Source organism: Bacillus sp. VA15, assembly GCF_055721145.1.
The window spans coordinates 57,672-266,264 of record NZ_JBVQPQ010000007.1 but is presented as its reverse complement, the minus strand read 5'-3'; the positions used below and the strand labels follow the sequence as shown (position 1 = coordinate 266,264).

The 208,593-nt window shown below is 43.4% G+C and carries 226 protein-coding genes, 1 tRNA gene, 1 other RNA gene, 5 pseudogenes and 1 other annotated feature (1 of these 234 cut by a window edge); of the genes and pseudogenes, 42 read left to right on the top strand and 191 right to left on the bottom strand.

Going from position 1 to position 208,593, the window contains the following annotated elements:
* Positions 1 to 146 precede the first annotated feature (146 nt).
* The 6 genes from AC0DBE_RS18020 to csoR form a co-directional block, all read right to left on the bottom strand.
* Positions 147 to 563: a disulfide oxidoreductase gene (locus AC0DBE_RS18020; protein ID WP_003235152.1), complete on the bottom strand. Its 417-nt coding sequence runs from the start codon at positions 561 to 563 to the stop codon at positions 147 to 149.
* A gap of 4 nt (positions 564 to 567) precedes the next feature.
* Positions 568 to 1,236, bottom strand: coding sequence for a disulfide bond formation protein BdbD (gene bdbD / locus AC0DBE_RS18015; RefSeq protein ID WP_072565263.1), 669 nt, complete (start codon positions 1,234 to 1,236; stop codon positions 568 to 570).
* Between the two features lie 120 nt (positions 1,237 to 1,356).
* Positions 1,357 to 3,465, bottom strand: coding sequence for a heavy metal translocating P-type ATPase (locus AC0DBE_RS18010; RefSeq protein WP_472963149.1), 2,109 nt, complete (start codon positions 3,463 to 3,465; stop codon positions 1,357 to 1,359).
* Positions 3,466 to 3,622: 157 nt separating this feature from the next.
* Complete coding sequence (gene copA / locus AC0DBE_RS18005) at positions 3,623 to 6,034, bottom strand: copper-exporting P-type ATPase CopA (RefSeq protein WP_472963146.1); 2,412 nt, start codon at positions 6,032 to 6,034, stop codon at positions 3,623 to 3,625.
* Between the two features lie 83 nt (positions 6,035 to 6,117).
* A complete protein-coding gene (gene copZ / locus AC0DBE_RS18000; RefSeq protein WP_014115156.1) occupies positions 6,118 to 6,327 on the bottom strand; it encodes a copper chaperone CopZ in 210 nt (69 codons plus the stop codon).
* Positions 6,328 to 6,401: 74 nt separating this feature from the next.
* Positions 6,402 to 6,707: a copper-sensing transcriptional repressor CsoR gene (gene csoR, locus AC0DBE_RS17995; RefSeq protein WP_014115157.1), complete on the bottom strand. Its 306-nt coding sequence runs from the start codon at positions 6,705 to 6,707 to the stop codon at positions 6,402 to 6,404.
* A gap of 126 nt (positions 6,708 to 6,833) precedes the next feature.
* Between csoR and AC0DBE_RS17990 the strand changes: the two genes are divergently transcribed.
* Entirely contained in the window at positions 6,834 to 7,910 is a 1,077-nt protein-coding gene (locus AC0DBE_RS17990) for an oxidoreductase (RefSeq protein WP_472963144.1), read from the top strand.
* 37 nt (positions 7,911 to 7,947) lie between these two features.
* Here the strand turns inward: AC0DBE_RS17990 and azoRB are convergent, their stop codons facing one another.
* The 8 genes and pseudogenes from azoRB to AC0DBE_RS17950 all read right to left on the bottom strand — a co-directional run bounded on the left by azoRB (position 7,948) and on the right by AC0DBE_RS17950 (position 14,683).
* Complete coding sequence (azoRB, locus tag AC0DBE_RS17985; protein ID WP_472963141.1) at positions 7,948 to 8,583, bottom strand: FMN-dependent NADH-azoreductase AzoRB; 636 nt, start codon at positions 8,581 to 8,583, stop codon at positions 7,948 to 7,950.
* Positions 8,584 to 8,742: 159 nt separating this feature from the next.
* Positions 8,743 to 10,641 carry an FUSC family protein gene (locus tag AC0DBE_RS17980; RefSeq protein ID WP_472963138.1) on the bottom strand — a complete coding sequence of 633 codons (1,899 nt, stop codon included), beginning with the start codon at positions 10,639 to 10,641 and terminating at the stop codon, positions 8,743 to 8,745.
* A gap of 105 nt (positions 10,642 to 10,746) precedes the next feature.
* Positions 10,747 to 11,403, bottom strand: coding sequence for a GntR family transcriptional regulator (locus tag AC0DBE_RS17975; protein WP_014115161.1), 657 nt, complete (start codon positions 11,401 to 11,403; stop codon positions 10,747 to 10,749).
* A 7-nt stretch (positions 11,404 to 11,410) separates the two neighbouring features.
* On the bottom strand, positions 11,411 to 12,358 hold the full coding sequence (locus tag AC0DBE_RS17970) for an EamA family transporter (RefSeq protein WP_087987523.1): 948 nt from the start codon (positions 12,356 to 12,358) through the stop codon (positions 11,411 to 11,413).
* Between the two features lie 99 nt (positions 12,359 to 12,457).
* Positions 12,458 to 12,854: pseudogene (locus AC0DBE_RS17965) on the bottom strand (YvaD family protein).
* Positions 12,851 to 13,210, bottom strand: coding sequence for a DMT family transporter (locus tag AC0DBE_RS17960; protein ID WP_014115165.1), 360 nt, complete (start codon positions 13,208 to 13,210; stop codon positions 12,851 to 12,853). The pseudogene AC0DBE_RS17965 and the gene AC0DBE_RS17960 overlap by 4 nt, the downstream one beginning before the upstream one ends.
* The gene (locus AC0DBE_RS17955) at positions 13,207 to 13,779 is read right to left on the bottom strand and encodes a TetR/AcrR family transcriptional regulator (protein WP_014115166.1); all 573 of its coding nucleotides are present in this window, start codon (positions 13,777 to 13,779) and stop codon (positions 13,207 to 13,209) included. Before AC0DBE_RS17955 ends, AC0DBE_RS17960 begins: the two co-directional genes overlap by 4 nt.
* A 109-nt stretch (positions 13,780 to 13,888) precedes the next feature.
* Positions 13,889 to 14,683, bottom strand: a complete 795-nt coding sequence (locus tag AC0DBE_RS17950; protein ID WP_372402034.1) for an SDR family NAD(P)-dependent oxidoreductase — start codon at positions 14,681 to 14,683, stop codon at positions 13,889 to 13,891.
* A 376-nt stretch (positions 14,684 to 15,059) separates the two neighbouring features.
* On the opposite strand from AC0DBE_RS17950, the gene AC0DBE_RS17945 reads away from it, so the two are divergent.
* A complete protein-coding gene (locus AC0DBE_RS17945; protein ID WP_201449126.1) occupies positions 15,060 to 15,212 on the top strand; it encodes a hypothetical protein in 153 nt (50 codons plus the stop codon).
* Between the two features lie 105 nt (positions 15,213 to 15,317).
* Complete coding sequence (locus AC0DBE_RS17940; RefSeq protein ID WP_472963159.1) at positions 15,318 to 15,506, top strand: hypothetical protein; 189 nt, start codon at positions 15,318 to 15,320, stop codon at positions 15,504 to 15,506.
* 50 nt (positions 15,507 to 15,556) lie between these two features.
* Here the strand turns inward: AC0DBE_RS17940 and AC0DBE_RS17935 are convergent, their stop codons facing one another.
* Positions 15,557 to 15,880: a hypothetical protein gene (locus AC0DBE_RS17935; protein WP_472963135.1), complete on the bottom strand. Its 324-nt coding sequence runs from the start codon at positions 15,878 to 15,880 to the stop codon at positions 15,557 to 15,559.
* Between the two features lie 159 nt (positions 15,881 to 16,039).
* Between AC0DBE_RS17935 and AC0DBE_RS17930 the strand changes: the two genes are divergently transcribed.
* Positions 16,040 to 16,687, top strand: coding sequence for a hypothetical protein (locus AC0DBE_RS17930; protein WP_472963133.1), 648 nt, complete (start codon positions 16,040 to 16,042; stop codon positions 16,685 to 16,687).
* 74 nt (positions 16,688 to 16,761) lie between these two features.
* On the opposite strand, the gene AC0DBE_RS17925 is transcribed toward AC0DBE_RS17930, so the two are convergent.
* The 50 genes from AC0DBE_RS17925 to AC0DBE_RS17680 all read right to left on the bottom strand — a co-directional run bounded on the left by AC0DBE_RS17925 (position 16,762) and on the right by AC0DBE_RS17680 (position 48,081).
* Positions 16,762 to 17,739 carry an N-acetylmuramoyl-L-alanine amidase gene (locus AC0DBE_RS17925; RefSeq protein WP_472963130.1) on the bottom strand — a complete coding sequence of 326 codons (978 nt, stop codon included), beginning with the start codon at positions 17,737 to 17,739 and terminating at the stop codon, positions 16,762 to 16,764.
* 43 nt (positions 17,740 to 17,782) lie between these two features.
* A complete protein-coding gene (locus AC0DBE_RS17920; protein ID WP_041345135.1) occupies positions 17,783 to 18,205 on the bottom strand; it encodes a phage holin family protein in 423 nt (140 codons plus the stop codon).
* A 60-nt stretch (positions 18,206 to 18,265) separates the two neighbouring features.
* A complete protein-coding gene (locus AC0DBE_RS17915; RefSeq protein WP_151267867.1) occupies positions 18,266 to 18,451 on the bottom strand; it encodes an XkdX family protein in 186 nt (61 codons plus the stop codon).
* Positions 18,452 to 18,817 carry a hypothetical protein gene (locus AC0DBE_RS17910; RefSeq protein WP_213397097.1) on the bottom strand — a complete coding sequence of 122 codons (366 nt, stop codon included), beginning with the start codon at positions 18,815 to 18,817 and terminating at the stop codon, positions 18,452 to 18,454.
* Between the two features lie 11 nt (positions 18,818 to 18,828).
* Entirely contained in the window at positions 18,829 to 20,628 is a 1,800-nt protein-coding gene (locus tag AC0DBE_RS17905) for a BppU family phage baseplate upper protein (RefSeq protein ID WP_472963126.1), read from the bottom strand.
* Between the two features lie 11 nt (positions 20,629 to 20,639).
* Positions 20,640 to 22,535 carry a phage baseplate protein gene (locus AC0DBE_RS17900; RefSeq protein WP_052481579.1) on the bottom strand — a complete coding sequence of 632 codons (1,896 nt, stop codon included), beginning with the start codon at positions 22,533 to 22,535 and terminating at the stop codon, positions 20,640 to 20,642.
* Positions 22,536 to 22,540: 5 nt separating this feature from the next.
* Complete coding sequence (locus AC0DBE_RS17895) at positions 22,541 to 24,418, bottom strand: phage tail protein (protein ID WP_472963156.1); 1,878 nt, start codon at positions 24,416 to 24,418, stop codon at positions 22,541 to 22,543.
* 21 nt (positions 24,419 to 24,439) lie between these two features.
* A complete protein-coding gene (locus AC0DBE_RS17890; protein ID WP_472963123.1) occupies positions 24,440 to 25,270 on the bottom strand; it encodes a phage tail domain-containing protein in 831 nt (276 codons plus the stop codon).
* A 4-nt stretch (positions 25,271 to 25,274) separates the two neighbouring features.
* Positions 25,275 to 29,570 carry a phage tail tape measure protein gene (locus tag AC0DBE_RS17885; protein WP_472963121.1) on the bottom strand — a complete coding sequence of 1,432 codons (4,296 nt, stop codon included), beginning with the start codon at positions 29,568 to 29,570 and terminating at the stop codon, positions 25,275 to 25,277.
* A gap of 15 nt (positions 29,571 to 29,585) precedes the next feature.
* Positions 29,586 to 29,750, bottom strand: coding sequence for a hypothetical protein (locus AC0DBE_RS17880; protein WP_160215017.1), 165 nt, complete (start codon positions 29,748 to 29,750; stop codon positions 29,586 to 29,588).
* A gap of 20 nt (positions 29,751 to 29,770) precedes the next feature.
* Positions 29,771 to 30,154 (bottom strand): phage tail assembly chaperone G, encoded by a 384-nt coding sequence (gene gpG / locus AC0DBE_RS17875; RefSeq protein ID WP_017695872.1) that lies wholly within the window; start codon positions 30,152 to 30,154, stop codon positions 29,771 to 29,773.
* Positions 30,154 to 30,786, bottom strand: coding sequence for a major tail protein (locus AC0DBE_RS17870; protein WP_041345000.1), 633 nt, complete (start codon positions 30,784 to 30,786; stop codon positions 30,154 to 30,156). The genes gpG and AC0DBE_RS17870 overlap by 1 nt, the downstream gene beginning before the upstream one ends.
* Positions 30,783 to 31,166 (bottom strand): hypothetical protein, encoded by a 384-nt coding sequence (locus AC0DBE_RS17865; protein WP_472963117.1) that lies wholly within the window; start codon positions 31,164 to 31,166, stop codon positions 30,783 to 30,785. Before AC0DBE_RS17865 ends, AC0DBE_RS17870 begins: the two co-directional genes overlap by 4 nt.
* Positions 31,167 to 31,170: 4 nt before the next feature.
* Positions 31,171 to 31,581 carry an HK97-gp10 family putative phage morphogenesis protein gene (locus AC0DBE_RS17860; RefSeq protein ID WP_042975091.1) on the bottom strand — a complete coding sequence of 137 codons (411 nt, stop codon included), beginning with the start codon at positions 31,579 to 31,581 and terminating at the stop codon, positions 31,171 to 31,173.
* The gene (locus tag AC0DBE_RS17855; RefSeq protein WP_472963115.1) at positions 31,565 to 31,909 is read right to left on the bottom strand and encodes a phage head closure protein; all 345 of its coding nucleotides are present in this window, start codon (positions 31,907 to 31,909) and stop codon (positions 31,565 to 31,567) included. The genes AC0DBE_RS17860 and AC0DBE_RS17855 overlap by 17 nt, the downstream gene beginning before the upstream one ends.
* Positions 31,872 to 32,165, bottom strand: coding sequence for a head-tail connector protein (locus AC0DBE_RS17850; protein WP_017695867.1), 294 nt, complete (start codon positions 32,163 to 32,165; stop codon positions 31,872 to 31,874). The genes AC0DBE_RS17855 and AC0DBE_RS17850 overlap by 38 nt, the downstream gene beginning before the upstream one ends.
* Positions 32,146 to 33,429, bottom strand: coding sequence for a phage major capsid protein (locus AC0DBE_RS17845; protein WP_472963113.1), 1,284 nt, complete (start codon positions 33,427 to 33,429; stop codon positions 32,146 to 32,148). Before AC0DBE_RS17845 ends, AC0DBE_RS17850 begins: the two co-directional genes overlap by 20 nt.
* Positions 33,426 to 34,016 (bottom strand): HK97 family phage prohead protease, encoded by a 591-nt coding sequence (locus AC0DBE_RS17840; protein ID WP_472963111.1) that lies wholly within the window; start codon positions 34,014 to 34,016, stop codon positions 33,426 to 33,428. The genes AC0DBE_RS17845 and AC0DBE_RS17840 overlap by 4 nt, the downstream gene beginning before the upstream one ends.
* Positions 34,009 to 35,187, bottom strand: coding sequence for a phage portal protein (locus AC0DBE_RS17835; protein ID WP_472963108.1), 1,179 nt, complete (start codon positions 35,185 to 35,187; stop codon positions 34,009 to 34,011). The genes AC0DBE_RS17840 and AC0DBE_RS17835 overlap by 8 nt, the downstream gene beginning before the upstream one ends.
* Before the next feature lie 11 nt (positions 35,188 to 35,198).
* On the bottom strand, positions 35,199 to 36,968 hold the full coding sequence (locus tag AC0DBE_RS17830) for a terminase large subunit (RefSeq protein ID WP_201449124.1): 1,770 nt from the start codon (positions 36,966 to 36,968) through the stop codon (positions 35,199 to 35,201).
* Positions 36,950 to 37,363 carry a P27 family phage terminase small subunit gene (locus tag AC0DBE_RS17825; protein WP_052719999.1) on the bottom strand — a complete coding sequence of 138 codons (414 nt, stop codon included), beginning with the start codon at positions 37,361 to 37,363 and terminating at the stop codon, positions 36,950 to 36,952. Before AC0DBE_RS17825 ends, AC0DBE_RS17830 begins: the two co-directional genes overlap by 19 nt.
* Positions 37,364 to 37,432: 69 nt before the next feature.
* On the bottom strand, positions 37,433 to 37,801 hold the full coding sequence (locus AC0DBE_RS17820) for an HNH endonuclease (protein ID WP_124072740.1): 369 nt from the start codon (positions 37,799 to 37,801) through the stop codon (positions 37,433 to 37,435).
* The gene (locus AC0DBE_RS17815) at positions 37,798 to 38,016 is read right to left on the bottom strand and encodes a hypothetical protein (protein ID WP_472963104.1); all 219 of its coding nucleotides are present in this window, start codon (positions 38,014 to 38,016) and stop codon (positions 37,798 to 37,800) included. The genes AC0DBE_RS17820 and AC0DBE_RS17815 overlap by 4 nt, the downstream gene beginning before the upstream one ends.
* Positions 38,013 to 38,375 (bottom strand): hypothetical protein, encoded by a 363-nt coding sequence (locus tag AC0DBE_RS17810; protein WP_146876869.1) that lies wholly within the window; start codon positions 38,373 to 38,375, stop codon positions 38,013 to 38,015. The genes AC0DBE_RS17815 and AC0DBE_RS17810 overlap by 4 nt, the downstream gene beginning before the upstream one ends.
* Positions 38,376 to 38,577: 202 nt before the next feature.
* A complete protein-coding gene (locus AC0DBE_RS17805; protein ID WP_041850150.1) occupies positions 38,578 to 38,805 on the bottom strand; it encodes a hypothetical protein in 228 nt (75 codons plus the stop codon).
* Between the two features lie 13 nt (positions 38,806 to 38,818).
* Positions 38,819 to 39,523, bottom strand: a complete 705-nt coding sequence (locus AC0DBE_RS17800; RefSeq protein WP_472963101.1) for a hypothetical protein — start codon at positions 39,521 to 39,523, stop codon at positions 38,819 to 38,821.
* A 147-nt stretch (positions 39,524 to 39,670) separates the two neighbouring features.
* A complete protein-coding gene (locus AC0DBE_RS17795; RefSeq protein WP_146876870.1) occupies positions 39,671 to 39,904 on the bottom strand; it encodes a hypothetical protein in 234 nt (77 codons plus the stop codon).
* A 245-nt stretch (positions 39,905 to 40,149) separates the two neighbouring features.
* A complete protein-coding gene (locus AC0DBE_RS17790) occupies positions 40,150 to 40,692 on the bottom strand; it encodes a tyrosine-type recombinase/integrase (RefSeq protein ID WP_003220264.1) in 543 nt (180 codons plus the stop codon).
* On the bottom strand, positions 40,689 to 41,141 hold the full coding sequence (locus tag AC0DBE_RS17785) for an ArpU family phage packaging/lysis transcriptional regulator (RefSeq protein WP_472963098.1): 453 nt from the start codon (positions 41,139 to 41,141) through the stop codon (positions 40,689 to 40,691). Before AC0DBE_RS17785 ends, AC0DBE_RS17790 begins: the two co-directional genes overlap by 4 nt.
* Positions 41,142 to 41,157: 16 nt before the next feature.
* Positions 41,158 to 41,286, bottom strand: a complete 129-nt coding sequence (locus AC0DBE_RS17780) for a hypothetical protein (RefSeq protein WP_472963096.1) — start codon at positions 41,284 to 41,286, stop codon at positions 41,158 to 41,160.
* A 118-nt stretch (positions 41,287 to 41,404) separates the two neighbouring features.
* Positions 41,405 to 41,716: a hypothetical protein gene (locus AC0DBE_RS17775; RefSeq protein ID WP_472963093.1), complete on the bottom strand. Its 312-nt coding sequence runs from the start codon at positions 41,714 to 41,716 to the stop codon at positions 41,405 to 41,407.
* Between the two features lie 12 nt (positions 41,717 to 41,728).
* Complete coding sequence (locus tag AC0DBE_RS17770; RefSeq protein WP_472963090.1) at positions 41,729 to 41,917, bottom strand: hypothetical protein; 189 nt, start codon at positions 41,915 to 41,917, stop codon at positions 41,729 to 41,731.
* Positions 41,914 to 42,276: a hypothetical protein gene (locus tag AC0DBE_RS17765; RefSeq protein ID WP_472963088.1), complete on the bottom strand. Its 363-nt coding sequence runs from the start codon at positions 42,274 to 42,276 to the stop codon at positions 41,914 to 41,916. The genes AC0DBE_RS17770 and AC0DBE_RS17765 overlap by 4 nt, the downstream gene beginning before the upstream one ends.
* Positions 42,277 to 42,314: 38 nt before the next feature.
* Positions 42,315 to 42,794: a hypothetical protein gene (locus tag AC0DBE_RS17760; protein WP_213399977.1), complete on the bottom strand. Its 480-nt coding sequence runs from the start codon at positions 42,792 to 42,794 to the stop codon at positions 42,315 to 42,317.
* A 13-nt stretch (positions 42,795 to 42,807) separates the two neighbouring features.
* Positions 42,808 to 42,942, bottom strand: a complete 135-nt coding sequence (locus tag AC0DBE_RS17755) for a hypothetical protein (protein WP_472963085.1) — start codon at positions 42,940 to 42,942, stop codon at positions 42,808 to 42,810.
* A gap of 13 nt (positions 42,943 to 42,955) precedes the next feature.
* Positions 42,956 to 43,204, bottom strand: coding sequence for a hypothetical protein (locus tag AC0DBE_RS17750; protein WP_472963083.1), 249 nt, complete (start codon positions 43,202 to 43,204; stop codon positions 42,956 to 42,958).
* Entirely contained in the window at positions 43,201 to 43,431 is a 231-nt protein-coding gene (locus AC0DBE_RS17745) for a hypothetical protein (protein ID WP_472963081.1), read from the bottom strand. The genes AC0DBE_RS17750 and AC0DBE_RS17745 overlap by 4 nt, the downstream gene beginning before the upstream one ends.
* The gene (locus tag AC0DBE_RS17740; RefSeq protein ID WP_472963079.1) at positions 43,428 to 43,745 is read right to left on the bottom strand and encodes a hypothetical protein; all 318 of its coding nucleotides are present in this window, start codon (positions 43,743 to 43,745) and stop codon (positions 43,428 to 43,430) included. The genes AC0DBE_RS17745 and AC0DBE_RS17740 overlap by 4 nt, the downstream gene beginning before the upstream one ends.
* Positions 43,742 to 44,119 carry a hypothetical protein gene (locus AC0DBE_RS17735; protein ID WP_472963077.1) on the bottom strand — a complete coding sequence of 126 codons (378 nt, stop codon included), beginning with the start codon at positions 44,117 to 44,119 and terminating at the stop codon, positions 43,742 to 43,744. The genes AC0DBE_RS17740 and AC0DBE_RS17735 overlap by 4 nt, the downstream gene beginning before the upstream one ends.
* A gap of 42 nt (positions 44,120 to 44,161) precedes the next feature.
* Positions 44,162 to 44,359, bottom strand: coding sequence for an XtrA/YqaO family protein (locus AC0DBE_RS17730; RefSeq protein WP_046160674.1), 198 nt, complete (start codon positions 44,357 to 44,359; stop codon positions 44,162 to 44,164).
* 78 nt (positions 44,360 to 44,437) lie between these two features.
* Positions 44,438 to 44,593, bottom strand: a complete 156-nt coding sequence (locus tag AC0DBE_RS17725) for a hypothetical protein (RefSeq protein WP_014480890.1) — start codon at positions 44,591 to 44,593, stop codon at positions 44,438 to 44,440.
* A gap of 12 nt (positions 44,594 to 44,605) precedes the next feature.
* Complete coding sequence (locus AC0DBE_RS17720; protein ID WP_141243806.1) at positions 44,606 to 44,746, bottom strand: BH0509 family protein; 141 nt, start codon at positions 44,744 to 44,746, stop codon at positions 44,606 to 44,608.
* A gap of 107 nt (positions 44,747 to 44,853) precedes the next feature.
* A complete protein-coding gene (locus AC0DBE_RS17715; RefSeq protein ID WP_472963075.1) occupies positions 44,854 to 45,402 on the bottom strand; it encodes a hypothetical protein in 549 nt (182 codons plus the stop codon).
* The gene (locus tag AC0DBE_RS17710; protein WP_003220291.1) at positions 45,399 to 45,557 is read right to left on the bottom strand and encodes a DUF6906 family protein; all 159 of its coding nucleotides are present in this window, start codon (positions 45,555 to 45,557) and stop codon (positions 45,399 to 45,401) included. The genes AC0DBE_RS17715 and AC0DBE_RS17710 overlap by 4 nt, the downstream gene beginning before the upstream one ends.
* Positions 45,554 to 45,703, bottom strand: coding sequence for a hypothetical protein (locus AC0DBE_RS17705; protein WP_162920077.1), 150 nt, complete (start codon positions 45,701 to 45,703; stop codon positions 45,554 to 45,556). The genes AC0DBE_RS17710 and AC0DBE_RS17705 overlap by 4 nt, the downstream gene beginning before the upstream one ends.
* Positions 45,704 to 45,716: 13 nt before the next feature.
* A complete protein-coding gene (locus tag AC0DBE_RS17700) occupies positions 45,717 to 46,547 on the bottom strand; it encodes an ATP-binding protein (RefSeq protein WP_108029256.1) in 831 nt (276 codons plus the stop codon).
* The gene (locus AC0DBE_RS17695; RefSeq protein ID WP_472963073.1) at positions 46,531 to 47,403 is read right to left on the bottom strand and encodes a phage replisome organizer N-terminal domain-containing protein; all 873 of its coding nucleotides are present in this window, start codon (positions 47,401 to 47,403) and stop codon (positions 46,531 to 46,533) included. Before AC0DBE_RS17695 ends, AC0DBE_RS17700 begins: the two co-directional genes overlap by 17 nt.
* The gene (locus AC0DBE_RS17690) at positions 47,396 to 47,614 is read right to left on the bottom strand and encodes a hypothetical protein (RefSeq protein ID WP_472963071.1); all 219 of its coding nucleotides are present in this window, start codon (positions 47,612 to 47,614) and stop codon (positions 47,396 to 47,398) included. Before AC0DBE_RS17690 ends, AC0DBE_RS17695 begins: the two co-directional genes overlap by 8 nt.
* A 27-nt stretch (positions 47,615 to 47,641) precedes the next feature.
* The gene (locus tag AC0DBE_RS17685; protein WP_472963069.1) at positions 47,642 to 47,833 is read right to left on the bottom strand and encodes a helix-turn-helix transcriptional regulator; all 192 of its coding nucleotides are present in this window, start codon (positions 47,831 to 47,833) and stop codon (positions 47,642 to 47,644) included.
* A 41-nt stretch (positions 47,834 to 47,874) separates the two neighbouring features.
* Entirely contained in the window at positions 47,875 to 48,081 is a 207-nt protein-coding gene (locus tag AC0DBE_RS17680) for a helix-turn-helix domain-containing protein (protein WP_472963067.1), read from the bottom strand.
* A gap of 164 nt (positions 48,082 to 48,245) precedes the next feature.
* Here AC0DBE_RS17680 and AC0DBE_RS17675 point away from each other — a divergent pair, with 164 nt between their 5' ends.
* Both AC0DBE_RS17675 and AC0DBE_RS17670 read left to right on the top strand, forming a co-directional pair.
* Positions 48,246 to 48,644 carry a helix-turn-helix domain-containing protein gene (locus tag AC0DBE_RS17675; protein WP_472963065.1) on the top strand — a complete coding sequence of 133 codons (399 nt, stop codon included), beginning with the start codon at positions 48,246 to 48,248 and terminating at the stop codon, positions 48,642 to 48,644.
* 45 nt (positions 48,645 to 48,689) lie between these two features.
* Positions 48,690 to 49,031 carry a helix-turn-helix domain-containing protein gene (locus tag AC0DBE_RS17670; RefSeq protein WP_472963063.1) on the top strand — a complete coding sequence of 114 codons (342 nt, stop codon included), beginning with the start codon at positions 48,690 to 48,692 and terminating at the stop codon, positions 49,029 to 49,031.
* Between the two features lie 284 nt (positions 49,032 to 49,315).
* Here AC0DBE_RS17670 and AC0DBE_RS17665 read toward each other — a convergent pair whose 3' ends face one another.
* A complete protein-coding gene (locus AC0DBE_RS17665) occupies positions 49,316 to 49,447 on the bottom strand; it encodes a hypothetical protein (protein ID WP_472963061.1) in 132 nt (43 codons plus the stop codon).
* Between the two features lie 19 nt (positions 49,448 to 49,466).
* Positions 49,467 to 50,567, bottom strand: a complete 1,101-nt coding sequence (locus AC0DBE_RS17660; RefSeq protein ID WP_472963059.1) for an AimR family lysis-lysogeny pheromone receptor — start codon at positions 50,565 to 50,567, stop codon at positions 49,467 to 49,469.
* Between the two features lie 264 nt (positions 50,568 to 50,831).
* On the opposite strand from AC0DBE_RS17660, the gene AC0DBE_RS17655 reads away from it, so the two are divergent.
* On the top strand, positions 50,832 to 51,893 hold the full coding sequence (locus AC0DBE_RS17655) for a tyrosine-type recombinase/integrase (RefSeq protein WP_213409738.1): 1,062 nt from the start codon (positions 50,832 to 50,834) through the stop codon (positions 51,891 to 51,893).
* Positions 51,894 to 51,967: 74 nt separating this feature from the next.
* On the opposite strand, the gene ssrA is transcribed toward AC0DBE_RS17655, so the two are convergent.
* The 5 genes from ssrA to secG all read right to left on the bottom strand — a co-directional run bounded on the left by ssrA (position 51,968) and on the right by secG (position 56,580).
* Positions 51,968 to 52,329, bottom strand: a transfer-messenger RNA (tmRNA) gene (gene ssrA / locus AC0DBE_RS17650).
* A 176-nt stretch (positions 52,330 to 52,505) separates the two neighbouring features.
* Positions 52,506 to 52,976 (bottom strand): SsrA-binding protein, encoded by a 471-nt coding sequence (gene smpB, locus AC0DBE_RS17645; protein ID WP_003220025.1) that lies wholly within the window; start codon positions 52,974 to 52,976, stop codon positions 52,506 to 52,508.
* Positions 52,977 to 53,120: 144 nt separating this feature from the next.
* Positions 53,121 to 55,460, bottom strand: a complete 2,340-nt coding sequence (gene rnr / locus AC0DBE_RS17640) for a ribonuclease R (protein ID WP_472963057.1) — start codon at positions 55,458 to 55,460, stop codon at positions 53,121 to 53,123.
* Positions 55,461 to 55,478: 18 nt separating this feature from the next.
* Complete coding sequence (locus AC0DBE_RS17635; protein WP_152024355.1) at positions 55,479 to 56,219, bottom strand: alpha/beta hydrolase; 741 nt, start codon at positions 56,217 to 56,219, stop codon at positions 55,479 to 55,481.
* A 130-nt stretch (positions 56,220 to 56,349) separates the two neighbouring features.
* Positions 56,350 to 56,580, bottom strand: coding sequence for a preprotein translocase subunit SecG (gene secG, locus AC0DBE_RS17630; protein ID WP_003220028.1), 231 nt, complete (start codon positions 56,578 to 56,580; stop codon positions 56,350 to 56,352).
* A 150-nt stretch (positions 56,581 to 56,730) separates the two neighbouring features.
* Here secG and AC0DBE_RS17625 point away from each other — a divergent pair, with 150 nt between their 5' ends.
* The gene (locus AC0DBE_RS17625; RefSeq protein WP_061187923.1) at positions 56,731 to 57,501 is read left to right on the top strand and encodes an alpha/beta fold hydrolase; all 771 of its coding nucleotides are present in this window, start codon (positions 56,731 to 56,733) and stop codon (positions 57,499 to 57,501) included.
* Positions 57,502 to 57,539: 38 nt separating this feature from the next.
* Here AC0DBE_RS17625 and AC0DBE_RS17620 read toward each other — a convergent pair whose 3' ends face one another.
* Positions 57,540 to 57,773, bottom strand: a complete 234-nt coding sequence (locus tag AC0DBE_RS17620) for a helix-turn-helix domain-containing protein (RefSeq protein ID WP_003220031.1) — start codon at positions 57,771 to 57,773, stop codon at positions 57,540 to 57,542.
* 151 nt (positions 57,774 to 57,924) lie between these two features.
* Between AC0DBE_RS17620 and rghR the strand changes: the two genes are divergently transcribed.
* From rghR to AC0DBE_RS17600, 4 genes are all read left to right on the top strand, one after another.
* Positions 57,925 to 58,332 (top strand): transcriptional repressor RghR, encoded by a 408-nt coding sequence (rghR, locus tag AC0DBE_RS17615; protein WP_003220034.1) that lies wholly within the window; start codon positions 57,925 to 57,927, stop codon positions 58,330 to 58,332.
* A 28-nt stretch (positions 58,333 to 58,360) separates the two neighbouring features.
* A complete protein-coding gene (locus AC0DBE_RS17610; RefSeq protein ID WP_061187922.1) occupies positions 58,361 to 58,780 on the top strand; it encodes a helix-turn-helix domain-containing protein in 420 nt (139 codons plus the stop codon).
* Between the two features lie 91 nt (positions 58,781 to 58,871).
* Positions 58,872 to 59,198 (top strand): catDE operon transcriptional regulator CatR, encoded by a 327-nt coding sequence (catR, locus tag AC0DBE_RS17605; RefSeq protein WP_003220037.1) that lies wholly within the window; start codon positions 58,872 to 58,874, stop codon positions 59,196 to 59,198.
* Positions 59,199 to 59,332: 134 nt separating this feature from the next.
* Positions 59,333 to 61,033, top strand: a complete 1,701-nt coding sequence (locus AC0DBE_RS17600; RefSeq protein WP_087987526.1) for a methyl-accepting chemotaxis protein — start codon at positions 59,333 to 59,335, stop codon at positions 61,031 to 61,033.
* A 40-nt stretch (positions 61,034 to 61,073) separates the two neighbouring features.
* Here AC0DBE_RS17600 and AC0DBE_RS17595 read toward each other — a convergent pair whose 3' ends face one another.
* The 10 genes from AC0DBE_RS17595 to opuBA form a co-directional block, all read right to left on the bottom strand.
* Complete coding sequence (locus tag AC0DBE_RS17595; protein WP_087987527.1) at positions 61,074 to 62,444, bottom strand: HAMP domain-containing histidine kinase; 1,371 nt, start codon at positions 62,442 to 62,444, stop codon at positions 61,074 to 61,076.
* A complete protein-coding gene (locus tag AC0DBE_RS17590; protein ID WP_014115176.1) occupies positions 62,435 to 63,097 on the bottom strand; it encodes a response regulator transcription factor in 663 nt (220 codons plus the stop codon). Before AC0DBE_RS17590 ends, AC0DBE_RS17595 begins: the two co-directional genes overlap by 10 nt.
* 17 nt (positions 63,098 to 63,114) lie before the next feature.
* Positions 63,115 to 63,885, bottom strand: a complete 771-nt coding sequence (locus tag AC0DBE_RS17585; protein ID WP_072565272.1) for a lantibiotic immunity ABC transporter MutG family permease subunit — start codon at positions 63,883 to 63,885, stop codon at positions 63,115 to 63,117.
* Between the two features lies 1 nt (position 63,886).
* Positions 63,887 to 64,642 (bottom strand): lantibiotic immunity ABC transporter MutE/EpiE family permease subunit, encoded by a 756-nt coding sequence (locus tag AC0DBE_RS17580; RefSeq protein WP_061187918.1) that lies wholly within the window; start codon positions 64,640 to 64,642, stop codon positions 63,887 to 63,889.
* Positions 64,639 to 65,355 (bottom strand): lantibiotic protection ABC transporter ATP-binding protein, encoded by a 717-nt coding sequence (locus tag AC0DBE_RS17575; RefSeq protein WP_014115179.1) that lies wholly within the window; start codon positions 65,353 to 65,355, stop codon positions 64,639 to 64,641. Before AC0DBE_RS17575 ends, AC0DBE_RS17580 begins: the two co-directional genes overlap by 4 nt.
* A gap of 13 nt (positions 65,356 to 65,368) precedes the next feature.
* Positions 65,369 to 65,860 (bottom strand): NisI/SpaI family lantibiotic immunity lipoprotein, encoded by a 492-nt coding sequence (locus AC0DBE_RS17570; RefSeq protein ID WP_072181750.1) that lies wholly within the window; start codon positions 65,858 to 65,860, stop codon positions 65,369 to 65,371.
* A 361-nt stretch (positions 65,861 to 66,221) separates the two neighbouring features.
* Positions 66,222 to 66,893 carry an ABC transporter permease gene (locus AC0DBE_RS17565; RefSeq protein WP_014115185.1) on the bottom strand — a complete coding sequence of 224 codons (672 nt, stop codon included), beginning with the start codon at positions 66,891 to 66,893 and terminating at the stop codon, positions 66,222 to 66,224.
* Between the two features lie 16 nt (positions 66,894 to 66,909).
* On the bottom strand, positions 66,910 to 67,830 hold the full coding sequence (gene opuBC, locus AC0DBE_RS17560) for a choline ABC transporter substrate-binding lipoprotein OpuBC (RefSeq protein WP_014115186.1): 921 nt from the start codon (positions 67,828 to 67,830) through the stop codon (positions 66,910 to 66,912).
* Positions 67,831 to 67,841: 11 nt separating this feature from the next.
* Positions 67,842 to 68,495, bottom strand: a complete 654-nt coding sequence (gene opuBB, locus AC0DBE_RS17555) for a choline ABC transporter permease OpuBB (protein WP_072181752.1) — start codon at positions 68,493 to 68,495, stop codon at positions 67,842 to 67,844.
* A gap of 14 nt (positions 68,496 to 68,509) precedes the next feature.
* Positions 68,510 to 69,655: a choline ABC transporter ATP-binding protein OpuBA gene (opuBA, locus tag AC0DBE_RS17550; RefSeq protein WP_014115188.1), complete on the bottom strand. Its 1,146-nt coding sequence runs from the start codon at positions 69,653 to 69,655 to the stop codon at positions 68,510 to 68,512.
* A gap of 284 nt (positions 69,656 to 69,939) precedes the next feature.
* Here opuBA and AC0DBE_RS17545 point away from each other — a divergent pair, with 284 nt between their 5' ends.
* On the top strand, positions 69,940 to 70,473 hold the full coding sequence (locus tag AC0DBE_RS17545; protein WP_014115190.1) for a GbsR/MarR family transcriptional regulator: 534 nt from the start codon (positions 69,940 to 69,942) through the stop codon (positions 70,471 to 70,473).
* Between the two features lie 33 nt (positions 70,474 to 70,506).
* Here AC0DBE_RS17545 and opuCD read toward each other — a convergent pair whose 3' ends face one another.
* The 4 genes from opuCD to opuCA are packed head-to-tail and all read right to left on the bottom strand — an operon-like array spanning position 70,507 to position 73,939.
* Complete coding sequence (gene opuCD, locus AC0DBE_RS17540) at positions 70,507 to 71,175, bottom strand: glycine betaine/carnitine/choline/choline sulfate ABC transporter permease OpuCD (RefSeq protein WP_114151232.1); 669 nt, start codon at positions 71,173 to 71,175, stop codon at positions 70,507 to 70,509.
* Between the two features lie 17 nt (positions 71,176 to 71,192).
* Positions 71,193 to 72,110 (bottom strand): osmoprotectant ABC transporter substrate-binding lipoprotein OpuCC, encoded by a 918-nt coding sequence (gene opuCC / locus AC0DBE_RS17535; RefSeq protein ID WP_014115192.1) that lies wholly within the window; start codon positions 72,108 to 72,110, stop codon positions 71,193 to 71,195.
* 13 nt (positions 72,111 to 72,123) lie between these two features.
* Positions 72,124 to 72,777: a glycine betaine/carnitine/choline/choline sulfate ABC transporter permease OpuCB gene (gene opuCB, locus AC0DBE_RS17530; protein WP_003219978.1), complete on the bottom strand. Its 654-nt coding sequence runs from the start codon at positions 72,775 to 72,777 to the stop codon at positions 72,124 to 72,126.
* A 22-nt stretch (positions 72,778 to 72,799) separates the two neighbouring features.
* Positions 72,800 to 73,939, bottom strand: a complete 1,140-nt coding sequence (opuCA, locus tag AC0DBE_RS17525) for an osmoprotectant ABC transporter ATP-binding protein OpuCA (RefSeq protein ID WP_114151231.1) — start codon at positions 73,937 to 73,939, stop codon at positions 72,800 to 72,802.
* A gap of 263 nt (positions 73,940 to 74,202) precedes the next feature.
* On the opposite strand from opuCA, the gene opcR reads away from it, so the two are divergent.
* Positions 74,203 to 74,760 carry an opuC operon transcriptional regulator OpcR gene (gene opcR, locus AC0DBE_RS17520; protein WP_014115194.1) on the top strand — a complete coding sequence of 186 codons (558 nt, stop codon included), beginning with the start codon at positions 74,203 to 74,205 and terminating at the stop codon, positions 74,758 to 74,760.
* A gap of 17 nt (positions 74,761 to 74,777) precedes the next feature.
* Here the strand turns inward: opcR and AC0DBE_RS17515 are convergent.
* Positions 74,778 to 74,894, bottom strand: a pseudogene (locus AC0DBE_RS17515) (MarC family protein); the annotation flags it as partial.
* On the opposite strand from AC0DBE_RS17515, the pseudogene AC0DBE_RS17510 reads away from it, so the two are divergent.
* Positions 74,890 to 75,135: pseudogene (locus AC0DBE_RS17510) on the top strand (YvbH-like oligomerization domain-containing protein); the annotation flags it as partial. The pseudogenes AC0DBE_RS17515 and AC0DBE_RS17510 overlap by 5 nt on opposite strands.
* 152 nt (positions 75,136 to 75,287) lie before the next feature.
* A complete protein-coding gene (locus tag AC0DBE_RS17505; protein WP_457895395.1) occupies positions 75,288 to 75,986 on the top strand; it encodes a zinc ribbon domain-containing protein in 699 nt (232 codons plus the stop codon).
* A gap of 35 nt (positions 75,987 to 76,021) precedes the next feature.
* On the opposite strand, the gene AC0DBE_RS17500 is transcribed toward AC0DBE_RS17505, so the two are convergent.
* On the bottom strand, positions 76,022 to 77,836 hold the full coding sequence (locus tag AC0DBE_RS17500; RefSeq protein WP_327816642.1) for a zinc ribbon domain-containing protein: 1,815 nt from the start codon (positions 77,834 to 77,836) through the stop codon (positions 76,022 to 76,024).
* Between the two features lie 132 nt (positions 77,837 to 77,968).
* On the opposite strand from AC0DBE_RS17500, the gene AC0DBE_RS17495 reads away from it, so the two are divergent.
* The gene (locus tag AC0DBE_RS17495; protein WP_087987532.1) at positions 77,969 to 78,430 is read left to right on the top strand and encodes a GNAT family N-acetyltransferase; all 462 of its coding nucleotides are present in this window, start codon (positions 77,969 to 77,971) and stop codon (positions 78,428 to 78,430) included.
* Between the two features lie 42 nt (positions 78,431 to 78,472).
* On the opposite strand, the gene eno is transcribed toward AC0DBE_RS17495, so the two are convergent.
* From eno to araE, 7 genes are all read right to left on the bottom strand, one after another.
* Positions 78,473 to 79,765, bottom strand: a complete 1,293-nt coding sequence (gene eno / locus AC0DBE_RS17490; RefSeq protein WP_007409956.1) for a phosphopyruvate hydratase — start codon at positions 79,763 to 79,765, stop codon at positions 78,473 to 78,475.
* Positions 79,766 to 79,793: 28 nt separating this feature from the next.
* Positions 79,794 to 81,329, bottom strand: coding sequence for a 2,3-bisphosphoglycerate-independent phosphoglycerate mutase (gene gpmI / locus AC0DBE_RS17485; protein WP_014115200.1), 1,536 nt, complete (start codon positions 81,327 to 81,329; stop codon positions 79,794 to 79,796).
* Positions 81,322 to 82,083 carry a triose-phosphate isomerase gene (gene tpiA, locus AC0DBE_RS17480; protein WP_079288779.1) on the bottom strand — a complete coding sequence of 254 codons (762 nt, stop codon included), beginning with the start codon at positions 82,081 to 82,083 and terminating at the stop codon, positions 81,322 to 81,324. Before tpiA ends, gpmI begins: the two co-directional genes overlap by 8 nt.
* A gap of 30 nt (positions 82,084 to 82,113) precedes the next feature.
* Positions 82,114 to 83,298, bottom strand: coding sequence for a phosphoglycerate kinase (locus AC0DBE_RS17475; RefSeq protein WP_003219959.1), 1,185 nt, complete (start codon positions 83,296 to 83,298; stop codon positions 82,114 to 82,116).
* Positions 83,299 to 83,614: 316 nt separating this feature from the next.
* Complete coding sequence (gene gap, locus AC0DBE_RS17470; protein WP_003219957.1) at positions 83,615 to 84,622, bottom strand: type I glyceraldehyde-3-phosphate dehydrogenase; 1,008 nt, start codon at positions 84,620 to 84,622, stop codon at positions 83,615 to 83,617.
* A 46-nt stretch (positions 84,623 to 84,668) separates the two neighbouring features.
* Positions 84,669 to 85,691 (bottom strand): gapA transcriptional regulator CggR, encoded by a 1,023-nt coding sequence (gene cggR, locus AC0DBE_RS17465; protein ID WP_014115202.1) that lies wholly within the window; start codon positions 85,689 to 85,691, stop codon positions 84,669 to 84,671.
* 299 nt (positions 85,692 to 85,990) lie between these two features.
* Positions 85,991 to 87,385, bottom strand: coding sequence for an arabinose-proton symporter AraE (gene araE / locus AC0DBE_RS17460; protein WP_072183257.1), 1,395 nt, complete (start codon positions 87,383 to 87,385; stop codon positions 85,991 to 85,993).
* 203 nt (positions 87,386 to 87,588) lie between these two features.
* Between araE and araR the strand changes: the two genes are divergently transcribed.
* Complete coding sequence (gene araR / locus AC0DBE_RS17455; protein WP_041521074.1) at positions 87,589 to 88,677, top strand: arabinose utilization transcriptional regulator AraR; 1,089 nt, start codon at positions 87,589 to 87,591, stop codon at positions 88,675 to 88,677.
* A gap of 48 nt (positions 88,678 to 88,725) precedes the next feature.
* On the opposite strand, the gene AC0DBE_RS17450 is transcribed toward araR, so the two are convergent.
* Together AC0DBE_RS17450 and AC0DBE_RS17445 are read right to left on the bottom strand one after the other, a co-directional pair.
* Positions 88,726 to 89,736 (bottom strand): LLM class flavin-dependent oxidoreductase, encoded by a 1,011-nt coding sequence (locus AC0DBE_RS17450; RefSeq protein WP_061187908.1) that lies wholly within the window; start codon positions 89,734 to 89,736, stop codon positions 88,726 to 88,728.
* A 157-nt stretch (positions 89,737 to 89,893) separates the two neighbouring features.
* Positions 89,894 to 90,772: a LysR family transcriptional regulator gene (locus AC0DBE_RS17445; RefSeq protein WP_472963043.1), complete on the bottom strand. Its 879-nt coding sequence runs from the start codon at positions 90,770 to 90,772 to the stop codon at positions 89,894 to 89,896.
* A 97-nt stretch (positions 90,773 to 90,869) separates the two neighbouring features.
* On the opposite strand from AC0DBE_RS17445, the gene AC0DBE_RS17440 reads away from it, so the two are divergent.
* A complete protein-coding gene (locus tag AC0DBE_RS17440) occupies positions 90,870 to 91,787 on the top strand; it encodes a DMT family transporter (protein ID WP_061187906.1) in 918 nt (305 codons plus the stop codon).
* A 40-nt stretch (positions 91,788 to 91,827) separates the two neighbouring features.
* Here the strand turns inward: AC0DBE_RS17440 and AC0DBE_RS17435 are convergent, their stop codons facing one another.
* The 11 genes from AC0DBE_RS17435 to AC0DBE_RS17385 form a co-directional block, all read right to left on the bottom strand.
* Positions 91,828 to 93,171 (bottom strand): amino acid permease, encoded by a 1,344-nt coding sequence (locus AC0DBE_RS17435; RefSeq protein ID WP_242734265.1) that lies wholly within the window; start codon positions 93,169 to 93,171, stop codon positions 91,828 to 91,830.
* Positions 93,172 to 93,239: 68 nt separating this feature from the next.
* Positions 93,240 to 93,475, bottom strand: a binding site (T-box leader).
* A gap of 96 nt (positions 93,476 to 93,571) precedes the next feature.
* Positions 93,572 to 94,606 carry a glycosyl hydrolase family 18 protein gene (locus AC0DBE_RS17430; protein WP_472963040.1) on the bottom strand — a complete coding sequence of 345 codons (1,035 nt, stop codon included), beginning with the start codon at positions 94,604 to 94,606 and terminating at the stop codon, positions 93,572 to 93,574.
* A gap of 104 nt (positions 94,607 to 94,710) precedes the next feature.
* The gene (lutC, locus tag AC0DBE_RS17425; RefSeq protein ID WP_014115213.1) at positions 94,711 to 95,433 is read right to left on the bottom strand and encodes a lactate utilization protein LutC; all 723 of its coding nucleotides are present in this window, start codon (positions 95,431 to 95,433) and stop codon (positions 94,711 to 94,713) included.
* Positions 95,433 to 96,872: a lactate utilization iron-sulfur protein LutB gene (lutB, locus tag AC0DBE_RS17420; protein ID WP_014115214.1), complete on the bottom strand. Its 1,440-nt coding sequence runs from the start codon at positions 96,870 to 96,872 to the stop codon at positions 95,433 to 95,435. Before lutB ends, lutC begins: the two co-directional genes overlap by 1 nt.
* A gap of 26 nt (positions 96,873 to 96,898) precedes the next feature.
* Positions 96,899 to 97,615 (bottom strand): lactate utilization iron-sulfur protein LutA, encoded by a 717-nt coding sequence (gene lutA, locus AC0DBE_RS17415; protein ID WP_061187904.1) that lies wholly within the window; start codon positions 97,613 to 97,615, stop codon positions 96,899 to 96,901.
* A gap of 174 nt (positions 97,616 to 97,789) precedes the next feature.
* Entirely contained in the window at positions 97,790 to 98,407 is a 618-nt protein-coding gene (locus tag AC0DBE_RS17410; protein ID WP_472963037.1) for a DUF2812 domain-containing protein, read from the bottom strand.
* Positions 98,404 to 98,733 carry a PadR family transcriptional regulator gene (locus AC0DBE_RS17405; protein WP_014115218.1) on the bottom strand — a complete coding sequence of 110 codons (330 nt, stop codon included), beginning with the start codon at positions 98,731 to 98,733 and terminating at the stop codon, positions 98,404 to 98,406. Before AC0DBE_RS17405 ends, AC0DBE_RS17410 begins: the two co-directional genes overlap by 4 nt.
* 119 nt (positions 98,734 to 98,852) lie before the next feature.
* Positions 98,853 to 99,455: a two-component system response regulator YvfU gene (gene yvfU, locus AC0DBE_RS17400; protein ID WP_014115219.1), complete on the bottom strand. Its 603-nt coding sequence runs from the start codon at positions 99,453 to 99,455 to the stop codon at positions 98,853 to 98,855.
* A 16-nt stretch (positions 99,456 to 99,471) separates the two neighbouring features.
* Positions 99,472 to 100,587 (bottom strand): sensor histidine kinase, encoded by a 1,116-nt coding sequence (locus AC0DBE_RS17395; protein WP_326200448.1) that lies wholly within the window; start codon positions 100,585 to 100,587, stop codon positions 99,472 to 99,474.
* A 3-nt stretch (positions 100,588 to 100,590) separates the two neighbouring features.
* The gene (locus tag AC0DBE_RS17390; RefSeq protein ID WP_003219923.1) at positions 100,591 to 101,328 is read right to left on the bottom strand and encodes an ABC transporter permease; all 738 of its coding nucleotides are present in this window, start codon (positions 101,326 to 101,328) and stop codon (positions 100,591 to 100,593) included.
* Entirely contained in the window at positions 101,329 to 102,234 is a 906-nt protein-coding gene (locus tag AC0DBE_RS17385) for an ABC transporter ATP-binding protein (RefSeq protein ID WP_072565282.1), read from the bottom strand.
* Between the two features lie 284 nt (positions 102,235 to 102,518).
* On the opposite strand from AC0DBE_RS17385, the gene AC0DBE_RS17380 reads away from it, so the two are divergent.
* Both AC0DBE_RS17380 and AC0DBE_RS17375 read left to right on the top strand, forming a co-directional pair.
* Positions 102,519 to 103,328: an alpha/beta fold hydrolase gene (locus AC0DBE_RS17380; protein WP_472963033.1), complete on the top strand. Its 810-nt coding sequence runs from the start codon at positions 102,519 to 102,521 to the stop codon at positions 103,326 to 103,328.
* Positions 103,329 to 103,362: 34 nt separating this feature from the next.
* Positions 103,363 to 104,574, top strand: coding sequence for a PP2C family protein-serine/threonine phosphatase (locus AC0DBE_RS17375; RefSeq protein WP_332606806.1), 1,212 nt, complete (start codon positions 103,363 to 103,365; stop codon positions 104,572 to 104,574).
* Positions 104,575 to 104,614: 40 nt separating this feature from the next.
* Here the strand turns inward: AC0DBE_RS17375 and AC0DBE_RS17370 are convergent, their stop codons facing one another.
* From AC0DBE_RS17370 to lutR, 7 genes are all read right to left on the bottom strand, one after another.
* Positions 104,615 to 105,904: an arabinogalactan endo-1,4-beta-galactosidase gene (locus AC0DBE_RS17370; RefSeq protein ID WP_472963031.1), complete on the bottom strand. Its 1,290-nt coding sequence runs from the start codon at positions 105,902 to 105,904 to the stop codon at positions 104,615 to 104,617.
* Positions 105,905 to 105,984: 80 nt separating this feature from the next.
* On the bottom strand, positions 105,985 to 108,048 hold the full coding sequence (ganA, locus tag AC0DBE_RS17365) for a beta-galactosidase GanA (protein ID WP_014115225.1): 2,064 nt from the start codon (positions 108,046 to 108,048) through the stop codon (positions 105,985 to 105,987).
* A gap of 18 nt (positions 108,049 to 108,066) precedes the next feature.
* On the bottom strand, positions 108,067 to 108,918 hold the full coding sequence (ganQ, locus tag AC0DBE_RS17360) for an arabinogalactan oligomer ABC transporter permease GanQ (protein WP_472963029.1): 852 nt from the start codon (positions 108,916 to 108,918) through the stop codon (positions 108,067 to 108,069).
* Positions 108,919 to 108,921: 3 nt separating this feature from the next.
* Positions 108,922 to 110,178: an arabinogalactan oligomer ABC transporter permease GanP gene (ganP, locus tag AC0DBE_RS17355; RefSeq protein WP_472963027.1), complete on the bottom strand. Its 1,257-nt coding sequence runs from the start codon at positions 110,176 to 110,178 to the stop codon at positions 108,922 to 108,924.
* 39 nt (positions 110,179 to 110,217) lie between these two features.
* On the bottom strand, positions 110,218 to 111,483 hold the full coding sequence (gene ganS, locus AC0DBE_RS17350) for an arabinogalactan oligomer ABC transporter substrate-binding protein GanS (RefSeq protein WP_472963025.1): 1,266 nt from the start codon (positions 111,481 to 111,483) through the stop codon (positions 110,218 to 110,220).
* A gap of 140 nt (positions 111,484 to 111,623) precedes the next feature.
* Positions 111,624 to 112,616: a galactan degradation operon transcriptional regulator GanR gene (ganR, locus tag AC0DBE_RS17345; protein ID WP_014115229.1), complete on the bottom strand. Its 993-nt coding sequence runs from the start codon at positions 112,614 to 112,616 to the stop codon at positions 111,624 to 111,626.
* A gap of 174 nt (positions 112,617 to 112,790) precedes the next feature.
* Entirely contained in the window at positions 112,791 to 113,513 is a 723-nt protein-coding gene (lutR, locus tag AC0DBE_RS17340) for an L-lactate utilization/bacilysin biosynthesis transcriptional regulator LutR (protein ID WP_061187893.1), read from the bottom strand.
* Positions 113,514 to 113,740: 227 nt separating this feature from the next.
* Here lutR and lutP point away from each other — a divergent pair, with 227 nt between their 5' ends.
* On the top strand, positions 113,741 to 115,432 hold the full coding sequence (gene lutP / locus AC0DBE_RS17335; protein WP_061187892.1) for an L-lactate permease LutP: 1,692 nt from the start codon (positions 113,741 to 113,743) through the stop codon (positions 115,430 to 115,432).
* Positions 115,433 to 115,458: 26 nt separating this feature from the next.
* Here the strand turns inward: lutP and rpoN are convergent, their stop codons facing one another.
* Positions 115,459 to 116,769, bottom strand: a complete 1,311-nt coding sequence (gene rpoN, locus AC0DBE_RS17330) for an RNA polymerase factor sigma-54 (protein ID WP_472963022.1) — start codon at positions 116,767 to 116,769, stop codon at positions 115,459 to 115,461.
* Between the two features lie 78 nt (positions 116,770 to 116,847).
* Here rpoN and yvfG point away from each other — a divergent pair, with 78 nt between their 5' ends.
* Positions 116,848 to 117,066 (top strand): protein YvfG, encoded by a 219-nt coding sequence (yvfG, locus tag AC0DBE_RS17325; protein WP_003235267.1) that lies wholly within the window; start codon positions 116,848 to 116,850, stop codon positions 117,064 to 117,066.
* 9 nt (positions 117,067 to 117,075) lie between these two features.
* On the opposite strand, the gene AC0DBE_RS17320 is transcribed toward yvfG, so the two are convergent.
* The 15 genes and pseudogenes from AC0DBE_RS17320 to AC0DBE_RS17250 form a co-directional block, all read right to left on the bottom strand.
* Positions 117,076 to 118,044, bottom strand: a complete 969-nt coding sequence (locus tag AC0DBE_RS17320) for a polysaccharide pyruvyl transferase family protein (RefSeq protein ID WP_072182609.1) — start codon at positions 118,042 to 118,044, stop codon at positions 117,076 to 117,078.
* Positions 118,023 to 119,189, bottom strand: a complete 1,167-nt coding sequence (locus AC0DBE_RS17315; RefSeq protein WP_268391620.1) for a DegT/DnrJ/EryC1/StrS family aminotransferase — start codon at positions 119,187 to 119,189, stop codon at positions 118,023 to 118,025. Before AC0DBE_RS17315 ends, AC0DBE_RS17320 begins: the two co-directional genes overlap by 22 nt.
* 16 nt (positions 119,190 to 119,205) lie before the next feature.
* Positions 119,206 to 119,847, bottom strand: a complete 642-nt coding sequence (locus tag AC0DBE_RS17310) for an acetyltransferase (RefSeq protein WP_014115235.1) — start codon at positions 119,845 to 119,847, stop codon at positions 119,206 to 119,208.
* Positions 119,844 to 120,452: a sugar transferase gene (locus tag AC0DBE_RS17305; protein ID WP_003219897.1), complete on the bottom strand. Its 609-nt coding sequence runs from the start codon at positions 120,450 to 120,452 to the stop codon at positions 119,844 to 119,846. The genes AC0DBE_RS17310 and AC0DBE_RS17305 overlap by 4 nt, the downstream gene beginning before the upstream one ends.
* Positions 120,449 to 121,966 (bottom strand): MATE family efflux transporter, encoded by a 1,518-nt coding sequence (locus tag AC0DBE_RS17300; protein ID WP_472963019.1) that lies wholly within the window; start codon positions 121,964 to 121,966, stop codon positions 120,449 to 120,451. The genes AC0DBE_RS17305 and AC0DBE_RS17300 overlap by 4 nt, the downstream gene beginning before the upstream one ends.
* Entirely contained in the window at positions 121,963 to 122,997 is a 1,035-nt protein-coding gene (locus tag AC0DBE_RS17295; protein ID WP_472963017.1) for a glycosyltransferase, read from the bottom strand. The genes AC0DBE_RS17300 and AC0DBE_RS17295 overlap by 4 nt, the downstream gene beginning before the upstream one ends.
* A complete protein-coding gene (locus tag AC0DBE_RS17290) occupies positions 122,994 to 124,070 on the bottom strand; it encodes a polysaccharide pyruvyl transferase family protein (RefSeq protein WP_326197884.1) in 1,077 nt (358 codons plus the stop codon). The genes AC0DBE_RS17295 and AC0DBE_RS17290 overlap by 4 nt, the downstream gene beginning before the upstream one ends.
* A gap of 4 nt (positions 124,071 to 124,074) precedes the next feature.
* On the bottom strand, positions 124,075 to 125,109 hold the full coding sequence (locus AC0DBE_RS17285; protein ID WP_072565292.1) for a glycosyltransferase family 2 protein: 1,035 nt from the start codon (positions 125,107 to 125,109) through the stop codon (positions 124,075 to 124,077).
* Positions 125,110 to 125,133: 24 nt separating this feature from the next.
* On the bottom strand, positions 125,134 to 126,237 hold the full coding sequence (gene epsG, locus AC0DBE_RS17280) for a biofilm exopolysaccharide biosynthesis protein EpsG (RefSeq protein ID WP_061187883.1): 1,104 nt from the start codon (positions 126,235 to 126,237) through the stop codon (positions 125,134 to 125,136).
* Positions 126,234 to 127,389, bottom strand: a pseudogene (locus tag AC0DBE_RS17275) (glycosyltransferase family 1 protein). Before AC0DBE_RS17275 ends, epsG begins: the two are co-directional and overlap by 4 nt.
* Positions 127,382 to 128,218 carry a glycosyltransferase EpsE gene (gene epsE, locus AC0DBE_RS17270; RefSeq protein ID WP_072565294.1) on the bottom strand — a complete coding sequence of 279 codons (837 nt, stop codon included), beginning with the start codon at positions 128,216 to 128,218 and terminating at the stop codon, positions 127,382 to 127,384. Before epsE ends, AC0DBE_RS17275 begins: the two are co-directional and overlap by 8 nt.
* Positions 128,215 to 129,360, bottom strand: a complete 1,146-nt coding sequence (locus AC0DBE_RS17265) for a glycosyltransferase family 4 protein (RefSeq protein ID WP_014115243.1) — start codon at positions 129,358 to 129,360, stop codon at positions 128,215 to 128,217. The genes epsE and AC0DBE_RS17265 overlap by 4 nt, the downstream gene beginning before the upstream one ends.
* A gap of 11 nt (positions 129,361 to 129,371) precedes the next feature.
* Positions 129,372 to 131,192, bottom strand: coding sequence for a polysaccharide biosynthesis protein (locus tag AC0DBE_RS17260; RefSeq protein ID WP_332606798.1), 1,821 nt, complete (start codon positions 131,190 to 131,192; stop codon positions 129,372 to 129,374).
* 235 nt (positions 131,193 to 131,427) lie between these two features.
* Positions 131,428 to 132,111, bottom strand: a complete 684-nt coding sequence (gene epsB, locus AC0DBE_RS17255) for a protein tyrosine kinase EpsB (RefSeq protein WP_014115245.1) — start codon at positions 132,109 to 132,111, stop codon at positions 131,428 to 131,430.
* A 5-nt stretch (positions 132,112 to 132,116) separates the two neighbouring features.
* On the bottom strand, positions 132,117 to 132,821 hold the full coding sequence (locus AC0DBE_RS17250; RefSeq protein WP_072182618.1) for a YveK family protein: 705 nt from the start codon (positions 132,819 to 132,821) through the stop codon (positions 132,117 to 132,119).
* A 245-nt stretch (positions 132,822 to 133,066) separates the two neighbouring features.
* Here AC0DBE_RS17250 and slrR point away from each other — a divergent pair, with 245 nt between their 5' ends.
* From slrR to AC0DBE_RS17235, 3 genes and pseudogenes are all read left to right on the top strand, one after another.
* Positions 133,067 to 133,525, top strand: a complete 459-nt coding sequence (slrR, locus tag AC0DBE_RS17245; protein ID WP_072182619.1) for an HTH-type transcriptional regulator SlrR — start codon at positions 133,067 to 133,069, stop codon at positions 133,523 to 133,525.
* 74 nt (positions 133,526 to 133,599) lie between these two features.
* Positions 133,600 to 135,068 (top strand): annotated as a pseudogene (pnbA, locus tag AC0DBE_RS17240) (para-nitrobenzyl esterase).
* 2 nt (positions 135,069 to 135,070) lie between these two features.
* On the top strand, positions 135,071 to 135,262 hold the full coding sequence (locus AC0DBE_RS17235; RefSeq protein WP_457895410.1) for a hypothetical protein: 192 nt from the start codon (positions 135,071 to 135,073) through the stop codon (positions 135,260 to 135,262).
* A 26-nt stretch (positions 135,263 to 135,288) separates the two neighbouring features.
* Here AC0DBE_RS17235 and padC read toward each other — a convergent pair whose 3' ends face one another.
* The 4 genes from padC to AC0DBE_RS17215 all read right to left on the bottom strand — a co-directional run bounded on the left by padC (position 135,289) and on the right by AC0DBE_RS17215 (position 138,473).
* On the bottom strand, positions 135,289 to 135,774 hold the full coding sequence (gene padC, locus AC0DBE_RS17230) for a phenolic acid decarboxylase (RefSeq protein WP_003235304.1): 486 nt from the start codon (positions 135,772 to 135,774) through the stop codon (positions 135,289 to 135,291).
* A 21-nt stretch (positions 135,775 to 135,795) separates the two neighbouring features.
* Positions 135,796 to 136,251 (bottom strand): DUF3237 domain-containing protein, encoded by a 456-nt coding sequence (locus tag AC0DBE_RS17225; RefSeq protein WP_014115249.1) that lies wholly within the window; start codon positions 136,249 to 136,251, stop codon positions 135,796 to 135,798.
* A 161-nt stretch (positions 136,252 to 136,412) separates the two neighbouring features.
* A complete protein-coding gene (locus AC0DBE_RS17220; RefSeq protein ID WP_114151210.1) occupies positions 136,413 to 137,768 on the bottom strand; it encodes a serine hydrolase in 1,356 nt (451 codons plus the stop codon).
* A gap of 147 nt (positions 137,769 to 137,915) precedes the next feature.
* The gene (locus AC0DBE_RS17215; protein WP_041521077.1) at positions 137,916 to 138,473 is read right to left on the bottom strand and encodes a C1q-like domain-containing protein; all 558 of its coding nucleotides are present in this window, start codon (positions 138,471 to 138,473) and stop codon (positions 137,916 to 137,918) included.
* Between the two features lie 595 nt (positions 138,474 to 139,068).
* On the opposite strand from AC0DBE_RS17215, the gene sacB reads away from it, so the two are divergent.
* Together sacB and AC0DBE_RS17205 are read left to right on the top strand one after the other, a co-directional pair.
* Positions 139,069 to 140,490, top strand: a complete 1,422-nt coding sequence (sacB, locus tag AC0DBE_RS17210; protein ID WP_014115253.1) for a levansucrase — start codon at positions 139,069 to 139,071, stop codon at positions 140,488 to 140,490.
* Between the two features lie 76 nt (positions 140,491 to 140,566).
* On the top strand, positions 140,567 to 142,117 hold the full coding sequence (locus tag AC0DBE_RS17205) for a glycoside hydrolase family 32 protein (protein ID WP_332606796.1): 1,551 nt from the start codon (positions 140,567 to 140,569) through the stop codon (positions 142,115 to 142,117).
* An 86-nt stretch (positions 142,118 to 142,203) separates the two neighbouring features.
* On the opposite strand, the gene AC0DBE_RS17200 is transcribed toward AC0DBE_RS17205, so the two are convergent.
* The gene (locus AC0DBE_RS17200) at positions 142,204 to 144,777 is read right to left on the bottom strand and encodes an ABC transporter permease (RefSeq protein ID WP_072565299.1); all 2,574 of its coding nucleotides are present in this window, start codon (positions 144,775 to 144,777) and stop codon (positions 142,204 to 142,206) included.
* Positions 144,774 to 145,523, bottom strand: coding sequence for an ABC transporter ATP-binding protein (locus AC0DBE_RS17195; RefSeq protein ID WP_072565300.1), 750 nt, complete (start codon positions 145,521 to 145,523; stop codon positions 144,774 to 144,776). The genes AC0DBE_RS17200 and AC0DBE_RS17195 overlap by 4 nt, the downstream gene beginning before the upstream one ends.
* 164 nt (positions 145,524 to 145,687) lie before the next feature.
* Between AC0DBE_RS17195 and AC0DBE_RS17190 the strand changes: the two genes are divergently transcribed.
* Positions 145,688 to 146,362 carry a response regulator transcription factor gene (locus tag AC0DBE_RS17190; protein WP_044445616.1) on the top strand — a complete coding sequence of 225 codons (675 nt, stop codon included), beginning with the start codon at positions 145,688 to 145,690 and terminating at the stop codon, positions 146,360 to 146,362.
* A gap of 2 nt (positions 146,363 to 146,364) precedes the next feature.
* The gene (locus tag AC0DBE_RS17185) at positions 146,365 to 147,789 is read left to right on the top strand and encodes a sensor histidine kinase (protein ID WP_072565301.1); all 1,425 of its coding nucleotides are present in this window, start codon (positions 146,365 to 146,367) and stop codon (positions 147,787 to 147,789) included.
* Here AC0DBE_RS17185 and AC0DBE_RS17180 read toward each other — a convergent pair.
* The 11 genes from AC0DBE_RS17180 to AC0DBE_RS17130 form a co-directional block, all read right to left on the bottom strand.
* Positions 147,777 to 148,187, bottom strand: a complete 411-nt coding sequence (locus AC0DBE_RS17180) for a vitamin K epoxide reductase family protein (RefSeq protein ID WP_052500088.1) — start codon at positions 148,185 to 148,187, stop codon at positions 147,777 to 147,779. The genes AC0DBE_RS17185 and AC0DBE_RS17180 overlap by 13 nt on opposite strands.
* 78 nt (positions 148,188 to 148,265) lie before the next feature.
* Positions 148,266 to 148,454 (bottom strand): hypothetical protein, encoded by a 189-nt coding sequence (locus AC0DBE_RS17175; protein WP_044445617.1) that lies wholly within the window; start codon positions 148,452 to 148,454, stop codon positions 148,266 to 148,268.
* Between the two features lie 73 nt (positions 148,455 to 148,527).
* Positions 148,528 to 148,722 carry a hypothetical protein gene (locus AC0DBE_RS17170; protein ID WP_044445618.1) on the bottom strand — a complete coding sequence of 65 codons (195 nt, stop codon included), beginning with the start codon at positions 148,720 to 148,722 and terminating at the stop codon, positions 148,528 to 148,530.
* 60 nt (positions 148,723 to 148,782) lie between these two features.
* Positions 148,783 to 149,436 (bottom strand): DsbA family protein, encoded by a 654-nt coding sequence (locus AC0DBE_RS17165; protein WP_044445619.1) that lies wholly within the window; start codon positions 149,434 to 149,436, stop codon positions 148,783 to 148,785.
* Positions 149,433 to 149,711 (bottom strand): hypothetical protein, encoded by a 279-nt coding sequence (locus tag AC0DBE_RS17160; protein ID WP_072565303.1) that lies wholly within the window; start codon positions 149,709 to 149,711, stop codon positions 149,433 to 149,435. Before AC0DBE_RS17160 ends, AC0DBE_RS17165 begins: the two co-directional genes overlap by 4 nt.
* Positions 149,712 to 149,728: 17 nt before the next feature.
* Positions 149,729 to 151,492: an ABC transporter ATP-binding protein gene (locus tag AC0DBE_RS17155; RefSeq protein WP_472963003.1), complete on the bottom strand. Its 1,764-nt coding sequence runs from the start codon at positions 151,490 to 151,492 to the stop codon at positions 149,729 to 149,731.
* The gene (locus AC0DBE_RS17150) at positions 151,492 to 151,932 is read right to left on the bottom strand and encodes a MauE/DoxX family redox-associated membrane protein (protein ID WP_072565305.1); all 441 of its coding nucleotides are present in this window, start codon (positions 151,930 to 151,932) and stop codon (positions 151,492 to 151,494) included. The genes AC0DBE_RS17155 and AC0DBE_RS17150 overlap by 1 nt, the downstream gene beginning before the upstream one ends.
* 19 nt (positions 151,933 to 151,951) lie before the next feature.
* The gene (locus AC0DBE_RS17145; protein ID WP_472963001.1) at positions 151,952 to 152,419 is read right to left on the bottom strand and encodes a hypothetical protein; all 468 of its coding nucleotides are present in this window, start codon (positions 152,417 to 152,419) and stop codon (positions 151,952 to 151,954) included.
* Entirely contained in the window at positions 152,400 to 154,232 is a 1,833-nt protein-coding gene (locus AC0DBE_RS17140; protein WP_072565307.1) for an asparagine synthetase B family protein, read from the bottom strand. Before AC0DBE_RS17140 ends, AC0DBE_RS17145 begins: the two co-directional genes overlap by 20 nt.
* A gap of 11 nt (positions 154,233 to 154,243) precedes the next feature.
* Positions 154,244 to 154,666: a lasso peptide biosynthesis B2 protein gene (locus AC0DBE_RS17135; protein ID WP_044445624.1), complete on the bottom strand. Its 423-nt coding sequence runs from the start codon at positions 154,664 to 154,666 to the stop codon at positions 154,244 to 154,246.
* Complete coding sequence (locus AC0DBE_RS17130) at positions 154,663 to 154,932, bottom strand: PqqD family protein (RefSeq protein WP_072565308.1); 270 nt, start codon at positions 154,930 to 154,932, stop codon at positions 154,663 to 154,665. Before AC0DBE_RS17130 ends, AC0DBE_RS17135 begins: the two co-directional genes overlap by 4 nt.
* Before the next feature lie 373 nt (positions 154,933 to 155,305).
* Between AC0DBE_RS17130 and AC0DBE_RS17125 the strand changes: the two genes are divergently transcribed.
* From AC0DBE_RS17125 to AC0DBE_RS17100, 6 genes are all read left to right on the top strand, one after another.
* A complete protein-coding gene (locus AC0DBE_RS17125) occupies positions 155,306 to 156,559 on the top strand; it encodes an ATP-binding protein (protein WP_080490473.1) in 1,254 nt (417 codons plus the stop codon).
* A complete protein-coding gene (locus tag AC0DBE_RS17120) occupies positions 156,552 to 157,268 on the top strand; it encodes a LytR/AlgR family response regulator transcription factor (RefSeq protein ID WP_072565311.1) in 717 nt (238 codons plus the stop codon). The genes AC0DBE_RS17125 and AC0DBE_RS17120 overlap by 8 nt, the downstream gene beginning before the upstream one ends.
* A gap of 150 nt (positions 157,269 to 157,418) precedes the next feature.
* The gene (gene aspP, locus AC0DBE_RS17115) at positions 157,419 to 158,981 is read left to right on the top strand and encodes an aspartate/proton symporter AspP (protein WP_014115255.1); all 1,563 of its coding nucleotides are present in this window, start codon (positions 157,419 to 157,421) and stop codon (positions 158,979 to 158,981) included.
* A gap of 94 nt (positions 158,982 to 159,075) precedes the next feature.
* The gene (locus AC0DBE_RS17110; protein WP_087987555.1) at positions 159,076 to 159,660 is read left to right on the top strand and encodes a TetR/AcrR family transcriptional regulator; all 585 of its coding nucleotides are present in this window, start codon (positions 159,076 to 159,078) and stop codon (positions 159,658 to 159,660) included.
* 81 nt (positions 159,661 to 159,741) lie between these two features.
* Entirely contained in the window at positions 159,742 to 160,077 is a 336-nt protein-coding gene (locus AC0DBE_RS17105; RefSeq protein WP_014115257.1) for a DMT family transporter, read from the top strand.
* Entirely contained in the window at positions 160,077 to 160,391 is a 315-nt protein-coding gene (locus AC0DBE_RS17100; protein WP_014115258.1) for a DMT family transporter, read from the top strand. The genes AC0DBE_RS17105 and AC0DBE_RS17100 overlap by 1 nt, the downstream gene beginning before the upstream one ends.
* Positions 160,392 to 160,432: 41 nt before the next feature.
* Here AC0DBE_RS17100 and AC0DBE_RS17095 read toward each other — a convergent pair whose 3' ends face one another.
* Positions 160,433 to 160,945 (bottom strand): DUF3231 family protein, encoded by a 513-nt coding sequence (locus AC0DBE_RS17095; protein ID WP_014115259.1) that lies wholly within the window; start codon positions 160,943 to 160,945, stop codon positions 160,433 to 160,435.
* A 153-nt stretch (positions 160,946 to 161,098) separates the two neighbouring features.
* Positions 161,099 to 161,174, bottom strand: a tRNA-Arg gene (locus AC0DBE_RS17090).
* A 270-nt stretch (positions 161,175 to 161,444) separates the two neighbouring features.
* On the opposite strand from AC0DBE_RS17090, the gene clpP reads away from it, so the two are divergent.
* Positions 161,445 to 162,041, top strand: a complete 597-nt coding sequence (gene clpP, locus AC0DBE_RS17085; RefSeq protein ID WP_014115260.1) for an ATP-dependent Clp endopeptidase proteolytic subunit ClpP — start codon at positions 161,445 to 161,447, stop codon at positions 162,039 to 162,041.
* 70 nt (positions 162,042 to 162,111) lie between these two features.
* On the opposite strand, the gene pgmB is transcribed toward clpP, so the two are convergent.
* The 10 genes from pgmB to AC0DBE_RS17035 form a co-directional block, all read right to left on the bottom strand.
* Positions 162,112 to 162,786: a beta-phosphoglucomutase gene (gene pgmB, locus AC0DBE_RS17080; RefSeq protein ID WP_472962995.1), complete on the bottom strand. Its 675-nt coding sequence runs from the start codon at positions 162,784 to 162,786 to the stop codon at positions 162,112 to 162,114.
* Positions 162,783 to 164,468 carry a glycoside hydrolase family 13 protein gene (locus tag AC0DBE_RS17075; RefSeq protein WP_472962993.1) on the bottom strand — a complete coding sequence of 562 codons (1,686 nt, stop codon included), beginning with the start codon at positions 164,466 to 164,468 and terminating at the stop codon, positions 162,783 to 162,785. Before AC0DBE_RS17075 ends, pgmB begins: the two co-directional genes overlap by 4 nt.
* Positions 164,461 to 166,734: a glycoside hydrolase family 65 protein gene (locus AC0DBE_RS17070; RefSeq protein ID WP_114151205.1), complete on the bottom strand. Its 2,274-nt coding sequence runs from the start codon at positions 166,732 to 166,734 to the stop codon at positions 164,461 to 164,463. Before AC0DBE_RS17070 ends, AC0DBE_RS17075 begins: the two co-directional genes overlap by 8 nt.
* Positions 166,706 to 167,587, bottom strand: coding sequence for a DUF1189 domain-containing protein (locus tag AC0DBE_RS17065; protein WP_072182631.1), 882 nt, complete (start codon positions 167,585 to 167,587; stop codon positions 166,706 to 166,708). The genes AC0DBE_RS17070 and AC0DBE_RS17065 overlap by 29 nt, the downstream gene beginning before the upstream one ends.
* A gap of 4 nt (positions 167,588 to 167,591) precedes the next feature.
* Positions 167,592 to 168,428, bottom strand: coding sequence for a maltodextrin ABC transporter permease MdxG (gene mdxG, locus AC0DBE_RS17060; protein ID WP_079288792.1), 837 nt, complete (start codon positions 168,426 to 168,428; stop codon positions 167,592 to 167,594).
* Entirely contained in the window at positions 168,429 to 169,736 is a 1,308-nt protein-coding gene (gene mdxF / locus AC0DBE_RS17055) for a maltodextrin ABC transporter permease MdxF (RefSeq protein WP_014115266.1), read from the bottom strand.
* 39 nt (positions 169,737 to 169,775) lie between these two features.
* On the bottom strand, positions 169,776 to 171,029 hold the full coding sequence (locus AC0DBE_RS17050) for a maltodextrin ABC transporter substrate-binding protein (protein ID WP_472962989.1): 1,254 nt from the start codon (positions 171,027 to 171,029) through the stop codon (positions 169,776 to 169,778).
* 95 nt (positions 171,030 to 171,124) lie between these two features.
* On the bottom strand, positions 171,125 to 172,894 hold the full coding sequence (locus AC0DBE_RS17045; RefSeq protein WP_472962987.1) for a glycoside hydrolase family 13 protein: 1,770 nt from the start codon (positions 172,892 to 172,894) through the stop codon (positions 171,125 to 171,127).
* Between the two features lie 110 nt (positions 172,895 to 173,004).
* The gene (locus AC0DBE_RS17040) at positions 173,005 to 173,955 is read right to left on the bottom strand and encodes a LacI family DNA-binding transcriptional regulator (RefSeq protein ID WP_072565318.1); all 951 of its coding nucleotides are present in this window, start codon (positions 173,953 to 173,955) and stop codon (positions 173,005 to 173,007) included.
* Between the two features lie 223 nt (positions 173,956 to 174,178).
* Positions 174,179 to 174,754, bottom strand: a complete 576-nt coding sequence (locus tag AC0DBE_RS17035) for an LOG family protein (RefSeq protein ID WP_014115270.1) — start codon at positions 174,752 to 174,754, stop codon at positions 174,179 to 174,181.
* A 117-nt stretch (positions 174,755 to 174,871) separates the two neighbouring features.
* Between AC0DBE_RS17035 and AC0DBE_RS17030 the strand changes: the two genes are divergently transcribed.
* Positions 174,872 to 175,192 (top strand): MazG nucleotide pyrophosphohydrolase domain-containing protein, encoded by a 321-nt coding sequence (locus AC0DBE_RS17030; RefSeq protein WP_003219846.1) that lies wholly within the window; start codon positions 174,872 to 174,874, stop codon positions 175,190 to 175,192.
* A gap of 26 nt (positions 175,193 to 175,218) precedes the next feature.
* Here AC0DBE_RS17030 and AC0DBE_RS17025 read toward each other — a convergent pair whose 3' ends face one another.
* Together AC0DBE_RS17025 and AC0DBE_RS17020 are read right to left on the bottom strand one after the other, a co-directional pair.
* Positions 175,219 to 176,811 carry a SulP family inorganic anion transporter gene (locus AC0DBE_RS17025; RefSeq protein WP_014115272.1) on the bottom strand — a complete coding sequence of 531 codons (1,593 nt, stop codon included), beginning with the start codon at positions 176,809 to 176,811 and terminating at the stop codon, positions 175,219 to 175,221.
* 18 nt (positions 176,812 to 176,829) lie between these two features.
* A complete protein-coding gene (locus AC0DBE_RS17020; protein ID WP_072182636.1) occupies positions 176,830 to 177,423 on the bottom strand; it encodes a beta-class carbonic anhydrase in 594 nt (197 codons plus the stop codon).
* 392 nt (positions 177,424 to 177,815) lie between these two features.
* Here AC0DBE_RS17020 and AC0DBE_RS17015 point away from each other — a divergent pair, with 392 nt between their 5' ends.
* Positions 177,816 to 178,793 carry a 2-hydroxyacid dehydrogenase gene (locus AC0DBE_RS17015; RefSeq protein WP_080010106.1) on the top strand — a complete coding sequence of 326 codons (978 nt, stop codon included), beginning with the start codon at positions 177,816 to 177,818 and terminating at the stop codon, positions 178,791 to 178,793.
* 35 nt (positions 178,794 to 178,828) lie between these two features.
* On the opposite strand, the gene AC0DBE_RS17010 is transcribed toward AC0DBE_RS17015, so the two are convergent.
* The 4 genes from AC0DBE_RS17010 to psdR all read right to left on the bottom strand — a co-directional run bounded on the left by AC0DBE_RS17010 (position 178,829) and on the right by psdR (position 183,383).
* The gene (locus AC0DBE_RS17010) at positions 178,829 to 180,769 is read right to left on the bottom strand and encodes an ABC transporter permease (protein WP_472962983.1); all 1,941 of its coding nucleotides are present in this window, start codon (positions 180,767 to 180,769) and stop codon (positions 178,829 to 178,831) included.
* Entirely contained in the window at positions 180,744 to 181,523 is a 780-nt protein-coding gene (gene psdA / locus AC0DBE_RS17005) for a lantibiotic ABC transporter ATP-binding protein PsdA (RefSeq protein WP_014115276.1), read from the bottom strand. Before psdA ends, AC0DBE_RS17010 begins: the two co-directional genes overlap by 26 nt.
* A gap of 82 nt (positions 181,524 to 181,605) precedes the next feature.
* Complete coding sequence (locus tag AC0DBE_RS17000) at positions 181,606 to 182,676, bottom strand: HAMP domain-containing histidine kinase (RefSeq protein WP_087987564.1); 1,071 nt, start codon at positions 182,674 to 182,676, stop codon at positions 181,606 to 181,608.
* On the bottom strand, positions 182,670 to 183,383 hold the full coding sequence (gene psdR, locus AC0DBE_RS16995; protein WP_014115278.1) for a two-component system response regulator PsdR: 714 nt from the start codon (positions 183,381 to 183,383) through the stop codon (positions 182,670 to 182,672). Before psdR ends, AC0DBE_RS17000 begins: the two co-directional genes overlap by 7 nt.
* Before the next feature lie 146 nt (positions 183,384 to 183,529).
* Here psdR and AC0DBE_RS16990 point away from each other — a divergent pair, with 146 nt between their 5' ends.
* Positions 183,530 to 183,739 carry a hypothetical protein gene (locus AC0DBE_RS16990; RefSeq protein ID WP_061187863.1) on the top strand — a complete coding sequence of 70 codons (210 nt, stop codon included), beginning with the start codon at positions 183,530 to 183,532 and terminating at the stop codon, positions 183,737 to 183,739.
* Positions 183,740 to 183,774: 35 nt separating this feature from the next.
* Here AC0DBE_RS16990 and AC0DBE_RS16985 read toward each other — a convergent pair whose 3' ends face one another.
* The 21 genes from AC0DBE_RS16985 to AC0DBE_RS16885 form a co-directional block, all read right to left on the bottom strand.
* Positions 183,775 to 184,530 carry an arylamine N-acetyltransferase family protein gene (locus AC0DBE_RS16985; protein ID WP_472962979.1) on the bottom strand — a complete coding sequence of 252 codons (756 nt, stop codon included), beginning with the start codon at positions 184,528 to 184,530 and terminating at the stop codon, positions 183,775 to 183,777.
* Positions 184,531 to 184,540: 10 nt separating this feature from the next.
* Complete coding sequence (locus AC0DBE_RS16980) at positions 184,541 to 184,798, bottom strand: HPr family phosphocarrier protein (protein ID WP_472962977.1); 258 nt, start codon at positions 184,796 to 184,798, stop codon at positions 184,541 to 184,543.
* A gap of 23 nt (positions 184,799 to 184,821) precedes the next feature.
* Positions 184,822 to 185,772: a DNA-binding protein WhiA gene (gene whiA, locus AC0DBE_RS16975; protein ID WP_003219831.1), complete on the bottom strand. Its 951-nt coding sequence runs from the start codon at positions 185,770 to 185,772 to the stop codon at positions 184,822 to 184,824.
* 21 nt (positions 185,773 to 185,793) lie between these two features.
* Complete coding sequence (mgfK, locus tag AC0DBE_RS16970; protein ID WP_061188072.1) at positions 185,794 to 186,747, bottom strand: gluconeogenesis morphogenetic factor; 954 nt, start codon at positions 186,745 to 186,747, stop codon at positions 185,794 to 185,796.
* 1 nt (position 186,748) lies between these two features.
* The gene (rapZ, locus tag AC0DBE_RS16965; RefSeq protein WP_014115282.1) at positions 186,749 to 187,636 is read right to left on the bottom strand and encodes an RNase adapter RapZ; all 888 of its coding nucleotides are present in this window, start codon (positions 187,634 to 187,636) and stop codon (positions 186,749 to 186,751) included.
* Between the two features lie 24 nt (positions 187,637 to 187,660).
* Positions 187,661 to 188,128 carry an 8-oxo-dGTP diphosphatase gene (locus tag AC0DBE_RS16960; protein WP_014115283.1) on the bottom strand — a complete coding sequence of 156 codons (468 nt, stop codon included), beginning with the start codon at positions 188,126 to 188,128 and terminating at the stop codon, positions 187,661 to 187,663.
* A 329-nt stretch (positions 188,129 to 188,457) separates the two neighbouring features.
* Positions 188,458 to 189,408 carry a thioredoxin-disulfide reductase gene (gene trxB, locus AC0DBE_RS16955; RefSeq protein ID WP_003228139.1) on the bottom strand — a complete coding sequence of 317 codons (951 nt, stop codon included), beginning with the start codon at positions 189,406 to 189,408 and terminating at the stop codon, positions 188,458 to 188,460.
* Positions 189,409 to 189,626: 218 nt separating this feature from the next.
* Positions 189,627 to 191,039: a peptidoglycan DL-endopeptidase CwlO gene (cwlO, locus tag AC0DBE_RS16950; protein WP_014115285.1), complete on the bottom strand. Its 1,413-nt coding sequence runs from the start codon at positions 191,037 to 191,039 to the stop codon at positions 189,627 to 189,629.
* 380 nt (positions 191,040 to 191,419) lie between these two features.
* On the bottom strand, positions 191,420 to 192,874 hold the full coding sequence (locus AC0DBE_RS16945) for a tetratricopeptide repeat protein (RefSeq protein ID WP_061187860.1): 1,455 nt from the start codon (positions 192,872 to 192,874) through the stop codon (positions 191,420 to 191,422).
* A 124-nt stretch (positions 192,875 to 192,998) separates the two neighbouring features.
* Positions 192,999 to 194,768, bottom strand: coding sequence for a multidrug resistance ABC transporter ATP-binding protein/permease BmrA (bmrA, locus tag AC0DBE_RS16940; protein WP_061187859.1), 1,770 nt, complete (start codon positions 194,766 to 194,768; stop codon positions 192,999 to 193,001).
* A gap of 166 nt (positions 194,769 to 194,934) precedes the next feature.
* Entirely contained in the window at positions 194,935 to 195,294 is a 360-nt protein-coding gene (locus AC0DBE_RS16935) for a hypothetical protein (protein WP_242734203.1), read from the bottom strand.
* Positions 195,295 to 195,308: 14 nt separating this feature from the next.
* Positions 195,309 to 197,213: a DUF6792 domain-containing protein gene (locus AC0DBE_RS16930; RefSeq protein ID WP_472962972.1), complete on the bottom strand. Its 1,905-nt coding sequence runs from the start codon at positions 197,211 to 197,213 to the stop codon at positions 195,309 to 195,311.
* Positions 197,203 to 197,934, bottom strand: coding sequence for a lipoprotein YvcA (locus tag AC0DBE_RS16925; RefSeq protein ID WP_326200515.1), 732 nt, complete (start codon positions 197,932 to 197,934; stop codon positions 197,203 to 197,205). The genes AC0DBE_RS16930 and AC0DBE_RS16925 overlap by 11 nt, the downstream gene beginning before the upstream one ends.
* 252 nt (positions 197,935 to 198,186) lie before the next feature.
* Positions 198,187 to 198,810 carry a bifunctional phosphoribosyl-AMP cyclohydrolase/phosphoribosyl-ATP diphosphatase HisIE gene (hisIE, locus tag AC0DBE_RS16920; RefSeq protein ID WP_242734197.1) on the bottom strand — a complete coding sequence of 208 codons (624 nt, stop codon included), beginning with the start codon at positions 198,808 to 198,810 and terminating at the stop codon, positions 198,187 to 198,189.
* Positions 198,807 to 199,565: an imidazole glycerol phosphate synthase subunit HisF gene (gene hisF, locus AC0DBE_RS16915; RefSeq protein WP_044454616.1), complete on the bottom strand. Its 759-nt coding sequence runs from the start codon at positions 199,563 to 199,565 to the stop codon at positions 198,807 to 198,809. The genes hisIE and hisF overlap by 4 nt, the downstream gene beginning before the upstream one ends.
* Positions 199,562 to 200,299 (bottom strand): 1-(5-phosphoribosyl)-5-[(5-phosphoribosylamino)methylideneamino]imidazole-4-carboxamide isomerase, encoded by a 738-nt coding sequence (gene hisA / locus AC0DBE_RS16910; RefSeq protein ID WP_087987572.1) that lies wholly within the window; start codon positions 200,297 to 200,299, stop codon positions 199,562 to 199,564. Before hisA ends, hisF begins: the two co-directional genes overlap by 4 nt.
* Complete coding sequence (gene hisH / locus AC0DBE_RS16905; RefSeq protein ID WP_072182569.1) at positions 200,296 to 200,934, bottom strand: imidazole glycerol phosphate synthase subunit HisH; 639 nt, start codon at positions 200,932 to 200,934, stop codon at positions 200,296 to 200,298. Before hisH ends, hisA begins: the two co-directional genes overlap by 4 nt.
* The gene (gene hisB / locus AC0DBE_RS16900; protein WP_061187852.1) at positions 200,935 to 201,519 is read right to left on the bottom strand and encodes an imidazoleglycerol-phosphate dehydratase HisB; all 585 of its coding nucleotides are present in this window, start codon (positions 201,517 to 201,519) and stop codon (positions 200,935 to 200,937) included. It lies immediately after the preceding gene.
* A complete protein-coding gene (gene hisD / locus AC0DBE_RS16895) occupies positions 201,516 to 202,799 on the bottom strand; it encodes a histidinol dehydrogenase (RefSeq protein ID WP_242734196.1) in 1,284 nt (427 codons plus the stop codon). The genes hisB and hisD overlap by 4 nt, the downstream gene beginning before the upstream one ends.
* Positions 202,796 to 203,437, bottom strand: a complete 642-nt coding sequence (gene hisG / locus AC0DBE_RS16890) for an ATP phosphoribosyltransferase (protein WP_242734195.1) — start codon at positions 203,435 to 203,437, stop codon at positions 202,796 to 202,798. Before hisG ends, hisD begins: the two co-directional genes overlap by 4 nt.
* Complete coding sequence (locus AC0DBE_RS16885) at positions 203,430 to 204,605, bottom strand: ATP phosphoribosyltransferase regulatory subunit (protein ID WP_242734194.1); 1,176 nt, start codon at positions 204,603 to 204,605, stop codon at positions 203,430 to 203,432. The genes hisG and AC0DBE_RS16885 overlap by 8 nt, the downstream gene beginning before the upstream one ends.
* Positions 204,606 to 204,854: 249 nt before the next feature.
* Here AC0DBE_RS16885 and AC0DBE_RS16880 point away from each other — a divergent pair, with 249 nt between their 5' ends.
* Both AC0DBE_RS16880 and pelC read left to right on the top strand, forming a co-directional pair.
* On the top strand, positions 204,855 to 205,607 hold the full coding sequence (locus AC0DBE_RS16880; protein ID WP_242734193.1) for a C39 family peptidase: 753 nt from the start codon (positions 204,855 to 204,857) through the stop codon (positions 205,605 to 205,607).
* A gap of 254 nt (positions 205,608 to 205,861) precedes the next feature.
* Positions 205,862 to 206,527 carry a pectate/pectin lyase PelC gene (gene pelC, locus AC0DBE_RS16875; RefSeq protein WP_003235401.1) on the top strand — a complete coding sequence of 222 codons (666 nt, stop codon included), beginning with the start codon at positions 205,862 to 205,864 and terminating at the stop codon, positions 206,525 to 206,527.
* 23 nt (positions 206,528 to 206,550) lie between these two features.
* Here the strand turns inward: pelC and hprF are convergent, their stop codons facing one another.
* The 3 genes in view from hprF to AC0DBE_RS16860 are tightly spaced (at most 3 nt apart) and all read right to left on the bottom strand, a layout consistent with a single transcriptional unit that may run on beyond the window.
* The gene (hprF, locus tag AC0DBE_RS16870) at positions 206,551 to 207,069 is read right to left on the bottom strand and encodes a heptaprenylglyceryl phosphate O-acetyltransferase (protein WP_003219790.1); all 519 of its coding nucleotides are present in this window, start codon (positions 207,067 to 207,069) and stop codon (positions 206,551 to 206,553) included.
* A gap of 3 nt (positions 207,070 to 207,072) precedes the next feature.
* Positions 207,073 to 207,723 (bottom strand): pyrophosphatase PpaX, encoded by a 651-nt coding sequence (gene ppaX, locus AC0DBE_RS16865; protein ID WP_242734192.1) that lies wholly within the window; start codon positions 207,721 to 207,723, stop codon positions 207,073 to 207,075.
* On the bottom strand, positions 207,720 to 208,593 hold the 3' portion of the coding sequence (locus AC0DBE_RS16860; RefSeq protein ID WP_472962968.1) for a nucleoside recognition domain-containing protein. Its footprint extends 65 nt past the window's final position; 874 of the gene's 939 nt are visible here — the last part of the coding sequence; its start codon lies beyond the right edge, outside the window — the gene reads right to left on this strand; it ends in the stop codon at positions 207,720 to 207,722. The genes ppaX and AC0DBE_RS16860 overlap by 4 nt, the downstream gene beginning before the upstream one ends.

The window sequence follows — 208,593 nt, the reverse complement described above, 5'->3', positions numbered from 1 at the left end:
CACTTCAACCGGATAACTCACTCTTGTCCTCATAGAAAAAACACCTCCAAGTCTAATTTCGGATAACAATCATCCGTTTTCAAACTTGAAGGTGTTTTTATTTGTCTCATCTTATGGGGTCAGTCCCATACGCGGGCGCTTTTTTGTTATTCAGATTTTTCGCCTTTCAGCAGACACATAAATACAATAATCAGGATAAAAGCAATCAGGGCCAGGAATGGAATGGTAATAAAACCAAACCAGTTAATATATTGGCCTGAGCACGGCACACCGCTTACACACGGCTTAATACCGGTAAAGCCGGGCACTTTTTGCTCTAAGTAGTGCATGATCGAAATAAATGCTCCGATAATCGCCATCGGGAGCACATATTTTTTCACGCGTGTATCCCCTTGAAAGGTGGCAATGCCTAAAATCAGAACGAGCGGATACATGAGGATACGCTGGTACCAGCACAGTTCACATGGAATGAACTTTCTGATTTCACTGAAATACAGGCTGCCCAGCATAGCGACAAGAGCCACAACCCAGGAAGCATATAAAAATACAATTCTATTTTTCATATGATTACTTCCCTTTCAGCTCTTTTTCTATCGTTTCTTTGATTTCATTATAATCCGCAAAATTTTTGATCACTTTATCATTTACGTAAATCGTCGGTGTTGCGTTTACGTTCATTTTTTGATTAAGGTCTGAGTCCTTTTCCACTTGAGAAGCAAATGTTTCCTTATCAAGATTGTCCTTGAGCGTCTCAGGTTTTACCTTTGTGGTGCTTTTGGCAAGATCACCGAGAACGGCTGGGGTTACCCATTCCTGTTCTGTGTCCGGCTGTTTTTCGAACAGCTTTTCATGGAATGCCCAGAAAGAGTCAGGATCTTCTTTCCATACTTCTTCTGATGCAAGAGCCGCTAATCTCGAACCTTTTCCATGGAACATGACGTTCACGAAGGAAAATTTCACGTCGCCCTTATCAATAAAGTCTTTTTGTATTTTTGGAAAGATGTCACTGTTAAACACCTTGCAAGACGGACATTTGTAATCTCCGAATTCTACTACAGTTACCGGCGCATCATCCTTGCCAAGCACAGGCTGGCCTTTGATAGACGGCTGTCCGGAAACCGCTTCATTGCCTTGTTCCGTTTTGTTATTAATGATGACAATGGCTGCTAGCAAGACAACAACCACTACCGTAAGGATGACCGCGAATTTCGCAGAAGACTGCTGTTTCTTTTTCACTCCGACACCTCATCGTTTTAAAATTAAAAAAAGAAGCGGATCGCAATAGACCCACTTCTTTATTTTAACAAGACAAGTGCCTATAAGAAAACCCCGAAAAAATGAATTCTCTCCGACAATTTATCTGTTTTCGAGACGCATGACGCGCATCGCGTTTGCCACAGCGAGCAGTGTAACGCCGACATCTGAGAAAACCGCTTCCCACATGGTTGCAATTCCAAATGCTCCAAGAATGAGAAAGATCGCTTTCACACCTAAAGCAAAGCCGATGTTTTGCCACACGATTCGCCGTGTCCGTTTCGCAATCCGAATCGCTTCTGCTATTTTTGACGGCTGATCTGTCATCAGCACGACGTCTGCGGCTTCTACCGCGGCGTCTGAGCCAAGGCCGCCCATGGCCGCTCCGATATCTGCGCGCGCAAGCACCGGTGTATCATTGATGCCGTCACCAACAAAAATGAGTTTTTCATTTGGCGAAAGCTTGGCTTCTAATGCTTCGACCCGTGCGACTTTATCCTGCGGCAGCAGCTCCGCATATACCTCGTCGATGCCAAGCTGTTTTCCGACGGCTTCTCCCGTTTGTTTCGAATCACCTGTCAGCATAACTGTCTGTTTGATTCCAAACGATTTCAGATCAGCAATCGCCTGTGCTGCATCTTCTTTTACTTCATCCGCTATGATGATTGCTCCGGCATAGCGTTGATCAACAGCAATGTGTACGATTGTTCCGGCATATTCATCCGGGACGCTCTCAATCTGTTCTCTTTCCATGAGCTTTTTATTTCCAGCAAGGATTTCTGTTCCATTTACTTTTGCAAAAATGCCGTGGCCGGATATTTCCTCATATGACTCTATTGCGTCAGAGGAGAGCATTTTCCCGTAAGCTTTACGCACAGATTCGGCAATCGGATGCTGGGAATGAAGCTCAGCATATGCCGCCGCTTCAAGTAAACTTTCCTTTGTAAATCCTTCAGCAGGTTTGATTTCTGTCACTTCAAAGCTGCCTTTTGTTAATGTTCCTGTTTTATCAAACACAGCGTATTTGACTTGATTCAAGGCTTCTAAATAATTGCTTCCCTTCACAAGTACTCCCGCCTTTGAGGCTGCTCCGATTCCGCCGAAGAAACCAAGAGGAATAGAGACAACAAGCGCACATGGACAAGAAATCACTAAGAAAATAAGTGCGCGGTACACCCAATCAGAAAGTACGGCGCCAGGAAGAACAAGCGGCGGGACAAAGGCCAGCAATACCGCGATGATTACAACAGCAGGTGTATAATACTTAGCAAACTTCGTGATAAAGCTTTCTGTCCGGGCTTTACGGCTGCTCGCATTCTGAACCAAGTCTAATATTTTTGATACTGCAGACTCTTGGTAGCCCTTTGTGACTTCAATATGCAGAACGCCGTTTTGATTGATGAAGCCTGACATCACATCTTGTCCTTCTGCAGCTTTTCTCGGAACGGACTCACCTGTCAAAGCAGACGTATCAACCATCGCTGATCCCTGCACGACCTTACCGTCAAGGGGTATGCTTTCTCCCGGATTGACTACAATGATGTCTCCTGTTTTTACGTCCTCCGGAGAAACCTGTTCGATGCCGTTCTCTGTTTTGACATTGGCGTAATCAGGCCGGATGTCCATTAACGCACTGATTGATTTTCTGGACCGGCTGACAGCGGCTCCTTGAAAAAGCTCACCGATTTGATAAAACAGCATAACCGCGACGCCTTCAGGGTATTGCTGAATCAGAAAAGCGCCGATCGTGGCAAGAGCCATTAAGAAATGCTCATCAAATACCTGACCGCGGCTGATGTTTTTGACTGCACGGATGATAATGTCACCGCCAATGATCAAATAGGCAGCGAGAAAAAGGAAAAATTCGATTGTTTCGGGATGAACCAAATATGCCGCTGCCCCGAGAATGACAGCCGCTGCCATTCTGATCAGCATATTGATCATTCGATTACGATAGCCGTCATCAGCTGATTTCTTTTTATGCTTTTGACGAACCGTTACATGCGGATCGATTGATTTTACTTTTTTCTCCACTTTATTGGTGACCCATTGCTCTTCTTTCCCATCGGCTGAGACAGTTAAGGTGCTTGCCGCAAAATTTACCGCGCATCCGTCAATGCCTTTTATGCCTTTGACTCCATTTTCGATTTTTTGAGCACAATTGCTGCAATCCAAACCGTCCAGAACGTATTCCTGTTTCACTAGTCTCACCTTACCTTCCGATTTAGGGTTCCCTCTTCAAAGCGTATCAATGAGTGTTGGTATTGTTTTTATATATGAGCACATACTCATATATTGCTTACATCTATTATATGTCGTTTTCCAAGAAAGTGTCAATGTAAAACAAAAACCGGCATATAGCCGGTTTTTATTTTACTTTCTGCAGACGCAGCGCATTCAGAACAACGGAAACGGAACTGAACGCCATTGCTGCTCCCGCTATCCATGGCGCTAAAAATCCGAGCGCCGCGATTGGGATGCCGAGGCTGTTATAGCCAAGCGCCCAGAATAAGTTTTGTTTAATGTTTTTCATTGTCAGTCTGCTCATGCGGATTGCGTCGGCAATGCTGTTCAGGTCGCCGCGAATCAACGTAATGTCTGCTGTTTCCATAGCAATGTCCGTGCCTGTTCCAATCGCCATGCCGATATCGGCAGTGGCAAGCGCCGGCGCATCGTTAATTCCATCGCCTACCATGGCCGTCTGGCGGCCTTCTTTTTGCAAGCGGGAAATTTCTGCTGCCTTTTGTTCAGGAAGGACTTCCGCAATGACACTCGTAATCCCCGCTTCCCTGGCGATGGCTTCAGCGGTTCTGCGGTTGTCTCCTGTCATCATGATGACATCCAGGCCCAACTCTTTCAGACGGGCTACTGCCGCCCGTGACGTGTCTTTTATCGTATCGGCAACCGCTACAAGGCCCGCGGCTTCACCATCAATGGAGACAAGCATAACTGTTTTCCCTTCTGCCTCAAGTTCTTCCATTTGGGCGAGAAGGGCTCCATACTCAACCTGTTCGCTCTCCATTAACTTTCTTGTGCCAATGAGAATGGTTTTTCCTCCGGCTTCAGCCAAAATGCCTGCGCCGATTTTTGCTTCAAAGCGGGTCATCTTCGGTATCTCAAGCCCTTTTTCTTTCACGCCGGCAACAATCGCTTCACCGAGCGGATGCTCCGATCCCAATTCAGCTGCCGCCGCAAATTGAAGCAGATCTGTTTCTTCAAAACGGCCGAACGGAATGGCATCTGTCAGTCGCGGCTTCCCGTTTGTCACAGTTCCGGTTTTATCGAGAACAATCGTATCGAGATGATGTGCTTTTTCTAAATGCTCGCCGCCCTTAAAAAGGATCCCGAATTCAGCAGCGCGCCCAGATCCAGCCATAATGCTCGTCGGAGTGGCAAGGCCCAAGGCGCACGGGCAGGCAATGACGAGAACGGCAATAAACTTACTGATCGCTTCGGCAAAATCGCCGGGAGCCGCCCAAAGATACCAAATGAGGAAAGTGAGAACGGCAATCCCCAATACGATGGGTACAAATATGCCGGAAATCTGATCAGCGAGACGCTGGATCGGCGCTTTTGATCCTTGTGCTTCCTCGACAATTTTGATGATATGAGAAAGTGCCGTATCCTTTCCAACGTTGACAGCTTTGATTTTCAGGAAGCCGTTTGAGTTGACGGTTGCACCTGTCACGCTGTCACCTGGATTTTTGTCAACAGGAAGACTTTCTCCTGTAATCATCGATTCATCTACTGCCGAGCGGCCTTCAACTACTTCTCCGTCGACAGGAATTCGTTCGCCCGGTTTGACGTAAACAATGTCATTGACAAGCACTTCATCAATTGGAATGATTTGCTCCTGTCCGTCTCTTACGACAGTCGCTGTTTTCGCTTGAAGCTTCATCAACTTTTTAATGGCATCCGAAGAACGGCCCTTTGCTTTTGTTTCAAACAGCTTGCCTAATAAAATCAACGTCAGCAAAATTGCGCTTGTTTCATAGTAAAGACCATCTGTATGCCCATGGGAACCAACGCTTTGAATCGTAAGATAAAGACTGTAAGCGTAAGCAGCCGACGTTCCAAGCGCAACCAATACATCCATATTGGCGCTCTTATTTCTGAGCGCCTTATACGCCCCCGCATAAAACGGCCATCCGATCAGAAACTGGACTGGTGTCGCCAGCGCAAACTGCATCCACGGATTGAGGAAAATATCCGGCACCCAAATGAACGATGTAAACGTAAAATGGCTCACCATCGCCCAAAGCAATGGGAATGACAGAACCGCTGAAAAAATCAGTCTCGCCGTTTGCTTCCGTTCTTCTTTCTTTTTAGAAGCTGCTGCTTCACGTTCCTCATCGCCCTTGGGCTGAAGCTTATATCCCAGCTTATCTACCACTTCTTTGAAATCGGTGACAGACGTTTCTTTTGGATTGTACTCGATTGTAACGGTTTCTAGAGCGAAGTTTACAGGAGCATTGGTGACGCCTTCTATTTTGTTAAGCCGCTTTTCAATCCGATTTGCGCAGGCCGCACAGGTCATGCCTTCAATATCGAATTCAGCTTTTTCTGTTATAACGTGATAGCCCAGCTTTTCAATTTTTTCCTGAATCGCTGCAGCCCCTGTTTCAGCAGGATCGAAGATGACATTTGACGTTTCGGTTGCCAGATTGACATTGGCATCTGTGACACCCGGCATCCGCTTGAGGCCTTTTTCAATTCTGGATGCACATGCCGCACAGGTCATCCCAGATACCTGCATCGCGATTTCCTTTTGTTCACTCAACATACTCACTCCTTTATATACACCCGGGGGGTATATAAAAATGAAAGAAATATCGCGCCTTCATAAAGGCGCGATACCTTGAATCAATCGGCTACATCATAGCCTTGATCTTCTATCGCATCCGTAATGTCTTTGACTGATACTTTGTCAGCATCAAACGAAACATCGACTTTTCCCGCTTCTAGGTTGACATGAACAGCACTGACGCCATCCAGTTCTCCCACGCTCGTTTCCACTGCTTTGACGCAGTGCTGACAAGACATTCCTTCAACTTGCAATGTTTTTTGTTCCATATGAATTCCTCCTGTTTATTCTTTCTGTTTTCATCCTACCATACCCCCGTAGGGTATTACAATAAAAAAAGACTTTATGATTTTGTGAACTTTTTAAATACGTCCAAAAGCTCAGAAATGGCCTGTTCCCCGTCTCCACTTTTGATTGCATCTGCTACACAATGATGGGCGTGGTCCTCAAGCAAGTGAAGCGCCACATTTTTCATTGCCGCCTGAACAGCCGAAATCTGCACAAGAATATCTACACAATATCTATCGTTTTCCACCATATTTTGAATGCCTCTGACTTGGCCCTCTATCCGCTTCAGCCGGTTTGTGATTTGATCCTTTTCTTTCGAGCTTTTATGGTTTAATGCTTTATGTTCGTTATGTTTCTCCATACGTACACCTCTGTTCCTTATATTAATTCCCATTATACTGATTGTCCAAACTGTTGTCTAAGCATGCCGCGGCAAAAAATGAATCAGTTAGGTTTTACCATTTAATCAGGAGGGTATATACTTCTTGTGAAAACGCTTTTAAAGGGGAGAAGAAAAGTGGATACGATAAAGGTTGGAATATTAGGATACGGACTTTCTGGTTCTGTGTTTCACGCACCGCTGCTTGCTGTTCTGGATGAGTATCACATCAGCAAAGTCATGACATCGCGGACAGAAGAAGTGAAACGGGATTTCCCGGATGCTGAAGTTGTGCATGAGCTTGAGGAAATCACAAATGACCCGGCCATTGAGCTTGTCATTATCACCACCCCGAGCGGCCTTCATTACGAGCATGCTATGGCATGCATACAGGCCGGAAAACATGTTGTGATGGAAAAACCGATGACAGCAACGACCGAAGAGGGGGAGAAATTAAAGAAGGCTGCTGATGAAAAAGGTGTATTGTTAAGCGTATATCATAACCGACGCTGGGATAACGACTTTTTAACGATTAAAAAGCTGATCGCTGACGGATCGCTTGAAGATATCAATACATATCAAGTCTCCTATGACCGCTACAGACCTGAGGTTCAAGCACGGTGGCGGGAAAAAGAAGGCGTTGCCACTGGTACACTGTATGATCTCGGCTCCCACGTCATTGACCAAGCCCTGCATTTGTTCGGGATGCCTAAAGCCGTTACTGCAAACGTGATGGCCCAGCGTGAAAATGCCGAAACAGTTGACTATTTTCATTTAACTCTAGATTATGGCAAGCTCCAAGCCATTCTATACGGAGGATCGATCGTTCCGGCAAACGGCCCTCGTTATCAAATCCACGGACAGCATTCCAGTTTTATAAAATACGGAATCGACGGACAGGAAGACGCACTCAGAGCGGGAAGAAAACCGGAGGATGACAGCTGGGGCGCGGATGATCCGGAGTATTATGGACAGCTGACAACCGTTCATGGCACGGACAAAAAAACAGAAACCATCCCATCAGTAAATGGCTCCTACCTTACCTATTACCGCAAAATAGCGGAAAGCATACGGGAAGGCGCAGCGCTGCCAGTCACCGCTGAGGAAGGTATTGATGTCATCCGCATCATTGAAGCCGCGATGAAAAGCAGTGAAGAGAAACGAACCATTATGCTGGAGCACTAAATAAAAGCCCCCCCATTAATTAGGGGAGGCTTTTTCATTAAAATGTTTTTCCTGCTTCTTTCGCACGCGCAATCGCGTCTTCTTTAATTTGCTGTGCTTTATCAGGCTCCGCATTATGTCCCTCTACGAAAATGCCCTCGAAGGATGGTACACCGAAGAAGTTCATCATGATGCCGATGTAGCGGTGGCCCATTTCCATTTCAGCCGCAGGACCCTCTGAATAGTAGCCGCCGCGTGCTTGGATATGAATCGCTTTTTTATCAGTTAACAATCCGACAGGTCCTTGTTCAGTGTATTTGAATGATTTTCCTGCAACTGCAACAGAATCAAGATACGCTTTCATTACTGGCGGGAATGAGAAATTCCATAAAGGAGTAACGAATACGTACTTATCGGCAGATACAAATTGATCGCTAAGCTCTCCCAGACGGCCGACTTTTGCTTTTTCGCTTTCAGAAAGCTCTTCAAAGCCTGTTCCTGATTGAAGCTTGCCCCAGCCGCTGAATACATCTGCGTCAATGTGCGGGATGTCTTCATTGTACAAATCAATATGTACAACTTCATCATTTGGATTCGCTTCTTTGTAAGATTCAATGAATACTTTACCTGTTGCCATACTGTAAGAAGTTGCTTCATCATGCGGGTGAGCAGTGATATACAATACTTTTGCCATTTTAACCAGCCCTTTCGTTTTTAAAAATCACACATCAATTATTATCATACAGATGCACTGCCATTATTCTTTCTCTCTTACGCTTTATTATAGAGACAACAAAAATTACTTTCAAGTAAAATATCTCGAATTAAAGATTATTTAACTCTTCCAAACTGTTCACTTTTCAAAAGCGGTCCGCAAGCCGGAATACAGTGCGGAGAGCTCCTTGCTGATCCGCGGATAATAAGGAACATTCGGTACTTGTATGTCCGCCGGCATCCTTTTCATCAAAGCGGATTGTTCAGCCTGTTCAAAAAATGCCCTTAGCTGCTTCATCTCTTCTTCAGAAAACGGAGCAGGCGGTCGATGATGGGCTTGTGCCGAGAGCAAATAATACCCTAAGTGCTGAGCACCGGAAATGGCAGGCCAAAGCGCATCCGCATGAGTATTGGGAAATTCCCCAAGTGCCTTGTCATACGCATCCCGAAGCCTGACCAGGCTCACCCTTAACTTGTGTTCATCTGCTTTCTGCCCGGTTAACAGTTTCTCCATAAACAGCCCTTCCATCCGGATTACGTCCCGCATCAGTTCAGGCAGCCGCTTCGTTGAAAACCGCCTCCACAAAAGCATCGTTCCCAATAGTCCGATCACGCTGCCAACAGCTACATCCGTCAGCCTCGCTATCATAAAATAACCGACGTCCGCGCCGCCATGCATGCTTTCTGTAATGACAAGCGCATTTGCGGTCAAAAAAGGCACGGCCAGCGCATAATTGCGGACAATCAGCATCTCAAGAAGACATTGCAGCGCTGCAATACATAACGCAATATAAACACCGCCCGGTTTAACAAACAGGATTGCGCCTGCCAGCCCCACACCGATCACAGTTCCGGCCGAACGCTGAATGGCCCTGTGAAGCGTAAAGACAACAGTAGTGCCAAGCATGACCGCTGCTGCCGAAAGCGGAATCCAATAGGAGCGTGCAAAACCGAATGTAAGGGCAAACATATCGGCGGCAAACAGCACAATCCCGTACTTTAACGACCGTATCAAAACGGGAGACTGCCAGTCAAAGGCATTTCTCAAAAAGTAGAAAGAGGATGGCAGGCGGCTCGGTTCCCCGTCCAGCTGCTTATCAAACCGCCCTAAAGCGATATGCAAAGCCTCATTGATTTCTCCAAACAGCTTCCGGCTTGGCTCTGATTCATTCTCGTTAATCTGAAATGCACTGGAAACACGGGCATGCCCAAACATATCTCCGGTTTGGCGGAGTGCCTTTTCAATCTGTGCCTTCTCTCCGTCTGGCGTTTCAGCTGAAAAATGAATGATGGCAAGGAATATGTCGTCAGCTTTTTCGAGCAGGCGGAAAAATCGTTCATCATGCTGTGATTTTTTCCGCCTGTTCCCCTTGCCGAGAACCGTTTGACGAGCTGTTCTGAGCATGAGCACCGTCTGATGCTGCGCGTTATGAAAGCCTGACGTCCCGACGGCCGAAAGACATGCTGCCAGCTGATGGTATGTTTTTTGCAGCACTGCCTCCTCCGGTCCATGTTTGTTCCATAACCACCCGATTAAGGCGATACTCATGGCGAAAATGCCGCCGAGAAACGTCAATCCCGCTCTAAACAGCGCTTGTGAAGGGTCGGCCGGCAGCCCTGAGCTAACTAAAAAAGCAAGGACAAAAAACATCGGCGCAGGGCCTTGTATACCGAGCGCGCTAAAAATAAACATCGCCGCTGCACCGATCAGCGCCAGAACAGCCGCCATCATCCAAACCGTATCGGACAAAAGTGTGCCTAATCCAAATGAAAGGGCGATCCCAATGGAAACCAAGAGCAGCTTCAAAGCGCGCTTTTTATACGATTCACCGCCCGCATATAAATAAACAAAGCCCCCGATGCTGGCAGTTAAACCGTAATCCGTGTGACCCGCCAATGCGCCGATCAGCACAGGAAACCCCGAAGCGATGCCTGATCCGATTGCCTTTTTCCATGGAAAGGGATGTGCATGAATGCGAAAGGCATCTTTCACGATGCTTGGCATGGTTCTTTGATTGTTCTCAGCAGTCTTGTTCATATGACAAAATCCTTTTCAATGAATGTGTAGAACTCTTCCCGTTTATCCGCTATAGTATGCCCCAAAAACGTTAAAAAAGCAGAGACCGTACCGTCTCTGCCTGTCTTACATCAATTTATTCGCAATATCCTGAATTGGCTTGATCCAGTTGCTGTACGTCAGCTCGGCCGCTTTTTTTCGATCCTTCTCCTTACATGCCTGAATGATTTGTTCATGCTCTTCAATCGAATTTTGCGGCGATTTGAAAAAAAGATATTCGAGCCGAAGAATATGCATATGAAGAACAGATGTGAAATTGCGAATATATTCATTATCGGCCGCATCAATCATGACATCATGAAACGTTTTATCAAGCCCAAGCACTTCATAGATTTCATTTCGGTCAATAGCCGCCTTCATTTGCTGATTGATCGCCGCCATCTCCTCCAAGTGGGATGACTGAATGTTTTCAATAGCTAGTTCGGCAGCGGTGGATTGCAGAGCCGCCATTGGCGGATACACCTTGAAAACATCGTTTTTTTCAATTTGTGAAATTCTTGTTTCTTTCCCCGGTGACATTTCAACAAAGCCTTGTACTGCCAATAATTGCAGAGCTTCTCTGACTGGCGTTCTGCTGACGCCAAGCGCTTTCGCTAACTCGTCGTCATTGATTTTTTCTCCAGGAGCAAGAATGCCTTCCACGATCCATTTTTGAATTTGTTCCAATGCAATCGTTTTAGCTGTCTGCCTGACAGGCTTCGGGGTATTTGACGGGATTGGCATAAAAGCATCACCTCTGAATATTGGTTTGTTTTCTTAACGTCGCCGATTTGCCGGCACTCTTCTTTTGCGATAAAACAAAAATCATTACCAAAATACATGCTGCTCCTGCCGCTTGATATAATCCAAAGGACACACCGAGCCACAGAATGGAGGATGCCACTGCCGCAACCGGCTCAGAGCACCCAAGCATGCTCGCTTCTTGCGGAAATAAGTATTTCAAGCTTGTCAAATACATATAAAAACCCAATAGCGTTCCGAAAATGACAATAAAACCGACTGATACGTTCTCAGAAATCGTCCATCCCTGTACATCAACGTCCCATGGGGGATGGATAAAGCTCATGCCAATGCCTCCGATCAGCATTCCCCAGCCAATCACGAGAGCAGATCCCCATTTTTTCAAGAGAGAACTGGAGTACAGCGTATAAAAGGCAAGAGCCGCAGCAGAAAGCAAGCCCCATATGACAGACAAAGGCGAGACAGTTAAATTATTAATACTTCCATTGGTCAGCAATAAAAAAGTGCCTCCCATAGCCAGCACAAGTGCGCAAATATCTGCAGACTGAAAGGAATTCTTCCGTGTCACAAGCATAAACAGCACAATCATAACGGGTGCCAAGTACTGAAGAAGCGTAGCTACAGCTGCATTTCCAGTTCCGATTGAAGCTAAAAATGTATACTGAACGCCCAGCATGCCGACAATCCCGAAAACAATCAGCTGGATAGCCGATTTTTGATCTTTCCATATCTCCCACACAGCACGTCTGTTTTTACCGGCAGATATGATCATCAGCAAAAGCAAGCCAGATAAAAGCAAACGCACGGTGACAAGCCACTCTACCGACACATCACTTGTTTCAAACAAATGCTGGGCAACAGTTCCCGATAATCCCCAAAAAGCAGCTCCAACAATGACCATAAAAAATCCGTACATCCGTTGTTTTTGAGTCGCCAACGTACATCCTCCTGACAGGTAATATGCAATATATTACATATTATATCGTTTCATTTTTCAGAAAACAAAGGTTTTTTACAAACATAAAAACAGTGCCTGTCAGCACTGCTTTGTTGCATTACTCTCCTTTAAGAGAAGATGAATAAAAAATAAAGGATAAATTAACAGATATCCGTTAAACAGCCACCAAACAAGATCAAAGTCCCTGCTGAATGTCCAGAATGAAATCGCCTGAAGGCCTGAACAACAGGTCAGCACAAGTGAAATCAGCGCCATCAGCTTCCAGTCAGCACGATTCACCCGATGTAAGTACAAGCTGTACAACCCTGTTAAAGAGATTATCCAGCGGGAAAAAAGACCAGTTCCAGGCGATCATAAACGGATGGTCATGGTGTTTAAAAGCCCAGCTTTCCGGTATCAGTGAAAACCCGGCTGACAGCCAGTACAAGATAAAACCGATATCAGTCACGAGAAAAAACAGTTTCATATATCTCATTTGTACTGCCCGCTTTTATGTACCGGCTCAGACACCGCAGCATGCTCGATCAGATTTAAAGACACAACACCGGCAATAATCAATCCAATTGAAATGAGTTTCATGACACTAACATGTTCTTGAAAAAACAAAAAACCAACGACTGTAATCAGGACAATTCCCATCCCTGACCATACAGCATAAGCAACAGATACATCAATGGATTTTAGTGTAAGCGTCAGAAAGAAAAGACTGCCGCCATAAAAGAAAATCAACAGCACGCTGGGAGTAAGCTTTGTAAAACCTGACGATAGCTTCATGCTGACCGTCCCGGCAACTTCAAACAGAATCGCTAAGCATAGAAACACCCAATTCACGTCGCATCAACCTCCTCATCAGCTGTTATGCCGTTAAACAATACATCTACAATTGATTCAAGAACCTCTCCTGTCGTGAATTGATGTTTGAGCGGATATTCAGGGTCATACACTTGGTTGATGCTTCCTATATACATATGAACAAACAAGTCCGGGTTGATGTTTCTGATTCTTTTTTGCTGTTTGCACTCGTTTAATAACTCTAGGACAACCGTCCATTCTTCCTTAATAAACGTATCTAATGTAAGCCACGCTTCGTAATGGTATTTCTTCAGTTCACTTAATAATCCCATGTTCAGAAGTTCCATTCCCTGCGGAAGACCGATCAGCATTTTTTTCACTTTTTCAAGCACATCTAAACTTTCATTCTCATAAATGTCTCTTTCCATTTGCTTCATCTCTGCGATAAATTGCTCGACAACCGCTTCCGCAAGTTTGTCTTTTGATGAATAATGCGCATAGAGCGTCCGCTTGCTCGTTCCCAGCGCTGCCGCCAAATCATTCATCGTAAATGAAAATCCTTTCTGCCTGATCAGCCGGATGGTTTCCTCAAGAATTCTTTTTTCCAAATCAATCCCCTCGCTTCCGGTACTAAAAAAACTATGTTGGTACCAAAATTATACGACAGCAATTTATGGAAATCAACATCATATAAAAAAACCTCCCAAAAGGAGAGGTTTAAAAGACACTGCGGACCAAACCGCCGTCCGCCCGAAGTGCCGCGCCATTGATCGCAGAGGAAAGCGGACTACTTAAAAATGTAACGAAGTGGGCGATTTCTTCCGGACGGATCAGTCTTTGAATAATGGATGTCGGCCGGTTTTCTTTCATAAAACGTGCCTCAGCTTCTTGAACAGTCAGGTTTTCACCAGGATAAAGCGAATTCAGCATTGTTTCCACACCCTCTGTTAAGGTAGAGCCCGGCATGACGGTGTTGACCGTGACATTCGTGCCGGTTGCCAGCTCCGCCAAACTGCGGGAAATGGACAGCTGCATCGTTTTTGTCGCACTGTAATGGGCCATTTCCTGTGACGGCATAATCGCCGCTTCACTGGCAATGAAAATCACACGCCCTTCTTTTTTCTCTATCATGTTGTGCAAATATTTGCGTGTCAGCCTTACCCCGCTCATAATGTTCACTTCAAAAAAACGAAACCATTCATCATCAGGAATATCAAAGTACTCCGCCGGTTCAAAAATCCCTAAATTGTTGACCAAAATATCAACCTCTGGATATGCCTGAAACAGCTCATTACAGCCTTCTTCTGTTCCCAAATCATATGCAGCCGGATAAAGAACCGCTTCAGAATGTTGTGTTTTCAATTCTTCTATCGTCTGATTCACTATCTCTTCCCGGCGTCCGTTAATAATCACTGCCGCGCCTTCTTCAGCTAACGAAGAGGCAATGGCTTTCCCGATCCCCGATGTCGAACCGGTCACCAGTGCGGTTTTTCCTTGTAAATTCAGCTTCATTCTTCATCCCTCCGTTTTTGATTCCTCTTATTTATTGACAGAAATCTGATTGGTCTAAACATCTGCTCTGGAATCAGTATGAAACAGCTGGGATTGAAATGGAAGTACGCACTTTTTGGTGCCTGTGATCTGGAGAAAAAATAAAGCAGAACCCCTTAAGAGGTTCTGCTTTATTGTCAGTATGTATGGAGACGGTGGGAGTCTATTACCTTGGTATGGTTATGTTTTAAAAGTGTTACAAAACGCTGATATATAAGCCTTTTCGGTATGTTGAAAAATGATCGTTAAAACTATTTTTTTATGTTTTTGTTACCAAAATGTTACCGCAACTAGCTAGTCAGTTATAATAGATTCAATAACAAAAAGGGTGATGCGTATGAACATTAATAAAATTAGATCAGCTCTTTATAAATCGGCTAAAATTCTAGGTGACGTAAATGCAGCTAAGAACGGTACACTCGGAAAACGGCTTGCTCGCCGTGCCGCAGGAAAGGCGACGAATAAACTTATGAGAAGCTTGTTCAAATAAACTCTGCAGCATTTCATTATGAAAGGGGATTGAAAAAATGGAGAATATTAAATTTGATCCGCCTGTTGGTATGGATGCAATTAGGTAGGCGTGACACGGATGACCATGACAGATTTCGAACGCAAGTTATATCAGATTTTTGTTAACATGCGGCTTTACGGAAAGAATCCGACTCTTCCAGAACTGAAAAGAAAGACTGGGAAAAGCGAACAAGAAATACGAGAGGCCACAAAAAGCCTGATCCGCAAAGGCGCTGTTTCATGGGATAAGGAAAAGAAAATATGGATTATTTAAAAAAGCCCAACTCATATATGAGTTGGGCTTATTTTTATGAGGATAATTTTTTATCTTTCCTCAATAGGATTGTGTTTTGTTGCTTTCAACCCTGTTATCACTTTTTTGATGATCCTTAGTAATACATAAACAATCAGAACGGCAATTAAATAATTAACAACATTAAACTCTGTCTTTATGAATTCTGTTGGAGTAAATAACAGAAACCTATTTCCTACAAACCCATCATAGCTACGATAAATCACAAATTGAATAGGGAAACCGAGAGCATACCCCAATTCTGAAACCTTCTCATAGGGTATTACAAAAATCGAAATAAGTGGAACCAGAAAGCTTATCAAACCTAACTTGTATTTTTTCAATCGGTTTTTCATGCAATCACTCCCTTCCCCTTATATGTTACCCGGCAATTATAACATATCCAAATAAATAAACTTATTGAAAAATATAAATATTTTGGTTTTTTATGGATTTTAGGACTTTCATATGTTTTAATTGGTTTGTAAGAACTAAATTGAATGGAGGTTGAAAGTATGAAAAGGATTTTAGTCTTAGTCATTGCCCTTGGCTTGGCTTTGGTTCCTTTTGCTTCAGCCAACGCAGAATCCACAACAAAAGAGATTGCTGAAACAAAGAACCAAGTGGAAGAGTTACAAAAGGACCTTGGTTTTGAATTAGTGGATGTCTCAAGTGAAGAATTTTCAATTGCATCTAAAAAGGATTTTTTGAAGTTTGACTCAGTTCAGGATTTTGAAGAGTTTATTAAAGATGCTCAACAACCACAAGAGTTTGAAGAGACTATTAATGTTAGTGAAGGTACTCCCCTAATAAAACCACAAATAAATGACTCACATGTTATCAATTGGTGGGCGCCTTTTACAGGTTGGGGTATGACAGGGATGGCTTGCTGGAAAAATATCGCGTTTAATTACCAATATAAGTTTGTAAATAAGAAGCCTCAGTTCACCAAAGTGTCAGGTATTAACTCTTATGTTACTGGCCTTAACGTAGCTTGGTGGAAACAAACTGGAAAGAGCTATAACATTACTAAAACCAAAACAACTAATGATACTGCAAAAATTAAGGTTGTAGGGGCTATGGTTCTCGGTGTAGACATTAAAGGATTTACGATTGGAGCTAAAATCGGACAAACTTGGAACGGTAGTTTGCGTTTATATTAAAAGCAAAAAGGGGTTATGATACCCCTTTTTATTTTATTCTCTTTACGTAATTAAGTGCATAGTCAAAATGCTTTTTATTTCAATTTCCTTTCAATTTTCGCTTTAGTCTTAGGCCCATAAATGCCGTCAGCAGTCAGGCCATTTACTGATTGGAACCGCTTGACTGCATTTGCTGTTTTCGGACCATACACGCCGTCAATGCCGTTATTCTTCGCCCCTTTGTCCGGGTAGAAATATAGAGACGCCAGAGCATTTTGAACTTGTCTTACCTTCGTTCCTTTCGTCAACGGACTTGTCACTTTAATAACTCCGGAAGGCAGAGCATATGACGTTTTTTCACTGTTTGATTTAGTGCTGGAATTGCTTGATCCTTCAAGCTTTATCTTTTGGCCAACTGTGATTTTATTCGGGTCTTTTATGTTATTCCAGCTCTGAAGGTTCGCCACACTCACCCCGTGCTCTTTTGCAATTGCGGAAAGAGTATCACCTTTTTTGACTATGTAAGTGCCCCCAGAAGCTTTAGGCGCAGAAGATGACGGTTTAGAAGTTGTTTTCCCGCCCAGAGCCTTCAATTCTGCTTCAATGGCAGCCTTAACCTCGTCCCATCTTCCCTCTGACAAAATACGGTGCGGACAATACTTGCCGTTCCAATCCTGATGCTTACGGACACGATCGATTCCCCAGCCACGCTCTTTAAGCAGCTGCGCCACAAATTTGATTGCCAGTTTTTCTGCAGCCTTATATTTAGCGCCTCCTGACTCGCTGTAGCAGATTTCAACACCGATAGATTTACGGTTCCCGGTGCCGTTTGTGCCGTCTCCTGTATGCCATGCGTTACGATTTAACGGTAACCCTTGAATAACCTCTTTGTCATCAACGGCAAAGTGGAAACTTGTTGAACTGGTGTTTCCAATCATGTAACTGATCTCATTGGCAGCTGACGCATCGTTTGCTGTATTGTGGATGGTGATGTATTCAGCGTCCATATAGTTCGGGCATTTCAAAGCGTATTTCGCTTCTGATACAATATTCTTTTTCACTTTGATTGTCATAAGTGTTCTCTCCTTTATTTTTGATATAGAAAAAGCCGCCGGGTTACCCAGCAGCCTGTTCATCTTTTTCATTTGTTTGTTCGTTGTCATTTTCAATTACGTGAAGCCGGTCAGTAATGGCAGCCGGAATCTTAACGCCGATCTGTGCAAGGTTCTCCGTAATGGAAAGCCCCTCATTGGCGATATAAAAAAGAACGGTTCCAAATGTCAGGACACCGTTCAGATTGAGGATTGTATCTACGATATTTGCTACAATGACCACCAAAAAACTGAGCATCTTACGCACATAACCGAACCATGCGCTACGGCTGCGGAGCTTTTTGAATTTCCAAGCCTTGATTACGCCCGTTATTACATCGAGAATACTGAGAACTAGTAGTAAATCAAGGTACTTCACACCCCCAAACAGGTATACTCTCGCTAAATCCAACGTTTCGAAATTAATAAACACCGTTGTCTCCTCCATTTCTTGTTATCACCTCCTTAGAGGCAAAAATAAAAACGCCTATTAAGCGTTTATTCTTCTTTATTCAGCCCCAGCAGGTTCGCTAGTTTCCCCAGAAGGGGCGTCGCTGGGAGTCGGGTAATCCTTTCCGGTAATTTCTTTGTATTGAATATCTGTGATCTTGCCTAATTCTACGTATTTAGCAACATCTTCGTCGTTGTAAGCTTTCCAGCTGTAGCAGTATTGAATACATTTGAACCATTCCATTTACAACACTCCTTTTTCAGTCAAAGACATTAATAGACTCGCTATTGTTTCGGCTTGCTCTTGCGATTGTTTTTGCGTTTCCGCCAGCTGCATGAGCAGCAAGGCGTTTTGTTCTTTTAATTGGCTTACCGGTGACACTTCGGATGCCCCAACATTTAAAATTGCCTCAATCTCTTCTGGTGTTGCTGATTCAACCCATTCTTGCTTTTCCGGGTCGAATTGTGGCTCGAAAAAAGAAGGATCGTCTGGCGGTGGAACTGCTGTACAATCTGACGGAATAACATAGTCACCCATGTCATCTGTCTCATAAATCACAACCGGCTCAATAAATCTAAAATCTTCACCATATCTATAAACCTGTAGCATTCTTATCCTCCTTAGTTTAAAGCGACAACGGCATCCATGTAGTAACCCGTCACATTGCTGTCATTGTTTGAGTGAATACCGGTCAGCTTCATATCTCCACTCGCATTAATAAATAACTTACTATACCCCGTAGTACCAGAAACCGGGACCATTACGGCCGCACCGTTTGCCGGTAATCTGTCAGATGGAATTGTTCCGCAAACTACTTCTCGAGTAGCTGTAATATGTCCGCGTAGAAGAAGTAAATTGCCCCACTTTACATACTGAAACGCTCTGTCACCGGTAGCTGCGCCGTTTTTAAGCGTGACGTTTTGCCATGTTACATTTTCAAAATCAGCACTTGAAGTGAGCCGTTTCCACCCCTGCCATCCGACAGTGTTACCATCCCAATAATTCGTAAAGACATTATTTCTGTAGTCCATCGCATAAACCCAGCCATAGTTGCCTTTACCGTCAGATGATTGGCTTGTCATTTGAAAAAACCCTCTTGTAGAGGCGGTAGAAGGAGAATTTACTGCTTTTCCATTTGCATAAAAGGTGCCCATACTTCTACCTCTATTTACAATTGCCTGAAGCATGTCTTCCCCTTCGTTCACTGCAAAAGCTACACCCCCATCATCATTTGTGATTTTCGTTAATTGGCCGCCGTTCCATTTATCTCTCTCATTTTGTGAGATATGGCGAATAGCATTGTAGTTATGTGCGTTAAATTCAGCTAAAGAGGCTTGTTGCACATTATCGACTTTATCCAAGCCGACTTGCGCTTTCGTAACGCCGTGTGGGTTGTCCTTTCTATTTGCGTGAGCATCGACTTTCTTTTGAGCACCAACAGTACTTTCTAATTCAACCCATGCCGTCCATGTTATAGAATCGTTTTTTCTCAGTCTAAAAAGCACTTGTTCACCCTTATATCCATCATAAGCAATTTGGACAAGGGTGTTTTTTGAGCTCATCACGAGGAGAAAGGCATAGGGCAGCCCGGGACCATTTAGCCCTTTGTTGTATATTAAATACATTCCTGTATCAGTTATTTCGTTATAATCTGTGGCTTCTGTTGCACTTTTATAAATGATTCTCCCATCATCTTGAGTAATTTTGTGCATTTGTGCCCCGTTCCATTTTGACCTTTCAGCTGTCGAAATGTGCTTAATAGCATCCGATACATGCAGGTCAAAATCTTGTTTAGGAGCTTGCTGCACATTGTCTACATTCCCCAATCCTACTTGGCTTTTTGTAACGCCGTGAGGGTTGGCTTTGTCGCTTGTATGAGTGTCTAAATTTGACTGGACAGCATCGGCTTTTTCCTGTGCGCCGGCCTTTGTCTCAACATTATCCAAGTCTTTAAATTTCTCTTGAAGGTCAGCAACAATTGTCTCAACAGACTGCTTTAAGTCCTCAAAGTCATCAATATAATACTCAGCACTTGGCGCAATATCTGAGTCGATTAAATCCTTATTGATTTCAAAAGTAAACTTAATGATTCCCAGCGATTGTTTATTGTTGTAATAGAGATTGAGAGACGCCTGAACCCTGCCGTAATGCTTAATCTCATCACTTGTCAAAACGTATTCAGCCTTGCCGTTTTGCTTATCGACAATCGTTATATTTTTGATAAACTTACTCCCATCGGCCATTAACATGACAAGCTTTCCGGTAACTGCGGACAAAGGTAAAGGGACGCCATTTTTGAACAAATGAAAGCTCAATTTGGCCGTCCCTATGTCTTGTGTGCTGAAATTAATGTTTGTGGTTCTGAAAGCGCCGGTGCTAGTGCCAACATTGGCACTAATCGCAGCATCTTTATAGATCATGTTTTCCCTCCTTAATTTAATGGGAAGTTAATATTGACGTAAGTGTAAGTGACGTTGTCGACACTGTGGACCATAAACCCCAATGCCGCCACTTCTCCATTGCTTCGAACAGTTATTTTTCTATCGCCCGTCGTTCCCCCGACCTGACAACCTTCAAACCAGCTTTTAAGAGGTCTTGCTCCTGCCGGCAGAATGGCGAACACAACACCGTCTTTTTCCGGGATTTTCACTCTTCCACGAATATGAACAATGCCGCCATTTATGGCATACTGCAGTTTGTTGCTTGTATCCGGGTTAGAAGCTCCGTTTTTCAGGGGAAGGTCTATCCATTCCTTTTGTTGGCTCGACATTAACTCAGTCCATTCCCCGGCAACACCCTCACCAGTAACAACACGAGTAAAGATTTTAATTGACCGGCCCGTTGAGTTCCGTGTGAGAGTTTGGATAACAGACCCGGAGCCGTCAGCCGGTGCATTTTGAAGCCACCAACCCGCGTCTCCGCCATCTGGATGATCCGTCATCTTGTTTGCTTCCGCTGTTTTCATGTAATAATAGCCAACTTTTCGATAGTCTTTGAGCTTTGTTAGTCCATCAGGCAGACTTTTTGCAGAGCCGTTGTTTTTGGTCAAAGAATAGCCTTGGAATCCTTGTGATAAGTCTGCCGCGAATGTGGCCGCGTTATCTTTTGAGTGATAGGCGTAAACTTTCGCAAGACGTTTGCCAACTGTACCGGTCGCAATGGCTGCGAAAAGTGATTTCTTCCCGGTCACGGGGTCCGTATACAGAAAGACAGATTCCGGTTCACGAAAATCCCCCTCGTATTTCCCATCAGGTCCTCGGCCAAAATCGCACGTAATCCGCTTTTTGAGCTTCCCATCTTTAAAACTGAACAAAGACAATTCTGCCGGATAGGTGACGCTGTTTGTATCTCCTGTGTACCAATACAAGTCGTAATTATCTATTGTGAATCCTTGCAGATAGTGAAGGTCATGCGGTATTTCCACAGTCCCGAGAACGTTATTGACGCCCCGTTTTACTTCTGACAATTTCCGCAACTCAACAACGCTGTCATCATTGCTGCCTTTAATACGAAAAGCAATCAAACCGTTTTTCTGATCAATTACAGGAGTCACATAAGCGTCTGTGAATTTGCTATAACGCGTAATTCCACCGTTACCGCCGTTTAATGTCGCGCCGGCTGTATATGGGAATCTGACAAGGTCATTCCCAATTGTGCTGCCGTTCGCATCTACCACATTATAATTAGACCATATATAAACCTGACCGTTTTCTCTCTCAAGCCCAATTGTGGTACCGTGCCCGCCATGAATTAATTTCATGCTATCAAGCATTACGCCGTTTTTATTCATCCTGGTAATGACATAGCTTTCACTCGCGTCTGTGGTTCCGGTAGCAACCTGTGTCGCGTATATCTCGCCCGTTTCCTCATCAATTACAAAGCACTGCAGCACGGTCCTATCGGCAAGATTTAAACTTGTATGATAGACAGCTGGGACAGTTGTATAATCAAACTCATATTCTTTTTGAATGGCTGCGCTCAACTGATCAATGGCTTTTTCATCCTCCACTAGCCGGGCGTTTGCCGATCCAAAAAGCTTTCCTTTGTGATTGACCCGCATGTCCAAAACTTCTTTAATATTGGTCCCGTCAGATTCGGTCATCATGTTATCCCAGCGCGTCTTTAACGTTTCTATCTCTGTAGAAACAGAAAGACCGCCATGATCAATTTGACTTGATTTATGGGCGGTCAGTGCGTTTTTATGTGCATTGAGTCTGCTGTAATTTTCATTGATTGCTAGCTCTGAAAGCCTCGCATTTTCATTAAGGGTATCCACTAGGCCGGAGGCGGGGTCTAATGTATGATTTTTATCTAAATAAATCGCCACTCATCTCACTCCTCCATGAATCCGTTAATCAAAACCGTTACTTTAGAGTTTTCGGGTAATGTATCCGGATTGATTTGCTTTCCATTTTGATAAAAAGTCACGATAAATTGATCCGCCGTTCTCCCGTCATAATCCACGGCCACGGCGATTCCGTTTTGTTTCAATAGCGAAGAAGGCTCAGACGACACATATTTGATATTGATTTCATTATCCGTATTGAGCACAATCTCTTTTTCTAATGTGGTACTAAACCCACCGCCAGACGGTACAGACCATATCCCACTCACGTATTGAAGCGTGTAAGGGAAAGTTTGAGGGTAATCACTTTGCTGGCTGTTTATAATTGCTTGCTGCAGCTCATTTTTCATCGCTGAAATCTGTGCAGCATATTCATTTTTAATGGCCCGTAATGACCGTTCTGTCTCCTTGGCGCGCTGTCTCTCTTCTGCAATTCGATCCTCGGGGGTTTTTCTCCCGCCGTTAATCGTCAGGCTTGGTGGTTTTGTTAAATCGTTCGGATCGTACGATATGCCTGTAATTCTTATTGAATCTTCAAAGGTAACACCGTTCAAAGCAGTCTCAGCAAAAACCTCTATTGTATCGCCTTTTTCTACTGGCTCCTCAATTTCAAGAAGCTCAAAAACCTCATGGTAATTGACTGAATAGCTTGTTTCGGCGTAAGGATTTACCTTTGTTTTCAACACCTTGATCATGTCTGATTCCTTTGTGATGGAATCGTCTGTGTAATCAGGAGCCCATGAAGGCTTCCCCTCGATCAAATACTTTTTTTCATCGGGGTGAATGTAAACAACCGGAGGGAAAACGTATTCCTCATTTTCATTCTTGAATGAACGATAGATTGTAAGAATATTCCCGCGTAACAGGTACATGACCGGCGTTGCGCCTTTTGCTCCCTTGGTGTTAGGGTTGTTACTGTCTTTCCCTTTGAACGTCGCTACAACTTTATGAGTCTTGCTATCTAAACCACGAATAACATCGAATGTTTTTTCTTTAGGATCAGAATCGCTATAGGCCGAGATTGTTTTGGTTTGGTCATCTATTTTAAATTCCCATTTACCGCCGAGTTTAGAGACAAGTGTTTTGAATTTGAATCCTGTCCCTGTAAACGAAAATGTAAAGGTAGCGCCTATTTTCTTAGTGAAATCGGCTTTCAAAGATGAATCATAAGACCACTCGCCCGTTTTTGAATCGTAGGAAATGGACTGATCACTAAGAATGTCTTTTTCATCTTTCTTCTTGCCATAGCCTTTTATTCGGGTATAGGTGTTATCCTCTGAGGTTGTGATTTGCAAGGACGTCAGATTGACACCTGAGTGTAGCTTTTTCTTTAATTTCTTGCCGATTCTTGAATATACGTAAATCGTTGTGTTATCAACATCTAATTCAACTGAATAAGTTGAGATAATATCGTTCATCAGTTCCAAAGCGTATTTATTTCCAAAGCCCTCAAGTTTTTGAGGAGAAATGTTTTTTGCATCTTTCATAATGACATAGGTGAATCCGCTGCCGCTCAAAGCAAATTTAAAAGCATCATCAAGCGACTTTGTACCGCTAATCGATCCGCTTCTGTAATGCTTCCCCAGCATAAAGACATAGATATGGGTTGCTGTTATGTCCTTTGCCAGCTGCTCGCCTTCCTGTCTGATAGTCGGAGAATTAATAAAGTACCGTTGGCTCTTGTGCTTGATTTCATCAACGAGTATAAAGTTTCTCCCCACCAATGCGTTGAAAGGAATCACATTGTTTTGAGTAAGAGTAATAGAAAACGTCAGGTCCTTTGTACCGTCGATACTATCCGTCAATACCGCGTCCACATCAGGAATTAAGTACGGTGTATTGTTCATCTTGTCCAAAACATACATAACACTCAAAAGGATCACCCCCTATTTATAATAAAAGTGTGTCAGAAACTTAATTTCGCTGTATGTCGCATTAATGATCTTGAATTTATTTTTACCGGGCGCCAGAGGCGGGAAACAGGCCCCTTTTGTTGTGACAATCGTTGATCCATTTACTGTATAATGCTTACGCAAATTCAGCTTGTTTTCTTTCGACTGTCTGCCTACCAATGTGTAGCTTTTCCCGGTCGTTTCGTTCAAAATTTCAATGTCTTTGCCTTCAAAATACATCTCGACGTCATACTTATGATCAATCGGGGACACTTCCGCATCTCCCAAGTTATAGACTTCAAAACGATTTGTATTTTTGAATGAGTAAACAGGGTTTTCAACTTTCCCCATATTCATTCCAAGACTCCATTTGCCAATTTTAAAAGGTACTGAGGTATCATAAAGCGATTCTGCAAGCCCTTGAATATCAGTAAGCGTAATGTCTTGCTCTTTCCACGTTTTATTAGAGTCTTGTTCCAAAGAAAAGCCGTCATCACCCGTAACAAGCCATCTTTTGTTAGGTTGATACGTGTAACCGATATAAAAAGGGTCTTCGCTTGTGAAAAGTCTGGACAGATCATCCCTGATCAAATGAAAATGCTGTGAGTTACGGGCATTGATAAGCAGTTTCACCACAACTTTACGCTCAACATATCGCCCCTTATTGCCTTTTCTCGGCATCAAAATCCCATTCCGTAACGGATGGGTGTTAGACGTATTTCTTTCGAATCTCGCTGATTCCGGCTTAAATGAAAGAAGTGAGACACCCGGAAGGCGCTCACTTATATATGTTCCATCTGGCAATATTAAGTCTAGTTCTTTCATTGTCTTACAATGCTCCTCGCAAAAGGATTTTCTGATTCGCGATTCTTTCCGATCTCATCCCGATTGCATCCCCCAACGTATTCACATCGACAACGGCTGTGATGCCGCCTTCTACCGAGTTTACAATGGTCTTGAGGAAACTATTTTGCTCCTCCAGTAATGCAATTTGAGCGTCTTGGCGCTGCGTAATCGGTTCAATTGAAGGGATTTCCGGAACAGTTTGTGATAAAACCCCAAGCTCCGCCCCGGCTCTCGCCCAAATTCCGATACCGCGCTCACGATATTTAGGATCAGTCGTGATAATATGCTCGTCATAACCTCGCTCATTCAATGCAGCAAGCTTCGTTCCGCCAGATCCCGGAGACGTGCCGCCCATTTCATAACCCACATAAGGACCACCCTTAGACATAGAAACGAGCCCCGGATGATTTAAGATGCCGCCGTATCTTCTATTCAGATAGTTGATTGAAGCCAACACCTGATCAACCGGATTTTTGATATTTCCGTGCCCCGGCTCCTTATAAGCGTTGAAGGTACTCGGGATGAATTGCATAAGCCCCTGTGATGGATGCCCTGCCTTCCAGTTAGAATCCCATGTATTTACGACATTCGGGTTCCCCCCTGATTCTTTCATCGCAATTGTCTCTAATGCCGAAGCATATTGAGGTCCAAGTCCTTTTATAGATAGAGCCTCCGCAACCCACTTTTTCACGGCAGCAGAGCCGCCCCCGCCGCCTGTAAAGAATGAACCAATGGAGCCCATAAGGTTATCAACGCCGATACGCGCAAGCTTGCCAATGGCTTTTAATGGGCTACCGCTGTTTTTGGTGAACCAGCTGGGAATTAACTTGTCTGCAATGCCGAACATACCAGAAGCTTTGTCCCATAAATATTCCGAGCCTTTCATGATCCAGTCAAAATATTTACCGATACCGCCCTCATACCCCGGAAAACCGTAATTTTTCAAGAGTCGTTCCGTATGTTTATTCGGAAGAACAGAAGAACCCGGGCGAAGGTTCCGCAATTCCGGCCCGTTATCGCCTGAAAGATAAGTACCGACACCCGGCTCATGAATCAACTCGCGCCCTTTTTCACTTGTAATGGCAAGGCCGCCCGGGTGCCCGGAGGCTGACGTTCCTTTGGCGTATGCTCCAACTTGGTTACCGCCTAATGACCGGCCGGCAGTTTTTGGCGCTGACTTTTTCTTGGATTCTTTAGGCTTTGATTTCTTATCGTCACCTGAGAACAGACCTTTGATCCAGCTCCAAGCGCTGTCAACTTTGTCCATCATCTTGTCCCAGCCGTTTTTTACGTCGCCCGTTTCTGTGTCGATCTCGTCAGCGTGCTCCCCGGCTTGCGCCTTGGCTTCCTTGACAACTTTTTTGTGCATTTTCTCTGCAGCATCAATCGAATCAGTTTTCTGGCGCTTTGCCTCTTTGATCATCTTGTCTGCTTGTTCAGCGCTGATAGAGCCGGTTACATCCCGTTCATATTCGATAGCCTTTTTCGTTTCTTTGTATTTCTTTTTCGCTTCTTTCACAGAGCCATCACGGGCTTTTATACTGTTTTTGATTGTGTCTGCAGCTTGCCGCGCTGTGATATTGGATGACTCGTTTTTGAGCCGGCCGAGAATCATTTTTTGTTCAGCTTCGTTCTTACTCATTGTTTTAACAGCCGTATTCATCATGGTCTTTTGAATAGAATTGATTTTTTCTTGTTCTGACTTCGTCAAAGACCGTTTTTCAGTGCTGGCCTTGGTCAAAATGGCTTTGATCTGGTTTTGTGCATCGTTAACCTTTTTCGTTTGGTCATCCTGCTTTTTCTTCACGTTATCAAGAATGGCTTGCTGCTCTTTATTGCTCAAAGTCTTACTGCTGGAAAGGAATTTACTAAGGGATTGATAGCTCTCATTTCCTTTCGTCTGGATAGTCGTTTTGATTTTATCGCCCATCTGACTAAAATTCTTGCTGATATTGTCCGCAGCTTCTTTCGAAACCTTTTGCCCTGACCAATTCAGCTGATTCAATTGAGCAGTAGCCTTATCGTTTAAGTTTTTGTAACCCAAAACAGCTTTTGTCGTGGATTTTGAGACGCTATCCCCGAAACTATCAAGCGTCGGGATTGTTTCCTCTTTCATATGCTTATAGAGCTTGTATCCGCCTTCAGCAAGCAAGGAAACCCCCGTGATAGTCAAGCCCACAGGACCGCCCAAAGCACTGAAACCAAGGCGCGCAACGCCGGCAACACGGGCAACACTTCCGAAGCTTTTCACAAGGCCCAACGCTTTGCCGCCTAATCCGGCCAGTTTCCCGGTTGTTTGTACTGCCCCGGTACTTAATGTGGTAGCCGCGGTGCTCGCTGTCTTTGCTTTTCCTCCAAAGCCGAGAAGCCCTGTTCCAGCAGAGGCAGCGTTTTTCCCGAAGCCAAGAAGTCCTTTTCCGCCCTTTAAAATCTCAGGGAGAAACATAGTAGCGATGCTGAGGACATTGCCCCATTTCCCGCCGTATGTAGACATAGCCCCGGAAGCCGCCACAGTCGCGGTATTCATTCCTCTCATGCCCCGAGTGGTCCGAGTAACCGCAGCGTTACCTTTTGCCAAGCTCACAGAGGCCGCAGCGTTTGTCGCTGCCAGCTGTGCTGTAGTCGTGCGTGTCAATGCTGCCTCCGCACGGTAACGGCCAAACACAGACGCACCTCGTCCCATAGCGCCTACAAGGGTGCTGACGCTTGAAACAACCGCGCCTAATGCAATGACAACCGGAGGGAATGCCGCAGCCACCAGACCGGCTATAACAACGGTATTTTGCATGGAAGGTGAAAGATTTTGAAACCACTCAGTAAAATCACCAATCATTTCACCTGTCTTTTGCAAAGCCGGTTCAATTTTATCCAGCAGTATCTCACCAACTGGAATCAAATTCGTTTGTAGCTCACGCATGTCCTTTGTCACACGGTCACCGAAGTTGTCTTTTAATGACTGACTGGCCTTTTTCGTGGCTCCGTCTACGTTGTCGAAACTGTTCTTTACATTCGCAAGCGCAGAGACGCCTTTTTGTCCTAAGTCCTCAAATTGAGTACCCATAATAGACTGACCGATCACATAGGCTTCGCTTTTGTTTTTCATGCCATCAATGTCTTTCATAACAGCAGAAAAAACCTCATCGCCGCCTTTGCCGGTCTTTTTGAATTCGGCGTACAACTCTTGTGTGCGTTTGGACAGTTTCCCCATGGCATCGTCCGCCGTCCCATCGGACAAACGGATATTCATTTCCTTGATTAAATCGCCAACCTTATCCAGTTGAAAGGCTCCGGATTCTGCGCCAGCCTCGAAAATAGAAAACATCTGCTCAACTGAAAAGCCTGCAGCAGAGAATTGATTCGAGTATTCATTGATCGAATCTAGAAACTCGTCAGAATAGTTTAAGCCCTTCTGGAAACCGGAGGTAATCAAGTCCATAGATTTATCAACGGACAGATTATCAAAAGAGTTTTGCATGGCGTTGACTGACTTTGTGATGTCATTGCCCTCCTGGTCAAACGACTCAGCAATTGTCATTGTGTCTTTCGTCACTCTTTGAACAGTCTCGCTCGATGCATCACCCAACGATTTAATGTTTCTGCGGACGTTGCTAATTACGTTTGTAACATCGCCAACGTCCTCACCGAAACCCTCTTTCCATAGGTTTGTTGCGGCTTTTGTGGCTTCCTCAGCTTCTTGTTTTGTGAGCCCCATTTGCGCTTGAATTGATCCTTGCGCTTTCTTTACGTCTGAAGCTGACTTAATTGCCATAATCCCCAGCGCCCCCATTGGAGCCGTAATTCCGGCAAAACCAACGGTCCCGATGGTTTTCATGCGATTGGCCTGTTTTTCTAAATCCTCGCCGTATTCCTTTAAAGTCTTTCCGGCTTTTGTCCAAGCAGAGTTTTGTGTATTGATTTCAACCGTAGTACGCTCTAAGGCTTGTCCAAGTCGATTATAATTAGCGACTTCTTTGTTGATTTTCTCAGCAAGATCAAGGGCTGCTTTTGAGTTATCACCCTTCTCAGCCGCCAGTTGATCATATTTTTTCTTGAGTTGCTCAATCTTTGAACCCTGTAATTGATACAGTTTGGAAAGCCCGTCTTGTTTCTGACGTAACTTATCAGAAGCATCACCTAACTGACCAAATTGGGAGGCGGAGGCTTTCATTTCACTTCGTACGAGCTTCATTTTCTCAGTGATATTTTCCATGCTGCTCGATACGCCGTTGTCATCGACACCGAGACGCATAATCATATTTCCTAGATTTTCGGTAGCCATTCCCTCACCTCCCCGTTAGAATACATGGTCAATCGGTACTACTTGGGCTTGTTCCCAAGATTTTTTTCGCTGTTGTACCGGATCATTCTTTTTCGCTTGATGCTCAAGCAGCTCAACATAAAAAGGATAGTCGCTGTTATCAATGTCATGCAGCGTCCATCCTTGCTTTAATAAATCCAAATATATGTCTTTAATTCGGTCTATTGCTTCGTCGAGGGTGACTGTTGGTTTTCCTCCATTATTTTTTCCAGAAGCTTTCCCAAGTCTAGGTCCTCTTTTTCCTTTTCAATCTCTTCCCGTGATTTATAACCTAAAATACCAACGCCGATAATGTCGTAAATCACTTCATTATGACCAATAGCATTCAAGCCATTTTCAAGCTGCTTTAAAGTGAATTTCTTTTCAAAAATCTCAACGATCAGGTTAAAATGTCTTTTTTCAACTTCTTCAATATCCGGCTTTTCTTCTTGAATGAACTTTTCAATTTCAAGTGCTTTTCTTTTGATCTTGAACGGAACAAATTCCTGCGTAAAGGTACGGAATTCACCATCAATTCTTAGTGTAATCTCTAAAGGCTTGCTCATTATTCAGTCACCCCCGCTGCATCAGTATTTGATTCATTCTTTTCAAGGGAGGCAGCTGTCGCGCCAGTTTCTTCTAATTTGCTTAAATCAAACACCTGATCAAAGAATGTATCTTTATATTCCTCAAAACCTTCCACGCTGCTATCACCTGTGATTTTAAAGACTTTATCCGCCCGCTGTACGAATGTGCCCTCGATCTCTTCCGTCTGCCCGTCAATCTTCTCTTCTTTCGTTTTCCAGTCAGCTGAAGGAATTCCGAATCTCCCTTTTGTCAGCCATACATGCCGCACATTGCCGTCTTCTTTCGTTCCTGTAAAACCGAAAGCCACATAAGGAGCAACGGCATCCTGACGCCAAGCAATAACACCCTTCACCATTTTTTGACCTGTAATATCTGACAAGACTTCTTGAGGAATTTCAGTAGTGCTGAAATTCAGCTTTGTTTCCCCGATACTTGATAAAACGATAATTGGGCCGTTATCAGCGTAAATTGTTGAATTTTCGGATGATGTATCAACTTTTGCCTGAATGGCCGGAGCAAACGGTTTGACCTCACCGTATTGAATATTTCCTTTTTCGTCTTTAATCAATTTTGCATAAACTGCATTTTCTAAACCCACGATGACGCTCATTTGTTTTCCTCCTCTAATTTAACTATGGTTCTATATAAAAAAGCTTTTCTAAACGCATCTCTTTCGCTCTCATTGAAAGAGGAAACTGTGATTCGCTTACAATTCAGAGACTTCATTTTGTTATCAACTGCCGTTTGTAACGGGCCTATGTTATCGTCAGCCTTGATCCAGATATTCACCTGAATGTCTATCTCTGACGCTCGGGCCTTATTGTCTGAATAGCTCACATCGACGTTGTCCATTTCGGCAACAAGAATGTGAGGATACTGACTGGAAAATTCGCTTGGAAACTCCCCCGCATACACCCGTCCGCCCGTTAATTGATTGATTGTTTCATCTTCATATAGTTCAGTTGCTATGACCGGCTCATAGTTGATCATGGTATCACCTCATTGCCTTTTGATACTCCCGCGCAATGGCTTGCACTATTTGTTCTTTCTTAATACGAAAAGCGCGGACGGCAAACGGATTGCCTCGGACGAATCGGCCGTTAGCAGCCACGAATCCGTCATGAACAAACCGCGCTCTCCACGCTGTTTCCTTACCGGGTCCAATATCAAAGGTGATGACATCAGGCATCGGCCGGTCTTTTTTAGGCGTCTGTCTGACTTTAATGTCATCCCTTATATGCACATGATCAATGTCAGAGACAGGAACCTCGTCTTTCATGCCTTGAGCAAGGACACGTCCGCCGGCTCTCAGTGCTTTGGGTGTTACTTTCTGCATGTCCTTTCCCTTTCTCTCCAATTGACTGATCATATCGTCCAAACCCTCAATATCAAGTGATACTCTCATTGTCCCACCCCTCGCATTGGAGCGTCATGAGTCCTTTATTTTGTAAATCCGGAATCACTTCTTTTATTTTGTAAGGCTGCCTTTTATAAACGACACGCATTTCTCCTGCTTCTATACCTTCTCGGTGCCGTATCCGGAACCAGACCGTTGTTTCTTGATGCTCTGCAGCTGCTTGGATGATCCAGCGATCCTTTGGCTGCATAATCTCAGCCCATGATTTTGCAAATAGAGTCCAGACATGTTTCGGCTTTCGAGTAACCGGGTCTTGCCCGGGCTCCCGTTTCTCAATTCTAATTCGATGTTTCAGATCCCCCGGATTCACTCCCACTGTCCTCACCTCTCATTTCCGCCGATATTATTAACGGCGTTAAAGCATCGACAGCAAGGGCCATGCTTTTCTCTGTCACCCTGTATTCATAAAAAATACCGGCAAGCAAAATAATCAGATGATCATTCTCGTACCCTGTAGCAGCTTTGATATAATTCGTGGCCGACTCCAAATAAAAAGACAGCAAAGATTCTTCTTCGCTGTCATCTAATTTCAAATGCTCTATTAACCTGTCATTAAGCCGATGTAGTGCCATCTGATAACTCCAATTTGAATACAGTCGGTTCATACGGTCCATAGACCAATTGACCATCATTCAAATGCCAGATTTTAAAGCCTACTTGGTTTGTGTCACTGTATTTCTCAAGAAGTTTGCTCACTTCCATTGAATTAATGACATCCTGAATACGGAAGGAACTAAAATCACCAAAGTAAAGGCGTGGGGTATCTGGCGTGCCGCCGTCAACATAATCAGTTACATCCACTGGATAACCCAGAATTCTATAACCGAATGCACCTTCGATATATGCTTCTCGTAACAGTGGATTTCCGTTTTTGTCTTTGATTGTTTCAACTGCTGTTAAAGCTGCTCTGTTCATCATCCAACGAGAGTTTTTGAGTTTCGATGTTGGTACGGTATTTTTCAAACGAACAAGTTTGTCATAGACTTCCATGTCAGCCGGTGTAAACGCAACTGCCTTTTGAATCAGAGAGCCCGGGTTGTCAGTAGAGTTATAGAAAAAGTTTGCTTCTTGATCAACATACGCTTTTTTCAATTCCTCAATAACCGTCTGTTCCACAGGCATATCAGTCATGGCAAGTAATTTTTTCGTAACAAGCACGAGTGCATCAGTTTCAGTAGGATTTAGTTTTACTTCATCGAAGTCAATGTCTGTTTGCGGAATAGGATTGTCTTGCGTTCTCTCGGTTTTAATCCGCTGCGCTTTGGCCTTCTTAACAAGAATAGGATATCCCTGTGTACCTTTTGTTCTAATCACAGTTCCATATTTACGCAGCAAGTTTTCTTCTTGAGCGTATGTGATAATTTCCTTTGCTAACGTCTCAGGGATTAATACTTTCCCGTTTGTTGTTTCAACACCCATTGCACGGGCCTCAGATTCACTGATGCGCCCGACAAGGTAGTTTGCAAAGGCTTTGCGCTGTTCGCCTTCTTTCGCCTTTGTACGGCTTTCAGAGGACAATGAACGCATAATATTATTAACAAGTGCATTTCTTTTCTCCGGATCAATGCCGCTGCGATTTTCATTTGGTTCAGGATCATCCCCTGTACGCCCTTCTTCGCCGCCTGCTGTTGCCTCCGGTTCATCTTCCGGATCTTCGTCGTCCTCTGGATTTTCTAACGCTTTTTTGATTTCTTCCAACTCTGCAGCTAAATCATCAACTTCCTTTTGTAGCTGTTCAACCGCAGAAGCTTCTGTTTTATCGCCTTCCAGATCAGCCCGGATTTCGTTCATTCGTGCTTCGATTGCTGCTTTACGTCTCATAAGAATCTTTTTCATTTTTTTGTAGCCTCCTGAATTTTATTAATGATCTGTTGTTTCTTCATCCGTAATTCGTGTTCTTTTTTCGCCCGTTTGTAAATATCACCGGAACGGAGAACCGCTTCAGTTTCCTCATAAGCCGGGAACGCCACCACGCTAATTTCAAAAAGCTCAACCTCTTGAATTGTCCGTGTCACCGGCTCAGTTTCATAGTTCCATTCATCCTTAATGACGTTGAAACCGAAAGAGCACTGATTAATGTCACCGCGTTCCATGCTACTGCGTAAATCGCTGGCCCATGACGTTGCCGGAGGCGTAACCGTGAATTTGAGCCCCTTGTCATCCTCTTCTAACGTTAAGGTGCCGCTGCGTGTCCGACCGAGTACATAATCCCAATTGTGATTAAACAAAGCCCTTACATCTGACTGATTCGCAAGGGCTCTCGAAAAGGCACCCGGCGCAATAACCTCAGTGAACATCCCTCCGATGTTTGCCGGGCTATTAAAAACCGCGCCGTAACCGGTTATTTGTGGCGTTTCCTTCTGTTCTTCAAGGTTTCTGATTTCCAATCCGCTAATATGAAACGTCCGTTGCTCCTTATCCATCATCCTCACCACCTTTCAGCGAACTGTCTAAACTATCCTCAAGTCGATCAAGGCCCACGAGGTCTTTACTGATATAAAGCTTGCTTGATTCTTCTGTATCCAACCGTTTGAAGCCCAACATTTCCCGGGCATCATCCGGAACAGCAATAGAGGTCCGCACCAAGTTGTAAGCAATATCGGTTTTTGTTTTCATACCGACATAATCTAAAAGATTGTGTCGCAGCTTGAGACGCAGCCCACTGTTTTTACCGAATAGCAAAATGGACAAATGTTCTTCTATATTGCGAAAGATAGGTTTTAGGCAGCTAGTGTAAAGTTTCATCATGGCTTGTTCCATGTCTTTCTCTTCGAGCTTGTCCAGCAAGTCCTTATCAAGTCCAAAGAATTTACCTAAATCCTTTTTATAAACACTCAGGTATTTCAACGTTTTTTCATCATCAACTGGCGACTCAAGCGCTTCAATTTCGTACCCTTTACCTAATGGAATTAGCTTCACTTTACCGGAATCTTCAATGTCCTCAAGTTGATCAAGAATTGCATTAACGGTTTTATTTTGTGTTTTGTTCGCCGGAGACAAATGAGCATCTAATTTAAGAAGAAAAGCCATAAGCCCGCCTTTTTTGTATTTCTCCGTTAATGCTTTTTCTGCGTTCATTACACCTTCCAGCGTCTCTTTTGCCAATTCTAAGAGGCCAACACCTTCTAAATGGCTGAGCCCAATATTTTTTATGTGCCTGACCATATTTCCCGGTACCACTTCGCCGGCAACTGTGATTTTTTCAATGCCGGAATTAGTCAACTCTGAATAAGCATTATTTAAAATGTGCAGCTGGCGCCCATCATAAAATGGGTAAACATCGCCACGGAGCAAATACACATTTGTCAGTAGCTTTTTAAATTCGAAACCGGTTAAATAATCATTCGGGCATGATAAAACCCGCAAAGCATGAGCAGCCCGCGGGTCGTTAGATTTCTTTCCTGATACTATGTCCTCAACATCAAATTCAGCTAAGGCAACTTGATCACTAATCAACTTCATTAAGTTGAAAGTATCACTGGATTTTAAGATATTTTCATCATTTACGTATGAACCATAATTAAAATAAGAGCTCCCGATGAAATCAAAACTTCTTTTGGTGAATCGGTCTAACACGCTGCGAATAATCCCCACGATTTCACCCCCTATCTATACAATTGTTGAAGCATTTCGTCATAATCATCCTCGTCAAAATCAACGAGCATCATCATTGTTTCTTTATGGGCGTTTAAAAACGCCACAAAGCCGTCAATCTTCGCTTTACTTTGCTTTTTAGATGGCCGTTTAAGCCCCTGAAAGTTCTTATCAGCAACAACGTTCTCGGTGCAATAGATAAAAAGGGGATTATCCGTCTTGATCCGCTCTTCAAACATTAAAACCTCAGCATCATCGAACGGAGCGTTAAGTACAACTGAATATTGTTTCACCTCTACACAATGCAAACCCTCGGCCTCAAGCGCTTCAATCACTTTCTGAGAGAGAGCCGGATCATAATTCACTTGTTCAACGCTATAGATTCTTGAGCACTCCACAATGTACTCCACAACCATGTCATAATCAATCGTTTTTCCGGGACACAACGTCAAAAAACCCTCCTCAGCTAAGTGCCGGTAAGGGACATTTTCTAATTTTTCACGTCCTTCGAGGTTATGATCAGGTATAAAGTACATTTGCTTAACTTTCAGCATAGACTTACCCTCGTCATTGTGGGAAGGAATATTGATAGAGACACAGGTCAAGTCTGTTGTACGGGAAAGGTCAAGACCAATGACAGCTTGTTCCCCTGACAGGTCTCCTAAATCCTTTATAATCTCACCGTTTTTATCTTCAATCATTCTTTGAACAATGTCTTTATCAAAATAGGTTCCGGTACTTCGGACGAAAATATTTAGATACTTTGCCAAAAACTCGTCCTTTCGTTCCGCACTCATTTGTGCAGTTTTAAATTCACTTTCTAAAAAGTCTGGTTGGACACTGACGCCCCAGTTTGGGTTTACTTTTTTCCAAACTTTTCGGTCATCCCATTTGTCTCCCTTATCGGGCTCAGTAATAAATGTGAAATATGAAATATCTTCTTCTTTTTCATTTTTATTGTTCAATAAGCCCCGAGCATAATCATATATTTGCAAGCCGACAGATGTTGTTCCCTTTCCGGCTGTAGAAATGATGAACATTAAAGGCTGCAGTCGGGCACCCATACCAGATTTTAATACATCGTACATATCGGCGTTATTTTGGGCGTGCACTTCATCTAGTAATACAAAGTGAGGGTTTTTCCCGTCAAGCCCTTGAGTGTTTTTGGACAAAGGCAAGATGCTATTTTCAAACTTTGTACCGCCTATGGTGTAACGGTAAATGATCGCGTTTATGTGCCCCTTAGCACCCTTATAAATCTGAGTGCGGGAATTTAAATCAGGGCTATTTTGAATAGTTGCCGCGATTTGTTTTGCTGCGATGTTAGCTTGTTCAGAATCGGTTGCAGCTGTAAAACATTCTGCGCCCTTCTCTCCATCAGCGTACATTGCATAAGTAGCAGCGCCAGCAGCCAAAACAGTTTTCCCGTTTTTCCGTGGGATTTGAACATAAACAGTTCTCACAGCCCTGACAGTCCTGCCTTTATCGTCTTTTTTATAAAAGCCATATATGTTGGTGAAGATGAATTTTTGCCATAGCTCTAATGTGATAGGCTGCCCGGCAAGTTCCCCTTTTGAGTGCTTGCAGAACGTCTCGATAAAATCCATGACTTTATTCGCCTCGTTCACATCTAACCAGACGTCTTTCCTTTTTTTCATCCTTTTGTATCGTTCAACGACTTTTATTACTGATTTACAGTGGTCTTTCTTATTCTTCAATACGTGGTCAGCATATAAATCAGCATAGTTCACACCCGGTTCTATCACTTGTCTGCCCCCCATTTTGAATTAAAATTCTGGAAGGCGTCTGTTGTAGAATTCGGTTGGCCACCGACTTGTTTTTGAAGTTTCGGAGTAAGACCAAGCTGCTCTAACAACTTGCTTTTTTTCGAATTCCAATCTGCTACTTGCTGGGCTAATGGGTGCTTCATTTCATTGGTGTGCCCTTGTTTATTCGTATGCATCCGAGTGGCCGGAAACCCTTCATCTCGCCACTTTTCGTACATATGTGTATAAACAACATGAGCATCTAAATATGTCTCGATTAGAGGTGTGAGTGTTTCGGAATAGGTGCCGGATTCTTTTAACCAAGCATGAATTTCAGTTTCTTCCTCTTTTCGAATTTTGTTTAATTTCCTCGTTTGTGCTGCACGCTGTTGTGGTGTAATTTCTTCCAATTTTCGCTCACACCCCCCTTCAAAATTTCATTTTGATATATAAACGACTCCCCCTATCCTATCCCCAAACTAAAAGTATTTTTGGAAAATAGTAGGGGGGGATTTCTTTTTATTTTTGTTTTCTTCTTCGGCGTGACACTTCGGACAATACAGTATCAAATTCTCTTCATCTAGCTTTAAGTCTGGACGTTCTGAAATCGGCTCGATGTGATGGACATGAGCATCTCGACCAAATACGAATTTGCCACAACACTGACACACGCCTTTATCACGCTGATAGACATATGCCCTCATGTCTTTCCATTCATCTGTCCTGTAAAATGATTTATTAGTAGACTGAAAGCCGTCTCTCTTTCTCTTCCTTGGCTTATGGTCAGCGCAATAGTATGTGCCTTCCTCGACTAATGAAGTGCAGCCGTTAGAAATGCAGTACCTCATTCGGCGTCAGTCGTTTCTTCTTTCTTTGTTGTTTCTGTTTTGGTGTTCTTCTGCTTTAGCTTTTCCTTTGCCTTATCTGCTGCAGGTTCTTCCGTTGGGCTTTGCTCCTTCTCAAGCTTGGCTGCTTCATCGTTTGTCATCAGGTATGAACGTTTTTCTTCTGTATCCCACACCATTACGCCGTGAGCTGTTTTATTGGTAATTTGTTTTGTCATTTAAATACACCCTTTACATCTTCATATTGTGTTCCAAATAAACGAATGCCAATTGATTCTTTTTTGACTGGATCACTTACTCTATCTAAAAGCTCTAGAGTCGTAACGAATATATCTTCTTGAGAATTAAAGAGCTTATGGATATTGAGCAAAGCATATTTCCAATTGGCAGCTCCTAAATCTCTTAGGGCTTCTTTTGTTTGTTCGGATTCATCTTTGAGTCTTATATAGAACTCTTTTCTCAAATCCATTATTTTGTCTGCTGCTTCACTGAGTTTCATGCTTAATCCTCCAACTAATGTCCAATCAATAGTTTTTTTCGGCTGTTTAATTGTTAAGCTTGGCTTTTCAACACTCATATAGGACTCTCCCCGAACACTCTTTTGAGGTCTTGGAGCCCTTATTGTCGGCCTCCCGCAACTCATAAGAGCCCCTCAATTGACCTTTTTAATTTTGGTTGTTATTCCATCAAGACATAAGAAAAACCAGAATATAAACCACGTTGTCATAAACGGGTGTTCATAGACTGCTTCCATGCTTCAATTCCTCCCAACCGGCCCGTTAATAAGAACCATGACAATACATTTGTTTTCCAACCTCGAAAAGACCTGAATCCGGCGCTTCAATCTTTCTAATCGCTACATCCTCGATTTCAGCAACAGAAATATCAAGGCTCTTATCATAAACGTAAAAACCTTGTGCGATACCTTCTTTCAATTCGCTTTTTATTTCTTCTTTTGCTTCATTTGTTAAATGTCCGACATCAGCTTGAACTAATAATAATTTCATTGTTTTTCCTCCCCTATAATCTTCTTTCGTCTATGCCAATAGCTCCTTGATTGTGGCTAATTCCACTTAATACAGGCCCAAATTCCCTATAAACAATATCAATATAGATTGGCTTACTCCCGTACTCATCGCCGGTAAGATAAGAGAAATCTACCCGGACCTTATTCTTTATTTCTTCACCTTTATAAAAAACACGAGGGACTGATTTAATATCGTCTAGCTCAATTTGTAGCAATGGCGGTTCTTTAACTTTTTGATCTGTCAAACTGCTTAAAACACTTTTTGGAATAGGTATATTCTTGCCGCCGTATTTTCCGCTGATATAGGTAATAGCATCAGTGGCAACAACAAAAGGACAAAAAGACTTTTCTTCCGAGAATGGTTTTCGCACAAATCCTGTTAACAATTGACCAAGTCCATGCAGTCTCTCAACAACACATAAAGGCACGCCTTCATCACATACAACGTTTGTGAGTCCGTCTAACGCTATCTCATTTTCATAACTGATGAATGTTAAATCTGGATGCAATTCTTGATAGTCTTTTGCAATTCTCGAATCATGCATAAGAATAGGAGAATTGTTTTCCCTCGCAAACTGGATCAATGCAGTTGTTTTGCCGAGAAGCCTTTGATTTGATCTTGTATAAATAATTTCATTGTTCTCTGCTCCCTTTTCCAATAACTCAGAAATGCTCATATATGACAGATTCAACTCCATGTAACGCCGCTCCCTTTCCACAAAATAAAAAGCGCCCTCCCATTTGGGAAAGCGCCTGTCGATTTATTGCCTATTACCATAATACATGACTGTATTCAAAATGGTGTGCCGTAATATTGCCATGTTTGTGCCGTTTGTCTGCCAAAATCAAAACTTCATCAAATTAACCTTATGTCTCTCAACGTTTGTGATTCTATATGTACCCGGTAAGCTTATTTCTTCATCTGAACCATAAAATTCAACATCATAAATTGTTTCATTACTTCTTATTTTTTCTTTAAAGAATTTGTAAGGCAGTGAATCATCAAATTCAATAATCAATTCATCTACAATCCTCTCATAATAACCAGACGATTGTATTAATTCATAGCCCGCTTTCATAGAACTGAACCTCTTCATTCAAACACTCCTTAATGATGGTTTTCACGAGAAAAGTATAACATATCCACATTATCCACGAATTACCCATATGTTTTATACTGTGCAACTCGTTGAACTGAGCCAACCCCTTGTCCTCTCTGTTTTTAACCAATATCCCTAAAATGAATTACACACCTGTTATTTTTGAGGAATTGACGAAAAATGCAAAGAAAAAGGCCCATCCTTATTGTTTTGGATGAGCCTGGTTATATTTTAAATTTCTTCATAGCGTTGTTCATGGCGTCTTGGTTGATTCCAATATAACGCAGGGTTGTCCGTTGGTCTGAGTGATTAAATATCTCCTGCAGCATAGCAACGTCCTTCGTTTGTTTGTAAAAGTGATAGCCGAATGTTTTCCTCAATGTATGGGTTCCAATATCGTCTAAACCAACATACTCAGCTGCAGCCCTGAGAATCTTGTATGCCATCGACCGGGATATTGGCTTGTTAATCCCTTCACGGCTTTTAAAGAGAAATTCATGATCCTCTTTTCCTTCGACATAGGCCTTAAATTCTCTTTGAAGAGCTGGCGTCATATCGATTCTCTTTTTCTTTTTCGTTTTCTTCTCTATGAGATTGAAGTATGGCCGTTTAGCGTCTCTCACTCTCAGCTGCAGAATATCTGATATGCGGAGCCCTGAATTGATACCGGTCACGAATAGCATGTAATTCCTCATGTTTTGCTCTTTTAAAAACCTCTTGATGTAAAAGATGCATTCCGGATCACGTATAGGCTGAACAAAATTCATTTAGAGGTTCCCCCATCCTTATATACTTCTTCTCTCAGAGCAAATGCCAACCGATATAGAGCCTTTGCCTTCACACGATAATAGCTGCGCTGGCTCAGGTCCATTTCTGCATACACTTCATAATCATACATTTCTTCCGGCTGCATATAGAGCATGACAATGATCTGCCGTTCTCTTTGAGAAAGACGGTTAACAGCTCTTTGAATCCTTTTTAGGAATTTATCACGCTGAATCTCCCAATCAAGACGTTTTAATGCTGCATCTTCCGTCGATGAATGAAATTCATTCGTAATGCTCGGCGGAACAATGCTATAAGTTGGTGTAACCTTTGGCAAAAAATCATCCGGCACCTGTAAGAGATATAACCGGTATTGATCAAGCAGCTTCTCTGCTTTTAATTTAGTCGCTTCTTCGTCAATCTGAGGAATGTTTAATGTTAATTGATTCATAGTTTTACCCTCCCGTTTATTTACGTCTTAATGCCCCGCCTTTGCCTCTTTTCAGTGTTTGCCTATCTTGACCCATCATTTGCCGCCAAAACCGTTCAGAACGCTCCTGAGCGTTTTTATTGTGCTTTTTCTTTTCCTGTTTCATGTCATCCCTCCGTTCAAATAAAAAACGGACACCAACCAAAGCACAGATTTCTCTGTACAGTGATTAGTGTCCGCAGGCGTCTCCATCTTGGACCTATATAATTTTGTATAGTATCTCCTTACCAATCATTCCGTCGATCTTCAATGACTTTGTATTGTTCTTCTGTTAATGCGATGTGTACTGGCTTATAATGCTTTTTAATGTCCGAAGCATCTGGTCCGAATTTCAATTTCCCTAAAAAACTGTAAAAATCCTCAACATCGCTATCATCAGGCATACTTTTATCCTTCCTCACGATCACAAGAGCATCTGTAATGTCCTCTATACTTACATCCAATCTTTCATCTGACCAATCCCCACAATCTGGTCCATCACATAAAAATCTTTTCTCTTTGTCTTTCGCTTCGAATACAATAGCTGGAATCGTCACTCCGCGCCCTCCTCACTCATATTCTTCGGAATAATCATCCCAACCACAACGGCACTTCACAGCGCTCCATGTGGACATTCCATCTTTAGAACGTTTTAAAAGTTTTCCTGTTTTGAATGATCTTTCATACTCGATTGTCATTTCTCCATATTCGATAAGCTGATCATTTCCGCATTTCGGACATTCTGTGTATTCACTCATTCTGCTGCCCCCTTCAATAATTGAGCCGATACAAGAATCTCTTTAAAATGTGACATTGCATGATCCCACCCGCTATAATGTCGAGGAGAATATGAGCGTTGGATGTTTTCACGCGCAGCCTCCATTTCATTGAATCCTTTGATAATTTGTTTGATATTTTGATTGTCGTCCAGTGATTGGATAGCCGCTTCCAGATAGACTGCATGATCAAGAGTTTCTTCAAGTGCATGCTGCAACCAACCGCGCAAGTCATAGGCACTAACTTGGACAGGCTGTCCGTACTTGGCAAGCCCCTTTTCCTGTTGTGCGTTTAGTTTGCTGATAACGGCTGAAATGATCGGGTTGTCGGTGTGGATCATCAATACCCCTCCTGCTGCCGCCGATGATTGACGGCGTTTTAATGAAAATCAACTGCTCCGTTTTCAGATGCCATTTCAAAAGCTTTTTTCCAATCGTCATACAAATAGAGCCACACTTCCCCCGCATCGCCTAAGGTTTTGGCGAACTCACGGGCTGCGCTGGCGTGTTCGTTGAAGTCTTTTGCCAGCTTTTTAGAAACGACAGGGCCTATCGTACCCTCGTTATCTGCAAAATTGATTAACTCCTGAAATGCGGTGTCTCCTTTGAATTCTTCTAATTTGCGACGCCACCAGCCATACCCGCTGTAACTCCCTGCGCGGAAGCTGAAACTCTCTTCCCACGTATAAAATTTGTCAGGATCAACACCTTCGCCACGACCGGGAAAGTGCTCTTCCGACCATTTCATACTTTCACCCGGTGTCCACTCTGTTCTCCAATTTTTAATGTCGCCATATTCGTCCAACTCAGGATTTTCAACAACCTTCAAATTTTTATACGCCGTAATATCTAATCCCATTTATATCTCTCCCTTATATCCGCCCGCCGACGGTTTTCATTAGATTGTCTTGCAACAGGAACATCAGATAATACCTGCCATTGTCACCATACTTCTGTTCAAAAACCTCAATTGCTTGCTGGAGAACGGGCTTGTAATCTTGTTTCATAGCTGTCACCCCCCTATTCCCAGCCGACTGCAATTACAATGAATAAAACCAAAACCATCGCCTCAATGAGCCATCCGTTTGTTTTGTCTCTTTTTGCAATAATTGCGTCATTGCCAATCATTCTTAGATCATCAGTTTGAGCAACGATCATAGGCACTTCCTCGACATTAACCTTTAAGTGTTCGGCCGCCTCATAAATTGTCATTGCTTCGTCCTTCGTGGCTTTGACTGCCCGTTGCAACTCCACTTGTAGAGGAATCATTTCGCTTCACCTACAATCTGCAGATTCTTATAATGAGCTACATGTCCGCAGGGATTTTCCCAAATATGAACTTGTCCAAAGAATCCGTCCTCAACATGATGCGTCAGCTGAGGATTTCCCATTTTTCCGCCACAAGCAGGGCATTCCCAAAGTGCATTAACTTCTTTAAATCCGATCATGAAACCATTAGAATCCCGGGCGGGAATCGTTATTTTTTTTGCTTTCATTCCGCAGCACCATCCTTTTTCCAGTCAACAATGATCTTTTTAGAATCCTCAGATATTGAATACAGAACAGGCATCTGTACAAAACGTTCTTTTGTTTCAAAGAAAGCACGGTCAAATCCGAATTTTGAAAAGTGAACCGGTATGTCCTGACCCTCAGAATGCTTACAGATTTGAAAGGCCTCTTCTTTTGTATAAAGCCCCGCACGCTGTAGAATAGCTGTGTATCCGCTGCTATTAATACCCCAAAACAAATGAACACTGCCGCCGAAATGCAAGTCTTTATATCTAGTGGTTAAAATCAGATATTCTTTCATTCCGTATCACCTACTAATGCTTTTTTTGCGGTATCTCCCCAATCCATATCAATAGGAGGTGGACAGTCTTCAAATTCTTTTGTGTAAGTTGTTTCTTCCGCGTAAAATTTTAATGCGTTTTTATAACGCCCGTTCTCAGACTGTAGCCGCTGAAGCTCTTCCCGAGTCTGTCGGAACTGATGAACCGTTACCTCCTGCTGGCGTTTGTTTTCCTCGATGATTTCCTTTAGCCCAATAACTTCATCAGCAAGAAGGTTTACCGCCTGATCCTTGCCGAGTGGTAGGCTGTTAGAACCCAGCTCGGTATAACAAACCCCTGAAATATCCTTACGAAACACAACGCCCGATAATAAAGTGAATTTATATTGGTTCATGTCCGTTCCTCCCATATCGCAGAGAGGACCGGCCCCTCTGCGTCACATTTTATATCCGATTTCAAAATCAATTCTTGAAAGATTGCCTTTTGACGTTTGCACGATTGTTTTGCCGTGCTCCGGCATTTCCGTTAACTTGAATGATCTATTGTTTCCGTCAATCACAATGACGTAATTTTTATCATCTTCAATTTGATTAAGTACCTGTTCCAGATTTTCTATATGTTTTGGACAGTTCACTGTAAACGCCCCCGTATGGTATAATAGAAGTGTCGAGTTTCTATTTTCCATACGGTGGCGTTTACTAAATGACCATCATTACATCCAATCGTTCATCGGGAAAACTTGCAGCTTTGTCTGTGGTTCTTCTGTTGGGATGATTGGATGTTTTTTTATATACTCCAAACGCTCCTCTTCCGTCATAACCCATGTAATGACTTCCCCATGCTGACGTAAATTTTTATTTTCTGTCATGTCCTCGCCTCCTTACTCTTCGTTTAATTGTTTGATGCGCAGATTGTAAAGCGTTTCAATTTCATCGTCTGACTGGCGTTCCAGAAATGCTTTTCCGTATCCACCCAAGATAGTGAGCCACTCAATCAAATGCTGACGTTCTGTCCATTTCAACGGTCCCCGCTCCCTTCTTGATTAATAATTGCATCGCAGAATTTTTATAGTCAGGCGGACATTCTTCATACCGCACGATGACCATAAGTTGGTGAATGGTTGCTTTCTCAAAAGGGAAGGCGCTGCCTGGTAAGATCATGCTCTGTCGCATCCTTTCCGAGAAGTCCGTTCCTTCGTGGCTGAATGAAGTCCCTGCTGGCTTGATCCATAACAAGGAATAGAACCTCGTCTATGTCTCTATTAAGCTCCTCTGAAATACTGATAATAGACTCATTGGCTTCCCACATTTCACGGAACCGCTTGATCTCCCAATCATTCCAGACAAAGTTTTTTTCAATGAATGGAATATACACCGGGCTATCTTGCACGAACCGCCGCAGATTATCTTTTTTACCTTTCAGATGCGTTCTCTTGATTGAAATTCGTTTATTTGCATTTAACCCATAAGGACGTGGCGGAAGTACGCGGCCTCTTGCAAAGTCAACAATCAGCAAAATGATTTCATCTGGCTTTCTATTCAGCAACTCCGCCATGTCATAAATGGATTTGCCGTCGTACCAGTAATCAACAACCTGACGCATTTGCACCAATGACCATTCAAAATTAAGATCAGTCAAAGCGATTTCTAAACGATCAGCAAGAACCGCAACGCTCATGCCAAACACTTCCTTACCGTACCGGTATACCTGTGAACAATGATCAATCTCTGTTCATGCTGCAGGTTTTTAGAAACCAGCCAGTTGTTTGGATTTAAACCATTTTGCTTGATAATGTCCTTTTGCGCGCGTGTTGGGCGCTTACCGTGTTTCACACTGCATTCCTCCTAAAGTTTTGATAGTCAGCAATTTTCTGATCAATGAGAGCAATAAGTTTATTAATCTCTTTTTTGCGTTCAGCGTCAGTAAGCTTCCGTTCTGGCTTGAGCTCCCAAACGCCGGGCATCACTGCTTGTACCACTTATCTCACCCCCTTAAATCGGCAAAGCCGGTGTCTTACGCCCTTTGTTCTTTTGCTTCTCGACAAAATCAATTTGTTCAAGATGGGCTGTGAGGCGGTTAACTGTTTTCCTGTCATAAAGCTTTGCTAAAGCAACGCCGGTAAGATTTGTTGTCACTATGGTCACCTTGCCTTGTCTGCCAGTAGAGACTCCATACCAAACCCTTGAAATGAAATCAGGTGCCGCCCTATTTTCATTATCTGTGTCGCCTACTTCGCTCCCTAAGTCATCGATGACAAGGTAATCCACTCTTGTAAGCAGCTCGATTGCCTTAGACTCCGTAAGCTTTTCAGAATCATCTTTGAAAGAATTTTTAATACGCCGCATGAGTGCGTCACTATTAACAAAAAGAGCTGATTTTGCATACTCTTCTGCACTCTTTTTGTTCAGTTCTTTAAGAGCTGATATTGCCAAGTGACTCTTCCCGGCATTTGACTCGCCAGTTAAAAAAATGTTCATGATTACGCCCTCTTTGATCTGGTCAACCAGTTCAAGCATTCGGCGTTTGTTCTGTGCATCCTCATTGTTATAACAGTGAAAGTTTTCAAATGTTGCCTTTGTCAGAGTTGGATCAGCGATTAGTGAATGTGTAGAAAGAACCTTTCTCTCTACCTGCCGGCGCCACGCCTCAGCTTCTTGTTCGATCTCCTTATTGCGCTGCTCCCTTTCGCACATTGGGCATTTTACTGAGCCGTCTCGCAGCTGCATCAGTTGAACTGGATAAGGCTTTTCTTCGCCACCGATAATCCTTGTATGTTTGTCACAGCAGACAGGATTCCCATCCTCATCAGTAAGGAATGTCATCCTCCGAGATATTTCGCCCTTGACCGCGGCTGCTTGCTCCTTTGTGATATCCTCCATGTGATAAGCCTCCTTTTTGGTTAAGGTAAGATTCAAACTTGGTTCCGAACAATGTTTCAGGCCGGAGAAACTTATTCATAGCAGGGTCATTAAGCCATTCCTCTGTTTTCACTAGGATGACGTGTTTAAAATCTTCAAAACGAAAACCGTCTTTCCAGAGTTTCTTTATAAGTTTTCTTGTTTTGTCAGTAGTATGACGGTATCGTGTACCTGCTACTTTGTTCAGCAGATCAATGATCAGTTTGTAAGGAATCTCCTCTTTTGCTTTTTTTGAAGAAGATGCCCCGTCGGGTTTACCCGACAATATATCTTTTAATTCTTTTTCTTTATCTAATTCTTTATCTATATCTGTACCGTCATGTGACGTCACGCTAACGTCATTCTTTTTTTCTGGTGCAGTTAGCTGTAATTGCTTCTTCCGTTCCCGGTATTTTCTGTTTCTTTCAGCGTTTAATTTTCTTACTCTGTCCATGCCTTCAACGTTCTGGTGTTTTTCCCAATTGGCAATAGATATGAATTTATTTTCGTCAACTTCAATCATTCCAAATTGTTGAAATGTATTTAACGCCATTCTGACAATTGGTAATGGGCGATTAAAAATTGTTGCCAACATTTCGTCGGTGTATGGGATGTTTTGATTTAGATAAATGTATCCAGAAGCATTAGTTTTCCCAGCCTGAGCAAGCAGCTTGACCCAAATAATTAAAATAGTATCTGATTCTGGCATCTGCTCTATTAACTTAATTTTTTCATCCTCAAACATCTGAGTGCTTAACTTGATCCACTTCACCTCAGACATTTTGTTCAACCCTTTCTGACTTAGTTAAAGGCCAAACTGATCTTTTACCATTGACGATTACTGAACCTAATGTATTATCTATCCTCTCGGTTCTAACCACTTTGCCACCCTGTGCTTCTAACTTACATAAAGCTTTTTCATGTAATGATTCTGATTCGCTTATAACCGTATGAAATTTTGCTTTCGACCATACTTGACTAATTAAATACATGGCACATTTACCTCCTTACTCCGATTTTCAGCTCACTTTGAACAGTTCATCTATAGATCGTCCGAAATGTTGAGCCAAAATTCGTGCTTCCGACAAAAGGAATTCTCTTTTACCGGATTCCTTTAAGTGATAGGTCTGAGGACTAATCTTCAAAATTTCAGCAATTTCACGTTGAGATTTTCTTTTTTCTTTCCTAGCAACAAAAAGATTCAAGTACAAAATAATACCTCCTTTTGGACAAAATATACCTGACAGTACATTTATTCTCCAAAAAAAATTCTTATTTTGAGACTTAGTTTTTGTTCTATTTGTTCAATAGCCTTGAACGTTGGCTTCGCTTTTCCACTTTCTATACGTGAGATATACGAAGCTGTGAAACCAAGTAACTGAGCGAAATCACTTTGTGTCATATTCCGTTTTTTTCTTACTTCCTTAAGCATTTGTCCAAATTCCTTAAGATCAAACATATGCAATCACTCTCTTTTCTTACCTGTCAGGTATATTCGTAGGTTACCACACAGGAATTTTTTATACAAGTGTTTTCCAAAAAAAATTTCTTGTGAGGAATACCCTGTGATATAATTACCTATAGGTTAAAGGGTAATTTTCAAAAAAAAAGCAGGTGTTTATTATGGAAAATCTAAAATTAGGAGAAGCCATTCGCCGCCTTAGAAAAGAGAAAAAGAAAACAATAGAAGAAATGGCTGCTGCAATAGGAATTACGCAAAGTTATCTTTCAAGAATAGAGAGGAATTTGCAAAAACCGTCAATTGAAGTAATTGAAAAAATTGCTGACTATCTCGACGTTCATAAATCATACTTGTTTTTTGATGAGGAAAGCCTTAAGAAGTATTCTGAACCAGAGAAACAATTGCTTGCTCGGAAAAGCATAACTATAGACGAACTTAAGGGATTAAATATAGTACACGAAAACGGAAGTAAAATAACAGAAGAAGAATTACAATTAGTTATTGACTACTTGAAAGAATTAAGGCAATTAAAGGAACGCCGCCTAAAAGACTTAGATTAACAAGTGCAGTATAGTTCATGCTTAGTTAAAAGGGTAGGTGGTATTATGAGAAATAAATCTTTAGGAGAAAATATCCGCCGCCTTAGAAAAGAGAAAAAATTGACATTAACTGATGTTTCTTCTAGTATCGGAATTTCTCATAGTTATCTTTCAAGGATAGAAAGGAATTTACAAAAGCCTTCACTTGATGTTATCGAAAATCTTTCTGCTCACTTAAATGTACCAAAATCAGATCTCTTCCCAAATGATATTCAAAATTTAGATACCCCAAAAAGCAGATTATTGAATGATTTAATCGAACTCAACATAACAGAAGAAGAATTACAAATGGTTATAAAATATTTAAAAGAATTACGTGAATTGAAAGAAAGGCACTTGAAGAACTAAACTAAACTGCCTTTCTTTTTTCATGACTCTGCTCTTTTTCACAGTTTATATCCTCTTTTAATTTCTCTGTTAGATTTTCAAAGTTGATTTTCATATTGAATCCCCCAATTTATATGGAACATATGTTCTATTATATTTTAATTTTGTTTCAAAACAAATACCTTTGAAGCAATTTCCTGTTTTCGTTTTTTTTGAAAACAGGAAATTTCCCCAAAAAGCACGAAAGACGTTGCCATTTCTGGCAGCGTCTTTTAGATCATTTTTATACTTTTTGGGTGTTTCATTTACATGCCTACTCTTACTTCACTTACTTGAAACCCTGCACTTTCAGAATGAGACTGAAGTGCGTGCCCTGTTAATACAAAGGTCGTCAGTAAAGCACAAGCAGCCATTAAGCCTAGCATGAACTTTTTCATAGCAAACACCCCCTGACTCTTAAAGTTTAAAATTAAAACCATTTTTTATCAAGTCAATTTTGGGTAAATTTGCCCTGAAATAGTCCCTCTTCTCAGAAAAGTAGTGTAAAGACAGCAATAACTTTTCTGAAGACCTTTCTTTGATACCGTCAAATAATAAGGCATATTTATTATAATAGTTGTCAGAATAAAAACTTTCCAGCGATTTATTTTCTGATAAAAATTCAACAAACTTTGATACTTTGTATTCCTCTGAAATCTCTTTATTCCAATAATGCTGTAATATTGCAATCTCTTCTTTGTTTTGAACCATTTCATCGGCCCTATCAGGGAACTGTTCATATAGTTTAATACACTTGGAATAATAATAAATTGACTTAGAATATGACTCTGTCATATATGACAGGGCTAGTATATAGAACGCAGTTATATTATGATTCACGCTTAGATTTCTTTTTAGCAACCGTTCAGCTAGTTCCCTTGCTTTTATAAGATCGTTTTTTTGCTTCAAGTAAATATTGGCTGACACTTCATCAATACGCGCACTGAAGGCGATTTTTAAAAATGGATCATCTATAGATTCAATCATTTTTCTTACAGTGTCTATATAATAAATTGTCATGTCAAACCTATTATTATAAAAATAACCGTACATTTCTAGGATATACAGTAAAGTCTTCATTTCAGTTGAGTAAGGAGTGAAACACTTCAACTCTTCTGTATACTCGAATTGATTAAATGCACCCCTAGATTTTAATATCCATAAATAGATATTGGCCCACTCTTCTCTCTCTTTATCCATATGTAATCTTTCTCTTGTAAGGACCTCGATAACGTCAAACATTTGCTTAGAGTAACAATATTCTAAAGCTACAGCAAAGTTCTTTTTCTTAATGCCTGACAGACAATACCTTTTCATCAATGCTGCTTCATTTCCAAAATCCAAGTAACGAACAATCTCTCTTACCATCCAAAAATTTATCTCTTTTCCATTGAGAAATTTGCTCAGGTAACCTTCGCTTATACCTATTTTAGAAGCGACGGTGCTTTGTCTTTCTCCTGATGATTTTATGAGTTCTTTTAGATGCACTCTTATGTCTCTTGTTGCTACTGTGTTCACAATAATCACCTTTTCAACTCAAATTTAACATAAGTGCAAAAAGAATATTGTCGAATCATGACGAAAATATTTAGAATTTTGCAATATTTTAGAAGAGAAATATTCCCCTACTTAATTATACCATATTTGTAATAAAAAGTATTGAATTTTCCGTCTATTTTCGCATGAAATATGTAAACTTTTCTTTTCAAGTTTTAAATCCAGTGCTATCTTAATAGTATTATTTCACTATGCAATAGTTATTTTTTAGAAAGGTTGAATGATATGCCTGTATATAAGGACGAGAAACAAAACTCTTATTACTTTATTTGTCGTGTACCCCAAAATGATGGAAAGGTAAAACAAGTAAAGCGCCGAGGGTTTAAAACCAAAAAGGCAGCAAAAGAGGCAGAAGCAGAAATGCTCCTATTTAAGGATTCCGGATCACGGATCACGTTCAAAGAAGCTGCAGAAAGTTATTATGTTTGGTATAAGGCCCGACGAAAAACGTCATCCGTAAATGTCATTAAGAATATTCTTTTCAATCACTTGATCAAGGAATTCGGTAACATGAAAGTGGAATCCATAACACCTAAAAATGTTATGATGTATCAAAATAAAATCATTGATCAATACGCTCCTGACTTTTTGAAGAAAATTCATTCTACCCTCTCCGCTGTTTTCAATTTCTCAACAAGGTTTCATAACACGAAAAACAACCCGGCAAAAGTCGCCGGCAATTTTGAGGTAGAAGTGAATAAACGTTTGAATTACTGGGAGTTCGATGAATTTAAGAGGTTCATTTCGGTGGTAGATGATCCGATGTATAGAGCATTTTTTTCAACTCTATATTTTAGTGGAGCTCGTAAGGGTGAATTGCTGGCATTAACCTGGGCGGACGTTGATTTTGAGAACAATCATATTGACATAAATAAGACAGAATACAATCGAGAAATAACCAAACCCAAAACAAAGTCATCAATCCGGGTTATCCTCATGCCAAAACAAGTCATGGACCAATTAAAAGACATAAAAAAAAGCGCTGAAAACATAGCGCCAGTTAAATCAGATTATAGGGTTTTTGGTTCTTTTTATGATAGCATAGCGACCAGCACAATTGACAGACGCTACGAAAAATATCTTAAAAAATCAGGAGTTAAAAAAATAGTGCTCCATGAATTCAGACATTCACATGCATCATACTTGATCAATAAAAGATGCAATCCTTTGGTCATCGCTCAAAGGCTGGGGCATAAGAATGTTGCCGAAACATTGAACACGTATAGTCACCTTTATCCGTCTGCACAACATGAGGTTATTGGCTTTATGGAAAACGAAAAATTTTAAAAGTGTTACCAAAATGTTACCGCAGTGCCCTCAAAAGCTTTAAAAGCCTTGATAGCACTGCGGTTTCAAAGTATGTATGGAGACGGTGGGAGTCGAACCCACGTCCAGAAACATCGATTACTTAAGCGTCTACGAGCGTAGCCTACATATTTATGGTTTCACTCATCTTCTTGCCTGCGGGCGGGCCTTCCGAGAGCTAGTCTGTTCATCTCTTCTTACGTTCTCAGACGGGAACGCAAGCGTAGCCTACTTGGATGTGCTCTTCACAGACACATAGGCAATGTCAGGAAGAGCTCGCTGCGCTTATTAGGCAGCTAATGCTACGTTTTGGTTAAAACTGTTAGTTTTGCCAGTTATATTTAGTGCGTGTTTACGAGATCGCCTCTCGGCTCGCAGCTCAAGCTCGATCCATCCCTGTCGAATCCGTAACGTCCCCTTGTTATAAGGGAAATACGGGAGAAAATATCAAGCTCTCACTCAAACTGGCTATAGTCTTATTATAACATGATCACGTCTCTTTTCAATTGTCAAATCCTTCAAAAGAAAAGCGTTATGATTTGTTCGTGAACACAGTATAGCACAGGCCTGATTTTTGAATCAAGCACTATGCCTTTAGAAGCCTTTTTGACTGTCTCTGAACGCTCTTTCGATTTCACGCTTCGCGTCCTTGCGCTTCAGGTCTTCCCGTTTGTCATAGTTCTTCTTCCCTTTTCCAAGGCCGAGAAGCACTTTGGCAAAGCCGTTTTTCAAATACAGCTTCAGCGGAACGAGAGAATAGCCTTTTTCTTTTGTTAATCCGATCAGCTTATTAATCTCCTTGCGGTGCATTAACAGCTTTCTCGTCCGGAGCGGATCGTGGTTATAGCGGTTTCCCTGCTCATACGGGCTGACGTGCATATTGTGGAGAAACACTTCTCCCCGTTCGATTTTGGCGAAGGAATCCTTAAGGTTTACGCGGCCGGCGCGAATCGATTTAATTTCGGTTCCTTGCAGAACGATGCCTGTTTCATAGGTTTCTTCTATAAAATAATCGTGATTGGCTTTCTTATTTTGAGATAATACTTTTCCTGACCCTTTTGGCATGCCAGAACCCCCTCTCTCTAAGGAAAAACTGTCCACCTTTTGCGATACGCTCTATTTTACCAAATGACACGTACTGCTACAATGAAAAGCTGTTTCCGAAAGAAAGCAAATAGAGCGCTGCGGCCCTATTTGCTGGTTGAGCTGCTATTTCTTCTTTTTCCGTTTCTGTTTCGGCGCGTTTTGAAAGCCGCGTTTTTTCTTTTTCTTCTTCGGCTTAGTGAACCACTCCCCTTTTTCCTCAGACGGAGCTGGAGAAACAGGTGTATTGGTGCTTTGGACGCGTTTTCTGGCAGGTTTTCCGCGTTTTCGGCTCCGGCTGCTGTCCAGTTCTCTCGGACGCCGCGGAGAGCCCTTCATGCCGACAATTTCAAAGTCGATGTTGCGCTCGTCTTTGTTGACATCGACGACCTTGACTGTGATTTCATCCCCGATGCGGAAGACGTTGCCTGTCCGCTCGCCGATCATCGCAAAATGCTGTTCGTCAAAGCGGTAGTAGTCATCCGTCATAAAGCTGACGTGGACGAGTCCTTCGATTGTATTCGGCAGCTCGACAAACATTCCGAAGTTTGTCACAGAGCTGATCATGCCGTCAAACTCTTCACCGATTTTATCAAGCATGTATTCCGCTTTTTTCAGATCATCCGTTTCACGCTCGGCGTCAACTGCACGGCGCTCCATCGTTGATGTATGTTCGGCGATATCCGGCAGGCGTTCAGCCCACTTTTCCTGTGTCGCTTCATCGACCTTGCCGTTGATTAAATACGTTCTGATCAGACGGTGGACGATTAAGTCCGGGTAACGGCGGATCGGCGATGTGAAATGCGTATAGAATTCTGTTGACAGGCCAAAGTGCCCCAAGCTCTGCGGGTCGTATTTCGCCTGTTTCATCGAACGGAGCATGACAGTGGATATAACTGTTTCTTCAGGTCTGTCACGCACAGCGTCCAGAATGCTTTGTAACGCGCGCGGATGAATATCTCCTGCGGTTCCTTTCACCACATAGCCAAAGGTCGTTACGAACTCTAAAAACTTTTGCAGCTTTTCAGCATTCGGCTCTTCGTGAATCCGGTATATAAACGGTACGTTCATCCAATGGAAATGCTCCGCTACCGTTTCATTCGCCACAAGCATAAATTCTTCAATCAGCTTCTCGGCGACTGAACGTTCCCTGATGACAACGTCTTTAACCGCGCCTTCATCATCGACAAGCACTTTGGCTTCTTTGAAATCAAAATCAACGGCGCCGCGGTTCATCCGCTTATCGCGCAGAATTTGAGCCAGACGCTCCATGTCTTTGAACATTGGAACAAGAGGCTCGTATTTTTGTTTCAGCTCCTCATCATCGTCAACAAGAATTTTATTCACATCTGAATACGTCATTCTTTCCGTTGTTTTGATGACACTTTGGAAGATCTCGTGCTCTGTCACCTGTCCCTGACTGTTAATTGTCATTTCACAAGAAAGTGTTAGGCGGTCAACCTTTGGATTTAAGGAACAAATGCCGTTTGACAGTCTGTGCGGAATCATTGGGATGACACGGTCAACCAAATACACACTCGTCCCTCTTTCGAGCGCTTCTTTGTCAATCGGCGAGTTTTCGGTTACGTAATGGCTGACATCAGCAATGTGAACGCCAAGCTTGTAGCTTCCGTCATCAAGCTTTGTCACGGTAACTGCATCATCCAAATCCTTCGCGTCCGCACCATCAATGGTGACAATCACCTGGTCACGGAGATCACGGCGGTCTTTCAGATCTTTTTCATCAATTGTGTCAGGCGTACTTGATGCCTGTTCCATCGCATCAGCAGGAAATTCTCCCGGCAGGCCGTGCTTATGAATAACGGATAAAATATCGATCCCCGGGTCATTTTTGTGGCCGAGAATGGTTTCTATTTCGCCCTCTGCGTTCATGCGGCCTTCAGGATAGCTCGTCAGCTTGACAACAACCTTATGCCCTTCCGCAGCTCCGTTTTTCCCGTTTTTCGGGATAAAGATGTCACTCGTGATTTTTTTGTCGTCCGGAATGACAAAGCCGAAGTTTCTTGTTTCTGTATACGTACCGACAACCCGCTGAATCGCTCTTTCTAAAATGCGGATGACGGTTCCTTCCTGTCTGGAGCCGCTTGACTGTGAATTCAGACGAACCATAACGATATCGCCGTTCATTGCCGTATTCAGCTCAGTAGGCGGAATAAACACATCGCTTAACGACGTATCCTCAGGCAGTAAAAAGGCAAATCCTTTTGCATGTGCTGAAATCTTTCCTTTTATTAAATTCATCTTCTCCGGAATGCCGTAGCGGTCGCTTCTCGTCCGTACGATAAGCCCTTTTTCTTCCAAGGCGACTAACGCTTTGACGAGCTCTTTAAACTCCTCGGCTTCCGTAATATTTAACATCTCCTCAAGTTCCTGAACGGTCAGAGGTTTGTACGCCTCTTCCTTCATAAACGAGAGAAGCTTTTCCATAAATGCTTCTTTTTCCATTATCCGACCTCCTGTTGATTACCAATCGAGCTTCTCTAAAAATTCATACACATCCTGATGGACGAGGTCACGTTCTTTGTCGAGCGTAATGGCATGGCCTGATTCCTCGTACCATTTCAGCTGTTTATCGTCAGTTTCCACTTCATTGTAAATAATATTAGCACTTTCGGTATTAATCATGTGATCATGACGGGCCTGCACCACAAATGTCGGTGAATAAATCATATCGACATTATTCCGCACATCAGCAATTAAGTCTTGCAGCGCCTTGAGGGTATTCATCGGCGTTTTTTCGAATTCCTTCATTTCCTCTTCAATTAGCCCCGGGCTTTTCCCCTCAAACTTTTTGTAATTGCGAGCGTATGAAAGAACGCCTTGATACATGACCTCTTCACTCTTAATATGCATCGGTGCGCACATTGGGACAATTCCCTTTATGGGTACAGTGTAACCCAATTTCAGCGAAAAAACCCCGCCAAGCGACAGTCCGCAGGCAGCGATGCTCTCATAGCCTTCAGATTTTAAGTATTCATAGCCATCCATCACGTTTTTCCACCAGTCTTCAGGCCCTGTATGTACCAGTTCTTCAGGGGGAACGCCATGTCCTTCATATTGAGGCGCGTGGCACGTATAGCCCCGTTCATTCAAATAACGTCCCAGCATTCGTACGTCCGCTGTATTTCCCATAAAGCCGTGCAGCAAAAGCACCGCTTTGTCTCCGCCTTTAAATGTAAATGGTTTTGGTGTCACAACTTTCATGCTCATGTCTCCCTTTCTATCTGCACGATCATTTTAGTTTTCCACAGTTTGATCAGAAAAAAACGCTCTGAATATCACCAGAAACGTGAAAAAGGCCTGACTTCACATCAGACCTTATACAAACATTGCCCTATAGGATATAAGCAAGCGCAATCGTTAACACGAAAAACAAGACTGCCAGCACAACCGTGATGCGGTGCAAAATCAAATCAAGACCTCTTGCTTTTTGTTTCCCGAAGAGCTGCTCCGCTCCGCCTGAAATCGCACCAGATAATCCGGCGCTTTTACTGGATTGAAGCAAAACGACAATAATAAGTGCAATGCTGACGATAACCAATAAGGTAATCAAAACCGCGTGCATCCCTCACACCTCCAGACTCACTGGCCTACATTACTTCTATTTTACATGAAAAGGGTTGGCATGTCACGCTGTATCAGACGCCAAAAGGCGGGATAAGACGTATTATCTTGGTTACCCTATTCATATGAAAAGGTCAAAAGGAGAAAAACAATGCCCCTTATCAGCATAGCCAGCAGAAAACATCTTTATTATGAGGAATATGGACAGGGAATTCCTATCATTTTTATCCATCCGCCGGGCATGGGACGCAAGGTTTTTTATTATCAGCGCCTTCTCTCCGAGCATTTCAGGGTGATTTTTCCCGATTTAAGCGGCCACGGCGACAGTGATCACGCGGATCAGCCCGCCTCTATTTCTTATTACGCAAACGAGATCGTGCAATTCATAGACGCTCTGCACATTGATAAGGCTGTGTTATTTGGGTATTCCGCAGGCGGCTTAATTGCGCAGCATATCGGCTTTACCCGCCCGGACAAAGTATCTCATCTTGTTCTGTCCGGCGCTTACCCCGCTGTTCATAACGTAATCGGAGAGAAGATTCACAAGACGGGGATGTATCTGCTCGAGAAAAACGCCGGTTTGCTCATCAAAATCCTTGCTGTCAGCCACACAAAAAACAAAGAACTTCGAAACCTATTAACAGGCCATATGAAAAAAGCGGACCTTGCCCATTGGCATCAATATTATCAGGATTCGCTCCGCTACAACTGCATTGAACAGCTGCCTCATTTACACATGCCAATGCTGTTTATGTATGGCGGCCTTCGAGACTGGACCTTCTCAGCCTCAGGCTATTACCGCAAAGCTTGCAGCCATGCCGAATTTTTCAGATTGGAATATCAGGGGCATCAGCTGCCGACAAAACAATATAAAACATGCAACGAACTGGTGACAGGGTTTGTGTTGACACATCATTCATAGGGATAGAAAACGCTTGGTCTCCTTGCGTTTTCCGCTGTTTATTGACTTTTGTCAATAAAATCATAGTAAAAAAGATCCTCAAATTTCAAATTAAAATAGTGAAGCATTTTACCGATCACAAGCTGCCCCGGCCGTCTTTCTCCATTCAGCACGCGGCTCAGTGTGGCGGGTGAGACTCCGATTTCCAGCGCAAGCTGATTAAGGGAATAATCGTTATTGACCATATACTGCAATACATAATCACGTCTAATCTGTATCTTTTCTACTGGCACTTTCCTCACCTTCCATTCCTGGAAAACTTTTTTCTATACTTTTACATTACGGCTTATGTTAACTTTTGTCAATACTTTTCCAGCCTACCTATTCCCTTTAGTCAATAAACATACTAAAATATGAGTAACAGTGAGGGACGGGGTGAGATACATGGAAAGCTTCGGCGAACAATTGCGGGCATTGCGTGAAGAGAGAAAATTAACAGTCAACCAGCTGGCGACTTATTCAGGCGTAAGCGCAGCCGGCATCTCCAGAATCGAAAACGGCAAACGGGGCGTTCCCAAACCTGCCACCATAAAAAAACTGGCGGAAGCTTTAAAAATTCCTTATGAAGGGCTTATGTATAAGGCAGGTTACATTGAAGAAGTGCATGAAGCCAGGGCTCCTTATGAAACGAAGTGCAAGCTGCTTGAAAAAGCGGAGGCCTATGACCTGAAAAACCTTGCTCTTCTTGAGAACGAAAAGTGGCAATATCTCAATAAAGAAGATTTGCTCATGCTGGATCATTATTTTTCGTTTATTTCAGACGAAGCCAAAAAACGGTCTGCTGATGACTAACCCTTGATAGAAATGTGAGGCGATCACCATGTCACCGTTCGGACAGCAATTACGAGAGCTGCGCCGCGCCCGCAAACTGACAGTGAATCAGCTTGCGGTGTACTCAGGCATCAGCTCCGCCACCATTTCCAAAATTGAAAACGGCAAGCGGGGCACGCCAAAACCTGCCACTATCAAAAAATTGGCGGCCGTACTGAAAGTTCCCTACGAAAACCTGATGGCTGCCGCAGGCCATATTCGGGCCTTTCCAGAAGAAATCCGCGAAGCTTCGGAAAGCTATCAGTCCATATATGAAATTTATCAAACGGCTGTCACTCGAGGAGCGGAGCACCTCCCGATTTTCAATAGCCAAAAATGGGGATATCTCTCAAAGCAGGATATTGAAAATCTCAGCAAATACTTCGATTTTTTAGCCTCGGAAGCAAAAAAACGAACCTCTTCTTCATAATCCCCTGTATCTCTTTCTGCATTTTATCAATCACGCTTGCATACCTTCCCTCGTTATTTGCGTTATAATAATGTCAGACGAGGTGAAAAGTATGAACCAATCAGAAATGTGTCCTAGATTTGAAAAAGCAGTCGACATCTTGAGTAAACGCTGGGTCGCTTTGATCGTATTTCAGCTCTTGAACGGGTCGCAGCGATTTAGCGAAATTGAAGCAGCACTTCCAAATCTAAGCGGCAGAGTTCTGTCAGAACGGCTGAAAGAACTTGAGCTTGAAGGAGTGGTGAAGCGGGATGTCATCCCTGAAACTCCGGTTCGCATCGAATATTCATTGACCGATAAAGGAAAGGCGTTAGCCCCCATTTTGGGTGAGATTTCTAAATGGGCGACGGATTGGATTGACCCTTCCTTTCTTGACTAATTGCTAAAACGGTTCTGATCTCAAAGGCGAGAAAAGAGCCGTTTTTTATTTTTCATTTTCCAGGTAAAAAAACGATTTCTCAGCCGATATATAGTACATCCACACACATTACGATTTTAAAGGAGACCACTTATATGCGACTGACGATTTCCCGCAAATTCAGCCTGGTATTTTTGACACTGATCCTGATCAATTTACTTGTCGGCGGAATAGGCGCTTTTAATATGCAGCATATCATTCAAAAGACAGATGAAATCAACACAAAATGGATTGACGGCATCAAAGAAATTACATCGATTAATTATTTGACCGAGCATCTCTCTTCTAAAGAAAAGGATTTTCTGATTTTCACAGACAAAAGCAAAATGGATACGCTTGATCAAGAAATGAATCAGATCCTTGAAGACATCAATCAAAAGCTTGATAGCTACGAAAAAACGATTTCCAATGATAAAGAACAGAAACTGTTCGAGGAGCTTCAAAATGAAGTGAATACCTATGCTGATATTCATGCGCAAATTATAGAAAGCGGCCGCACGAATGACATGGACAAAGCAAGAGGTTTATTGGTTCAGACTGAGGCCAGCTTTGAGAATATGAAAAAATCAGTCACTCAGCTCGTTGACTTTAATAAAAAAGGCAGCAACACAGCGGTAAAAGAAACGAAGGATGTATACCATAAAGGGCTCATTTACACGGCTTCGCTTGTGGCAGCTTCGATCATTATCAGCATTTTCATCTGGCTTTATATCACGCGAAACATTGTAAAGCCTATCATTCGTATGAAGGAATCTGCCAATCATATTGCCGAGGGAGATCTGTCGAGTGACATAAAGCCGCTCAATTCAAAAGACGAGCTGGGTGATCTGAACGAAGCGCTGCAAAAAATGGTAGGCAATCTGAGAGATATTGTCGGATACTCCAAAGAAATATCAAGCCGGGTGCTTTCTTCTTCACAAGTGCTGGCAACTGCAACGAATGAAACAAGATCCGGCAGCAAACATATTACCGAGACGATGAACGAAATGGCTGAGGGCTCTGAACAGCAGGCCCAAGACGCGGTGACAATTGCCGAATCAATGAATGAGTTTACAGAAAGCATTGATAAAGCCTATAATCACGGCATCACAATCAGTGATACGTCTCAAAACGTTCTCGAACTCGCAGTGAGCGGAAACGAAAATATGGATACGTCATTACAGCAAATGAAAACCATCCATCATATCGTTCAGGAAGCCGTGCATAAAGTGAGATCACTGGAACAGCATTCTCAGGATATCAACAAGCTCGTTCAGGTCATCAACGGCATTGCCGAGCAAACGAATTTGCTGTCACTTAACGCTGCGATTGAAGCTGCCCGCGCAGGAGAAAGCGGCAAAGGCTTCGCTGTTGTGGCAGAGGAGGTCAGAAAGCTGGCTGACGGCGTTTCTGATTCCGTGCAGGATATTACCCGGATTGTCAACGGCACACAGCAGGAAATCTACACCGTTATTGAATACTTGGAAAGCAGCTTTACAGAAGTCGAAAAAGGAACGGAAAACCTGACAGACACCGGACAAGCTATGCAGCATATCAAACAGTCCGTCACTCATGTTGCAGACAGCATTAAGGAAGTAACGGATGGCCTGAAGCAGTTAACAAACCAATCGATTACCATCAATCAATCGATTGAAAATATCGCTTCTGTATCTGAAGAGTCGGCCGCCGGCATTGAAGAAACATTTTCAATTACCGAGCAATCCGCCCATTCCATGGATCAAGTGCTCCAGAATGCCGAAGAGCTTGAGCAGCTGGCGAAAGAGCTTAATGAGAAGATGAATCAGTTTACCATTTAAAAATAACCCACGTCCAGATAGGACGTGGGCTTTATTCGTTTCATAAGGGTATTTTTACTCGAACCTCTGCTCCACCCGCTATAGTGTTCCCAAGAGTAAGTTCTCCATTATGTAGCTTCACTGCATTTTTTGCAAAAGTCAATCCCATTCCATAATGACCTTTAGAATGACGGCTCTTGTCATCCATATAAAAAAGTTCTGTGGCTTTTTTTAATCCCATTTCCGAAAATCCATTTCCCGTGTCTTTTACAAAAAAATAAAATATCTCAGAATCGCATTCTGCATGCACCGAGACAGTGCCGCCTTCCGGTGTATAATCAACTGCGTTTGTTAAGATATTCAATAATGCCCTATGTAACAATTGCCAGTCTATTTTCGCTTCTTTCATTAGATTTTCTTTTTTGAACGAAATGTTTATATTTTTATTTCCTTTATAGGCGGATATATCTTTCAGTAGGGTTTCTGTCAACTTATCTACAGATGCTTTCTCCAAATGAACAGTTAAGGCATCCTCCGTTTTCGAAAGATGAATCAGCTGATAAATATATTGTTCAATCTGATTTCCTGCTCCAAGAATATACTTTGTATACTCAGCTTGTTCCTCGTTTTGTATTGACAAGCTGAGTAATTCAGCATTCCCCTTAATAATGGTAATCGGAATCTTGATATCATGTGCCAAAGCACCTATTTGTTCTTTCTTGTTTTTTTCTAAACGCCACTGTGCCTCAAGTGAGGACTGGAGAGCATCTCTCATTTCAATCAAGGAGTCAATCACATCATCGAATTCCTTAATATGTGTAAATTCGGGAGTGAATTGCAAATTTTGCTCTTTTATATATCGAGTGATTAAGTTCAATGTCTCAAAATGTTTTCTTAATCTATTCGCAAAGTAAGTTGTTATAATAGAGATAACTATAATGAGCAAGATAATCAAAATACAAATACTCGTTAATTCATAATTAGGAAGGTATTTTCTTAGTAAAGGCGAAGTGAAATCTGCACGCAATGAATATTGCAAAACACAATATTCATCGTTTCTTTCTATAACCAAATATCCTTTTTGCTTATAATTGACATACGGTTTTTTTTCAATCTTCTTTTTTACAAGCTGCAAATCTTTTTCTTTAATATTTCCAGCTGTTTTTTGTTTTGTTTCTTTATCAAGGATGGCATATGACATTGTATCAGGAATCATATCAGCAGTTACTTTGTCGATGCTTTCCAGCTTCACCGCCAGTTTTTCTGCTTCTCGTTCATTATAATTCGCTGGGTGTGAGAAACCTGTATTCATTGCGATCGTATTCATAAATAAATATAGCAGAGCAAGTATGACCAAACTAATACATAGAGTCACCATATACTTTATCAGTTCTCTAAGAAGTGTTTTCTGCCCCTTAAAACCTATTCCCATTTGTATCCAACGCCCCATACCGTTTTAATGGGGTCTGCATTATGCTCTTTACATTTTTTTCGAATCGTTCGAATAAATTCAGTAATTGTTGAATACAAGGCATTCCCCTCTAATCCATATATCTCCTCATAAATTTGTTCTCTTGAAAAAGTTCTCCCTTTATGTTGAGCTAAAAATTCACAGATTTTATATTCATTTTTTGTTAGGTTGAGTTTGTTGTTATTAATAAATACTTCTTTACTATCAAAATGAAATAAAAAACCGGAGATAACTCTCTTCGATTGATGTTTATCTCTCCGTTCTCTTCTTAAGTGAGCATTAACTCTGGCACTAAGCTCTCTAACGCCGAACGGCTTAGTAATATAATCATCTCCGCCGGTAATGAGGCCTTTTACTATCGCTTCCTCTTCCGTTTTAGCTGTGAGGAATAAAATTGGACAATCAACCAAAGGCCGTATCTGTTTACATAACTCAAAACCGTCAATATCCGGCATCATAACATCAAGCAAAATTAAATCATACCCTTGAAATAAATCAGGCGGCTGGCCTTTAACACGATCTAAAGTGTCAACTTGATGCTGATCACGGCGCAAAATATTTTGTATCAGTACAAGAATATCTTTTTCATCATCGACAGCAAGGATTTTTGCCATTTCCCGGCCCCCTCATACTATTCAAACGTTTTTCTGCCTTCCCATTTACTAAACCATATAAGACTGGCAATGATTGTACATATTATACCAAAAACCATAATCAATTCCCCTGAATTCATTTCATGCATTAACAAAGGATTATCACCTTGATTTACTTCTTTAAAGTGAAGTACTCCATTTAAACCTGACAATCGAATCCCCCAAGCCCACGGGTTAAATTTCCACATCATATCCCCTAATCCAGTGTTCATTAGAGCTGTCATGAGCAGGCCGGCTCCTCCTATCAGGACAGAAGCCCCCATTCCAAACATACAGCTGATAAAAAAGTAAATACAATACAGGACTACACTGCCCGCAACTAGCCAAGCACCACCCATTATAAAAATACCGTAAGACAAATCCGGCACTTTTAAAATAAACTTTAATCCTATTATATAGATGAATAGCGCTAAACCAATAGAGCACAACCCCATGAAAAGCAGCATTAACATTTTACTCACATAAGCAATGACTTTCGGAGATGTGCTCCCTAGTAACACTTGAAATTTCCCTGCCTGTTCTTCTAAGGATGCAGTCATTCCGCATAGCACCCCGATGAGCAGCGGCAATGCTACTGCAACAGCTTCCATAAAAGATTTATACAAGTGAAATTGGCTTTGATCTCTCCCATAAAAATACAGGATCAAAACACAGGAACAAACTATAGGAATAATAAAATGCAGCCACATAAAGGAGGTGTGCTTGCTTTTCTGGAAATCAGCTTGTAAACACCTCAAAAGCAATCTCACCTTACATCGCCCCCTGCTTTTTTGTTCTGTAATCGATTGAAGGGGCAAATGAACGACTGGTTAAAAATGACAGTATCAAAAATAATAGAATAGAAATCAATATAGCAGGAGGGACGACCAGCCAACTCAACAAAGGATCATTTTTTTCAAGCAACAGACCGTTAGGATGAATACCAATAGTTGGACTCATCATTCGAATTGGCCAGCTCCAAGGAATAAACCACCAAAAGGAACGAGATGCCGGCATAATGCCCAGAACGAAGGTTCCTATAAGATTTAACATTACCGCTATTGTAAGCCCCCACTTTTTGGCCACAAATAAACAGAGTGGAATTTGCCAAAGACTTGTCATCCAAAGTAACAAACTCGCGGCAATTGTAGAAAGCGTAATAATGGCAAAATCAGCTATAACGAATCCCATGAGTAACATAAAAACTAAAAATACAATCTGAGATAATAGCGAATAAAACATGATAATTATAATCTTTGCATACCATAATCTCCCTAAATCTATAGGTAATGAATACGTACCATTATAATTAGAAGCCTTTTTTTCTTTTTGATGAGATAAAGAACAAAATAAAGCAATCATCACCGGCATAAATATAATAGACCACCAGTTAAAAGTACCGGATACAAAAAATTGAATGTTCATTAAAAAAGAAAAACCTATATTAAGAAGAGGCACAAAGATAATCATTTTTCTGGAAAACGTCCTCTTAAACTTCAGGTTTTCGGCTTTTATATAATTTATCATCTATCTACACCTTCTTTTTCACGGCTTGACTTTACAACTTCCATAAACAAGTGCTCCAAATCATCAGCCTTGTTTATTTCACCCTGATACCCAAGGTGACCGCCGATGATAATCCCAATATGATCTGCTATTTGTTCGACTTCTGAAAGAATGTGGCTAGATAAAATCACCGTTATTCCTTCCTGAGGAAATGAGCGAATTAGGTCCCTAAGCTCCTGTATACCTATTGGATCTAGCCCGTTTGTAGGCTCATCAAGAATTAATAATTTAGGATGATTTAATAAGGCGATTGCAATTCCAAGCCGCTGCCTCATTCCCATCGAAAACTGCCCTGCTCTTTTCTTTCCAGCATGCTCCATATCCACAGTCTTTAGCACACTGTGAATGCGATCTTCAGAAAGACCGAGCAGCGTGGCATGGACTTTCACATTTTCAAATGCAGTTAAATTATCGTAAAGAGGTGGAGTTTCTATTAACGATCCGATATTTTGTAAATCAGATCGTTTCCATTTATGTCCGTCGAAGAAAACCTCACCAGAAGTCTTCCGTAAAATTCCTGTTAAAATTTTAAGTGTTGTCGATTTTCCAGCTCCATTTGGTCCCAGCAGACCATAAATGCTGTTTTTTTGAACAGTTAATGAAACATCTGAAACAGCTGTTTCTTTGCCAAACTTTTTTGTAAGGCTTTTGGTTTCTAATAGGACTGTACTCATGTCACTCTCTCCCTTATTCCTTTTCATTCTTTATTAAAACCGCTCGATAATACTCACGATTAAACTCAACAATGATTTCATTTTTGGCATCAGGATCCTCGTTTGTACTGTAAACCTTCCCATAGCGTAATGGTTTTTTCTCTCTGATTTCATCCGGGTCATTAGAGATATACGGTTCTTTCAGTTCTTCTTCCGACCATCTCTTTCCATCACCATCTACAAAGAAAGTTTGGCCTATTGCCCCTATTACTTTTCCTTTTTTGTCTTCATCAACTTTATCTTTCAGCTGATAAAGTTTATCGTCATAGACCACTTGATCGAGTTTTCCCTTATCAATCAGGCTCTCCATTGTTTCAGATGTATCGTTTTCATTATCATCAGTAAAATGCATTGTTTTTTTTGTTTCTTCAACAACTTTATCTTTAAACTTTATTAATGATTGACAAGCAGATAACATAAATAAAACAATAAAACAGCCTAAAATGTATATACATCTTTTCAACATACACCCCTCCACTTATTACATTTCTATAAAAATAGAGTTCTTTTATCTACATGACAGAACTTCACTATCTGAATGATGATCATTGTAAAATACTTTTATCAGAATTTAATCAAAATACATTAGCAGATAAATAAGCGATAGAAAAAGAGTGCAATTGGTGACACTTCCACACATTAAAATCAATCTCATATTTTGATCACCGTTGTTTAGATAAATAAGGGCAGGGAATGCACTAATGCCAGAGTTCGACAATTTAAAATACATTTGCAGATCCCCTCAATTTTTTCATCAAGATTATTTATTAAGCCTCATAAAAAAAGGACTCTTTTCCCTCTCAGAAAAGAATCCATTTTGCTTAACTCTATACACTTATTAACTTTTTTCTATTTTTTTGTTTCACTGGATTCAACAACCTTTCAATCCAGGCCATTATCAGATCTGCTCCTATGGCCATCACCGCAGTCGGGATCGCGCCAGCGAGAATAATCGCAGTTCCGTTTGTCGCATTTGAGCCGCGGACGATCATATCCCCGAGCCCCCCGGCGCCGACAAATGTACCGATTGCTGTAATCCCGATGGCAATGACGAGAGCCGTGCGCAAGCCTGCCATAATGACAGAAAGCGCGAGCGGAAGCTCAACCATCCGGAGCACCTGGAATTTCGTCATGCCCATTGCGTTTCCCGATTCTAAGTAGGCGTGTTCAATGCTGACAATGCCTGTATACGTGTTTCGGATAATCGGCAGGAGGGAATACAGAAATAATGATACAATCACGGTGTTTGCGCCGAGCCCCATGACAAGCATTAAAACGGCCAGCATCGCGAGCGCAGGGATTGTCTGGATGACATTTGTTACAGCGAACACCCAGGCTGATAAGCGGCGATAATGCGCAATGAGGATTCCGACCGGAACCCCGACGACAGCAGCAAACAATACGCCGTAAACCGACATGAGAAAGTGGCGGCCGAATTCATCCATGACGTAGCTGCCGTTTTGCGCGTAATATGTCATTAACTGATCAAGCACGTTCATTGGCTTCGTCCTCCTTTCACGATTCGAAGTAGTGGTGTTTTTCTAAATATTCCTTGGCAACGACAGACGGTTCTTTTAGATTGCCGTCGACTTCATAGTTAAGCTCCTGCATTGTGGCTGTGTCGATTTTCCCGATCATTTTCTGGATGGTGCCTTCAAGCTCAGGATGTTCTTTGAGCACTTGTTCCGGAACAACCGGAGAGCAATCGTACGGCGGGAAAAATTGCTTATCATCCTTTAGCATTTTGAGACCATAGGACTTGATTCTTCCATCAGTCGAATACGCGAGGACAATGTCCATTTTTCCGCTTTTTACCGCATCATACACAAGCCCGATCTGCATTGGATACGTGCCGCCGAATGTCATGCCGTAGGTTTTCGTAAAATCTTGATAGCCGTTTCCCTTGAGCTTCATCCAATAGTTATCGACACCCAGCTTTAATTGCGGTGCCCATTTTTTCACATCTGATACGTTTTCTAAATGATATTGATCCGCCAGCTCCTTGCTGACCGTAAAGGCATACGTATTATCAAACCCGTAGGAGTCATACCATTTTAAATCATATCTTTTTTTAAACTCCCGCTGTGTTAGCGCCAGCGCTTTCTCCGGATCTTTCTCAGGTTCCATTCGCAGCGTTCCTGGCAGCGCGTCTCCCGTATATCTTGTGGCCGCAATGTCGATTTCCCCGTTCATTAAGGCCTGCTGCTGTACCGCGTTGGAGCCGAGATTTTTAATGGTTGTTGTTTTAAGATCAGTATGGTGTTCGATCAGCTGGCCAAGCATGCTGGCGATGATTTCTGATTCGCTCATGCTTTGCGCGCCGATTTTAATGGTCTGGTCTGAAGCGGCGCTGAGCCCCGGAAGCGAACAGCCACTCAACGTCAGCATTGCTGCGAGCGTTAACCCGATCATCCATTTGAGATATTTTCTTTTCATGAGCCGCCTCCTTATGAAACTTCCTTTAATCTCTGCATGCCGGCAGGTGTCAGTTTTCGTTCAGTCACTGCCAGCACATAATCAATCACAATTGCCAATATTGTAACGGGCACCGCGCCCCCGATGATATATTCCGGCTGATATAAATTCAGTCCGATAAAAATATAATCACCCAATCCGCCGCCTCCGATAAAGGAAGCAAGCGTAGCCCAGCCGATTAAGTAAATCGTCGATGTTCTGATTCCCGCCATAATGACAGGTGCGGCAAGCGGCAGCTCCACCAGGCGGACTTGTTCAGCCGGCGTCATTCCGATGCCTTTGCCAGACTCGAGCAGATTTTTGTTGACACCGCGAATGCCGGTATACGTGTTGCGCAGAATCGGCAGAACGGAGTAGAAAAACAATGCCACAATAGCTGGAACCTTCCCGACACCCAGTAGCGGAATAAAGAAGGCGAGAATCGCCAGACTCGGCAGCGTTTGAATGATATTGACGATGCCGATAATGGTGCCAGCTCCCTTTTTCATTCTAGTAAGGACAACCCCGAGGGGAACGGCAACGAGCACGCCTAAGATAACAGCAATGAGCGATATCGTGATATGCTCAAATGTTTTATAAAGGAGTTCGCCCCCGTTGGTTTGCAAAAATTGAATAATTTGATGCATGACTTATCGCCTCCCTATGACAATACCGCGAGCTGCTTTTCTTCTCCCCAGAGGGAGTCATACACAATGTCGACCAGACTCGCTCTAGTCACAATTCCGATTAAGCGCCGATTTTCATCCACAACAGGGACATATTTGACACCCCGTTTTAAAATTTTACGGACCGTGTCGCGCAGCAATGTGCCGCCCAATACTGTGTAAAGATCTTCATGCAGAACCTCTCCTACGAGATTGGCTTTTTTCCTGCATTGATCAATGATTTCAACATCCACATAGCCTTGGAGAACGTGCTCGTCATCAACGACAAGCAATGAATCGACACGCTCCTGCCTCATCAGCTGAATCGCTTCAGAAAGCGTTTTATCCGCGGTAATCGTTACAGGCTGCGTGTTCATAATCTGGTCAACCCGTTCCACATCCGGGCTGGATGACTGAATCAGCCGCTCCTTGCCGATAAATTCCTCAACAAATTCGTCTGCCGGATTTCTCAAAATATCATCGGGCGTTCCAACTTGAACGATTTCTCCCGCTTTTAAAATCACAATCCGGTCTGCCAGCTTAATCGCTTCATCCATATCGTGGGTAACAAATACGATGGTTTTATGTAAGGTTTTTTGCAGTTTTTTAAATTCTTCCTGAAGGGAATCCCTCGTAATCGGGTCGAGTGCCCCAAACGGTTCATCCATTAAGATAAGCGGCGGCTCCGCGGCAAGTGCCCGTAATACACCAATTCGCTGCTGCTGTCCCCCGCTTAATTCATGAGGGTAACGGTCTAAATATTCTGGCCCCATATCGACCAATTTCAGAAGCTCACGCGCCCGTTCTTTCCGCTGCTGCTCCGGCCATTTCAGCAGTTTAGGGACAAGAGAAATGTTCTGCTGAATGGTCATATGGGGAAACAGGCCGATCTGCTGAATGACATAGCCGATCTTACGCCTAAGCTCTACAGGGTCCTGTTCCATGATGTTTTCGCCGTCAATGAAAATCTTGCCGGCGGAAGGCTCAATTAATCGGTTAATCATTTTCATTGTTGTCGTTTTCCCGCAGCCGCTCGGACCGATAAAACAGATAAATTCCCCTTTTGCAATCTTAAGATTCACGTTGTTCACGGCTTTTTTGCCGCCCTTGTATGTTTTCGAGACATTTTCTAATGTCAGCAAACATCGCACCTCCAAAATTAAGTTTATTCAATTCGTTCAGTTTATATTTAATTTTTCAGACAATTGAATGCTTCCCATTATAGAATAAAGTTTATAAAATAAAAAGTTTACAATTTGTTCATATTGTTTATAAAGTATGTGTAAGCGCTGATTTACCCGCATTGACCTGTGATGATCTCCTTATTGCTCCAATTTCCTGCCAAATTCTCTTGTTGCAGCATTTCCGCCGTATCAAAAATGTGGTATATTGACATCGGAATTGTTAGCTGAAAGGATTGAAACCGTTGGAGAAAGATCCGTTAACGATCATTGAACAAGCTGAGGACCATTTAATAGAAAGAATCGCAGAAAACATGCATGCATTTGGAATGCCCTCTACCGTCGGACGTGTGCTGGGCATTATTTATATGAATCGAAAACCGATGACGCTGACCGAATTGTCTGAAGCGACCGGCATGAGCAAAACACGCATGAGCCAGGTTGTGCGGGAAATGCTAGATGCCAACATTGCCGAAAAAGTGTTCGAAAAGGGCGTGAGAAAAGATTTATATGAGGTTGAGCAGGACTACTACCAAACGTTTATCACGCTGTTTACAGCCACTTGGAGCAAAGTCGTCAGCAAAAACAAAATGATGCATAAAAAACTCAATCGGGAACTGCTCAGCGTCTTGGATGAAGAGCTTACCCCTGAAGCGGAAGAAAAAGTGAATGAGCTTCTGAAGGAATTAAAAGAATGGCTCGATTATTATAATTGGCTCGGGCGATTGATTGAGTTTTTTGAAAGCGAAGAGATTTTTAAATATGTGCCGAAGCCGTAAAAAAACGCCCTGTCATTCACAAGGCGTTTTTTCTTATGCGGCGCTGGCCAGATTTTTCTTCTTTTTAATCGGGCTTAACGCGCGTTCAAGCCAGCCCATGACCAAATCGGCAATCACCGCCATCAGAGCTGTGGGGATCGCGCCCGCTAATATTATCGCTGTTCCGTTTGTTGCGTTTGATCCCCTGACGATGATATCCCCCAGTCCGCCTGCACCGACAAATGTTCCGATGGCCGTAATGCCGATCGCAATGACAAGCGCTGTGCGAAGGCCCGCCATAATGACAGAAAGTGCAAGCGGAAGCTCGACCATCCGCAGCACTTGAAATTTTGTCATTCCCATCGCTTTTCCGGATTCAAGATAAGTGTGTTCAATGCTGATAATGCCTGTATACGTGTTTCTGATAATCGGCAGAAGTGAATACAGAAATAATGACAATATCACCGTATTAGCGCCCAGCCCCATGACAAGCATCAGCACAGCGAGCATGGCGAGAGCCGGGATGGTCTGAATGACGTTCGTCACCGCAAAAATCCACCCGCTTAATGTTCTGTATCTGGCGATCAGAATGCCGAGCGGAATTCCAACAATGGCGGCAAATAAAACGCCGTACACCGACATCAGAAAATGGCGGTAAAACTCCTGCAGCACGTAACCGCCGTTTTGCGAATAGTAAGTGCCAAGCTGCTGTAGTACTTCCATATGATCCGCCTCTTTTCTTAGTCAAAATAATGATGTTTCTCTAAAAATTCCTTTGCTACGACAGAAGGCTCCTTCAGTTTGCCATCTACCTCATAGTTAAGCTCCTGCATCGTTTCCGTATCGATTTGCCCAATCAGCTTATTGATCACACCTTCAAGCTCCGGATGTTCCTTAAGCACTTTTTCCGGAATCACCGGTGAACAGTCATACGGCGGGAAGAAACGCTTATCGTCTTTTAAGATTTTCAGATCATAGGCTTTAATCCGTCCATCCGTTGAATAAGCCAGAACGGCGTCCATTTTCCCATTTTTGACTGCGTCATAGACAAGCCCGATCTGCATCGGATAAGTTGTGCCGAACTCAAAGCCATATGTGCTGACAAAGCCTTTATATCCGTCGCCTTTTCGTTTCAGCCAAGCATTGTCGACGCCCAATTTATATTGTGAAGCGTTTTTCTTCAGGTCAGACACGGTGTTAATATGCTCCTTTTCCGCAAACTTTTTTGTTACAGTGAAGGCATATGTGTTATCAAATCCGTAGGAATCAAACCATTTATAGGAAAAGCGCTTCTTAAACTCGTTCTGCACAATGTTAAGTGCTTTTTTCGGATCCTTTTCCGCTTCCTTGCCGAGGGTGCTTGTTAAATCCGTTCCGGAATAGCGCGTGGCAGAAATATCAATGTCACCGCCCAGCATTGCTTGGTGCTGTACATAGTTTGATCCGAGGTTTTTCACTAAAGCGGTATTCAAATCTGTATCATGTTCAATAAGCTGCGCGATCATATTCGCTAAAATTTCTGATTCTGTCATGCTTTGCGCCCCGATTTTGATCGTTTCATCTGAAGCGCCGCCGAGTCCCGGCAAAGCACAGCCGCTCAGCAGCAGGACAAAGGTGAGAGCGAGCGCGCCAAGCCATTTGATTTTTTTCGTTTTCAACAAAGCCAACTCCTTACGAAACTTCCTTCATCCCTTGCAATCCTTTCGGCGTCACCTTTCGTTCTGTCACAGCCAGCACATAATCAATGATAATTGCCAGGATCGTGACCGGGACGGCGCCGCCAATGATATATTCAGGCTGATACAGGTTCAGGCCGATAAAAATGTAGTCACCGAGACCGCCGCCGCCGATAAACGACGCAAGTGTCGCCCAGCCGATTAAATAAATCGTTGACGTGCGGATTCCCGCCATGATGATCGGAATCGCCAGCGGGATTTCGACGAGCCGAATCTGCTCCCATCCGGTCATGCCAATCCCTTTTCCCGATTCCAGCAGATTTTTGTTTACACCTTTGATGCCGGTATACGTATTACGCAGGATCGGCAGCACCGAATAGAAAAATAAAGCGACAATCGCAGGCACTTTCCCTACGCCGAGAAGCGGAATAAAAAAGGCTAAAATCGCCAGACTCGGCAAGGTTTGCACAATGTTGACGACACCTATAATCGCACCTGCACCTTTTTTCATTCTAGTGAGAGCGACACCGAGCGGCACTGCTACGATTATGCCCAATACAACGGCTATGAGTGAAATATATAAATGCTCTCCTGTTTTATACAGCAGCTCTCCGCCGTTCGTTTGCAAAAAAGTCATCATTTGATTCATCTTAAAAGAGCTCCTCCCCTGTTCAGATCGTCATAAGCTGGTCTTCCTCACCCCATATAGAGTCGTATACGATATCAACAAGGCTCGCTCTCGTCACAATTCCTGCTAAATGGTTCTGTTCATCCACCACAGGAACATACTTGATTCCCTGCTTCAAGATTTTTCGGACCGTATCGCGAAGAAGCGCCCCTTTTTGTACGGTATATATATCAGAGCGGTATACATCACCAACGACGCTCGCTTTTTTGCGGTTTTGATCAATCATTTCCACATCAACATAGCCCTTCAGCACATTTTGCCGGTCTACAACGAGCAGCGAATCGACACGTTTTTCTCTCATCAGCTGAATCGCCTGAGAAAGCGTTTTGTCCGCTGTGACCGTGACAGGCGTTCTGTTCATCATCTGCTCAACCCGCTCAATTTCAGGCCTTGTCTGGATCAGGCGCTCTTTCCCGATAAATTCTTCCACAAATTCATTCGCCGGATTCCGGAGAATCTCATCAGGTGTACCGACTTGAACGATTTCTCCCGCTTTTAAAATCACAATCCGGTCAGCAAGCTTAATGGCTTCATCCATATCGTGGGTTACAAACACAATGGTTTTGTTTAGTGTTCTTTGCAGTTTTTTAAATTCTTCCTGAAGGGAATCACGCGTAATCGGATCAAGCGCTCCGAACGGTTCATCCATTAAAATGAGAGGGGGTTCCGCAGCCAGTGCACGCAGCACGCCGATTCTTTGCTGCTGTCCGCCACTGAGCTCATGGGGATAACGGTCTAAATATTCCGGGCCCATATCCACGAGCTTTAACAGCTCTCTCGCCCGTTCTTTCCGTTTTTCTTCAGGCCATTTCAGCAGTTTTGGTACGAGTGAGATATTCTGCTGAATGGTCATGTGAGGGAACAAACCAATCTGCTGAATCACATAGCCGATTTTTCTCCTCAGCTCAACCGGGTCCTGTTCCATAATATTTTCTCCGTCGATAAGGATCCTTCCCGACGATGGTTCTATCAGTCTGTTAATCATCTTCATCGTCGTCGTTTTTCCGCAGCCGCTCGGGCCGATAAAACAGATAAACTCACCCTTGGCAATATCTAAATCAATGCTGTTCACAGCTTTTTTTCCGCCCTTATATACTTTTGACACTTGTTCCAATTTCAGCAATCCGTGCACCTCCGCAGGTTTCCTTTGATTTTTCTGAAAAGTATAATCTTTATTATAGTTTGAACTTTATAAAATAAAAAGTTTACAATGTGTTGAAATTATATGTTATTTACAGATTATTTATTGTTATGATCAAAACGGAAAGGGTGTTCTTACAATTACGCCGGATACCTCCCTCTTCCTCTGCATTCAGCTATTTTCAACAACTGGCAGAAATATGATATATTGACACCATCAATTGCCATTTGAAGGGATGATCAGCTGTGGAAAAAACTGCTCTCGACATCATTGAACATGCTGAAGAGCATCTCATTGAGAAGATTGCCGATAATATGCATACGTTTGGAATGCCTTCAACTGTCGGGCGTGTGCTTGGAATTATTTATATGAATCGAAAACCGATGACATTAAGCGAGCTCTCTGAGGCAACGGGCATGAGCAAAACACGGATGAGCCAGGTTGTCCGTGAAATGATCGATGCCAATATTGCCGAAAAGGTGTTTGAAAAAGGCGTACGAAAAGACCTTTATGACGTCGAGCAGGATTATTATCAAACCTTCATTTCTTTATTTGCGGCGAATTGGACAAAGGTCGTGAGCAAAAACAAAGTGCTGTATAAAAAATTAAACCGGGAGCTGACTGATCTTTTACAAAGGGACGGGCTTACCCCCGAAGCGGAAGAGAAAGTCAATCAGCTGCTGAATGAACTAAGAGAATGGCTTCATTACTATGACTGGCTGAGCAGATTGATTGAATTTTTCGAGAGTGAGGAAGTCTTTCAATACGTGCCGAAAACAAAAGAAAGCAGCTCCCTGAAGTAAGGGAACTGCTTTTTGCATTATGACGTTAAGATCGGAAACATGCCTCTCAGCCCGGCACCAATCATTCCGACCGCAACGACCGCCAAGATTAATCCCATCAGTCTGGTAATGACGTTCATCTCGGTTTTAAAGTTAAAAGACCTATATAAAGCACTGCTTCGCATCGCCAAAACAATCTATGAAAATGATATTTTAATCAATCAAGCGGAACAAAGCTTAGATAAAGCCGTGACTATTCTTCATCACACCCGTCCTGAACACGTCAACATTGTTTCTCAATATAAAGAACTGGCCGAAATCAGATTCACTTGGCTGACATCCGTTCACTCGCAGTATCATCTTAAGGATTTTGGAGATGTATTTGAAAAATATTTAATAACTAGCATAAAAAAAGACACAGCTGGTATTGGGCTCGTGTCTTTTTTGTGTGGTATTTTTGTATGAATATTGGTTACTTTACAACTTTTTTCTTTTATAATAAAACTAGTAGTCTATTTTCCCTATATTACAGCTAAAGGAGTTATTTTATGTATTGTCCTCAATGCGGCCATCAAACAGATGGCGGAAAGTTTTGTGAGAAATGCGGATCACCGCTCCCTGGTCAATCAGGCCAACAGCAGGCAGCGCAAACCGGAGCCGCTGCAAAACAAGCAGCAAAGCAGTTCGGATCTTTTGTCCTGGCCGTCCTGAAACGCCCTTATCAGGAATGTAAAACAACAGGCGGAGAGGAGCTGATCAGCGCGATAATTACGTTGGTTCTTTTCAGTTTGCTGACCCCTTTGATGTTTTATATTCTTTTTTCAGACGGTCCCGGCAGTGTAAGCTTTACAGCAGTCTTTTTAGAGCCAACCATTTACTTTGCCCTGTTTATTTTCGGTTTGCATGCATTGATCTTTTTCGCCTTAAAAATCGCGGGAAACCCAGTATCTTTCAAAGATTCATTTTCCAGATTTGGTGCGTTTCTCATTCCATTTACGGCTATTTTGATTATTGCCCTTTTATTCTTTTTATTACATACAGACATATGCTTCACCGTGTTAGCTGTTGGTTTAATCGGTGCATTCTTTGCCATTCCTCCTGCGATGCTGAGCAGTTACCAGCATTCATATAAAGGAAAGGTTGATATCATTTACTCAACGATTGTGATTTATCTGATCACATGCGTTACATTTCAGCTTATTATCGAACACTATATGAAAGAGATTTTCCGTTATATGCTCTTTTAAAAACAACCCCATCACCTGCTGGTGATGGGGTTATTTTATTGAATAGACGTTAAGTAAATTCTTCCGTTCTTCACTACGCCGATATAGGTCCAGTTATATGTTCTGAGCTTTGGACTGCCGCCTGATTTTGTGATGTAGAATTCTTCATACGTTTTAATCGTAATCGCTGATCCATTTTGGCTCCAGCTTTTCACTTCATAGTTATTAAAGTCTTCTGTTGTCCCCTCTTTATTTAATTTCGCCACGAGGTGCTGCTGGTCGGAATAAAGGGAACTGCCTTTTTCAAGGCTGTCTTCCATCAGCGAGAAATTATTTTGATTCACGGCATCTGCCTGACCTTGCAGATAACTGCCCATAAATAATGTCACTTGTTCATCTGTAACATCACCGCTTGTTGACCTTTTACTGTCTTTATTTTTTGAGCCTTCCCAGGCGGATGTGTACGTCTCCGGTTTATCATTTTTGATTTTCTTTACATTTGTTCCGGCAGATTCAAATGTTGATTCTGCATTTTCGAAAATCCATTTTTTCTGTTTTTTATCATATGAAAGGAGATATTCGTAACTCGGGCTGTCATCAGTCATTTCAGGATTTGAATAGTCGTTATACGAAGAAGACTGGTGAAGTTCTTTCCCTGTTACCGATACCTGCCATGTCCCGTCGTTTTTCTGAGAGAGCGCGAATGTATCTAGGTCAAAATCTGTTTCTAAGTATTTATCTTTTAAGTATGAATCCGTGTTTTTCATAGAATCGACGGTATCCTTCGTCTCTGCTTTCCATTTGGCACTAGCCTCTGTCATCTGGGCTGTATTCCCATCTGATAGCGCTTTAGAGTACTGTTTTGTTGTTTTGACAATCGTGTTCATCATCGTTTCCTGAGTATCTTGATCAGGAATTAACGTTAATTCCATTTCTTTATGATCAATCGGAACGCCCGCTGTTTTTGTTTTTCCCCATGGAAACTCTGCTTCGACCGAAGCCGTCATGGATCCGTCTGTCAGAAGCGGGCCGTATGTTACGGATTTGAACGGGTCTTTATGAATCGACTTGCCGTTAATCAGCAAATCTCCCTTCCCGCTTTTAATGTCATCCGCTAAGCTGAATGTCACATCGTCAGCTTCCAATGAGAGATCCACACGAAAGCTGTTATCGCCAACCGCCTGAATGTCTTCCTTTTTCACAAGATCGACTACATCGTTTTTCAGTTTGGCTGAGACTGTATAGTCACCGGGAATGTACGGACCGAGGGTTTGTGCTTGATCCGCCTTCTTTACAGATCCGGCTTCCTCTTTGTTGACATATAAATCGGTATTTTTATAATTGCTGGTCACTTCAAAATAAACAGGTGCTATCTTTAAGTCATAATGGTCAAATACTAGCACGCTTTTCCCGTCTTTCTCCGCATATACGATATCCTTTTGGGCTGTTTCAGCACGCAGCGATGCAAAAAGCTCATCTTTTTTGTCAGGATGGTCCTTTAAATAGGTAAGAAACGGTTTTACATTATTTTTAGTCAGCTTGAGCTTGTCATTTACCGGCGTAAGGAGAGACGCGATTTGCTCTTTATCCTCATTATTTACAGCCTGTTCAAATTTGTCGACTAACCTATCCTTTGAAGTAAAGTACGCTCCGGTTTTATATGCGGCGAATAATATGATGCACGCTGCGGCAATGCTGCCCCATAAAACGATGGTCTTCTTAGGGATTGGTTTTCGAGGAGCCTGCCTCGTTTCAGCATTACTTGCTGTTTCTTTATGTGCCTGTCTGCTGCTCTCTCCGATCGGGGTGCCGCATTCTTTACAAAACTTGGCTCCTTCTTTATTTTTTTGACCGCATTCCTTACAAAACATGTGACTTTCCTCCTATTTTCTATCCACTAATTTGTACAGATTTCCTATGTTACATATTTTATAATAGAATGGTATGAAATTGGAGGAAATCACAAAAATATCTCTATAAACATGTGAAAAGGTGGAATAATGATGCAACAGCTCACCATTCAAAAAGCTACAAACTATAACCAAGCGCTGTATGAGCTTCTGCTGCTCGCCGATCCGTCGAAAGAGATTGTTGATGAATACATAACCAGAGGAGAATGCTACACTGCCTATATATCGGGCGAACTGGCTGGTGTATACGTGATGATCACAACCAGACCGCAAACCGTAGAAATCATTAACATCGCAGTAAAACCAACAATGCAAAAACAGGGCATTGGCAAGCTTCTTATCCGCGATGCCATTGAAATAGCGAAACAAATGGGAGCAAAGGTAATTGAGATTGGCACTGGAAATTCCAGCATCCATCAGCTGTCTCTTTATCAAAAATGCGGATTCCGCCTTCAGGCGATCGATCATGATTTTTTTATTAGACACTATGATGAGGAGATCTTTGAAAACGGCATTCAATGCCGTGATATGGTGAGGCTTTATTTGGATCTCTAAAACATAAAAAAACCGCCGAGAATTCTCCCGGCGGTCATTTTATTACTTGTTTAAGTTGTAGAAAGAGTTAATACCGTGGTATTGAGCAGTTTCAGCCAACTGATCTTCGATGCGAAGAAGCTGGTTGTATTTCGCAACACGGTCCGTACGAGACGGAGCACCTGTTTTGATTTGTCCTGCGTTTGTTGCTACAGCGATGTCAGCGATTGTGCTGTCTTCAGTTTCACCAGAACGGTGAGAGATAACAGCAGTGTAGCCTGCGCGTTTCGCCATTTCGATCGCATCGAATGTTTCAGTCAATGTACCGATTTGGTTTACTTTGATCAGGATAGAGTTGCCTACGCCGTTTTTGATACCTTCAGCAAGTTTTTTCGTGTTTGTAACGAAGAGGTCATCACCAACAAGCTGAACTTTTTTGCCAAGACGCTCAGTAAGAAGCTTGTGGCCTTCCCAGTCGTTTTCGTCAAGTCCGTCTTCGATAGAGATGATTGGGTATTTAGAAACCATTTCTTCGTACCAATCAACCATTTCAGCAGATGTTTTCACAACGCCTTCGCCAGACAGATGGTATTTGCCGTCTTCTTTGTTGTAGAACTCAGAAGATGCAGCATCCATAGCAAGTTTCACTTCTTCGCCAGGTTTGAAGCCGGCTTTTTCGATTGCTTCAACGATTGTTTGAAGCGCTTCTTCGTTAGAACCAAGGTTTGGAGCGAATCCGCCTTCATCACCTACAGCTGTGTTCATTCCTTTAGCAGAAAGAACTGATTTCAGGCTGTGGAAGATTTGAGCGCCCATGCGAAGTGCTTCACGGAAGTTAGGGGCACCTACAGGCATGATCATGAATTCTTGAATATCCACGTTGTTATCAGCATGCTCTCCGCCGTTTACGATGTTCATCATCGGTACAGGAAGCGTTTTTGAGTTGAATCCTCCAAGGTATTGGTAAAGAGGAATCTGTAAGAAATCAGCAGCAGCGCGCGCACAAGCCATAGATACGCCAAGGATTGCGTTCGCACCAAGTTTGCCTTTGTTTTCAGTACCGTCAAGTTCGATTAAAAGCTGGTCGATAGCGTTTTGTTCAGTTACATCAAAGCCAAGAAGCTCTGGAGAAATGATTTCGTTTACGTTGTTAACAGCTGTTAACACGCCTTTTCCAAGGTAACGGTCTTTGTCGCCGTCACGAAGCTCAACTGCTTCGTATTCACCTGTAGAAGCTCCGCTTGGCACTAGTGCGCGGCCGAAAGCTCCTGTTTCTGTATATACTTCAACTTCAACTGTTGGGTTGCCGCGGGAGTCTAATACTTCGCGTGCATAAACATCAACAATGTATGGCATGAGTTTTGTCTCTCCTTTTGATTTCAAATTATTTTTGAATTAACGATGTTCCTGTCATTTCTTTCGGTTTTTCAACACCGAGAAGGTCTAATAACGTTGGTGCAAGGTCGCCTAGGATTCCGCCTTCACGCAGCGTGATGCCTTCCTTCGTAACAATCACAGGGACTGGATTTGTCGTATGTGCAGTGTGCGGTTCGCCTGATTCTGTAATCAGAATATCAGCATTACCGTGATCAGCGGTAATGATAGCATGTCCGCCTTTAGCGAGAATCGCGTCAACGACTTCGCCTAAGCATTCGTCCACTGCTTCAATTGCTTTAATTGTTGGTTCAACCATTCCGGAGTGGCCGACCATATCAGGGTTTGCGAAGTTAAGAATGATCGCGTCATGCTTGTCAGCTTCAATTTCTTTGACAAGCGCGTCCTTCACTTCATACGCACTCATTTCAGGCTTCAAGTCATATGTTGCAACTTTCGGCGAGTTGATTAGAATACGCTCTTCACCTGGGAATTCAGCTTCACGGCCGCCGCTCATAAAGAACGTGACGTGCGGATACTTTTCAGTTTCTGCAATTCGAAGCTGTTTTAATCCATGCTGAGATAATACTTCTCCGACTGTGTTATCAAGATTTATCGGTTTAAACGCCACATAGCCGTCAACTGATTCACTGAAGTGAGTCAGGCAGACGAAATGCAGGTTCTTCGGATAATTCTCGCCGCGGTCGAAATCGCGGAAGTCTTTGTTTGTGAACGTGTTAGAAATCTGGATGGCGCGGTCCGGTCTGAAATTATAGAAAATCACAGAATCGCCGTCTTGGATTTTCGCAACAGGCTCACCGTTTTCTTTTGTGATGACAGATGGAATCACGAATTCATCATAAATTCCGTTCGCATATGAATCATCCACAACATCCAGTGCGCTGCGGTATGTCGGGCCTTCGCCGTATGCCATTGCGCGGTACGCTTTTTCTACGCGGTCCCAGCGTTTGTCGCGGTCCATTGAGTAGTAGCGTCCGGAAACGCTGGCGATTTCTCCAACACCGATTTCCTCAATTTGTTCGTTCAGCTGGTTGATGTATGTTTTCGCTGTTTGCGGACCTACATCACGGCCGTCAAGGAAACCATGAATGTAAACCTTTGTCAGCCCTTCATTTTTCGCAAGCTTTAACAATGCGAACAAATGATTGATGTGGCTGTGCACGCCGCCGTCTGATAAAAGGCCGAACAGGTGCAGGGCTTTGTCGTTTTCTTTCGCGTTGTTAATCGCGTCAAGGAATGTTTGATTGCGTTCGAACTCTCCTTCACGAATGGCAACATTTACGCGTGTTAAGCTTTGGTACACAATACGTCCCGCACCGATATTTAAGTGACCTACTTCGGAGTTCCCCATTTGCCCTTCAGGAAGACCTACAGCCTCGCCTGAAGCAGTCAATGTTTGATGAGGATACTGGTTCCAGTAGCGGTCAAAATTCGGTTTTTTCGCTAAAGCGACTGCGTTTCCTACTGTTTCGTTACGTAATCCGAACCCATCAAGAATGATGAGTGCAGCTGGTTTTTTACTCATATTGACCTTCCTCCAATAATTGAACGAATGACTGTGGCTCAAGGCTCGCGCCGCCGACCAAAGCACCGTCAATATCGGATTCTGCCATATATTCTTTAATGTTTGCAGGCTTTACGCTTCCGCCATATTGGATGCGAAGCTTGTCTGCAGCTTCTTGGCTGAAGCTTTCAGCGACGGTTTTACGGATATGCGCACACACGTCGTTCGCATCTTTTGCTGTAGAAGATTTGCCTGTTCCGATTGCCCAGATTGGCTCATACGCAATAACAGAAGCAGCAACTTGTTCTTCAGAAAGACCAGCAAGGCCTTTTTTCACTTGGTCAGCTACAAGATCATTTGTTTTGCCGGCTTCGCGCTCTTCAAGCGTTTCACCTACACAGATGATCGGCACAATGCCGTGTTTGAAAGCAGCGTGTGCTTTTTTGTTAACTGTTTCATCAGTTTCAGCGAACATTTCACGGCGCTCAGAGTGGCCGATGACGCAGTAGTCAACGCCAAGGTCGTTAAGAGCAACCGGGCTGATTTCGCCTGTGAACGCTCCGCTTTCTTCGAAGTGCATGTTTTGTGCGCCGACTTTTAGGTCAGTGCCTTTAACAGCAGAAGTAAGCTTTTCTAAGAAAAGTGCTGGCGCGCAAACAACAGCTTCCGCTTTGTCTGCTGCTGGAATGGAAGATTTCACTTCTTCAACGAAGCTGACAGCTTCGTTGAGTGTTTTGTTCATTTTCCAGTTACCGGCGATAATTGGTTTTCTCATCTGTTCCACTTCCTTATAGCAGTTTTGAGATTATTTATCGTTAAGTGCAGCTACCCCTGGAAGCTCTTTGCCTTCCATAAACTCAAGGGATGCGCCGCCGCCTGTTGAGATGTGGCTCATTTTGTCAGCAAGGCCGAATTTTTCAACCGCTGCCGCAGAGTCTCCTCCGCCGATGACAGAGTATGTATCTTTCGCCTCTGCCAATGCTTCCGCAACCGCTTTTGTTCCTTGAGCGAACAAGTCGATTTCGAATACGCCCATCGGTCCGTTCCACACGACAAGTTTGCTGTTTTTGATTACGTCAGCATACGTTTCGCGTGTTTTCGTACCAATGTCGATTGCTTCTAAATCACTAGGGATTTCAGAGATCGGCACAATTTTCACGTTTGCATCGTTAGAGAAATCATCTGCAACGAGTACATCTTCAGGCATGTAGAAGTTAACGCCTTTTTCTTTCGCGCGGTCCATAAATGATTTCGCAAGCTCGATTTTATCCTCTTCAAGAAGAGATTTACCGACTTCATGGCCAAGCGCTTTAACGAATGTATAAGCAAGACCTCCGCCGATGATCAGGTTGTCTACTTTATCAAGAAGACTTTCGATCACACCGATTTTGTCTTTTACTTTCGCTCCGCCGATGATCGCTGTGAACGGGCGGTCAGGGTTAGAAACCGCTTTTCCGAGTACGTCAAGCTCTTTTTCCATTAAGAAACCTGCAACTGCTGGCAGATGCTCGGCAATTCCAGCTGTAGATGCGTGAGCACGGTGGGCAGCACCGAATGCGTCATTTACATATACATCTGCAAGCTCAGCAAATGCTTTTGCAAGCTCAGGATCATTTTTCTCTTCACCAGGGTAGAAACGTACGTTTTCCAATACAAGAACGTCTCCGTCCTTCATGTCAGAAATTTGTGCTTTTACAGCATCACCGTAAGCTTCATCCGCTTTTTTCACTTCTTTGCCAAGCAGTTCGCCGAGACGTGCAGCGACAGGAGTTAAACGAAGCTCCTCAACCACTTCGCCTTTCGGGCGGCCTAAGTGGCTCGCAAGAAGGACTTTTGCGCCTTGTTCTGCAAGGTGTTTGATTGTTGGAAGCGCAGCACGGATACGTGTATCGTCTGTTACTTCCCCGTCTTTCATTGGAACGTTAAAGTCAACGCGGCAGAATACAACTTTGCCTTTTACGTCGATGTCTTTGAGAGTTTTCTTATTCATGCCTAGGAGATCCTCCTTCAAAATGGTTTGCATACAGCACGAAAAACGTGAAACCGTCTGGTCAAGCGATAACTCCGCTAGGGCAGATCGCAGTCTTTTTCGGCACAGGGCAGTTCGTCTGAAGCCAGGGCAGCGGCCTTAGGCGAAAGCGCCGGCAAAGCTGCTAAAAACGCGGTCGTTTCTCTATCACAGAACGTTTTCTGAAAGCCGGTCTTCATGGAAAAAGGGAAAGGGAGTCCGTCCCCTTCCCTTGTCCGCTTTCATTATAGCGCTTCTATTCAAAAGAACCAAGTCAGGTCCTTTTTTCAGCTATAAATTAAAGACCTTTTTTTGCGATGTAAGCTGCAAGGTCAACAACGCGGTTAGAGTAGCCGCTTTCGTTATCATACCAAGAGATTACTTTTACCATGCTGCCTTCCATAACCATTGTAGAAAGAGCATCGATTGTAGAAGAGTTTTTGTTTCCGTTGTAGTCGCCAGAAACTAATGGCTCTTCGCTGTAGCCAAGGATTCCTTTAAGATCGCCTTCAGCTGCTTCTTTAAGAGCTGCGTTTACTTCTTCAGCTGTTACTTCTTGGTTCAGTTCAGCAACCAAGTCAACTAGAGAAACGTTTGGAGTTGGAACACGCATTGCTCCACCGTTCAGTTTGCCTTTTAGTTCAGGAAGAACTAGAGAAACTGCTTTAGCAGCACCAGTTGATGTTGGGATGATGTTTTCAGCTGCTGCACGCGCACGACGGTAGTCTTTGTGCGGAAGATCAAGGATTTGCTGATCGTTCGTGTAAGAGTGAACAGTTGTCATCATACCGCGTTTGATGCCGAATTTGTCGTTAAGTACTTTTGCAAACGGCGCAAGGCAGTTTGTTGTGCAAGATGCGTTAGAGATAACATCGTGGTTAGCCGCATCGTATTTATCTTCGTTAACACCCATAACGATTGTGATATCTTCTTCGTTAGCAGGAGCAGAGATGATTACTTTTTTCGCGCCAGCTTCTAAGTGTTTCGCAGCGTCTGCGCGTTTTGTGAAGAAACCAGTAGATTCAACTACGATTTCAACGCCTTGTTTACCCCAGCTAAGTTTAGCAGGATCGCGTTCTGCAGAAACTTCAATTGTTTTGCCGTTAACAACAAGGTTGTTACCGTCAACTGAAACTTCAGCGTCTAATTTTCCGTGTACAGAATCATATTGTAAAAGGTGAGCCAGCATGTTAGCATCTGTTAAATCGTTAACCGCTACTACCTCAACTTCAGGATTGTTTAATGCTGCGCGGAATACGTTACGTCCAATACGACCAAAACCGTTAATACCGACTTTTACTGCCATGATTGTTTCCTCCTTTAAATAAGTGAGAGATATTTATATTGAGGGATTATTCATCCCTTAATAACTTCTTTGCGGCTCCTTCGTCTGTGACGAGAACCGTGTTTCGGGGCTTTTTAAAGTAAGCCTCGATCGCCTCGGCTTTTGATGATCCGCCCGCTACCGCAATAATATCGGGGATGGCGTCTATGTCATCCAGCTGCATTCCGACAGAATGCACTTTGTGGACCACTTCGCCGTCCGCGTTAAAATAGTAGCCAAACGCTTCTGTCACTGCGTCGTGATCATCTATTTTCTTTAAGTCTTCTAAAGGTGTGTTTCTCCGCTGAGCCATAGTTTTAGCTTCACCGATTCCGTGAACCAGCATACTCGCTGATTTAATCGTGTTCAGCACCTCTTTGACAGAAGGTTCTTCAATAATAGATGAATAGGCGCCTTGTGACAGCTGTCCCGGAACAAACAAAAGCCGGTAAGTGCCTGAAGCCTTTTCCGCCATATGCGCGCATATGGTGTTCGCCTGGTTTTTCACGTCTTCGCCTAAACCGCCTCTTGCAGGCACAAACAAAAGCTCACGGTTTTTAGAATCCGGCGTCATCATTTCGGCGACAGCTTCAATTGTCGTACCGCCAGTTACAGCGACGATATTTTTGCCTGAAAATCTTTTTTTCATACATGCGACAGCTGCTCTTCCCATTTCTTTTTTGACCCATGGGGATTGATCGCTATCTCCGGACACGATAATAGCATCCTTTAGATTTAAACGTTCTTTTAATGTCTTTTCCAAAAGCGTCAAACCTAAAACATCTTTCATCGTATCTTCCAGAACGGAAAGCAGTTCATAACCCTCTTCTGTCAATGTCATGCCGTTTGTTTTAATATCGACCAGGTTCTGTTCCTTTAAAAACTGAACCTCGCCCCTCAGCACACGCTCGCTGATTCCGAGACTGGCAGACAGGCTTCTTCGCCCGATGGGTTCTGTCAGCCTGATATACTGCAAGATTTCAAACCTCTTTTGCATAACGAGCAGAAGATCAGGCAATAATTTTTTTTGAGCTTGTATTAACTGGTTCATGACTCAAACGTTCCTTCCTTTTTTTGCTGGACATTATACGTCCCGCTATGACAAAAAACGTCCCATCATAGCCAAAAAAAATTATTTCTGCTTTCTTTAATTATTTTAACAGGGTGCAATTGTTTATTCAACTGTTAAGAGTCAATTCATCGACAATATTCGCAGAGTTTTCATGCCGCAGCGTTTTATCCAGCATTATTTTTTCCTATATATCTATATCTTATACAGTAAACGCCAAAAGGTGCATCCCAACATAAACAGCCCTTCCAAAAGAAAGGGCCTGTTTTTTTAAAGCGTTTTCATTTTATCCAGAGCTTTTCAATCTCTTCAAGCGATTTGTTCTTCGTTTCCGGACAGATCGTAACAACAAACAGGAAGCAAAGGATGTTAATCACCGCAAAAATCCAGAATGTATAGGCGAGCCCGAATGAATCGATCATCATTGGCACAAACTGTCCGATCGCCCAGTTTGCTCCCCATAAAAAGATGGTCGCAATACCCGCGGCCCGCGCACGCAGATGGTTCGGGAAGATTTCAGAAATCATAATCCATGTGATCGGCCCTACAGATACACAAAATGCCGCCACAAAACCTAAAATAAAGAAGACCAGCATAAGTCCGTCTGTTAACTGAAAGTAGAACGACGTTCCGATTAAGATCATAAAAATAGCCATAAAAGCAGATCCGATGGACATCAGTTTTTTTCGTCCAACTTTATCAATCAACAGCACCGCAATAATGGTAAAAATGACTTCTACAACCCCTACGATACAGGTTGTCACAAATCCGGCATTTTGTCCGAATCCCATCATTTTGAAGATTTCCGGCCCGTAGTAAGTAATCGCGTTCATGCCAATGACTTGGTTAAACAGCGCCAGCAGGATTCCAATGACAAGCGCCTTTCTGAGACCCGGCTTGAAAAGCTGGGAGAGCGATCCCATTTGTTCTATTTTTAAAGAGTTCTCAATGTTCTTTAATTCTTCTTTTGCAACAGTTTCTCCATTAATACGTGTCAGTATCTTTAGTGCTTCTTTTGTTTTGCCCGCTTTCGCCAGCCATCTCGGACTTTCCGGCACGACGAGCAATACGAGGAAAAAGATCACAGACGGCACCATTCCATAAGCGAGCATCCATCTCCAGCCGGTGTGCACACCCCATTCGTATGTTCCAGACCGCTGCACAGCGAGATTAATAAAGTACGTCGCGGAAATACCCAATATCGTAAAGAGCTGATATAAGGAAGAAAGGCTTCCGCGTATGGCAGGCGGCGCAGCTTCCGTAATATACGTAACAGAGAGTGATGAGCCCATCCCAATCCCGAGGCCTCCGATAATCCTTGCAATAATTAAGGTAGACACGTCTTGAGAAAGCGCTGAAACGATGGCTGATATCGCAAATAACAAAGCAGCTGTCATTAAAATTTTTCTCCGTCCGAACCTGTCGCTTAAAAATCCAGAAATTCCGACGCCCACTACTCCTCCGATCATAATGCTGGAAATCACAAGCCCTTCCATAAACGGACTCAGACTGTATAAATCTTTCAGAAAACCGATGGCGCCTGAAATCACTGCCGTGTCATAGCCGTACAATAAGCCGCCAAGTCCCGCCGCGCATGAGATCAAAATGACAAATCCCATTGAATGGCTTCGTGTTACAGGAGCATTTGGTTCTAATTGAGTTGGAGTATTCTTCATTTCCCTGCCCTCCCGAATGTTGAGTAAAGCGTTTACATTTACTTCTGTAATTGTACGTACTTATATTAAAATTTAACGAAAATTTCATTTAATTAGTACGTACAAATATAGAATAATCCTGTTTGCATTTTCTGTCAATGTTTTCTTACAAAGGACGCTGTGATATACTGAAATTTGTCCGTATACATTTTGGAGGAATGGATATGTTACCAAAATACGCTCAAGTAAAAGAAGAAATCAGTTCATGGATTAATCAGGGCAAAATACTGCCCGATCAAAAGATCCCTACCGAAAACGAATTAATGCAGCAATTCGGCGTCAGCCGGCATACCATTCGCAAAGCGATCGGAGACCTCGTATCACAAGGTCTGCTGTACAGCGTGCAAGGCGGGGGCACCTTTGTCGCTTCACGCTCTGCTAAGTCAGCGCTGCATTCCAATAAAACGATCGGCGTTCTGACGACCTACATATCAGACTATATTTTTCCGAGCATCATTAGAGGAATCGAATCCTATTTAAGCGAGCAGGGATATTCCATGCTGCTGACCAGCACAAACAACAATCCGGACAATGAACGCAGAGGATTAGAAAACCTGCTGTCACAGCATATTGACGGATTGATTGTAGAACCGACAAAAAGCGCTCTGCAAACGCCGAATATTGGCTACTATCTTAATTTAGAGAAAAACGGCATTCCTTTTGCGATGATTAACGCGTCATACGCCGAGCTTGCCGCACCGAGTTTTACCTTGGATGATGTGAAAGGCGGCATGATGGCAGCGGAGTACTTGCTTTCTATCGGCCACACGCACATGATGGGTATTTTTAAAGCTGATGACACACAAGGTGTGAAGCGGATGAACGGGTTCATACAGGCACACCGTGAGCGTGAGTTATTCCCTTCTCCGGATATGATTGTGACGTTTACGACAGAAGAAAAAGAATCAAGACTGCTGGAGAAAGTGAAAGCCACATTGGAGAAAAACAGCAAGCATATGCCGACAGCCATACTTTGTTATAACGATGAAATTGCGCTGAAGGTGATTGATATGCTGCGGGAGATGGATATCAAAGTGCCGGAGGATATGTCTATCGTCGGGTATGACGATTCGCATTTCGCCCAAATCTCCGAGGTGAAATTAACCTCTGTCAAGCACCCAAAATCCGTGCTTGGAAAAGCAGCTGCCAAATATGTTATTGACTGCTTAGAGCATAAAAAGCCGAAGCAAGAGGATGTCATATTTGAGCCTGAGCTGATCATTCGCCAATCCGCCAGAAAACTGAATGAATAAAAAAAGCAATGTATGGGTCTCCCCGCTACATTGCTTTTTTTATAGCTGTTATCTGTTTTTCCACACGTCAGCGATGATTTCAAACGAACGCATTCTGTCTGCGTGTTCATAGGTTTCTGAGTTGACCATAATTTCATCAGCCTGTGTCGTTTTGACAAAGTCTTCTAGCTTCGCCTTCACTTCTTCCGGACCGCCGACAATCGTGGAGCTCAGCTGTTCATTGACCATCGCTTTTTCATACGGGCTCCAGATTTGATCCATATTCTCAACAGGCGGCTTAAGCTGGTTCGGGGTGCCGCGTACTAGATCAAGAAATCTTTGATAATGCGAAGTCGCAAGATGCTGCGCTTTCTCGTTTGTATCTGCCGCGATAATGGTGACGCCGACCATTGCATACGGTTCGTCGAGCACTTCTGACGGCGTAAACGAATTGCGGTACAGCTCCAAAGCGGGAACCGTATTCGCCGGCGAGAAATGAGCGGCGAACGCAAACGGAAGACCCAGTTCGCCTGCCAGTCGGGCGCTGAAGCCGCTTGATCCCAGCAGCCAAATCGGCACATCTATACCCTCTCCTGGAATGGCGCGGACTTGATTGCGCACATTTCCGGACGGTTTAAAGTAATTGCGCAGTTCCTCTAATTGTTCTGGGAAATCTTCACCGCTGCTGATGTTTCTGCGGAGCGCTCTTGCTGTCAATTGATCTGTTCCCGGCGCACGTCCGAGCCCCAGATCAATCCGTCCGGGATACAGCGTTTCCAGTGTGCCGAATTGCTCAGCTATCACTAGTGAAGAGTGGTTCGGAAGCATAATGCCGCCGGAGCCGACGCGGATTTTCTTTGTGCCGCCGGCAATATGGCCGATCAAAACCGCGGTGGCAGAGCTTGCGACACCTTCTATATTATGATGCTCAGCGAGCCAGTAGCGGTGATAGCCCCATTCCTCCGCACGGCGCGCCAAGTCCATGCTGTTTCGGAATGATTCTGCAATCGTTCCTCCCTGAACAACCGGAGATAAATTCAAGACAGAAAGCAAGGTATCTTTGCGTTGTTGAGTAGACATGTTTTTCTCCTTTGCAATTGTGATATCAGTAAACAGCCTCAAGCTGTCAAGTCATGATCGAAAGGACTTCTCTCACACCATAACACAACTGCAATCAGGAATAAAAGAATTTGATTCGATGAAATTCGAACAATATAAAACGAACGGGTTGGCACCGTTATTCTGCACCAAACAATTCCTGCGCCATATCAATGAATAGCTTAGCCGCCAGAGAAGCCTCCTTCAGTGATGGAACAGCAAGCTGCACATCACGGTACACCTGCGGGTCCAAATCCCGCGTCACCACATGCTCTGGCAGCGGCATGCCCGACATGGACATTTCTGATAAAATCGCCAGGCCCAATCCTTCTCTGATCATATTGACCGAGGTGTTCATGTTATAGACTGTGAAAGCGGCGTGAAGCGTAGCGCCCGCCTGCCTGAACATATCGATAAAAGGCGATTCATAGCCGCCGTCACAGACGATCATCGGTTCACGGTCGAGATCTTTCAGCGTAATAGCCGAACGGCTGCAAAGCGGATGATCGTCCCTGAGCACGACGGTCATTTTGTCTTTTTTCAGCCGAATGTATTCCATCTCCTCTGTTGGATACAGAAGAATGCCGACATCTATCATCCGTGTGTGAAGCCACTCCTTGACTTCATTTACACTTCCCTCGTGCAGCACGAGCTCCAGTTTCGGATATTTTTGTTTAAACTCACTGATCAGCTTCGGCATAAAATAAGCCGAGGCAGTTGAGAATGTGCCGATATGGATCGTTCCCAGTTCAAGCCCTTTTTCCGCGGCTGCGACTTGCTCAACTTTTTCAATGCCTTTTAAGACTTCCCTGATGTGGACTAAGATTTTTTTCCCCGTCTCGGTCAGCATCAGGCCATTGCGGCGGTCACGAATGATCAGCTTCACATCAAGCTCAGCTTCAATCGCGGAAATCGCATGGCTGACAGCCGGCTGTGTCATGTTCAGCGCCTGCCCCGCTTTTGTAAAGCTTCCCGTTTCAGCAATTTTCACGAAAACCCTTAATTGTGTAATGGTCATAACAATTTACTTATGCTCCTTATAAAAAAGATTCATTTTATTTATCTTATATTCTACAGTATCATAATGGAAAAGTTCTACAAGGAGTGATTGAAAAGTGAAACAGCTCTCAAAAACGCGGACAGCGCTCCTGCTCGCCTTTCTCGTCATCATGTGGGGCATCAATTGGCCGCTGTCAAAAGCAGCGCTCGCCTATTCGCCGCCATTGTTGTTCGCGGGCATCCGGACGCTGATCGGCGGGCTTTTATTAGTCATTGTCGCACTGCCGCGTATTCATAAATTGCGCTTAAAAGAAACGTGGCCGATTTATCTTATTTCTGCACTTTTAAATATTACGCTATTCTACGGCCTCCAAACGATCGGGCTGAACTACCTTCCAGCGGGCCTGTTTTCCGCGATCGTCTTTTTTCAGCCGGTTCTGATGGGCGTGTTTTCTTGGGTGTGGCTCGGCGAATCCATGTTTGCCATGAAAGTAATCGGGCTGATCCTCGGTTTTGCAGGAGTAGCTGTCATTAGTGCCGCAGGCTTTGGCGGGCATATTTCTGTTATTGGGGTTCTGCTGGCTCTCGGCTCCGCACTCAGCTGGGCGCTCGGAACAGTATATATGAAAAAAACAGGCAGTCGTGTCGATTCCATCTGGATGGTCGCCTTGCAGCTGACGATCGGCAGCGTGTTTCTGCTTATATCCGGCCTTTGGACAGAAAGCTTTTCTGCGATCCAATGGACAGCTCCGTTTATCACGAGCCTGCTGTTCATCTCTGTATTCGTTATCGCACTCGGTTGGCTTATCTTTTTTACACTTGTCGGTTCAGGAGAAGCAAGCAAGGTCGCTTCCTATACTTTTTTGATTCCGCTCATTTCGATCGTGGCCAGCTCTATTTTCCTGCATGAACCGCTCACCTATAGCCTATTGGCGGGTCTGCTGCTGATTGTGACGAGCATCTGCCTCGTGAATTCAAAATCAAAAGCACAAAAAGCAGCGGCGATCTGTGTAAAGAAGAAGGCTGCACAATAATAAAAACCCTCTTGTCGGATGTGACAAGAGGGTTCCTTATTTACTGATGCTTGCATCCTTTGACCAAATATACAACTGTAATCAAAAGGTAGATCGCCGCAGTAATGCTGGTAATGACAATTGACGTTGTCAGGATGACCCCGATCAGAATGGCGAGTAACGCCAGAATCGCAAACCATGTGGTGTACGGGAACCATTTTACATAATAGGCCGGTGTTTCTGTTTGCTCTTTTCTCGATTTCAAATGAGCGAATCCGATGATCAGCCAAATGAATAAAACGGTATACCCCAATGATCCCATTAAGTAATTAAACGTTTGGCTTCCTGCGAACAGAGAAATCAATACGCCAATATAGAGAGAGGAGGTGCACATCAGAATCGCAAACATCGGCACGTTTTTCGATGAAAGCTTCGAAAAGATCTTCGGAAGCCTTCCGTCAGTAGCCTGTGTATATAAAATGCGTGATGATCCGTATAAACCTGAATTCATAGAAGAAATGATCGCCAGCAGGATGACTGCGTTCATAATATGATCCGCGCCCGGAATACCTACCATTTTAAAGACCATAACGAAAGGACTTTCCGGAACGGAATTGACTTGATTCCATGGAATCAGGCTGACGATGATGAAAAACGGCAGCAGGTAGAACGCGACAATCCGTGTCAGTGTGCTTCGGACAGCTTTCGGGACAACCTTTTCCGGATTCTTTGTTTCAGCAAGCGTTACACCGATAATTTCTGTACCGCCGTAAGAGTAGATCACGACAAGCATCGCCGTAATCAGCCCTGTGCCGCCGTGCGGGAAAAATCCGCCGTGCTCTGTCAGGTTTGAAAACCCGGCAGCTGTATGATCACCGAATGATACAAATAAGAGCAACAATCCTAATATAATAAAGAGAATAATAACAGTAATCTTGATCATTGCCAGCCAATATTCGGTTTCGGCGAAGATTTTAACAGAAAGCAAGTTTACAATCGTGACGATAAGAGAAATCCCTAATGCCAAAACCCAGATCGGACAGCCCGGCAGCCAATATTGGATAAAGATCGCAGCCACAACAGCTTCAGCCGCAATGTTAAGCACCCACATTTTCCAGTATATCCAATCCAAGAAATAAGCAGCGTAATTTCCTAATACCTGTTGAACAAGATCCCGGAAGGTTCTGGCGTTTCGATTGCGCACAGCCATTTCCGCGAGCCCCTGCATAATAAACAGCAAAATAATGCCGCCGAGCAGGTAAGCGATAATGACAGATGGCCCTGCCACATCAATCGCTGAGCTGCTCCCTTTGAATAAACCTGCGCCGATTGCTCCGCCCAGCGCCATCATCATAATATGGCGGGACGTCATCGTGCGTTTTAACGTCTGATTGTCCTTTTTCATCCTCTTGTACCTCTCCTTCTCATTTTCAAAAACAAAAAAGCCCGCCGTCTCCTATCTAATCTAATAGATAAAGAGACGACGAGCCTTCGGCTGACCGCGGTACCACTCTTGTTGATTCTTCATGAAGAATCCAGCTTTTGACCTGTAACGAAGGTTAGCCGTTAAAACATGGGGAATATTCAATCTATTCCGTTTCGTCTTACCACTCCCGGGCGAGTTCAAAGAAGAATCAGGCTGCGTCGCACCATCCCGCAGCTCTCTGTTCTGATCACTTTCTTTTACTGCTCCCAATCTATGTGTTTTAGTTTTCTGAAAAACTTAAATTTTACGATCTGAATATATTAACATAATATACGTGCTTCTCTTTTCCCTGTCAATAACTTCAGAAAAAAAGAAACTGTTATTTTGTCCCTTTTTGAATGGCTTTCCAAAAGGATTCTGACTCGTTTCCTAATGCGTAGACTGAGACACCTGCTATTTTATATTGCTTTGCCAGGTGGCTTTTCGTTTGAATGGTTTTTTCGTTTTCATACCACACGACATGTTTATGCTTCTTTTTGTCAACGTAAGAAAACGTCATCGAACCTGACTTTTTGTTGAATGCCGGCTTTGCTTTTTGCTTTTTGATGAGGGACTTGAGTTCATTCCATTCCCACATTGTGCTCCCGCTGCCGTCTTTCATATCCCAGTCATAGCCGTACGCCGGGATTCCCATGATGACTTTATTGGCTTTGATTTTTTTAACCGAAAACTGCAGAGAGCTTTTGATCCAGCTTGTGCTTGCCACTGAGCCCGGCTCGCCCCAAATGCCGTGTTCGTCGTAAGTCATGACTTGTACGTAGTCGGCATATTTACCGATTTTCGCATAATCATACGGCCAGCTCCATTCATCGTTTTGATCATCTGCGCTTTTGGCCGGAACAGAAACCATTGTTTTGATCTGTTTCTTTTTCAGAGCCTGTGAGACATCTTGAATGAAGCGTGAGTATTTGGATCGGTCTTCTGGATTCACTGCTTCAATATCGATATTGATACCGTAGTATGAGTGCTTTTTAGCCAGTGCTATTAGCTGATCTGTGAATCGTTTTTTCGCTGTTTTATTACTCATGACTCGACTCGCTAAATCTCCGTCAAAATCGTAAATGTCGTCATTATAGTTTGAAATCACAGCCCAGGTCTTGATTTTTTTCTTTTTCGCATATGTCAGCTGCTTGCTTGCGGCATCGCCAATGACTTGTCCGTTTTTTTCAAACGCAAACGTATCTGTAGCGATGGCATTCATGTATGTATGATACTTCGTTAGAGAATTGTATGAGGCCGTATCCCCAGTCGTGTAGCCTAATGTTACGCCGGCTGCCTTCGCTTCTGTTTGTGTATACATAAACAGCACGATCGCAATCGCCAGTGAAACAGCTATAATCAGCCATTTTTTCATCGCACTTCCTCCTTTTTCAAGTCATACTCTTCTCATCGGCCAAAAAATTGGATAGTTGAAGTTTTTTTCAAGCAGAAAGCCCGGCATATGCCGGGCTTTTAAAATCAACGGTCAGAAACGAGAATGTATGCGGCTTTTACAGGTCCGTGCACCCCGACGACCAAATCCATTTCGATGTCGGCTGAGTTACTCGGTCCGGTAATGTAGTTGATGCATGAAGGAACAGTGACGCCGTCCGCAATGTTTTGACGGATGATTTCACTGGCTTGCGTCATTCTTGGCACGATGCTTGATTTCGGGACAATCGCAATATAGGTCGTCGGCAGAAGGCTGACAGACCGGCCGATGTCTTTTGAGGAAAAGAGGACAACCGTCCCCGACTCAGCCAGTGTGATTTCACTGAATGTGATCCCTACATTGGCTTGCTCCGCTTTTTTGATATTTTCTTCGCCTTTGTCAGCATCCCACTCCCAGACCGGCGTTCCTTCGCCCGGCCAGTCCTTGGTGAGCAAGCTTTTTAGTCCATATTCTTCAAAGCGGGGGTCCTTCGGAATGATGACAGGGCCTCCGGAAAACCGGCTGACCTGCTCGCGGAGGGCATCGTAAAGGCCGGTTGAATCCGTTTCAATCAGCTCTGTATGGATTTTGACGCAATGGTTTTTGAGGACTGTGACTAAGTCATCCGCTGAATATCCTTTAAGTGTTTGATATTGCGGCTGATGAGCCCACTCAGGGACTGCCACGCCCCCTGTTCTTCTTTCACGGCCCAGGCGTGATGCGATTCGGTTTAAAAAGCTCTCCTGATTCTGAACGTTTCCCTTCGTCATCACTGCTCCTCCTTCGTGCGTTCACTTGTTTCTCTGTCCGTAAACCAATCTCTGAATCTCGATTTATGCGGTGCCGGGAAATCGCGGATCTGTGTCCAGCTTTTGAGCGGGCCCGGCCCTTTCGAAATTTTTTCGTCCTCTGTAAAAGGCGTCATGGCGGCTGGCGCCCATTTTGAGCCCATTTTATAAAGCGACAAAGAGGACGCGCCAAGCCCGAACGCTTTCATCGCAAGCTTTTCACTGATCGGTGCTCTGCCTTCTTTTTCGACGATGTTCTGGCGATGCTTGAGAAGCAGCTCATGAAGCGGAATTTTGACCGGACAGGCTTCAGAACAAGCCGCGCACAATGTAGACGCGTACGGCAGCTCCTTAAAATCGTCATAACCTCCGAGCAACGGCGATAAAACCGCTCCGATCGGCCCCGAATAGATGGAGCCGTATGAGTGTCCGCCGACATGGCGATACACAGGGCAGACATTGATACAAGCTGCACAGCGGATACATTGCAGCACGGATTGGAATTCCGTTCCGAGAATATTGGACCGGCCATTGTCAACAATGACAAGATGGAATTCCTCCGGCCCGTCCACTTCCCCTTCCAGCTTCGGTCCTGTCAAAGCCGTAATATAACTTGTCAGCCGCTGTCCGACAGCGCTTCTTGTCAGCATGCTGACAAGGACTTCAAATTCAGAAAATGACGGGACAATCCGCTCCATTCCCATCACAGTGATTTGCGTTTTCGGCAAGGTGCTCACAAGCCGTCCATTTCCTTCATTGGTCACAAGGCTGACAGAACCCGTATCAGCAATGGCGAAGTTACAGCCGGTAATGCCGATATCCGCCTCCAGAAATTTTTCCCGGAGGATGGCGCGCGCATGCATCACTAGCTCTTCCGGTTTTTCTGTATGTTGATAGTCCAGCCTTTCTTTAAATACATCGCGTATCTGTTCTTTATTTTTATGAAGGGCGGGCGCTACGATATGTGAAGGCGGATCATGATCATCAATCTGCAAAATATACTCGCCGAGGTCGGTTTCGACGACTTCGCAGCCTTCCTGTTCCAGCACCTCATTCAGATTGATTTCCTCTGTGACCATTGATTTTGATTTTACGATTTTCTTCCCATTCTTCTTTTGAATGACATCGCGAATATAAGAAGATGCCTCTTCCGCTGTTTCCGCGAAATAGACATGCCCCCCTCTTTTCGCCACATTTTCGGCTAGCTGGCCGAGATAGAAATCGAGGTTTTCAAGGACATGCTGCCTGATTTCCTCTGATAGCGAGCGCCACTCCTCCCAGTTACCCAGCTCTTCGGCTGCTTCAAGGCGCCGTGTCCGCAAACGCTCCTGCGCCCCCGAAACAGCGCCTCTCATAAATTCATTATCGATCCCCTGTGATACCCGCTCTTTAAAAGCGTCAGTACCGATTTTCATCGCCATGATCCTTTCCCCCTCTGAATCCAGTTTTATCTGCTGTTGAGCACTTCGGCGATGTGCATCACTTTGACATTCTTGTCTTTACGATCAAGCCGTCCCCCGATATTCATCAAACAGCCGCAGTCAGCACCGATCAGCACCTCTGCTCCCGTTTCCTCCACGCATGCGACTTTTTCATCGACCATCTGCTCAGAGATCTGCGCCATTTTGACGGAGAACGTTCCTCCGAATCCGCAGCAGTTATGTTTGCCCGGAAGCGCTGTGAATTCTAGGCCCTTCACATGGCTCAGAAGCTTCATTGGCTCCTCCCGAACCCCGAGCAGCCTTGTCATATGGCACGACGTATGTAAGGTTGCTTTTGTATGAAGGGTCGCGCCGACATCCTCTATCCCAAGGACGTTCACGATAAAATCCGTCAGTTCATACGTTTTATCGGCAAGCTTTTGCGCTTTGTCTGCCCATTTCGGATCATCCTGAAACAGGTGCGGATACTCCCGGAACATCGTCGTGCAGGAACCGGAAGGGCTGACGACATATTCGGAATCCTGAAACGTTTCGATCATCCGTTTCATTGCTTTTTTGGCGTCATTCACATAGCCGCTGTTGTAAGCCGGCTGCCCGCAGCAGATCTGCCCCTCCGGAAAATCAACCTCACACCCAAGGCGCTCCAGCAGCTCAACTGTTGCTTTTCCGACATTTGTTTGAAACATATCAACAAGACAAGTGACAAAAAGTGAGACTTTCATGATGAACCCCTCTCTCATCCCCAATATATGATCAGGTCATCTGATGACCTGAGTTAAAATAACTATATGAATATCGTACACTATTCTGATAATGGAAGGGAAGGGTTTTCTATACATTCCTGCAATAAAAAACGCCTGTTTCACTGGACAGACGTTCATGGTGCAATACACTTTTTAATGGTCATACAGGCACTTCCTGTACTTTTTATATGTTTTCACAAATAGATATAAGAAGCTAAGAGCGCTGAGGAGAACAATCCATCCCGCTCCCCCTCTCATCAGTGCAAAAGGTGTTTCAAACAAAAAGGACCCGATAAAAGTTGCTCCGGTCTTATCCCACAGTCCCGGCGTATAATACAAACTCTGGGGACAGATAAATAAATCAGTATTCAAAGCATTGGCAGTAAAGAGAGTCAGGATGAAGGATAAGAATATAAATGAAAGTGCAAAGTACGCTTGAAATAAGCGTTTGTATCTTCCAGCTCTGGATTCTGCATCAGAAAAAATATCGTCTGATGCACTGGAGTTCTCTTTTCTAAAATAATGCAGGCCTTGTGAACTGAAAAGATGCTTCCATCCGCTGTCTTCAAATAGAGTGCGATAATCAGTAAAATCCTCCGGATGTTTAAAGGTGCGATAGTCTATTTTGACGATAGAAGGGTCTGACGTTGCTTCGTCTGCAAACCGATAGGAAAAAAACCCCTTTCCTTTCAATCCGTACCCCTTATCTGCCATCTTATTGAGCCACTGTTCCTCACAGTCTATGTCCGTAAAATATCTGTATTTCTTCATATGGCCTCCCCCTTTTTATTTAACTCCTGCCTTGTTATCTCAACCAGCCGCTCCATTCTCTCCATGTCCTTCCTTAATACACTTCTTCCAAGTTCAGTGATGATATATGTTTTTCTGCGGCGGTCTTCACTTGGATAAGGCTCTATCAATTGATGCTTCAATAAGTTTTCGATTGCGCCATAAAGAGTTCCAGGCGCCATTTTAACTCTTCCGCCGCTAAGATCTTCAATATTTTTCATAATGATGTAGCCGTGAGCAGGATGTAACAAAGATAAAAGTACATAGTAAACAGTCTCAGTCAGCGGCAAATGCTTATTTTCATTCATATATCGGCCTCCATATTCAGTACAACTGTATAGTTCCATAATATACAGTCGTACTGAATATTTCAACCATAAATAACCAGATAAACAAAAAAACCTGGCTATAAATAACCAGGTCTACATTAAATCCATCCTTTTTCCTCAGCAATGCTGGCTGCTTCTGTCCGATTTTTCGCATCGAGCTTTTGGATGATTTCTGATATATAGTTTCGGACTGTGCCTTGAGATAAATAGAGTTCCAGCGTAATATCTTTTGTTGTCTTGCCTAAAGCCGCCAGACGCAGAATTTCTTGCTCTCTTACAGTAAGCGGATTTTCGTCTCGCATCATATTAAACGTCAGCTCCGGGCTGAAGACTCGTTTTCCCTTTACACACTTTCGGATAGCGTCGGCCAGATCGTCAATTTCGCCGTCTTTCAGCAGATAACCATGTACGCCGGCTTTGACGGCGCGTTCAAAATATCCTGGGCGGGCAAAGGTGGTTAAAATAATAACCTTGCTGCCGCAGCCTTTTTGCATTAATTCCTCTGCCACATCCAGCCCGCTTCGAACCGGCATTTCAATGTCCATAATGCATACATCCGGCTCCAGCTTCAAAATGGCTTTTAACGCCTCTTCCCCATTTAATGCTTGTCCGATGACTGTCATATCCTCTTCTAAATCAAGCAGAGATCCCAAAGCGCCTAACAGCATTCGCTGGTCCTCAGCAATAAACAGACGAATCATTCTTTTCGTCCTCCTATCATTCTCGCTTTTTTATAAGGGGAACTGTCAGTGTCACAACTGTTCCGTTATGAGCTGAAAGCGTTAATCCCCCTTCAATGAGCATGAGCCGTTCTTCCATTCCCCGCAGGCCATTCCCAAACATTTTTTCCTTCGCCGCTCCCTTTCCGTCATCCCGTATGACAATCCTCATTTTGTCAGCGAACTGGGTAATGGTGATGGCGCAGTGGGTGGCATTGCTGTGCTTGATGATATTGGTCACGGCTTCCCGCATACACATGCTAATAATATTTTGAGTGACGGGAGATATTGCTGAAAAGTCTTCGTCCCCTTCGTATTGAAAGGTAATGTTCCCCGTTCTTAATATATGCTGAATGTTGGCGAGCTCCTCCGTCATCGTGACTGTTCTCATATCAGAAACCAGCTCACGAACTTGCTTGAGTGCGGCTCGTGAACTTGTTTCCATTTCTTTTGCTTCAAGCCGGGTCCGTTCTGGATCAGATGTTGCCAGCCGCTGAATCAGCTGGCTTTTTAATGTAAGCAGCGACAGAGTATGGCCGAGAGTATCGTGAAGATCACGGGCGATTCGAACGCGCTCCTCCCTTTTGGAGAGTTCTTTTATCTGTTCGTTGGCTTGGGCAAGCTTGGTTTCGAGTTCAATTCTCCGAAACAAAGAACGGATTCCAAATGGAGAAATGAGCATGATAACGAGAAACGGGAGAACAGAAAAAAGCTCCCGGAGCGAGACCGAATTCGCAAGTAATTGATAAAAACAAGGGAATAGCAGCATAAAGATTAAACCGCAGAACGCACGGTTAAACTTTGTTTTCTCTTTGTAATAACCAACAAAGTTTGCCGGGAAAAAACCTAAATAGATATAGGTGATATTGTAAAACACACTATAGATAAAAATAACCGCCATTTGCACGATAAGCCAATACGTAAACGAAGCTCTGTCCACACTGCAGAACAACTGGCGATATGCCATGACAAAAAAGATCAGCATGCCATATCCAATCATCTGTTTGATGCCTGATTCTCTCAATAAAGTAAGAAACGGCATGATGGTATACACCAGAAAGATATAAGGGAAAAACCCGAATTGCCTAGGGAATATGGATGTTAAGAGTTTCATGTATTACACCGCTTCTTGTTTTCTTCTTATATATTTAGATAGTAGCATGAAGAGCATCAAATAAGCGATTAATACCAGAATATTTTTCCAGGTTGGACTCCCGCCTCGGACAAGTTCCCACGCTCCGCTCCCGAAATGATAGGATGGAAGCCACCGGCCAATGTTTTGCATCATATCAGGCATGACCTCAAACGGCATCCACATGCCCCCGCCTAAAGCGAGCAGCATGTAAAGCACATTACTGATTCCGGCTGCTGTTTCTACTTTTCTCATGAGGCCGATGAGTGTACCTAACGCTAAAAACGGCAATGCGCCAAACAAAATCCATAGTCCGCTCATGATCCATTCAAACGGTGACAAGGCAATGTCATTGATAATTGCGCCGAACAGAAAAATGACGGTAATGGATAAAACGTGAATCACACTTTGGCCGATCATCTGAGCTGATAAATAGATATGATCCGGAAGAGGCGTAATGCGGATAAAAGCTGTCCAGCCTTGTGACCGCTCTTGAACCATACGGATTCCAAGCGTCATGATAGAGGATCCCATCACACTGAAGACTGTCATCGACATTAAGTAATGGGCGTCCCATGCACGTTGATCAGGTACGTTGGTATTCACTACATTGGTAAAGAGATAATAAAAGGCAATCGGCATCATCAGCGACCAAAGCACAAAGTACTTATTCCTAAGCACCCTTTTCATTTCAGCTATGCTTTGTTTCTGCAGCATGTTCACTCACATCGCCTCCCTGTTTCCGTCAGCCAGCTGGCGAAATGCCTCATCGAGCGTTCCTTGCTCAATCCGGATATCGCGTGCATGTATGTTTTCTTGAAAGATCAGCGCTAACACTTTGTCTGTATTTGATGTTTGGATGATGGTTCTCTTATGCTTGTGGATCACCCGCTCAACTTCCGGATGACGAGACAGCCTTTCCAAGGATTCATCTGAATGTAACGTAAAGGAAACAGACTGTTTTTGAATCCTTGAGCGGATTTGCATTGGCGAGTCGTCAGCTACAAGGCGCCCGTCAGCAAAAAATAAGATTCGCTGTGCGGCATCATCTGCTTCCTGTAAATAATGAGTTGAAAATATAATCGTTTTTCCTTGGTCCGCCAGTCCATGAATGGTCTGCCAGAATCGATGTCTTGATGAAGTGTCCATCCCGACTGTCGGTTCATCGAATATCAGCAGCTCCGGGTTCCCGGCAAGAGCCAAAGCAAAGCTCAAACGGCGTTTTTGTCCGCCGGATAATTTTTCTGCTCTTGTTTTCAAATCTTCTTTTGTGAGTGCTGTTAACGAAACGAGTTCTTTCATGGACAATGGATTCGGATAATAGCTTCGGAAGAGTTCGAGGATTTCACTCACCTTCAGACCCGGCATGACACTCACTTCCTGCAGCATCACGCCTATTTTTTCGCGAACCTGTTGATCATCGGGAACCCGGTTAAATAGTTTGATTTCTCCCTTACTCGGTTTCAGCAATCCTAGGATCATGGAGATGACGGTCGTCTTCCCTGCCCCATTCGGTCCAAGAATAGCTGCAATTTCTCCTTTTTTCATACTGAAGCTGATGTTGTTTACAGCTGTTTTTTGCTGAAAATGTTTTGTCGTATTGCTTACTGATACAATCTCATTCATCACATGAGCACCTCCTGATGGCTTACATTGATTGTAAAATGACGGAGAAGATGACGTTAGTATGGGGTGTCATGATATCAGAGTGACAAATGTCATATTCTTTCTTACTGCCGATCCCTAGACCAACCATCCTCTACCTCTTCCAATTCATCCAGCTTGCCTATGCCTGATGTCCCCTTTCTTTTAAACTGCTATTTACTTTCATAGAAAGACACACTCTTGGAACGGCGAGTGTTATGATATACATATTGAACTTTATTTTACTTTCCGGCTGAAAGGAGCCAATCATGAACGAAGCGATTTTGTCTCGAAATGATGTGAAGGTGAAGGGAAGCGGCAAAACATCTATCATTTTTGCACCTGGCTTTGGCTGCGATCAAAGTGTGTGGAATGCCGTGGCGCCGGCCTTCGAAGAAGAACATCAGGTCATTTTATTTGATTACGTCGGTTCGGGGAATTCGGATTTACGCGCATATGACCTGAATCGTTACGGGACACTTGACGGCTATGCCCAAGATGTTCTTGATGTTTGTGAAGCTTTAGATCTGGGAGAAACCGTGTTTGTGGGGCACTCTGTTGGGGCTGTAATTGGCATGCTAGCTTCGATCCGCCGCCCGGAGCTGTTTTCCCATATCGTGATGGTGGGACCTTCTCCTTGCTATTTGAATGATCCGCCTGAGTATTTCGGAGGATTTGAGGAGGAGCAGCTCCTTGGTTTGCTGGAGATGATGGAGAAAAATTATATAGGTTGGACTACTGTATTTGCGGCAACCGTTCTGAATCAGCCAGATCGGCCTGAAATCAAGGAAGAACTTGAAAGCCGTTTTTGTTCTACTGATCCTGTGATTGCCCGCCAGTTCGCGAAGGCCTCGTTTTTTTCTGATCACCGGGGGGACCTTTCGAAGGTGACGGTTCCCTCTCTTATTCTCCAATGTGCAGATGATATCATCGCACCGGCAGCAGTAGGTGAGTATATGCATAAGCACCTCCCTTATAGCAGACTGAAACAAATGGAGGCACGCGGTCATTGCCCCCACATGAGCCATCCGGAAGAGACGATACAGCTGATCAGCGATTATTTGAAAGTATACGTGTGATATAGGAACGAAAGGGATAGAGGTGACCCTCTTAATGGACAAACAATTGAATGATGCACCATGCGGTTTCCTCACTTTGTCAGAAGAGGGTTCGATAGTAGCAGTCAACCGTACCCTGCTTAACATTCTGAATTATGAGCAGGAACAAGTTATCGGCCAGCATATGGATACAATTTTGACCGTTTCCGCACAGCTTTTCTACCAGCTTTATTTTGTTCCGCTTTTGAAGCTGGAGCATCACATTGAAGAAATATACATTTCCCTGAGGACAAGAGATGGAGAAGAAATTCCCGTCCTTGTCAATGCTGTTGTAAGAACTGATAGCGGAGGAACTGTCACCGAGTGTGTTCTGATTCCGATGCGGAAGCGAAATGAATATGAAAATGAGCTGCTGATGGCCAAAAACGCGGCCCAGGAAGCTTTGCTTGCCAAGCAGAAAGCCAATGCGGAGTTAGAAATTGCCTTGGGAACGCTGAAGGCCAAACAAGAAGAACTCCTTGAGACCAACAAACAAAATCAGCAATTTAAATTAAACACCAAAAGAGAGCTTGAGCTCGCCAGAAAGATCCAAGAAAACTCGTTGACTGAACCGATTGTAAACGATCAGATTCAGATTGACGCTTATTACAAAGCATCCAGTGAGTTATCAGGTGATCTATACGGATTTTATCAAATTGATGAACATCGTTACGGCATTATTATTCTTGATGTGATGGGGCACGGGATTTCATCTGCATTGATTACGATGTCTCTTCATCCTTTGTTCCAGCGCCAGATCACGCAAGGTCTCAGCCCCGTCAAAGTCATGAAGGAATTAGACCGCCACCTCCACAGCTTGTTTCAAAATGATGAGGAAGCAAGACATTATTGTACTGCCATTTATCTTGAGATTGATACAGCCCGGCAAAAAATTGATTATGTCAACGCAGGACATCCGCCAGCATTATGGCAGGGCGCCGGCGGAACCCAAAATCCGCTGCACGCAACCGCGCCTCCGATCGGGATGTTTGAAGACACGGTGTTTCATTCTAGCAGCCTTCCCTACACGGAGGGCGGAAGGCTCCTTCTATATACGGATGGCGTGATGGACCCTACAGCTTCATGTTATTTATTTGATTTATTAAAGGATCATCCCGATTTGCCTATTGCTGACCTGAAAGAGAAAATCCTTACATCACTGCATCATCATAAGGAAGCCCATCATAAAAGTGATGACGAATGTTTTATATTAGTTGATTTAAAATAAAATGATCCATGAGATAGTACATCTCATGGATTTTTATGTTTCAGCGCTTCTTCGGGGTATGGCCTGACTCCGCATATTGAAACACCTGCAAGGAAGGCAGCGGGTGTCCGTTAACATCAAACAAAGCTTGGTTATCCACAGCACTTCCCCCATACCACTTCCCAGCATCTTCAGGGTCATATTCAGCAGCATAGCTGGAGGCCCAGCCTGACCCGTATGTGTCCCACAGCACTTTGTTTTTCTCTACCTGTGTTTTCGGCCCGACTGGAGTCCACGCAGGCTCCCAATAGAAAACGCCAAGTCCCGCCGTGCCTGTATTCGCTACGGCCTGCATCACATCTCTTATCGCATCCGCCTGGCCTTGAACGGAAATTGGATATGGCAGCGTCTGCCCGCTTTTTGGCGCTGTATTTTCATGCCCATCGCCATCCTCAGCGGTATAGGTGTATGATGTCTCCGCCACCATGACTTTTTTGCCGTACGTATCGGAAACAGCCTTCAGCACGGAGGTCAAATTCTGTAATGTGCCGTGCCAGAAAGGATAATACGAGCTGGCAAACACATCATAATCCACTTTGTTTTTGCTGAGTGTTTCTGCAATAAATGAATACCTTCCTGCCGTTTCAGGATTGGTAAAATGCAGCGCGACCAAAATACCTGGGTCTGTCTCCCTGACCGCGCGGCTTCCTTCATTAAATAATTGGCTCATTTTCGCCCAATCGGTTTCACCTGCAAATGCCCCTGTCGTTTCATTTCCGACCTGAACCATGCCAATGTCGACGCCTTCCTTGATCATCTTTTGCAGGCTTTGTTTCGTATACTCATAGAGCTTTGTTTTTTTAGCTTCAAAGCTGAGATTCGCCCAAGCTTTGGGTACCTTCTGTTTCGCAGGATCGGCCCAGAAATCAGAATAATGAAAGTCGACCAGCACCTTCATTCCATTCGCTGTGGCTCTTTTTCCGATTTCGATGGCTTTTTGAACATCATTGTTCCCCCCTCCATACCCATTGCCATTTGAATCATACGGGTCATTCCAGATTCGGACGCGAATATAGTTGATGCCAGCTTGTTTTAAGGTTGTAAAAATGTCCTGGCGTTTACCTCTAGTATTGTAAAAGGTGACTCCGCTGTTTTCTAAAGCAATAACACTGGACACATCTGCCCCTTTGATAAAGTCCTTGTTCATACCCTCTACTTTTTTAACGAAAAGATCATCTGTCCGAAGCTCAGGCACATGTTTCTGCTCCTCAATGGAAGCGGCATTTCCCGTAGAACTGAATGCACTCCACACGATGGCAGCCGCAAAGAACATTTTCACTCTGCCCCTCATGATTCCACCCCTCACTCTAAAGTAAGCGTTTTTCAAATATGCTAGAAAAAGAATCCGCCCGTATCGAGCGGAGCATCAGCCTAATGTGTATTTACGACAATTCTGACTTCATATTTTTCCAGCGTCAGGTCACCTGATAATATGTCTCCTGTCATCATATCCTTCACACTGTGATCAAACGTGACGAGCTGCTTTTCTTCCGTAAAATTCATGACAAAAATATAATCATTATCCTGATCCTGCCTCGCTTGTACGGAGACACCTTTTCCATGCCGAACCGGAAAAACAGGAGAAAGAGACAGGTCTGTGATGAGCCCTTCATAAAAATCCCGGTGAAATTGATCCTCCAAACGCGCACCGATAAAATACGCCTTGCCCTGTTGATATTGATGGCTTGTCACCGCTGGCGTACGCGCGTAAAAATCTTCTTGATACACCGCTTCTGCTGATGCGGTCTTGACATCGATCACGGTTGCATAGTCCTTCATTTCATATGTTTGGCTGCGATAGCTGACAGCATTTCGATCCTTCGGATACAGCGTGTCGGTTTCAAGAGGCTCAATTCCGAAAATAGCTTGCAAATCCGGATGCCATCCTCCTGTATACGTTAAATCATGCTCATTTACAATCCCGCTGATATATGTCATGACTAAGGCGCCGCCGTTAGCCGTAAACGTTTTCAAACGGGAAATGGTGTCTTCGCTGATTAAATATAGCATCGGGACGATCAACAGTTTATATGGTGAAAAATCCTGTTCTTTTGTGATGACGTCGACAGGGATATCGTGTTCCCAGAACGTGCGGTAATGCTGCTGAAGCGTTTGCGCATAACGTTTTGTCGCCTTCGCAAACCCCTGAGCATCCTCGAGCGCCCAGTGATTTTCCCAGTCATATAAAATAGCCGTTTCAGCGGGCCTCTTCGTTCCGACAACCTCGGACAGCCGTTCTAATGTTTCGCCGGTTTTGGCCACTTCTTGAAAGACCCGGTTCTTCGGGCTATTGTCATGATCTACTATTGCCCCGTGCAATTTTTCTGATGATCCGCGCGATTTGCGGTATTGGAAATAGAGAACGCTGTCCGAACCGTGGGCAATCATTTGCATGGACGACAGCAGATTCATGCCCGGGCGCTTCGCCTTGTTGACGTTATGCCAATTGACCGCGCTTGGCGTACACTCCATTAATAAGAAAGGCTGCTGCTTCAGGCTCCGGTACAGGTCATTGATAAAGCCGACCTTCATCGCCAAATCAGCTGTGCTTTCCCAGTCATTGTGCCAGACCGGATAAGCGTCCCAGCTGATGACATCGACATGCTTCGCAAATTTGCTGTAGTCTAGGCCCTGATACGGAATCAAATCCGGTGTGTCAGCCATAAAGTTCGTTGTGATAGGGATATCAGGCGTCAGTTCTTTCAGCGGAATGATTTCATTTTCATAAAACGAAATCGTTTGATCTGTGACGAACCGGCGCCAGTCTAAGTTCAGGCCGTGTAAGCCGTTTTCACCGATCGGCGAAGGGCTTTCAATTTGTGACCAGTCATTGAATGTGTGGCTCCAAAAAGGAGTCCACCACGCATGGTTCAATGCCTTGAGGCTGTTGTCATATTTCGATTTCAGCCACTCCCTGAAAGCATGCTGGCATAGATCGCAGTGGCACTCTCCTCCGTATTCATTTGAAATATGCCACATTAACAGCGCAGGATGATTGCCGTATCGTTCTGCTAGTAACCGATTGATGTGACGTGTTTTTTCACGGTAGACTTTAGATGTGAGGCAGTGGTTGTGCCTTCCGCCGTGAAGCTGTTTGACACGGGAGGCATTGACGCGCAAAACTTCAGGATAGGTTTGCGACAGCCAGGCAGGACGAGCTCCGCTTGGTGTTGCTAATATGACCCTGCCGCCTATGCTGTGAATCCGTTCAAAAATATCGTCCAGCCATTCAAATTGGTATACGCCCTCCTCTGGCTCAAGCGCGCTCCATGCAAAAATGCCGACAGAAAACGTATTCGTATGAGAAAGCTTCATCAGCTTGATATCATCGGCTAAAATATCAGGGCGATCCAGCCATTGATCAGGATTGTAGTCTCCTCCGTGAAGCATAAATTTTGCCCCTGTTACGTGCGTTTTTTCAAGCTTTGACATCATATTCTCCTCCTTAATCTCTTAACCTTTTGTTCCCCCCGCGGTTAACCCGGACACAAAATTCTTTTGCAGCATGATAAAGATGACGGCAACCGGTATGCTGATAAGCAGGGCTCCAGCTGCAAATGTCGTATAGCTGGCCCCCATAACATCATTCACTAAATTGAATAGACCTACGGGCAATGTATATGATTCAGGCGTTCTCAATATCGTTGAGGACAGTACAAAATCTCCGAGCGGGCCGGTAAAGCCGTTCATGGCGACCACTGCCGCCATCGGTTTTGATAATGGCAAAATGATCTGGAAGAAGATTCTTGTGCTGCTGGCCCCGTCAATCTTGGCGCTTTCGTCTAAATCCATCGGAATGGAATCCATGTACCCTTTCATCAAATACGTATTCATCGGGATCAGCCCTCCGATATAAAGCAAGATTAACAGCCAGTGGCTATTGATCATTCCTAAGATTTGCGCCAATACAAACAAGGCAATTAAAGCCGAAAACTGAGGAATCATTTGCAGCAATAAAAAGAGGGTTAAAGCGTATTTTCTCCCTTTAAATCGAAAGCGTGAAAATGCATAGGCCGTAAACGTCACACAGATTAAAGACCCCGTCATCGTAAACAGGCTGATCTTCATTGAGTTGATATACCACTGCACATATTGAAGGCTTTCTTTGCCCGCAAATAATTCCTTGTAATGGTCGAATGTCGGATGCTTCGGAATGATGGATGTACTGATCAAGCTATTGCCGGGGTTAAAACTTGCGCCTGCCGTCCAAAGGAGAGGATAAACAATGATGACCGCCATACAGGTTAACAACAAGTAAGAGAGAAGGAGACGGATATATTTTCTGATCTTCATATCTGCCAACATGCCTCATGCCTCCTCTTTAAAAGACTTCGTCTGTCTGAACTGCCACAAAGCGATGGAGATGACAAACACAGATAATAAAATGGTTAAAGCTGCGGCGAGTGAATATTGGCTTGACTGCATTGTCAATTTATAAATCCACGAAACAAGGATATCTGTCCCGCCGGCAGTTGATCCGGTTACAGCCGGGCCGCCTCCATTGAATAGATAGATAATATTAAAGTTATTAAAATTAAACGTGAACTGAGTAATGATAATCGGAGCCATGGCAATGAACACCATTGGAAGCGTAATGTATCTCAGCTTTGCGAAGACTGAAGCGCCATCAATCGTGGCTGCTTCATACAGATCGTCCGGGATGGACTGCAAGACGCCTGTTGAGACGAGAAAGATGTACGGAAACCCGAGCCAGCCCTGCATAAGAATCAGCGCAAGTCTCGACCAATTGGCATCTGTCATCCATGGAAGAGGCTCTATGCCGAAGAAAGCCAAGATATCGTGATTCATCGCACCGAAGCTATCATTAAACAGCCCTACAAAAATTAAAATCGTAACGAATCCGGGAACGGCCCATGGCAAAATGAGAATCGTCCTGAAAAAGCGTTTAAAACGAATGTCTTTCTGATTGACAATAATCGCGAGAAAAATCCCTAAACTGACTTGCAGTGTGGATGCGGCAAGTGTCCAAACCACCGTCCAAGCCAGCACATCAAAAAAAGTCGACCTCCAAATATCAACTGTGAAAATGTTTGAGAAGGTTTGAAAACCGACCCAATCAATTAATTTAGCAGGAGGAGAATGATACAAATCATAGTTTGTAAACGCTAATGCAAAGCTGAATAAGATGGGGAAGATTACGGCGAAAATTAATATAAACAAAGATGGACCGCTGACGACATAAGGATAGCCATGAGAAATAATATGTTGGTATTGTTCCTTGAGAGAGCTCAATGGCTTGTTTTCATCGCGCTGTTTTCCGCTTTGAAACGCATCGCGAAGATTCACATAATACACCGCAAGGCCAAAGCAGGTTACGATTACAGCGATAATCCCTTCCGCCAGCAGAAACACGGAATTATCCCGCGGCACTTCTGTTCCTAATGTAAAAATCCCCCAAAACCCCATATTGAGCAGATCTCCAAAGACTGCAAAAAACGATGCGCCTAAGAAAAGAAAGACAAAACCTTTTATCCATTGCTTGTTATAAAATTGCCCGAGCCCCGGGATGATTGACAGCAACAAAGCGATTTGACGATGCTGCACCGTTTTCACCTCTCTTACAATACAAATCTAGCTTTCTCTTTATTTTCCGCTGTGCTTTGCCTTGATTTGTCCTCTGGCCGTTTCAGCAGCTTGATCCAATGCTTGTTTCGGATCCGCTTTTCCTGTTGCAACCGTCTGCAATGCCGAATCAGCCGGCGTCCATATTTCATTCATTTCCGGAATATTTGGCGTCAGCTCTGAGAAGCGGGATTGTTCAGTAACAGCCCGTGCCGCCTCGCTTTTCATAATAGCTGGGTCATCGGCTAAGGATTTCACAGCTGGGACTTCTTTCGTTTGTTCATATCGTGTTTTAGAATTTTTTTCGTTTGCCAGGAAAACAGCCAATTCTTGCGCCAGCTCCGCATTCTTTGAAAATGCACTGACGTTGTAGCTTTTGACACCGATAAAGGCACTCATGTTTTTGCCATTTTCCAGCTCCGGCAGTTTCGTTATGCCATAATTGATTCCTGCTTTCGAAAAGGCTTCTACATTCCACGGACCTGAGATAATCGCGGCGGCTTTTCCTTCTGTGAACAGCGATTCCAACACATTAATCCCTTGTTCTCCAATAATGCCGGCAGGGAATAAGCCACCTTTGTAAAACTTCTGAATTAGCGCCGCACCTTTGACAGCGCCTTCATTATTGATCCCGATATCTGACGGGTTATAGCTGCCGTCTTTGTCCTTTCCGAAAATGTATCCACCGTACCCGCTCATCACACTTTCCGCATAATAAATTTGATCGAACAGGGCTAAAAAGCCAAACTTGCTTCCATCAGCAGTCTTTTTAGAATAGTCGTACCACTCTTCCAGCGTTTGTGGCAATTCCTTTTCTGAAATGAGATCTTTGTTGTAAAAAAGCACTGTCGTTTCGACCGCTTTAGGCAGCCCATAAAGCTTTTGATCTACCATTTGAGATTGAATGGAAGCGTCAGTATAAAGCGATTGAACGTTCTTTTCGACATGTAATTCCTTGAGTAATCCTTCTGTGACAGCCGTTCCGATTTGGTCACCTGGCATTGTTAACACGTCAGGACCCGTGCCGGCCGGTCCGTCCATCCGCAAATCTTCAATCTGCTTGGCATATGGTTTTTCAACAACTTTGACCTTCACATCATGCTCTTTTTCAAACGCAGCCACGGCGTCTTTAATGCCGATGCTCTTTTCCTTATCCTCCCACACGACAAGCTCCGACCCTTTTGAACTTGATTTGGCGCTGCTGCTTTCCTTTGGGCCGCAAGCCGCCAAGGATAAACTGACAGCCGCGCAGAGCATGAGTGCGAAATACTTTTTTGCCATTTTCATTAATTGTCACCCTTTCGTTATGAATGAAAGCGCTTTAAAAACAATATAGCACGACTGAGAAAATGTGTAAACAAACTATTTACTCCCATCGGTAAATTTTTTTACCTAAATAAAAAATGACTTAGTCTCCTAAGCCATTCTTAATTCATACTCTTTCTGACGATTAATTCCGCACCCACATATAATGTTTTTACCGTTCTTCTCTTGTCCTGCACTTGTTCAAGCAGCATTTCAACGGCATTTTTACATAATTCATGTATATCAATATGAAACGTCGTCAGAGGGGGCGAGACATACTTTGCGAAGCTGATGTTGTTGATGCTTACTACGCTTACCCTGTTCGGTATGGGAATTCCTTTTTCGTTCAGGGCTTGCAGACAGCCTACTGCAATCGGGTCCGCTGCGATCAAGAAAGCAGTCGGAAGCTGATCGCCTAATGTATCGATCGCTGTTGTCATCAGGCGGTAGCCGTTTTCTACAGAAAACCCGCGATGACAGAAAATATAACGCTCGTCCAGCATGCCTTTTTCCCTCATATAGGATCTGAAGGTTTGTTCACGGATGTCCATTTCATCCTGATTGGTGTTCGGATTTTTGTATGTGCCGCCGATAAAACCAATTCTTTTATGCCCTTTCTCGCTCAGGATGTTTACCGTCTTCTTTGTCATTTGAGCTAAATCAGGCCTTACCGAGTCAAAATGATCGGGATCAGGAGTTGAATCGATAAAGACGCCGTTTTCAGTGAGATTTCTGAGGAAAGCCAGCTCTTCATCAGAAAATGTCCCGACAGCTATAAACCCTTCCGTATGTTCAGGGATGCTTTCGATGCCATCCGATATTTTATAAGTTGTCATGTCGACATTGAAGGTTTTCGCCAATTTCTCTACTTCTAATCTCATTGTTTTAAAATAGACATCTTCTAATTCTTCTTTATCGGTCAGCCAATATAAAAACGCAATATGTTTCACTAGCGGCCTCACTGTTTTCTTGCGGTAATTGAGCTTTTCAGCCGCTTCATAGATTTTCTCCCGTGTCTCATCAGGAACAGACAGGCTTTCATCGTTATTTAAAACGCGGGAAACGGTTGAAATTGAAAATCCCGCTTCCTGCGCGATATCCTTAATTGTCGCCATTGTATCTGCCTCCATTATTCAGCTCGTTGTTCATTTTAGTAAAATATTTTACTCCCTTTTCCGCAAATGTCAACAAGCTCTTCCTGCATCATGTAAAAAGACTGAACCATTTGCGGCTCAGTCTCGGTTGTCCGTACATGCGGCACTTGCGGAATTGCCCGGGAAATGAGTTGGTTATTGCACATTTTCCTCGAAATATCCCGAAAGAACATCTTCCACATTCGTTAAATGCGCCAGCATGGCGGCTTCTGCCTGTGCTCCATCCTGTGATGCCACGGCCTTGTAAATCCGTTCATGCTCCTCATACAGCCGCTGAACTGAGGTCTTCTTGGAAAACAGCCAGATTTTCCGTGTTTCTCTCATCGTTTCCAGCAGCAATGATGACACATGGTTCATCAAGTGTTTAAGAAGTTCATTTTGGGAAGCGTCAGCTAACGCCAGATGAAATGCGAAGTCTGCTTTCTCGCCCAGCTCCCCGTCCGTTTCAATGCTGCCCATTTCCTTTAACGCAGCATGAATTCTTTCGAGATCAGCTTCTGTCCTTTTTTCAGCAGCTAATGACGCCACGCCGATTTCAAGCAGTTTTCTGACCTCAAGCAGCTGCTTGACGTCCTCTTTTTTCATAAGAAGAGCGGCTGAGAGCGGCTGAGAAATTTGATTGAGCTCAAATTCCTTCAGGTATGTGCCTTCTCCCTGTTTCATTTCGACAAGTCCCATCGCTTTTAGCGCGGAAAGTGCTTCACGAACTGCTGAGCGGCTGACTTGAAAGCTTTCGGAAAGCGCTTGAACGGAGTCTAATTTATCTCCTGGCTTCAATTCGCCGTTTTTGATCATATCTAATAGTGCATCCGCCACTTCTTCATATATTTTCTTTGTTTTAATCTGTTTGTATTTCAATGCAATTCACCCCGTAACTTGTAGGTCTGGCTGTTTACGATCTATTATACTCTGTTTTGGGGGACGCCAAAAGATTTTGACAATTTTGTCAAAAAGTCTTGTACTTTGATTTTTTTCAAAATATAATGCTAGGTAACTGGTCTTATTACCCAGTCATCAGATGATCATATCATCTATAGAAACCGCTTACACATAACGCCAGTTTATGTTTCAAGGAGGGGTTTGGGATGCAATGGACACAGGCATTTACGCCTATAGGGGGAAATTTGCTTTTATCAGCGCTTGCCGCACTTGTACCGATTATTTTCTTTTTTTGGGCACTCGCGATCAAACGGATGAAGGGGTATACAGCGGGCTTGTCCACATTGGGAATCGCACTTATCATTGCTGTATTGGTTTATCGGATGCCGGCAGAAAAAGCGCTGATGTCCGCGACACAAGGAGCCGTATACGGGATTTTGCCGATCGGCTGGATCATTGTGACGTCTGTTTTTTTGTATAAAATCACTGTGAAAACGGGACAGTTTGATATCATTCGCAGTTCTGTTCTCTCGATTACGGATGACCGCCGGCTTCAGGCGCTCCTGATAGCTTTCTCATTCGGGGCTTTTTTAGAAGGAGCTGCCGGCTTCGGAGCGCCGGTCGCCATTTCTGCTGCGCTGCTGGTCGGCCTCGGCTTTAACCCTCTTTATGCGGCGGGAATCTGTTTGATCGCCAATACGGCGCCAGTCGCCTTTGGCGCGATTGGGATTCCGATTACAGCCGTAGAAGGGCCGACTGGGATTCCGGCGATGGAGATTTCGCAAATGGTCGGGCGGCAGCTGCCGTTTTTATCCGTATTTATTCCTCTTTATTTAATCATCATCATGAGCGGGTTCAGGAAAGCCTTTGAGGTCTGGCCGGCGATTCTCGTTTCCGGTGTTTCCTTTGCTGTTGTTCAATATCTCAGTTCCAATTTCTTAGGGCCTGAGCTGCCGGATGTTTTGTCGGCGCTTGTTTCGATGGCTGCGCTTGCTGTGTTTTTGAAATGGTGGAAGCCGAAAACAACATTCCGGTTTGCCGGTGAACAAGAATCTGCCGCCGCGATTGAAATGGCGAAAACGAATCCGGCCGCGCCTGCGTACAGCGGCGGACAGATTTTCAAGGCCTGGTCGCCATTTCTGCTGCTGACGGTGATGATTTCTGTATGGGGCATTCCATCTGTCAAATCCGCGCTGACCGGGCATTATGAAGGCGCTGCGGTTTTCTTGAAGTGGCTGAACGCAGTTGGCGAAAAACTGACTTTTGCCCCTGGTGTGCCTTTGTTGAACAATCAAATTATCAATGCTGACGGCGCGCCGATTGAAGCGGTTTACAAGCTTGAGGTGCTTGGTTCAGCCGGCACCGCGATATTGATTGCTGCTGTGCTGTCAAAGTTCATCACGGCGATTTCGTGGAAAGACTGGGGAGCTGTTTTTAAAGAAACGATCCAAGAGTTGAAGTTTCCGATTTTGACCATCGCATCTGTCGTTGGTTTTGCCTATGTCACAAACTCCTCGGGAATGAGCACGACACTCGGGATGACACTCGCACTGACAGGTTCGATGTTTACCTTCTTTTCGCCTGTTCTCGGCTGGCTCGGCGTCTTCATTACCGGCTCGGATACTTCTGCCAACCTGCTGTTCGGCAACCTGCAGAAAGTCACCGCGTTATCGGTCGGCATGGACCCAGTTCTCTCTGTCGCCGCCAACTCTTCAGGCGGTGTCACAGGAAAAATGATTTCGCCGCAGTCGATTGCGGTGGCGTGCGCCGCGGTAGGACTCGCCGGGAAGGAGTCAGATCTTTTCCGCTTTACCATTAAACACAGCCTGTTTTTGCTGCTGCTCGTTTGTATCATCACCTTTTTGCAGCATCATGTGTTCAGCTGGATGATTCCTTAAAAAAATCCTCCCAACATGGGAGGATTTTATTTATACCGTTTTCTCGCTGCCGATGACGGAATGTTCATTTGATCGCGGTATTTTGCGACCGTGCGTCTGGAGATTTGGATGCCGTGCCGTTCGTACAGCAAGTCGGCAAGCTTTTGGTCTGAGAGCGGTTTTGTTTTGTCCTCTTGATTGACCAGGTCTTCTAGATGGGTTTTGACTGCATAGTTAGACGCATCTCCATCTCCTGAAGCCTCGGCTTTTGCTGAGAAAAAGAGTTTCATCTCAAACAGTCCGTACGGCGTTTGTATCGTTTTCCCTTTGATTGCCCGGCTTACAGTTGATTCATGAAGGCTCAGGCAGTCTGCTATCTCCCTAAGAGTCAGCGGCTTCATTGCACCTCGCCCTTTCAGAAAGAAATCCTTTTGCCGTGTGATCAGCTCATTGACAATTCTCGTGATCGTCTGTTTTCGCTGTCGCAGCGCGCGGCTCAGCCAGCGCCATTCCTGGTATTTCGCAGATAAATAAGAGGCGGTATCCTGACAGGAGCCGGACGATAAAAGCGTTCTGTACTGCGGATGCAGGTCTATCTCTGGAAACGAGCGGGTATTCAGCTCTGCTGCGATGTGCCCGTTTTTCACGGTGATAAAAATGTCAGGCTCGATATACACATCTTGCTCTGGCTGGGCAAACAGAAGGCCCGGTCTTGGATGAAGAGCTGCGATGTCATCAGAGATATCTTGAATCGCATGAAGCGGAATTCCTGTTTCTCCTGAAAGCGCTTTCCATCTTTTTTGCGCAAAAGCATCAAAATGAGCTGAAACAAGCATTTCCGCTTGTTCATTTCTATTCGGCAGCCGCTGTAATTGGAGAAGGATACATTCCTGCAGAGATCTTGCGCCAATTCCAGCCGGCTCTAACGACTGAAGCTTTGCCAAAACCGTTTCCGCTTCCTTAGTCGAAACAGATAGTCGCCGTGCTGCTTCCTCCATATCTTCTTCCAAGTACCCGTTTGAATCAAGCGAATGAATCAGATAATTGAAAATCTTTTTTTCAGTGTTTGTCAGATTTATATCGAGTGACTGCTGCTTTAACACATCCTGCAGTGTTTTTTGCGGATCACTTAATTGAAGGCCTGCTTCCTGTGCATTCATCCTGTTTTTGTTTGTTTTATGGTAAGATAGTGGCGGTGTGTCTGTTTCCTTTCGTTCAATAAGAGGGTTTTCCAGTGAGAGCTCATCAATGTATTCGGCGAGTTCTGCCGAATGATAGCCAAGAAGCGTGATGGCCTGCCTGAGCTCCTGTGTCAGTTGAGGCTTTAATACTTGTACTTGCTGAAGTTTCATATCCATCTTGCTCACTCCCCTTTCTTCATTGTACATGATTGAGATCACACCGTATACATTTATGAAAAAGGAGCTGCCAAAGAAATGTCTGAACTTTTTTCCGTCCCTTATTTTATTGAGAATTTCAAACAGCATATTGAAATGAATCAGTCTGAGGATAAAATCCACGCGATGAACAGCTACTACCGTTCCGTCGTCTCAACGCTTGTGCAGGACCAGCTGACGAAAAACGCAGTCGTCTTGAAACGGATTCAGCATTTAGATGAAGCGTACAACAAAGTCAAACGGGGAGAATCAAAATAAACCTTCCGCTCATATGTGAGCAGGAAGGTTTTCCTTCTTTGAGGCGTTCTGGATGAGTCGGGTGCTTGGCACTCCTTCCATCCAGGTATGATAGTAGTTGGCGTTTTTCCCGTAGGAATTATCAATGACCGTGTTTTCTTTTTGAAGAAGAGAGGACAGGATGTGGCCGTGCAGCCTCGATGTTTCCACCGATTCGTAACGGCTGAAAAACCGAATCGCTTTTTTGACGATATAATCCGAGTATTTTTCCCATATATACGCGATGGGCAGAGGATTGCCCGCTTTTTTATTCAGGACGTTCAGCGTTTGCAGAAAAGCGATCGTCCGGCGGTCTGAAGCTGACAGCACCGTGCGCCAGTCGTAGCTTTCCGCTTTTGCGTGTTCCTGAAGCTCCTTGTTTGCTTCATGATCTGTTCTGATAAATCTCAGCCTTTGGTTGAATGGCTGCTGCGTTGGAGCGACCGGAAACAGCTGATGAGCCATATCAGGTAGAAGCTTAATCTGATTGCTTGTAAAATAAGCCTGCGCCGTTGCATAGGAGGCTTTTTCCCTTGTGATGATATGGAGATTCGCATGCTTAGAAAATATCTCCGCCGTCCGTTTCAGATTGTCTTCGTTTTGGAAATAAATCGATTGCGGCAGGATCACGATTTTGTGATTCGGATAGGTTTGGACGATTTTCTCTCTAAAGCCTTGATAATACGGATACAAATCCCCGAAGTTGCCGCCTCCCTGGCAGACGATGATGAGATTCGGATCGAGCTTTCGCCCAAGTGGAAAATTGTCGGGATTCCAGCGTTTTCTGACCCGTATCCCGTGTTCTTTAAAGAAGGCTTCTGTTCCCTTCATAATAAATAAATCCCCTACATTTCCGTATAGAGGATAGTCGGCATATATGATCTCGGATTGTTTCGGAATGACGTCGAGCAGCCCGGACAGTTTCTGTTTCAGGCTGATCATCGAATGCTTGCTGTCCATTTCTTCACCTCGCCAGTTTGGAATAAGTGTGTTAGCACATCAATGACCCGGTCTTGCTCTTCTTCCGTCAGATTTGACCCTGATGGGAGACAGATCCCTCGCTTGAAAAGACCTTCGCATATGCTTCCTGTATCTTCATGAGAATAGAATAAAGACGGCTCAAACAGCGGCTGGGTATGGAGCGGCTTCCAAAGCGGACGTGCTTCAATGTTTTCTTCCGCAAGTCGTTGAACCGCGTCATATGGGCTCAGCCCGTTATCAAGTGTGAGCGTGGTCAGCCAGCGATTGGATACACCTGCTTCATGCTCCGGCATAAAACGGACACCGTTAATATGACCGAGCGCGTTTTTGTATCTTGTAAAAATGGCCCTTCTTTTCTCCACCCGCTCATCCAGCACCTCAAGCTGGGCAATGCCCACGCCGGCGAGGATATTGCTCAGCCTGTAATTATGCCCGACTTCGCTGTGCTGATAATGAACAGCCGGTTCTCGTGCCTGCGAAGCGAGAAATCGTGCTTTTTCAATGGCGGCTTCATCGTCTGAAACGAGCATCCCGCCGCCTGATGTGGTGATGATTTTGTTCCCGTTAAATGAAAAAATGCCGAAGCGCCCGAATGTCCCGCTTTGCTTCCCTTTATAAACTGTGCCGAGAGATTCGGCTGCGTCCTCAATGACAGGAACTCCATATGCATCACACAGGCTTACGATGTCATCCATTTTCGCGCTCTGCCCATATAGATTGACGGCAATAACCGCTTTTGGCAGAGTTCCGCTTCTTTTCGCATCCTCCAGCGCTCTTTCGAGGGCTTTCGGCGACATATTCCACGTATCAGGCTCAGAATCAATAAAGACGGGTACCGCTTTTTCATACAAAATCGGGTTGGCGGTTGCTACAAATGTGAAGGACTGGCAAAACACAGTGTCTCCTTCTTTTACTTCAAGCAAACGCAGCGCCAGGTGAATCGCCGCCGTTCCAGAGCTGACCGCAGCTGCTGCTTTTACACCGACGCGTTCTGCCAGCTGTTCTTCAAATGAATTCACGAGAGGCCCAAGCGGCGCGATCCAGTTTGAGCGAAAGGCTTCTGAAATATAGTGCTGCTCCCTGCCGCTCATATGAGGGGGAGATAAGTAGATTCTTTTATACATATAATCATCCTTTGTTTTATGTTTGAATGGAAGAAATAATGCGCGCCGGGGCACCGGCAGCCGTTACCCTGTCCGGTATGGAACGGATCACTGCGGAGCCGGCGCCGACAATGCTCCAAGATCCGATTGTGAGCTGCGGTATGACGGCCGCGCCGGTTCCGACGTGAGCGCCTTCCTGAACGGCGACCGCTCCTGATAGCGTGACACGCGGAGAAAGATGAACGTAATCGCTGATTTGATTATCATGCTCTGCCACTGCGCCCGTATTGATGATGCAGTGGGCGCCGATACGCGCATCCGCCTGAATGATTGCGCCCGCCATAATCACGGTCCCTTCCCCAATGACAGCCGACTTGCTGACGATGGCTGACGGGTGAATCAATGTAATGAAATCTTCTTTCTTAAGTCCCAGTCGCTCCGCCAGCTGTTTTCTGACACTGTTGTTTCCGATGGCGACCAGAAACAATACATCGGGAATGAGCCTTCGCAATTCAGCAACGGCTTCCGGCGGGCCTGTGTACCACTCTGATCCCGCTTCAAATGTTCGGAATTTATCATCAAGCACCGCGGCTAATCGCATGTCTGACCGAGCGTTTATCAGCTCTCTGATCACCTTTCCGTGTCCGCCGTCACCCACAATGGCCACGTTTCTTCTCATGAGGACACATCTCCGCTTCCCGTAAACCGTTCCGCTGTCACATGATTGGTTTGCTGAATCCCTTCTGAAACAAGTACTTTTCGCACCGTCAAACATAAAATTTTCATATCGAGAAAAAATGATCGGTTGTCAACATACCAAACATCTAATTCAAATTTCTTTTCCCAGGAAATCGCGTTTCTGCCGTTGATTTGTGCCCAGCCTGTGATACCCGGCTTCACCTCATGGCGCCGTGCCTGTTTTTCTGTATAAAGGGGCAGATAGTCCATCAAAAGCGGCCGCGGGCCGACAAGGCTGAGATCGCCTTTTAGGACATTCAGCAGCTGCGGAAGCTCATCAATGCTCAGCTTTCTGATCAGCCTGCCCGTTTTCGTCAGCCGGACTTCATCAGGCAGCAGATTTCCTTCACTGTCCCGTTCATCCGTCATCGTTCGGAATTTATAAAGGGTGAATGGCTTGCCGTGCAGGCCCGGCCTTACTTGCTTAAAGAAGACAGGTGATCCTATTTTCAGCCTGACAACGGCTATGGTGAATAAAATGATGACACTCGTACAGCACAATAAAAAAATGGCGGCCGTCAGATCAAAAAGTCGTTTCAGGATCAAAGATTCACAGCTCCTTTCGTTTTTCGAAACCGCTTTAGTACCAGCTGTCTTTCCTCTTTCGTACAAACGAGCATAAAAGCGAAAACCGCGTAGCAGCAGCTGACTGTCATTCCCGCCGTTATCAGTGATGCCCAGCCGTCAATCTTTACAACGAACTGGATTGCCTCACAGACCGCCCACGCAAACACAGCCGCTGAAAGAGGCCCGATTATCCCTTTAAAGAACACGTGCTTTTTGTAGCCGGTAATGCGGGATACGTAAAGCGGCGTAAAGATGGCATTTTTCAAAATAAGGGATACCGCCCCGGCCAATGTAATGCCGTACAGTCCGAGATGGGCCGGCCCGCTCAGCGTGACAGCCAGCACCACATTCACTGCGCCTAACAGCAGGGTAACGATCGCCGGTGTTTTTTGTTTATTAAAGGCGGTCCATATATAAAACAGCGGCATAAAGGCGAGGCTGACCACTAAGTATCCGGCATGAATATATAAAAGCGGTGCTATAGACGAAAAGGATTGTCCAAGCCAGATCGTCAGAAAAGGCCCCGCCAATCCGCCCAATAAGGCAGCAGGAAGCGCAAGCAAAAGACCGTTCAGCCTCACTGCCTTGTTGGCGTAATTCACTAATCCGTCCATATCGCCTTTTGAATAATATGAAGTAATAAGAGGCGCAAACAGGGATGCGACCGTGCCAGCCAAGCTGCGCAGCAGCAGCGGAAACTGGATAATCGCCGCGTATTTCCCGGATGCAGACGCCCCCAGCACCAAATTGGCAGTTAATAGATCAATCTGCAAAAAAAGCAGGACGCCGATTTGATTGACGGAGCTCCATGCGCCCGCCTGAAACAGCTCCCTGCTTATGCGGAATGAAAGATCCTTCATCCGAAACGAAAACCACGGAATCAGTTTTTTGAAGAAATAGAAAGACAGCATAGACGCGATGACAGCACCAGCTAAAGCGGCAAGCTGGATCTGCCAGATTTTCGGCGCAAAACATGCAAACAAGAGCAGCACAGACAGCACGCGTATCAGCATTTGCACCGCCTGAATTGAACTGGTGATGTAAAGGCGGTTTGCATAAAATGGTGCAGCGCCGAAACCCGCCATCAGAAACGTTAAAATGAACAGCAGACTGCCGATCAAAATTGACAGACGCACATCAGCCAAAAGCGCTGGCGGCACGTTCATGACGCGGTCAATAAAGAAAGCCGAACCCGCAAGAGGCAGCAAAAGTAGCATTGAAATCAGAACAGACGCCGCTAAATAATTACTGATATACGCATTTGCTTTATCGCGCTCTCCCCTGTGGGCGGCGACAGAAAAGAACCGCACAACAACCGAACTGAGCGCCACGGTGATAATCGAAAAGTAATTAATCACATTTTGTGTCAAATGAACAAAGCCGAACGCTTCCACACCGAGCGTTTTGACAATAAAAGGCGTCATCCAGACCGACAGGAAAACGGACAAGAGAAAAGCCGTGAGATTTGCGCTGAAGTTTATCGTGAATTTCATGCCTGCTTTGCACTGCCTTTCATCGTTCCCCGCTGCTCAAAAAACAGCTTGATGAGAAATATGAGCCGTAATTTGCACAGTCCTAATACCAAACGCTCGCCTCTTAATAATTTCTCATGCTGGACCGGTGTATTTCTGACAGCCTGCCGCACCATGTCATAGGATAAAATGTGTCTAATCTGTTTTTTGATGTCTTTCGGCGGATTCGGAGAAGCACAGGCGTTTGCGAGAAGCATCGGAAGCTGGTGCTTGCAAATGTACACATTCAAATCTTCTTTGCATGCACCTGCTAAACCGTAATGATTATAGAATGCGATTTTCGCCTGATATTGCTTTTGGATATGTTCATCCATCGCCGGCTTATAAGGAATTTCTGTCAGGCTGTTCGGATTTTCACGATAGATGTACAAGCCTTCATTCAGCATTTTCACCCGCTCGGCTTCACAAAAAGCGGACAAATTGAAGGGAGAGTCTTCAGCAAAACGGATGTCTTCATCAAACATCAGATTGGCTCTCTCCAAAAGCTCACGGCGATAAACATAACGCCATACATACCAGATAAATCTCGTTTCGTGAGCATGTTTGAGCCGTTCAGCCATTTCCGGTTTTGTCAGCACGCGGTTTATGTCAAGCTGCGGCGGCACATACACGCGCCTGTCCGCTGACTGCTTATAAAAACCGCACCCAGCGATGTCGAGCCGATTTTGTTCTGCTTCTTCAATCAGCCTCTGGAACATGGCGGAAGATACATAATCGTCTCCGTCAACAAAGCCGATATAAGTACCCCGCGCGGCCTTTATTCCCGCATTTCGTGCTGAGCTCAGCCCGCCGTTTGCCTGATGAATGACCCGGATTCTCGCATCCCGTTTTGCATAGTCCTCTGCAATCTCGCCTGAACGATCCGGTGTTCCGTCATTCACGAGAATAATTTCAATATCAGAAAGCGTTTGACGAAGCAGAGAGTCAATGCACTCTTCTATAAATGGTTCAACGTTATACATCGGGACAATAATGCTGACGAGCGGGGTCATTGCGCTTCACCGCTGATTTTGTCCCGCAGTCCTTTAAAATACATATCTCTCGGAAAGCCGGCACGGGGTGTTTCTTTTGTTAACAGTTCTTTTACTGCGGCTGTTACACGCTCCGGGTCCGGATGTTCAATCAGCTTCATGGATGGGATGTCTCTGAGCCAGTGATAGCCTTCCATCACCTTGTGGTCAAAGGAGCGGATGACGACACACGGCGTTCCTGTCAGCGCGCAAAAAATCATGCCATGAAGCCTGTCAGTGACAACGGCTTCTGCGCTTTGCAGCTTAGACCACAGCGCTTCAAGCTCCCGCTCCCGTGAATCGCGGCTGATCCGGCGCCCGATCGTTGTCGTAAAGGCTTTGATGTCGCCGAATTCTTCAAATAGCGCAGCCTTTACCCGGTTTCTCTCATCCTCCTGAAGCACGCTTTCCTGATCCTCACGCAAACACATATAAACCCCTTCGCGCTCTGCGGGGGTCTTGCTTCTATCTAAATACAGCACCATGTCCGGCTGCTTCAAAATCGTTTTTTCTTGAAAATGCCGTTTCATAAACTGATACGTTGTTTCATCTCGGGCCATCAGCAATAGGCCAGGGTGCGCGTTATAAATTTTCTGCGCCCGTTTCAGCTCTTTGCGCCCTTTTTTCGTGTCAGAAAAATGAGCCGTTGCCGGCAGCTGGACAACTCGATAGTCGTGAAATGTTTTAATGATGAAGCGGCGCGTCCACTCCTCATAACGGTATAAATCACCCATGTTTCCTCCGCCGATGATAAAGACCATATCCTCCGGATGGCGCGAGCGGAGCAGCGATTTTGCTGATTTGTAAATGTCCTTCATATCGACCTCGACGATGTCAAAATCGGGGTATTCCTGGTCAAGAAATGCCTTGCTGGCATAAGCAATCGCGTGATCTCCCAAATTGTCATGGGACGGCAGCAGGGTCAGTATGATTTTTTTCTGATGTGCTTCGGTCTTTACCGGCTGATCGGCCGTACCCAGCCAATATTGAGACGGGTATTTGACCTTAAGCAGCAGCCATTCTGCAAGATTGATTTTCAATGATTGTAACGACATGTCCTCACCCTCTGTTTCTCATTTTGTACTCGATCGCCCGCTGATACACGGCCGAGGCCATAGCGACGAACGGAATCATTCTGTATTTCGCCATCAGAAGCAGGCATGATCGTTTTGCGTCAAAGGGCGCAGTACCCGTTTTTGAGAGGCTTTCTCGAAACACTGGATCCGCGCAAATTACGCCGACATTTCTAAGCTTTTCGAGCAGCCGGCGGCTCCCGCTTGTTTTCCATTCGTTCAGCATACAGATGCTGCTGTGAAGCACCATAAAAGTATCAAGCTCCTTTTGGTACGCCTCCAATTTGTTGTTCTCCTGTAAAAACGCTGCATTTGCCTCATACAGCGCAAGCCCTGATTCAAACAGTTTTTTCTGATAGCTTTGCACAATGGAGGAAAGGTGAATCCGGTAATGATAGAGCGGCGCTTTCACATAGGATACAGAGCGGGCGAAAAAATGAGCGCGAAAGCTGAAAAACTGATCCTCCACATGCTCTAGCTCGCCGCGGAGCGGAAACGACAGCCGATGCGCTTCAACCATGTTTCTTCTGTACAGTTTGTTCCATGAAAACCCTCTGACCTTTCCTTCAAATAACGCCTTGATATACTGCTCCTTCGGCTGATTCTGATAGGTTTCTGTAATATCAGAGATCATGGTTTTTCCAGTGTCCTCAAACTCCGCGGCGTAATTGCAAATGACCAGATCCGTTTTATCGTCTGCTGCCTGGAGCATTCGCTCGCAATAATCAGGTTCGATCCAATCGTCTGAATCTATAAACGCGATAAACTCGCCGCGTGCCGCGTCGATGCCTTTATTCCGAACCGCGCCGAGACCCTGGTTCTCCTGATGAAACACCCTGAATCTGTGATCGTTTTTGGCGTATTCCTCCGCGATTTCCGGGCTGTCATCTGCTGAACCGTCATTGACAATGATGATTTCAATATTATTCAGCGTCTGGTTCCGCAGTGATTCGAGACACGTTCTGATATATGTTTCTGTGTTATAAACAGCGACTAACAGACTAACCGCAGGTGTTTCCATAATGACCGGCTCCTCTTGCATAAATTACCGGGAAAAAATCGTTCTGTAAGGCAGAACGGACGAATCAACCGGCATAAGCAAATAACTGTAAAGAAAATAACAAACAATGATAGCGATATAGATAAGGGCATTCGATTTTTCATCAAATATCCTGACGAAATAAGGGACTAAGATCATTTGATACAGGCCGAAATAAATATTGAATCTGGCAAAGATCACATCCTTTGTGGCCAAAAGCCCGAACAAAAAACCGAGCAGGCACAAATTGACGACGATGTCGATTTGCGGCCACAGCTTTCGCAGACGCGCTCTGTAGCAAAAGGCGAGAAACAGCGGCAGAACCAAGACAGCGATTTTGATCACATTCATTCCATTTGTGTTTGTCATGAGCCATTTTTCATAATGGCTGTATGAGCTGTTTTCAAGCACAACGACAAACACAGAAACAAATTTTTGATATAAAAACGTCATGCCAAGAAATAGAGCGGATAAACCGAATATCGCCGGTGACCAGGCTTTTCTTCTGACAATAAAGTACACCGGAATCATAATCAGTGCCGAAGAATGAAAGAGCGAGCTGATCAGCACGATTAGAAAATATCGCTTCCAGTTCCCGCTGATGATATAACGGATCGCCCAAAACAATGCGGCTGCCACCATGTATTGCCTGATGCCGTTAAAAGACGCGTAATAATGAAAGGTTCCTAAAAATAAAAAGACACTCAGCTCAAACGGCCTTCCGTAATCAGCGAGTGTCTTAATAACCAAACTGTAGGTCACGGCCGCAACCGTTATATACATGATTTGCGGATCTTCCGTGATGAAATTCATCAGCCAAAGGAGTGCGGTAAAGCCCGGATCTGTCGCCGTTTTTGCTGTGCCGAAACCGAATATCTGCCACACATTTTGATAATCACCCGCCAATTCGTACAGCAGTGTGTACGTCTGAAAATCCGTGCCGACTCTGTAACGGAGACCCGACACGAGCACAAGTGAAGCAAGCGGAATCCAAATCAAAAGTTTATTCGGCCGATACCCCGTGGCGAGCGAATCGTCACGGCCGCCGCACATTTTGGCAAACCAAGACCAAATATATACAATTCCCATATTGACGGCATATACAATCATCGTTTATTGTCCTTTTCCGCTAGTAATGTTGTATACATTCAGCAGCGCTCCTACGTTTTGCTGTGCATCGTAGCCAAGTTTTGCGAGTGTACCTTGGATGAGCTCCTGCTTCGGCCTGCCTGCGGCGGCCGCTCTTGCAATGGTTTCAGCCCAGATGCCGATCGGCTCAGAAAGACTCAATCTCGTCACAAGCCCAAGCCCAGCGTCAACTTTATCTGTAATGTTGTCTGAAATAATGCATGGAAGCCCCGATGCCTGCGCTTCCACTAATACCACCGGCAAGCCTTCGTATAGAGACGGCATGACAAACACATCAAATGTGCGCATCAGCTCATGAATGCGTTCTTCAGTGCCTAAAAAGAGGACTTCTGAAAGCAGATTCTGCTGCCGCGCCTCCTCTTCCATTTTCTCGCGCAGCGGCCCGTCTCCTGCGAGAACGAGCTGAAAGCGAACCCCTCGTTCTTTGAGATGTGCGGCAAGCTTCAGCAAAAACGCGTGGTTTTTCACTTCATGAAACCGGGCCACATGGCCAATGATGAGACGGTCAGTAGCAATGCCGCGTGCTGTTTTTTCTTCATCAGCTCTCTGCCCATTTGGTGCGAACAAATCAAGATCAATCCCGTTCGGAAGGAGATGAACACGCTCCCGCTCCATGTTGGACTGGCCGAATAAAAACCTGCCCGCATCCTCTCCGCAGGCACACAGTGCTGTCGCATTCGCCAAAATAAGCCGCCTAAACACCATCAGCTGCAGGCGATCCTTCCAATTGAAGCCGGTCTTCCACGACGTATTGTGGGAATGGCATACCCTGACCGGCACTCCGGCAAGCCTTGCCGCAAGGGCGATAAAACCCGTTTGAAAATCCGTGTGCGCATGAACGGCGCTGAACGGCCCGTTTTCTTTTATCGTGTTTCTTACATTCCTCACAAATGTAAGGGGATTGCTTTGCCCGATGCTCGGGACATAAAAAAGCCGCCCGCCTAAAGATAAAATCTCTTCATCATAAGCGCACGGATCATTTCGATACGTTAAAAAATCAAATTGTACTTTGCTTCTGTCCATTTTCCGATATAAATTCATCACCATGGTTTCCGCGCCGCCCCTGTTCATGCCGCTGAGAACTTGAAGCACGCGTTTTTGGCTGCTACTCATGCTTGACAAGCCCTTCCTTTTGGTTCATCACTCTTTTTTTGTGGTAGCGATTCATCACTGCTGGAGGCATAAATGCGCGAATTAACGGTTTTGCAATATATATGTAATCAGATAGAGGAAGCTTCAAACGTCTGCATGCCTGATAGACAAGGATGGCATTGTCTATGGAATACGTAAATGACCTCCGTTTGAATGCATCGCTGTCTTCCCTTACTTTATACAACGCTTCTTGGAGATTGTAGCCTCTGAAGCCCTCTTCAAAAAAGCGAAGCCACAAATCAATATCCTCCATCCGTCTCGTCCGCCGCACCGAACGGTAGCCTTTCAGCGTTCGGTAGGCGCTGGCTCTCATCATAATTGTTCCGTGGCAAAACGGGGTTCCTTTTGCCATGATGCCCGGCTCCGGAACAGAAGGCAGGATGCGTGTGCCCCTTACGCCACATTCATCAAATACAAGCATGCCGGTGCCAACCACCTGATAGTGGTGGTGCTTTTCTAAAAACGCGACCTGCTTTTCCAGACGGCGCGGGAATGAAAGGTCGTCTCCATCCTGACGTGCGATATACTCGCCTGTCGCATGCGAAAGACAATGATTTAATGAAGCGGCAAGCCGCTTGTTTGTTTTGTTTTGAATCAGCTTGATGCGGTCGCTGTAATGAGCGGCATACTGCTTCGCGATGCGGAGCGTGCCGTCTGTTGACGCATCATCGCACATAATCAGCTCCCAATTTTTATAGGATTGGCTGAGTATGGATTCAATGCTTTCCGCCAAAGTGCGTTCACAATTATAAATGCCCATAATGACAGAAACTTTTGGTCCTGAGTTCATACGCTTTTCTCCTTTGTATCCATATCCATGTACGCGGAATAAATATCTGCCATTTCTTCCACCGTTCGCGACTCCGAAAAGCGCAAGGCTGTTTTTCGGCCTTCCTGTCCCAGCTTTCTGCAGAGTTCCGGCTTATGGTAAAGCTGTTCAATTCGGCGGGCAAAAGCGGCACTGTCACCGATGTTGATCAGAAAACCGTTTTCTCCATCCCGGATGATTTCCCGATGCCCGCGGTTATCCGTGGCAATCGCCGGTTTTTCCGCTGCCATCCCCTCAAGCACATTCATGCCGAGGCCCTCCCTGATGCTTGATGCGACAGATACATCTGCAAGCTGAATCAGCTCATGAATGTCGCGGCAAAAGCCGTAAAAGCGGACATTGCCGGAAGCACCAAGCTTTTCAGCCAACGTTCGATACGCTTGTTCCATCGCTCCTTCTCCGGCAAAAACAAGGCGGAGCGACGGAATGTGTTCTTTCAGCAAGGCTGCGGCTTCAATTAACAACTTCTGGTTTTTGTTCAGATTGAGCTCAGCGGGATAAACCAATATAAAATCATCTTCACGGAAACCGTGTTTTTCTCTAAGTCGTTGCTGCTCTTCCAGGCTGACAGGCCGGAACCGCTCGGTATTGACGCCGATGCCATGAATTTTCTGCGTCTTTCCGCTCCGCCTTTGAAGTCTCTTCGCCCGTGTGTAATCCTCTTCATTGATCGTAATCAGGCAGTCTGTATATGCCGAAAGCCATTTCTCAATCGGATAGTAAAGCAGCCAATTTTTCATCGGCGCTCCGCTGCAAAAGTGAAATCCGTGCGCTGTGTACAGCACCTTTGTTCCATGCCGCCTGGCCTGCCTCGCCGCTAGTCTGGCAAGCACGCCGCCGACCGGCGTATGGCAATGGACAATATCGTATTGATTGGTGTTGATCACTTCCTTCAGCTGTCTGTAAACGGCCAGATTCTGAGGATGAAAGGGTGACCTGCGAATTGGGATGGAGAACTTCTCATCCACATACGGCAGCTTGGTTTGTCCGCTCGCAGCGACATGAACCTCCCAGCCCATTCGTTTAAACCATTTAAAGTAAGGGAGGTGAAAGGCTTTAAAATGATAATCGACAGTCGCGCAAAACAATATCTTTTTCGTCATCTTCACTCCCCCTAATGAGCACTGGCAGCCGTCATTTCGTCTGATGTATTGATTGCCGCAAACAGCCTCGCTCTCAAGTCGGCTTCCGGCAGATCATTAAAATCCTCAATAAAGCGCATCAGCACCGGCCAATCGCCGTCAACTGCTTTGCCGATATGAATTTTCGGAAAGATTTGTTCAGCGTGTACTTCATTTTTATTCAGCAATTCCTCATACATTTTTTCGCCGGGACGAATGCCTGTGAATTCGATTGGAATCTGCTCAGTCGTGTAGCCGGACAAATGAATGAGGTTTTTGGCAAGATCCACAATCTTTACAGGCTCCCCCATATCGAGAACGAAAATCTGACGCCCTTTCGCCAGTGCCCCGGCCTGGATGACAAGTCTTGAGGCCTCGGGTATCGTCATGAAATAGCGGGTCATGGCCGGATGTGTTACCGTCACCGGGCCGCCTTTTTCAATCTGTTTTTTGAAAATCGGAATGACGCTGCCGCGGCTCCCAAGTACATTGCCGAAGCGGACAGCGACAAACTTGGTTCTGCTGATTTTTCCAAGATTCATAATAATCATCTCGGCGAATCGTTTTGTCGCCCCCATTACATTAGCCGGGTTCACCGCTTTGTCTGATGAAATCAGCACAAACGTCTCTGTCCCCGACATATCGGCTGCTTCCGCGACATTTTTTGTTCCGATGATATTGTTTTTGACAGCCTCTTCAGGATTATGTTCCATTAAAGGCACATGCTTATGGGCAGCTGCATGGTAGACAACGTGCGGCTCGTACTTTTTCATCAAGGTAAACATTTTATCGCGGTCCTGCACATCCGCAATTTCCGTATGGAACACAATGTGTTTGCCGAATCGTCCGTTCAGCTCTGTATAAATCGAATGAATGCTGTTTTCCCCATGGCCGAGCAGAATGATTTCATTAGGCTGAAACGGGCTGATCTGCCGGCAGATTTCTGAGCCGATTGATCCGCCCGCTCCCGTGACAAGAACTGTTTTTCCTTTGATGCGGTTCGAAATTTCGCTTGTGTCGAGGGTTACCGGCTTTCTGCCGAGCAAATCCTCAGCTTTTACATCTCTGATTTGTCCGGCAGTTCGTGTGCCGAGCAGCATTTCATCAAAATGAGGCATAATTTTAATGTTTACTCCAGTTCGCACACATTCTTTATATAACACCTGAAGCTCATGGGTGCGGAGTGAAGGAATGGCAATAATAATATAGTTAATTTTGAGCTTTTGCACCGCAGGCATGATACTTTCTTTTCCGCCGATTACGGGCAGCCCCATAATTTCTAATTTATGCTTCGTTTGGTCGTCATCAATAAAAGCGACAGGTATGATGTCAGGATCATCTTTTGAAAGCAGCTGCCTGACCATCAGAGTCCCTCCTGAGCCCGCCCCGATAATCAGCGCGCGGGATGAGGCACGGCGGTTTTTTCTGATGCTTTCTTTTAACACTCTGGATAAAACACGGGTTCCTCCAATAGACAAAAGCTGAAGCACCCAGCATGCGGTTAACAGACGGAAGAACATCGTATGATACACAGCATACTGAATGACGCCTGTCACAGCGGCTGAAAGCGTAATGCCCTTAAGCAGGACGATCAGCTCGCCGAGACCGGTGTATGTCCACACCTGTTTATACTGACGGAACAGGAAAGCACATACATGATAGCTGAGGAGCAAGCTGACAGCGGTAAGCAATAATGCTCCGGAGTCATAAAATTGATAGGAATCTTTTAAAAATTGATATCCTGCAATAACTGAATTTAAAACGAGATAAGTATCCAGCGCAATAATCATTGACAGTCTTCTCCGGTAACTCAACCTTTTCCCCCCTAATTCTTTTATCGGTTTAGCTGCGGCGGTTTTCGTCCACCAAAACATCGGCAGCAGCTAAACCGACAATACATCCTATGTATATATCAGATAAGTGGGCATTTAACCCGTCCTCACGCCCCGCCAGCGACGACCAGCATCTAAGGCAACAACTTCAGCTGCCCACAGCAGAGCCGAGTGCCTCCATTGATACAGGTCAGGAGACATCACCTTTACCATCTATTTAGTAGGAATAGTGTTCCGATTTTTTCATTTTCTTTTTGTTTAAAAGAGCGCCTAACAGCTTCGCATTGGATTGTTCTAGTGCATCCTTTGCTTTCAGGACGGTATCGGTTTTTGTTTTTCCGCTTAAAACAACGAGCACGCTGCCATCTGTCTGATTTGCTAGAATCTGAGCATCCGCAACAGCCAAAAGCGGAGGGGAATCAAAGATGACGAGGCTAAATTGTTCATAGATGTCAGATATTAAATCTCCCATCGCTTTTGAAGACAGCAGTTCAGCCGGATTCGGCGGGGTCGGTCCGCTTGTCAGCACATACAAGTTATCGATCGGCGTCTTTTGCACCGTCTCACTGAGTGAAGCATTCCCGACCAGCACATTTGTCAGCCCGGTTACATTCTCAACCTGAAATGTCTGATTGATGGTGGGCTTTCTTAAATCGGCATCCACCAGCAGCACTTTCTTTTCCTGCTGCTGCGCAAAGACAGCCGCAAGATTCGCTGCACTGAACGATTTACCTTCACCAGGCACAGAGGAGGTGACGAGGATAGACCGCAAGTTGGTCTGAACGGATGAAAACTCAATGTTTGTCCGAATGGTGCGATATTGTTCCGCAACAATTGATTTATTGTGTAAAACGGATATTTGAGCCAAACCTCGTCTTGCTTTCTTTTTTCTAAAGACCACTCGCTTCACTCCCCGAAATGTTTTATCCCGCGATTCCGCCCTTTTTGAACATCAGGGACGGAGCCTAAGCATGGCAATCCGGTTCTCTCGCTGAGCTGCCGTGCGCTTTTGCACGTATCATCGAGAAAATGCAGAAAAAATGCCAGTGTAATGCCGCCCATGACAGCAGCGCCAAAAGCCATAACCATATTTCGCAGCCGGGCCGGCTTGATCATTGGGCTCTCAGAAGCCTTCGCCTCTGATAAAATATGCACGCCTTGTACGTTCATTCTTTCATCTACTTCTTTTTCAAACTTGTTCACTAATGTGTTCGCAATCTCAGCCGCTTTCGCCGGATCGTGGTCCTGAACGGCAACGGTGATAATTTCCGATTCATTTTCACTGCTGGTAATCACTTTTCCTTTCAGCGAGGAAGCCGATTCAGAAAGATGCAATTCCGCCTTGACCTCTTCCATCAAAGCAGTGCTTTTCATAATCGATTGGAACGTGCTGCTGTACTGAAGATTTCGCTGGATGTCACTGAGATTCGAGTTTTCTTCACCGTCTGATTCATGAACCAGCACTTGCGTCGATGCTTGATAGGTCGGTGAAATGACCTTAAATTGCACAAAGCCCGTAATAACGGTGACGCCGATTGTGAGGAGCAGAATCAGCACGAATCTGTGTCTGACAATCGCATATAATTCTTTAAAACTCATATTCTCATTCATGTATTCATAGCCTTCAGCCTTCCCGCGGCTGGCTTCCCGCGCCCCTTTCTGTTAATGATTGGATTATAAAAGAAAACTTTATTATTTAAAAATTGCAAAATAAGCCAATAAGTTCTCTTTAGAGAACAAAATCATGATTTTCCTCTTATTTACTGCACTTCCCTTATTATTTTAAATTTTATAAAGAACGAATAATTCCTTATAATGAACAAAATAACGACAGGAATAGAGGAGAATTTCATATCATGATTGGAAGAATTATCCGTTTGTACCGTAAAAGAAAAGGCTATTCTATTAATCAGCTGGCTGTGGAGTCAGGTGTATCTAAATCCTATTTAAGCAAGATTGAAAGAGGCGTTCATACAAATCCGTCCGTTCAATTTTTAAAGAAAATTTCCGCCACACTGGAGGTTGAATTAACAGAATTATTCGACGCAGAAACAATGATGTATGAAAGAATCAGCGGCAGTGAAGAAGAATGGCGCGTGCATCTTGTGCAAGCCGTCCAAGCCGGAATGGAAAAGGAAGAACTGTTCACTTTTACGAACATACTAAAGAAAGAACAGCCTGAAACCGCTTCCTATCGCAATCGTAAACTGACAGAATCCAATATAGAAGAATGGAAAGCGCTGATGGCGGAAGCAAGAGAAATCGGCTTAACCGTTCAGGAAGTCAAATCCTTCTTCAAAACAATGGGAAGATGAATATCGGCTAAGGGCTCACGTTCGCATCCGCAGGGCAAATCTGTTTATAATGGGGGAAAAAGGGAGAGAATGCGATGACTCATAAAACAGTAACAACTCAATACGGCAAAGTAAAAGGCACAACAGAAAATGGCGTACATAAATGGAAAGGCATCCCCTATGCCAAACCGCCTGTCGGACCATTGCGTTTTAAAGCACCGGAACCTCCGGAAGCGTGGGAGAACGAACTGGACGCAACAGCGTACGGCCCTATTTGCCCGCAGCCGTCTGATTTGCTGTCACTTTCATACGCTGAGCTTCCCCGACAGTCTGAGGATTGCCTGTATGTCAATGTATTTGCGCCTGACACTCCAAGTCAAAACCTGCCTGTCATGGTGTGGATTCACGGCGGCGCTTTTTATCTTGGAGCAGGCAGTGAGCCATTATACGATGGGTCAAGACTTGCGGCGCAGGGAGAAGTCATGTCGTTACACTGAATTATCGTCTAGGGCCGTTTGGATTTTTACATTTGTCTTCGTTTGATGAGGCGTATTCCGATAACCTTGGGCTTTTGGACCAAGCCGCCGCACTGAAATGGGTGCGAGACAATATCTCAGCATTTGGCGGTGATCCGGATAACGTAACGGTATTTGGAGAATCCGCAGGCGGTATGAGCATTGCCGCGCTGCTCGCTATGCCTGCGGCAAAAGGCCTGTTCCAGAAAGCGATCATGGAAAGCGGCGCTTCTAGAACAATGACAAAAGAAAAAGCGGCTAGCACCGCAGCAGCCTTTTTAAAGGTCCTGGGGATTAACGAGAGCCAATTGGACAGATTGCACACTGTATCTGCGGAAGATTTGCTTCAAGCGGCCGATCAGCTTCGGAAAGCAGAAAATGAAAATATCTTTCAGCTGTTCTTCCAGCCCGCCCTTGATCCGAAAACGCTGCCTGCTGAACCAGAAAAAGCAATCGCAGAAGGTGCTGCTGCCGGCATTCCGCTGTTAATCGGAACAAACCGCGATGAAGGATATTTATTTTTCACCCCGGACTCAGACGTTCATTCTCAGGAAACGCTTGATGCCGCGCTTGAGTATTTATTAGGGCAGCCGCTAGCCGAGAAAGTTTCCGATCTATATCCGCGTTCGCTGGAAAGCCAAATTCATATGATGACTGATTTGTTATTTTGGCGCCCGGCCGTCGCCTATGCCTCCGCCCAGTCTCATTACGCGCCTGTATGGATGTACCGATTCGATTGGCACTCTGGTAAACCGCCGTACAATAAAGCGTTTCACGCATTAGAGCTTCCCTTTGTTTTCGGAAATCTCGACGGGTTAGAGCGGATGGCAAAAGCAGATGTTACGGATGAGGTGAAACAGCTTTCTCACACCATACAATCAGCATGGTTCACGTTCGCCAAAACAGGAAACCCAAGCACTGAAGATGTAAAATGGCCGGCGTATCATGAAGAAACAAGACAGACCCTGATATTAGATTCAAAGATTACGATCGAAAACGATCCTGAATCTGAAAAAAGGCAGAAACTATTCCCTTCACAAGGAGAATAAACATGGGGAAAACAGGATACATTGGTGCTGTCATCGTTGTGGCAGCTTGTATCATCATTTTGTCAGCAGTGGTGTTTTTACGGGACACAGCCTATTACCAGCCCATCCGCTGGACTGGAATCATACTGTTTTTCGCGGGAATTGTGATGGTTCCCGAATATAAAGCAAAAAGAAAACCCGGGAAAGAGAAGTAATTCTCTTTCCCGGGTTTTTATGTTTTTTACAATTTTCCCGCGCGAATATCGTCTGTCATTCCTTCATAAGGAGCTTTCGAAATCACTTCTTCATTGTCGGCTCCCTCATTTTTCAGAAATGTAATCTCCGCAAATTCAGGCACAACGTATTTTGGATACGTTTCATATTTTTCGCGGGATTCTTTCATCAGATCAATGTGGTCATTTTGGTAGCAGACCGTAATTTCAGGATGTTCATGCACCCATTTCGGGAAGAAAATAATGCCGTGCATGCGTTTTTCATTCGGCATAAAATTTAATGAAACATCTGTGCCTGTCGGCTCTGTCCAAGACACTTTATATACGCCTTCTGTCAGTTTGACAATATTGACTTCCTGATCCCGAACCCAGCGTCCGGCAACCATTCCGCTATGAATTCTATAATCAATTGTATGGTCGTTTTTAATATAAATCTCGTATTCCCAACCGTTTTCATAAGTATAAATCATGTGGCTTCCGATAAAGTTTTCCATCTTTCACACTCTCCTTAGTCTTTACTGAACTTCATAAATGTCTAGTCGAACGTAATCAGGGGTTCTTTCTGCGGAACCGATAAACAAGCGGTCATGCAGCCATTGATAGACTTCACTGCCTGTTTCAAATGTCGGCATCGTACGGAAATAAACATGCTCCGGATCAATGATTTCCCCGGCCGCGGCTTGTTTTCGAAACGGCTCGCTGACTTGCCGTATCCCATTGTTTTCAATGTAAATCAGTTCATGATCTGCTGTTTCGATCACATACCTGGCAGATAAATCTGTTCTGCCGTCAGCGCGAATGATTTGTGAATCTGCACCGCCCGGCAAAATACGCCCCTTTATTTCCCCGGTTATTGTTCCCGAACGAATCGGAATGAATCGTCTCAGTCCCAGGCCTGTCTCACCAATGGTGATAGGCGGATCAACCTTGATTTCTAAAGAGGCGAATGGTTTTAAAACCGGCTTCTTCATGAGCACCACCTCACCTTCAGAAAAAATCATGTAACTATTTACATGTTTAATTTAACATCATTATAGTTAACTGTCAAACAATAGGAATATAAAAAAACAAGGGCTGTGAAAACAGCCCTTGTTTGACACTCTAATATTCCGATCATTACGCTCATCCCTTTCTAATTCGTACGGACCGCTTCTTCTTCTGTTCCATCCTCATAAATGATAAAGCTTTTCACAACATCATCACCTAACATAAATTCTAATTCAACAGACAATGATCGCAGAAAGAAACGGGTTTCCGAGGAAGGAAACAATTCCAGTCTCAGCTGCCCAGTGATCTCCAAATAAAGACGTTCATTCTCGGCCGTCACCCGTGCAGCCGTCCCATCCTGAAACGAGTAGCTGCCAACATAGCGGCTGTATATCGCCGTATCAATTGCTTTTTTCTTCTTATCAGCAGGACGTTCTGGGATCTCATACGGCTGGCCAAATAGAATATTTTCCGCAGCCTTCAGAATCGCTTGTTCATATTCAGCATCCTCTTCTTTATTACTCAAATAGATCAGCGTTTTACGATGATCGATATATCGGATCATCGTCGTCGAATAGCCGGGCCACCCTCCGCTATGGCTGACAATCCGCCCTTTTTCAGGACTGTTTTGCAGCACCCAGCCAAAGCCGTAATCGATTGTTCCCCCATTATTCAGGCGTACCGGTGAAAACGCGGCTTCCTTAGAAGCATTACTGATTAAATCATCCTGATATAAAGCCTGATCAAATCGAAACAAATCGCTTGTGACAGAGTTCACCGTTCCGTCTCCTTGTATGCCATCGAGGTAAACGACATAGCTTGTTTCCTCCAGATCATCAGGAAGGACGTACGTTTCGGAATGTACATCATACACATATCCATATGCATAATGATCAATCCGCTCAGGCCGAAGCCTCCTGTTATACACTCTCGTTTTATTCATGCCGACCGGTGAAAAAATACTTGTATTCATAAAATCCGCATAGCTCATGCCAGATGCTTTTTCAATAATAACCGCCAGCAGCACATACCCCGTATTGCTGTACAGCCAGCCTTCATTCGGCTCAAAATAATTAGGAAGCCCCTCATTCATCAGCATATCGACAATATCCTGATTCAGCGCAATCTTGTGTTGATCCCAATTGCTATAAAACCATCCCATATATTCAGGAAGCCCTGACGTATGGTTCAATAAATGCCGAATCGTTATACCCTGATACGGAAAACCCGGCAGCCACCGCTCCACTTTGTCTTCATATCCAAGAATTCCTTTCTCCTCCAGCAATATGATTCCCAAAGCTGTAAAAGGCTTTGACAAAGACGCTAACTCAAACAAAGAGTTGGTTTGCAAGGGGCGCTTTTCCGTCAATTCTGCATAACCGAAAGAGTGATGATATAAGATATCGCCATCTTCCGCAGCCAGAATCGTCCCGTTGAATTGATATTCTTCGCCTAATGTCTCAAATAACGTCTTAAGATGCTTCCTTTTATACTGCTTCATTCCTCCACCTCCCTTTTCTCTGTACGTTACTAAACTATTAATGTTTCAATTATTTTGAAAATAATAAAAAAGCTGATCAATCCAAAACAGGAAAAATCAACTTTAATATAGAGCGGCTTTGATCTGCCGGAATCAAATATCCCTTTTTTACGAAGTCAGAGAAGGAACTCTAGCGGCTGCAAAACGAGTTCTCGTAGTCGCTTGAATTGTTCCGGCGGCAGTACTTCTCATGGCAACTGTCACCGTATCTCCAGCGTTTAACTGAAGTATTTCCGTAATGGCTACGACTGCCGGGAGATTCCCTGCTTGAGTTTCGTTATTTCCGCCTACCACATCTTGATTCACGAGAAATACGACTTCTAAGTTGAAGTCAACATTCGCATTCGCTTGAAACTCAACTGATGCGTTAAGAGAATATACGCCTGCTGTTCTCGGTGAAAATGTAGATGTGTCGGGGTTATATTCATTCGCCAAATCAAATTGCTCATTTTGAAATAAGACTCCGCTTGCTGCATTTGCAGCCACTGACAAATTCATATTGCTCGTGGCTCTGAAAGCAGAAATAGGCTGGTTAGTAATTGGTGCGAAGGGCTGGTTTTGTTGAGATGTTGGGGTGTTTCCATTTCTGCCTTGCATGACACTTGGTGATAAAAGAGGTTCCGGTCGATCGTTCCTCTTAATCCATTTTGATGGCCGTGGCGGCATGACTTTTTCCTCCTAAAAAAATTCTTTCGCTTCTATCATTTGTTGGCTAGCAATACATTATTATATTGGTCGTTACTGACATTGAAACGGTATCTGCCCGACTGTGCTCAAAATAGAAATGACAGCAGTAAGTTCCCAAAACGAATTACTGCTTATGATCCAAGATTAATTTCAAGGCATGGTTCACCAAGGATGATCATTTTCTGAATCATTACTCAAAAGGTAACTTTATGCCCATACATCAGGCGTTATAAAAAATACAGAGAATAAAAAGAAATAGATAAACAAGTTAGTTCTTTAGACCCGTAACCTTTACATCCTTTTATGATTTTCTATCAAACAAAAGAGGAAAATAGACCAGTTGCAATCCAAACGAGAGTCTAATAGAATGATGTCGAAAAGTAAATCACGCAGGTTTGTTACTGATAAAGCAGGCAAGACCTAAAATGTGTAAAGGGCAAAGTGTATTCTTTGGCGTCACCCCTTACATATTTTAGGTCTTTTTTTATTGTGCGTAACTGACTTGCCATCTTCAAACAGGAGGGCTGGACGAAGCAGACCGCTAACACAGTACATAAAAAAGGAGACATGAACGATGAACATCAAAAAGTTTGCAAAACAAGCAACAGTATTAACCTTTACTACTGCACTGCTGGCAGGAGGCGCGACTCAAGCGTTTGCGAAAGAAACAAATCAAAAACCGTATAAGGAAACTTACGGCATTACCCATATTACCCGCCATGATATGCTGCAAATCCCTGAACAGCAAAAAAACGAAAAATATCAGGTGCCCGAATTCGATCAATCCACAATTAAAAATATCTCTTCTGCAAAAGGCCTGGACGTTTGGGACAGCTGGCCATTGCAAAACGCTGACGGCACAGTCGCAAACTATCACGGCTACCACATCGTCTTTGCATTAGCCGGAGACCCTAAAAATGCGGATGACACATCCATTTACATGTTCTATCAAAAAGTCGGCGAAACTTCTATTGACAGCTGGAAAAACGCTGGCCGCGTCTTTAAAGACAGCGACAAATTCGATGCGAATGATTCTATCCTAAAAGAACAAACACAAGAATGGTCTGGTTCAGCTACATTTACATCTGACGGAAAAATCCGTTTATTCTACACTGATTTCTCCGGTAAACATTACGGTAAACAAACACTAACAACTGCACAAGTTAACGTATCAGCATCAGACAGCTCTTTGAACATCAACGGTGTAGAGGATTATAAATCAATCTTTGACGGTGACGGCAAAACGTATCAAAATGTACAGCAGTTCATCGATGAAGGCAACTACAGCTCAGGCGATAACCATACGCTGAGAGATCCTCACTACGTAGAAGATAAAGGCCACAAATACTTAGTATTTGAAGCAAACACTGGAACTGAAGACGGCTACCAAGGCGAAGAATCATTATTTAACAAAGCATACTATGGCAAAAGCACATCATTCTTCCGTCAAGAGAGTAAAAAGCTTCTGCAAAGCGATAAAAAACGCACGGCTGAATTAGCAAACGGCGCACTCGGCATTATTGAGCTAAACGATGACTACACACTGAAAAAAGTCATGAAACCGCTGATTGCATCTAATACAGTCACAGATGAAATTGAACGCGCGAACGTCTTTAAAATGAACGGAAAATGGTACCTGTTCACTGACTCCCGCGGATCAAAAATGACAATTGACGGCATCACATCTAACGACATTTACATGCTTGGTTATGTTTCTAATTCTTTAACTGGCCCATACAAGCCGCTGAACAAAACAGGCCTTGTGTTAAAAATGGACCTTGATCCTAACGATGTGACCTTTACTTACTCACACTTCGCTGTACCTCAAGCGAAAGGAAACAATGTCGTGATTACAAGCTACATGACAAACAGAGGATTCTACGCAGACAAACAATCAACGTTTGCGCCAAGCTTCCTGTTGAACATCAAAGGCAAGAAAACATCTGTTGTCAAAGACAGCATCCTTGAACAAGGACAATTAACAGTTAACAAATAAAAACGCAAAAGAAAATGCCGATATCCTATTGGCATTTTCTTTTATTTCTTATCAACATCATAAAGGTGAATCCCATATGAACTATAAAAAAGCAGGCAAATGGCTAACCGTATTCCTAACCTTTTTAGGAATATTGCTGTTTATCGACTTATTGTCAAACGAAGAACCTGTCAAAAAAACAAAATCAACACAGAAGCCGAACTACCGGGCGGCATATCATTTTACGACGCCGGATAAATGGAAAAATGATCCCCAAAAACCGATCTATTTTGATGGCAAGTATCATTATTTCTATCTATATAACCGGGATTACCCAAAAGGCAACGGCACAGAATGGCGCCATGCCGTATCAGAGGATTTGGTGCATTGGACTGATGAAGGCGTGGCGATTCCGAAATATACAAACCCGGACGGTGATATTTGGACCGGTTCCGTCGTGGTGGATAAAGAGAACACAGCCGGCTTCGGGAAAAACGCGCTTGTCGCGATTGTGACACAGCCTTCAGCCAAAGACAAAAAGCAAGAGCAACATTTGTGGTACAGCACAGACAAAGGAAAATCATTCAAATTCTACAGTGGCAATCCCGTTATGCCTAATCCGGGCACAGACGATTTTAGAGATCCGAAAGTGATATGGGATGACCAGGATAACAAATGGGTCATGGTCATGGCTGAAGGATCAAAAATCGGCTTTTATGAATCCGATAATCTTAAGGACTGGCATTACACAAGCGGATTCTTCCCAGAGCAGGCGGGAATGGTCGAATGTCCTGACCTCTACATGATGCGGGCAAGCGACGGAACGAATAAATGGGTTCTCGGCGCGAGCGCGAACGGCAAACCATGGGGCAAACCAAATACGTACGCCTACTGGACCGGAGGCTTCGACGGAAAAGAATTTACAGCGGATCAGACCGAAGCCCAATGGCTTGACTACGGCTTTGACTGGTACGGCGGCGTGACGTTCGAAGACGGCAAAAGCACAGATCCATTAGAAAAGCGGTATGCGCTTGCCTGGATGAACAATTGGGATTACGCCAACAACACACCGACACTGAAGAACGGCTTTAACGGCACAGATTCTGTCATACGCGAACTCCGGCTGCAAGAGGAGGATGGCACATACAGCCTCATCTCACAGCCGACCGAAGCTTTGGATCAGCTGACCGTTTCAACTGACAAAGAAGAGGATCAAGATGTGAACGGATCAAAAACACTGTCCATCACAGGTGATACGTACCAGCTTGATATGGATCTTTCTTGGTCAGAGCTGAAGAATGCTGGCGTCAGACTGAGAGAGTCAGAAGATCAAAAACGCCATATTGATGTCGGCATTTTTGCCGAAGGCGGCTATGCATATGTCAACAGAGCGGCCACAAATCAGCCTGACAAAAGCAAGACCTATGTCGAAAGCCAGGCTCCATACGATGTAAGCAAACAGAATGTGCATTTGAAAATTCTCGTGGATAAAACAACGATAGAAGTATTTGTCGACGATGGGAAAACCGTTTTTTCAAATGAAGTGTTCCCAAAACCTGAAGATAAAGGCATTACTCTTTATTCTGAAGGCGGCACAGCCTCATTCAAAAATATAACGGTGAAACATTTGGATACGGTTCATGAATAAGAAACAGATGCAGCGCGGGCTGCATCTGTTTAATTTTCTAACTTTTAATTCAAATAAAGGAAGCTAAATCAGATGTTTTTTTAAAATTAATCTTCAAAGACTGCTCTAATTAAATTACTTTTTGAAAGCCACAAGGCAGAAGGAAGAGTAGATAAAATCCCGAGTAATGGGCTTATTAATAATATGATAAGGATGACCATATACGGAATTTCAAGATTATTTACATCTAAAGCTGATAATAAGTTGTAACCCAATACGATACTTGAAATTAACCCCATTATACTTCCCGCTACAGAAATAACAATCCCTTCATATAAAGCGAGTCGAACAATTTGCCATGGCTTACCTCCTATTGCTCTCATCATCGCAAACTCTTTTTTACTTTCCCTTAAATTGCTTGCCATACTATTCATTAAGCCAACAAGAGCAATTAAGGTGATAATAAACACGCTGCTTCCCAATAATACGATGCGCTGTTTGTACTGTTGATAAAATTTATCCATTTCTTCTTTTCTATCATACAAAATGGTATCTTGATATTGTGGGTTTTCCAGCAATTTCTCAATACTCGCCTTTATATGACCTTTTTCACTTTGATCCTTAATATTAAAAAATATTTGTTCTGTTTTTTGAAGATGAAATAACTCGTTTAATGTATTCTCATTAGTAAAGAATCTCAAATCTTCATCCGGCAATATAGGTACTTCATCAACCACACCGACAATACGTAAAGTAAATGGCTTCTTGCCAGAAACTTCACTTAAATCATCTGGTTCCAATGTGACTACATCTCCAACTCGGAACCCAATTTCCTCAGAGAATTGTTTTGTAATGACTGCCTCATAATCTCTAAGATGATCAATCCGGCCTTTCACAATGTCAAAAGGGGTGATGTTTTGTACTTTTTCCAAATTCAATCCGCCCACACTCGTTAAAATTTCTTTTTTTCCATTTATCGTCATAAATTGCCCGTTCCAGTTTGAATCTACTCTTTTTATATCTAAATTTATAGTATGTGTTAATATGCTTGTTTGGACTGGAATTGCTTCAACTCCGTTCGTATTATCAAGTTGTTTTATAATAGAAGAAGAGAAACCTGGTTCATATGAGGCTTCGGTAGCCTGTATTACAAAATCAAGCGGATATTGTTTTGATATTGTTTTTTCTGTTTGACTGACAACAGCTTGCAAAATCATAAACCCAACTAATCCAACAATAACTGCTAACGTTAATACTCTGGCAATTTGTTGACTTCTTCTCATCCTTTTCAGAGCATTTCTTCCGGCAATCATGCTTTCCATTTGATAAAACGGCCTTAAGAGAAAAGTAAGTGCCGTTACAATGATCCTCAATACTACAGGAGTCATCACAAACATGATGAGTACAAATGATATACCCAACAGAATACTGAAGCTTCCACTTCCTCCACTTTTATGCACTGCAAATGTCATAACTGCCAGCAAGAGCAAAATTATGGTCAGAGCGATAATGGTTCTTTTTGAATCTGCTTTACTTTCACTAATTTTTTGGCTGTATGCAGCTATAGGAGAAAGTCTGCTAGTCGATAAAGCTGGTATTGTTGCTGCTAATACAGTCAAAAGAATGCTTCCAAAAAACGAAATGATTATACTTATTGCCGGGATTGATATTGATTGGATGGAATAGCCTATAAATTGTTCAGCAATATTGGACAAGGAGTAACATAGTACAGTACCTGTAACCGTTCCCAATAATGCAGCCATAATACCTATCAGCAAAGCCTCCCAAATGACCATATAAAACAATTGGGCAGGCTTTCCGCCTAATAGTCTTAATGTTGCTAATTCTTTTTGTCTTTCTTGAACCGACATTTGCAATGTACTGACTACGATTAAAAGGCTACCTAACAAGACTGTAATTGATAAACCATTGACAATGGGTTTTAACCCACCCAGTTGTTCTTTCTCTGTCATCATCGCCTTACGTTTATCAATGGATATACCTTCAAAATGCTCCTTTAAATCCTCTATCACTTTTTGTTTATCTGCTGATTGATCCAATTTCATCATGACTGCCGTTGCTTTATTTTGATTATGAGTTTGTGCTGCGATCCAATCATAATCAAAAATGAAGATATTATTTAATTGTTCTCTTTCATGCAAAATACCTGATACACGTACTTTTACATCTTTCCCTGGAGGAAAAGGTAAACTAATTTCAGAATCAATATCCAATCGCTTAGATTTTGCATATCGAGCCGGGATCACCACTTCCTTAGACTGCGGAAATTTCCCTTTATCAATGGAAACCAGCGGGTGCTCCATAGCCAATTGATTATGTTTAAAGCCTATATAAACAGGCTGGGCTGCAACAGCAGCTGGCATATTCTCGCTTGCATACGGAAAAAGCATCGGTGTTATTTGATTTACATCTGGAAATCCTTTTATCGTTTGCAGATCGTTCGCACTCAGTTTTTTGGTTGATCCGTTATAACCTGAAATCAAATCAAAATTTCCATACTTTTTCAATACTGATTCCTCATTTGATTGTTCTAAAGTTGCCATCATGATTTGCGAAATAATGAGCAGCATAACTCCAAGACTAATACCGATCACAGCAAATAAAGACCTGGCTCTTCTTGCTTTTAAAAATCGCCAAGCTAATTGAACAGTTAATTTCATGCGTATACATCCTCTAATCTTTTAGTGATATGGCTTAAATTCACTTTAGGAGTCGCAGTCAGCTGAATATCTCCTGCTAATTCCCCATCCTTCATAAATACAATCCGATGCGCATGTGAAGCCACATTTGCATCATGCGTCACCATGATAAGCGATTGGTTTTTCGTATCGCAAAAGTGTCGAAGAATTGTTAAAATATCATTACCAGTTTTTGTATCAAGACTTCCGGTTGGTTCATCTGCTAATACGATACTAGGTTCCATAATAAGCGCTCTTGCAATTGCAACCCGCTGCTGCTGTCCTCCTGACATCTGAGACGGATAAGAAGAAGCGAGTCTTCCAATCCCTAATAATTGCAGCAAATCATTTGCCTTTTTATTTACAGACTTATCTTTCTTTCCAGCAAGGAGTATAGGCAGCGTCACATTCTCCTCTGCTGTAAGCACAGGAATCAAATTAAACAACTGAAAAATAAAACCGATATTATCTCTTCTGAGTTGTGTAATTTGGGACTCATTACACTGAGATAAATGAATACCGTCTAGTGTGACTTCTCCTGAAGTTGGTTTATCTAGCCCTGACAGCATATTTAATAACGTAGACTTTCCAGAACCACTAGGACCCATAATAGCTGTAAATTCACCTTTTTTTATATCCAAATCAATATTTTTCAGTGCGAAAAATTGGTTTACACCCTCTCCATATGACTTTGATAACTTTTTGGTTTGAAGGACTGAAGTTCTCATGTTTTTCACCTCATTTTATATTTCAAATTCATTTTAAATAATTAAACTCAATAGGGCGTTAATAAAATATCAATAAAATATCAAGATTTATTTATGCATATTCCGCAATTACAAAAAAACCGTCATAATGTTATTCAGGAGCAAAACAGAAAGGAATGTCGATAATGAAAGAAACTATTTTAGTCGTCGATGATGATGCGGAAATTATTGAACTGATGAAAGACTTTCTGGAGATCGAGAATTACAATGTCCTAACAGCATTTAATGGAGAACAAGCCCTCTCCATTGTCAACAAACAAGAGGTCGACTGTATCCTACTGGATGTAATGATGCCGGGGGAATCAGGCTTTACAATATGCAAGAAAGTAAGAGAAGTAAAGGATGTCCCTATCTTATTTTTAAGCGCCAAAGAGGATCCAACCGATAAAATCAGAGGATTAAGTGTCGGCGGTGATGATTATATTGTAAAAACGGCAACACCAGGTGAGATTGTAGCCAGAATCAAAGCAGTGAGACGGCGTTCCGGGCAGCAAAAACCCGGACACTCATTCAACGGCCTTACAATTGATTACTTATCCCGTGAAGTACATAAACACGGAAGAAAAGTCTCCCTCACCTCAAAGGAATTTGACTTATTATCTCTGCTTAGCAGACATCCCCATCAAGTATTTACGCACGATCAAATTATCCAACTTATATGGGGAGAGCATTATAGTGATCCGCATACAGTAAGGGTATTTATCGCGAGAATCAGAGAAAAAATTGAAGAAACCCCCTCTCAACCACGCTGGATCCTAACTGTCTGGGGTGTCGGATACAAATTTGCGGAGGGAGTCTAAACATGTTAAAGGGGCATAAAAAAAGAAGAATGACAATAAAAAAATGGCTGTTTCTCTTCATTATTGCATTTATTTTGCTCCCCATCCTTACTACAAAAATGGCCGTCCATTTTTATAATGAATCAAAAACAAATTCTATTGAAGTTGAGGATATAATGCCTTGGCTGCAACAAAACATTCTAAGTGAGCCGGAAAATTGGAACAAAAAAGAGTGGCAAAAACAAATACGTTCTAAAACTGATGAGCTTCATATAGGGATACGTTTGCTGAACAAAGATCAAAAAGTCTTATTTTCAACAGTAGAAGAACCACATAGTCATCAGATTACAAAAATAGGGCAAACAGCAGATTACTCAGTTGGAAGTACAAACTATCTTCTTGAAGAATATTATGTATATAAGAAAAAAAAACTCGCAGGCATTTTATATGTTCAAGATAAAAGGCCTGCCCTGCAAGCTTTCGATGGCCATGAAAACAGTTTTCTAGAACAGTATGGAGGGGTATTCATCGCATTATTTGTTCTCCTGTTGCTTTTTGTGACAGCTGCATGGTTTATGAATAAACATGTGTTAATTCCATTGATAGCACTGGAGAAAACATCTCAGCTCATTTCAAAGCAGGATTTCAATTTTTCTCTTCCTTCTTCACGTGTGACAGAAATTCATGAAGTATCAAACGGGTTTAAGTCCATGCAGCTGCAGCTAAAGACATCATTAGACAAACAACAATCTCTTGAAAACGAAAGAAAATTGTTTATAGCTTCTATCGTTCATGATTTACGAACCCCAATATTTACAATTCGGGGATATCTAGAAATAATAGAAAAGCAAATACACCAAAACCCTGAAAAAGCAAAGAAATACATTCTGACATGCAGAAATAAAGCGGATATGTTGAATCATTTAGTGTCAGACCTATTCTCGTATACGAAGCTAGAATTTTATAAAGAAAAACCAAATGTAGAGTATGTAAATCTAAACCGTTTACTTGACGATTACCTGAACGGTTACTCTGCAATATTAGAGAAAAAGGGAATTCGTCTCATAAAATCAATTCCTGAAGCTAATACATTTGTTTATGCAGATCCCGGACTTTTTTCCAGAGCTTTTTACAACATAGTAGACAATGCGATAAGATTTTCTTTTGAAAACAGTGACATTTATGTTTCGCTGTTTGAAGAGAAAAAATATGCTGTCATTGCCATTCGGGATAAAGGAAAAGGGCTGCATGAGTCTGAGTTAGACCAAATTTTTACGCCGCTCTACAGAGGAGAAAGTTCTCGCAATCGAAAAACAGGAGGAGCCGGATTGGGCTTAGCAATAAGTAAAGAAATTTTAGAAGTGCATGGAGGTAAAATCACGGCAGAAAACCACCATAAGCAAGGGGCCGTTTTCAAACTGTATTTGCCTTTACCTCATAAATCATGATTCATTTTCAAATGTTCTTTTGACTGCTGCTTAATATAAAGAAAGAATAACAAAGAAATAACTGTAAACGAAAGCATACAATAAAAGCATAGAGCTTGAATATAAAATAAGGATACATACATTAAGTAGATAGAAAACAGCCAGCCGATAGCTGTCAGAAAAAGCAGCAATTTATGTTTTAGCCTTTTATTCATATTTAACATCTCGATATTAAAAAGCATCACATATCCTACTATACCAATTAATGATACCGGCACATTCCCAATCATAGAATATTTACTATTGTTCACAGCATCACACCCATTTGTCGGACAAAAGTAAACTGATCCTGTACTCCACTTACTTATCAAGAGATAAGTAGACAGTACAATTCCAATGAGCAATAACGTTTTTTTCATAGTTGCTGCTTCCTTTCTGTTATAGAATAAAGAAAGAGCGGTGATTTTAACACACCGCTCTTTATCTTTTTATTATACTTACGGCGTACATCTGTCACCTTTAATTGTTGTACAAATACAACTTGTGCGTGTTGACGTTGTCACCAAGACATACTTTCTATCAGAATCATCAAGCGTCCAGTTTTCTGTACCCCAGCCGCCGCATCCTTGAATAAGCTCTTCTGCTGCACCGAATTCGATTAAAGAAGGTTGTGAGTATGCTTTCATTAACGTACACGTCCTTTTCCAATATTTTTTGTCCAATGCTGCAAGGAAGTAATTGTACTACATTTTGTTTACATTACAATACTGGTGTACATTTTGTTCCAGATAAGCTAGTGCAGATACACAGCTTTCGGCCGCCAGTAGTCATCCATACATATTTTGAATCAGAATCATCCATTGACCAGTTTTCAACACCCCAGCCGCCGCATCCTTGAATAAGCTCTTCTGCTGTACCAAATTCAATTAAAGAAGGTTGACTATACGTTTTCATTTTCATATCTCCCCCATAAATAAAATTTAATATATTTAATGCTGAATACAGCATTGGACACTAATTTACTTTCTTCAATTCTGAATCTAATGTCTCTTTAAACTCTTTAGCAGATGGAGCTCCATAAATGATTTTTGTCCCTATTATTAAAATTGGAGTCCCCTGAAAACCTAACTTTTTAAATTCTGCTTTTGTTTTTCTTATTTCTTCTTTCGTTTCCTCATGATCTAAATCATCGTTGAACTCGTCTTTATCTAACCCAATTTGATCAGCTAACATCTTATATAAATCAGATGGATCATCTGTTTTACCCAATTTAGACGCATTATCGAATAATAATCTGCTCATATCCCAAAACCGGTCTTGATTTTCTGCTGCAATGGCGGCTGCAGATGATTCGTATGCGTTTTTATGTTCTTCCATTGGTACATGTTTAAAAATATACCTTACAAGCTGTTTATCAATATAATTTTCTTTAAACTTCATGTTTACCAAATCGTCATTTAGAATCTTGCAAGCTTGACATCCATAATCTGAAAATACAATCACATTTATCTTAGCTTTTGAGTCGCCTTCTGATGATCCTGTATTCACTTCAAAATCATTTGCATTAATTTCCTGACTATTGGAAGTGACATTTCCAGTGAAAAACAACTGATAGATAAAGATACCTGCTATAAATAAAATACTGAAAGGAATGATGAATCGTTTCAATTTGGCTCATTCCTCCTTCTCGATATCCATAAAACCCCTCCTGTAATACCGCTCAATATGAGTAGCCCTACTGAGGATAATAAGTATGCGTCTTGATTCTGTTCATTTTGTAATTGGTTCATCAGCTGATCAACCTCTGTCCCGGATTTTTGATCATCTTCTATTAAGCTATCTGTTGCTTTAATCGTTTCTTGTTTCTTTTGATAAAACATAAACCCGGAAATAAGACTGCCTACTAAAAATAAAAGACATACAGATATGAGTAGTTTACGCATTTTTATCTCCTTATTATTTAGTTTACTTCAGCCAGTTCAGTATTATTTTGCGTATGGTATAGTTCCCGGTAGAGCCCTTCTTCCTCCAAGAGCCGTTCGTGGGTTCCGGCTTGTACAATTTCTCCTTTATCTAATACATAGATCCTATCACTGGATTGGGTGACAGACATTCGATGAGCAATCGTTATAACTGTTCTGCCTTTTGTTAACTCATTCAAGGCATTTTGCACAATATACTGGGACTTTGAATCAAGTGAAGATGTGGCTTCATCAAGAATAAGAATACTAGGGTTTTGCAAGATGGCTCTGGCAATCGCAATTCGCTGTTTTTCTCCACCTGAAAGCTTATATCCCCGTTCTCCGACTATCGTGTCATAACCATCGGGTAAACCTATAATTTTCTCATGTATATACGCTTGTTTCGCCGCTTCATGGACCTCTTCAATTGAAGCATTTGGATTTCCTAACATGATATTTTCTTTAATAGAAGTATGCAGCAAATACACTTCTTGAGAAATCATTCCTATATACTTTGATATATAATCAGAACTTATTCTCTCTAGATCATGACCATCTATATAAACCCCACCTTTATCCGGTTTATATAATCTCGTCAATAAATAGGCAATTGTTGTTTTTCCAGAACCGCTAAATCCTACTATTGAAACTTTCGAACCTGCCGGTATACGGATCGATAAATTTTTAAGTGTTTGTTCTTCTTTTTTGTAACTAAACGTGACATCGCGCAATTCGATATTCCCTTTTATATCGTGAATAATAATTGGATCTTTTGGTTCCTCTAGTTCTGGCTTCATATCAAGATATTCAAAAAATCGTTCGAACGTAATTTTTGCGCTTTGAAGCATGATGCCGATACGTCCCACTTCCTGAATGGGATTAAATAGAGAAGCAATGTACCCTGATAATGCAACTGCCATACCGGCGCTAATTTCAAAAGGACCACCAGGTCTTCCAAACCAGTAGACAAACAAAGGAGCAATAATAGCTGCTAAAGCGAGCAGATTATCAAAAATAGAGCCTAATAATTTTTGTTTTAGTGTTAGCTTATTGATTTCTAGTACTACATTCTTAAATGTTTCAAAAGTTTGCCGGCGTCTTCCAAATATCTTATTTAGAATTACGCCATTAATGCTGATATTTTCTGTAAGAAAAGAATTCATGAAGGAAATGTTAGTAATAAGTTTTTTGCTATATTTATAAGCAAATCTCCCAATTAAAGGCATAGGAAGAAAAAACAAAGGGATCAAAAGCAATATAACTATCGAAAGCTTCCAGCTAATCGCTACCATTGCAATGAAAGTGACCACCAATGATAATGCTGTTTGTGAAGTATAAACAATAGGTTTAAAGACTGTATTGGCTATACTTTCAGCCTCGTTCGTTAAACGTGAGGTGATTTCACCTATTTTCGTATCAGTGAAAAACCGTATAGATTGCTGATAAAGTTTACGGAAAAGTCCCTCTCTTACATTGAAAATAATCTGATTTGTGAAAATTGTGATGAGGATATCTTGAACAACATGCATTACAATTTGGCATATCCCAATTGCCAGAAGAATCATGATTAACTTTTCTAACCCAAACTTGCTTGTCCCTGAAAAGCCTTTATCAATGATTTCAGCAACAATAATCGGCGTAATTGGGCTTAGTATAGACTGGACAAGTATAGTAAAAATGATAAAGGAGAGAAGCCCCCACTTTTTTCCTGCTAGAGAAAAAACTCGTTTCCAAGTGAAAGAGCCATTCATTTGTGTAGTCATCACTGTAACATCTCCCTTATCACTTCATTAACATTCAAAGAGATAAGAGCCGCTAACAATACTGTATATCCCAGGTTAAACATTACTTTTTTCGCTGAAATCTTTTCGGGTGCATGCAATCCAAAACAGCCACAGCCGAACGGCAGAGTTTGATTAAGCTTTAAGGACATCAGCAATAAAAACATCAGTTGCAGCAATATGCCAATGAGTAATCCCACTACTCGAAATGGTTCTGCAATAATCATCATTCCTACCACTAGTTCAACCGGACCTATTAAAGCAGCCAGAAAAAGAGTAAACGTTCCTTTGAAAAACAGATGGTAACTTTCAATAACCCTTCCAAAAGCATATGGATTTTTTAATTTTCCAATGCTGCTTTTGATAAAAACAAAACCTGCCCCTATATATAAAACATTCATAAGTATCTCATTCAGTAACATCATGAGTCCTCCCAGATTCTTATACAGCGTGACTGTTCATTTTTGAAATGGTTTCTGACATAAACTTATTTACTTTTTCTAACTGTAACTGGTCTGGCCCTTGACAGTGAACAGATTGTTTTGTTCCATTTTTAACAAATATCAGCGTGGGGGTAAACTGTATTTCAAAGTGATCTACATACGGAAACACCGGAGAGCTTTCTGTCTCATAGTCGTATTCCTCAAGCGTATTAATAATGGCAAAAGGAACTTTAGTATCTTTTAAAGCACTATGTAGCATGTTCATATTCCTAATGACATTTCGACAAGTCATCTCATCAAAAAATAATATAAACATATGACGCTCATTCTTCAAAAGTATATCCAGCTTTTTAGTATCAGTGACCAAATGGCTTAAAATCCATTTCGTATGAAGTATTTTTTTGGCTGTAACTATCACTCCAATTACCAAAACTAATAAAGGGATACTATACAGGAAAAGGCTCATTATGTTCCTCCTTTTGATACGTATGCTTTTGCAGCCACAATTCAAGAGCTAATGCAGCAAAATAATCCATCCCTTTACTCAAAACACCGTGCCTGTATTCGACAATTTTATCCCGGAATTTACTGCCTTTTATGATACCCAGCTCTTCTAAAACTAAATGTTTCAATTGAGGAAACAACCTAGGCCATTCATTTTTTAATCCTGCAAATATTAGGGCATCATTAGACGTCTTGCCCTGCCTGTTCCGCACTTCATCAGGAAGATATCCCTTCATTGATTGCCTCAGAAGGACTTTTGTTTGAGCATCTTTAATCTTCTGGTCTAATGGAATACTGAAGATAAATTCGATAAGCTTCACATTTAAAAATGGATATCTGGTTTCAATTCCTAATGATTCGGAAAAAAATTGAGCAAAACCAAAGCCTTGAGACCTTTCAATATACTGGTACATCATTTTTAACCCAGGATCTTTTATTCGATTTTCCATTTCATGTCTTTCTTTTGCTTCATCATAATACTTATCTAGAAGGACAGTTTGATCCTCATGTTTCCCTTTAAGTGCGGAGAACCCAAATTCCTTTAGCGCGCCGGAAAAGGTATAATTATATGAGGCCGCTAATTTAGAAGTTTCTTTACAAAGCTTCAAAAATTGAAAATTTCGAATGAATTTAGAAATATAATAAGGGCTAAAACCAAAAACCTGATCCCCGGCATAGCCGTTTAAGACAACTTTAGTATTGCTTTGTAAGACCATGCGGTATGTTTCGGCCAGCATTCCATATGAAAGTTGATTTTTACTGGGCTCATCAGTTGAAATAGAATAATGAGGAAAATTCTTCAGAATCCAAAGATCATCACTTTTTACAAATTTATAGTTTTTCTCTTTGTATTTGTCGAGAACATAGCTGATATAAAACCTTTCATCAGAATCCTTATATTTATCAAAAACACAAGATATCGGATAAACATGCTCGACATCATATTGTTTAGCTGCTGCATAAATAGAAGTTGAGTCCAAGCCTCCGCTCATGAAGACACCTGTATTTGTCATTGATCGCATTCGGGCTTTTACTGAGTGAAAAAAAATGTCTTGAAATTGTTCAATGTAATGATGAGGGTTTTTATATATTGTTTTCTTTTTAGGATCTAGCTTCCAATAAGGCGTAATACGAAGTGTTCCATTCTTAAGAGTAAGGAAACTCCCCTTTGGCAATCTCTTAACGCCAAGATACGGTGTGTCTTCTTCCGACTGTATCCCTTTTCTATATAAGAAGTCTGCTAAATAATCTTTATTCCAATCACTGACTTGATAGGTCTTGTGAATAGCCCGAATCATGGAGGAAAAGAGAAATGAACTGGCTGTCACCTTATAAAAAAATGGCCGAATCCCTAAAGGATCCCTCGCGCAGAATAACTGTTTTTCTTCTGCATCCCAAATACAAAAGGCAAAATCGCCTTCCAGTTTTGTTACAGCATCCTCTTTCCATTTCTCGTATGCCCCTAATATTAATTCTGTATCCGATGTGCGGTGAAACTCTTTTTTTATATGTAGATCTCGGTAGAGTTCCTTTCGATTATCTATGCGGCAATCTGCAGTAATATAATAATTTTTAAATTTTGACTTTATAATCTTTTTTTCATACACTGATTCCGGATTAACAAATAAACTCGTTTTACCTAGTGCCACATTTTTATCAACCCATGCATTTTGGTGATCATTTCCTATTAATGAAATGGAACGTATCATTTCATTCAAACAATCTATGTCAGCAGGGCTTTTATCCAAATGATATAAACCGCAAATACCACTCATCGTCTACCGCCTCACATTTTTCTATATTCTTTCGTATGAAATTGATGTATCAAATCATTAACGAAATCTTCTGAATCATTAATGACTTGTCCATTAAATTCAAGCCAAGCATGTGATGTAAAAGGTTTCTTTTTTACGCCGATCACCAAGTCAATTGGTATACCCTTTTTATGAAAAATATGATAACTCGCAACTGACCGATGAAGACATCTCGCCTTCCCAAAAAAAAGAAAACAAACTTTCTCAACCACTCCTAGTACCATTTCTATAAACTTTAATTCTTTTTCTGTGATGTCCCTTAAAGGATCCAAAGGGGCAGGAGGAGACAAATAAGTGTGATAAACCTGTTTGAACCCTTCTTTTTTTAAGCTCTTGTCAATCTGTCTAACTATTAAAAAGGCTTTAACGTAATAGAATATCTTCATTAATCTCATGACCACGAAATTAATCCTTTATTTTTTAATTCTTTCAAAAAAATCTCTATATCCCTAATCATCTCGTAATGTGAAGTATTATACGTTTCACTGATGATTTTCAATATGTCATCAAATCCTTTCTTCTGCTCAATCAATTTCCATATATCTAATCCTACTTCATCAAGTCCGTAATAGGTCCCGTTTTCAATATCTAGTAAAACTCCTTCATCATCTGACTCAGTTAGTTTTACATTTCTTATAATGTTAGGTTGTTTTATATTCACGTTTAAAACCACCTTTGTTTGATTTGACATAAATATAAGCTTTTAGCGATTTACATCCAATAAAAAACAATTAACAGGATAAAAAAGCAGGATAAAACAATTTTTTCACGGGATGAATGGTTCTATCGACAAAAAATGAACTCCGCCCCCATTAAACTAGTATGAATATGCTATAAAATATGAGGCGTCTTCCCTCTCAAGAGGAATTGTTTTATTTTAAGAAAAAATCGTATTGTAAACACAAAACAAACATGATATCTTAAATACAAATAGTAAATTTATAACAAAATTGTTTTTCACCCTACAATCTTTTCTTCTTGATTTACATTTATCGGCATTAAAAAATTACCCTGTAGAAAAAGAGAGGGTCATTATGTTGTGGAGTATTTTAAATTATTCCATTGGAGAACTTTCAATTTTTTTCATTTTGATTTTGTTTCTCTCAGATTTAAAAAGGATTTTCATTTTCTCTTTTTTTCATTTCTTCATTATGTTAAACAGCGGTCAATCTTTGCTTTACTTTTCGGAAAATTCAATATTATTGTTGATGTTTTTAAGTTTTATATGTAAACTAAGTATGCGTTTCTCGATGGTTATCACACTTTCAATTATGTTTTCTCAACTTATGGCAAAAGTGATCTCATTATTGATTGTTAGTAACTTATCTATATCCCCCACATCGCTGATTTTCACCCTTATATATTTGTCCATAAGCATACAATCAATATTCTTCATTTCATTCATTAATAAAGTATTTTCATCTGAAATTAGTAAAACACATAAAAGAATTATCCTGATGTTATTTTTGACCATTACATTATCGCTGTTTCTATCGTTGCTAAAACTCCCTAATAAATTTCATATATTTTTTCTAGCTCTCTTACCATTCCTGATTTACATACTGCTAACAAGATTGATTAAATTATTACAAGCTGATTCTAATCTGCTTTTAGAAAGAAAATACTCGAAAAAAATTGAAGATATCATACTCTCATTAAGAAGTAAAAAACATGACTTTTCAAACCACTTACACGTCATAAATCACTTATTTAAATCAAAAAGGTACGAGGATTTACATATATATTTGAATGAATTATGTGCGGATCTGGATGTTTCACAGACTTTAATTCATTTAAACAATAGTTCTATTGCCGGCCTATTACAGTCAAAATACGAGGCAGCTAAAAAAAGAAACTTATCCTTTCATATCGAGGTCAAACATTTAATGCCGAAAACGGGCATGCAAAACTATGAGCTAATACAAGTAATCGGCAATTTACTGGATAATGCATTTGATGCTGAATTTGAGGCAACAAAAAATCAAGATTCAATAGTTCCTCAAGTATCAGTTAGAATCAGTCAGCTTTTAAATTCATTTTTGGTTATTTCTGTTCATAATAAACATTCCGTTATACCTAAGCACAAACACACTCTTATTTTTAAAGAAGGATATTCTACAAAATATAAACATACCGGCCTAGGCTTAGCTTCAATCAAAAAAGTGATTGATAAGGCACAAGGACGGCTTGAAGTAAACAGTTCTGAAAAAAACGGCACTACCTTTTCAATTTTTATTCCTATAATAACTGATAAAATAATTGAAAAAGAAGGTGGACAAGTTGGTTAATGCAGTCATTGCTGAAGATAATCGCCATGTTATGGATATCCTGAAAAAATTTTTAATAAGAAAAAATGTAGAAATAGTAGGAGAAGCATCTGATGGTAAAACAGCCTTTCATTTAACCGATCAGCACCAGCCTCAGCTGTTATTTGTTGATATCGATCTCCCTCAGCTAGACGGCCTATCATTAGCTAAACTTGTAAAAACCAGATATCAGAATATAAAAATTATTTTCACTACAGGTTATAAGGAATATGCATGGAAAGCATTTGAAATTGATGCCATTGACTATTTAGTTAAACCGTTTACAGAAGAAAGGTTAAGTATTTGTTGGGAAAAAATTAAAAAGAACATACGGTTGAATTTGCATTTTGAACCTAAAGACTTTTTATTATTAAAGAATGATAGGGGAATTGATTTTGTCAAAACAAAAAATATTGTTTATATTACTTCCGAACAAAGATACACAAAATTTGTAACATTATCCCATGGTACAAAAAAAATTATAAAAACTCCTGAAACCTTGAAGTCAATACAAGAACAATTAGACCGTAAGAAATTCACTCGAACTCATAAGAGTTATATCGTAAATTTAGATTATGTCAAAAGAATTGAACCATCCGGTCAAACCTATATGATCTACTTTGATCAAATTAACGATTATGCGTATTTAAGCAAACACTACTTAAATCATGTATATGATATTTTACAATAGAAAAAATTATCCCTGTTAATACTTCTACCGTTTTAGTTACACTTTTTCAGGTGCAGCGCTTGCTGCATCTGTTTTTTTATTAGAGCGGTATTCTCTGTTACATATTGGGCATTGTAAGGAATATAAGGCTGGTTTCTAAGGAGGAAGCGGATGTCTAAACAAGGAAATTTTCAAAAATCAATGTCGTTGTTTGATCTGATTTTGATTGGGATGGGGGCCATCTTTGGGTCTGCTTGGCTGTTTGCCGTCAGTAATGTCGCTTCAAAAGCAGGACCCTCAGGCGCTTTTTCCTGGATCATCGGCGGAGCCATCATTTTGTTAATCGGGCTCGTGTACGCGGAGCTTGGAGCCGCTCTGCCTCGTACCGGAGGCATCATTCGATACCCAGTTTATTCACATGGCCACCTTGTCGGCTATTTAATTTCATTTGTCACAATTGTCGCTTACACAAGCCTGATTTCAATTGAAGTGACGGCTGTGCGTCAGTATGTTGCCTATTGGTTTCCCGGCCTGACCATAAAAGGATCTGATTCGCCGACCATTGCAGGCTGGATTTTGCAGTTTGCCTTGCTATGCTTGTTTTTCCTGCTGAATTATTGGAGCGTCAAAACCTTCGCTAAGGCGAATTTCATCATATCGCTTTTTAAATATATTGTCCCGATTACCATCATTATCGTGCTGATCTTTCATTTTCAGGCTGAGAATTTATCTGTTGAAGGATTTGCACCGTTTGGTTTTACAGGTATTCAGGCTGCGATTTCGACAGGCGGCGTAATGTTTGCGTATCTCGGCCTTCACCCGATTGTGGCTGTTGCAGGTGAAGTGCAAAATCCAAAACGCAACATCCCAATCGCTTTAATCATTTGCATTATCGTTTCAACCATCATTTACACTGTTTTGCAGATCACCTTTATTGGTGCAATCCCGACAGAAACACTGAAAAATGGCTGGCCGGCAATCGCGCGGGAGTTCTCATTGCCGTTTAAAGATATTGCGATCATGCTCGGTTTAGGCTGGCTTGCAACGCTTGTCATTTTAGACGCCATTCTGTCTCCCGGGGGAAACGGGAATATTTTTATGAATACGACGTCTCGCCTCGTTTACGCCTGGGCGCGTAACGGCACATTATTTAGCATATTTTCAAAAGTGAATAAAGAAACGGGAACACCCCGTGCTTCACTCTGGCTTTCGTTTGCCATGTCAATTTTCTGGACGCTCCCCTTCCCTTCGTGGAACGCGCTTGTCAATGTCTGTTCTGTTGCGCTCATCCTTTCTTATGCAATTGCACCAATTTGTTCAGCAGCGCTGAGGGTCAATGCGAAGGACTTAAACAGGCCGTTTTATTTAAAAGGAATGGGCATCATCGGACCGCTTTCCTTTATTTTCACGGCGTTTATCGTGTATTGGTCAGGATGGACAACCGTTTCCTGGCTGCTCGGTTCACAGCTCGTGATGTTTTTAATCTATCTCTGCTTTAGAAAATATGCGCCTCAAGAGGATGTCAGCCTTGCCCAGCAGCTGAAATCAGCGTGGTGGCTTGTTGGGTTTTATATCATGATGCTGATCTTTTCCTACATCGGCTCTTTCGGACACGGTTTAGGCATCATCAGCAATCCTGTCGACCTCATTTTAGTCGCCATCGGTTCACTTGCGATTTTCTACTGGGCAAAGTATACCGGGCTCCCGAAAGCCGCTATTGATTATGATAAATAAAGAAGCAAGAATTTTTCTTGCTTCTTTCTTCTTTACAAACACACATACCCGCGATAAAATGAATGATAGTCAGTCATTACAGGAGGTGTTCCTCATGCCAAAACAAACATCGGGCAAATATGAAAAAATTCTGCAGGCTGCCATTGAAGTTATTTCTGAAAAAGGTCTCGATAAGGCCTCTATTTCTGATATTGTCAAAAAGGCCGGCACTGCCCAAGGAACGTTCTACTTGTATTTCTCATCTAAAAATGCCCTTATTCCGGCAATTGCAGAAAATCTTCTCACCCATACGCTGGACCAAATCAAAGGAAGGCTGCATGGAGACGAGGATTTTGGGACCGTTTTAGATATATTAATTGATGAGACATTTCTCATTACCGAACGCCATAAGGATATTATCGTCCTCTGTTACTCTGGGCTTGCGATCGACCACTCCATGGAAAAATGGGAGACGATCTATCAGCCTTATTATTCTTGGCTTGAAAAAATCATCAATAAGGCCATTGAAAACCTTGAGGTAATGAAAGGAATCAATGCAAAATGGACAGCAAGAACGATTATCAACTTGGTTGAGAACACTGCAGAACGATTCTATATCGGGTTTGAACAAGATGAAAATGTCGAAGTGTATAAAAAAGAAATCTTTACTTTCTTAAAACGAAGTTTAGGTACTACTTAAAAAATGACTGGGTAACACCGCTCATTTTTTAATGGTTCAAAAATGACTGACGTTCATTCATAAACTAGAGAGGTGCTTCATATGAATTGGGTGCTTGTTTTTATTGCAGGACTTTTAGAAGTTGTTTGGGCGTCTTCCCTCAAACATGCCGATTCGCTTTTGGATTGGGTCATCATTTTTATCTTAATCGCAATCAGCTTTATCCTGTTGATCCGCTCTTATCAAAAAATTCCGATGGCCGCGGCATACACTGTATTTGTCGGAATCGGAACCGTCGGAACATACATCACCGGTATTGTTTTGGGCGAATCCTTTTCAGCAGCGCAAATGTTCTTTTTAGCTTTATTGCTGGCCGGTATTTTAGGAATGAAGCTCTTTACAAAAGAAAGCAAATCACAGCCGGGAGGTGAAAAATAATGGCATGGTTTTTATTAGTGGTTGCCGGCATAGAAGAAATTATAGCTGCTGTGGCCATGAAATATATCGACGGTACAAGAAAAAAATGGCCGATCATTGTGATGACGATTGGATTTGGCTTATCCTTTTACTGCCTTTCACAAGCGATGCTGATCCTGCCTGCCGGAGTCGCTTATGCCGTCTGGACTGGCATTGGCAGTATTGGCGTTTCGGCGGTCGGGTTCATCTGGTTTAAGGAGCGTTTTCAGCTTTCACAGGTGATTTCTCTTTGCCTAATCCTCACCGGCGTCATCGGCCTGCGTCTTACGGCTTAATTATAAGATAAGGGCATATACAGCTGTATATGCCCTTGCCATTAATCGTCTTGGTGCTTTTGAAGATGAAGCGGCGGCGGGATGAGCCAGCCTTTGTTTTTTAGCAATCTTAAGTATTTTGCGCCGGTTGCCGCTTTCGATACATGGAATTGCCCAAACATCATGGCAATATCCTCACGAATTGACTGTCCCATAATTTTGCTGCATGTCACAAGGCCTGCAGCATTTTGCGCTGCCGCAGAGGCCGCCACATCCGGATCAAGAAACCGCGCACCCGGCGGAATATCTTTAAGATCTGCAGCAGGCGGTTCAGGAGAAGCCGGCGGGAGCGCCACCCCGTTTTCTTTCAGGATCGCACTGATCTGTTTCACTTCATCTTGGCACTTCTCAATGGATTCACGAAGCAGCTTCTTCAAGTCGTCATCACCGACATGATGCAATAACATCTGGTAATTGCCGACCATTTTATTGCCCGCCATCACATAACTCCACAAGCTGAATACCTCACCGTAATGCATCGGTTCATCCTGTGGATTTCCGCTTAAAATACCCATGTTCATCCTCCTCGCAAATTCAATATCACACATCCCATAACGTGCCCGAGAGGAGGAAAATTTATGTTACGTTGAGAAAGATTTTTGAAACAAAACAAAAAAGACAAGAGCGGCGAAATGCCAAACCCTTGTCTTTCCTGTTGTTCTATTGGACGCGCTCGGAGGGATTCGAACCCCCGACAGACGTGGTACCGGAAACCACCGCTCTATCCAACTGAGCTACGAGCGCATATGACTGCGTTATGAGAACGTCAGCACAACTAATTATACGATAATTCCATTGAAATAACAACCCTCTATTTCAAGAGGCCGTTTTTTAGAATCAGACACATCATCTTATTTGGCAATCTAACATACGATGGTTTGAACACCTGTATTTTTGGGGAAAATGGGAAAAAGAGACGACTTTGCATATCTAGCCAGCTTTTTGTTTGACCTTTATTGACCAAAAATGTATCATGTAACTACATACTTACCTAAAAGGTGAAGGAGGAGCATTATGAATTTAATACCTACAGTCATTGAACAAACGAACCGCGGGGAAAGAGCGTATGACATTTATTCTCGTCTATTAAAGGATCGTATCATCATGCTTGGATCTGCGATTGATGACAACGTTGCGAACTCCATCGTGTCACAGCTTTTATTCTTAGAAGCAGAAGACCCTGAAAAAGATATTTCTATTTACATCAACAGCCCGGGCGGCTCTATCACAGCTGGTATGGCGATCTATGATACCATGCAGTTTATTAAGCCAAAGGTATCTACAATTTGTATCGGTATGGCTGCATCAATGGGCGCGTTCCTGCTTGCTGCCGGCGAAAAAGGCAAACGCTATGCGCTTCCAAATAGTGAAGTCATGATTCACCAGCCTCTTGGCGGTGCGCAAGGTCAGGCAACAGAAATTGAAATTGCCGCGAAACGCATTCTCTTGCTTCGCGACAAATTAAACAAAGTTCTTGCTGAGCGTACTGGCCAGCCGCTTGAAGTGATCGAACGCGATACAGACCGCGATAACTTCAAGTCTGCTGAAGAAGCGCTTGAATACGGCCTGATTGATAAAATTCTGACTCGCAACACAGATGAGCAAAAGTAATACTGTAACCTGCAAGAGCTATGTCTCTTGCAGGTTTTTTTCTTTGAAGGCATTCATCCTCTAACGCTTCTTAAAAATGTTTGATTCTATACTGCTCCCATTCCTCATTCAACAGCTCAAGCGTCAAATCACGACTTTGCCTCACAATCAGATCAGCGCCAATCATTGACTGTTCATGACCGACTCCAACCGCAAACATCCCAGCAGATTTGATTGCGGAAATGCCTGCTTCAGCATCTTCTATTGCTGCACAATCAGCTGGGGAAACGCCGAGCAGCGCTGCAGCTGTTAAAAAGATCTCGGGATCAGGTTTTCCGTTCGCGAGAGCTGTCGGGTCAACAATGGCATGAAAATCATCCATAATCCCCAAACGTGTTATAATCTCGGGCGCATTACGACTTGAAGACGCTAACCCGATTTTTATATTTTCACCTTTTAATTCACAAAGAAGCCTGCCGATTCCCGGCAAAAGATTTTCCGGCGTCAATTTGCTGATCAACATTTGATAATATTGATTTTTTAGGTGCATAAGTTTTTGTTTCTCTACATTTGTATACTTTGTTTTCGCACTGCCAAAGGTAAGTATGCTTTCAAGTGACTCTTCTCTGCTGATTCCTTTTAGGCTTTCATTCACACTTCTGTCAAAGGGAATATCGATTTGTTCCGCGATGTGCCTCCAAGCGAGAAAATGATATTCAGCAGTATCTGTTATCACTCCATCTAAATCAAAAATGACTGCTTTCATATGCTAATGCCCATCACAGCTTCATAAGGTTCGAGACAAATGCTCTTTAAGTCAGCCGGCTCCTGCCAGCAGTTGGAAATCAGCACTTTCCAACGCTCATGAATCAGTTCCGCAGGCGCCTCGAAGAGAGCCTTGTCTTCCGACAAATTCACAACGACGAGAAGCTTTTCCCCTCGATATTCACGGAGGTAAGAAAAGATTTGCGGATCATTCTCCTGCAGCAGCTGATAATCTCCATATACCATGACCTTATATTGCTTTCGTAATTGAATAAGCTTCTGATAGTAATAGAAAATCGAATCTTGATCTTCCAGGGACTCTTTCACATTGATATCTTGATAGCGGGAATTTACTGCTATCCAAGGGGCTCCGGCTGTGAAGCCCGCATGTTTTCCGGCATCCCATTGCATTGGTGTTCTCGCATGATCCCGTCCTTTTTTCGTCACGGCTTTTAGAAACTCTTTTTCTGACATCGTTTTGTTTTCGATGACTAGTTCACGATATGCATTTTTTATTTCAAGATCGTCATACATCTCCAGCGGCATATCACTGTTGACCATGCCGATTTCTTCTCCCTGATAAATAAACGGTGTTCCTTTCATCCCGTGGAGAACCGTTGCAAATGCTTTTGCACACTGTTTTCGCAGCTTGCCGTCATTGCCCCAGCGGGAAATAACCCTCGGCTGATCATGGTTTTCAAAATACAAGGTATTCCAGCCGACATTCATTAACCCGGTCTGCCACCTTGTCATCGTCTTTTTTAAAGCAATCACATCAAACGGCTTGATCTGCCATTTCCCATTTGGCGAGTTTTGTTCTGTATCAATATCCATATGTTCAAATGTAAAGATCATATTCAACTCTTGCCTGTTTGCATCTGTGTACTTTTTCGCCTCTTCAATATCAGAGCCGTTTGCCTCTCCGACCGTCATGCAGTCGTAATGAGAAAGCACTTCCCTGTTCATCTCTTGAATAAATTCATGAAGGCGGGGGCCATTCGAATGATAACGTCCGACGATATAGCTGCGGCTGCTATCTGTTTCGTAGTCCGGAAAATCGGTGTACTTGGAAATGGAGCCGATCACATCCATCCGCCAGCCGTCAACGCCTTTATCCATCCAAAATCTCATCAAATCATAAACTTCCCGGCGTACCGTTTCATTTTCCCAATTTAAATCAGGCTGTTTTTTCGAAAAGTAGTGCAAATAATATTGCCCTGTCCCTTCATCTAACGTCCACGCCGGGCCTGAGAAGATCGATCCCCAATTATTCGGCTCTGAGCCGTCCGGTTTCGGATCTTTCCAAAAATAATAATCACGGTAAGGATTGTCCTTTGACTTACGGCTTTTAGCAAACCAGGCATGCTCATCTGACGTGTGGTTCACGACCAAATCCATGATGATTTTCATTCCTCGTTGGTGCACTTCATCAATTAACTGAAACATATCTTCATTTGTCCCAAATTTTTCGTACATGTTTCTGTAGTCGCTGATGTCATAGCCGTTGTCATCCTGCGGTGAATCAAACACCGGGGAGAGCCAGATCACATCCGCCCCGAGATTTTTGATATAATCCAGCTTTTGAATCACGCCTTGCAAATCCCCGAATCCATCTCCATTAGAATCATAAAAACTGCGCGGGTAAATTTGATAAACGACAGCTTCTTTCCACCATTTACTCATCAGGCGTTCTCCTTTCACATCGTCCATTTAGGACAAGCGGTTCCTCATAAACTATCATGTGCAGCGGCTCGCCTCTTAAAAGCTCAAAGATGGCGTTCATTTCGTCAACCGTAACATTGATTAATCGGTTTCGATAATTGATTTTGAACGAATATCCGTCCCATTCTTTCGGCAAAAACGGAGCAAATGACAGCGTCTCATTCCTGATGCGCATGCCCGCAAAGCCCTGAACGATCGCGAGCCAGCTTCCCGTCATTGATGTAATATGCAGGCCTTCTTCCGTGTCATGATTGTAATTGTCGAGATCAAGCCTTGCTGTACGCTTACATAACTCAAGCGCTTTCTTTTCCTTCTTGAGTTCAGCGGCGAGAACCGCATGGACAGAGGGCGACAGGCTTGATTCATGAACAGTCATTGGTTCATAAAATTCAAAGTTTCGCCTTTTTTCTTCCATTGTAAAACGGTCATGAAAAAGGTAAATGCCTTGAAGCACATCTGCCTGCTTAATAAAATTGGAGCGGAGAATCTTGTCCCAGGACCAATTCTGATAAAGAGGCCGCTCAGCTGGATCTAATTCGTCCGCTGATTGCAGGTCTTTGTCCAAGAATGTGTCATGCTGAATAAAAATTTGCAGTTCTTCACTATACGGATAGTACATGTGCTGGATGATATTTCTCCAGGCTTTCAGCTCTTTTTCTTGTACATCAAGCAGGCGGCGTTTTTCCGTTGAGATACTTTCGAGATTTTCTAATGTATACTCCAACGTCCAAGCCGCAATTACATTTGTATACCAATTGTTGTTGACATTGTTTTCGTATTCATTTGGCCCTGTGACGCCGTGAATCATATACTTGTTTTTTCGTTTCGAGAAGTGAACGCGGTCAGCCCAAAACCTGCTGACTTCCACGAGAACTTCTATTCCGTATTCTTTCATATAGCCATGGTCGCCTGTATATTGGACATAATTGCAGATCGCATAGCAAATCGCGCCATTGCGGTGAATTTCTTCAAAGGTGATCTCCCATTCGTTGTGGCATTCATCACCAGTGAACGTCACCATCGGGTAAAGTGCCCCCTTCATCCCCAGTTTGGCGGCATTCCGTTTAGCTGCCTCCAAATGATGATAGCGGTACAAAAGCAGGTTTTTCGTCACCTCCGGCTCGGCTGTCGCCAAATACATGGGCACGGCATATGCCTCAGTATCCCAATATGCGGCACCTCCGTATTTTTCGCCAGTAAATCCTTTCGGTCCGATATTCAAACGGGCATCGCCCCCGTAATATGTCGAAAATAACTGAAAGATATTGTAGCGGATTCCTTGCTGAAGTTCCTCATCCCCTTTAATCTCTATGTCCGCTTTCGCCCATCTTTCCTTCCATTGAGCAGTGTGCCTCCGTTTTGCTTCTTCATAGCCGTTTTCAAGAACACCCGCCAAAAGCTCCTTGGCTTTCGGTAAAAGCTCTGCCTCCCGTAAATCACGAGAAGTCGTGACAATAATAAATTTTTTCAAAGAAGCCTTCGTTTGGTAACTGTAGCGATTCTCGACATACATCCCAGCTGTGTGAGAGCTTTCATTGACAAAACCCTCTGTCACGTTTGCCATTGTCGCTGAAACAGTAAAACGCGGTGTTCCAAATCGATTTTCGATCGTTTTTGTGACTAAATGGCCTCGGTGAGGATCAGCCTCTTTCGCTTCTTCCTGCCAAAACTGTTCTTGGTAGTTAGCATCTTCATTTGTAACATTTCCATCCAGGTAAGGAACAAGCGTAATAACAGCATCTTCTGTCAGGCACTCCGCTTCATAATGAATCGCACAAAGCTCTTTTACGGCAAGGCTAAGAAATCGCTCGGATCTGATTCTGACGATTTTATCCTGAATGCGGACAACAGCGCTTCGCCGCAGAATCCCCTCTTTCATATTGAGTTCTAACTCAAATGATTCGATTTGGTTCTGATAGAGATCGACTTTTTCACCGTCTACATATAGGCCTATGCCAATAAAGTTCATCGCATTGATCACTTTTCCGAAATATTCTGGATACCCGTTTTTCCACCAGCCCACTCGCGTTTTGTCAGGGAACCACACCCCTGCAATATATGTGCCTTGGTGGCTGTCGCCTGAATAGCCTTCTTCAAAATTCCCTCTGACTCCCATATAGCCGTTAGCAAGAGACGTCAGGCTTTCCTGCAGCCGTGTGTGTTCCTTCTGAAATGTATGTGTTTTGATTTTCCATTCATCAATCTCGAATAACCGCTGATTTATCATAATTTCCTCCCGAATGTAAGTTTCCATTATAACGGCGGGTTTTGGCCAAATATCTAAATGCAAAAGAGATCATCAAAGTGACGCCACACGAATGGATCATCAATACAGTGATCAAGTCAAAATGAATCATACCGACAGCAGCTGCCACAAATGCCGGCAGTGCTGATGCACAGATCGCCATAGATGCCGCTTCCTTGAATGACGCAATAGAGATCATGTTTGATATTTTTGTGATCCAGATGCCCCCCGCAAGAACAGCCATTAAAAAAAGCTGAATCATAAAAATCACCGCATATGCCAGCATCATGATCATCGGCTTATACTGTGCCAACCACAATGTATCGATTAAAGCCTCTACATCATGAACGTTCGGTTTCTTGAGCTTAGCGTCCATTTTTGCATAGCCAACAGAAAATCCCGTTCCGTTTTGATCGGCGATCACCAGTTGATCAGATTGAAATACGATGGCGTTATCATATCCAGTTACTTTCAATCGCCCATTTTCACCGCTTGTCTGATATTCATGCTTCATATCTAACGCCAGCAAATTCTGTCCATCTTCAATCTGCCCAGAGCTCTTCCCGCCTGTCAATTTTCCGTTTCTGATTTGAAAACCTTGTAATTGATCAGCAAATTGATCATTAACCTTTTGAATCGCTGACGGCATGAAAGATGTAACACTGAAGCGATCCATTTTTATAAACGAAACCGTAAACGGCGCCATCAAGCAGGCCGTTAAAAACATAAAAAGAAAAGAGAGCTGCAGCCAGCTAAATGTGTTCCCGTAACGGCAAACACCTGACGGAGATGCAGCCGCTTTCAGGCAGCGGATAATATAGCTTTCATTTTTCATCGAATTACCCCTTTGTTCCGCCGGCTGTCAGCCCGGACACAAAGTTCTTTTGGAGAAAAAAGAACAAGACGCATATCGGCAGTGCAGCCAGTATAGCTCCGGCCGCAAACAGGGCGACTTTTTGCTGCTGCGGATTTGAAATGAAGGACTGCAATCCTACAGCGATGGTCAGCCTTTCTGGTGAGCGAAGCAAAAACTTTGCCAGCAAATAGTCGCCGAACGGTGCCATAAACGCCCAAAGCGCTTGCACCGCGAGCATTGGCTTAACAAGCGGCAGCACAATTGAAGCGAAAATCCTCAGATGTCCCGCTCCATCAATTCGCGCGGCTTCATCAATTTCTCTCGGCACAGTATCAAAATAACCTTTCATCAGCCACGTGTTCATCGGAATTCCGCCGCCGATATAAATCGCTGTCAAAAACCAGTATTGATCGAGTGCGCCTATCAGCATCGCCAGAACGTAAAAAGCAGTCAGCGCTGCCATCGTCGGCACCATTTGAATGATTAAAAAGAATACCAGGCTCTTTTTTCGGCCTGCAAACCGATAACGGCTGTACGTATACCCGGCAAGCGTCACAATCGTAACCTGCAATACCATGACCGATAACGCGATGATAAGTGTATTGCTGTACCAATGAAGATAAAGCGTCTCGTCAAACAGCCGCTTAAAATGATCCAAAGTCCAAGAACCCGAAAAATCGAGTTGAAAAGCTGCCGCATTTCCCACACGGAAAGCGGATGATGCCGTAATCAGCAACGGATAAATAATGACAATACTTAAAAGCGTCAAAAATAAATAGGTACAGATTCTATTAAGCATTCTGGCAGTTCTCGCGTTCACCTACATAACCTCCTCATTGCCAAAAGCATTCGATTTTTTGAAAGCAATCAGAGAAATTCCAATGACAATGAAAGAAATTAACAGTGTAACAGCCGCCGCTACGGAATATTGCGGTGATGTGCCTGTTGTCAGTTTATAAATCCAAGAAATTAAGATATCGGTCGACCCGGCCCCGGCTCCCGCGCTGCCCGGTCCTCCCTCATTAAATAAGTAGATGATCGAGAAATTATTGAAATTAAACGTATACTGGGTAATCATCACGGGTGCTGTCGCAAATAAAATCATCGGGAATGTAATATGCCGAAAGCGCTGAATAAAAGTGGCCCCGTCAATCTTTGCCGCTTCATACAATTCACCTGGAATCGCCTGAAGCACTCCCGTTACCATGACATAAATATAGGGAAAGCCGAGCCAGGTCTGAATCATAATGAGGGCTGTCTTTGTCCAGAAAGGATCAGTCTTCCACGCAATCGCCGGCAGCTCTACAAACGGCAGGTGATTTAATAATGGAATCACCTGCGCATTCACCGCCCCTATGCTGTCGTTAAACATGTTGGAAAAACTCATGATTGTAATAAAAGCCGGAACAGCCCATGGAAATAAGAAAATCATTCGGAAAATCCGCTTGCCTTTTATAAAATCCTGATTGACGAAAAGTGCCGTCACGATACCCAAAATGATTTGCAGCGTTGTTGCACAGATTGTCCAGATGATCGTCCAGCCGAGAACATTTACAAATGTTTCACGATAGGAGCCGAGGAAAAAAATATTCAAGAAATTTTTAAAACCGACCCAGTCAATCAGACTGTTAGGCGGAATATGATAAAAATCATAGTTTGTACATGCAACAAACAGAGTCACTAAAACTGGAAAAATAATTACAAACACCATCATGATATATGCCGGCAGTGTAAATAAATATGGAAACCCTTTATCACCCGCATGACAGATCATATCCTTGGCCGTTGTATTGACCTCCAAACCCGCCGCTTTCATAGCGGCGGTCTTACGCGAATCATGAATATTAAAGATATAGAACATGAGGAAAATCAGCGTCACGATCAATTGCAGCGTGCCTTCAATCAGCATAAACAGTGAATGGTCTTCACCGGGAACACTTCCCAATGTAATCAATCCAGTGAGCGCCTGAATGCCGAAAACGCATAATTCAAAAGCAAACAAACCTGTGATGGCAAGAAACAAGATTCCCTTTGAAAACTGCTGATTCGCAATCTGCCCAAGTCCTGGAATGATTGATAAAAGCCCTGCCTTTCGTTTTTGCTTTGCAAGTGTGTGGTGTGTATTCATTATTTCGCCCTCTATTCTTCCGGACGCTACCCCGCCGTTTTATTTCACATACTTTTCTTTGATATTTTCCTTTATGACGTTTACAGCATCATTCGCTGATGTTTGCGCCGCTTTTTTTCCTGAAACTGCGTCAAAAATCAAACTTTCCGCTCCCGTCCATACCTCAGCCATTTCCGGAATATTCGGAGTCGGTGTCGCTGTTTCATATTGTTTAATCACAGCTGACGTCAGCTCATTTTTTTGCTCATCAGCTTTCTTCCTTGCAGCTGTATTAGCCGGAACTTCGTTTGTATCCTCATAAAAAGCGTAAGCATTGGCATCATTTGTAGCATATTCAAGCCATTTTTCAGCCAGTTCGGGTTCTTTTGTATATTTTGATGCAACCCAGCCCTTTCCGCCGGCAAAAGGGGCATATTCTTCTCCATTAGGCAATGTCGGAATGGGAGCCGCTCCGTAGTTCAATTTTGCCTCTTTATAGTTGGCAGCTGACCAAGGTCCGCCGATGATCGCAGCCGCTTTTCCATCTAAAAACATCTGCTGAATAAAATCGTCAGCGCTTGAATTGTCTTGCATGCCTTTTGGCCAATATGATTTAAACCATTTCTCCGCATATTTCACTGCTTCTACAGCCCCTTTATTATTCAGGCCGATGTCCCCGGAATCTGTGCCGTTTTTTCCAAATACGTATCCGCCATAACCGGCCAACAACCCGTACGACATATAAAAGTCAGTCCATTTCGCTAAAAAGCCGGTTGATTTTCCTTTTTCTGAAGCAAACGCAAACCGGGAATCCCCCGTTAATGTTTCCAGATCTTTAAATGTTTTTGGTGCTGTTTGTAAGAGATCTTTGTTGTAATACAAAACTAGTGTTTCAATGACTAGCGGCATTCCATACACCTTGCCGTCAACCGTCACCTGCTGCATCTCTTTATCTCCGAAACTTTTTGTATTAGATGGCTTAATATCAAGCAAATGTCCTTGCTGGCCCAAACCGCCGATCCGGTCGTAGGCGGCAAGCATCACATCAGGTGCATTACCCGCCGGGCCATCAAGAGGAAGCGCTTCCAACTGCTCGAACATTTGCTTTTCAACGACTTTTATTGTGACATCATTCTCTTTTTCGAATGTTGCTTTCATGCTTTCAATGTATTCTTTATAGGTCTCTTCGACAGACACAGTCAGGACCTTTTTGCCATCAGAGCTTGCCGGATCTTTTGAATTAGAACAGGCGGCAAGGCCAAATGTCAGAACGAATGCCGCCAATAAGGCGAACCCCTTTTTAAAAAGTATCATCTTGTTTCCCCCTTCTATTTATGAATCTAAAACAATTGTATTGTTCTATAGAAAGCGGTTACAACAACTTTTGATTTGTTACCGATAACAGAAATTTATACAGGGACGGCAGCACCCAAAATAAAAAATTCTCCCGGCTGAACGGCAATTACATCGTGATGATGAAGCGGCTGCTCTGTCCATACATCGTAGATTTTTTTATTCCTTTCAATATTCAAATCTCGCAAACTGACATGTCGGGTCGCGTCCCCCTGATTAAAGAAATAAATCAGTGTTTTTTCATCAAGATTCCGTGAAAAGCTAATAAAATTGTTTTGGTCATCCAGCAGATTCCACTCAAGACTTCCCTCAGTCAATAAAGTGTTTTCCTGTTTGCGTAAAGCAATCAATCGTTTCATAAATCGCAGCATGTCTCGGTTTTGCTTCTCTTTTTCCCAAACCATACATTTCCGGCATAATGGATCATTTTCGCCGTCCAGCCCGATTTCCGTTCCGTAATAGATGCATGGTGAACCTGTCTGGGCAAACATAAAGGCCAGCAAAGCGCGTGCTTTTTTCTCGTCATGTCGGCATCTGGTCAAAAGGCGTTTTGTATCATGGCTATCCAGTAAATTAAACATCACCTCATTGACCTGCTTCATCCCATTCATTAAATGCGCATTTACACGGTGGGCCATACGCGAGGCTGGAATCGTCCCGTCAGCAAAATATTCAATCATAGGCTCTGTAAAAGGATAGTTCATCACCGCATGAAATTCATCTCCTCTAAGCCAAGGTTCGGCAGAATGCCAGATCTCCCCTAAAATATAAACGTCAGGCTTTTCTGCTGAGACGGCTTGCCTGAATGTCTTCCAAAAAACGTGATCCACTTCATTTGCCACATCCAAACGCCAGCCGTCAATGTCAAATTCACGAATCCAGTACAAAGCAATATCAAGCAAATATCTCTGTACTTCAGGATTAGCCGTATTGAGCTTGGGCATATCAGGTGTAAACGCAAACCTATCATAATTGTCTTCTTTGACAGGAAAAGAGTGAATATGAAACCAGTTTTTATAACGGGATTGAGCTCCGTTTTTCACGACATCCTGCCATTGCGGAGAAGCGCTGCCTATATGATTAAAAACAGCATCAAGCATAATTCTCATCCCCCGTTGATGAAGCTGGCTGACCAATGTACGAAAAAGCTTCGGATCTCCAAAATGCGGGTCAATGGAATAGTAATCCAGCGTGTCGTATTTATGATTAGAAGGCGCGGAAAAGATTGGAGTCAAATAAACTCCGTTTACGCCTAAATCCTCTACATAATCAAGCTTGTCAATCATCCCTTGCAAATCGCCTCCAAAAAAATCATTGACATCCGGATCTTTGCTCCCCCAAGGTAATGCATTCTCCGGTGACAAGTCTTCTCTTCCATTCGCAAAACGCTCTGGAAAAATTTGATACCAAACCGTTGATTTGACCCACTCAGGCGCTTGGAATGTATCAGCCTCGTGAACAAATGGAAGTTTAAAATAATAATGGGTCGTCTCCAGCGTTTTTTCGTTATGAGGGCATACACCTGAACTTCCGAAAAAGATGTCTTCTTGATGGTCTGATATAACAAACGCATATTGCAAACGCCTATATGGCGGCACCACTTCAGCAAACCAATAATCATGCAAGTCTGTTGCGGCAATTTTCCTCATCGGCTGCTCGTTTGCCGACCACCTGCCGACGTTGTATTCATAAGGATCACCCCAAATGAATCGAATGTGATCTGCATCACCTTTTTTTGTCCGAATCTTGATATGCACTGTCCGCCCGTCATAAGAATAAGCATCAGAACTGAACGGCTGATGATGAATCGCTGCATATTCCATCATGTCTCCTCCTTTGAATTCCGTTTTATTTAGGCCGGCTCTTAGTGAAAGTATCATGATGAAATAGCAGGAACAATCCTTTTTACCTTGTTACCGATAACAGAATAAAGCTCTTACAAAGTTGATTCACGTACAATTAACTCCGGCTCAAAAAATAGATTTCCTTGAGCGGCACCGTCTTCATTCATTTTTTTCAATAGCATTCTCGCACAGGCTTCCCCCATTTCTACAACAGGCTGTCTGACCGTAGTCAACCGGGGCGAGGAAATGCGATCAAGAAAAACACCGTCATTCCCGGTCACCGCAACATCTTCCGGAATTCGTTTTCCAAGCGATTGCGCCGCACGAATGACGCCGAGTGCGATTCGATCGGACGCGCAGACAAATGCGGCCTGGTTATCCAGGGATTTCAGCACTTCTCTTGCAAGGCATTCACTTTTCTTAGAACTATTGTCGATCCGATACAGATTCGTTTTTCTAAAGCTTTCATTCATCGCCCGAATATAGCCCTGTTCTCTTGAACGTTCAAAAGGCTCATCTAAATCGATGCCAAAAAAGACAACTTCCCGCTCCCCCAGTCCCATAACATGGCGGGTTGCCATAAAAGTGCCTTTCTCGTTATTTACATCGATAAAGTCATAGCCCATTTCATTTTGCCCAAATACGACCAGCGGTTTTTCAATAGCTTTGATCACACCTTCAAAATCGGTCTTTCTCAACCCGGTGGCAATAATGCCGTCGCATTGGCCAATATTGAGAGAGTTTCTTGTCACAAGCTGCAGAGCATAATGATTGCGATCCAGCTCCCGGCTGATTCCGGTCAGCAGGTTCATGTAATATGGTTCAGTCGTATCCATTTCCTCAAGAATCAACAGTTTGACAACCTGTGTTCTGTTTTGAACAAGCGCTCTCGCCGCATAATTAGGGATGTAATTCAGCTCTTTCATCGCAGAATGAACAAGCTTTTTCAATTCATCTGTCACCGTCTCAGGATGATTGATCACTCGTGATACCGTCATTTTCGAAACATTTGCTTTTTTTGCCACATCTGACAATGTTGCCATTTTCATCCCCCTCCTTACCTGTGCTTATTATCCAAACTAGTGAAAAAGTCCTTTATTACTGCTAAATACGATGCAGGCAAAAGAGAAGTAAAAAAGAGATTTCCCTTAAGGAAATCTCACTTTGTTAAAAAAACTCGATTTTTAATGAATTCTCTGCCCGGCAATAGACCAAATACGCTAGGTGGCGGACTCATTCTCTCCTCTTCCACGTGAAAGTCTCTTTTTAAATTTCTGTCCACTTTTTCTCTAAAATCGGATAAGAGTAGTTCTGCATTTGCTCAATTAACTCATCCGGCCGCGACGAGCTGTGGATCAGTTTTAGATGAGAATCGTTAGAAAATCCTTCTTGAATGCTGTATTTGACCATTTTCATCATTGGTTCAAAATATCCGTTGACATTGTACAGTCCGATTGGCTTTTGGTGGATGCCGATCTGCGCCCAACAAAGCACTTCAAATAATTCTTCATATGTACCGAAGCCGCCCGGCATGGCGATAAAGCCGTCCGCCAGCTCGCTCATTTTGGCTTTTCGTTCATGCATCCCGTTTACTTCAATCAGCTCAGTCAGGTTCTGATGGACAACCTCCCCGCTGAACAAGCCGCTCGGCATGACCCCGATTGCAGTTCCGCCGTTTTCCATAATCGCATCAGCAATCGCGCCCATCAAGCCTACGCGGGAACCCCCATAGACAAGGCCGATTCCCTGCTCAGCCATATACGCGCCAAGCTCTGCCGCTTTTCGTTTATACGCTTCATTCCCCCCCGGGTTTGAGCCCGCAAATACACAAATGGTTTTCATCTTTGTCATCTCCGTATCTATATATCGTATCAAACATTCAAAAATACACTATATATTGTCCCATCTTCATGTGATAATATCAATATGAAATACATAAAGAATGCAGGAGTGATGATGGTGCAGCTGGCTGATGCAGAAAAATGGATGAAAGAGTTTTACGAAAAAAGAGGCTGGACAGAATACGGACCGTTTATTCGAGTCGGCTTTTTAATGGAGGAAGCCGGAGAGCTGGCCCGGGCTGTCAGGGCATATGAGATCGGCAGAGACCGGCCGGATGAGAAGGAATCGACACGAGCTGAGCAAAAACAAGAATTGATTGAAGAAATGGGAGATGTCATCGGAAATATCGCTATTCTTGCTGATATGTACGGAGTTTCTTTAGAAGACGTGATGAAAGCCCACCAAGAAAAACTGACAAAACGATTTGAGCATGCATAAAAAAGCGGCCGCAATGGCCGCTTTTTTTAACCTGTGATTTCATCATGGTGATCAAAGAAATGCTGCTTCCCTATTTTGTGAAATAGGCCTGTTTTATGCAGCAGCTCCTTCGGCTGCGATTGCAGTCCTACAATCATCAGCTTTCCATTGTGGCGTTTAATTCTGTTCATCACGTTCCCAAGCACTGCTTCAGCCGACGTATCCATGTAGTGCACCTTATTCATGAGCAGGATAAGGGTCTTCGGCTTTTTCTGTACATGCTCCAGCAATGAAGATTCAAGGGAATCAATTGATCCGAAAAACAGCGGCCCTTCTATGGCATACATGCTGACAGATGGATCTTCTCTCTTCGCCAGAACAGGATGCGATTCCTGATTGTGGATGCGGGTCGCTTCGCTCATTCTTCTGATAAAGAACACAAATGCGAGCAGCAAGCCGGTTGCCACACCGACGATTAAGTCAAACAGAACCGTTAGCGCAAAAGTCGCTGCCAAAATAAAGGAATCAGCGTTTTTCAGTCTCAGCATGTTTGCGACTTCCTTGCGCTCACTCATATTCCATGCGACAACCATGAGAATCGGCGCCATACTGGCAAGCGGCACATGAGATGCATAAGGCGCGAATACGAGCAAGACAAGAAGAACGACTACACCGTGAACGACGCCGGAAACAGGAGAAACCGCTCCGTTTTTAATATTGGTTGCCGTTCTGGCGATCGCTCCTGTTGCCGGGATTCCGCCGAACAGCGGCGCAGCCATATTCGCAATCCCCTGGCCGACAAGCTCCTTGTTGCTGTCATGCTTTGAGCCCTTCATGTTATCAGCGACCATTGCGGACAAAATGGACTCAAGGCCGCCAAGAAGCGCGATGACAAGCGCTGCCGGAAACAGCATAACCATTTTATCCAATGTAAGCTCAGGAAACTGAAATTCCGGCAAATGGCGAGGAATTTCTCCATAAGTTGACCCGATCGTTGCCATGCGGTCAGGGAAAAACACAACCGCGACCAGTGTGGAAATCAGAAGCGCCAATAAAGCGCCCGGTACTTTAGGCATCACTTTGGCAGATACAAGCAAAATGACAAGCCCGATCACTGCTGTCAGAATGGCATACACGTTAAAGGTGCCGAGCTTCTGTGCGATTTCAAACATGTTGTGATGAAAGTTCTCATGTTTTTCAACATTTCTTAAACCGAGAAAATTAGCGATTTGCTCAGTAAAGATCAGCACGGCAATTCCGGCTGTAAAACCGACGATAACAGGTTTTGGCACGAATTTCATTATTTTTCCGAGCTTAAACAGCCCGAACAGCACCAGCATCACCCCTGCCATAAACCCTGCAATCAGCAGGTTCTCCAAGCCGTACTGTATCACAATGCCAAATAGAATCGGGACAAAGGCGCCTGTCGGACCGCCAATTTGATATTTGGATCCCCCAAACAAAGAAATACAAATCCCTGCCACAACAACAGTGTACAGCCCGTATTCAGGCTCGACTCCCGAGGCAATGGCAAACGCCATCCCTAAAGGAATTGCCACGACACCTACTACGATACCTGCAATCAGGTCTTTCTGAAATTTCTGCAAATTGTATCCCTTGAATCTCCCTGAGAATCGCATATTTTGTTATAACCTCCCTTATGAATTTGTGTTTATGAGCTCAGTTTCATAACCGTTAATGACGACATCAAGTTTTCCTGTTTCAGGGTGAATGACAAGCCCGTGCACCGGCACCTTTTTCGGCAGCAGCGGATGATTCTTGATCATATTCACACTGTGGGAAACGCTTTCTTCTACGCTGTGAAAGCCGGTCAGCCATGATTTCAAATCGAGTCCGGCGCTCGACAGCAAATTCAGGCAGCTTTCTTCCACTCCGCGTTCCTTTGCTTTCTCGAGAATCGAAGTTGCATTTAATCCTGACATCCCGCACTCATGGTGACCGACAATGCACACCTCTTCAGCCTGCAATTCATAAATCGCAACCAGTATGCTTCGCATCACGCTTCCAAATGGGTGAGAAACGATGGCTCCCGCGTTTTTTACAATTTTAGCATCACCGTTTTTAAGCCCCATTGCTTGCGGAAGAAGTTCTGTGAGCCGTGTATCCATACAGGTGACAATGACGAGCTTTTTTGAAGGAAATTTTGTCGTTTTGTACGGTTCATACTTCTTCTCTCTGACAAACCGCTGATTGTGTTCCAAAATTGATGTTAAAGAAACCATTTGATTCATCTCCCATCCATATGATTTTGCAAGCCTTCTTACCCAGCTTACAGTAAGGAATTATAGCATAGGAACACGCCGCGAAAAGGCTTTCAAAAAAAGACACTATAATTGGACTGTAGAATAAAAGCATAAAAATTTATATCTTTCAAAGATAATAAAATTTATATTTATTGAATCCTATAATCCGGCTACAGCTCGCATATTGAGATTTGTCTGACAAAAAATATAGGTGAATTCAGATAATTAAAAAACTTTTTTAAGCAGATTTAGCTGTTCAATCAATTTCAATATCCATTTTAAGTTCAAAAGAACCAGAAATTTAAAAAGACACAGCTATATTTTTAACATCTATTTATTTCCGATATAATTAAATAGACAACAGCCATAAAGGGGGAGCCTTGATGAAACCATTTGTATTGATCACAAAACCGATTCCTGAAGAGATTGAAGCATTCATCGGTGAACATTGCCGTTATGAAATATGGCAGGAGGATACGCTTCCGAATGACGTGCTATTTGAGAAATTAAAAGAGGCAGAAGGGCTTTTAACTTCAGGAACGTCCGGACCGTCAATCAATCGTGAATTGCTGGAGCATGCGCCTAAGCTCAAAGTGGTCAGCAATCAATCCGTAGGCTATGATAACTTCGATATAGAAGCCATGAAAGAAAGAGGTGTCCTTGGCACTCATACACCTTATACACTGGATGACACGGTCGCGGATCTGGCCTTTTCTCTGATTCTATCTTCCGCCAGACGTGTTGCCGAACTGGACCGTTTCGTCAGAGCCGGAAAATGGGGAACAGTTGAAGAGGAAGCGCTTTTCGGCATTGACGTTCATCATCAGACGTTAGGCATAATCGGCATGGGCAGAATCGGCGAACAAGCAGCGAGACGCGCCAAATTCGGCTTCGATATGGAAGTGCTTTATCATAACCGCCATCGGAAACAAGAAACGGAAGACAGCATCGGCGTCAAGTACGCTGAGCTTGATACATTGCTCGAACAATCTGATTTTATTCTTCTCATTACGCCGCTGACTGATGAAACGTATCACATGATAGGGGAACGCGAATTTAAGAAGATGAAGGATTCAGCAATTTTCGTCAATATTTCCCGGGGAAAGACGGTTGATGAAAAGGCCCTCATCCATGCCCTTCAAGAAGGATGGATTCGTGGCGCCGGCTTAGACGTGTATGAAGAAGAACCTGTCGCAAAAGACAATCCGCTCTTGCAGCTAGATAATGTTACTTTACTGCCGCATATCGGCTCAGCAACAGCGAAAGTGCGCTTTAATATGTGTAAACAGGCTGCCGAAAACATGATCGCAGCCATTCAAGGGCAAACACCGAAAAATCTCACAAGAGAATTCCAATAAACAAAAATCCGGTCTGATCCAGACCGGATTTTATATTACATATGCTGAAGAACAGCACGCTTATAAATATGGCGGGTGACGATATAATAAACAGCCTGGAACACAAAATAAATGAAGATGACAATCACAGCCTCAAGAAATAAGTTGGAATTCAGCATGTTGCTTAACGCTGCATACGCAAAACCGGCGTGAATTGTGCCCGCGATAAATGGGATGAAGAACAAAAATCCAATTTGCTTTCCGAGGATGGAGTGAATCTCTTTGTCCGTAATCCCCATTCTCTTTAATGCTAAAACTTGGACTCTCGTATCTTCTATTTCCGTAAACATCCGCAAGTACAGCATGCTTCCTTGCACGATAAAAAACAGCACGCTGACAAACAGACCGATAAACAGCATTAATGCGACTCCCTGCTTCACAATTTGAAAATTAGGAGCACGCGTTTGAAAATCAGATGTATGTTCCTTCGGCACCATATTTCCAAGCTTTTCAGAGACATCTACCGTCTCCTGCCAATGCTCAAGCTCATAACCTACCACTCTCATCTGTTCCTTCAGCGGCACTTCCTGAGTAAGGCTGTCAAAGCTGTTTTCGCTGACGACTAATAAACGGCTGACTCCTTCAACTGGCATCAATATCCCTTTGTTTTGCTGCTTTTTCATGACGTAGGAAAGTGTTTTTCCTGACTTCATATGAAATGCTGCTTTTTCCCCTTCACCAAATGTATCTTTTACCATCATTTGAAACGGAACATTAATAAACGCTTCATTTTCTTGTAAATGAATAACAGGGAAACCTTTTTCCTTTGCGACTTGATTATAAATTTTCTCTGAAATCAGCAAAGCCTCCGCTTCCGCTTTCCTGTTTCCATACGGCAAGTCTGATTGAAAAGTGACAGGAATCCCTGTGGCATCCACCTTATACTTGATATTAGCATCAGCTTTTTTCAATGTATTCTCAGCCGTCTCAGGCTTCATAACCTGAAAGCTGGAAGCGTCTTTTTCTACCCAGGCGACAGATTGAGGAATGCTTTGCTCCTCCTGTCTTTCTAAATCAGCATAAAACATATAGATAACACCTGTAGCGGTTAAAATGACCGCTGTAATGATAGAAGTTAAAAACAGCATGCGTGCATGATCCTTCAACCTGAATATCATGTTGGAACGGACAATGATATTCGTTCCTTTATAAAAGCTTTGTTTCTTTCTGTACAGCATGCGGAAAAACGCCACACTGCTTTGTGTAAAAAAGAAATACGTCCCGATTAACACTAAAATCAAAATCGGAAAGACACGAAATACCATATCAATTGCATTCGCTGTGGCAGATAGATAATAACCGCCAGCCAGACACAGCAAAGACAGCACAGTGAGCCATTTCGAATAGGCCGGCAAGCTTTTCGGCTTTTGAGCCGATTTAATCAGCTCAATGATTTCCAGCTTGCGAATCCGTGCCAGTGATAAAATGAGCAGCGTCTGAAACAGGATGAGAAAGCCCACAGCTGTCATCACAAACGCTTTCGGCACCATGACAAACGAGATCGGCACCTTCACGCTGAGCATCCAAGTCATGATCATAAAAAACAGTTTTGAAAATAACAGCCCTGCTCCAATGCCGGCAGCAATCGCCGCTAGAGAAATGAGTGACTGCTCATAATAAATCATCTTGCGGAGCTGCTGCTTTGATGTTCCGAACAGCGTCAGCAGCCCAAACTCTTTCTTTCTCGCTTGCAAAAATGCTGAATTCGAATATGAAATAAAAAATATACAAAATACAATGATGACGACAAGGGCTGCGCTCAAGCACGTTTTGACAAGGCTTCCGCCATATACATTGTCTTCATTGACATCTGGATGAAAAATAAAAGATGTGAAGACAAAAAACACCGAAACGGCAAATACACAGCTTAGAAAGTAGGCGACATATCGTTGCAGATTCCCAAGAATGTTTTTACGGGCGATGGTTCTCAAATTCATGAAAATCGCCTCCCAACACACTCAAGGTATCCAGTATACTTTGATAAAACACCTGCTGGTTTGACCCTCTATGAATCTCTGAAAAGAAACGTCCGTCTTTAATAAACACAATCCGTTTACAGAAGCTTGCCGCTGTGGCATCATGCGTGACCAATAAAATTGTCGCTTCCTTTTCTTCATTCAGCTGAGCCAGCGTGTTCATCACTTGCTTAGCCGATTTTGAATCAAGGTTTCCCGTCGGTTCATCGGCAAGAATGAGCGCCGGATTGTGAATAATCGCTCTGGCACAGGCCGCGCGCTGCTGCTGCCCGCCCGATACCTCATATGTCCGGTGGTCAAGAATATGCTTGATTTGCAGCGTATCCGCCAGTTCTCCCAAGCGGGCTTCCATTTCTCTCAGCTTTACCTTGTCCAATGCAAGCGGCAAGAGAATATTTTCCCGAATCGTCAGCGTATCAAGCAGATTAAAATCCTGAAAGACGAAGCCGAGTTCTCTTCTGCGAAACAGAGCCAGGTCTTGATCCTTTAACGTTTTCGGCTGAATGCCGTTAATCATCATCTCGCCCTGGGTCGGTTTATCAATGGTGGCCAGCAAATTCAGGAGCGTGGTTTTTCCGCTTCCCGACGGCCCCATAATCCCGACAAATTCTCCTTTCGTCACATTGAGATCAAAGTCGCTGAGCGCTTGGTATGATATCGTTCCTTTATTTGAATAGTACGTTTTTGACAGGTTCGTTGTTTGTAACACGTTCATGTTCTGCTCCTCCTTTTTCTTTATTATAAAAAGGAAGTCAGCAGCCTCCCATCGAACTTTCTTTCAATTCCGCTCCCCAACCTTACAATGCTGTCACATTCACTAAGGTGTCACTTGAAAACACGATGGTCATCACAGTGCCCGCCCCTTCTTTTGATTCCGCATACAGCTGATGGCCAAGCCGGGTGCACACCTGTTTTGCTAAATAAAGGCCCATTCCCGTTGCCTCTGACATGCTTCGTCCGTTTTCCCCTGTAAAAAACGCATCAAAAATCCGCGGCAGATCCTGCGGCGGTATGCCGATGCCTTCATCAGCAATCGATAAGCGCGTTTCATGTCCCTCTGTTTCAATCCGGATTGTAATATGGTCTCCCTCACCTTGCTTTGAGTATTTTAAGGCATTGAAAAGGATTTGCTCGACAACAAAGGAAAGCCATTTTTGATCACTTGAAATCTGAACGGTGTTTGGCGGCACATGTAATTTTGGGAAAAGGCGCCGTTTGATAAACTGCCGTTTTTCCTGATTAATAAGTGAACGGACAAGCTCGGTTACATCAAAGGTTTGCGGCCTTACATCAAACGCAAATTCCTCCAGCCGGGCCGTTTGCAGCATCATATCAAGACCATGGCGAAACCTCTCATTTTCATCCTCCAGCTCCTCTAAAAACGTCGGAAAAGAAGAAGAGGTTCCATTTTTTCCTTCTTGAATCATTAAGGAAATGACAGATACCGGTGTTTTCATATGGTGGACCCATTGATTGGTGAAGGTATAATGCTGTTTTTGCTGATTGTTATATTGTAAGAGCCTGCCTTCGTATTGCTGCCCGAGTGCATTGATCATTTTCGTCCAAAGCGCCTGCTCTCGTGTTCTTGGCTTTCGGGCTTTCAAAGACTGGCCGATGTCATTTGAAGAAGGCGCTTGTTCTGCAAGCTTTTTGACATAAGTCAGAAAGGAAAATTGCCGTACGTAATCAGCAGCAAAACCGGCAGCTAAAAGAACACCAGGCAAGACCCACATGTATATCATATTTTCTGCAGGAGGTTCTGCGCCGCTCTCTATGATGCTTAAATACGCAATCAGCGTGGCAGCTCCTATCCCTAATAATGCAAATAGAATAATAGCGAAGCGGTCGATGAGATAAGTCTTTAACACTCCGGTTCATCCTTCCGATTGACTTGAAATTGATAGCCTTGTCCTCTTATCGTTGAAATGCAATCTTTCAGTCCAGCATTCTCCAGTTTTTTCCGCAGCCGATTGACATTGACCGTTAGCGTATTATCATCGACAAAATCAACGTCATCCCATAACGCCTCCAATAATTCATCACGGGAGACGATTTTTTTATGCTCCCTCACGAAAATCGATAGAAGCTGAAATTCTTTTTGTGAAAACAAGATGCGGGTGCTGTTCCACTCGGCCTCATTCTGATCAGGATAAATCGTCAGCCCGCCAAGCTCAACTATTCTTGATTCCTGTGACAAAGAAGGCGAGTATTCACCATATGTTCGGCGCAGGACGCTTTTGATTTTGGCCATCACTACCTCTAAATGGAACGGCTTGGTGATATAATCATCGCCGCCATTTTCAATCGCCATTACCTGATTCAGCTCATCGGTCCGCGCTGATATAAAGATAATCGGCGCATTAGAAATGGTACGGATTTGCCTGCACCAATAAAACCCGTCAAAAAAAGGAAGATTGATATCAAGCAGCACCAGATCCGGCTTCATTTCCGCAAACTCCAATTTTATATCATTCAGCTGTTCAGCAATTTTCACTTCATATCCGTATTTTTGAAGATGCCCGCCCAACAAAGCAGCAATCCGCTCATCATCTTCCACAAGCAAAATTCGATACACGTTGATCCCCCTTATATGTACATCACGATGATTTTTCTAGAAGATTCCAAAATTATTATAGCATGTGCGGAATAGTAAATCGGTCTTTTTCTTTTTGTTATGATAGAATGATAAAGGTAAAATTTTCATAATAGGCAGGTGTCGTGATGAAGAAAATCATGCTGTTTCTGGCAATTACGTCAATTCTTTCAGCATGTCAGCCCAACTATACCGGGAAATACATAGAAATTGGGGATACGCTAACTGACTATACCAAAGAGTGCTTTAAAGAGAATGAAATTCCTTATAAATACGAAAAGGGAAAACTGTATATCCCAGAAGATGCATTTGATGCAGCAATCTACACTTGCTCATAAGAAAAAGCTTGCAGACATGCTGCAAGCTTTTCACGTTACAAAAAATGAGTATTTAATTTCTCTTCAAACTCTGAAGGGCCGATGTCACTTTTTTGGCCTTCACCGCCGTTTTCATGAATGGTGAAATGGCGGTCTGACATGACCATCCGTCCGTTCGGTGTCAGCTTTGAGGCAAGCAGTGATTTGTTAAAAGGAGATTTTTCATGAGAATGAATCATGTCCTTCATGTCATCTAAATCACCGGCATTGCTCTCTTCAAGGGTAAAGGCGTAACCGATTTGCCAGCCTTCCCCTTTGTCCATCAACAGAACATGGCTGCCCTTTTCTGTCTCTTCTTCTTTGATTCGGAATGAACCAACAGATGATTGTACCGTTTCTCCAGAAAGCGGTATCGGCTGGAGCGCCAGGTTGATGCCGAAGCCGATATCAACGATATACTCGCCTTTTTCCACAGACAGCAATACAGCAGCATGCGTTCTGTCTAACGCCCACTCTTCTTGTTTTCCGGCATAAATCGTTCCCCGAATGAGCTTCACCTGAAACCCGGCCTCACGCAAGACAAAATAAAGGAAGCCATTTAAATCGTAGCAAAGGCCGCCGTGGTGTTCTTTGACCAGGCGGCGCCACAGCTCTTCTTTTGTTACCTTATAATTCTCTTTTGCGAGTACGGCGCGGTTTTCAAATGGAAAACGGTATGCCATTGCTTTAAGAAAAAGGGGGAGATCGCCGAAGCTGACATGGTCTTTCTCCCAGCCGATTTTCTGAAAGCATTCTTTTAGAAAGTCATTCATCTTTTATCACCTAAACTTCTTCTTGAACGTAAGCAGCCAGCTTTTCAAGCGCTTCTTGTTCGTCTTCTCCCTGGGCAATCAAGGTAACCACAGTGCCTGTGCTTACCGCAAGACTCATCAGCCCCATGATGCTTTTTGCGTTTACTTTTTTCCCATCCTTCTCAAGAAACACATCTGACGTAAACCGGTTTGCCTCTTGTACAAACAAAGCAGCAGGACGCGCCTGCAGTCCTGTCTTTAATCGAACTTCCACTTTCTGTTGAACCATAAGATCTCCCCTTTTCTTTACGGTTATTTTAAAGTGACGGTTTGCCCTGTCCGCAGCTGTTCTGCGATTTCGTCAAGTTTTCTCAGCCTGTGATTGATCCCTGATTTGCTGATTTTCCCGCTTGCTACCATTTCCCCCAGCTCTTTCAGCGTCACTTCCTGATAATCAATTCGCAGCTGCGCGATTTCCCGAAGTTTTTCAGGAAGCGCATCCAGACCGATTCTTTCATCGATGTATTTAATATTCTCCACCTGTCTGAGCGAAGCGCCGATCGTTTTGTTTAAGTTGGCTGTTTCACAATTGACGAGGCGGTTGACCGAATTTCTCATATCCCTGACGATTCTGACATCCTCAAATCGCAGAAGCGAATTGTGGGCGCCGATCACGTTCAGAAACTCAGTAATCTTTTCCGCCTCTTTTAGATAGGTGATATAGCCTTTTTTCCGTTCGAGCGTTTTACTGTTTAATTGAAACTCATTTAACAGGTCGCATAATGAATCGTTATGCTCCTTATAAAGAGAGAAGATTTCTAAATGATACGAGGAGGTTTCCGGGTTATTGACCGAACCTCCTGCCAAAAATGCCCCTCTCATATAAGAACGCTTGCAGCATCTCTTTTTGACCAGCTCTTTCGAAATACTTCGTTCAAACACAAAATTCTCCCCGAGTATTTTTAAATCCTCTAAGATCGCTTTTGCATTTTCTGAAAAACGCACAATATAGACGTTATTCTTTTTCAGCCGCATTTTCTTTCTGACCAGCAGCTCGACCGACACATCATATTGTTTTTTCAGCAATGTATAGATGCGGCGGGCAATCGCCGCATTTTCGGTTTGAACATCAAGTACGAGATGGCGGTTTGTAAATGATAACGCTCCGTTCATCCGGATAAGCGCCGACAGCTCTGCGTTAATGCAGCAGTCTTTCACTTCCAGATTCGTTAATTCTTTTTTTGTTTCTGATGCAAATGACATATAGCCACCTCATTTCTGGCTTCATTCTTTTAGTAAATCGACAAGAAGAGAGGCCACTTTATGTGTATCGTGACGAATTACGTCATTTTTATACGTTACGATTTGATCTCTGATGACTTCAAGCCCCATTGTTTTCAGCTCCTCGATATCAAAATCAACAGGACGCGCCGATTCCATTTCGTACTTACGTTTTATTTCGTCAGGAATGTCTTCGCTGTTCACTAATATCGTATCAATAAAACCACAGCCCATATGCTGATTGAGCGCTTTCACATGATCAGCTGCGGTGTAATGGAGTGTTTCGCCGGGCTGAGTCATTACGTTGCAAATGTATACTTTTTTCGCTGGCGCCTTCACCACTTCTTCCCCGATTTTCGGGACGAGCAAATTGGGAAGAATGCTTGTATAGAGGCTTCCCGGACCGATAATAATCAAATCCGCTTCCCTGATCACGTCTATCGTTTCCGGCAGCGGATCAATATGTTCAGGCGTGAGGAAAACACGCTTAATGCGCTGTCCGGACGCCGGGATCGTGGACTCGCCTGAAACCACGCGGCCGTCTTCCATCTCAGCATGCAGAACGACACTGGCATTGGCAGCTGGCAAAACCTTTCCTCTTACATTCAGCACCTTGCTCATTTCTGTGACAGCGTGAAAAAAATCACCGGTTATATTTGTCATCGCTGCCAAAATCAAATTCCCGAGAGAATGGCCTGTTAAGTCATTCCCCTTATTGAAGCGGTGCTGAAAGAGATCTTCAACAAGCGGCTCCACATCGGATAAAGCGGCAAGCACATTTCTGATGTCTCCGGGAGGCGGAATTTTCAGTTCATCCCGCAGACGGCCAGAGCTTCCCCCATCATCGGCAACTGTCACAATGGCCGTAATGTCAACAGGTTTATGCTTTAAGCCCCGAAGCAATACAGAAAGACCCGTACCACCGCCAAAGATTGCAATTTTCGGCTTTTGTCCCATCTTATTTCCGGCTTCTCTTTTCAATGTCCCGGTGAGTAACATGAGTATAGTAATCCTTTTTGAAATAACCAGCTAAATTCTCGGCAAGTGTCACAGAGCGGTGCTGGCCCCCTGTGCAGCCGATTGCAATGACGACCTGGCTTTTTCCTTCTCTTTTGTAAGATGGAAGCATAAAGCTCAGCAAATCGATTAATTTTTCATTGAACTTTTGCGTTTCATTCCACTTCATGACGTAAGAGGAAACCTCTTCATCCTTGCCAGTCAGCGGCCTCATGCTTTCGATATAGTAAGGATTCGGCAAAAATCTGACATCAAAGACGAGATCTGCGTCAATCGGAATACCGTATTTAAAACCAAATGACATGACATTCACGGTAAATGTCTCTCCTTGGTTTGACGCAAAGTGCTTTACGATTTTTTCGCGTAAATCACGCGGCTTCATGTCTGACGTATCGTAAATGATTTGAGAGCGGCCTTTTAATTCCTCAAGAAGCTCACGTTCCAGCGCGATGCCTTCAAGCGGCAGGCCCGTCACTGCCAGAGGATGCGAACGTCTCGTTTCTTTATATCTCGTGACAAGAATGGAATCCTTCGCGTCCAAGAATAAAATTCGCGGGGTAATCCACGGATTTTCCGCCATTTCATCCAGTGCTTCAATTAGCCGGTCAAAAAATTCACGGCCGCGCAAATCCATCACAAGCGCAACCTTGCTCATTTTTGAATTTGATTCCTTCATCAGCTCTAAAAATTTCGGAAGCAATGAAGGCGGAAGATTATCGACGCAGAAATAGCCGAGATCTTCAAAGCTTTGAATAGCGACAGTTTTCCCCGCTCCCGACATTCCGGTTATAATGACAAGCTGAATATCATGTGATTCACTAACACTCATCTTTCTCCCCCCTGACTTGTCTTTCTATTTGATATGCTGCGGGTCTAAACGATAACTGAGCAGCTCAAAATCCGGTGTATACGTAAATGTGCCGTGCAGCAGCCCTTGTCCCTTCATCATAAAATCAAGGATATGGCCGTCTCCCGGCGCCATAGGCAGGTTTTGAATGTCATTGACATCGTGCCACTGCAGCTTGCCTTCCTCTGATTCAGCTACATTTTGCCCTGTATAAGAATCAGCGACAAACGTAAACATCATCCACTCAGAGACAATGTGGTCACCGTCTTTAATAATAAAGGTAAAAACGCCTTTTAACTGAGGATTTATGATATAGATACCAGTCTCTTCTCTGTACTCTCTGATGACGGAGTCTCTGACTGATTCTCCGCTCTCCATCTTGCCTCCCGGCGCGACCCACCAGCCGCGTCTCGGCTTTTGAAGCAGAAGGACTTTGTCATCCGTCTGAAGCACACAATTTGTCACTCTTTGCAAGTACGTTCACCTAACCTTCTCGTCCTGTCATCGTCTCTTTATTATACCGCTTCAAGATGCCTCCCACAATGAAGAGACATTGACAATCTTTTCTTTTATTTTACAGCATATTCATCTCTTAGTTCAGGTGATTTGCTGTAACAGGCATCCGTCTTTTATTTTTGGACAAAAAAAGGACACGGATAACTGGAGAATCCGTGCCAAAAAAGTGTATTCATTATAAAAAGGGGGTCAATTACTTTATTAATCATAACCGAAAAGCATTACACAACTGTTACAGCGGAATTAAAACCCAGTAACGTAATGTGAAACTCGTATGACAGCCCTTTTTATTTTAAAGTTTTCAGCGTTTCTTGGAGCTCTTCGACATAATGCTGTACGCTTTGTGCCGCAATACTTCCGTCTCCTGTAGCCGTTACAATTTGGCGCAGTGACTTTTCGCGAATGTCTCCGGCAGCGAAAATACCTTCAACCTTTGTTTCCATGCGGTCGTTTGTTTCGATGTAGCCTTCTTCATTCGTAATGCCCAGATTTTCAAACGGTTTAGACAGAGGAAGCATGCCGATGTAAATGAATACGCCGTCTGTTTTGAATTCACTTTCTTCACCGGTTACCGTATCGACAAGCGTTACGTTACCGACTTTGCCGTTTTCCTCATGAATTTCCTTCACGGTTTTGTTCCATAAGAAATCAACTTTTTCATTATCAAATGCTCTCGCTTGAAGAATGCTTTGCGCACGGAGTTTATCACGTCTGTGAACAATCGTTACTTTTGAAGCGAAACGTGTCAGATACACACCCTCTTCAACCGCGGAATCTCCCCCGCCAACAACAACAAGCTCTTTGCCTTTAAAGAAAGCGCCGTCACATACTGCACAATAAGATACACCGCGGCCGCCCAATTCTTTCTCACCAGGCACGCCGATTTTTTTATACTCCGCACCTGCGGCTATGATGACAGCACGTGCTTTATATTCTTTTGAACCGGCTTTGACCACTTTGTATTCTTTGCCGTCAACGACTTCTTTAATATCACCATAAGCGTATTCAGCACCGAATTTTTTCGCGTGTTCGAACATTTTGTTAGAAAGCTCAGGCCCAAGGATACTTTCGAATCCAGGATAGTTTTCTACATCTTCCGTATTGGCCATTTGCCCGCCTGGAATTCCTCTTTCAATCATTAATGTCGATAAATTTGCTCTTGAGGTGTATACAGCGGCCGTCATCCCAGCAGGGCCCGCGCCGATTATAATCACGTCATAAATTTTTTCTTCTGACACACTATTCACTCCTTAAACCATCTTTTCAAGTTTGGGCTTTTCTTATATGATAAGAATCCCCATCAAACGTATTCCTTACCCATATCCTATAAAATCTCATGGTGATACGCTATTTTTTTGCTCACTTTTTTTCTCATCACGATTAAATGTATTGTAAACGGGTATACATGTTAATAAAGAAAGAGCCTTCTGTTCAGAGAAGGCCCTTGTCTTATTTATTATTGAACAACACGTCTTACAACGCCTTTAAATGCTTTTTTCCAGTAAACGTTGCTCATAGAGTCAACAGATACACCGTGAGATGTATTGTCGTTTAGGAAAGTACCGTTTCCTAAGTAGATTCCTACGTGTCCGTTTGTTTTGTAAGTGTCAAAGAACACAAGGTCTCCACGTTTCATTTCGGACGCGCTGACAGCTTGTCCTCTGCCAACTAACGTATCAGTTGTTGTTCCGCCGACAGGTCCAAGGTTCACACCTGCAGAAGCGTATGCCCAGCGTACGAATGATGAGCAGTCAAAAATACGGTTGTTGATATCAGACTGAGTGCGTCCGCCGCCAAATTTGTACGGGGATTGTCCTACAATGCTTGAACCAACGCTGATCGCGCCTTCAATTCCGCCGGAGTTGCTGATAACAGTGCCGCCTGAATTGCTGTTTGAGCTGCTGCTCTTCTTAGAAGATGATCCGTTAGACGAACTATTTGACGAACCCTTAGAAGAGTTATCTGAAGAATCATTATCAGATGAGCTTGCTTTTGCTGATTCAGTTGTAGCCGTTTGGCTGTCATCTGTTTGTGTTTCATCAGATGCTTTTTGTGCTTCTTCCTGCTTTTTGATCAAAGCAGCCGCTGCTTCTTGTTCTTTTTTGATGCGTGCTTGTTCAGCTTCAGTATCTGCTTTTTGATTTGCAAGTTTAGACGCTTCTGATTTTAATTCAGAAATCGCGGCAGCCGTTTTCTTCTGGCTTGCTTTTGCTTCGTCGAAAAGCTTGTCTTTTTCATCAAGCTGTTTATCAAGATCTTTTTGCATTGTTTCTAATTTAGCCAATGCAGCTTGAACTTCTTTCAGCTTATTATTCAAATCCGCTTCAGAATCTTCAAGCTTCGCTTTATCCTGCTCTTGCTGCTTGATTAAATCTTTGTCTGCATCCACAATAGATGAAACCGCAGTGGCGCGAGAGATAAAATCACCAAAGCTTGTTGATCCTAAAAGGACATCTATGTACCCTTGAGATCCGCCGCTTTCCTGTAAAGAACGAACGCGTTTTTTCAGGATTTCATTGCGTTTTTCAATGCGGGCTTCTGTCTCTTTAATCTCTTTTTTCAGTTTTTTGATTTCTTCTTTTGTTTTATCGTTTTCTTCTTTTTTATCTTCGATCTTGTTGCTTGTATCAAGCGCCTTAGCGTTAATGTCTTTCAGTTCTTTTTCAATCTTTGTTTGGTTCTCCTGAAGCTCAGTTAATTCTTTTTCCTTTGCTTCAATACTGGAAGCAACCTCAGATTGCTTGCTTTCGATTTTTTGTTTCTTTTCATCTAATGTTTCCGCCGATGCAGTTTTACTTGTAAATGGGATCAAAAAACTGCTTGTCCCGATGACGGAAGCCAAACCAAGTGTCAATAAACTCTTTCTCACTTTTTATATCCTCCCTTTTACTGTGAACCTGTTCTCATTTGGAATTGTATTTTGAACATCAAGTTTCGTTCCTCATACTCTACGAGGAATGATGGTCGTTTATGGTTAATTATTCTGTGCATCTCTTATTCTGGTTGTATAGCGTTTATTTCACATCATATGTAAAAAACACTAATTCCTTATGTACGAGAATCATTATACCATCAAGTTTCGACAAATTAGCGATAAATTTTATTACATTTGTGTTTCAAACAGATGTCAAGTCGCGCATCATCTGTCATTTTTCTTAAACGAGTAAAAAAACTGTCGATATTATTTTCTTAATATAATCTATCAAACGAAAAAAGAGTCGATTCTACAAATCGACTCTTCAAAATATTTTATTCTAGAATATCATCAATATATTTCATATATTTCGTCAAAGTTGCCGGAGAGATGCCGAATCGGGCCGCTGTGTCTTTTTTCGTGTCATGCTTGCCGTGGGCTTCTTTCCAAATATAACAGATCGCCGCTGCCCAGCCCCTCTCATTTTTCAACGGAGCGGCTGCACGGATTTGCTGGATGACATGGAATACCCAGCAGCTCATGACTTCTGTTTTCATCTCTTCTTTTTCAGCTTGCTCTAATAATTTGACGGTTTGATAAGCAAAAAGTGCATCCTCTGTTACGTCAGCAGCCGCGGAATCTCCATTCAACAGCAGCTTAACAAAATGATTTTCGAAAGGAGCGGTAATTCTCTTTGAGCGTATCACCGCTTCAAGATGCTCCGTTTCTCCCTTTGTGCTGCTGATATAATAGGCTGCGAGACGCTGTTCCACAGATGAAGGAAGAGCTTCCCTCCGCTCAATCCAGGGAGCCGGGCGGTCTTCTCCGGGATATTGCGACTCGACTTTTCTCCAGATCGTCTCGGCAAAGTCGGTATGGCCCGTAAAATAAGCGGAGCACGAGAGCCAGTAAAAGAATGTATCGTCACCTTCAAAACCGGTTTTATATAATGATTTGAGCCATTTATATCCGATCTCGTAACGGCCGACAAGCGCCAAAGTGGCCCCCAGTTTATAGCGCTGTTCCAACAGCATCGGATATACATTAGAAAGCTGATCACTCAATTCCGCCACTTTTTCGTCTTCTCTTTCATAATAGTAGAAAACAAGAAGATTGCATAAGGCGTGAAGATTTCCTTCATTATGAGAAAGCACTTCATAAGCGGTTTGCTTCGCTTTTACAACGTTTCCTGAATAGAAATAGGCAAGCGCCAGATTGTTGTATGCTGACCAAAGCTCCGGATATTCTGCTGTGATTTCCTCAAGCGCCGCAACCGCTTCAGCAAGCTGGCCGCTTTCCAGCAATGACTTTGCCCGATCCTGTTTCATCAGCAGTTCATCCTGATCATACAACGAATCCTCAATGCCGTCGTTTCCTAAATCGAGCAAATCAAGCAGACTATCGTTTTCTTCGGCGAACTCACCGTCCGGGTCCGCATCTGAATAAGCGGCCGCTTCTTTATAAGCTTCTTGAAAGAGCCCCAGATGGGCGAAGTTATTCGCTTTAAAGTAATGGCACTCCGGCATTTCGTCCTCCAGATTTGCCATGATATAATCAAGAAGATCGTTCGACTCTTGATACTGGCCCATTTCTGAATAAATGACCGCAAGCTGCGATAGCATCTCTGAATCCTCCGGCTCCAAGTGAACCGCGCGCTGAATCAGTTTGCTTGCCCGTTTCAGATTGCGCTCTTTATACGCTTTCAAGCCTTTATGAAAAAAATATTGTCCATCTTGAAGCAGCTGGACAATTTGTGCGTGATTTTTATGTTCAGAAGTGTGTTTTCCCACAACTACCCTCCGTTTTATACAATATTACCGTCAGTAGTATACCATAAATCATAAGCCCCTCAATAGTTCAAAAGGAAGGATTGGGAAAATCCCTCCGCTTTTTACTGGCTGATTCGACCAAAATTTACCCGGCTTTGTTTTCTAAATCTGCGTTCATTTTCAGCTGTTGTTCAGCAAAATCCCTATAAAGATCATGGGAAGCCATTAATTCATGATGTGTTCCACGCCCGGTAATTTCTCCTTTTTCAACAAACAAAAGCTGGTCCGCGTCTACAACAGTGGATAAGCGGTGGGCGATGACAATCGTTGTGCGGCCCTCCATCAGCACCTCCAGTGCCTGCTGAACTGATTTTTCAGATTGGCTGTCGAGGCTTGAGGTGGCTTCATCGAGCATAAGAATGCTCGGATCACGAAGAAGCGCTCTCGCAATCGCGATTCTCTGTCTTTGTCCGCCTGACAGCATAATGCCGCGTTCGCCCACCTCTGTATCAAGCTGATTCGGCAGCTCCTTTATAAAATTGAGCGCATATGCCATCTCCGCGGCTTTTTCGATCTCGGCATCTGTAACATCACGTTCTAACCCGTAGCAAATATTTTCTCTGATTGTTCCTGACATTAATGGGCTTTCCTGTGATACATACCCGATGTGCTCCCGCCACGATTCAAGCGAGTAAGTATCAACTGGATCGTCCCCCAGCCGGATGGTTCCTGCAGTCGGAGTATAGAAACGTTCAAGCAGCTTAAACAGCGTCGTTTTCCCGCCGCCGCTCGGGCCGACAATCGCTGTTACTTTTCCTGCTTCAATGACAGCGCTGATCTCTTTCAAGATCAGCTGATCAGGCTTATATCCAAAAGACACACGATCAAGCTGAATAGGCAAATGCGCGTTTTCGATTTGTTTTCCTGTGACTGTATCTTCCTCTTCCTCTGCTAAAATCTCAATCATTCGTTCTGTTGCGCCAATTGATTTTTGGAGCTGTGTGAAGAACGTGGTAATCTGGCCCATCGGCATAATAATTTGAAACAAATATAAAATAAAAGCCACGAGCGCTCCGGCGGTGAGCTCACCTGATGACACCTGCATGCCGCCGTATCCGATAACTGCCACAAGCGCCGCCATTAACACGAGTGAGATGAGCGGGCCGACAAGCGACTGAACCTTTGCTTCACGCACTCCAAGTTTAAATAATGAAGAAATCCCCATCTTCCCGCGCCCATATTCGACATCCTCCGCATTTGAAGCCTTGACGAGTCTGATTTCCGGAAGAATTTGATTCAGCAAGCCTGTAAAACGGGCTGTTTCATCTTGCGTTTCCCGGGAAATGGAGAACATCTTCCGGCCAATCGGTATTAAAATAAGAGCTGCCAGCGGAACGACAACTAACACAAGCAGTGTCAGCTTCCAATTCATAATAAACAAGATTGTCAGTGATCCAATAACAGAAATGATCCCTGTAATAAATCCGCTGATATGGGTTGTAATCAGTTCTTTGACCACCATCGTATCATTCGTTACACGGCTGACTGTTTCTCCGGAAGCGTTTGTATCGAAATAAGAGACAGGGAGCTTAATTAATTTCTTCCATAATAAATCCCGCAGTCCGGAGATGATTTTTTGCCCATTATAGTTAAGTGCATAGGTGGCATAAGCGCTTAAACCGGCCTGAACGAAAAAAACTAGCGCGATCAGCCCGATTTGCGTGCCTGACAGATTTGACATGGAAAATCCGTCGACAAGCTGCTTCGTTAATAATGGAATCAGCAGGCTGACCAGCGTGGTCACAATACTGAGGGCCAGCGCAAAGGCAAGCTTTCCATAAGAAGGATTGGTCTTCTTTACTAATGCAAAAAAGGGTTTCAATTTACTTTTAGATTTTTGTTGCTTGGTTGGCATATATGTTTCCTCCTGTTTCAGCGTTCAGAAAGGTGAAATGGCATAGCAAAAGGATGATTTTTACTCTTTCTCAATCATATCAATGGAGAGAGACTTTTTCAGTATATTTTTGCCGTGATGAAAATAAAAATCTCCCACTCATTGTTTGAATAGGAGATTTTTTATATTAGACACCTTTAACAGGCTTCTTTTTTTTGTAAGTCAATGTCACATCCTGCTTTCGCAGGTCTTCAATCACCATTTTGTACCGGTCAACTTTTGCAGTATGTTCTTCTTTTATCATTTGAAGTGCAGCTTTTCGTTTTTCGCTTTTTGATTCAAGCTCTTCTTTTATTTTTTTTACAATCAACCCTTTTTGTCCTTTGATTTCCTCTTTTAGCGAAGACTCAAATTTCTTTGTCAGGCTTAGAATGTCGTTGATTGGTTTATTGAGGTTGCCTGCTTTCCCCTTCATTTCGTCTTGGGTAAGAAACATATAGGTGGTTGATACAATTTCTGTTTCACTTTCTGAAAATAAGGAAGTCACTCTTCATATTCCTCCTAGGGCTGAAAATCAAATAACTGAGAAATCATTTCTTCTTTTTCAAACAACTTTTCAATACTCTCGCGGATATTTTTGATGAAATCTCTTTTTTCTGTTGCCTGTTTTTTTAATTCAGCAACAATTCCATCATTAGCAGGGAGCGCACCTGTGTGGAACGATTCATGAACTGAGATTTTCTCCAATTTATCGAATGTGTGGCTGAAACCGGCTGCAAGCCGGAATTGAAGATCGAAGGCATAATGCGAAGGATTTTCTTCCATATGATGAATAGCCGTGATGATCGCCTGTTTTTTATCTATGAAGTCTTCATCGATTTCCTGACTGTAAACCTTCTGGTACTGAGAAATCGCATCTTCCATATCTTCAACGATCTTCATACCGTTTTGATAGATTCTGACAGCGGATGAGAGATTGACCTTAATCGTTTCTCCCGAGCCGCTCTTTCCTGTAAAGTAAATATCGGAGCCTTTATAGCTGAAGCCTTTTTCCTTTGATAATGCGTTCAGCATTTGAACGATGCTGTGGCCGTCGACGATGAGTTTTAATGCGTCTTTTGTTTCTGTGTCGAGTGTTTCTAATGCAGCCTTTAATTCTTTAACACTGCCTACTAACTCACAGACATAATAAACAATTGCAACTACATTATTAGTAGAAAGTGCGTATTTTAACTGTTGATATTGAATTTCTATATCGCTTATCTTATTATTAACAATTTTCAACTGTTTTTTGATACTCTTCTTTTGTGTCTCATCAATATACCCATTCTCTTTAAGCTGATCCACAAATGTCCCGCTATTATTCAAGATAGTATGAAAGAATTTAATAAAGGCCGGCATTTTTTCCCCGATATTTTTAACCATTACCTGTATATCACCAAACCGGTCTTTCACTATTTTCCCTTTCGCCACATTTCCATCAGCACTAAATATACTGCCGACAAGCTCTGCATCTATCCCAGTTGAAGCCATGACAAATCCGTTTAGCCCACCTTTTTTATAGTCATCCGAATACTTTCGCAAAAAGGTTTGGATAGAGCGGACTTCCTCATCAGGAATCTTATCTATAATGCTTCTGATTCCTTTGACATCCGTGTTTGTATCTTTCATCTTTACATTGCCAAATGTAATAAAATCAGCCTTTCCGCTAACGCCATAAAGCGGGTCATCTTTGGAGATGCGTTGGGTGATGTTTGCTGTTACGCCTTTGTCATTGTAGTATTTGGTGATTGCTTTTTTTAGCTGTTCTCGTGGGAGCTCTTTAAGTTCTTGACGACTAAGTTCATATTTGTTCAATAGAAAATCCACCAATTTTCTATCAGCTAATAATAGTTGGTCGATATTTATTTGCGCTCCATTTACACCATATACTTCATCAAATTCTCCATCAATTAACTGGGCTAATACTTGGTTATTATTAGCAAGAGAATGTCCTAACGCAAATGTTCTCAATTCCTCGGAATTACCTGCTTTTTTCTTTGAGGTCTGTACAAACTCTCTGGTAGCTCTGTATTGGTTATCATCAATACCTAAAAACAAACCAAAGAAATTATAAGACCAATCTGCGTTATCAGCACTCCCCTCAGAAATAATATGAAGCTGCTCTATATCATTATTCTTATCCTTTATATAAATTGCTGTACCATCATAACCAGAATCTTTAATATGTTTATCTATGCTCTTATTTTCTTGAATAAGTTCATGTGAAGTATATATATCTATTTCTCTCGGAAGTTCAGAGTTTGTTTCTTCTTTATAAATCCTCCGTACTTCAGCTATAAACTCTTCCTTGGCTTTTTTTACTTTTTCCAGATTGTCCGATGCAAACTTTTCTTTATAGGCATACTCTAAATTAATTAAACGGAGCTTTACATTTTCATTTCCGAAAACATTCTTATTGTCCATCTCTACCCTCCTTATTTCCTAAAAAGGTGATAGAATTAATTAGAGTATCAGTTCTTCCTCTTGCTTGATCTTCATTCAAGGTACAGGGTTTATCATCTTTTTTACAACGAACTATAAAAGAATATACTATTCCCAGGTACTCTTCATCACTGGATTTTATATATCCAAAATAACGAAAGGAATAATTGTATTTACGATCACTGTTTTTAAAAGTGCTTTTTTTTGATGCTGTATAGACTGTTTTCCCATCAGCTTTTTCTTTCTTAAAATTTCCTTTGTAACCATTCTCATTACTAATTTGGTGCAGCATTGTCTCTGGATCATTAATAAAAGAAGATTTGCTATAGTAACTAATTTGTGCATCTAAAAGTATATTTGATTTTTCATTATAGCTTTGAAACCCTATCGATTCGCTATTCTTTCCATTTGATGTAGAATAATCAGGAAGATACTCCCCATCCTCCGGAAACAACATCCTAAATCCTTTCGACTTAGACTCAAGCAAATAATACCCGGGCTCCTCTTCTTTTGTTGACACCATGTACTCTCTCGTTTTCTCGTCCTGAAACGCCGGAACTTGCGGCAGGTCTTTTGGATCCATGTCTTTTGGTTTTACGGCTTCTGTATTGTCATTTTTGGTGTTTTTATCATTGTCGTTCATACTGCATCCTCCTGTCAGGGCAAGTAATAAGCTGAAGCAAATAAAGATGATCTTTTTCATTACGAACCTCCACGGGTTTTGTGAGAATAGTATTCTATTTTTACTCTAAAAATAATTCTATTGACCTGGTTAATGAGTGATTAATTTTTCCTTTTCCATGTTACAACATGGCGGAATTTGGATAAATAGGAAATCCGACTTGGTTTTACTCTCCTTTTATTAACTAATCATGCAAAACACCTCATGCGCACCTAAATACCTATTACTTTTTTCACAAAACAAAAAGAGCCGTATGATAACGGCTCTTTACTCTTATTTTTCAGAATGTCGTTTCTTCAATACGTCAAGCACATCATCCAGCGTCAGTGCTTGTTCTCTGAGCAGGACAAGCAGGTGATACAGCAGGTCTGCCGCTTCCCATTTGAGTTCCTCGTGGTCTCGGTTTTTCGCGGCGATGATGACTTCGGATGCTTCTTCACCAACTTTTTTCAAAATCTTATCGACGCCTTCTCGGAAAAGGTAAGTGGTGTAAGCTCCTTCAGGCATTTCCGCTTGGCGTTCCGCGATGACGCGCTCCAGCTCGTTAATGATGTCGAATCGGCCCGCAGCCTGTTCTTCTGTTTGTTCCTTTGTAAAACAGCTGTAGCTGCCAGTGTGGCATGCCGGTCCGGACGGTTCTACGAGCACGATCAGCGCGTCTTGGTCGCAGTCATACCGAATACCCGTAACGGCTTGCGTGTTCCCTGAGGTTTCTCCTTTATGCCATAACTCTTGACGCGAGCGGCTGTAAAACCATGTTTCTTTCGTTTCCAGCGTTTTTTCGTACGATTCCTTGTTCATATAGGCAAGTGTCAGCACTTCTTTGCTTACCGCATCCTGCACGATGGCAGGAATTAATCCATCCTCATTAAAACGCAGTTCATCTGCCTGTTTCATCTCACATTCACCCCGTGCTCTTTCAAGTATGATTTCACTTCTTTCATTGATGTTTCTTTATAATGAAAAATAGAGGCGGCCAGCGCGGCGTCGGCTTCTCCTTTTGTAAAAGCCTCAAGCATATGCTGCGCGTTTCCCGCTCCTCCCGAGGCGATAACAGGTACGGGGACAGTTTCAGAAACAAGCTTTGTCAGCCTGTGATCAAAGCCTTTTTTCTCACCGTCAGAGTCCATGCTTGTCAGCAATATTTCTCCTGCGCCGCGTTTGACGCCTTCTTTTGCCCATGCTGTGACTTCCCAATCTGTTTTCTTTCTGCCGCCGTGCGTGTAGACTTTATATGTGCCAGATTCCTGGTCATACTTGGCATCGATGGCAAGTACGATGCATTGCGAACCGAAAAACTCGGCTCCTTCCGTAATCAGCTCAGGCCGGAGAACAGCTGCCGTGTTCACAGAAACTTTATCTGCGCCGGCACGCAGAATCGTTTTCATATCGCTGAGCTGATTGATGCCCCCGCCGACTGTAAACGGAATCGCAAGCTTCGCGGCAACCTGCTCCACCACGTCAACCATCGTTTTTCGTCCTTCATGCGAGGCGGAAATATCGAGAAAAACCAGTTCATCCGCGCCTTCTTGGTCATACACTTCCGCCAATTCAACAGGGTCACCGGCATCTTTTAATTCGAGAAATTGAATTCCTTTGACAACGCGTCCTTCTTTGACATCAAGACATGGAATAATCCGTTTTGTGATCATTTGCGTTTCACCCTTTCAAGCGCCTCGCTCAGCGTAAACTGATTGGTATACAGCGCTTTTCCGATGATCGCTCCAGAAACGCCGTCCGCCTGACAGCGGGCGAGGGCTTCGAGATCCGCGACGGAACTGACTCCGCCGGAAGCAATCACAGATTTCCCCGTTTCCTTAGCAAGCTCGACCGTGCTTTCAATATTGGGGCCTGACAGCATTCCGTCTGTCGCAATGTCAGTAAAAATAAAAACTTCCGCTCCTTCATTGGCAAGCTCTTTGCCTAGTTCAGCTGCCTTAAGGGTTGATGTTTCCAGCCATCCCTCAGTTGAAACAAAGCCGTTTCTCGCGTCCAGTCCGATTGCAATTTTCTCGCCATATTGTTTCAGCATTTTTTTTACAAACGGAGGGTTAGAAACAGCTGAACTTCCCAGGATTACTCGATCGACTCCTGCTGATAAGTATTCATAGACGTCACTTTCGGAACGGATCCCGCCGCCGATTTCCACTTTCAGGTCCAGCTTTTGCGAAATTTCGATCACATGACGGTCATTTACTCTTTTTCCTTCTTTTGCGCCGTCAAGATCAACGAGATGGATCCATTCGGCACCCTCACTCGCAAATAACGAGGCCATGTCGTATGGTGAATCGCCGTATATCGTTTCCTTACTATAATCTCCTTGAACAAGGCGGACACATTTGCCGTTTCTCATATCAATTGCCGGATATAATGTAAAAGCACTCATTTTTTCACCTTCTGTTCTGCTGCCATTTTCGTGAATTGGGTTAGGATGGACATTCCGACCGTGCTGCTTTTTTCCGGGTGAAATTGGGCGCCGAAGACGTTCCCTTTTCCGACTACAGCAGGCACTCGCACACCATAATCAGCGCTTGCCAGAAGCGCGTTCTCCTCCATCCCGTCAATATAATACGAATGCACGAAATAAGCGTAGCCTTCTTCTGTTTCAGCCAGCAGCGGAGATTCGTTATGAAAGGAAAGGCGATTCCAGCCCATATGCGGAACCTTCAGCTTGTTTCCTTCCTCATCTTCTGCTTTCAGTCTGACTGCTTTTCCTTTTAACAGCCCAAGGCCTGACGCGGTCCCGTTTTCTTCGCTTTGATCAAATAAAAGCTGCATGCCGAGGCAGATCCCGATAAGCAGTCTTCCTTCTGAGACCATATCGCGAATCAATTGATCGAGCTTCGCGTTGCGCAAATTGTCCATCGCGTCTCCAAATGAACCGACTCCCGGCAAAATGAAGGCATCAGCTTCTTTCAGCTCCTCCGGCTTTTCAGAAACAAAATACGGCACGCCGACACGCTCAAGCGCCTTTGAGACACTGTATAAATTGCCCATTCCGTAATCTATCACGCCGATCATTTACAGCATCCCTTTCGTTGATGGTATCCCTTTAACACGCGGATCGATCGTAGTCGCTTCATCAAGCGCACGTCCAAGCGCTTTAAAAACAGCTTCAATCATATGGTGGGTGTTTGTGCCATAATGAACGATGACGTGCAGGTTCATCCGTGCTTCAAGCGCCAGCTTCCACAAAAATTCATGTACAAGCTCCGTATCGAATGTGCCGACTTTAGATGCTGGGAAGTCTGCGCGCATTTCCAAGTGCGGCCGATTGCTTAAATCTATGACGACTTGAGCAAGCGCCTCGTCCATCGGCACAAACGCCGATCCATAGCGTTTGATTCCTTTTTTATCGCCCAAAGCTTCGAGCAGCGCCTGCCCTAAGCAGATGCCGATATCTTCGGTCGTGTGGTGATCATCTATATCAACATCGCCTTTTGCGTTAATCGAAAGATCGAATTGCCCGTGTTTCGTGAATAAATCCAGCATATGCGTCATAAACGGTACGTCTGTTTTGATATCAACTTGTCCCTCACCGTCTATTGCGAATGCCAGCTCAATATCTGTTTCGTTTGTTTTTCTTGCGCGTTCCGCTTTTCTCATTTTGAATTCCTCCGTTCTCTCGCTTCGATTGATCTGGCATGGGCTTCTAATCCTTCAAGTCTGGCAAAAGCCGCGATGCTTTCGGCATGTTCTTCAAAGGCTGATTGGCTGTAAGAAATAATGCTCGATTTCTTTTGAAAATCCGTTACGTTTAATGGACTTGAAAATCTCGCTGTCCCATTTGTCGGAAGCACGTGATTCGGTCCGGCAAAATAATCTCCGACAGGCTCAGGGCTATATCTACCTAAGAAAATTGCACCTGCATGTTTGATTCTGCCAAGCAAAGCTTCGGGAGACTGTGTGATGATTTCTAAATGCTCCGGTGCAAGCGTATTGACAGTGTCAATCGCTTCATCCATTGTTTCCGCCACATAGATACAACCATAATCACTCACTGAAGCGTCCGCTATTTCTCTTCGCGGCAAGGTTTTCAGCTGCTCCTTCACCTCTGCTGAAACCGCCTCGGCCAGCTCCATGGAATCTGTGACAAACACACACGAGCTGAGCTTATCGTGTTCCGCCTGTGACAGCAGGTCGGCTGCAATTTCGCTCGGAATCGCTGTTTCATCAGCCAGCACAACGATTTCACTCGGTCCGGCAATCATATCAATATCGACATCGCCGAATACCTCTCGTTTGGCAAGCGCGACATAAATGTTTCCCGGACCTGTGATTTTGTCTACCGGCTCAATGGTTTCGGTTCCGTACGCCAGCGCCGCAATCGCCTGTGCGCCGCCCATTTTGTAAATATCTTTTATGCCCAGCTCAGCAGCAGCGACTAAAACCCCTGGAGACAGCTGTCCGTCTCTTCCCGGAGGCGTCACAAGAACGATTCTATCCACACCGGCTGTCAGCGCCGGAATGACATTCATCAAAACAGATGAAGGATATGCAGCCGTTCCCCCTGGCACATATACGCCGGCGGAATCAAGCGCCGTCACTTTCTGCCCCAGCATTGTGCCGTCCTTTCTGTGATAAAACCATGAGGATTGCAGCTGTCTTTCATGATATTCCCTAATATTTTCGATTGCCTGCCTAATCACCTGAAGCAGCTGTGAATCCAGTAAGGTGTATGCTTCCTCAATTTCTTCTTTTGTGACCAGCGGGCTGTCTATTTCGATGCCGTCAAATCTCGCCGTATAGCTGCGGACCGCCTGATCACCGTTTGCTTTGACATCTTCAATAATAGATCGAACCGCTTTTCTTTGCTCATCCGTTCCGGCATCTATGGATCGCTTCAGAGAAAGCCGTTCAGCGCCGCTGATGGTTTTGATCTTCATTTTGCCGTTTCTCCTTCCACTATGAGAGATAAGCGGGATGCCATTTCGTCAATCACATCGTCTTTCATGCGATAGCTTACCGGGTTGACGATAAATCGGGAAGTAATGTCGCAAATGTGCTCTGTTTCAACAAGCCCGTTTTCTCTCAGCGTCTGTCCCGTGGAAACGATGTCCACAATTCGGTCAGCAAGCCCAATAAGCGGTGCCAGCTCAATTGAACCGTTGAGCTTAATGATTTCGACTTGTTCTCCCTGCTCTCTGAAATAACTGGAAGCCACATTCGGATACTTTGTCGCGATTCTTGGCGCTACGCCGCTCCAGTCTGTATTCGGAAGTCCGGCGACTGCCAAGTGGCATTTGCTGATGTTCAAATCCAGCACCTCATACACATCGCGTTCCTCCTCCAGCATGACATCCTTGCCTGCAATTCCGACGTCTGCCACGCCATGCTCCACATATGTGGTCACGTCCATCGGCTTAGCTAATATAAAACGGAGATTTTCCTCAGGCACATCGATGATCAGTTTTCTCGAGTCGTCAAACTCCTCAGGGAGCTTGTAGCCAGCCTGCCGCAGCAGCCCTGCCGCTTCTTCAAATATCCGGCCCTTTGGCATCGCCATTGTGAGTAACTTACCCATTTTGCTCTTCCTTTCTGGCACCGATAAAATAGGTGACGTTTGCAAAAGATTTTGTCATCTGATCGATATTTTCAATTCCCGATAAATCTTGAAGAACCACTTTGTTCCCTTTCATACGTTCTTCATTCGCATAAGCGATGGCTTGCGCCCGCTGCTCTTTGCTGAAAATAACAGCGTCAATGTCACAAGGTTCGTCTTTCAAATGAAGCGCTTCAATCAGCCGGTCGATCCGAAGCCCGAAGCCAGTTGCAGGCGCGGGTGAATCAAAATGACCCAGAAGCTTGTTATAACGGCCGCCGCTTCCAATGACAAAGCCGACATTTTCGGCGTACACTTCAAATAAAATCCCTGTGTAATAGCTCATGTGGCTAACCATATTCAGATCAAGGCGGACATTTTCCGTACATCCGTAATCCTCAAGAATGTCCCACAGCGCCTTCAGCTCATCAACCACGCTTTTTCCTTGTGCAGAATCGACGATTTCCTCAGCACGTCCGCAAACTTCTATGCCGCCCCGCAGTTCAAGAAGCTCAAGCAGCCTGCTTTTATCAATGGAGGAAAGCGGGAGAGACTTGACATGTTCTCTGTAGCCGACGTAGTTCTTCTCGTATAAAAACCTCCGCAGCACATCAGCGCGTTCAACGTTTCCGAGTACCTCAACAAACAGGGCATCCGCAATACCGGCGTGGCCGATGGCAATTTTAAAGGAAGCAAGCCCGGCGCTTTTTAACGCACCGATTACTAATGCAATGACCTCCGCATCAGCGCTTGTCGTGCCGTCACCGATTAATTCCACTCCGACCTGCTCGAATTCGGCGGGACGTCCGCCTTCGCGTTCCTGAGCCCTGAATACATTTGCCGCATAGCCGACTCTGAGCGGATGATCGTGTTTCAGAAGCTTTGATGCCGCCACCCTTGCAATCGGTCCTGTCATATCCGGGCGAAGCACCAATGTCTTGCCGTCCTGATCAAGAAGCTTAAACAGCTGCTGCTCTTCAATCGCTGACTGTACGCCAACGGTATCGTAAAACTCCAGTGTCGGCGTTTCCATAAATTGATATCCCCATTTATCTATCAATTCGGTTAACGATTGTCTCACCTTTTTTTTCGTTTCGTATAAACCGGGCAGTGTATCTCTCATGCCGTGCGGTTTCTCAAACATAAACATCAACCCGAGCACCTCCGTTGCATTGTTTGAAGGAAAATTCCGAATCCTTTAGTTCGCTAATATGATAATATGTTAGCAGATGAAAGAATGAAAATCAATGCTTAACTTCAGTCGAGATATTTTTAGTTCAGATATCCTCCTCCCAATTATGAAAAAATCATGAATAAATGATTAAAGGTACGTAATATCTCAAATTCTTTATGTTTGGCATGCTATAATACAAATCAAATAGAGAACAAGGAGATAAAGATGAAAACACTGCGAACTCTATGTGTACTGATCATTCTTTCAGGCGTTATTTTTTTCGGACTTAAAATAGATGCAAAAGATATAGATATTCCTTTTTTGAACAGCCTTAAAAAAGTGGTTTCTGATAGCAATACGGGCACAGCCGCGAACAGCAAAAAGGAGCTGAAGGGAAGCGCAGAACCACTGGATGTCGTCCTTTACAATCAGATGGACGCGCCTCGGCTCTATAATGGCTGTGAAGTAACAAGTCTTGCGATGGTGCTGAATTACGCGGGATACAGCGTGACAAAAAACACACTGGCTAACCAGATAGCCACAGTGCCTTTGACATACAGCAGCGGATTAAAAGGTGATCCGAATGACGGATTTGTCGGGGATATGGCGAATGGCCCGGGTCTCGGTGTCTACCACGGACCGATCTATAAGCTGGCGAAAACCTATGCCGGCAACAAAGTGTCTGACCTGACTGGAAAAAGCATTTCCGCTGTTTATGAACAGCTTGAGAAAGGCAATCCTGTTTGGGTCATTACGACCGCCAACTTTACGCCGGTTGACAACATGCAGACATGGAAAACGCCAAACGGAACAATAGATATCACGTACAGTGAACACAGTGTCGCCGTTACAGGATATGATGAAAAATACGTGTATCTCAATGATCCGTATGGCTACAAAAACAGAAAAACTGACAGAACGAGCTTTGAAAAAGCGTGGGAACAAATGGGCAGCCAAGCCATCGTTATTCAAAAGTAAACTGCTGAAAACTGTTCGCTTTCACAGTGCCTATGCTCTACCCTGAGCAAATACGACAATATTCATGCTTTTTATTTCAATCGGTAATATCGATTCATTTTCCATTTATCATCCAAAATTGTCTTTACTTTCAGGCTGTCTGTTTTTATGATTAAAGCAGATTCAGCCTTGCCCCGATCGATGTGAGAGAAGCCGGTGCAAGACGCTGAGGCTTCTCTTACAAAAATTAAAGCGATCCGGGGAGGATTTTATCATTGAAAAAAATCGTGTCTATCCTATTTATGTTCAGTTTGGTTATGGGTTTCAGCCAGTTTCAATCATCAACCGCTTTTGCAGCTGACAAAGTGGTTCACGAAACAATTATCGTACCAAAAAATACAACATATGACGGGAAGGGACAGCGGTTTGTAGCAGGGAAAGAATTAGGTGACGGAAGCCAGTCCGAAAATCAGGAACCTGTTTTTCGTGTAGAGGATGGAGCAACTCTGAAAAATGTGGTGCTCGGCACACCTGCTGCTGATGGCGTGCACACTTATGGAAACGTTAACATTCAGAATGTGAAGTGGGAAGATGTTGGCGAGGATGCGTTAACGGTGAAGAAGGAAGGAAAAGTGACCATCGACGGCGGCTCTGCCCAAAAAGCGTCAGATAAGATTTTCCAAATCAATAAAGCCAGCACATTCACAGTGAAAAACTTCACTGCAGACAATGGCGGAAAGTTCATTAGACAGCTTGGCGGTTCAACCTTCCACGTTGATGTGATCATTGACAAGTGCACCATCACGAACATGAAAGAGGCGATATTCCGGACAGACAGCAAAACAAGCACGGTTAGAATGACAAATACACGCTACTCCAATGTCGGCCAAAAATGGATTGGCGTTCAGCATATTTACGAAAACAATAATACTCAATTTTGAATATAAAAAAAGTCCGCTGATGTTTATTCAGCGGGCTTTTTCAATCTTTCTTGCATTTCTTCCTTCGTATAGATGATCCTCATCGGATTTCCGCCGACAAAAGCCCCGGCAGGCACATCTTTATGGACAAGTGTTCCGGCGGACACAACTGCGCCATCCCCTATTTCCACACCGGGCAGAATAGTCGTGTTGGCACCGATCATCACTTCGTCTCCGATCAGGACTTTGCCGATCCGGTATTCTTGAATCAAATACTCATGGGCCAAAATGGTCGTATTGTACCCGATGATTGTATTTGTTCCGACTGAGATCTTTTCCGGAAACATAATATCCGGCATCACCATGAGGGCAAAGGAAGTCTGCTTTCCAACCTTCATCCGCAGAAATGTACGGTACAGCCAGTTTTTCATCCCTATAAACGGTGTATATCTCGCAATTTGAATGACAATAAAATTTTTGACAACCTTTAAAAAAGGCACCGTTTGATAGACATGCCATAGTGAGTTAGCCCCCGAGACCGGATGACGATCTGTTTTTCTCACAGATTACTTCACTCCAACGATTTGTAATAGATCATTCATTTTCTCAAGCATATAATCAGGCTCATGCTTCGCCAGTGTTTCCGGCCCTTTAATCGTCCATGCGACTCCAGCCGTTTTTGTCCCGGCGTTTTTCCCTGACAGCACATCATGGTAATTATCTCCGACCATAATGGCTTCCGCCGGCTCGCTTCCCAGCTGTTTCAGCGCTAAAAGCACAGGCTCGGGATCAGGCTTTGCCATCGTCACATCATCAAGGGTAACGACCGTTTCAAAGAATTCGCCGATTCCCGTCAGCTTGAGGCCCATATTGACAGTATCTCTTAATTTCGTTGTCACAATCCCTAGTTTAAAGCCGGCTTTTTTTAATGCATCCAGGGTTTCATACACCGTTTCATATTCAGTCACGAGTGTATCATGCATGTCATGATTGTACGCTCTGTACATGGCGATCATATCATCGCATTTATCAGCGTCCATCGAGGAGAATGTGTCAAAAAGAGACGGCCCGATAAACGCGAGAACGTCTTCTCGTTTATACTTGCTCGGGTAATAATGCTCCAGTGTATGCAAAAAGGACGCGATAATTAATTCATTCGTATTAATAAGAGTTCCGTCTAAATCAAACAGAATCGTCGTTACTCGTTTGTCACTCATATTGCTTCCTTTCCAACCGCTGAGGGTTTCCATTTTTTCCATGTATGCGCAATAGCCATTGTCAGCAGCACTGCGGTGGTGACACGAATCAGAAGAAGAGGCCAGACCGGTATGCCGAGCGGAATAAAGACAAGTGTATCTTCCACCACCGCGTGGCAGGCAACGAGAAAAATAAATGCCAATGTCATATCCCGTCTGCTCACGCCGTCGTCCTCGACAGCTTTGATCATAACACCCGCTCCGTAGGCCAGACCGATCGTCAGTCCCGCCACCATCGTCATGGACGTATTTTTATTCATGCCAAGCAGCTGCGTAAACGGAGACAGCCACCTCGAAAACCGATGCAGCCAGCCTAAATCTCTTAAAAACTGAATGATGATCATCAGCGGGATCACTATTGCCGCCAGCTGCAAAACACCAAGTCCAGCTTTCGTTAAAGCTTCGGCCAGCATTGCCAGCCAGCCGTCAGGCGCCGCACTCTTCGCGGTGATAAAACCGTACTGCGCCGTTTCCTGTCCGCCATGCCAAATGAGGTTGATGACGATCGCTGACACAGCGGCCAAACCGATGCGCACCGCCAAAATAACGCCAATTCTGATGCCGACCTTCGCGGCAACTGTCGATTCGATAATCAAGTTATGACAGAATGAAAGCATTACAGCTAAAATAAAGACTTCCTTCACAGATAAATCCAATGTCAAAATTCCGGCAATTCCTGCATACAGATTAAGCATATTTCCCAGTACAAGCGGAATGGCCGCTTCACCAGAAAGCCCGAACAGGCCCATAACCGGTGTGATCAGCCGTACAAGCCAATCCATGACAGGTGTATGCTTAAGCAAAGTGACCAATAGTGTTACCGGGAAAATG

Excerpts from the sequence above, each read along its gene's own strand:
- AC0DBE_RS17805 (WP_041850150.1), bottom strand. The coding sequence starts at position 38,805 with ATGAAATTATTATTAGTTCAAGCTGATGTCGGACATTTAACAAATGAA.
- mgfK (WP_061188072.1), bottom strand. The coding sequence starts at position 186,747 with ATGGGACAAAAGCCGAAAATTGCAATCTTTGGCGGTGGTACGGGTCTT.
- AC0DBE_RS17100 (WP_014115258.1), top strand. The coding sequence starts at position 160,077 with ATGGCATGGTTTTTATTAGTGGTTGCCGGCATAGAAGAAATTATAGCT.
- AC0DBE_RS17590 (WP_014115176.1), bottom strand. The coding sequence starts at position 63,097 with ATGGCAAAAATCCTTGCTGTCGATGATGAAAAAGATATTCTTGTACTG.
- padC (WP_003235304.1), bottom strand. The coding sequence starts at position 135,774 with ATGGAAAACTTTATCGGAAGCCACATGATTTATACTTATGAAAACGGT.
- AC0DBE_RS17795 (WP_146876870.1), bottom strand. The coding sequence starts at position 39,904 with ATGAAAGCGGGCTATGAATTAATACAATCGTCTGGTTATTATGAGAGG.
- mdxF (WP_014115266.1), bottom strand. The coding sequence starts at position 169,736 with ATGAATACACACCACACACTTGCAAAGCAAAAACGAAAGGCAGGGCTT.
- AC0DBE_RS17110 (WP_087987555.1), top strand. The coding sequence starts at position 159,076 with ATGCCAAAACAAACATCGGGCAAATATGAAAAAATTCTGCAGGCTGCC.
- AC0DBE_RS16985 (WP_472962979.1), bottom strand. The coding sequence starts at position 184,530 with ATGAATGACTTTCTAAAAGAATGCTTTCAGAAAATCGGCTGGGAGAAA.
- AC0DBE_RS17250 (WP_072182618.1), bottom strand. The coding sequence starts at position 132,821 with ATGAATGAGAATATGAGTTTTAAAGAATTATATGCGATTGTCAGACAC.
- slrR (WP_072182619.1), top strand. The coding sequence starts at position 133,067 with ATGATTGGAAGAATTATCCGTTTGTACCGTAAAAGAAAAGGCTATTCT.
- AC0DBE_RS17810 (WP_146876869.1), bottom strand. The coding sequence starts at position 38,375 with ATGAGTGTTGAAAAGCCAAGCTTAACAATTAAACAGCCGAAAAAAACT.
- AC0DBE_RS17800 (WP_472963101.1), bottom strand. The coding sequence starts at position 39,523 with ATGGAGTTGAATCTGTCATATATGAGCATTTCTGAGTTATTGGAAAAG.
- AC0DBE_RS17840 (WP_472963111.1), bottom strand. The coding sequence starts at position 34,016 with ATGGATAAGGAGCAACGGACGTTTCATATTAGCGGATTGGAAATCAGA.
- AC0DBE_RS17695 (WP_472963073.1), bottom strand. The coding sequence starts at position 47,403 with ATGTCTGAGGTGAAGTGGATCAAGTTAAGCACTCAGATGTTTGAGGAT.
- psdA (WP_014115276.1), bottom strand. The coding sequence starts at position 181,523 with ATGAACGTGTTACAAACAACGAACCTGTCAAAAACGTACTATTCAAAT.
- csoR (WP_014115157.1), bottom strand. The coding sequence starts at position 6,707 with ATGGAGAAACATAACGAACATAAAGCATTAAACCATAAAAGCTCGAAA.
- AC0DBE_RS17935 (WP_472963135.1), bottom strand. The coding sequence starts at position 15,880 with ATGAAAAACCGATTGAAAAAATACAAGTTAGGTTTGATAAGCTTTCTG.
- AC0DBE_RS17140 (WP_072565307.1), bottom strand. The coding sequence starts at position 154,232 with ATGAGTGGTATTTGCGGTTTATATCATTTGGATAAAAGCCCTGCTGAC.
- ganA (WP_014115225.1), bottom strand. The coding sequence starts at position 108,048 with ATGATGTCAAAGCTTGAAAAAACGCACGTAACAGGGGCAAAATTTATG.
- AC0DBE_RS17025 (WP_014115272.1), bottom strand. The coding sequence starts at position 176,811 with ATGCGATTCTCAGGGAGATTCAAGGGATACAATTTGCAGAAATTTCAG.
- AC0DBE_RS17300 (WP_472963019.1), bottom strand. The coding sequence starts at position 121,966 with ATGAAATTCACGATAAACTTCAGCGCAAATCTCACGGCTTTTCTCTTG.
- ganS (WP_472963025.1), bottom strand. The coding sequence starts at position 111,483 with ATGAAAATGGCAAAAAAGTATTTCGCACTCATGCTCTGCGCGGCTGTC.
- AC0DBE_RS17375 (WP_332606806.1), top strand. The coding sequence starts at position 103,363 with ATGGACAAACAATTGAATGATGCACCATGCGGTTTCCTCACTTTGTCA.
- AC0DBE_RS17975 (WP_014115161.1), bottom strand. The coding sequence starts at position 11,403 with ATGCCAATCCCGTCAAATACCCCGAAGCCTGTCAGGCAGACAGCTAAA.
- AC0DBE_RS17225 (WP_014115249.1), bottom strand. The coding sequence starts at position 136,251 with ATGAAGAAGCCGGTTTTAAAACCATTCGCCTCTTTAGAAATCAAGGTT.
- AC0DBE_RS17050 (WP_472962989.1), bottom strand. The coding sequence starts at position 171,029 with ATGATACTTTTTAAAAAGGGGTTCGCCTTATTGGCGGCATTCGTTCTG.
- opuBB (WP_072181752.1), bottom strand. The coding sequence starts at position 68,495 with ATGCATCAAATTATTCAATTTTTGCAAACCAACGGGGGCGAACTCCTT.
- hisH (WP_072182569.1), bottom strand. The coding sequence starts at position 200,934 with ATGATCGGCGTGATAGATTACGGAATGGGCAATTTATACAGTGTCTCA.
- AC0DBE_RS17945 (WP_201449126.1), top strand. The coding sequence starts at position 15,060 with ATGAACATTAATAAAATTAGATCAGCTCTTTATAAATCGGCTAAAATT.
- AC0DBE_RS17885 (WP_472963121.1), bottom strand. The coding sequence starts at position 29,570 with ATGGCTACCGAAAATCTAGGAAATATGATTATGCGTCTCGGTGTCGAT.
- AC0DBE_RS17370 (WP_472963031.1), bottom strand. The coding sequence starts at position 105,904 with ATGAGGGGCAGAGTGAAAATGTTCTTTGCGGCTGCCATCGTGTGGAGT.
- epsG (WP_061187883.1), bottom strand. The coding sequence starts at position 126,237 with ATGATTGTATATGCCGTCAATATGGGAATTGTATATATTTGGTCTTGG.
- AC0DBE_RS17890 (WP_472963123.1), bottom strand. The coding sequence starts at position 25,270 with ATGAAAGAACTAGACTTAATATTGCCAGATGGAACATATATAAGTGAG.
- AC0DBE_RS17940 (WP_472963159.1), top strand. The coding sequence starts at position 15,318 with ATGACAGATTTCGAACGCAAGTTATATCAGATTTTTGTTAACATGCGG.
- AC0DBE_RS17625 (WP_061187923.1), top strand. The coding sequence starts at position 56,731 with ATGCCCCTTATCAGCATAGCCAGCAGAAAACATCTTTATTATGAGGAA.
- AC0DBE_RS17750 (WP_472963083.1), bottom strand. The coding sequence starts at position 43,204 with ATGATTCCTCTACAAGTGGAGTTGCAACGGGCAGTCAAAGCCACGAAG.
- ppaX (WP_242734192.1), bottom strand. The coding sequence starts at position 207,723 with ATGAGTGACAAACGAGTAACGACGATTCTGTTTGATTTAGACGGAACT.
- AC0DBE_RS17635 (WP_152024355.1), bottom strand. The coding sequence starts at position 56,219 with ATGAAAGTTGTGACACCAAAACCATTTACATTTAAAGGCGGAGACAAA.
- eno (WP_007409956.1), bottom strand. The coding sequence starts at position 79,765 with ATGCCATACATTGTTGATGTTTATGCACGCGAAGTATTAGACTCCCGC.
- hisG (WP_242734195.1), bottom strand. The coding sequence starts at position 203,437 with ATGGGTAAGTTACTCACAATGGCGATGCCAAAGGGCCGGATATTTGAA.
- AC0DBE_RS17180 (WP_052500088.1), bottom strand. The coding sequence starts at position 148,187 with ATGAAAAAAACGTTATTGCTCATTGGAATTGTACTGTCTACTTATCTC.
- rpoN (WP_472963022.1), bottom strand. The coding sequence starts at position 116,769 with ATGGATATGAAACTTCAGCAAGTACAAGTATTAAAGCCTCAACTGACA.
- AC0DBE_RS17500 (WP_327816642.1), bottom strand. The coding sequence starts at position 77,836 with ATGTTTTGTAAGGAATGCGGTCAAAAAAATAAAGAAGGAGCCAAGTTT.
- AC0DBE_RS17190 (WP_044445616.1), top strand. The coding sequence starts at position 145,688 with ATGAAAGAAACTATTTTAGTCGTCGATGATGATGCGGAAATTATTGAA.
- AC0DBE_RS17290 (WP_326197884.1), bottom strand. The coding sequence starts at position 124,070 with ATGTCGTTACAATCATTGAAAATCAATCTTGCAGAATGGCTGCTGCTT.
- araE (WP_072183257.1), bottom strand. The coding sequence starts at position 87,385 with ATGAAGAATACTCCAACTCAATTAGAACCAAATGCTCCTGTAACACGA.
- AC0DBE_RS17145 (WP_472963001.1), bottom strand. The coding sequence starts at position 152,419 with ATGAGCCTTTTCCTGTATAGTATCCCTTTATTAGTTTTGGTAATTGGA.
- AC0DBE_RS17150 (WP_072565305.1), bottom strand. The coding sequence starts at position 151,932 with ATGTTACTGAATGAGATACTTATGAATGTTTTATATATAGGGGCAGGT.
- AC0DBE_RS17295 (WP_472963017.1), bottom strand. The coding sequence starts at position 122,997 with ATGACCCCGCTCGTCAGCATTATTGTCCCGATGTATAACGTTGAACCA.
- lutA (WP_061187904.1), bottom strand. The coding sequence starts at position 97,615 with ATGAAAGTCTCACTTTTTGTCACTTGTCTTGTTGATATGTTTCAAACA.
- AC0DBE_RS17870 (WP_041345000.1), bottom strand. The coding sequence starts at position 30,786 with ATGAGCGTCATCGTGGGTTTAGAAAATGCAGTTTATGCAAAATTGATT.
- AC0DBE_RS17675 (WP_472963065.1), top strand. The coding sequence starts at position 48,246 with ATGGAAAATCTAAAATTAGGAGAAGCCATTCGCCGCCTTAGAAAAGAG.
- AC0DBE_RS17980 (WP_472963138.1), bottom strand. The coding sequence starts at position 10,641 with ATGAACAAGACTGCTGAGAACAATCAAAGAACCATGCCAAGCATCGTG.
- yvfG (WP_003235267.1), top strand. The coding sequence starts at position 116,848 with ATGTCTGAACTTTTTTCCGTCCCTTATTTTATTGAGAATTTCAAACAG.
- secG (WP_003220028.1), bottom strand. The coding sequence starts at position 56,580 with ATGCACGCGGTTTTGATTACCTTATTGGTTATCGTCAGCATTGCACTT.
- AC0DBE_RS17895 (WP_472963156.1), bottom strand. The coding sequence starts at position 24,418 with ATGTATGTTTTGGACAAGATGAACAATACACCGTACTTAATTCCTGAT.
- cggR (WP_014115202.1), bottom strand. The coding sequence starts at position 85,691 with ATGAACCAGTTAATACAAGCTCAAAAAAAATTATTGCCTGATCTTCTG.
- AC0DBE_RS16990 (WP_061187863.1), top strand. The coding sequence starts at position 183,530 with ATGAAGAAAATCATGCTGTTTCTGGCAATTACGTCAATTCTTTCAGCA.
- hisD (WP_242734196.1), bottom strand. The coding sequence starts at position 202,799 with ATGAAGATCAAAACCATCAGCGGCGCTGAACGGCTTTCTCTGAAGCGA.
- AC0DBE_RS17845 (WP_472963113.1), bottom strand. The coding sequence starts at position 33,429 with ATGAAAAAGATTCTTATGAGACGTAAAGCAGCAATCGAAGCACGAATG.
- AC0DBE_RS16925 (WP_326200515.1), bottom strand. The coding sequence starts at position 197,934 with ATGAAAAAGATCATCTTTATTTGCTTCAGCTTATTACTTGCCCTGACA.
- AC0DBE_RS18020 (WP_003235152.1), bottom strand. The coding sequence starts at position 563 with ATGAAAAATAGAATTGTATTTTTATATGCTTCCTGGGTTGTGGCTCTT.
- hisF (WP_044454616.1), bottom strand. The coding sequence starts at position 199,565 with ATGATCACAAAACGGATTATTCCATGTCTTGATGTCAAAGAAGGACGC.
- AC0DBE_RS17830 (WP_201449124.1), bottom strand. The coding sequence starts at position 36,968 with ATGGGGGGCAGACAAGTGATAGAACCGGGTGTGAACTATGCTGATTTA.
- tpiA (WP_079288779.1), bottom strand. The coding sequence starts at position 82,083 with ATGAGAAAACCAATTATCGCCGGTAACTGGAAAATGAACAAAACACTC.
- AC0DBE_RS17765 (WP_472963088.1), bottom strand. The coding sequence starts at position 42,276 with ATGATCCACACCGACAACCCGATCATTTCAGCCGTTATCAGCAAACTA.
- AC0DBE_RS17040 (WP_072565318.1), bottom strand. The coding sequence starts at position 173,955 with ATGGCAACATTGTCAGATGTGGCAAAAAAAGCAAATGTTTCGAAAATG.
- AC0DBE_RS17265 (WP_014115243.1), bottom strand. The coding sequence starts at position 129,360 with ATGACGAAAAAGATATTGTTTTGCGCGACTGTCGATTATCATTTTAAA.
- AC0DBE_RS17670 (WP_472963063.1), top strand. The coding sequence starts at position 48,690 with ATGAGAAATAAATCTTTAGGAGAAAATATCCGCCGCCTTAGAAAAGAG.
- AC0DBE_RS17310 (WP_014115235.1), bottom strand. The coding sequence starts at position 119,847 with ATGAGAAGAAACGTGGCCATTGTGGGTGACGGCGGACACGGAAAGGTG.
- AC0DBE_RS17215 (WP_041521077.1), bottom strand. The coding sequence starts at position 138,473 with ATGCCGCCACGGCCATCAAAATGGATTAAGAGGAACGATCGACCGGAA.
- smpB (WP_003220025.1), bottom strand. The coding sequence starts at position 52,976 with ATGCCAAAAGGGTCAGGAAAAGTATTATCTCAAAATAAGAAAGCCAAT.
- AC0DBE_RS17070 (WP_114151205.1), bottom strand. The coding sequence starts at position 166,734 with ATGATAAATCAGCGGTTATTCGAGATTGATGAATGGAAAATCAAAACA.
- opuBC (WP_014115186.1), bottom strand. The coding sequence starts at position 67,830 with ATGAAAAGAAAATATCTCAAATGGATGATCGGGTTAACGCTCGCAGCA.
- AC0DBE_RS17715 (WP_472963075.1), bottom strand. The coding sequence starts at position 45,402 with ATGAGCGTTGCGGTTCTTGCTGATCGTTTAGAAATCGCTTTGACTGAT.
- catR (WP_003220037.1), top strand. The coding sequence starts at position 58,872 with ATGAACCAATCAGAAATGTGTCCTAGATTTGAAAAAGCAGTCGACATC.
- AC0DBE_RS16930 (WP_472962972.1), bottom strand. The coding sequence starts at position 197,213 with ATGGACAATAAGAATGTTTTCGGAAATGAAAATGTAAAGCTCCGTTTA.
- AC0DBE_RS17950 (WP_372402034.1), bottom strand. The coding sequence starts at position 14,683 with ATGAAGCTGAATTTACAAGGAAAAACCGCACTGGTGACCGGTTCGACA.
- AC0DBE_RS17095 (WP_014115259.1), bottom strand. The coding sequence starts at position 160,945 with ATGGGTATTTTAAGCGGAAATCCACAGGATGAACCGATGCATTACGGT.
- AC0DBE_RS17860 (WP_042975091.1), bottom strand. The coding sequence starts at position 31,581 with ATGAGAGTATCACTTGATATTGAGGGTTTGGACGATATGATCAGTCAA.
- AC0DBE_RS16980 (WP_472962977.1), bottom strand. The coding sequence starts at position 184,798 with ATGGTTCAACAGAAAGTGGAAGTTCGATTAAAGACAGGACTGCAGGCG.
- sacB (WP_014115253.1), top strand. The coding sequence starts at position 139,069 with ATGAACATCAAAAAGTTTGCAAAACAAGCAACAGTATTAACCTTTACT.
- AC0DBE_RS17760 (WP_213399977.1), bottom strand. The coding sequence starts at position 42,794 with ATGGGATTAGATATTACGGCGTATAAAAATTTGAAGGTTGTTGAAAAT.
- araR (WP_041521074.1), top strand. The coding sequence starts at position 87,589 with ATGTTACCAAAATACGCTCAAGTAAAAGAAGAAATCAGTTCATGGATT.
- AC0DBE_RS17195 (WP_072565300.1), bottom strand. The coding sequence starts at position 145,523 with ATGAGAACTTCAGTCCTTCAAACCAAAAAGTTATCAAAGTCATATGGA.
- AC0DBE_RS17160 (WP_072565303.1), bottom strand. The coding sequence starts at position 149,711 with ATGCGTAAACTACTCATATCTGTATGTCTTTTATTTTTAGTAGGCAGT.
- AC0DBE_RS17690 (WP_472963071.1), bottom strand. The coding sequence starts at position 47,614 with ATGTATTTAATTAGTCAAGTATGGTCGAAAGCAAAATTTCATACGGTT.
- epsE (WP_072565294.1), bottom strand. The coding sequence starts at position 128,218 with ATGAACTCAGGACCAAAAGTTTCTGTCATTATGGGCATTTATAATTGT.
- pgmB (WP_472962995.1), bottom strand. The coding sequence starts at position 162,786 with ATGAAAGCAGTCATTTTTGATTTAGATGGAGTGATAACAGATACTGCT.
- AC0DBE_RS17475 (WP_003219959.1), bottom strand. The coding sequence starts at position 83,298 with ATGAATAAGAAAACTCTCAAAGACATCGACGTAAAAGGCAAAGTTGTA.
- rnr (WP_472963057.1), bottom strand. The coding sequence starts at position 55,460 with ATGGAAAAAGAAGCATTTATGGAAAAGCTTCTCTCGTTTATGAAGGAA.
- AC0DBE_RS17925 (WP_472963130.1), bottom strand. The coding sequence starts at position 17,739 with ATGACAATCAAAGTGAAAAAGAATATTGTATCAGAAGCGAAATACGCT.
- AC0DBE_RS17780 (WP_472963096.1), bottom strand. The coding sequence starts at position 41,286 with ATGAAACAGGAAAAGAAAAAGCACAATAAAAACGCTCAGGAGCGTTCT.
- AC0DBE_RS17920 (WP_041345135.1), bottom strand. The coding sequence starts at position 18,205 with ATGGAGGAGACAACGGTGTTTATTAATTTCGAAACGTTGGATTTAGCG.
- AC0DBE_RS17595 (WP_087987527.1), bottom strand. The coding sequence starts at position 62,444 with ATGGGAATAGGTTTTAAGGGGCAGAAAACACTTCTTAGAGAACTGATA.
- lutB (WP_014115214.1), bottom strand. The coding sequence starts at position 96,872 with ATGGCGATGAAAATCGGTACTGACGCTTTTAAAGAGCGGGTATCACAG.
- AC0DBE_RS17010 (WP_472962983.1), bottom strand. The coding sequence starts at position 180,769 with ATGAATTTGAGAACCATCGCCCGTAAAAACATTCTTGGGAATCTGCAA.
- opuCD (WP_114151232.1), bottom strand. The coding sequence starts at position 71,175 with ATGGAAGTACTACAGCAGCTTGGCACTTACTATTCGCAAAACGGCGGT.
- yvfU (WP_014115219.1), bottom strand. The coding sequence starts at position 99,455 with ATGATTCGTCTGTTTATTGCTGAGGACCAGCGAATGCTGTTAGGCGCT.
- AC0DBE_RS17235 (WP_457895410.1), top strand. The coding sequence starts at position 135,071 with ATGGGGAAAACAGGATACATTGGTGCTGTCATCGTTGTGGCAGCTTGT.
- AC0DBE_RS17220 (WP_114151210.1), bottom strand. The coding sequence starts at position 137,768 with ATGAAGCAGTATAAAAGGAAGCATCTTAAGACGTTATTTGAGACATTA.
- rapZ (WP_014115282.1), bottom strand. The coding sequence starts at position 187,636 with ATGAGTGTTAGTGAATCACATGATATTCAGCTTGTCATTATAACCGGA.
- AC0DBE_RS16880 (WP_242734193.1), top strand. The coding sequence starts at position 204,855 with ATGAAAACACTGCGAACTCTATGTGTACTGATCATTCTTTCAGGCGTT.
- AC0DBE_RS17820 (WP_124072740.1), bottom strand. The coding sequence starts at position 37,801 with ATGAGGTACTGCATTTCTAACGGCTGCACTTCATTAGTCGAGGAAGGC.
- AC0DBE_RS17135 (WP_044445624.1), bottom strand. The coding sequence starts at position 154,666 with ATGAGATTAATGAAGATATTCTATTACGTTAAAGCCTTTTTAATAGTT.
- AC0DBE_RS17850 (WP_017695867.1), bottom strand. The coding sequence starts at position 32,165 with ATGGCACTACATCGGCTTAATGACAGGTTAATAGAGCATTTGAAATTA.
- AC0DBE_RS17815 (WP_472963104.1), bottom strand. The coding sequence starts at position 38,016 with ATGACAAAACAAATTACCAATAAAACAGCTCACGGCGTAATGGTGTGG.
- AC0DBE_RS17930 (WP_472963133.1), top strand. The coding sequence starts at position 16,040 with ATGAAAAGGATTTTAGTCTTAGTCATTGCCCTTGGCTTGGCTTTGGTT.
- AC0DBE_RS17785 (WP_472963098.1), bottom strand. The coding sequence starts at position 41,141 with ATGAATCAATTAACATTAAACATTCCTCAGATTGACGAAGAAGCGACT.
- aspP (WP_014115255.1), top strand. The coding sequence starts at position 157,419 with ATGTCTAAACAAGGAAATTTTCAAAAATCAATGTCGTTGTTTGATCTG.
- AC0DBE_RS17680 (WP_472963067.1), bottom strand. The coding sequence starts at position 48,081 with ATGTTTGATCTTAAGGAATTTGGACAAATGCTTAAGGAAGTAAGAAAA.
- ganQ (WP_472963029.1), bottom strand. The coding sequence starts at position 108,918 with ATGTTGGCAGATATGAAGATCAGAAAATATATCCGTCTCCTTCTCTCT.
- AC0DBE_RS17445 (WP_472963043.1), bottom strand. The coding sequence starts at position 90,772 with ATGACCATTACACAATTAAGGGTTTTCGTGAAAATTGCTGAAACGGGA.
- AC0DBE_RS17565 (WP_014115185.1), bottom strand. The coding sequence starts at position 66,893 with ATGAACGTGCTTGATCAGTTAATGACATATTACGCGCAAAACGGCAGC.
- AC0DBE_RS17315 (WP_268391620.1), bottom strand. The coding sequence starts at position 119,189 with ATGTATAAAAGAATCTACTTATCTCCCCCTCATATGAGCGGCAGGGAG.
- AC0DBE_RS17320 (WP_072182609.1), bottom strand. The coding sequence starts at position 118,044 with ATGGACAGCAAGCATTCGATGATCAGCCTGAAACAGAAACTGTCCGGG.
- AC0DBE_RS17410 (WP_472963037.1), bottom strand. The coding sequence starts at position 98,407 with ATGAAGAAATACAGATATTTTACGGACATAGACTGTGAGGAACAGTGG.
- azoRB (WP_472963141.1), bottom strand. The coding sequence starts at position 8,583 with ATGGCAAAAGTATTGTATATCACTGCTCACCCGCATGATGAAGCAACT.
- bmrA (WP_061187859.1), bottom strand. The coding sequence starts at position 194,768 with ATGCCAACCAAGCAACAAAAATCTAAAAGTAAATTGAAACCCTTTTTT.
- AC0DBE_RS17125 (WP_080490473.1), top strand. The coding sequence starts at position 155,306 with ATGTTGTGGAGTATTTTAAATTATTCCATTGGAGAACTTTCAATTTTT.
- AC0DBE_RS16885 (WP_242734194.1), bottom strand. The coding sequence starts at position 204,605 with ATGTTTATGTTTGAGAAACCGCACGGCATGAGAGATACACTGCCCGGT.
- AC0DBE_RS17915 (WP_151267867.1), bottom strand. The coding sequence starts at position 18,451 with ATGGAATGGTTCAAATGTATTCAATACTGCTACAGCTGGAAAGCTTAC.
- AC0DBE_RS17200 (WP_072565299.1), bottom strand. The coding sequence starts at position 144,777 with ATGAAATTAACTGTTCAATTAGCTTGGCGATTTTTAAAAGCAAGAAGA.
- rghR (WP_003220034.1), top strand. The coding sequence starts at position 57,925 with ATGGAAAGCTTCGGCGAACAATTGCGGGCATTGCGTGAAGAGAGAAAA.
- AC0DBE_RS17075 (WP_472962993.1), bottom strand. The coding sequence starts at position 164,468 with ATGAGTAAATGGTGGAAAGAAGCTGTCGTTTATCAAATTTACCCGCGC.
- clpP (WP_014115260.1), top strand. The coding sequence starts at position 161,445 with ATGAATTTAATACCTACAGTCATTGAACAAACGAACCGCGGGGAAAGA.
- AC0DBE_RS17435 (WP_242734265.1), bottom strand. The coding sequence starts at position 93,171 with ATGAAAAAGGACAATCAGACGTTAAAACGCACGATGACGTCCCGCCAT.
- hisA (WP_087987572.1), bottom strand. The coding sequence starts at position 200,299 with ATGAGTGCTTTTACATTATATCCGGCAATTGATATGAGAAACGGCAAA.
- hisB (WP_061187852.1), bottom strand. The coding sequence starts at position 201,519 with ATGAGAAAAGCGGAACGCGCAAGAAAAACAAACGAAACAGATATTGAG.
- lutP (WP_061187892.1), top strand. The coding sequence starts at position 113,741 with ATGCAATGGACACAGGCATTTACGCCTATAGGGGGAAATTTGCTTTTA.
- AC0DBE_RS17175 (WP_044445617.1), bottom strand. The coding sequence starts at position 148,454 with ATGAAAGCATACTCACAACCTTCTTTAATCGAATTCGGTGCAGCAGAA.
- AC0DBE_RS17105 (WP_014115257.1), top strand. The coding sequence starts at position 159,742 with ATGAATTGGGTGCTTGTTTTTATTGCAGGACTTTTAGAAGTTGTTTGG.
- AC0DBE_RS17430 (WP_472963040.1), bottom strand. The coding sequence starts at position 94,606 with ATGAAAAAATGGCTGATTATAGCTGTTTCACTGGCGATTGCGATCGTG.
- ganR (WP_014115229.1), bottom strand. The coding sequence starts at position 112,616 with ATGGCGACAATTAAGGATATCGCGCAGGAAGCGGGATTTTCAATTTCA.
- copZ (WP_014115156.1), bottom strand. The coding sequence starts at position 6,327 with ATGGAACAAAAAACATTGCAAGTTGAAGGAATGTCTTGTCAGCACTGC.
- gap (WP_003219957.1), bottom strand. The coding sequence starts at position 84,622 with ATGGCAGTAAAAGTCGGTATTAACGGTTTTGGTCGTATTGGACGTAAC.
- AC0DBE_RS17380 (WP_472963033.1), top strand. The coding sequence starts at position 102,519 with ATGAACGAAGCGATTTTGTCTCGAAATGATGTGAAGGTGAAGGGAAGC.
- AC0DBE_RS17170 (WP_044445618.1), bottom strand. The coding sequence starts at position 148,722 with ATGAAAACGTATAGTCAACCTTCTTTAATTGAATTTGGTACAGCAGAA.
- AC0DBE_RS17740 (WP_472963079.1), bottom strand. The coding sequence starts at position 43,745 with ATGAAAGAATATCTGATTTTAACCACTAGATATAAAGACTTGCATTTC.
- gpG (WP_017695872.1), bottom strand. The coding sequence starts at position 30,154 with ATGAGCAAGCCTTTAGAGATTACACTAAGAATTGATGGTGAATTCCGT.
- AC0DBE_RS17655 (WP_213409738.1), top strand. The coding sequence starts at position 50,832 with ATGCCTGTATATAAGGACGAGAAACAAAACTCTTATTACTTTATTTGT.
- AC0DBE_RS17450 (WP_061187908.1), bottom strand. The coding sequence starts at position 89,736 with ATGTCTACTCAACAACGCAAAGATACCTTGCTTTCTGTCTTGAATTTA.
- lutC (WP_014115213.1), bottom strand. The coding sequence starts at position 95,433 with ATGACGAAGGGAAACGTTCAGAATCAGGAGAGCTTTTTAAACCGAATC.
- AC0DBE_RS17600 (WP_087987526.1), top strand. The coding sequence starts at position 59,333 with ATGCGACTGACGATTTCCCGCAAATTCAGCCTGGTATTTTTGACACTG.
- hisIE (WP_242734197.1), bottom strand. The coding sequence starts at position 198,810 with ATGAAACAGGCAGATGAACTGCGTTTTAATGAGGATGGATTAATTCCT.
- AC0DBE_RS17205 (WP_332606796.1), top strand. The coding sequence starts at position 140,567 with ATGAACTATAAAAAAGCAGGCAAATGGCTAACCGTATTCCTAACCTTT.
- AC0DBE_RS17770 (WP_472963090.1), bottom strand. The coding sequence starts at position 41,917 with ATGAGTGAATACACAGAATGTCCGAAATGCGGAAATGATCAGCTTATC.
- AC0DBE_RS17395 (WP_326200448.1), bottom strand. The coding sequence starts at position 100,587 with ATGAAACTCTTAACATCCATATTCCCTAGGCAATTCGGGTTTTTCCCT.
- AC0DBE_RS17665 (WP_472963061.1), bottom strand. The coding sequence starts at position 49,447 with ATGAAAAAGTTCATGCTAGGCTTAATGGCTGCTTGTGCTTTACTGACG.
- whiA (WP_003219831.1), bottom strand. The coding sequence starts at position 185,772 with ATGTCATTTGCATCAGAAACAAAAAAAGAATTAACGAATCTGGAAGTG.
- AC0DBE_RS17065 (WP_072182631.1), bottom strand. The coding sequence starts at position 167,587 with ATGAAAAATGAAAGCTATATTATCCGCTGCCTGAAAGCGGCTGCATCT.
- AC0DBE_RS17790 (WP_003220264.1), bottom strand. The coding sequence starts at position 40,692 with ATGAATTTTGTTCAGCCTATACGTGATCCGGAATGCATCTTTTACATC.
- AC0DBE_RS17700 (WP_108029256.1), bottom strand. The coding sequence starts at position 46,547 with ATGACATTCCTTACTGATGAGGATGGGAATCCTGTCTGCTGTGACAAA.
- gpmI (WP_014115200.1), bottom strand. The coding sequence starts at position 81,329 with ATGAGTAAAAAACCAGCTGCACTCATCATTCTTGATGGGTTCGGATTA.
- AC0DBE_RS17610 (WP_061187922.1), top strand. The coding sequence starts at position 58,361 with ATGTCACCGTTCGGACAGCAATTACGAGAGCTGCGCCGCGCCCGCAAA.
- AC0DBE_RS17570 (WP_072181750.1), bottom strand. The coding sequence starts at position 65,860 with ATGTTGAAAAGATGTATATACATTTTAGGCTGTTTTATTGTTTTATTT.
- AC0DBE_RS17745 (WP_472963081.1), bottom strand. The coding sequence starts at position 43,431 with ATGAAAGCAAAAAAAATAACGATTCCCGCCCGGGATTCTAATGGTTTC.
- opuCB (WP_003219978.1), bottom strand. The coding sequence starts at position 72,777 with ATGAATCAAATGATGACTTTTTTGCAAACGAACGGCGGAGAGCTGCTG.
- AC0DBE_RS17285 (WP_072565292.1), bottom strand. The coding sequence starts at position 125,109 with ATGGAAACACCTGCGGTTAGTCTGTTAGTCGCTGTTTATAACACAGAA.
- AC0DBE_RS17505 (WP_457895395.1), top strand. The coding sequence starts at position 75,288 with ATGTATTGTCCTCAATGCGGCCATCAAACAGATGGCGGAAAGTTTTGT.
- AC0DBE_RS17910 (WP_213397097.1), bottom strand. The coding sequence starts at position 18,817 with ATGCTACAGGTTTATAGATATGGTGAAGATTTTAGATTTATTGAGCCG.
- AC0DBE_RS17035 (WP_014115270.1), bottom strand. The coding sequence starts at position 174,754 with ATGAAAACCATTTGTGTATTTGCGGGCTCAAACCCGGGGGGGAATGAA.
- AC0DBE_RS17735 (WP_472963077.1), bottom strand. The coding sequence starts at position 44,119 with ATGAACCAATATAAATTCACTTTATTATCGGGCGTTGTGTTTCGTAAG.
- AC0DBE_RS17725 (WP_014480890.1), bottom strand. The coding sequence starts at position 44,593 with ATGACAGAAAATAAAAATTTACGTCAGCATGGGGAAGTCATTACATGG.
- AC0DBE_RS17020 (WP_072182636.1), bottom strand. The coding sequence starts at position 177,423 with ATGAATCAAATGGTTTCTTTAACATCAATTTTGGAACACAATCAGCGG.
- AC0DBE_RS17495 (WP_087987532.1), top strand. The coding sequence starts at position 77,969 with ATGCAACAGCTCACCATTCAAAAAGCTACAAACTATAACCAAGCGCTG.
- AC0DBE_RS17905 (WP_472963126.1), bottom strand. The coding sequence starts at position 20,628 with ATGATCTATAAAGATGCTGCGATTAGTGCCAATGTTGGCACTAGCACC.
- AC0DBE_RS17185 (WP_072565301.1), top strand. The coding sequence starts at position 146,365 with ATGTTAAAGGGGCATAAAAAAAGAAGAATGACAATAAAAAAATGGCTG.
- AC0DBE_RS17045 (WP_472962987.1), bottom strand. The coding sequence starts at position 172,894 with ATGATGGAATATGCAGCGATTCATCATCAGCCGTTCAGTTCTGATGCT.
- AC0DBE_RS17580 (WP_061187918.1), bottom strand. The coding sequence starts at position 64,642 with ATGATAAATTATATAAAAGCCGAAAACCTGAAGTTTAAGAGGACGTTT.
- AC0DBE_RS17755 (WP_472963085.1), bottom strand. The coding sequence starts at position 42,942 with ATGAAACAAGATTACAAGCCCGTTCTCCAGCAAGCAATTGAGGTTTTT.
- AC0DBE_RS17405 (WP_014115218.1), bottom strand. The coding sequence starts at position 98,733 with ATGAATGAAAATAAGCATTTGCCGCTGACTGAGACTGTTTACTATGTA.
- AC0DBE_RS17575 (WP_014115179.1), bottom strand. The coding sequence starts at position 65,355 with ATGAGTACAGTCCTATTAGAAACCAAAAGCCTTACAAAAAAGTTTGGC.
- AC0DBE_RS17155 (WP_472963003.1), bottom strand. The coding sequence starts at position 151,492 with ATGACTACACAAATGAATGGCTCTTTCACTTGGAAACGAGTTTTTTCT.
- AC0DBE_RS17865 (WP_472963117.1), bottom strand. The coding sequence starts at position 31,166 with ATGATCAACTATGAGCCGGTCATAGCAACTGAACTATATGAAGATGAA.